Annotated in this window: 218 protein-coding genes, 1 other RNA gene and 1 pseudogene (2 of these 220 cut by a window edge); 140 read left to right on the top strand and 80 right to left on the bottom strand. The window is 53.5% G+C overall.

Going from position 1 to position 230,686, the window contains the following annotated elements; translation table 11 throughout:
• From G5574_RS08690 to G5574_RS08675, 4 genes are all read left to right on the top strand, one after another.
• Positions 1 to 134 carry the end of a DUF2002 family protein gene (locus G5574_RS08690; RefSeq protein ID WP_164482510.1) on the top strand. 202 nt of this gene lie to the left of the window's left edge, so 134 of the gene's 336 nt are visible here — the last part of the coding sequence; its start codon lies beyond the left edge, outside the window; the stop codon is at positions 132 to 134.
• 137 nt (positions 135 to 271) lie between these two features.
• The gene (gene mmuP, locus G5574_RS08685; protein ID WP_006120677.1) at positions 272 to 1,678 is read left to right on the top strand and encodes an S-methylmethionine permease; all 1,407 of its coding nucleotides are present in this window, start codon (positions 272 to 274) and stop codon (positions 1,676 to 1,678) included.
• Positions 1,668 to 2,603, top strand: a complete 936-nt coding sequence (mmuM, locus tag G5574_RS08680; protein WP_164482509.1) for a homocysteine S-methyltransferase — start codon at positions 1,668 to 1,670, stop codon at positions 2,601 to 2,603. Before mmuP ends, mmuM begins: the two co-directional genes overlap by 11 nt.
• Before the next feature lie 96 nt (positions 2,604 to 2,699).
• Positions 2,700 to 3,119 carry a hypothetical protein gene (locus G5574_RS08675; RefSeq protein WP_006120675.1) on the top strand — a complete coding sequence of 140 codons (420 nt, stop codon included), beginning with the start codon at positions 2,700 to 2,702 and terminating at the stop codon, positions 3,117 to 3,119.
• Here the strand turns inward: G5574_RS08675 and speG are convergent, their stop codons facing one another.
• Genes speG through G5574_RS08645 form a run of 6 tightly spaced genes read right to left on the bottom strand, consistent with a single transcriptional unit; the run spans position 3,120 to position 8,653 of the window.
• Positions 3,120 to 3,665, bottom strand: a complete 546-nt coding sequence (speG, locus tag G5574_RS08670) for a spermidine N1-acetyltransferase (RefSeq protein WP_006120674.1) — start codon at positions 3,663 to 3,665, stop codon at positions 3,120 to 3,122.
• A 14-nt stretch (positions 3,666 to 3,679) separates the two neighbouring features.
• Positions 3,680 to 4,363 (bottom strand): ABC transporter ATP-binding protein, encoded by a 684-nt coding sequence (locus G5574_RS08665; RefSeq protein ID WP_164482508.1) that lies wholly within the window; start codon positions 4,361 to 4,363, stop codon positions 3,680 to 3,682.
• Entirely contained in the window at positions 4,356 to 5,183 is an 828-nt protein-coding gene (locus G5574_RS08660) for an ABC transporter ATP-binding protein (RefSeq protein WP_033739435.1), read from the bottom strand. The genes G5574_RS08665 and G5574_RS08660 overlap by 8 nt, the downstream gene beginning before the upstream one ends.
• The gene (locus G5574_RS08655) at positions 5,173 to 6,030 is read right to left on the bottom strand and encodes an ABC transporter permease (RefSeq protein WP_054633264.1); all 858 of its coding nucleotides are present in this window, start codon (positions 6,028 to 6,030) and stop codon (positions 5,173 to 5,175) included. The genes G5574_RS08660 and G5574_RS08655 overlap by 11 nt, the downstream gene beginning before the upstream one ends.
• Complete coding sequence (locus G5574_RS08650) at positions 6,027 to 7,079, bottom strand: ABC transporter permease (RefSeq protein WP_164482507.1); 1,053 nt, start codon at positions 7,077 to 7,079, stop codon at positions 6,027 to 6,029. Before G5574_RS08650 ends, G5574_RS08655 begins: the two co-directional genes overlap by 4 nt.
• Entirely contained in the window at positions 7,079 to 8,653 is a 1,575-nt protein-coding gene (locus G5574_RS08645) for an ABC transporter substrate-binding protein (RefSeq protein WP_033739429.1), read from the bottom strand. The genes G5574_RS08650 and G5574_RS08645 overlap by 1 nt, the downstream gene beginning before the upstream one ends.
• Before the next feature lie 645 nt (positions 8,654 to 9,298).
• Here G5574_RS08645 and mgtA point away from each other — a divergent pair.
• The 4 genes from mgtA to G5574_RS08625 all read left to right on the top strand — a co-directional run bounded on the left by mgtA (position 9,299) and on the right by G5574_RS08625 (position 14,295).
• Positions 9,299 to 12,001, top strand: coding sequence for a magnesium-translocating P-type ATPase (mgtA, locus tag G5574_RS08640; protein ID WP_133745463.1), 2,703 nt, complete (start codon positions 9,299 to 9,301; stop codon positions 11,999 to 12,001).
• Between the two features lie 474 nt (positions 12,002 to 12,475).
• Positions 12,476 to 13,258 carry a winged helix-turn-helix domain-containing protein gene (locus G5574_RS08635; RefSeq protein ID WP_039340102.1) on the top strand — a complete coding sequence of 261 codons (783 nt, stop codon included), beginning with the start codon at positions 12,476 to 12,478 and terminating at the stop codon, positions 13,256 to 13,258.
• Positions 13,251 to 13,715, top strand: coding sequence for a hypothetical protein (locus tag G5574_RS08630; protein WP_164482506.1), 465 nt, complete (start codon positions 13,251 to 13,253; stop codon positions 13,713 to 13,715). Before G5574_RS08635 ends, G5574_RS08630 begins: the two co-directional genes overlap by 8 nt.
• A gap of 325 nt (positions 13,716 to 14,040) precedes the next feature.
• Entirely contained in the window at positions 14,041 to 14,295 is a 255-nt protein-coding gene (locus tag G5574_RS08625) for a FaeA/PapI family transcriptional regulator (RefSeq protein WP_006120482.1), read from the top strand.
• 173 nt (positions 14,296 to 14,468) lie between these two features.
• On the opposite strand, the gene eitC is transcribed toward G5574_RS08625, so the two are convergent.
• From eitC to eitA, 3 genes are read right to left on the bottom strand one after another with little or no spacing between them, the layout of a single operon-like run.
• On the bottom strand, positions 14,469 to 15,230 hold the full coding sequence (eitC, locus tag G5574_RS08620; RefSeq protein ID WP_164482505.1) for a siderophore ABC transporter ATP-binding protein EitC: 762 nt from the start codon (positions 15,228 to 15,230) through the stop codon (positions 14,469 to 14,471).
• Positions 15,230 to 16,264 carry a FecCD family ABC transporter permease gene (locus G5574_RS08615; RefSeq protein ID WP_033739425.1) on the bottom strand — a complete coding sequence of 345 codons (1,035 nt, stop codon included), beginning with the start codon at positions 16,262 to 16,264 and terminating at the stop codon, positions 15,230 to 15,232. Before G5574_RS08615 ends, eitC begins: the two co-directional genes overlap by 1 nt.
• Complete coding sequence (eitA, locus tag G5574_RS08610) at positions 16,264 to 17,262, bottom strand: siderophore ABC transporter substrate-binding protein EitA (RefSeq protein ID WP_006120487.1); 999 nt, start codon at positions 17,260 to 17,262, stop codon at positions 16,264 to 16,266. The genes G5574_RS08615 and eitA overlap by 1 nt, the downstream gene beginning before the upstream one ends.
• Before the next feature lie 473 nt (positions 17,263 to 17,735).
• On the opposite strand from eitA, the gene G5574_RS08605 reads away from it, so the two are divergent.
• Positions 17,736 to 18,686 (top strand): ATP-grasp fold amidoligase family protein, encoded by a 951-nt coding sequence (locus G5574_RS08605; RefSeq protein ID WP_164482504.1) that lies wholly within the window; start codon positions 17,736 to 17,738, stop codon positions 18,684 to 18,686.
• Here G5574_RS08605 and G5574_RS08600 read toward each other — a convergent pair.
• The 3 genes from G5574_RS08600 to G5574_RS08590 all read right to left on the bottom strand — a co-directional run bounded on the left by G5574_RS08600 (position 18,642) and on the right by G5574_RS08590 (position 21,140).
• Positions 18,642 to 19,727: an ATP-binding protein gene (locus tag G5574_RS08600; protein WP_039340098.1), complete on the bottom strand. Its 1,086-nt coding sequence runs from the start codon at positions 19,725 to 19,727 to the stop codon at positions 18,642 to 18,644. The genes G5574_RS08605 and G5574_RS08600 overlap by 45 nt on opposite strands.
• Entirely contained in the window at positions 19,724 to 20,422 is a 699-nt protein-coding gene (locus tag G5574_RS08595; RefSeq protein ID WP_033739419.1) for a response regulator, read from the bottom strand. Before G5574_RS08595 ends, G5574_RS08600 begins: the two co-directional genes overlap by 4 nt.
• A gap of 187 nt (positions 20,423 to 20,609) precedes the next feature.
• Positions 20,610 to 21,140, bottom strand: coding sequence for a GNAT family N-acetyltransferase (locus G5574_RS08590; RefSeq protein WP_033739417.1), 531 nt, complete (start codon positions 21,138 to 21,140; stop codon positions 20,610 to 20,612).
• A gap of 649 nt (positions 21,141 to 21,789) precedes the next feature.
• On the opposite strand from G5574_RS08590, the gene G5574_RS08585 reads away from it, so the two are divergent.
• A complete protein-coding gene (locus G5574_RS08585) occupies positions 21,790 to 24,891 on the top strand; it encodes a multidrug efflux RND transporter permease subunit (RefSeq protein ID WP_164482503.1) in 3,102 nt (1,033 codons plus the stop codon).
• 276 nt (positions 24,892 to 25,167) lie between these two features.
• Here the strand turns inward: G5574_RS08585 and ompC are convergent, their stop codons facing one another.
• Positions 25,168 to 26,271 carry a porin OmpC gene (ompC, locus tag G5574_RS08580; protein WP_164482502.1) on the bottom strand — a complete coding sequence of 368 codons (1,104 nt, stop codon included), beginning with the start codon at positions 26,269 to 26,271 and terminating at the stop codon, positions 25,168 to 25,170.
• Between the two features lie 998 nt (positions 26,272 to 27,269).
• Between ompC and G5574_RS08575 the strand changes: the two genes are divergently transcribed.
• The 5 genes from G5574_RS08575 (at position 27,270) to G5574_RS08555 (ending at position 33,601) form a co-directional block, all read left to right on the top strand.
• A complete protein-coding gene (locus tag G5574_RS08575; protein ID WP_033739411.1) occupies positions 27,270 to 28,229 on the top strand; it encodes a hydroxyacid dehydrogenase in 960 nt (319 codons plus the stop codon).
• A 4-nt stretch (positions 28,230 to 28,233) separates the two neighbouring features.
• On the top strand, positions 28,234 to 28,932 hold the full coding sequence (locus tag G5574_RS08570; RefSeq protein WP_164482501.1) for an RraA family protein: 699 nt from the start codon (positions 28,234 to 28,236) through the stop codon (positions 28,930 to 28,932).
• 74 nt (positions 28,933 to 29,006) lie between these two features.
• Positions 29,007 to 30,401 carry a DASS family sodium-coupled anion symporter gene (locus G5574_RS08565; protein WP_033739407.1) on the top strand — a complete coding sequence of 465 codons (1,395 nt, stop codon included), beginning with the start codon at positions 29,007 to 29,009 and terminating at the stop codon, positions 30,399 to 30,401.
• Between the two features lie 13 nt (positions 30,402 to 30,414).
• Positions 30,415 to 31,578: a metallo-dependent hydrolase gene (locus tag G5574_RS08560; protein WP_164482500.1), complete on the top strand. Its 1,164-nt coding sequence runs from the start codon at positions 30,415 to 30,417 to the stop codon at positions 31,576 to 31,578.
• Positions 31,579 to 31,717: 139 nt separating this feature from the next.
• On the top strand, positions 31,718 to 33,601 hold the full coding sequence (locus G5574_RS08555) for a sigma 54-interacting transcriptional regulator (protein WP_164482499.1): 1,884 nt from the start codon (positions 31,718 to 31,720) through the stop codon (positions 33,599 to 33,601).
• Here G5574_RS08555 and G5574_RS08550 read toward each other — a convergent pair.
• The gene (locus tag G5574_RS08550) at positions 33,591 to 34,496 is read right to left on the bottom strand and encodes a LysR family transcriptional regulator (RefSeq protein WP_033739403.1); all 906 of its coding nucleotides are present in this window, start codon (positions 34,494 to 34,496) and stop codon (positions 33,591 to 33,593) included. The two genes, G5574_RS08555 and G5574_RS08550, sit on opposite strands and share 11 nt — an antisense overlap.
• Before the next feature lie 98 nt (positions 34,497 to 34,594).
• Here G5574_RS08550 and G5574_RS08545 point away from each other — a divergent pair, with 98 nt between their 5' ends.
• Positions 34,595 to 35,188, top strand: a complete 594-nt coding sequence (locus tag G5574_RS08545; protein ID WP_164482498.1) for an NAD(P)H oxidoreductase — start codon at positions 34,595 to 34,597, stop codon at positions 35,186 to 35,188.
• 334 nt (positions 35,189 to 35,522) lie between these two features.
• The gene (locus G5574_RS08540) at positions 35,523 to 36,536 is read left to right on the top strand and encodes a zinc-dependent alcohol dehydrogenase family protein (RefSeq protein ID WP_164482497.1); all 1,014 of its coding nucleotides are present in this window, start codon (positions 35,523 to 35,525) and stop codon (positions 36,534 to 36,536) included.
• A 92-nt stretch (positions 36,537 to 36,628) separates the two neighbouring features.
• Here G5574_RS08540 and G5574_RS08535 read toward each other — a convergent pair whose 3' ends face one another.
• The gene (locus tag G5574_RS08535; protein ID WP_054687222.1) at positions 36,629 to 37,297 is read right to left on the bottom strand and encodes an ATP-dependent Clp protease proteolytic subunit; all 669 of its coding nucleotides are present in this window, start codon (positions 37,295 to 37,297) and stop codon (positions 36,629 to 36,631) included.
• 543 nt (positions 37,298 to 37,840) lie between these two features.
• Between G5574_RS08535 and G5574_RS08530 the strand changes: the two genes are divergently transcribed.
• Positions 37,841 to 39,181 (top strand): MFS transporter, encoded by a 1,341-nt coding sequence (locus G5574_RS08530; RefSeq protein WP_033739396.1) that lies wholly within the window; start codon positions 37,841 to 37,843, stop codon positions 39,179 to 39,181.
• Positions 39,182 to 39,695: 514 nt separating this feature from the next.
• On the opposite strand, the gene G5574_RS08525 is transcribed toward G5574_RS08530, so the two are convergent.
• From G5574_RS08525 to G5574_RS08510, 4 genes are read right to left on the bottom strand one after another with little or no spacing between them, the layout of a single operon-like run.
• Positions 39,696 to 41,048: an MFS transporter gene (locus tag G5574_RS08525; protein WP_164482496.1), complete on the bottom strand. Its 1,353-nt coding sequence runs from the start codon at positions 41,046 to 41,048 to the stop codon at positions 39,696 to 39,698.
• Positions 41,049 to 41,086: 38 nt separating this feature from the next.
• Positions 41,087 to 42,019 carry an SMP-30/gluconolactonase/LRE family protein gene (locus G5574_RS08520; protein ID WP_058702312.1) on the bottom strand — a complete coding sequence of 311 codons (933 nt, stop codon included), beginning with the start codon at positions 42,017 to 42,019 and terminating at the stop codon, positions 41,087 to 41,089.
• A complete protein-coding gene (locus G5574_RS08515; protein WP_164482495.1) occupies positions 42,016 to 42,954 on the bottom strand; it encodes a hydroxyacid dehydrogenase in 939 nt (312 codons plus the stop codon). The genes G5574_RS08520 and G5574_RS08515 overlap by 4 nt, the downstream gene beginning before the upstream one ends.
• Entirely contained in the window at positions 42,954 to 43,646 is a 693-nt protein-coding gene (locus G5574_RS08510) for an RraA family protein (RefSeq protein ID WP_054633280.1), read from the bottom strand. The genes G5574_RS08515 and G5574_RS08510 overlap by 1 nt, the downstream gene beginning before the upstream one ends.
• 175 nt (positions 43,647 to 43,821) lie before the next feature.
• On the opposite strand from G5574_RS08510, the gene G5574_RS08505 reads away from it, so the two are divergent.
• Positions 43,822 to 44,535, top strand: a complete 714-nt coding sequence (locus tag G5574_RS08505) for an IclR family transcriptional regulator (protein ID WP_164482494.1) — start codon at positions 43,822 to 43,824, stop codon at positions 44,533 to 44,535.
• A gap of 223 nt (positions 44,536 to 44,758) precedes the next feature.
• Here the strand turns inward: G5574_RS08505 and G5574_RS08500 are convergent, their stop codons facing one another.
• The 8 genes from G5574_RS08500 to G5574_RS08465 form a co-directional block, all read right to left on the bottom strand.
• On the bottom strand, positions 44,759 to 45,517 hold the full coding sequence (locus G5574_RS08500) for an iron ABC transporter ATP-binding protein (RefSeq protein ID WP_164482493.1): 759 nt from the start codon (positions 45,515 to 45,517) through the stop codon (positions 44,759 to 44,761).
• Entirely contained in the window at positions 45,514 to 46,506 is a 993-nt protein-coding gene (locus G5574_RS08495) for an iron chelate uptake ABC transporter family permease subunit (protein ID WP_164482492.1), read from the bottom strand. Before G5574_RS08495 ends, G5574_RS08500 begins: the two co-directional genes overlap by 4 nt.
• A complete protein-coding gene (locus G5574_RS08490) occupies positions 46,496 to 47,455 on the bottom strand; it encodes an ABC transporter permease (RefSeq protein WP_164482491.1) in 960 nt (319 codons plus the stop codon). The genes G5574_RS08495 and G5574_RS08490 overlap by 11 nt, the downstream gene beginning before the upstream one ends.
• Positions 47,452 to 48,393, bottom strand: a complete 942-nt coding sequence (locus tag G5574_RS08485; protein ID WP_164482490.1) for a siderophore ABC transporter substrate-binding protein — start codon at positions 48,391 to 48,393, stop codon at positions 47,452 to 47,454. Before G5574_RS08485 ends, G5574_RS08490 begins: the two co-directional genes overlap by 4 nt.
• 118 nt (positions 48,394 to 48,511) lie before the next feature.
• Positions 48,512 to 50,659 carry a TonB-dependent receptor domain-containing protein gene (locus G5574_RS08480; RefSeq protein ID WP_164482489.1) on the bottom strand — a complete coding sequence of 716 codons (2,148 nt, stop codon included), beginning with the start codon at positions 50,657 to 50,659 and terminating at the stop codon, positions 48,512 to 48,514.
• A gap of 777 nt (positions 50,660 to 51,436) precedes the next feature.
• Positions 51,437 to 51,901, bottom strand: a complete 465-nt coding sequence (locus tag G5574_RS08475; protein ID WP_133745458.1) for a hypothetical protein — start codon at positions 51,899 to 51,901, stop codon at positions 51,437 to 51,439.
• Between the two features lie 2 nt (positions 51,902 to 51,903).
• The gene (locus G5574_RS08470) at positions 51,904 to 52,626 is read right to left on the bottom strand and encodes a hypothetical protein (protein ID WP_133745457.1); all 723 of its coding nucleotides are present in this window, start codon (positions 52,624 to 52,626) and stop codon (positions 51,904 to 51,906) included.
• Positions 52,627 to 53,749: 1,123 nt separating this feature from the next.
• The gene (locus G5574_RS08465; RefSeq protein WP_164482488.1) at positions 53,750 to 54,361 is read right to left on the bottom strand and encodes a LysE family translocator; all 612 of its coding nucleotides are present in this window, start codon (positions 54,359 to 54,361) and stop codon (positions 53,750 to 53,752) included.
• An 857-nt stretch (positions 54,362 to 55,218) separates the two neighbouring features.
• On the opposite strand from G5574_RS08465, the gene G5574_RS08460 reads away from it, so the two are divergent.
• From G5574_RS08460 to G5574_RS08405, 12 genes are all read left to right on the top strand, one after another.
• Entirely contained in the window at positions 55,219 to 56,373 is a 1,155-nt protein-coding gene (locus tag G5574_RS08460; RefSeq protein WP_164482487.1) for an iron-containing alcohol dehydrogenase family protein, read from the top strand.
• 2 nt (positions 56,374 to 56,375) lie between these two features.
• The gene (locus tag G5574_RS08455; protein ID WP_164482486.1) at positions 56,376 to 57,389 is read left to right on the top strand and encodes a zinc-dependent alcohol dehydrogenase; all 1,014 of its coding nucleotides are present in this window, start codon (positions 56,376 to 56,378) and stop codon (positions 57,387 to 57,389) included.
• Positions 57,386 to 58,453, top strand: coding sequence for an N-acetyl-gamma-glutamyl-phosphate reductase (gene argC, locus G5574_RS08450; RefSeq protein ID WP_164482485.1), 1,068 nt, complete (start codon positions 57,386 to 57,388; stop codon positions 58,451 to 58,453). Before G5574_RS08455 ends, argC begins: the two co-directional genes overlap by 4 nt.
• A complete protein-coding gene (locus G5574_RS08445) occupies positions 58,443 to 59,411 on the top strand; it encodes an NAD(P)-dependent oxidoreductase (protein ID WP_164482484.1) in 969 nt (322 codons plus the stop codon). The genes argC and G5574_RS08445 overlap by 11 nt, the downstream gene beginning before the upstream one ends.
• A gap of 31 nt (positions 59,412 to 59,442) precedes the next feature.
• Positions 59,443 to 60,294 (top strand): phosphoenolpyruvate mutase, encoded by an 852-nt coding sequence (gene aepX, locus G5574_RS08440; RefSeq protein ID WP_133745451.1) that lies wholly within the window; start codon positions 59,443 to 59,445, stop codon positions 60,292 to 60,294.
• Positions 60,295 to 60,391: 97 nt separating this feature from the next.
• Entirely contained in the window at positions 60,392 to 62,551 is a 2,160-nt protein-coding gene (locus G5574_RS08435; protein WP_133745450.1) for an FAD/NAD(P)-binding protein, read from the top strand.
• Between the two features lie 6 nt (positions 62,552 to 62,557).
• Positions 62,558 to 63,907: an aminotransferase family protein gene (locus G5574_RS08430; protein WP_133745449.1), complete on the top strand. Its 1,350-nt coding sequence runs from the start codon at positions 62,558 to 62,560 to the stop codon at positions 63,905 to 63,907.
• 11 nt (positions 63,908 to 63,918) lie between these two features.
• Positions 63,919 to 64,989, top strand: a complete 1,071-nt coding sequence (gene pgk / locus G5574_RS08425) for a phosphoglycerate kinase (protein WP_164482483.1) — start codon at positions 63,919 to 63,921, stop codon at positions 64,987 to 64,989.
• Positions 64,979 to 65,446, top strand: a complete 468-nt coding sequence (locus tag G5574_RS08420; protein WP_164482482.1) for an MFS transporter — start codon at positions 64,979 to 64,981, stop codon at positions 65,444 to 65,446. The genes pgk and G5574_RS08420 overlap by 11 nt, the downstream gene beginning before the upstream one ends.
• A 137-nt stretch (positions 65,447 to 65,583) precedes the next feature.
• Positions 65,584 to 66,180: an MFS transporter gene (locus tag G5574_RS08415; protein WP_164482481.1), complete on the top strand. Its 597-nt coding sequence runs from the start codon at positions 65,584 to 65,586 to the stop codon at positions 66,178 to 66,180.
• A 21-nt stretch (positions 66,181 to 66,201) separates the two neighbouring features.
• On the top strand, positions 66,202 to 69,120 hold the full coding sequence (locus G5574_RS08410) for an AMP-binding protein (RefSeq protein ID WP_164482480.1): 2,919 nt from the start codon (positions 66,202 to 66,204) through the stop codon (positions 69,118 to 69,120).
• A gap of 29 nt (positions 69,121 to 69,149) precedes the next feature.
• Positions 69,150 to 69,737: a pyridoxine/pyridoxamine 5'-phosphate oxidase gene (locus G5574_RS08405; RefSeq protein WP_164482479.1), complete on the top strand. Its 588-nt coding sequence runs from the start codon at positions 69,150 to 69,152 to the stop codon at positions 69,735 to 69,737.
• Positions 69,738 to 70,198: 461 nt separating this feature from the next.
• Here G5574_RS08405 and G5574_RS08400 read toward each other — a convergent pair whose 3' ends face one another.
• The 6 genes and pseudogenes from G5574_RS08400 to G5574_RS08380 all read right to left on the bottom strand — a co-directional run bounded on the left by G5574_RS08400 (position 70,199) and on the right by G5574_RS08380 (position 73,901).
• On the bottom strand, positions 70,199 to 72,514 hold the full coding sequence (locus G5574_RS08400; RefSeq protein ID WP_164482478.1) for a phage/plasmid primase, P4 family: 2,316 nt from the start codon (positions 72,512 to 72,514) through the stop codon (positions 70,199 to 70,201).
• Positions 72,515 to 72,525: 11 nt separating this feature from the next.
• Complete coding sequence (locus tag G5574_RS08395) at positions 72,526 to 72,849, bottom strand: DUF5375 domain-containing protein (RefSeq protein WP_164482477.1); 324 nt, start codon at positions 72,847 to 72,849, stop codon at positions 72,526 to 72,528.
• Positions 72,846 to 73,070 carry a hypothetical protein gene (locus G5574_RS08390; RefSeq protein ID WP_064373078.1) on the bottom strand — a complete coding sequence of 75 codons (225 nt, stop codon included), beginning with the start codon at positions 73,068 to 73,070 and terminating at the stop codon, positions 72,846 to 72,848. The genes G5574_RS08395 and G5574_RS08390 overlap by 4 nt, the downstream gene beginning before the upstream one ends.
• Positions 73,067 to 73,261 carry a host cell division inhibitor Icd-like protein gene (locus G5574_RS24000; RefSeq protein ID WP_425325404.1) on the bottom strand — a complete coding sequence of 65 codons (195 nt, stop codon included), beginning with the start codon at positions 73,259 to 73,261 and terminating at the stop codon, positions 73,067 to 73,069. The genes G5574_RS08390 and G5574_RS24000 overlap by 4 nt, the downstream gene beginning before the upstream one ends.
• Before the next feature lie 24 nt (positions 73,262 to 73,285).
• Positions 73,286 to 73,606 (bottom strand): annotated as a pseudogene (locus tag G5574_RS23995) (ash family protein); the annotation flags it as partial.
• A gap of 28 nt (positions 73,607 to 73,634) precedes the next feature.
• A complete protein-coding gene (locus G5574_RS08380) occupies positions 73,635 to 73,901 on the bottom strand; it encodes a helix-turn-helix transcriptional regulator (RefSeq protein WP_164482475.1) in 267 nt (88 codons plus the stop codon).
• Between the two features lie 538 nt (positions 73,902 to 74,439).
• Here G5574_RS08380 and G5574_RS08375 point away from each other — a divergent pair.
• Positions 74,440 to 74,712 (top strand): ogr/Delta-like zinc finger family protein, encoded by a 273-nt coding sequence (locus G5574_RS08375; protein WP_072404116.1) that lies wholly within the window; start codon positions 74,440 to 74,442, stop codon positions 74,710 to 74,712.
• Positions 74,713 to 74,985: 273 nt separating this feature from the next.
• Here G5574_RS08375 and G5574_RS08370 read toward each other — a convergent pair whose 3' ends face one another.
• The 4 genes from G5574_RS08370 to smpB form a co-directional block, all read right to left on the bottom strand.
• Positions 74,986 to 76,671 carry an AIPR family protein gene (locus G5574_RS08370; protein ID WP_164482474.1) on the bottom strand — a complete coding sequence of 562 codons (1,686 nt, stop codon included), beginning with the start codon at positions 76,669 to 76,671 and terminating at the stop codon, positions 74,986 to 74,988.
• 12 nt (positions 76,672 to 76,683) lie between these two features.
• Entirely contained in the window at positions 76,684 to 77,883 is a 1,200-nt protein-coding gene (locus G5574_RS08365; protein WP_164482473.1) for an integrase domain-containing protein, read from the bottom strand.
• A gap of 183 nt (positions 77,884 to 78,066) precedes the next feature.
• Positions 78,067 to 78,429: a transfer-messenger RNA gene (gene ssrA, locus G5574_RS08360) on the bottom strand.
• Positions 78,430 to 78,472: 43 nt separating this feature from the next.
• A complete protein-coding gene (gene smpB, locus G5574_RS08355) occupies positions 78,473 to 78,955 on the bottom strand; it encodes an SsrA-binding protein SmpB (protein WP_033740943.1) in 483 nt (160 codons plus the stop codon).
• A 158-nt stretch (positions 78,956 to 79,113) separates the two neighbouring features.
• Here smpB and G5574_RS08350 point away from each other — a divergent pair, with 158 nt between their 5' ends.
• Positions 79,114 to 79,548, top strand: a complete 435-nt coding sequence (locus G5574_RS08350) for a type II toxin-antitoxin system RatA family toxin (protein WP_006120491.1) — start codon at positions 79,114 to 79,116, stop codon at positions 79,546 to 79,548.
• Entirely contained in the window at positions 79,541 to 79,834 is a 294-nt protein-coding gene (locus G5574_RS08345; protein ID WP_006120493.1) for an RnfH family protein, read from the top strand. The genes G5574_RS08350 and G5574_RS08345 overlap by 8 nt, the downstream gene beginning before the upstream one ends.
• A 97-nt stretch (positions 79,835 to 79,931) precedes the next feature.
• On the opposite strand, the gene bamE is transcribed toward G5574_RS08345, so the two are convergent.
• The 3 genes from bamE to nadK form a co-directional block, all read right to left on the bottom strand.
• Positions 79,932 to 80,279, bottom strand: a complete 348-nt coding sequence (gene bamE, locus G5574_RS08340; protein ID WP_033740942.1) for an outer membrane protein assembly factor BamE — start codon at positions 80,277 to 80,279, stop codon at positions 79,932 to 79,934.
• Between the two features lie 186 nt (positions 80,280 to 80,465).
• Positions 80,466 to 82,127, bottom strand: a complete 1,662-nt coding sequence (recN, locus tag G5574_RS08335) for a DNA repair protein RecN (RefSeq protein WP_164482472.1) — start codon at positions 82,125 to 82,127, stop codon at positions 80,466 to 80,468.
• A gap of 84 nt (positions 82,128 to 82,211) precedes the next feature.
• Complete coding sequence (gene nadK, locus G5574_RS08330) at positions 82,212 to 83,090, bottom strand: NAD(+) kinase (protein ID WP_006120497.1); 879 nt, start codon at positions 83,088 to 83,090, stop codon at positions 82,212 to 82,214.
• A 122-nt stretch (positions 83,091 to 83,212) separates the two neighbouring features.
• On the opposite strand from nadK, the gene grpE reads away from it, so the two are divergent.
• Positions 83,213 to 83,794 carry a nucleotide exchange factor GrpE gene (gene grpE / locus G5574_RS08325; RefSeq protein WP_164482471.1) on the top strand — a complete coding sequence of 194 codons (582 nt, stop codon included), beginning with the start codon at positions 83,213 to 83,215 and terminating at the stop codon, positions 83,792 to 83,794.
• Positions 83,795 to 83,841: 47 nt separating this feature from the next.
• Here the strand turns inward: grpE and ung are convergent, their stop codons facing one another.
• Complete coding sequence (ung, locus tag G5574_RS08320; RefSeq protein WP_054633312.1) at positions 83,842 to 84,531, bottom strand: uracil-DNA glycosylase; 690 nt, start codon at positions 84,529 to 84,531, stop codon at positions 83,842 to 83,844.
• A gap of 257 nt (positions 84,532 to 84,788) precedes the next feature.
• On the opposite strand from ung, the gene grcA reads away from it, so the two are divergent.
• Positions 84,789 to 85,172, top strand: a complete 384-nt coding sequence (grcA, locus tag G5574_RS08315) for an autonomous glycyl radical cofactor GrcA (protein WP_039340033.1) — start codon at positions 84,789 to 84,791, stop codon at positions 85,170 to 85,172.
• Positions 85,173 to 85,380: 208 nt separating this feature from the next.
• Here the strand turns inward: grcA and srmB are convergent, their stop codons facing one another.
• Positions 85,381 to 86,709, bottom strand: a complete 1,329-nt coding sequence (srmB, locus tag G5574_RS08310) for an ATP-dependent RNA helicase SrmB (protein WP_033740936.1) — start codon at positions 86,707 to 86,709, stop codon at positions 85,381 to 85,383.
• 167 nt (positions 86,710 to 86,876) lie between these two features.
• Here srmB and trmN point away from each other — a divergent pair, with 167 nt between their 5' ends.
• The gene (trmN, locus tag G5574_RS08305) at positions 86,877 to 87,626 is read left to right on the top strand and encodes a tRNA(1)(Val) (adenine(37)-N(6))-methyltransferase TrmN (RefSeq protein WP_164482470.1); all 750 of its coding nucleotides are present in this window, start codon (positions 86,877 to 86,879) and stop codon (positions 87,624 to 87,626) included.
• Here the strand turns inward: trmN and nadB are convergent.
• The gene (nadB, locus tag G5574_RS08300; protein ID WP_164482469.1) at positions 87,611 to 89,272 is read right to left on the bottom strand and encodes an L-aspartate oxidase; all 1,662 of its coding nucleotides are present in this window, start codon (positions 89,270 to 89,272) and stop codon (positions 87,611 to 87,613) included. The two genes, trmN and nadB, sit on opposite strands and share 16 nt — an antisense overlap.
• 360 nt (positions 89,273 to 89,632) lie before the next feature.
• On the opposite strand from nadB, the gene rpoE reads away from it, so the two are divergent.
• From rpoE to acpS, 11 genes are all read left to right on the top strand, one after another.
• Positions 89,633 to 90,211: an RNA polymerase sigma factor RpoE gene (gene rpoE / locus G5574_RS08295; RefSeq protein WP_006120509.1), complete on the top strand. Its 579-nt coding sequence runs from the start codon at positions 89,633 to 89,635 to the stop codon at positions 90,209 to 90,211.
• A gap of 26 nt (positions 90,212 to 90,237) precedes the next feature.
• A complete protein-coding gene (gene rseA, locus G5574_RS08290) occupies positions 90,238 to 90,891 on the top strand; it encodes an anti-sigma-E factor RseA (protein WP_164482468.1) in 654 nt (217 codons plus the stop codon).
• Positions 90,891 to 91,847 carry a sigma-E factor regulatory protein RseB gene (gene rseB / locus G5574_RS08285; RefSeq protein ID WP_006120511.1) on the top strand — a complete coding sequence of 319 codons (957 nt, stop codon included), beginning with the start codon at positions 90,891 to 90,893 and terminating at the stop codon, positions 91,845 to 91,847. The genes rseA and rseB overlap by 1 nt, the downstream gene beginning before the upstream one ends.
• Positions 91,844 to 92,308 (top strand): SoxR-reducing system protein RseC, encoded by a 465-nt coding sequence (gene rseC, locus G5574_RS08280; protein ID WP_039340029.1) that lies wholly within the window; start codon positions 91,844 to 91,846, stop codon positions 92,306 to 92,308. The genes rseB and rseC overlap by 4 nt, the downstream gene beginning before the upstream one ends.
• A 219-nt stretch (positions 92,309 to 92,527) precedes the next feature.
• Entirely contained in the window at positions 92,528 to 94,327 is a 1,800-nt protein-coding gene (gene lepA / locus G5574_RS08275) for a translation elongation factor 4 (RefSeq protein WP_039340027.1), read from the top strand.
• A 9-nt stretch (positions 94,328 to 94,336) separates the two neighbouring features.
• Entirely contained in the window at positions 94,337 to 95,311 is a 975-nt protein-coding gene (gene lepB / locus G5574_RS08270; RefSeq protein WP_164482467.1) for a signal peptidase I, read from the top strand.
• Positions 95,312 to 95,441: 130 nt separating this feature from the next.
• Entirely contained in the window at positions 95,442 to 96,122 is a 681-nt protein-coding gene (gene rnc / locus G5574_RS08265; protein ID WP_006120517.1) for a ribonuclease III, read from the top strand.
• Between the two features lie 48 nt (positions 96,123 to 96,170).
• On the top strand, positions 96,171 to 97,076 hold the full coding sequence (gene era / locus G5574_RS08260; RefSeq protein ID WP_033740928.1) for a GTPase Era: 906 nt from the start codon (positions 96,171 to 96,173) through the stop codon (positions 97,074 to 97,076).
• A gap of 4 nt (positions 97,077 to 97,080) precedes the next feature.
• A complete protein-coding gene (recO, locus tag G5574_RS08255) occupies positions 97,081 to 97,812 on the top strand; it encodes a DNA repair protein RecO (RefSeq protein WP_039340024.1) in 732 nt (243 codons plus the stop codon).
• A 72-nt stretch (positions 97,813 to 97,884) separates the two neighbouring features.
• Positions 97,885 to 98,616, top strand: coding sequence for a pyridoxine 5'-phosphate synthase (pdxJ, locus tag G5574_RS08250; protein WP_033740925.1), 732 nt, complete (start codon positions 97,885 to 97,887; stop codon positions 98,614 to 98,616).
• Positions 98,616 to 98,996, top strand: a complete 381-nt coding sequence (acpS, locus tag G5574_RS08245) for a holo-ACP synthase (RefSeq protein ID WP_006120525.1) — start codon at positions 98,616 to 98,618, stop codon at positions 98,994 to 98,996. Before pdxJ ends, acpS begins: the two co-directional genes overlap by 1 nt.
• On the opposite strand, the gene G5574_RS08240 is transcribed toward acpS, so the two are convergent.
• Positions 98,993 to 99,241, bottom strand: coding sequence for a YfhL family 4Fe-4S dicluster ferredoxin (locus G5574_RS08240; RefSeq protein ID WP_033741000.1), 249 nt, complete (start codon positions 99,239 to 99,241; stop codon positions 98,993 to 98,995). The genes acpS and G5574_RS08240 overlap by 4 nt on opposite strands.
• A gap of 513 nt (positions 99,242 to 99,754) precedes the next feature.
• On the opposite strand from G5574_RS08240, the gene G5574_RS08235 reads away from it, so the two are divergent.
• On the top strand, positions 99,755 to 100,132 hold the full coding sequence (locus G5574_RS08235; protein ID WP_033740924.1) for a hypothetical protein: 378 nt from the start codon (positions 99,755 to 99,757) through the stop codon (positions 100,130 to 100,132).
• A 113-nt stretch (positions 100,133 to 100,245) separates the two neighbouring features.
• Here G5574_RS08235 and G5574_RS08230 read toward each other — a convergent pair whose 3' ends face one another.
• Complete coding sequence (locus G5574_RS08230) at positions 100,246 to 101,085, bottom strand: MurR/RpiR family transcriptional regulator (RefSeq protein WP_006120655.1); 840 nt, start codon at positions 101,083 to 101,085, stop codon at positions 100,246 to 100,248.
• Positions 101,086 to 101,240: 155 nt separating this feature from the next.
• Between G5574_RS08230 and yfhb the strand changes: the two genes are divergently transcribed.
• The gene (gene yfhb / locus G5574_RS08225) at positions 101,241 to 101,879 is read left to right on the top strand and encodes a phosphatidylglycerophosphatase C (protein ID WP_006120654.1); all 639 of its coding nucleotides are present in this window, start codon (positions 101,241 to 101,243) and stop codon (positions 101,877 to 101,879) included.
• 72 nt (positions 101,880 to 101,951) lie between these two features.
• Complete coding sequence (gene tadA, locus G5574_RS08220; protein WP_164482466.1) at positions 101,952 to 102,446, top strand: tRNA adenosine(34) deaminase TadA; 495 nt, start codon at positions 101,952 to 101,954, stop codon at positions 102,444 to 102,446.
• Here the strand turns inward: tadA and mltF are convergent.
• A complete protein-coding gene (mltF, locus tag G5574_RS08215; protein WP_033740922.1) occupies positions 102,443 to 103,900 on the bottom strand; it encodes a membrane-bound lytic murein transglycosylase MltF in 1,458 nt (485 codons plus the stop codon). The genes tadA and mltF overlap by 4 nt on opposite strands.
• A 270-nt stretch (positions 103,901 to 104,170) precedes the next feature.
• Here mltF and purL point away from each other — a divergent pair, with 270 nt between their 5' ends.
• From purL to glnB, 6 genes are all read left to right on the top strand, one after another.
• Positions 104,171 to 108,061, top strand: coding sequence for a phosphoribosylformylglycinamidine synthase (gene purL / locus G5574_RS08210; protein WP_054633321.1), 3,891 nt, complete (start codon positions 104,171 to 104,173; stop codon positions 108,059 to 108,061).
• Positions 108,062 to 108,113: 52 nt separating this feature from the next.
• Positions 108,114 to 108,404, top strand: coding sequence for a hypothetical protein (locus G5574_RS08205; protein ID WP_164482465.1), 291 nt, complete (start codon positions 108,114 to 108,116; stop codon positions 108,402 to 108,404).
• A gap of 223 nt (positions 108,405 to 108,627) precedes the next feature.
• Positions 108,628 to 110,055, top strand: coding sequence for a sensor histidine kinase (locus G5574_RS08200; RefSeq protein ID WP_110268114.1), 1,428 nt, complete (start codon positions 108,628 to 108,630; stop codon positions 110,053 to 110,055).
• Positions 110,056 to 110,058: 3 nt separating this feature from the next.
• Positions 110,059 to 110,730, top strand: coding sequence for a two-component system QseEF-associated lipoprotein QseG (gene qseG, locus G5574_RS08195; protein ID WP_033740913.1), 672 nt, complete (start codon positions 110,059 to 110,061; stop codon positions 110,728 to 110,730).
• Positions 110,730 to 112,064, top strand: coding sequence for a two-component system response regulator GlrR (gene glrR / locus G5574_RS08190; RefSeq protein WP_006120648.1), 1,335 nt, complete (start codon positions 110,730 to 110,732; stop codon positions 112,062 to 112,064). Before qseG ends, glrR begins: the two co-directional genes overlap by 1 nt.
• A gap of 90 nt (positions 112,065 to 112,154) precedes the next feature.
• A complete protein-coding gene (glnB, locus tag G5574_RS08185; RefSeq protein ID WP_003848647.1) occupies positions 112,155 to 112,493 on the top strand; it encodes a nitrogen regulatory protein P-II in 339 nt (112 codons plus the stop codon).
• A gap of 44 nt (positions 112,494 to 112,537) precedes the next feature.
• Here glnB and hmpA read toward each other — a convergent pair whose 3' ends face one another.
• Positions 112,538 to 113,722: an NO-inducible flavohemoprotein gene (gene hmpA / locus G5574_RS08180; protein WP_164482464.1), complete on the bottom strand. Its 1,185-nt coding sequence runs from the start codon at positions 113,720 to 113,722 to the stop codon at positions 112,538 to 112,540.
• A gap of 324 nt (positions 113,723 to 114,046) precedes the next feature.
• Between hmpA and glyA the strand changes: the two genes are divergently transcribed.
• Both glyA and G5574_RS08170 read left to right on the top strand, forming a co-directional pair.
• Entirely contained in the window at positions 114,047 to 115,300 is a 1,254-nt protein-coding gene (gene glyA / locus G5574_RS08175; RefSeq protein WP_033740908.1) for a serine hydroxymethyltransferase, read from the top strand.
• A gap of 127 nt (positions 115,301 to 115,427) precedes the next feature.
• Positions 115,428 to 116,576 carry a 3-phenylpropionate MFS transporter gene (locus tag G5574_RS08170; protein ID WP_006120644.1) on the top strand — a complete coding sequence of 383 codons (1,149 nt, stop codon included), beginning with the start codon at positions 115,428 to 115,430 and terminating at the stop codon, positions 116,574 to 116,576.
• Here G5574_RS08170 and csiE read toward each other — a convergent pair.
• Positions 116,558 to 117,826: a stationary phase inducible protein CsiE gene (gene csiE / locus G5574_RS08165; RefSeq protein ID WP_164482463.1), complete on the bottom strand. Its 1,269-nt coding sequence runs from the start codon at positions 117,824 to 117,826 to the stop codon at positions 116,558 to 116,560. The genes G5574_RS08170 and csiE overlap by 19 nt on opposite strands.
• Before the next feature lie 155 nt (positions 117,827 to 117,981).
• Between csiE and G5574_RS08160 the strand changes: the two genes are divergently transcribed.
• The 3 genes from G5574_RS08160 (at position 117,982) to G5574_RS08150 (ending at position 120,783) form a co-directional block, all read left to right on the top strand.
• Entirely contained in the window at positions 117,982 to 118,608 is a 627-nt protein-coding gene (locus G5574_RS08160; RefSeq protein WP_006120642.1) for a DUF1007 family protein, read from the top strand.
• Positions 118,599 to 119,579 (top strand): nickel/cobalt transporter, encoded by a 981-nt coding sequence (locus G5574_RS08155; protein WP_039340000.1) that lies wholly within the window; start codon positions 118,599 to 118,601, stop codon positions 119,577 to 119,579. Before G5574_RS08160 ends, G5574_RS08155 begins: the two co-directional genes overlap by 10 nt.
• A 190-nt stretch (positions 119,580 to 119,769) precedes the next feature.
• Entirely contained in the window at positions 119,770 to 120,783 is a 1,014-nt protein-coding gene (locus G5574_RS08150; protein ID WP_164482462.1) for a hypothetical protein, read from the top strand.
• A 46-nt stretch (positions 120,784 to 120,829) separates the two neighbouring features.
• Here the strand turns inward: G5574_RS08150 and suhB are convergent, their stop codons facing one another.
• Positions 120,830 to 121,633, bottom strand: a complete 804-nt coding sequence (gene suhB / locus G5574_RS08145) for an inositol-1-monophosphatase (RefSeq protein ID WP_006120639.1) — start codon at positions 121,631 to 121,633, stop codon at positions 120,830 to 120,832.
• Positions 121,634 to 121,752: 119 nt separating this feature from the next.
• Between suhB and trmJ the strand changes: the two genes are divergently transcribed.
• The 5 genes from trmJ (at position 121,753) to sseB (ending at position 126,610) form a co-directional block, all read left to right on the top strand.
• The gene (gene trmJ, locus G5574_RS08140; protein WP_006120638.1) at positions 121,753 to 122,502 is read left to right on the top strand and encodes a tRNA (cytosine(32)/uridine(32)-2'-O)-methyltransferase TrmJ; all 750 of its coding nucleotides are present in this window, start codon (positions 121,753 to 121,755) and stop codon (positions 122,500 to 122,502) included.
• Positions 122,503 to 122,635: 133 nt separating this feature from the next.
• Complete coding sequence (gene iscR / locus G5574_RS08135; protein ID WP_006120637.1) at positions 122,636 to 123,133, top strand: Fe-S cluster assembly transcriptional regulator IscR; 498 nt, start codon at positions 122,636 to 122,638, stop codon at positions 123,131 to 123,133.
• 89 nt (positions 123,134 to 123,222) lie between these two features.
• Positions 123,223 to 124,383: an IscS subfamily cysteine desulfurase gene (locus G5574_RS08130; protein ID WP_164482461.1), complete on the top strand. Its 1,161-nt coding sequence runs from the start codon at positions 123,223 to 123,225 to the stop codon at positions 124,381 to 124,383.
• A 123-nt stretch (positions 124,384 to 124,506) separates the two neighbouring features.
• A complete protein-coding gene (gene pepB, locus G5574_RS08125) occupies positions 124,507 to 125,793 on the top strand; it encodes an aminopeptidase PepB (RefSeq protein WP_033740899.1) in 1,287 nt (428 codons plus the stop codon).
• Between the two features lie 52 nt (positions 125,794 to 125,845).
• Positions 125,846 to 126,610 (top strand): enhanced serine sensitivity protein SseB, encoded by a 765-nt coding sequence (gene sseB / locus G5574_RS08120; protein WP_172677643.1) that lies wholly within the window; start codon positions 125,846 to 125,848, stop codon positions 126,608 to 126,610.
• Positions 126,611 to 126,645: 35 nt separating this feature from the next.
• On the opposite strand, the gene sseA is transcribed toward sseB, so the two are convergent.
• Complete coding sequence (sseA, locus tag G5574_RS08115; RefSeq protein WP_006120633.1) at positions 126,646 to 127,488, bottom strand: 3-mercaptopyruvate sulfurtransferase; 843 nt, start codon at positions 127,486 to 127,488, stop codon at positions 126,646 to 126,648.
• Between the two features lie 145 nt (positions 127,489 to 127,633).
• Between sseA and G5574_RS08110 the strand changes: the two genes are divergently transcribed.
• The 12 genes from G5574_RS08110 to G5574_RS08055 all read left to right on the top strand — a co-directional run bounded on the left by G5574_RS08110 (position 127,634) and on the right by G5574_RS08055 (position 147,740).
• Positions 127,634 to 132,529 carry an alpha-2-macroglobulin family protein gene (locus tag G5574_RS08110; protein WP_164482460.1) on the top strand — a complete coding sequence of 1,632 codons (4,896 nt, stop codon included), beginning with the start codon at positions 127,634 to 127,636 and terminating at the stop codon, positions 132,527 to 132,529.
• Between the two features lie 12 nt (positions 132,530 to 132,541).
• Positions 132,542 to 134,866: a peptidoglycan glycosyltransferase PbpC gene (gene pbpC, locus G5574_RS08105; RefSeq protein ID WP_164482459.1), complete on the top strand. Its 2,325-nt coding sequence runs from the start codon at positions 132,542 to 132,544 to the stop codon at positions 134,864 to 134,866.
• A 176-nt stretch (positions 134,867 to 135,042) separates the two neighbouring features.
• Positions 135,043 to 135,474, top strand: a complete 432-nt coding sequence (gene ndk, locus G5574_RS08100) for a nucleoside-diphosphate kinase (RefSeq protein ID WP_003848684.1) — start codon at positions 135,043 to 135,045, stop codon at positions 135,472 to 135,474.
• A 174-nt stretch (positions 135,475 to 135,648) separates the two neighbouring features.
• Complete coding sequence (gene rlmN / locus G5574_RS08095; protein WP_033740892.1) at positions 135,649 to 136,818, top strand: dual-specificity RNA methyltransferase RlmN; 1,170 nt, start codon at positions 135,649 to 135,651, stop codon at positions 136,816 to 136,818.
• Positions 136,819 to 136,899: 81 nt separating this feature from the next.
• A complete protein-coding gene (gene pilW, locus G5574_RS08090; protein WP_033740890.1) occupies positions 136,900 to 137,631 on the top strand; it encodes a type IV pilus biogenesis/stability protein PilW in 732 nt (243 codons plus the stop codon).
• Complete coding sequence (gene rodZ, locus G5574_RS08085; RefSeq protein WP_164482458.1) at positions 137,621 to 138,637, top strand: cytoskeleton protein RodZ; 1,017 nt, start codon at positions 137,621 to 137,623, stop codon at positions 138,635 to 138,637. The genes pilW and rodZ overlap by 11 nt, the downstream gene beginning before the upstream one ends.
• Positions 138,638 to 138,676: 39 nt before the next feature.
• Positions 138,677 to 139,798, top strand: coding sequence for a flavodoxin-dependent (E)-4-hydroxy-3-methylbut-2-enyl-diphosphate synthase (gene ispG, locus G5574_RS08080; protein WP_033740886.1), 1,122 nt, complete (start codon positions 138,677 to 138,679; stop codon positions 139,796 to 139,798).
• Between the two features lie 105 nt (positions 139,799 to 139,903).
• Entirely contained in the window at positions 139,904 to 141,178 is a 1,275-nt protein-coding gene (hisS, locus tag G5574_RS08075) for a histidine--tRNA ligase (protein ID WP_006120624.1), read from the top strand.
• Positions 141,179 to 141,216: 38 nt separating this feature from the next.
• Positions 141,217 to 141,834 (top strand): YfgM family protein, encoded by a 618-nt coding sequence (locus tag G5574_RS08070; RefSeq protein WP_006120623.1) that lies wholly within the window; start codon positions 141,217 to 141,219, stop codon positions 141,832 to 141,834.
• A 19-nt stretch (positions 141,835 to 141,853) separates the two neighbouring features.
• Complete coding sequence (bamB, locus tag G5574_RS08065) at positions 141,854 to 143,035, top strand: outer membrane protein assembly factor BamB (RefSeq protein ID WP_006120622.1); 1,182 nt, start codon at positions 141,854 to 141,856, stop codon at positions 143,033 to 143,035.
• A 174-nt stretch (positions 143,036 to 143,209) separates the two neighbouring features.
• Positions 143,210 to 144,694: a ribosome biogenesis GTPase Der gene (gene der / locus G5574_RS08060; RefSeq protein ID WP_164482457.1), complete on the top strand. Its 1,485-nt coding sequence runs from the start codon at positions 143,210 to 143,212 to the stop codon at positions 144,692 to 144,694.
• A gap of 604 nt (positions 144,695 to 145,298) precedes the next feature.
• Positions 145,299 to 147,740 carry a glucose/quinate/shikimate family membrane-bound PQQ-dependent dehydrogenase gene (locus tag G5574_RS08055; protein ID WP_164482456.1) on the top strand — a complete coding sequence of 814 codons (2,442 nt, stop codon included), beginning with the start codon at positions 145,299 to 145,301 and terminating at the stop codon, positions 147,738 to 147,740.
• 138 nt (positions 147,741 to 147,878) lie between these two features.
• On the opposite strand, the gene G5574_RS08050 is transcribed toward G5574_RS08055, so the two are convergent.
• The 3 genes from G5574_RS08050 to xseA are packed head-to-tail and all read right to left on the bottom strand — an operon-like array spanning position 147,879 to position 150,635.
• Entirely contained in the window at positions 147,879 to 148,211 is a 333-nt protein-coding gene (locus tag G5574_RS08050) for a protealysin inhibitor emfourin (RefSeq protein WP_033740881.1), read from the bottom strand.
• Positions 148,208 to 149,221 (bottom strand): M4 family metallopeptidase, encoded by a 1,014-nt coding sequence (locus tag G5574_RS08045; protein WP_033740879.1) that lies wholly within the window; start codon positions 149,219 to 149,221, stop codon positions 148,208 to 148,210. The genes G5574_RS08050 and G5574_RS08045 overlap by 4 nt, the downstream gene beginning before the upstream one ends.
• A gap of 40 nt (positions 149,222 to 149,261) precedes the next feature.
• Entirely contained in the window at positions 149,262 to 150,635 is a 1,374-nt protein-coding gene (gene xseA / locus G5574_RS08040) for an exodeoxyribonuclease VII large subunit (protein WP_033740995.1), read from the bottom strand.
• 168 nt (positions 150,636 to 150,803) lie between these two features.
• Between xseA and guaB the strand changes: the two genes are divergently transcribed.
• The 3 genes from guaB (at position 150,804) to G5574_RS08025 (ending at position 155,392) form a co-directional block, all read left to right on the top strand.
• Positions 150,804 to 152,270 (top strand): IMP dehydrogenase, encoded by a 1,467-nt coding sequence (gene guaB / locus G5574_RS08035; RefSeq protein ID WP_033740877.1) that lies wholly within the window; start codon positions 150,804 to 150,806, stop codon positions 152,268 to 152,270.
• A gap of 72 nt (positions 152,271 to 152,342) precedes the next feature.
• Entirely contained in the window at positions 152,343 to 153,923 is a 1,581-nt protein-coding gene (gene guaA, locus G5574_RS08030; protein WP_006120616.1) for a glutamine-hydrolyzing GMP synthase, read from the top strand.
• 212 nt (positions 153,924 to 154,135) lie between these two features.
• The gene (locus tag G5574_RS08025; protein WP_164482455.1) at positions 154,136 to 155,392 is read left to right on the top strand and encodes a tyrosine-type recombinase/integrase; all 1,257 of its coding nucleotides are present in this window, start codon (positions 154,136 to 154,138) and stop codon (positions 155,390 to 155,392) included.
• Here G5574_RS08025 and G5574_RS08020 read toward each other — a convergent pair.
• From G5574_RS08020 to G5574_RS07970, 11 genes are all read right to left on the bottom strand, one after another.
• Complete coding sequence (locus tag G5574_RS08020) at positions 155,377 to 155,550, bottom strand: MFS transporter permease (protein WP_164482454.1); 174 nt, start codon at positions 155,548 to 155,550, stop codon at positions 155,377 to 155,379. The two genes, G5574_RS08025 and G5574_RS08020, sit on opposite strands and share 16 nt — an antisense overlap.
• Positions 155,538 to 155,993, bottom strand: coding sequence for an ASCH domain-containing protein (locus G5574_RS08015; protein ID WP_164482453.1), 456 nt, complete (start codon positions 155,991 to 155,993; stop codon positions 155,538 to 155,540). The genes G5574_RS08020 and G5574_RS08015 overlap by 13 nt, the downstream gene beginning before the upstream one ends.
• Positions 155,990 to 156,586, bottom strand: a complete 597-nt coding sequence (locus G5574_RS08010; RefSeq protein ID WP_164482452.1) for a hypothetical protein — start codon at positions 156,584 to 156,586, stop codon at positions 155,990 to 155,992. Before G5574_RS08010 ends, G5574_RS08015 begins: the two co-directional genes overlap by 4 nt.
• Positions 156,583 to 157,245, bottom strand: coding sequence for an MT-A70 family methyltransferase (locus G5574_RS08005; RefSeq protein WP_164482451.1), 663 nt, complete (start codon positions 157,243 to 157,245; stop codon positions 156,583 to 156,585). The genes G5574_RS08010 and G5574_RS08005 overlap by 4 nt, the downstream gene beginning before the upstream one ends.
• Complete coding sequence (locus G5574_RS08000) at positions 157,242 to 157,592, bottom strand: hypothetical protein (RefSeq protein WP_164482450.1); 351 nt, start codon at positions 157,590 to 157,592, stop codon at positions 157,242 to 157,244. The genes G5574_RS08005 and G5574_RS08000 overlap by 4 nt, the downstream gene beginning before the upstream one ends.
• 2 nt (positions 157,593 to 157,594) lie before the next feature.
• Positions 157,595 to 157,864: a helix-turn-helix transcriptional regulator gene (locus tag G5574_RS07995; RefSeq protein WP_164482449.1), complete on the bottom strand. Its 270-nt coding sequence runs from the start codon at positions 157,862 to 157,864 to the stop codon at positions 157,595 to 157,597.
• A gap of 59 nt (positions 157,865 to 157,923) precedes the next feature.
• Complete coding sequence (locus G5574_RS07990; protein ID WP_164482448.1) at positions 157,924 to 158,934, bottom strand: RecT family recombinase; 1,011 nt, start codon at positions 158,932 to 158,934, stop codon at positions 157,924 to 157,926.
• Positions 158,931 to 159,785, bottom strand: a complete 855-nt coding sequence (locus G5574_RS07985; RefSeq protein WP_164482447.1) for a PD-(D/E)XK nuclease-like domain-containing protein — start codon at positions 159,783 to 159,785, stop codon at positions 158,931 to 158,933. Before G5574_RS07985 ends, G5574_RS07990 begins: the two co-directional genes overlap by 4 nt.
• On the bottom strand, positions 159,782 to 160,066 hold the full coding sequence (gene gamL, locus G5574_RS07980; RefSeq protein WP_164482446.1) for a host nuclease inhibitor GamL: 285 nt from the start codon (positions 160,064 to 160,066) through the stop codon (positions 159,782 to 159,784). Before gamL ends, G5574_RS07985 begins: the two co-directional genes overlap by 4 nt.
• Positions 160,067 to 160,069: 3 nt before the next feature.
• Positions 160,070 to 160,213 (bottom strand): hypothetical protein, encoded by a 144-nt coding sequence (locus G5574_RS07975; protein ID WP_164482445.1) that lies wholly within the window; start codon positions 160,211 to 160,213, stop codon positions 160,070 to 160,072.
• Positions 160,214 to 160,692: 479 nt separating this feature from the next.
• On the bottom strand, positions 160,693 to 161,268 hold the full coding sequence (locus G5574_RS07970; protein WP_164482444.1) for a helix-turn-helix domain-containing protein: 576 nt from the start codon (positions 161,266 to 161,268) through the stop codon (positions 160,693 to 160,695).
• 154 nt (positions 161,269 to 161,422) lie between these two features.
• Between G5574_RS07970 and G5574_RS07965 the strand changes: the two genes are divergently transcribed.
• The 13 genes from G5574_RS07965 to G5574_RS07905 all read left to right on the top strand — a co-directional run bounded on the left by G5574_RS07965 (position 161,423) and on the right by G5574_RS07905 (position 168,962).
• On the top strand, positions 161,423 to 161,650 hold the full coding sequence (locus G5574_RS07965) for a hypothetical protein (protein ID WP_164482443.1): 228 nt from the start codon (positions 161,423 to 161,425) through the stop codon (positions 161,648 to 161,650).
• A gap of 171 nt (positions 161,651 to 161,821) precedes the next feature.
• Positions 161,822 to 162,031 (top strand): hypothetical protein, encoded by a 210-nt coding sequence (locus tag G5574_RS07960; RefSeq protein ID WP_164482442.1) that lies wholly within the window; start codon positions 161,822 to 161,824, stop codon positions 162,029 to 162,031.
• Positions 162,031 to 162,819 (top strand): DnaT-like ssDNA-binding domain-containing protein, encoded by a 789-nt coding sequence (locus G5574_RS07955; RefSeq protein ID WP_164482441.1) that lies wholly within the window; start codon positions 162,031 to 162,033, stop codon positions 162,817 to 162,819. Before G5574_RS07960 ends, G5574_RS07955 begins: the two co-directional genes overlap by 1 nt.
• Positions 162,816 to 163,565: a replication protein P gene (locus tag G5574_RS07950; protein ID WP_164482440.1), complete on the top strand. Its 750-nt coding sequence runs from the start codon at positions 162,816 to 162,818 to the stop codon at positions 163,563 to 163,565. Before G5574_RS07955 ends, G5574_RS07950 begins: the two co-directional genes overlap by 4 nt.
• Positions 163,566 to 163,785: 220 nt before the next feature.
• Positions 163,786 to 164,133, top strand: coding sequence for a DUF1064 domain-containing protein (locus G5574_RS07945; RefSeq protein ID WP_164482439.1), 348 nt, complete (start codon positions 163,786 to 163,788; stop codon positions 164,131 to 164,133).
• Between the two features lie 80 nt (positions 164,134 to 164,213).
• Positions 164,214 to 164,873: a hypothetical protein gene (locus tag G5574_RS23685; RefSeq protein WP_244964682.1), complete on the top strand. Its 660-nt coding sequence runs from the start codon at positions 164,214 to 164,216 to the stop codon at positions 164,871 to 164,873.
• Between the two features lies 1 nt (position 164,874).
• The gene (locus G5574_RS07935; RefSeq protein ID WP_164482438.1) at positions 164,875 to 165,366 is read left to right on the top strand and encodes a hypothetical protein; all 492 of its coding nucleotides are present in this window, start codon (positions 164,875 to 164,877) and stop codon (positions 165,364 to 165,366) included.
• Positions 165,356 to 165,949: a hypothetical protein gene (locus tag G5574_RS07930; RefSeq protein WP_164482437.1), complete on the top strand. Its 594-nt coding sequence runs from the start codon at positions 165,356 to 165,358 to the stop codon at positions 165,947 to 165,949. The genes G5574_RS07935 and G5574_RS07930 overlap by 11 nt, the downstream gene beginning before the upstream one ends.
• A complete protein-coding gene (locus tag G5574_RS07925; RefSeq protein WP_164482298.1) occupies positions 165,942 to 166,157 on the top strand; it encodes a hypothetical protein in 216 nt (71 codons plus the stop codon). Before G5574_RS07930 ends, G5574_RS07925 begins: the two co-directional genes overlap by 8 nt.
• Positions 166,150 to 166,488 carry a hypothetical protein gene (locus G5574_RS07920; RefSeq protein ID WP_164482436.1) on the top strand — a complete coding sequence of 113 codons (339 nt, stop codon included), beginning with the start codon at positions 166,150 to 166,152 and terminating at the stop codon, positions 166,486 to 166,488. Before G5574_RS07925 ends, G5574_RS07920 begins: the two co-directional genes overlap by 8 nt.
• A gap of 63 nt (positions 166,489 to 166,551) precedes the next feature.
• Positions 166,552 to 166,824 (top strand): hypothetical protein, encoded by a 273-nt coding sequence (locus tag G5574_RS07915; RefSeq protein WP_164482435.1) that lies wholly within the window; start codon positions 166,552 to 166,554, stop codon positions 166,822 to 166,824.
• Between the two features lie 94 nt (positions 166,825 to 166,918).
• A complete protein-coding gene (locus G5574_RS07910; RefSeq protein WP_244964681.1) occupies positions 166,919 to 167,497 on the top strand; it encodes a terminase small subunit in 579 nt (192 codons plus the stop codon).
• Positions 167,490 to 168,962, top strand: a complete 1,473-nt coding sequence (locus tag G5574_RS07905; RefSeq protein ID WP_164482434.1) for a terminase — start codon at positions 167,490 to 167,492, stop codon at positions 168,960 to 168,962. The genes G5574_RS07910 and G5574_RS07905 overlap by 8 nt, the downstream gene beginning before the upstream one ends.
• Here the strand turns inward: G5574_RS07905 and G5574_RS07900 are convergent.
• Positions 168,959 to 169,168: a hypothetical protein gene (locus G5574_RS07900; protein WP_164482433.1), complete on the bottom strand. Its 210-nt coding sequence runs from the start codon at positions 169,166 to 169,168 to the stop codon at positions 168,959 to 168,961. The two genes, G5574_RS07905 and G5574_RS07900, sit on opposite strands and share 4 nt — an antisense overlap.
• Before the next feature lie 774 nt (positions 169,169 to 169,942).
• Between G5574_RS07900 and G5574_RS07895 the strand changes: the two genes are divergently transcribed.
• From G5574_RS07895 to G5574_RS07815, 17 genes are read left to right on the top strand one after another with little or no spacing between them, the layout of a single operon-like run.
• Positions 169,943 to 170,149 carry a hypothetical protein gene (locus G5574_RS07895; RefSeq protein WP_164482432.1) on the top strand — a complete coding sequence of 69 codons (207 nt, stop codon included), beginning with the start codon at positions 169,943 to 169,945 and terminating at the stop codon, positions 170,147 to 170,149.
• Positions 170,150 to 170,164: 15 nt separating this feature from the next.
• Entirely contained in the window at positions 170,165 to 171,829 is a 1,665-nt protein-coding gene (locus G5574_RS07890; RefSeq protein WP_164482431.1) for a portal protein, read from the top strand.
• Positions 171,826 to 172,122, top strand: a complete 297-nt coding sequence (locus G5574_RS07885; RefSeq protein ID WP_164482430.1) for a Bbp19 family protein — start codon at positions 171,826 to 171,828, stop codon at positions 172,120 to 172,122. Before G5574_RS07890 ends, G5574_RS07885 begins: the two co-directional genes overlap by 4 nt.
• Positions 172,122 to 172,571: a hypothetical protein gene (locus G5574_RS07880; RefSeq protein WP_164482429.1), complete on the top strand. Its 450-nt coding sequence runs from the start codon at positions 172,122 to 172,124 to the stop codon at positions 172,569 to 172,571. Before G5574_RS07885 ends, G5574_RS07880 begins: the two co-directional genes overlap by 1 nt.
• Positions 172,572 to 172,579: 8 nt before the next feature.
• Positions 172,580 to 173,287 carry a peptidase gene (locus G5574_RS07875; protein ID WP_164482428.1) on the top strand — a complete coding sequence of 236 codons (708 nt, stop codon included), beginning with the start codon at positions 172,580 to 172,582 and terminating at the stop codon, positions 173,285 to 173,287.
• Positions 173,288 to 173,298: 11 nt separating this feature from the next.
• A complete protein-coding gene (locus G5574_RS07870) occupies positions 173,299 to 174,285 on the top strand; it encodes a major capsid protein (RefSeq protein ID WP_164482427.1) in 987 nt (328 codons plus the stop codon).
• A 53-nt stretch (positions 174,286 to 174,338) separates the two neighbouring features.
• Positions 174,339 to 174,776 carry a Bbp16 family capsid cement protein gene (locus tag G5574_RS07865; protein ID WP_164482426.1) on the top strand — a complete coding sequence of 146 codons (438 nt, stop codon included), beginning with the start codon at positions 174,339 to 174,341 and terminating at the stop codon, positions 174,774 to 174,776.
• 11 nt (positions 174,777 to 174,787) lie between these two features.
• Complete coding sequence (locus tag G5574_RS07860; RefSeq protein ID WP_164482425.1) at positions 174,788 to 175,195, top strand: hypothetical protein; 408 nt, start codon at positions 174,788 to 174,790, stop codon at positions 175,193 to 175,195.
• A 49-nt stretch (positions 175,196 to 175,244) separates the two neighbouring features.
• Positions 175,245 to 175,571, top strand: a complete 327-nt coding sequence (gene gp10, locus G5574_RS07855; protein ID WP_164482424.1) for a capsid staple protein — start codon at positions 175,245 to 175,247, stop codon at positions 175,569 to 175,571.
• Positions 175,571 to 176,176, top strand: a complete 606-nt coding sequence (locus tag G5574_RS07850; RefSeq protein WP_164482423.1) for a phage connector family protein — start codon at positions 175,571 to 175,573, stop codon at positions 176,174 to 176,176. Before gp10 ends, G5574_RS07850 begins: the two co-directional genes overlap by 1 nt.
• Positions 176,176 to 178,650 carry a phage tail protein gene (locus G5574_RS07845; protein WP_164482422.1) on the top strand — a complete coding sequence of 825 codons (2,475 nt, stop codon included), beginning with the start codon at positions 176,176 to 176,178 and terminating at the stop codon, positions 178,648 to 178,650. The genes G5574_RS07850 and G5574_RS07845 overlap by 1 nt, the downstream gene beginning before the upstream one ends.
• Positions 178,650 to 179,114 (top strand): hypothetical protein, encoded by a 465-nt coding sequence (locus G5574_RS07840; RefSeq protein ID WP_164482421.1) that lies wholly within the window; start codon positions 178,650 to 178,652, stop codon positions 179,112 to 179,114. The genes G5574_RS07845 and G5574_RS07840 overlap by 1 nt, the downstream gene beginning before the upstream one ends.
• Positions 179,114 to 179,686 carry a virion core protein, T7 gp14 family gene (locus G5574_RS07835; RefSeq protein ID WP_164482420.1) on the top strand — a complete coding sequence of 191 codons (573 nt, stop codon included), beginning with the start codon at positions 179,114 to 179,116 and terminating at the stop codon, positions 179,684 to 179,686. Before G5574_RS07840 ends, G5574_RS07835 begins: the two co-directional genes overlap by 1 nt.
• An 11-nt stretch (positions 179,687 to 179,697) precedes the next feature.
• Entirely contained in the window at positions 179,698 to 182,208 is a 2,511-nt protein-coding gene (locus G5574_RS07830; protein ID WP_164482419.1) for a hypothetical protein, read from the top strand.
• The gene (locus G5574_RS07825) at positions 182,208 to 184,061 is read left to right on the top strand and encodes a hypothetical protein (protein ID WP_164482418.1); all 1,854 of its coding nucleotides are present in this window, start codon (positions 182,208 to 182,210) and stop codon (positions 184,059 to 184,061) included. Before G5574_RS07830 ends, G5574_RS07825 begins: the two co-directional genes overlap by 1 nt.
• Positions 184,061 to 186,790 carry a hypothetical protein gene (locus tag G5574_RS07820; protein WP_164482417.1) on the top strand — a complete coding sequence of 910 codons (2,730 nt, stop codon included), beginning with the start codon at positions 184,061 to 184,063 and terminating at the stop codon, positions 186,788 to 186,790. The genes G5574_RS07825 and G5574_RS07820 overlap by 1 nt, the downstream gene beginning before the upstream one ends.
• Positions 186,787 to 186,966: a hypothetical protein gene (locus G5574_RS07815; protein WP_164482416.1), complete on the top strand. Its 180-nt coding sequence runs from the start codon at positions 186,787 to 186,789 to the stop codon at positions 186,964 to 186,966. The genes G5574_RS07820 and G5574_RS07815 overlap by 4 nt, the downstream gene beginning before the upstream one ends.
• Before the next feature lie 77 nt (positions 186,967 to 187,043).
• On the opposite strand, the gene G5574_RS07810 is transcribed toward G5574_RS07815, so the two are convergent.
• A complete protein-coding gene (locus G5574_RS07810) occupies positions 187,044 to 187,304 on the bottom strand; it encodes a hypothetical protein (RefSeq protein ID WP_164482415.1) in 261 nt (86 codons plus the stop codon).
• A 176-nt stretch (positions 187,305 to 187,480) separates the two neighbouring features.
• On the opposite strand from G5574_RS07810, the gene G5574_RS07805 reads away from it, so the two are divergent.
• From G5574_RS07805 to G5574_RS07780, 6 genes are all read left to right on the top strand, one after another.
• Positions 187,481 to 189,904, top strand: a complete 2,424-nt coding sequence (locus G5574_RS07805; RefSeq protein ID WP_164482414.1) for a hypothetical protein — start codon at positions 187,481 to 187,483, stop codon at positions 189,902 to 189,904.
• A gap of 66 nt (positions 189,905 to 189,970) precedes the next feature.
• Positions 189,971 to 191,068 carry an acyltransferase family protein gene (locus G5574_RS07800; protein ID WP_164482413.1) on the top strand — a complete coding sequence of 366 codons (1,098 nt, stop codon included), beginning with the start codon at positions 189,971 to 189,973 and terminating at the stop codon, positions 191,066 to 191,068.
• A gap of 167 nt (positions 191,069 to 191,235) precedes the next feature.
• Positions 191,236 to 191,649, top strand: coding sequence for a putative holin (locus G5574_RS07795; RefSeq protein WP_164482412.1), 414 nt, complete (start codon positions 191,236 to 191,238; stop codon positions 191,647 to 191,649).
• Positions 191,633 to 191,941, top strand: a complete 309-nt coding sequence (locus tag G5574_RS07790; RefSeq protein WP_244964680.1) for a phage holin family protein — start codon at positions 191,633 to 191,635, stop codon at positions 191,939 to 191,941. Before G5574_RS07795 ends, G5574_RS07790 begins: the two co-directional genes overlap by 17 nt.
• Entirely contained in the window at positions 191,925 to 192,440 is a 516-nt protein-coding gene (locus G5574_RS07785) for a lysozyme (RefSeq protein ID WP_164482411.1), read from the top strand. The genes G5574_RS07790 and G5574_RS07785 overlap by 17 nt, the downstream gene beginning before the upstream one ends.
• Complete coding sequence (locus G5574_RS07780) at positions 192,437 to 193,000, top strand: DUF2514 domain-containing protein (RefSeq protein WP_164482410.1); 564 nt, start codon at positions 192,437 to 192,439, stop codon at positions 192,998 to 193,000. Before G5574_RS07785 ends, G5574_RS07780 begins: the two co-directional genes overlap by 4 nt.
• A gap of 372 nt (positions 193,001 to 193,372) precedes the next feature.
• Here the strand turns inward: G5574_RS07780 and G5574_RS07775 are convergent, their stop codons facing one another.
• Positions 193,373 to 194,392 carry an alpha/beta hydrolase gene (locus G5574_RS07775; protein WP_164482409.1) on the bottom strand — a complete coding sequence of 340 codons (1,020 nt, stop codon included), beginning with the start codon at positions 194,390 to 194,392 and terminating at the stop codon, positions 193,373 to 193,375.
• Positions 194,393 to 194,883: 491 nt separating this feature from the next.
• Here G5574_RS07775 and G5574_RS07770 point away from each other — a divergent pair, with 491 nt between their 5' ends.
• Positions 194,884 to 195,198 carry a hypothetical protein gene (locus tag G5574_RS07770; protein WP_164482408.1) on the top strand — a complete coding sequence of 105 codons (315 nt, stop codon included), beginning with the start codon at positions 194,884 to 194,886 and terminating at the stop codon, positions 195,196 to 195,198.
• Positions 195,199 to 195,284: 86 nt separating this feature from the next.
• On the top strand, positions 195,285 to 196,058 hold the full coding sequence (locus G5574_RS07765) for a DUF3750 domain-containing protein (protein WP_164482407.1): 774 nt from the start codon (positions 195,285 to 195,287) through the stop codon (positions 196,056 to 196,058).
• Positions 196,059 to 196,156: 98 nt separating this feature from the next.
• On the opposite strand, the gene G5574_RS07760 is transcribed toward G5574_RS07765, so the two are convergent.
• Complete coding sequence (locus G5574_RS07760) at positions 196,157 to 196,336, bottom strand: YodC family protein (protein ID WP_033740871.1); 180 nt, start codon at positions 196,334 to 196,336, stop codon at positions 196,157 to 196,159.
• 187 nt (positions 196,337 to 196,523) lie between these two features.
• Here G5574_RS07760 and G5574_RS23680 point away from each other — a divergent pair, with 187 nt between their 5' ends.
• Positions 196,524 to 196,787 (top strand): hypothetical protein, encoded by a 264-nt coding sequence (locus G5574_RS23680; RefSeq protein WP_133745432.1) that lies wholly within the window; start codon positions 196,524 to 196,526, stop codon positions 196,785 to 196,787.
• A 1-nt stretch (position 196,788) separates the two neighbouring features.
• A complete protein-coding gene (locus G5574_RS07750) occupies positions 196,789 to 197,298 on the top strand; it encodes a helix-turn-helix transcriptional regulator (protein WP_039339950.1) in 510 nt (169 codons plus the stop codon).
• Here G5574_RS07750 and mgtE read toward each other — a convergent pair.
• From mgtE to ppk1, 5 genes are all read right to left on the bottom strand, one after another.
• On the bottom strand, positions 197,295 to 198,728 hold the full coding sequence (gene mgtE, locus G5574_RS07745; RefSeq protein WP_033740865.1) for a magnesium transporter: 1,434 nt from the start codon (positions 198,726 to 198,728) through the stop codon (positions 197,295 to 197,297). The genes G5574_RS07750 and mgtE overlap by 4 nt on opposite strands.
• Positions 198,729 to 198,852: 124 nt before the next feature.
• On the bottom strand, positions 198,853 to 199,038 hold the full coding sequence (locus G5574_RS23675) for a YfgG family protein (RefSeq protein WP_006120471.1): 186 nt from the start codon (positions 199,036 to 199,038) through the stop codon (positions 198,853 to 198,855).
• A 97-nt stretch (positions 199,039 to 199,135) separates the two neighbouring features.
• On the bottom strand, positions 199,136 to 199,774 hold the full coding sequence (tehB, locus tag G5574_RS07735) for a tellurite resistance methyltransferase TehB (RefSeq protein ID WP_072021705.1): 639 nt from the start codon (positions 199,772 to 199,774) through the stop codon (positions 199,136 to 199,138).
• A gap of 2 nt (positions 199,775 to 199,776) precedes the next feature.
• Entirely contained in the window at positions 199,777 to 201,300 is a 1,524-nt protein-coding gene (gene ppx / locus G5574_RS07730; protein ID WP_054687302.1) for an exopolyphosphatase, read from the bottom strand.
• A 5-nt stretch (positions 201,301 to 201,305) separates the two neighbouring features.
• The gene (gene ppk1 / locus G5574_RS07725) at positions 201,306 to 203,366 is read right to left on the bottom strand and encodes a polyphosphate kinase 1 (RefSeq protein WP_006120467.1); all 2,061 of its coding nucleotides are present in this window, start codon (positions 203,364 to 203,366) and stop codon (positions 201,306 to 201,308) included.
• A gap of 154 nt (positions 203,367 to 203,520) precedes the next feature.
• Between ppk1 and G5574_RS07720 the strand changes: the two genes are divergently transcribed.
• Genes G5574_RS07720 through pstB form a run of 3 tightly spaced genes read left to right on the top strand, consistent with a single transcriptional unit; the run spans position 203,521 to position 208,028 of the window.
• A complete protein-coding gene (locus G5574_RS07720; RefSeq protein WP_164482406.1) occupies positions 203,521 to 205,617 on the top strand; it encodes an ABC transporter permease subunit in 2,097 nt (698 codons plus the stop codon).
• Positions 205,614 to 207,248 (top strand): phosphate ABC transporter permease PstA, encoded by a 1,635-nt coding sequence (gene pstA / locus G5574_RS07715; protein ID WP_164482405.1) that lies wholly within the window; start codon positions 205,614 to 205,616, stop codon positions 207,246 to 207,248. The genes G5574_RS07720 and pstA overlap by 4 nt, the downstream gene beginning before the upstream one ends.
• A 12-nt stretch (positions 207,249 to 207,260) precedes the next feature.
• Positions 207,261 to 208,028, top strand: coding sequence for a phosphate ABC transporter ATP-binding protein PstB (gene pstB, locus G5574_RS07710; protein WP_033740860.1), 768 nt, complete (start codon positions 207,261 to 207,263; stop codon positions 208,026 to 208,028).
• Between the two features lie 28 nt (positions 208,029 to 208,056).
• On the opposite strand, the gene purN is transcribed toward pstB, so the two are convergent.
• A complete protein-coding gene (gene purN, locus G5574_RS07705) occupies positions 208,057 to 208,695 on the bottom strand; it encodes a phosphoribosylglycinamide formyltransferase (RefSeq protein ID WP_164482404.1) in 639 nt (212 codons plus the stop codon).
• Positions 208,692 to 209,732: a phosphoribosylformylglycinamidine cyclo-ligase gene (purM, locus tag G5574_RS07700; RefSeq protein WP_033740857.1), complete on the bottom strand. Its 1,041-nt coding sequence runs from the start codon at positions 209,730 to 209,732 to the stop codon at positions 208,692 to 208,694. Before purM ends, purN begins: the two co-directional genes overlap by 4 nt.
• Before the next feature lie 218 nt (positions 209,733 to 209,950).
• Between purM and upp the strand changes: the two genes are divergently transcribed.
• The 3 genes from upp (at position 209,951) to hda (ending at position 212,825) form a co-directional block, all read left to right on the top strand.
• The gene (gene upp, locus G5574_RS07695) at positions 209,951 to 210,577 is read left to right on the top strand and encodes a uracil phosphoribosyltransferase (RefSeq protein WP_013026702.1); all 627 of its coding nucleotides are present in this window, start codon (positions 209,951 to 209,953) and stop codon (positions 210,575 to 210,577) included.
• A gap of 156 nt (positions 210,578 to 210,733) precedes the next feature.
• Positions 210,734 to 212,023, top strand: coding sequence for a uracil permease (uraA, locus tag G5574_RS07690; protein WP_006120457.1), 1,290 nt, complete (start codon positions 210,734 to 210,736; stop codon positions 212,021 to 212,023).
• Between the two features lie 94 nt (positions 212,024 to 212,117).
• Complete coding sequence (gene hda / locus G5574_RS07685) at positions 212,118 to 212,825, top strand: DnaA inactivator Hda (protein WP_164483217.1); 708 nt, start codon at positions 212,118 to 212,120, stop codon at positions 212,823 to 212,825.
• Here the strand turns inward: hda and arsC are convergent.
• Positions 212,822 to 213,169: an arsenate reductase (glutaredoxin) gene (gene arsC / locus G5574_RS07680; RefSeq protein ID WP_006120455.1), complete on the bottom strand. Its 348-nt coding sequence runs from the start codon at positions 213,167 to 213,169 to the stop codon at positions 212,822 to 212,824. The genes hda and arsC overlap by 4 nt on opposite strands.
• Before the next feature lie 5 nt (positions 213,170 to 213,174).
• On the bottom strand, positions 213,175 to 214,638 hold the full coding sequence (bepA, locus tag G5574_RS07675; RefSeq protein WP_033740854.1) for a beta-barrel assembly-enhancing protease: 1,464 nt from the start codon (positions 214,636 to 214,638) through the stop codon (positions 213,175 to 213,177).
• Positions 214,639 to 215,383: 745 nt separating this feature from the next.
• Here bepA and G5574_RS07670 point away from each other — a divergent pair.
• From G5574_RS07670 to G5574_RS07635, 8 genes are all read left to right on the top strand, one after another.
• Complete coding sequence (locus G5574_RS07670) at positions 215,384 to 215,989, top strand: DsrE family protein (protein WP_164483216.1); 606 nt, start codon at positions 215,384 to 215,386, stop codon at positions 215,987 to 215,989.
• A gap of 124 nt (positions 215,990 to 216,113) precedes the next feature.
• Complete coding sequence (locus G5574_RS07665; RefSeq protein ID WP_164482403.1) at positions 216,114 to 217,139, top strand: substrate-binding domain-containing protein; 1,026 nt, start codon at positions 216,114 to 216,116, stop codon at positions 217,137 to 217,139.
• Positions 217,123 to 218,145, top strand: coding sequence for an ABC transporter substrate-binding protein (locus tag G5574_RS07660; protein ID WP_039339928.1), 1,023 nt, complete (start codon positions 217,123 to 217,125; stop codon positions 218,143 to 218,145). The genes G5574_RS07665 and G5574_RS07660 overlap by 17 nt, the downstream gene beginning before the upstream one ends.
• Positions 218,145 to 219,026: an ABC transporter permease gene (locus G5574_RS07655; protein ID WP_033740851.1), complete on the top strand. Its 882-nt coding sequence runs from the start codon at positions 218,145 to 218,147 to the stop codon at positions 219,024 to 219,026. Before G5574_RS07660 ends, G5574_RS07655 begins: the two co-directional genes overlap by 1 nt.
• Complete coding sequence (locus tag G5574_RS07650; RefSeq protein ID WP_039339924.1) at positions 219,023 to 219,838, top strand: ABC transporter permease; 816 nt, start codon at positions 219,023 to 219,025, stop codon at positions 219,836 to 219,838. Before G5574_RS07655 ends, G5574_RS07650 begins: the two co-directional genes overlap by 4 nt.
• Positions 219,835 to 220,821: an ABC transporter ATP-binding protein gene (locus G5574_RS07645; protein WP_033740849.1), complete on the top strand. Its 987-nt coding sequence runs from the start codon at positions 219,835 to 219,837 to the stop codon at positions 220,819 to 220,821. Before G5574_RS07650 ends, G5574_RS07645 begins: the two co-directional genes overlap by 4 nt.
• A gap of 11 nt (positions 220,822 to 220,832) precedes the next feature.
• The gene (locus G5574_RS07640; protein ID WP_054687314.1) at positions 220,833 to 221,663 is read left to right on the top strand and encodes a phosphodiesterase; all 831 of its coding nucleotides are present in this window, start codon (positions 220,833 to 220,835) and stop codon (positions 221,661 to 221,663) included.
• Between the two features lie 154 nt (positions 221,664 to 221,817).
• A complete protein-coding gene (locus tag G5574_RS07635) occupies positions 221,818 to 223,383 on the top strand; it encodes a sensor domain-containing diguanylate cyclase (RefSeq protein ID WP_164482402.1) in 1,566 nt (521 codons plus the stop codon).
• A gap of 67 nt (positions 223,384 to 223,450) precedes the next feature.
• Here the strand turns inward: G5574_RS07635 and G5574_RS07630 are convergent, their stop codons facing one another.
• Positions 223,451 to 224,272 carry a helix-turn-helix domain-containing protein gene (locus tag G5574_RS07630; RefSeq protein ID WP_039339919.1) on the bottom strand — a complete coding sequence of 274 codons (822 nt, stop codon included), beginning with the start codon at positions 224,270 to 224,272 and terminating at the stop codon, positions 223,451 to 223,453.
• A 248-nt stretch (positions 224,273 to 224,520) separates the two neighbouring features.
• Between G5574_RS07630 and G5574_RS07625 the strand changes: the two genes are divergently transcribed.
• The 3 genes from G5574_RS07625 to G5574_RS07615 all read left to right on the top strand — a co-directional run bounded on the left by G5574_RS07625 (position 224,521) and on the right by G5574_RS07615 (position 229,155).
• Positions 224,521 to 225,921 carry an MFS transporter gene (locus tag G5574_RS07625; RefSeq protein ID WP_164482401.1) on the top strand — a complete coding sequence of 467 codons (1,401 nt, stop codon included), beginning with the start codon at positions 224,521 to 224,523 and terminating at the stop codon, positions 225,919 to 225,921.
• A gap of 10 nt (positions 225,922 to 225,931) precedes the next feature.
• Positions 225,932 to 227,887 carry a glycoside hydrolase family 127 protein gene (locus G5574_RS07620; protein WP_164483215.1) on the top strand — a complete coding sequence of 652 codons (1,956 nt, stop codon included), beginning with the start codon at positions 225,932 to 225,934 and terminating at the stop codon, positions 227,885 to 227,887.
• Positions 227,888 to 228,084: 197 nt separating this feature from the next.
• Complete coding sequence (locus G5574_RS07615; RefSeq protein WP_006120437.1) at positions 228,085 to 229,155, top strand: AI-2E family transporter; 1,071 nt, start codon at positions 228,085 to 228,087, stop codon at positions 229,153 to 229,155.
• A 37-nt stretch (positions 229,156 to 229,192) separates the two neighbouring features.
• Here the strand turns inward: G5574_RS07615 and bcp are convergent, their stop codons facing one another.
• Positions 229,193 to 229,660 carry a thioredoxin-dependent thiol peroxidase gene (gene bcp, locus G5574_RS07610; protein ID WP_006120436.1) on the bottom strand — a complete coding sequence of 156 codons (468 nt, stop codon included), beginning with the start codon at positions 229,658 to 229,660 and terminating at the stop codon, positions 229,193 to 229,195.
• Positions 229,661 to 229,804: 144 nt separating this feature from the next.
• A complete protein-coding gene (locus G5574_RS07605; protein ID WP_369974380.1) occupies positions 229,805 to 230,419 on the bottom strand; it encodes a glycine cleavage system transcriptional repressor in 615 nt (204 codons plus the stop codon).
• A 110-nt stretch (positions 230,420 to 230,529) separates the two neighbouring features.
• Here G5574_RS07605 and dapA point away from each other — a divergent pair, with 110 nt between their 5' ends.
• Positions 230,530 to 230,686, top strand: partial view of a 4-hydroxy-tetrahydrodipicolinate synthase gene (gene dapA / locus G5574_RS07600; RefSeq protein WP_033740842.1) — the start only. 722 nt of this gene lie beyond the right edge of the window; 157 of the gene's 879 nt are visible here — the first part of the coding sequence; the start codon lies at positions 230,530 to 230,532; the stop codon falls past the right edge of the window.

Raw genomic sequence — 230,686 nt, 5'->3', positions numbered from 1 at the left:
AAATGAAAATCTGTGATCACTACACACAGTTCCCTCTCTACCTGGCCGGTGATACGCAGGAACACTACGGTATTCCGCACGGTTTCAGTTCGCGAATGGCGCTGGAACGCTACCTGCAAAGCGTGTTTGGCTAACGCATTCCGCCCCGTTATCACGGGGCACCGATCCCGGCCTTTCTGGCACCTTACCGCTTCGCCCGTTGCATTTCGGCGCGACGACGCGTATAAATCTGCTGCATATAGATGTTTAGACGTCCATATGGATGAGGTTTATGAGCGAGCAGAATACGTCTTCGCAGGGTCAGTTCAAGCGAACCATGAAAGTACGCCACCTGGTGATGTTATCGCTGGGCGGCGTGATCGGTACGGGCCTGTTTTTTAACACCGGCTACATCATTTCCACGACAGGGGCCGCCGGTACGCTGCTGGCTTATCTGATTGGCGCGCTGGTGGTCTGGCTGGTCATGGCCTGCCTGGGCGAGTTGTCCGTGGCGATGCCCGAAACCGGCGCATTCCACGTCTATGCGGCCCGCTATCTGAGTCCGGCAACCGGCTATACCGTGGCCTGGCTCTACTGGCTGACCTGGACCGTCGCGCTGGGGTCCAGCCTGACGGCGGCAGGGTTCTGTATGCAGTACTGGTTTCCGCATGTGCCGGTCTGGATCTGGTGCCTGGTCTTCTGTATTGCCATCTATCTGCTGAACGTGATTTCTACCCGCTTCTTTGCGGAGGGGGAATTCTGGTTTTCCATCATCAAGGTCATCACCATTGTCGCCTTTATCGTCCTGGGCGGTGCAGCCATGTTCGGGTTTATTCCCATGAAGGACGGTACGCCAGCACCCGGCCTGAGCAATCTTACCGCGCACGGCTGGTTGCCTAACGGTGTGTTGCCGATCATCATGACCATGGTGGCGGTGAACTTTGCCTTTTCCGGCACTGAGTTAATCGGTATTGCCGCCGGTGAAACCGAAAACCCGCAAAAAGTCGTGCCGCTGGCTATTCGTACCACCGTTGCTCGTCTTATCCTGTTCTTTGTCGGCACCGTCTTCGTGCTGGCGGCGCTGATCCCGATGGATCAGGCCGGTATCGTCAAAAGCCCGTTTGTGCTGGTATTTGAGAAAATCGGTATTCCATGGGCGGCGGATATCATTAACTTTGTTATCCTCACGGCTATCCTGTCAGCGGCGAACTCGGGCCTGTATGCTTCGGGCCGGATGCTGTGGTCGCTGGCCAATGAAAACACCTTGCCGCGCGCCTTCGCCCGGGTAAATAAACGTGGCGTACCGCTGCTGGCTATCACCGTCAGCATGATTGGCGGGCTGCTGGCGCTGTTTTCCAGTGTGGTCGCGCCGGACACCGTATTTGTGGCGCTGTCTGCTATCTCTGGCTTTGCCGTCGTGGCGGTGTGGCTCAGCATCTGTGCATCGCACTATGTTTTCCGTCGCCGCCATGTGCAGCAGGGCAAAGCGCCAGCGGACCTGATTTACCGCGCGCCGCTCTATCCGTTTACGCCGATTCTGGGCTTTTTACTCTGCCTGCTGGCCTGTGCCGGGCTGGCGTTTGATCCCTCACAGCGCATTGCCCTGTGGTGCGGAATTCCGTTTGTGCTGTTTTGCTATGGCGCTTACCATGTGACCCACAAAAAATCACAGGCTAAGGAGGCCAGAGATGTCGCGTAATCCTGTATCACACGCACTGCAGCAGTCTGCTCCGTTGATTCTGGATGGGGCGCTGGCGACTGAGCTGGAAACCCGGGGCTGCGATCTGACGGATGCGTTGTGGTCCGCGAAAGTGCTGATGGAAAATCCTGAGCTGATTTACCAGGTGCACTATGACTATTTTGCTGCTGGCGCGCGCTGCGCGATTACCGCCAGCTATCAGGCGACGCCACAAGGCTTTGCGGCACGCGGTTTGAACGAACAGCAGTCGCTGGCGCTGATCGCACAAAGCGTCGAACTGGCTCAACGTGCCCGCGCAGATTACCTGGCGACGCAGACAGACGACAGGATATTGCTGGTAGCAGGCTCGGTGGGCCCTTATGGCGCGTTTCTGGCGGACGGGTCGGAATATCGCGGCGACTATACGTTGCCCGAAGCCGAGATGATGGCGTTTCATCGCCCCCGGATAGCTGTCTTGCTGGCAGCGGGCGTGGATGTGCTGGCCTGTGAAACCCTGCCTTCGTTTGCCGAAGCGCAGACGCTGGTCAACCTGCTGCGCGAATTCCCTGACAGCTGTGCCTGGTTCTCCTTTACGCTGCGTGATGCGGAACACCTCAGCGATGGCACGCCGCTTCGTGACGTTGCGGCCTACCTGAATGCGCAGCCGCAGGTTATTGCCGTGGGGATCAACTGCATCGCGCTGGACAGTGTCACACCCGCTCTGCAGCAGCTTCAGCGCCTGACAGAGAAGCCCCTGGTGGTGTATCCCAATTCAGGTGAGCAGTACGATGCCAACAGCAAAAGCTGGCACTCCGCGCCCTCAGGTTGCACGCTGCATGACAAATTTGCCGAATGGCAGCAGGCCGGCGCCCGACTGATTGGCGGCTGCTGCCGCACCTCACCCCGTGACATCGCGGCGATTGCCCGCCATTGTCAACCGCAATAAAGCAGCAGAATCGGGCGATGATAGCCCGATTGAGAAGGATGAAAAGGTGGGAAGGGCGGTTTACACTGTGCTTCCTGACTTTTATCGGATCCTGCCATGAAACAGCACATTCTGGCTCTCGCTGCCGCGATGCTACTGAGCGGTTGCGCCACCATTGTTGGCAACGAAACCCAATCGGTTCTGATCGATTCGCAGCCGCCCGGCGCGCGTTTTACCGTACAGGATGAAACTGGTCGTCCGGTTGCGGAAGGCTATACGCCAAAAACCGTCATCCTGGAAAAATCCACCCATCGCTATTTTGGTAAAAAGCACTATTTGCTGATGCTGGAAAGTCCGGGCTACGTGCCCGTCACGGTGCCGATCGAAGCCCGTGCCAACCTGTGGTACCTGCTGGGGAATATTCCACTGCTGGGCTTCCCCGGCTGGCTGCTGGTCGATCCGTTCTACGGGGGCATGTATAACCTGGAACCCGAGCATCCAAAGCCTTACATGAACCCGGTCGGCGCACGCGGCTGATTACTGGGCGGTAGGTTTTACCATACCGCCCGGTGCTTTATGGCGTTCCAGATACTGATGCTGGAAAATGCACATACGAATGGTGTTGCGGTATTCGCCATTGATAAAGAATTCGTGTTTAAGCACGCCTTCAATCTCAAAGCCCAGTTTGCTGTAGATGTGGATGGCTTTCTCATTTTCCTGATCGACGATCAGGTAGAGCTTATACAGATTCAGCACGGAAAAACCGTAATCCATCGCCAGCTTCGCCGCCTGGGTGGCCAGACCTTTGCCCTGATGCGCCGGATCAATGATGATCTGAAATTCAGCGCGGCGGTGAACATGGTTAATCTCCACTAACTCCACCAGCCCCGCTTTTTGCCCCTCATGCTCAACCACGAAGCGCCGTTCGGTCTGATCGTGAATGTGCTTATCGTACAGATCGGACAATTCCACGAAGGCTTCATACGGCTCTTCGAACCAGTAGCGCATGACGCTGGCGTTGTTATCCAGCTGATGCACAAAGTGAAGATCTTCTCGTTCCAGTGGGCGAAGTCGGATGCTCATGGTTTTTCCTTGCATCAGGCTGAGTCGGCAATCTGCTCAACGATCCGTCCCTGCGCCATCCGGACGGCACGGTCACACATGTGATCAATCACACCGGGATCGTGGCTGACCAGCACCATCGTCAGACCATCCTGACGCTTAAGATCGTTAAGCAGATTGAGAATCTCAGCCTGGATTGACATATCCAGTGCCGATGTTGGCTCATCCAGCAGCAGTATTTTGGGCTGCAGCAACAGGGCGCGCACGATAGCTACACGCTGGCGCTGACCGCCGGACAACTGATGAGGATAGCGATCGGCCAGCGACGGATCCAGCCCCACATGGCGAAATCCCTCATGAATACGATCGTCGATGTTGTCCCGTTTCAGCAGGTTGAGCGGCTCGGACAGCGTACGGCGCAGGCGATGGCGGGGATGCAGGGAGGCATAGGGATCCTGAAACACCATCTGCACCTCCTGACGCAGCGCGCCGGTAAAGCTTTTGCCCGGCAGAACTTTGTGCCCTGCCAGTTGCATGTCCCCCTGCCAGTGCGGATTCAGTCCGGCCATCACCCACAGCAGCGATGACTTGCCGCAGCCAGACGGGCCGACCAGACCAAAACACTCGCCCGCGTTAACCTGCAGGTTAACGTCGTGTACGACGGTGCGCAGATCGTAACCCTGTTTGTGTGACACGCTCAGGTGTTGCAGATTAATCATGGTGAGCCTCCAGCGCTGCGCGGTCCAGCACCGGTAGTGGTTGTCCGTGCGTGGCTTTACTGGGGCGGCAGGACCACAGCGTTCGAGTGTAGGGATGGGTTGCGCGCGGCAAATCCGCCGCAGGCAGCGTATCCAGCACGCGACCTTTGTACATTACCATCACGCGCTCGCAGTGCTCTGAGACCTGTTGCAGATCATGGCTAATTAGCAGCAGGCCCATGTTGCGGGACTCCACCAGCTCACGAATCAGCGACAGCACCTGATCGCGCATGGCGTGATCCAGTGCGGATGTCGGCTCGTCGGCAATCAAAAAGGCCGGATCGGTAATCAGGGCGATGGCCAGCATCACGCGTTGTCCCATCCCGCCGGACAGCTGATGCGGATAAACCTGCATCAACTGGCGCGGATTAGGCAGGCCGACGGCATCCAGCATGTCGCACACCTTTTCTTTGCGCGCTGCGCGGCTCAGGCGACGGTGCAGAATCAGCGGCTCTTCCACCTGCCAGCCGATCGTCCGTGACGGATTCAGCGCATATTTGGGGTCTTGCATGACCATGGCCACGCGCTCGCCCCGCAGCTTACTCCAGCCGCGCTCGTTCAGGGCCAGGGCATTTTCACCCGCGACCTGAAGCTGGCTGGCCTGCAGATGCAGGGCAGGGGACAGTAAGCCCATTAACGTCCGGGCGGTCAGCGATTTACCCGAACCGGATTCACCAACCAGCGCCACCCGCTCCCGCCCGATGGAGAAACTGATATTGTCGACCAGCGTCGCCGCCTCGCTGCGGATGCTAAGTGACTCCACAAGAATGTTATTTTGCATGTCGGGTATCCAGTCGGTCACGCAGGCCATCGCCTGTCAGGTTAAACGCCAGGCTGGCAAACAGAATGGCCGCGCCGGGAGCCGCCGCCACCCACCACTGGTCAAAGATCACCTTACTGCCTTCCGCAACCATTGAGCCCCACTCGGCGGTAGGCGGTTGCACGCCCATGCCCAGAAAGCCCAGTCCGGCAGCGGCCAGGATAATCCCGCCCAGGCTCAGCGCCGCGCGCACCACGGCGGTGGGCAGGCACAGCGGCAGAATATGGCCGAACATCAGGCGAAAGCCGGTAATGCCTTGCATACGGGCGGCGGCCAGATAGTCACTGCGCCGCAGCGCCAGGGTTTCGGCGCGCGCCTGACGGGCAAACGGCGGCCAACTGGTCAGCGCCAGCGCCAGCGCACCGTTCATCAGGCCCGGTCCCATAATGGAAACCAGCGCCAGGGCAATCACCAGGTTTGGCAGTGAAAGAAAAATATCGGTGATGCGCATTAAGACGCGCTCGGTCCAGCCGCCCGTATAGCCGGCGGTAATGCCCACCAGCAGGCCCACCGGGATAGTGAGGATCAGAATCAGTGATACCAGCAGCAGCGTCGGACGTGCACCATAGATTACCCGTGAGAGCAGGTCGCGGCCAAAGCCATCGGTGCCAAACCAGTGTGCAGCCGAAGGCGGCAGCAGGCGGCTGGAGATGGTTTGCAGATTGGGATCGTAAGGCGCGATGAGCGGTGCCAGCACTGCCATCAGAATGACAATCGCCACCAGCGTTAACCCGATGGTTAACGAGGTGATGCGTCGGCGGCTGCGTCGTGGTCGCACCGTTTCAAGTTCAGTAAGTTGTTGCGTCATCGTGTTCTCGGATCGGTTAACCAGGTGAGGGCGTCCGCCAGCGCATTGATCAGAATAAAACAGCTTCCAATCAACAGAGTGGCCCCCAGAATGGCTGGCACATCGCCAGAGAAGAGCGCATTGGTCATATAGCGCCCTACGCCAGGCCAGGCAAACACGGTTTCTGTCAGCACCGAGCCTTCCAGCAGCGTGGCGTAGGACAGCGCAATCACGGTAATGAGCGTACCCAGCACGTTCGGGAAGATATGGCGCAGCAGAATCCGCACCCGGCCCGCGCCTTTTGCCCGCGCCAGCACCACGTACTCTTTACTGCTCTCTTCCAGCAGCGCCGCGCGCAGCAAACGGGTAATGCCCGCCATCGCCAGCAGGCCCAAAATCACCACCGGCAACCAGAGATGGGCCACCGCGTTCCAGAAAATTTCCCGGTCGCCCGACAGCCAGCTGTCAATCAGCACAAAGCCGGTTTTCGGCTCCAGCGTATAGGCCCAGATATCATCCAGCCGTCCCGGTCCGGCAGACCAGTGCAGCACCGCATAAAACAGCAATAAGCCCAGCAGGCCCAGCCAGAAGACCGGCACGGAGTAACCCAACAGGGAGATAAAGCGTGTCACGTTATCGATCACGCTGCCGGGTTTCCAGGCGGCCAGCAACGCCAGTGTAACGCCAAAGATCACGGCAAAAATCATTGCGCAGGTGGCCAGCTCAATGGTGGCCGGAAACGTCTGCAACAGGTCGCTGCTGACGGGCTGATTCGTCAGACGGGAAACGCCGAGATCGCCGCGCATCAGATGCGCAATGTAGTGCCAGAACTGCATCAGTACCGGCTGATCCAGCCCGAGATCGTGACGAACCTGCGCATAGGTCGCTTCACTGGCATGATCGCCCGCGATTTGCTGTACCGGATCGATCGGCGAGAGATGCGACAGCATAAAGGTAAACGCCAGCAATCCTGACAGGGTGATTACCAGTGACAGTAAGCCTGATGAAAGGCGGCCAGCGCGCCGCCAAAAATGCCGGGCGGACCCGGCAGAAGAGGCAGAGTGTGCCATTACTTAGTAACCTGCGAATAGTAAACCATGTCCGGGTTAATGCCCTGAACGTAGCCTTTAAGGTTATCGCGCAGGGCGATAAGGTTTTTCGCCTGCAGTCCAATAACATAAGGCGAGCTTTTCAGCACTTCACGTTGCATCGCCTGGTAAAGTTCAACGCGTTTTTTCGGATCGCTTTCGGCGGTTGCAGCCAGCACCTGCTTATTCAGCTCTGGAATATGCCAGTCAGAACGGTAAGCAATCGTCTTGCTGCCATCTTCCGGGTTGTAGGCGAACGACGAGGCGTTGGTATTCGGATCAAAGTAGTCTGCGCCCCAGGCGTTGATCGTGCCTTCGTAGTTATGCGCTTTGACGCGGGTAGAAACTTCAGAGCTCAGTCCCGGCAACACTTCCACTTTTACGCCGCCTTTAGCAAAGCTGCCCTGCAGGGCCTGGGCAATATCCAGATACGGGGGCTGATTGCTGGTGGACAGGGTAAAGCTGACATTCGTCAGGCCGGCTTTTTTCAGGATCGCTTTCGCTTTTTCCGGATCGTAACTGTACGGGTTGTCGTTTAAGGCACCCAGAAAACCTTTCGGCAGAAACGTCTGGTGCACATCGAACTGCCCTTTCAGCAGCTGTCCGGCAATGCCTTTATAGTCGAACAGGTAGCGTGCCGCTTCCCAGAAGGCCGGGTTTTTTAACGCCGGATTGTTTTTGTTGCCAATGTTGAACTGGATGTAATACAGCGAGGCCATCGGAATCGCGTCGGTTTTCACACCGCTTTTGCCCTGCAGCGAGGCAATCTGGTCTGCCCCCAGGTTACGGGCGATGTCAGCGTCGCCTTGCTCAAGCAGCAACCGGCGGGCCGCCGGTTCCGGCACATTTTTGATCAGAATATTTTTAATCTTCGGCGCGCCGGCCGGTGACGTCGGGTTGGCGGTCAGGATCACGGCCTGATGCATCACCACTTTACGAATCTGGTAAGGGCCGCTACCGGCAGAGTTGGTGGCCAGCCAGCCGTTACCGAAATCGCCTTTTTCGGCGTGCGCGCTGACAGTTTTTTCATCGACGATGGAGGAAACCGGTGCGGACAGCAGGCTAAGAACGTAAGCCGGGCTGACGTTCGCCGTCCAGCTAATCTGCACATGGTTGTCATCAACCTTTTTCAGGAAGCCATCCACATTATCTTTGTTCCAGCCGAGCTGGGTCAGAATAAAGGAAGGATCCAGATTCAGTTTCACCACGCGCCCCAGCGAGAAGATCACATCTTCCGGGCGCAGGGGATTGCCGCTGGCGAATTTGGCGTCTTTACGCAATGCAAACGTCAGGCTGCGGTTATCGCTACCTGGCTGCCAGGATGTCGCCAGGGTCGGTTTTAAATCTGTGGGGTTTTGTGGATCCGACTGCACCAGGCGCTGATAAATGTTGGTAAACGCTTGCACGCTGGTCAGTTCAAACCCTTTCGCCGGATCAAAGCTGTCTGCATCGTCTGTTGACTGTACGACGACCAGGGTATCTTTTGGTGTGGCGGCGTTAACGCTGAATGCGGTGGCCAGTGACAAGGCCAGTAATGATGGAATTATTTTTTTCATGGAAAATCCTTGCCTGAGAAAGTAACGCGAGTGTACGAAAGGGCTCATGCAAAGAATAGTCGATTATGGGCTAATGATATGCAAAAAAGTTATAACAAATGCAGCACGGTTATAAGGCTGGTCAGGCGGGCATGCTGAAGTCACAACGGTTAATAAACGAAACCGGGATTGAACCGTTATTTTTCTTTACCCGAACGGGGCTGGGATTATACTAAGCGAAAATAGTCGCAGGAGTCATACTTTGGACAGTCACCCTAAATACGTTATTACTCCGGCAAGCTAACTGCATTTCGCTGCTTGCCACCTGGCGGGCAGCAATCTTCTCTGTACGATCCGATTGCTCTCCCTGAAATACACGCTGTAGTCACTGCGAGAGCGCATTATGTTTATGTATATTCAGGCACTTTTTCCTCCGCCTCGACAGGCGTAGCCGCGGGCTGCGCACCCTTTCTCATACAGTCATTTTTTGTGCGTTTATTTAGCCAGGTCCGGTATTGCGCGGTATTTTTATTTTTCTGCGCGGCGGACGTGCGCGCTTATTTATTAAAAACTGACTGAACCTCTTTACCGGAAATAACCGGACATACAGGCATGCTTTATTTTGCATGCAGGATATCTGTTGCTTTAAATCAGGGAGATGTCGACATGAGCGACATGAAACTCGAACACGCCGCGATGATTCACAACCGCCAGCGTACACTTAAAAAAACCAAAACGCCCTTTGCCATTGAACGCGAAGCACGCAATCGCACCGATGTCACGCTGAGCAACCTCCACAGCAGCTATGAGGGCCTGACGCACACGGAAGCCCGGGCGCGATTGGGTGATTATGGTCGCAATGAGGTGGTGCATGAAAAAGCGCCTTCCGCGTTTGTCCAGCTGATCCTGGCCTTTAACAATCCGTTCATCTATGTGCTGATGGTGCTGGCACTGGTCAGCTGGGTAACCGATTACTGGCTACCGCTGCGGGCCGGTCAGGACACCGATCTGTCTGGCGTGATCATCATACTTACCATGGTAACGCTCAGTGGACTGCTGCGTTTCTGGCAGGAGTTCCGTACCAACCGCGCCGCGCAGGCTTTAAAGTCGCTGGTTCGCACGCAGGTTACCGTACTGCGTCGTGAAGAAGGCAGCACGACTGGCCGCCGTCACGATATCGATATGCGTGAACTGGTGCCCGGCGATGTGATTTTATTGAGTGCGGGCGATCTGGTGCCGGCCGACGTGCGTTTGCTGGCCTCGCGCGATCTGTTTATCAGCCAGGCGATCCTGACCGGTGAATCGCTGCCCGTTGAGAAAAACGATCTCAGCGCAGGTGAAGAGATCGCAGAGCAGCCCGGTCGCAGCGTACTGGAGCTCAGAAACAGCTGTCTGATGGGGACCAATGTCGCCAGCGGCACGGCTCGCGCACTGGTTGTCGCCACCGGCAGTGAAACCTGGTTTGGTTCGCTGGCGGCCTCGCTCTCAGGTCGTCGTCCGCAGACCGCGTTTGACCGTGGCGTAAACAGCGTGTCCAGACTGCTGATCCGCTTCATGCTGGTGATGGTGCCGGTTGTCTTACTGATCAACGGCTTTACTAAAGGCGACTGGATGGACGCCACCTTGTTCGCGTTGGCGGTTGCCGTCGGTCTGACCCCCGAAATGCTGCCGATGATCGTCAGTGCCAATCTGGCCAAAGGCGCGATTGCGATGTCACGGCGCAAAGTCATCGTTAAACGGCTGAACGCGATTCAAAACCTCGGTGCAATGGATGTGCTGTGTACCGATAAAACCGGCACGCTGACGCAGGACAACATTTTTTTGTCGGCACACCTGAACGGGGAAGGCGTAGAGGATGCGCGCGTATTGCTGCTGGCCTGGCTCAACAGCAGCAGCCAGAGCGGGGCAAAAAATTTGATGGACCGCGCGGTACTGAAATTTGGAGAGCAAACCCTGTCTGCGGCCCAGTGCAGCCAGTTTCAGAAGGTGGATGAGCTGCCTTTTGACTTCGTCCGCCGTCGTGTCTCTGTGGTGGTGGAAGATCTGCAAACGCACCGTCCACTGTTAATCTGCAAAGGGGCGGTCGAGGAAATGCTGGCTGCTGCGACCACACTACGTCAGGGCGAGTCGGTCATTCCGCTGTGCGAACAGAAACGCGTCGAACTGTTGAACCTGACGCAGCATTATAATCAGCAAGGCTTTCGCGTCCTCCTGGTGGCAACCCGTGAACACGGCATAGCGCTGCCACTCAGCAGCAATGATGAGTGCGAGCTGACCATTGAAGGGATGCTGACCTTTCTGGATCCGCCTAAGGAGAGCGCGGGCAAAGCGATTCAGGCGCTGAAAGACAGTGGTGTGAAGGTCAAAGTGCTGACAGGCGACAATCCGCTGGTGACGTTGCGCGTCTGTCAGGAAGTGGGGCTGGCTTCTGAAGCCATGCTGACCGGCAATGAGATTGATGACATGAGCGACGCGGTGCTGCGCACGGAAGTGGAGCGCTGCATGATTTTCACCCGGCTGACGCCGCAGCAAAAGTCACGCGTGCTTAAACTGCTGCAGCAGAATGGTCATACCGTCGGTTTCCTCGGCGATGGCATCAACGATGCGCCTGCGCTGCGCGAGGCTGATGTGGGGATCTCTGTCGATACGGCGACGGACATTGCCAAAGAGTCATCGGACATTATCTTGCTGGAAAAAGATTTGGCTGTGCTGGGCGAAGGTGTCCTCAAAGGGCGCGAAACCTTCGGCAATATCATCAAGTACCTGAACATGACGGCCAGCTCGAATTTCGGCAACGTGTTCTCCGTACTGATTGCCAGCGCATTTATTCCTTTTCTGCCCATGCTGTCTATCCAGTTGCTGATTCAGAACCTGATGTATGACATCTCTCAACTGGCTCTGCCCTGGGACAAGATGGATCGCGAGTTTTTACGTAAACCGCGTAAGTGGGATGCCGGTAACATCAAGCGCTTTATGCTGTGGATGGGGCCTACATCGTCTATTTTCGATGTCACGACCTTTGCGCTGATGTGGTACGTCTTCGGGGCAAATCATGAAAGCGCCCAGTCGCTTTTCCAGTCTGGCTGGTTTGTGGAAGGGTTATTGTCTCAAACGCTGGTGGTGCATATGTTGCGGACGCAGAAGATTCCCTTTATTCAGAGCTGCGCCCGGCTGCCGGTGCTGCTGACCACGATGGGTATCTGTGCGGCGGGTATCCTGCTGCCGTTCTCTTCGCTGGGTACGCTGGTGGGATTAGTTCCGCTGCCCTGGCACTATTTCCCCTGGCTGGTGCTCACCCTGTTTAGCTACTGTCTGGTGGCGCAGGGAATGAAGATGGCGTACATCAAACGCTTTGGCCGCTGGTATTAAATGCTTCATCCGTAAAAACATCGCCGGTCAATGCCACAAGGTGAGGGTGGCATTGACCGGTTTTCCCTCTGTGCGCATCTGCACGGCCCGTCTTCGTGAACTTGTGCTACATCATTGCAAAAAACGTGATGTCGATAACGTAGACGAACCTTTCTGCCATTCCCGCTCTTGCCGTGGCGTTCTCTGATACAATTACAGCGAAATTATTTAACCTGACCTGACAATATCCGGGTTGGAGGGATCTGCCGTCATCATGCGTGTTAGCTCAGCGAACGGACACGTATCTGAGCGCCGCCCGTTTCCCCGGCCGGTAATGCACACTGCCCGCCACGTCAGAAGATTTTGCTCAGTGGCCATGCATACCACACCCGGCCGGCGCTGATGATGCGCGGACTTTTTTGCCCGATGATTGAGGATCGTTATCCCGCATGCGTTGTTGTTTACTGCCTTGCCTGTGTGTTGCCGGAGCCTGAAATGCAGCAGACAGAATATGTAATTGAAGGTCTGGTTCGGTTTTCACCCGCTCAGGGACGACTGTGCCTGGTCGAGTCCAGTGAAACCAGCGTGCCCTTATCGCCTGCCTGCAATCATTTACTGGAAATGTTTCTGAAAAGCCCCGGCGTGGTGCTGGCCCGGGAACATATTCTTGATAATTTCTGGCAGGAAACGGGCGCAACGCCTTCGTTCAACAGCCTGAATGCCTATGTATCGTCTATTCGACGCGGTTTTGCCTCACTGGGCATCAGCCAGGACGTTATCACCACCGTTTATAAAGTGGGCTTTGTTTTCAATCCCACGCTGGCGATTCAAACGACGCACCTTGAGCCGGAACTGGCGGCTCCCACTGCGGATCCGGTCTCTCCGACGGCGGCTCTGCCGCGACGCGACCGTCGTTATTACGCTGCAGGTATTGCGGTGCTCCTGCTGGCAGGCATGACTGTGCTGGTGCTGTCTTCCCTCCGGCCTGAAAAATCGATCGCGCCTGTCAGCGTGGCAGACGTCAACGGCTGCGAGGTACTCTATCTGCCGGTGCATCCGGGGGAATCGGCTTTCCCGCCGGAACCCGTGTGGCGCAAAATCATCGCCAGCAGCGGCATGCCCTGTCAGAAGGGCGGCAAATATCTGTTTTACGCGGACAGAAACGTGACGGCCGGCCACTGGGGCAATGTCTACGTCGCTTACTGCCGCCACGTAACGGGCGGCCAGGCCTACTGCTCAAACTATTCTGAACTCGGATGGCGGGCAGAGAATGAATAAGAAGAACGTCGTGTCGCTCAGTCTGGTTTTGCTCTGTGCCATCCTGGTTATTGCGGGAGGCCTGTACTATGTAAAATCGCAACGCGCCATGTTCGAATTTACCTGCGCAGCGAATTTTCAACAGCGCGATCTCACCCGGAATTATCATCTGGATGCCAGCTTTGTGCTGACGCTGCGTCATTCCGGAGAAGGTATGGTGTCCGTTGATGGAACGGTCTATCAAGCGGGAAATACGTATATCTTAAGACGTAATGTCGAATTTCAGTATTCACCCTATATCCAGTCACTTTATAAGCTCGACCACTATAGTGTGAGTCGCGGTCTGCGCGACAACGTACCGGAAAATATATTAAACAGCCACTTTGCCTATCTCTATATTTCGAAAATAAAAGTAATGGAGGATGCGATATTGGTAGGCAGTCGGGTATTACCTCTTATCGTTTGTCATACCCGCTAATGGCGTTGTCCGCAGGCGCGGGTAGCGCCGTTTCGCACGTCCTTGCCCTGTGGAATGTACGCGGGTTTACGCCTCCTTCTGGTGGCTACCCTGCACAGCGAGCGTCTCTTGTGTGGAATTTAATTTTATATAAATTTATAAAAACAGTTTTTCCTTTCTAAGATTAACCATTCTAAGGTGTTTGTGGCTATTTTAGCCCCGTAATTGTTAAATCCTCATATCGGCAGCATGCCCGGGTTCGTTACAGCCTGGCGCTGTAACGAAATAACAGACATAGCCGGAAAATTTAATTTTTGAGGTGTTAACACTTTACGGGGAAACGGCCATGAAAGAGCTTGCTTATAAAATTCAATGTGACGCGAAATGGAATCAGCTTCAGGACACTGAGAAAAAACCACAGATGAAAGACGTCATTATGTGTCTTATTAAAAAACAGTCGGAAGGCATATTAACCCGGGACGTCGCCGATGAGTGCGATATGTCTATTTACGCTGCAAGAAACTGGCTGTTAAAACTGGAAAACAGTGGACTGCTAAAAAGAGAGGCCGGAACCAAATCCTGTAAATGGTTTATTCTTTAGTGTTTCCCGTGCGTGCTCCCGATGACCTGACGCTCACCGGCAACCGTGCGTGACTGCACAGGCGGGATGTGCCGCAGGGAAAGAAGCCCGTCATAACGCGGCAACGGACGCGCCCGCGCGCGCGTCAGACTGATGGCCGGTAACCGGCCGTCCTGACGGCGCGCCGCGGGGATTCACACATAGAAATGAATATGTTTTTTACCATGTACCGGGGACGTCTCGATCTGTGTTTTGACCCTGAACACGTCCCACAGCAGTGACTCCGTGAGAATCTCATCCGGCGTGCCCTGCGCCACCACGCCCCCGTGCAGCATAATGATAAGACGATCGCAAAACAGCGCGGCATGGTTCAGATCGTGAATTGCCACAATGCTGGTGACCGGTAGCTCGCTGATCAGCTTCATCAGCTGAATCTGGTGGTGAATATCCAGATGGTTGGTGGGCTCATCAAGCAGAATTTCATTCGGTGCCTGAGCAAGGGCCCGGGCGATATGCACGCGTTGCCGTTCTCCGCCAGACAGGCTCTGCCAGCCCTGATCGCAACGTGAGGCCATATCCACACGTTTCAGTGCGGCATCGACGATGTCGTCGTCCTGGTGGGTCCAGCTGGAAAACGGCGAGTGATGCGGAATGCGGCCCAGTTTGACGATATCGCGCACACGCATATTGGCACTGGTTAACGCATGTTGTTCAACGAAGGCGACACGGCGGGCAAGCTGTTTGCGGGCAATGGACGACAGGTCCTTGCCATCCAGCAGCACTTTGCCCTTTTGTTGCTTACGCAGGCCAGCCAGAAGACGAAGCAGGGAGGATTTGCCTGAGCCATTTGGCCCCAGTAATCCCACCGTTTCGCCCGGCGATACCGCCAGGGAAACGTCATTAACGATGATTTTTTTCCCCACCTGCCAGGTAAGGTGTTCGGCGCTAATGCTCATTATTGATTCCTGGAGCGATAAATAATAACGGCAAAGAATGGCACACCCACCAGCGCGGTAACCACGCCCACCGGCAGGCTTTGGGGGGCAATCAGCATGCGAGAGGCAATATCCGCCAGCACCATCAAAATCGCACCCGCGATAGCACAGGCCACCAGCAGGCGGCTGTGCAGAGGACCGAAGAAGAAGCGCATCACATGCGGCACCACCAGCCCGACAAAGCCAATTGAGCCGGCCATGCTGACAATCGTGGCGGTCATCAGGGCGGTTGCCGTGAACAGCACCAGACGAACCACGCCAACCGGAATACCTAACGAAGCCGCGGCATCGTCGCCAAAGGTGAAGGCATCCAGCGCGCGCGCATAATAGAGACAGACCGCTAAACCGACCAGCACGACCACGACCACCAACTGAAACTCCGGCCAGCGTACGCCGCTAAAGCTGCCCAGCAGCCAGAACATGACGTCGCGCGCCTGCTGCGCATTCGCCGAGGTACTGATGGTGTAAGCGGTTATCGCATTAAAGAGTTGCGATGCCGCAACGCCCGCCAGAATCGTGCGCTCCGTCCCGCCACGTGCGCCATTGGTCAGCAGGGCAACAAACGCAAAAGCCGCAAAGGCACCGGTAAAGGCACCCAGCGAAAGGGAGATGGCACCCGCGCCGACGCCCGAGACCACAATCAACACCGCCCCGGTTGATGCGCCAGCCGAAACCCCTAACACGTAGGGTTCGGCCAGTGCATTCTTCAGCAGGCTCTGTAACACCGCCCCGCAGATCGCCAGACCTGCCCCACTGAATGCGGCAACCAGCGCCCGGCTTAAACGGAAATCCCAGATCACGCTTTCATGGATACGGTTAACGGGCACCGCCGTCATTCCCAGTTTATTGGTGACGGTATAAAAGACGGATTTTAGCGGTATTGATAACTCGCCTACGCTGACGCCCAGTGCAATCACCACAACCAGCACGACAAGGGCGAGGATCGCAATGGCGATAAACCCCACTCGTCGTGCCTGAACAACCCCTTCACTCATTAATTCAGGCCCATCTTACGTAACTGCTCTGCAACCTGTTCTGCACCATAAATCGTACGAATCGTCGGGTTCATTGCCTGACCGTCCATCACGACAATATGGCCTTTCTTCACGGCATCGAGCTGGCTCACGGCCGGATCGCTTTTCAGGAACTTAATCTTTTCTTCGGCGCTATCCAGCTTCCAGCGATTACGATCAAGGCTGGTGACCACGATGACATCCGGATTGGCGGCAATGATACTTTCCCAACTGACAGTGGGCCACTCGGTTTCGGTGGTAATGGCATTATGGCCGCCCAGCAGATCGGCGATAAAGCCGGAGGCACCATTTTTACCGCCCACGTAGGCATCCGCGGTGGGGGAGGAGCTGGAGAACCAAAACACGAAAGACAGGTCTTTCTTGCCTTTAGGAAAGGCTTTTCTCAGGGCGCTTTCACGCTTTTTAAAGTCGTTGATCACCTGCTGTCCGCGATCTTCAACGTTAAAGATTTTGGCAAAATCGGCGATTTCTTCGTAAACATAGGCCATATTCCACAGCGTCGAACGGCTGCCATAAATATCGCCGGTATTCTGCTTCGTGGCACACATGCCTGGTGACAGGTAGGTGTTTATGCCAACGGACTCAAAGTCTTCGCGTTTGGCAACTTTACTGCTCGGCCCCATCAGTAGCTGAATCTGGGCAGCCACAAAATCGGGGTTTTTCGCCAGGATGGATTCCAGCGTAGGGATTTCCACCGTCAGTACCGGCACTTTCGCATTCTTTTCAGCAAGCTCAGGTAACACTTTGGTCGGCCAGAATGCGCTCGCCACCATTTTATCCTGCAGCCCCAGCAGCAGCATGATTTCCGCCGTATTTTGCCCAAGCGCTACGACGCGCGCTGGCGCTTTAGTAAAGGTTTCCTTCTGACCACAGTTTTCGATGGTCAACGGATAGGTGGTGGCCCAGGCGGAACTCGTCGTGAGGAAAATAAAACTTAACAGGCTAAGCATTTTTTTCATTGGTGTTTTCCATCATTAAATGAGACGGCATGCCGTAACGATTCTGGCGCGGCGAATTTTATCAGACATAAAATGTAAATAGAAATCATTATTATATGAGTTGATATTTAACAAAAACGCATAAAATTTACTTCAGTTATTAGCCGGGAAAGAAATATCAGCGCAGCAATAAAGATAAATCACGCCGAGTCAAAACAGCGTGATAAGCCCTTGCTGAGGCGGCACTGACGCCGCTCTTGCATAAGAACGGGTTAATCGTTTTCCACGTGATAAAAAGATCACGAACCATTGAGCGGCATCGATATCAGAGAATAAACCCAAAAACCGCTTTGCACTTTGACCGAACGCACGATTAAAACGGGCCTGGGTGAGAGAGCAGAGTGAAACAGATAGCCTCCATTTGCGCTCCACAGTTCAGACAAACTCAGGCAACCTGGGGTGCTTATCATCCTGCCACCGTTGTGGAGGATGTCATGAATACCCTTACGTTTATTGCTAAATACTGTGAATACGGCCTCAAGGTTGCAAGGTGTTTTATTATTAATGATGCACGTTTTCATACGCAGCGATTGCGTATTTTACTGGGCAGAGAGCCTGACCTGATTCATCCGGTCACCCTGAATGAAAAAATGTGTCATCGGTTGATATATGACAGGAATCCGCATTATACGCAGTTGGCGGATAAATTAGCGGTGCGCGATTACGTGGCCAGCCGGACCGATGATGTGATGATTGTGCCACTCATTAACACGTATAAAAGCACCAAAGAGATTGCGTTAAACCGTTTACCCGCGACTTTCGTTTTGAAATGCAATCACGACAGCGGCAGTACGATAATCTGTAAAGACAAAGCGACGTTCAATATCAAAGCCGCTTTACTGAAGCTGGATTTAGCGATGAAAAAGAATATGTATTACACCACTCGGGAATGGCAATATAAAAACATCTCGCCGATGATTCTCTGTGAAGAATATATTGAATTGTTTGCAGGCCGTGAAAGAAGTACAATGCCTGAGATGTTGCGTATCCATTGTTTCAACGGTAATGCCAGCATTATTGAGGCGGATTTTACTGATGAGCAGGGCAGGGAATATGTCAATGTCTACAACAGAAAGTGGGAACTGCAGCCTTTCCAGATTGACTATCCTCATCATCCTGCGCCGATAGCCGAGCCCGCGTTGTTTTATCGCGCACTCTGTGCCGCGCAGGCGCTGGCAAAAGATATCGACTACTGTCGGGTCGATTTAATGCTGAAAGATGACAGCCTGTATTTTAGTGAAATCACCTTAACGCCTCAGCGCGGCAAGCTCAAAATAATGCCTCTGGAATGGGACGCTAAACTCGGCGCGTTGTGGCAACAGAAGCCGTATCAACCCACCTTATCCTGCCGATCTGCCCTGGCGCGCAACGGGCCAGCGCAATAAAAACAGCGACCCGCCCTGAGAAGACGTTTTATAGCCGATATCGCCACCGTGAGCCTGCATAATTGCTTTGGCGACCGACAGGCCCAGCCCGCAGCCTGTCGGATTGGCCGCACGACCTGCGATACCACGTTGAAACGGCTCGAACATATGACGCTGGAACTCTTCGGCTACGCCCGGCCCCGCATCTTCCACCTCAATAAAGTAGGCGCTGTCCCGGACACCGCTTCGCACAGCGATCGGGCCTGGCGTGGCGTAATTGCGTGCATTATCAAATAAAATCGTCAGGCACTGAATAATTCTGAGGGGATCACATTGCGTTATCGCCTGCGTTTTCTCCATGACCAGAGTGAATCCACGTTCACGGAACGGATGGCAAAACGCAGTACTGACGTTCTCCAGGATATCGCTAAACGGGACAGACTGGATATCCAGCGTAAACGAACCCCCTTCCGCCGCGCCGACAACGCGAAGGTCGTCGATCAGACGAGATAATCCCTCAGTCTGCCGCAAGAGGCTGATAAATAAGTGGGGTTCAGGCTCAAAAACGCCGTCGACCAGCCCCTGCAACCTGCCGCGCAGAATAGTCACCGGTGTGCGAAGTTCGTGGGCAATGGCCGCGTTCCAGGACTTCCTTTCGTTGTCCAGGGTCTGCAGTTTTTCCGCCATGTCGTTAAAGTCCCGGACTAACAGATTGACCTCGCCCAGGCGGCTCTGGCTGCTGGCGGCGCGCGCGCTTAAATCACCCTGAGAAATACGTCGCAGGCTGGCGGCCACGGAGCTTAAAGGGTGAAGGATTTTCGCGGTGAGTTTAAACGCAAACAGCAAGGCAATCAGGATGCAGAGAGAGGAACTGATGGCGATCCAGACCCAGTCGAAGACCGTCATATTTTCGCTGTTGCTGGCGGATAAGCCACCAGGGATATGATCAATGACAAAGCTGTAGAACAGATAGGAGCCCACCACCGCAACAAAAATAATGGCTAAGGCCAGAGTCAGCATAAACAAAAGAATTTGCCGACTGAGCGCTTTGTCTTTATTCACTTCTGTTCACCCAGCCGATAGCCCATGCCGCGAATACTTTCCGGTACGCCCGATATGCCACAGTTTTCGAATTTTTTGCGTAATTTACTCATGTGGCTGTCGACCGTTCTGTCCAGCGTATCGCTTTCAGGTAAGCAGGCGTTCAGCAACTCTTCCCGACTAAAAACTCTACGTGGGTATTTTGCCATGTGCGTCAGCAGTTTAAATTCTGTCGTGGTCAGGACAGGCGTCAGTGTCTGACCGTTGCTGTGGATCTCCACATAAAACTCATCGGGATAAAGCGTCATGAAACGGGTTTTAATCAGGTTATGCGGTGCCGCCTGAGGGTTGGCGCGGCGCAACACCGCCTCGATACGGGCCACGACCTCAGAAGGATTAAACGGTTTAACGATATAATCGTCCGCACCCAGCCGAAGCCCCATGAGTTTATCGATATCCTGGTCCAGGGCTGTGACCATGATGACCGGCGTATTGCTCTCTTTGCGCAATGTTGAAAGGACATTCCAGCCATCAACGCGGGGCAACTGGATATCAAGCAGCACTAAATCAGGCTGCAGGCGGGTGATCAATGTGAGGGCTTGCTCACCGTCAGCCGCATGGACGGTTCTCATCCCGGCTCGCTTGATGTAACTCATCAGGATATCGGAGATTTCAACATCATCCTCCGCCACCAGGATTAATTTGTCGTTATTCATGACGCCCTCAACATCAAAGTCAGAAACGGTTGCCGGTCAATGTCACATCCACACCAGAATGCGTCGCCTCGCAATCGGCACAGTATGTCAGTCGCGGCAGACCAGCAAAGCACACTGCGACATAACAGACATCAGGCCCTTGACGCATACAGCATGATGAGACCGCAGGAGGCTCGCAACAGTTCACTCACCACTCTTTTTGCAGCAGGGCAAAAACCAACGTGTCCTCATACACAGGCACACCGTCTTCCTGCGTAAAACAGACATACTCTTTGAAGCAGCCTTCCAGGCGCATCCCCAGACGGCGGCATAGCGCTTGTGAGCCTGCATTATCGCTTGCAACATACGCATAGAGGCGGCGGACGTCCCTGACGTTAAAGAGATAAGTAAACAGACAGGTCGTGGCTTCCAGTGCAAAACCCTGTCCCTGATAGTGTGGATTGACATACCAGCCAACGCTTAACGTATTGTCATCGGGCTCGGCCTCACCAGAAGCAAACAGATGGCCGATCACGGCACCCGTTTCTTTTAAACAGATGGCATATTGCGTGTCATCATCGCGCCTTTTTGCGGCTTCCTCTCTGGCGGCGGCCATGTCTTCCAGTTTTTCATCGTAAAAGCATGCGGGCTGGGGATCAGACAAATAAGCAAACAGCGCTTCGGCGTCGTCCGGCATAAAACGCCGCAGGATTAATCGTTCTGATTCTGCTATTTGCATAACGCACCTTTACGTGAGGAAATAGAATCGATAATAAAGACAGATGAAGCATTTTTAAAAGGCTGCCCTGTGTGAAAACTGGCGCTATATTACTGTTGATGGTTTGATGTTGTCCATCGCATATAAGCCATTCCCCCCGTTTTTATTTAATGATTTTCTTCTCCATATTCCCTCCATAAAAATGACATCATGGCTCATTGTTCGCGCGTTAAGCTGTAACTATGTGCATTATTATGAGACCGTTCGTGATGAGGTCAGGTATTTTAATCAGGTTAAGTTATTGCTGTTTATTTTGGTCATTACTCGCGACAGGAATAAGTCCCGCATCAGGCCTGTCTCAAAAAATTTATCGTGTTCCCCACGCAAAGCCGACGGTTATTGCGCTTTATTATCCAAAAAAAACGCTCACCGTTCACGCGTGGAACCGGCATTTTTGGCAGGCCGTCGCGACAAACGCCACAGCCTGGCGCGGTGGTCGGGTTACCCGGCTGTTATATAAGTCCGTTGTCCATCGGCTGACTGAAAACTGACGGTGGAGCGCGTCGGGTGAAATGCATCCCACAGATGCGCACAAAAGGGCGTCATGCGCTGAATAACACCTGATCAAATGCAGCAGGAACACACCTTACTTATTTTCTCAGGGTAGAACATGCCTCAGTTTTTTATTAACCGCCCCGTTTTTGCCTGGGTAATAGCCATCTTTATTATCGTGTCTGGCCTGCTCGCGATTCCAAAATTACCGGTGGCCCTGTATCCGTCTGTCGCGCCGCCTACCATTACCATTAATGCCTCTTATCCGGGCTCAACGCCGGAAACGATGAACAACAGCGTAATTGCCCTGATTGAGCGTGAGCTTTCTTCGGCGAAGCACGTGCTGTATTACGAATCATCCAGCGATACCAGCGGCATGGCTTCCATTACCGTGACCTTCGCGCCGGGAACCGATCCCGAGCTGGCGCAGGTTGACGTGCAAAACCGTATAAAAGTGGTGGAGCCTCGCCTGCCGCAGGTTGTGAGACAGAATGGCCTGAGCGTTGAAGCCTCAGGCGCAAATTTTTTGATGATTGTCGGGCTGACTTCGAAAGACGGTAAGCTGACTGACGCCGATCTGAGCGATTATTTTTCCCGTAACCTCTCCGAAGAACTGCGCCGGGTGGAAGGCGTGGGCCGCGTTCAGCTGTTTGGTGCCGAGAAAGCGATGCGGATTTGGATCGATCCCGTCAGGCTGAGTCAGTATCGTCTGTCCGTCAGCGATATTAACCGGGCGGTCAGCATCGAAAACGCACAGATTACGCCCGGCCGGACCGGTGATTCACCCGCTATCCCCGGTCAGCAGGTCAGCTATCCGCTGCTGGTCACCGGGCAGCTCGGCTCACCTGAGACGTTTGGTCATATTACCTTACGTGCCAATCCCGATGGTTCGCGCGTCATTCTGTCGGATGTGGCCCGCGTCGAACTGGGTTCCCAATCCTATGGTTTTGCTACGCGTGAAAACGGTCACGTGTCGACGGCGGCGGCCATTCAGCTGACGCCGGGAGCAAACGCCGTTAAAACCGCAGACAGGATCAGACATCGCCTGAATGAACTGAGTAACGCCATGCCCGAAGGCATGACCTACAGCATTCCGTTTGATACCACGCCGTTTGTAAAAATCTCCATCGAGAAAGTGGTTCATACCTTTATTGAAGCCATGGTGCTGGTCTTTCTCGTCATGTACCTGTTTTTGCAAAACATTCGTTATACCTTTATCCCGGCTATTGTGGCTCCGATTGCTCTGCTGGGCACATTTACCGTTATGCTGCTGTCTGGCTTCTCGGTCAACGTACTTACGATGTTCGGTATGGTACTGGCCATAGGGATCATTGTTGATGATGCCATCGTCGTGGTGGAAAACGTCGAACGTATCATGGCGGAAGAGGGGCTGGGCCCGAAAGAAGCGACCCGGAAAGCGATGAAAGAGATTACCGGCGCGGTCATCGGCATTACGTTAGTGCTGAGTGCCGTGTTTATCCCGATGGCGATGGCAAGCGGGTCGGTCGGCGCGATTTATCGCCAGTTTACGCTGACAATGGCTGTCTCTGTCTTGATCTCGGCATTTCTGGCGCTGAGCCTGACCCCCGCCCTTTGTGCGACATTGCTCAGGCCTGTCAACCAACACGCGCAGCAGAAAACAGGATTTTTTGGCGGATTTAACCGCCAGTTTGCCGCCATTACGGCGCTGTATGGTCGCGGCGTCAGTCGCTTACTGAAACGCGTCGGCAGTGCGCTGGGGGTTTACGCGGCGCTGTGTCTGCTGCTTTTCCTGGCGATGAAAAATCTGCCTTCGTCCTTTTTGCCTGAAGAGGATCAGGGCTACTTTATGACGTCCATTCAGCTACCCTCGGAAGCCACGGCAGCGCGCACGTTAAACGTGGTTAAGGCTTTTGAACAGGCGGTGCTTTCACGCCCCGCGACGCAATCGACCATCGCCATTCTCGGTTTCAGCTTTGCCGGATCCGGGCCCAACTCGGCGATGGCGTTTACGACTTTAAAAGGCTGGGACGAACGAAACGGCGCGACCGCCTTTTCTGAAGCGGCGCATGCGCAGGAACAGATGGCGATGAATCCTGAAGCGGAAACCTTCAGTTTGATCCCGCCCGCCATTGATGAGCTGGGAAACTCCTCGGGCTTTACCCTGCGTCTGCAGGATCGCGGTGGTAAAGGCCTTGCTGAACTGAAGAAGGCTGAAGCGCAGTTGCTCGCGCTGGCGGCAAAAAGCCCGGTGGTCCGCAACGTTTATGTCGATGGCCTGCCTGACGGACAGATGATCCGACTGAATATTGATCGCCAGAAAGCCTTCGCGTTGGGCGTCTCTTTTGAGGAGATCAGCCAGACGCTCTCGGGAGCGATCGGTTCGCTGTACGTCAATGACTTCCCGAACCGCGATCGTATGCAGCAGGTCATTATTCAGGCGGATGCGAGATATCGCATGCAACCGGACGACGTCCTGGCGTTATATGTGCGCAACGCGACAGGCGGCATGGTGCAGCTCGCTGAGTTTGTGCAGGCTCAGTGGGAAACTGCCCCCTTGCAACGGGTGCGTTATCAGGGCTACCCGTCAATAAAAATCACCGGTAACCCTGCACCAGGCTATTCAAGTGGCGATGCGCTTAACGAGATGGAACGTCTGGTAAGGCAGTTGCCTGAAGGGTTTGCCCTTGAGTGGAGCGGCGGATCGTTACAGGAGCAGCAATCTGCATCAGAAGCGCCCGCGCTCATGGTGCTGTCGATGCTGGTGGTCTTTCTGGTGCTCGCGGCGCTGTATGAAAGCTGGTCAGTTCCGATATCGGTCATGCTGGTCGTCCCGCTGGGACTGCTGGGAGCGGTACTGATGGTCAGCATGCTGGATATGCAAAACGACGTCTTTTTTAAAGTCGGGATGATCACTCTCATCGGGCTGTCGGCAAAAAATGCCATTTTGATCGTCGAGTTTGCGAAACAGATTCACGAAGGTGGTAAGGGGCTGGTCGACGCCACCTTAGCGGCTTCACGTATGCGTTTGCGGCCTGTTCTGATGACATCGCTGGCGTTTACCTTGGGTGTTGTACCGCTGATGCTGGCCACAGGGGCCAGCGCGACAACGCAAAAGGCGATTGGAACGGGCGTGTTTGGTGGCATGATCAGCGGCACGTTACTGGCCATCTTCTTTGTTCCGCTGTTCTATTTCTCGGTCATGAAGGTCGTGGAGAAACTGACGCGCAAGCGGTCTTAACAGTGTGCAGGGCCGCGTGGGCAAAGGCCGCCTCCTGGCGTGAAAAGCACAGTGGAGAAGACCAACGCCTTCTGCATTGTCGCCGGGAGGCGGGCGGAGCGTAAATAACGGACGTGCCTGTTTCGTTCGTGGATCTGGATTGTGAACGGGCCGCCCCACCAAAGATGCTGTCCGGTCAGTGCCGTGAGCGCCAGTTGTGAAACCGCAGAGCGATAAAAGCCGCACCATAAAAAAAGCCAGCGCAGAAAGCGCTGGCTTGATACAAGTACACCGGAATCAGAACTGGTAAGTCAGACCCACGGCCAGGATATTGTCGGTTGAAATACCGGCTGCCTGAGTAAAGTCGGTTTCATCAAGCAGGTTGATCTTGTAATCGATGATGGCTGACATGTTTTTATTGAAGTAATAAGCCGCGCCCACGTCGATGTATTTCACTAAATCCCGATCGCCATAGCTTTCAAGATCTTTCCCTTTTGACTGCAGATACGCGATGCTGGGGCGCAGACCGAAGTCAAACTGGTATTGTGCAACGAGTTCAACGTTCTGGGCTTTATTGGCGTAGCCTGGATTGCCATTACCAATGCGGGTAGCATTGTATGTCTGTGTATATTGGGCTGCCAGGTAAATAGCATTGGCATCGTATTTCAGGGCGCCTGAATACGTTTCAGCATTATCGCCTTCGCCCAATGCCAGGCCGTTCTGGTCCAGCGTACGCTTAGAATGCGAATAGGCGACACCGAAATTCACACCTTCTGGCAGAGCATACGTTACAGCCGCGCCATAGCCATCGCCATTCTGTTTCACTGCATTTCGGTTGTTATTGGTGAGACTGCCGCCTTCAGCGTTGGAGCCCCCATTTCTGCCCTGGTACTGCAAGGCAAAATTAAGGCCGGAGACCAGGCCAAAGAAATCGGTGCTACGATAGGTTGCCAGGCCATTGGCACGTTGCTGCATAAAGTTATCCGAGCCGTAGCTGTCACCGCCGAACTCTGGCAGGACGTCGGTCCAGGAGGTGACATCGTAAACGACGCCGTAGTTGCGACCATAGTTGACCGAACCATACTCACCGAATTTGAGACCGGCGAAGCCTAAACGTGTCCAGGACTGGTTTTCAGACCTTTCATCACGGTTCGCCTGCATATTGTATTCCCACTGACCAAATCCAGTCAGTTGGTTAGTAATCTGTGTTTCACCTTTTACACCGAGACGGGCATAGGAGTTATCCCCACGTCCGTCGTTATCACTGGTGAAATAGTGCAGCCCCTGCATTTTACCGTAGAGATCAATTTTATTACCGCCTTTGTTATAAACTTCCGCAGCATTTGTTACGCCTGCGGCGAATAAGGTGGTAACGGCCACTGCAACTAAGTTAAGTTTCATTAAAGAAATCCTTTTAATTATGTTTTATCTCGACCAGAGAAATTGAAAGGTATGGTGCGCTTAAATAGCGCGTTATTTTTAAAATAGAATGCAGTGTAAATTCAATAATAAGTTTCCGTAAGATCTTGTTTGTTTTTGTTTATATGATCCCGATCCAGTAATCAGTGATTATTTGTTATCACTTTATTATGCTGTTTGATTTTATTGTGATATTTATTTTGAATGTTTTTGTATATATTTTTACCTTGGCGGTGTTTGTTGTTACTGCTTCTTATTTTTACTTTTTGTTTGAATTTTTATGGGTGTCGCTGTGATGGTTTATGTCATTTTTTGTATCGATCAGAAGTCGTAACTAGCATGTTAATTACAGAGGCATATCTTAAGTAATAGTTAAAGCTGTATCGAATTATATTATTAGACTTCGAGTGAAAGGCAGCGTGAATAGTGTCAAGAGAGAGGTGTTTTGCAGATGACACTAACGCTGTAATGAAGATTTCTTAAAAAATGCCCATCAAGCCTCCTGACGCTGTTGCAGCATCGGTTAAAACATCGGGCCTGATCGTTTTCTGTATTAGCCTGCCAGCACAAAAAATGGAGCAGGTTGCTAAGCGTATTCATTTTTTTAGGTGACACCTTAGAAAGGTACGCGTGATTAAAGCGCGTTTTTATCATACCTGTACGGATTGCAGTAATAAGAAGTCTGCGTCGATGCATCAGGTGTTCATAGATGATGCGGTGTTGATGTTTAATTCGCTGTTAACGTATTCACATCTCGCATTTCAAAATGAACTCACTATCCGAAATGGGTTTTCTTTTTGAAATTCTCATTTTTTTATTTCGTGACGCATTTCACTTTTACCCCTTCACCTTCTTTTACGGCCAAATAAATTAAATCCTTTCTTCTCAGGCGATTGCATTATTTCTTCTGTTTTTTTATCGGGTCTGGCACGGCGTCTGCAAACAATAACGTTGTCGCGTATAACACTGGAGATAATGGCATGGCTTATAAAATTTTACTCCCACAGGAAATTATGGCGGAAGGGAGAGCGTATCTGGAGAGTCGGGGCTATGAATTAATTACGGGCTCTGGCATGGAAGAGGAAGACATTATTCGTGATATTCCCGACTGTGATGGCATCATCGTTCGGCTTTCAAAAATGTCTGAACGTGTATTTAACGCCGCGAAAAAACTCAAAGTCGTCGCACGACACGGCGCGGGCTACGATACTGTCGATCTTGAGGCCGCGAAACGTCACGGTGTTGTGGTGCTGAATGCGCCGGTGGCGAACAGCATGTCCGTGGCCGAACTGGCTATTTTTTACATGCTGCACTGTTCCCGCAATTTCAGGTTGGTTGAAGAGAAAATGCTTGAGGATTACTACTGGGCAAAATTGCGCACGCCCAAAGTGGAACTGGATGGCAAAACGCTGGGATTAATTGGTGTAGGCAATATTGGCTCGCGCGTCGCTGTTAAAGCCTTACGGGGTTTTAATATGAAAGTGATTGCATACGATCCCTATAAGACGCAGGAACAAATGCCAGACGGCGTTGAACGTACAGATGATATTGACCGTATTTTCAGCGAAAGCGACGTTGTCTCTTTGCATTGCCCGACAACGGCAGAGACCCAGAATTTCGTCGGAGAAAAGCAATTTGCCATGATGAAACCGACGTCTTACTTCATTAATACTGCGCGCGGCAAACTCGTCGATGAAAAAGCGCTGTATCACGCCCTCAGTCACCACCTTATTGCCGGCGCAGGTCTGGACGTCTTGAAGAAAGAGCCCTTCGACGCCAGCGATCCGATTTTTTCACTCAGCAATGTTGTTATTGGCCCTCATATCGGTGCCGCAACGAAAGAAGCCACCGACAGAGCCTCACTTCATACCGCCATAGGGATTGATGAGGTGCTGTCGGGTAAAAAACCAACCTGGCCCGTTCCTGGCTTTGGAGAATAATAAAATGACTATTGGAAATCGTATTTATTTAAAACGTCCTGCAGGTAAGCCTGATTTACTCAAGGAATACGCGCAACTTCCCGCTGCGAATATCGCCGATACCATGAATCGTATTGCGGTGTTGGGCAACGGTATCAGGCGGATTTCTTCCCCTCAAAAACCGGTTATGGCGGGTTATGCCATTACGGTGAAAGCGCGCGCGGGCGACAACCTGATGTTGCATGCCGCACTGGATATGGCGAAGGAGAATGACGTTATTGTCGTATCTAATGAAGGTGACCGTTCGCGAGCCCTGATGGGCGAAATCATGGTGGCTTACGCGCATCACTGCAAGAAGATCGCTGGCATCGTGCTGGATGGCCCCATCCGCGACATTGATGCTTTGTCACAGTTGGATTTTCCCCTTTTTGCTACAGGGTCAAACCCGGCCGGTCCGTTTAAAGAAGGTCCTGGCGAAGTGAATACACCTGTTGCGGTGGGTGGCGTAGCCGTGTGCCCTGGCGATCTCATTATTGGTGATGCGGATGGCGTAATTGTTGTTCCTTTGCATGATGCAGAACCCTTACTCGAAAAAGCTAAAGCGTATGCAGCATTCGATGCGAGCAAAGTTGAAGCCGCAAAAAACGGCACGGCAAATCGTGAATGGGTCACCAAATCACTGGAAGAAAAGGGCGTTGAATTAATTAACGACGTATTTCGTTAGTCGACCAATATAATATCCATTCGCTCAAACCACGGGAGTCATGCTCTCGTGGTGATAAGCAAAGGTAAAAATATATGTTCTCTTTAAAAATCTTATTGATCGTGTTTTTCCCGGTTTTATTCTGGATCTTGCCTAACCCTGACGAGATTTCCGCCACGACCTGGCATATGGTCGGTATTTATCTGGCGATGTTATGCGGGCTGGTATTTCGGCCTTTTACGGATGCGATTATTATGCTCATTATCCTCGGCATCGCATCTGTTTTTATCGATCCCCATATTCTGTTTGCAGGTTATGGCACGGCCATGGTCTGGTTTATTATCAGCGCCTTTATTATTTGTAAGGCATTCGTTATTACCGGACTGGGTAAACGTATCGCCTACATCTTACTGAAACGCTACGGCAGAAATACTCTGACGCTGGGTTATCTGATGATGGTTACGGACACCGTGCTGGCTCCGGCCACCGGCTCGAATATGTCGCGCTCTGGCGGTATCGTCTATCCCATTTTCCGCAACATTGCTGAAGCGTTGGGCTCAAAACCTGACGAGGGTAGCCGCCGGATTGGTTCCTACCTGACGATTCTGATGTATGTCGTATCAATGGGAACATCCAGCTTGTTTTTAACCGGTATGGCCACCAACGCTATCACCGTGTCACTGGCTAACGAAATTATGAAGGTCGATCTGGACTGGATGACCTGGTTTAAGGCGGCCATTATTCCGGCCGGATTAGTTCTGCTGCTGTGTCCCTGGATACTTTATAAAGTTTATGCGCCTGAACTGAAAAAAATTGATAACGTCAATGAGATCGCTGAACAGGGACTGCGTGAACTCGGACCGGTGAAGCGCGAAGAGAAACTGCTGATCGTGTTTTTTATTCTGGGCGTTTTGGGATGGATGACCGGCTCAGTAACGGGTATTCCTTTTATTCCGGTTGGCTTTGCATTCCTTGCCTGCTTGTTGTTATTTAAAGTGCTGAGCTGGGAACATGTGGTCAGTGAAAAAGCGGCCTGGCAAACGTTTGTCTGGTACGGCGCGTTCTATGGATGTGCTGTCGCGCTGTCAAAAGGCGGGTTCTACGTTTTCCTGGTGGGGGTGATTAAAAACTACCTGGATCTTTCTCATCTCAATGAATTTAGCGCAATTGGTGTGCTGATTTTTATCAGTCTTGCCGTACGTTATTTCTTTGTCTCAAACAGTGCGTTTGTCGTTTCTTTTTATCCCGTGTTGTTTACCCTCGGCATGACGACGCAGGCCAATCCAATGTACGTTGCATTGTCGTTGGCGTTTTCAGCAGGCTACGGTGCTCTCCTCACGCATTACGGTAACGGAGCGGGGGTTTTTACCTTCTCCAGTGGCTATGTGCCGCAAAAAACCTTCTGGCTGTTGGGCACAATGATGGTGCTGTTTAACGTCATTGTTTATTTCCTGCTCGGCATTCCTTACTGGAAATTCATCGGTATCTGATCGGAGGATAAACATGAAACTGGATCTTCGTATCAAAAATGGCCTGACGATAGACGGCCACGGCCAGAATTATATTCAGCGGGATGTGGGCATTATGGGGGATGTTATCGTTGATCTTACCCAGGTTGACGGCATTGAAGCTGAAACTGAAATTGATGCCGCAGGCTGTATTGTCCTTCCCGGTTTAATTGACTTTCATACTCATGTTTTTCATGGCGGAACGGCTATCAGCGTGAATCCAGACATCATTTGTTTGCCCAATGGCGTAACCAGCGTGGTTGACGCTGGCAGTAGCGGTTGGGTCAATTATGGATTGTTCCGTAACAGTGTGATCAACACGGCTACGGTAAGGATAAAAAGTTACTTAAATGTAGTAAATGTAGGCCTGTCTACGCTGGGTGGTGGGCCGACGGGATATCTGGAAAACACGAACCCGGCCAATTTTAATCGGGAAAAAATAAAGCAGGTTGTCAGCAAAAATGCAGACAATATTCTGGGCCTGAAGCTGCGCTACAGTCAGGATATTGCGAAAGGCAAATCCTACAGCAGCGATCCTTTTCTGACGACCGTTGCGCTGGCACGTGAGCTGAATACCTCGTTATGCGTGCACGTCACGGATTCCCAACGCCAGGCGGACGAACTCATCCCGCATTTCAACCCGGGTGATATATACGCGCACTGCTTTCACGGAACGGGTCACACCATCCTTAATGAGCAGGGCGAAGTGTACCCGTCGATTCAGGCAGCCCAGCGGAAAGGCGTCATCTTTGACTGTTCAAATGGCGTGGCGCATTTTGATTTTAATATTGCCCGTCATGCGATGGCGCAGGGATTTTATCCCGATATTATCAGCACGGACTTAACGCAGCGTAACAGCCTGCGTACGAATAAGGTCTACAGTCTGCTTCATGTCATGTCAAAATACCTGAATATGGGTATGTCACTGTTTGATATCGTAAAAGCGGTCACCAGCACCCCTGCCAGGCTAATGAAAATGCAGGGCCAGATCGGAACGCTCACACCGGGGGCATTTGCCGACATCGCCGTGGTTAAAATACGTCAGGCAAAAACCATTTTCGAAGACACGAGGGGCAATCAGTTACAAGGCGATCGCTATATTGATAACTGCTTAACCATCAGTCGTGGGCAGATCTGCTATCGCCGTCTGCATGTTTAATCACGCCTTATCCGTTCGCTCAGTCCTGGAATATTAACGCCAGGTGGCTTTTACGTGCCTGCACATGACGTCTGTCAATATAGGGGCAGACGTTATCTTTATACTTGTTCAGCGCGTTATCGATATAATCGGACTGTTAATGAAGTTCAATGAAATTGTCATTTTCTCTGTTTCAAAAACCATTACTCAGCGTATCTCTAATGTGCTGTTTGAAAAACAGCTAGAATTACCCGTCTACGAAATAGGTTATTCAGATGTGCTGGATAAAGCGAATGAAATGATTCGCGCCGGCACCAGAATCATCATCAGTCGTGGCGGTACCGCTGCCTTACTGCGCAGCAGCCTGGCCATCCCGGTGGTCGAAATTGCACATGATTTTCAAGGCGTGAACCGTATTCTGCAGGAAGCAAAAATCAAGTCACAGAAGATTGCTGCGGTCGGCTTTCCCCAGTTTTGCCACGCGCTTAAGCATTATCAACATATGACTCATGATAATTTCAAGATCTGTCAGGTCTATAATCATTACGATATCGATAATGTCGTCAAAAGCCTTGCGGAAAATAATTATCAGGTCGTGATTGGCGGTCTGACCGTTGCTGAAATGGCCAAAAAATATGGTCTGAAGGTTGTAATGGGGGATACCGATAATATCTCTATTGAACAGGCCATCAACGAGGCCTTCAGCCTGTTAAAATATATTAACCAGGAAAATCTGAAGCTGGAGATAAGTCAGTCCGCGATAAATCAGTCACGGGAAGGCATTATGTGTCTCGACCCGATGGGGACTGTCGTCACAATAAACAGCAAAGGAAAAGCGCTTTTTCAGTGCCGCGTCGGGGAGAAAATATACAAAAAAGAAGGATTCAAAGACGTATACAACGCCATTATTGACGAGTCTGACGTCAGCGATATGACCCTTGAACTTGACGGGGAACGCATTTCTGTCGCGATAAAGCATTACTGTAAGCGGCAGGAGAGCTATTCAATCGTGACCGGCTGTCTGCAATCGCAAGCCCCGTGGCGAAACACGGTCAGTAAAAAGCGAAAACAGCGTGCTTTTTATACCCGTTACACCTTTGATGATATTGTTGGTGAGTCAGCCAGTATTAAGTCAGCGATCGAAAAAGCAAAGCGTTGTGCCAGCCATGATGCACCTGTCCATATTTTAGGTGATACCGGTACGGGTAAAGAATTGTTCGCTCAAAGCATTCACCAGCACAGCACCCGAAGCCACAGCCCGTTCATTGCGATTAACTGCGCGGCGATTCCTGAAAGTCTGCTTGAAAGTGAACTGTTTGGTTATGCTGACGGGGCATTTACCCAGGCCCGAAAAGGGGGCAAGCCCGGTATCTTTGAGATGGCGATGAAGGGCACCGTATTTATTGATGAAATCAGCGAGGCCCCACTCAACGTACAGATCAAATTACTGCGTGTGCTACAGGAAAAACAGTTTGTTCGCGTGGGCGGTGATGGGCTGATTGCGGCGGATTTTCGACTCATAACAGCAAGTAATAAAGATTTGAAGGCGCAGATAACCATGGGCGCTTTTCGTCAGGATCTTTATTACCGTATCAATATCCTCACACTCCGGCTTCCCGCGCTGACTGAGCGTAAAGGTGACGTTGAACCTCTTATCCGGCATTTACTTCACCAGCAGGGAAAAGACAGGGTCTTTTCGCCGGATGCGCTGGCGTATTTAAACCGTTATCACTGGCCGGGGAATATACGAGAACTGCAATCGGTCGTGTGCAGACTGGCGGTATTTCATCAGGGCGGTACGGTCGATAAATCGACCGTGATCTCGTTGCTTGAGGATGAGCAGGTACTCAATAACGTGGTGTATGAATCATCCTCTTTGGCGTGCACAGACGCTGAAACCGATCTTCTGAAAAAACAGGAGCGCCGGCTAATTATTGACGTGATGGCAAAATGCCATGGTGATAAAACCCAGGCGGCGGCAATGCTGGGGATCAGTGCGACCACCTTGTGGCGTAAGCTAAAAGCGTATGAGATCAGCGGCTGAACGTCGACAACGGTGCCGCTTTGATATAGTCAATAAACGTCCGCAATGCCGAAGACATATACTGGCGATTAGGATAATAAAATTGCAGGCTGGGCCGTTCCGGTAACCAGTCCTCCAGTACCGAGATCAGACTGCCGTTTGCCAGATGATCTTTCACCTGCTCGTAATAGAGATAGCCGAGTCCCGCACCCTGCAGTACGGCATCCAACTGTGAATCCATGTCGTCAAGGATAATGTTTCCGCCGGGAAGAAGCGCAAACTGGCCGTCCGGTCCGTTGAATTCCCACTGATAAATCCGGCCACTGCGATGACGAAACATGACGCACGGGTGCACGTCGATTTCGCGTGGATGCGTGGGACGAGGATGACGGGCAAAATAATCGGGACTGGCCGCGACCACCAGTTTGACTTTTGGCCCTACCGGCAGGGCAATCATGTCTTTTTCCAGCGTACTGCTCAGGCGAATGCCCGCATCAAAACCCTCTTTCACAATGTCGACCAGCCTGTCTTCTGTCGTGATTTCCACACGAATGTCCGGATAGCGCTGGCTAAACCCGGTGACCAGCGGAATCAGCACCAGACGTGAGGCAAGGCGCGAGGCATTGATTTTCAGCACGCCCATCGGCGTCTGGCGATAGCAGTTGGCTTCATCCAGCACCATGTTGATTTCATCGAAAGCGGGGCGTAAACGTTCAAACATACGGGCGCCGGCTTCGGTGAGTGACACGCTGCGCGTGGTACGGTTAAACAGGCGAATTTTCAGCCGCTGCTCCAGTTGCTTAATCGCGTGGCTGACTGCCGATGGCGACAGTCCGAGTTCATCTCCCGCGGCGCGAAAACTGTTGTGCCGGGCAACGGCAATAAAAGTCGCGAAGTCATAGACGTTCAGTTTCATTGATGAAAATCCCTCATTAACCTGTTTCAAATCATACGATTCCCACAGCAATGTCGCGAGCGTAAGGTGCTTTCGTCAGCACAAAAATGAGGTGAACGATGAAACAACATGTCTATATCGTCTGGTCGCATCCGCGCAGGAATTCATTAACCGCGCAGATGGTCCACAGCCTGCGCCAGCGCGCAGAGGCGCGCGGCGCCCATGTTACTGAACTGGATTTGTATCGCAGCGATTTTGATCCGGTGTTACGTGTCGAGGATGAACCGGAGTGGGGCAACCCGGATAAGCGCTATTCGCCAGAGGTCCACCGCCTGTTTGCTGAACTGGACAATCAGGACATTATCTTCTTTGTCTTCCCGGTGTGGTGGTACAGCTTTCCGGCCATGTTGAAAGGCTATCTTGAGCGCGTATGGAATTATGGCCTGGCCTATGGTGAGCAAAACCGGTTAACGGCAAAAACGGTGCGCTGGCTGGCGCTGGCGGGCGGCTCCCATCGGTCATTTATTAAATATGGCTGGGAGAAAAACATCACCGATCATCTTTTGGGCGTTTCGGCTTATCTGGCGATCCGCGATGTGGACGTCCATTTCCTCTACAACACGTTAGGGGTTGAGGAGGCCATTCAGGATGACGCCAGCCACTATGCACAACTCTTTGAGCAAATGTATGCGGTGGTAGACAGCACGGTTTAACGCGAGGCAGGGCGCCAACAGGCGCCCTTTAACATGCTCACCCGTACAATGAACGACGCGCGGGGTGCTCTGCTTCGCAGTGCCCGTTTTGCAAGGCGCGAGCGTGCCCTTTACGGCCGTTTAGCGGGAAACGGAGGCGCGCGTTGACAGCGCTGCGACATTAATCACGGTGATGATGGTCACGCCTTTAGCCCGGTCACCGTACCCTCGCGCAGGCCTGAGCGTATTCTCTTTGCCGCGGTCCGCTTCCTGATGACGACATTTTACAAAATCTCCCTGTGGACTATGTTAAGCAACATGTCTTAAGAAAACACATCAGGCAACGGAGAACGTAATGAAAGCAATGACCCTGAAAGCCCCTGGCGGACTGCAGAACATCCACCTGTCAGACCGAGCCGATCCGGGACTGCCGGGAAAAGGCGAAATCCGGGTTGCCATCAAGGCCAGCTCACTGAATTTCCATGACCTGGTCGTCGCGACCGGGCAATTTCCCACCGAAGATGGCCGCATACTGCTGTCCGACGGCGCGGGCGTGGTGGAAGCCGTGGGCGAGGGCGTGACCGATTTTCGCGCAGGTGATCACGTCGTGTCGACATTCTTCCCCGTCTGGCTGTCCGGCAAACCCACCGCGGACGTCGGCGGCTTTGCCCACACGCCGGGCGACGGCATTGATGGCATGGCCAGTGAATACGTTGTGCGGGCGCAGAGCGCCTTTACCCATGCGCCAAAAGGCTGGACGCACGCTGAGTCAGCCACCATTACGACAGCTGGCCTGACCGCCTGGCGAGCACTGGTGACCGAAGGCAATCTTCAGGCTAATGATACCGTGTTGGTGCAGGGCACCGGCGGTGTATCTATCGCTGCCTTACAAATCGCTAAGGCCATGGGCGCGAAAGTGATTGCCACCTCCTCTTCGGATGAGAAACTGGCGCGCGCCCGACAACTGGGCGCAGACGAAACCATTAACTATCGCACGACGCCAGAGTGGGGGAAGAAGGTGCTCGAACTGACCGGCGGCGTGGGCGTGGATCAGGTGGTGGAAGTGGGCGGACCTGCCACGCTGGGTGAGTCGCTGAAAGCGATCAAAGTGGGCGGCCACATTACCCAAATCGGCATCATTTCCGGCGATGAAGCCCGGCTGTCCATTTTGTCTGTCCTGGCGAAGCAGGTCACCATCAAAGGGGTGATCGTTGCCAGCCGACAGGATCAGATCGATTACGTGAACGCGCTGGAAGGGATGAATCAGAAGCCCGTCGTTGATCGCCTCTTCCGTTATCAGGACCTCGCCGAGGCCTTTGCCTGGCAGCAGAGCGGTTCGCATTTCGGCAAGATCTGTGTGGAATGGTGAGTCACGCGCAGTAAGGCTGGTGTGTCCGTAGAAACGGTGCCTGATGAGGGCTGAAACCAGAACCTTCATCAGGCATCGCGGCCTGCGCAGGATTAATTATTGTCGTGAATATAATAGGCCGCGTCAGCGGGCATAAAATGGCTGAGCCCGCCTGTCGCAATGCCGACAGCCAGTGCGTGTTGATTATCCAGCAGCATATGGTTGTCTTCGCTGTAGGTAATTTTGTCGATTTGATCATCCGTCAGGTTGGTACAGGTGTGATAAATATTTTTAATAATATTGCGGAATCGGCTGCTAAATTCATTTTTTTCAACCAGCATATTTTCTGAAAAATTTCTGTCCTGAGCATCATGAATCGTGGGCGCATGTAATAAAAAAATCGAATCGTCCATGGTTAGCCGTTTCTTTGCGCCACAATAAATTAAGGTTGCTGAGGATTCGACGGAGGACATATTCACGGTGGTCACCGGAATGGGTGAGTCCTTCACTATCTGATAGCCCATTTTCCCGGCATCAACATCACCGCCGGGGCTGGTGAGATAAAGCTGTATCTCCGTAGCGGCTTTGTAGTTTTGCGCAATCTCGTCAATGGCGGCGGACAGGGCCATAATTTTGTTCTGCGTTATCGCGCCAGTGAAAGCAATTTTTACTGTTTTAACGGTGTTGGGTGGGCGCTTCTCGTCAACGACTTTGTTCATCGCCGCCTGTGAGGTAAAACTGGTCAGGACAAAAACGGCAGCCGCACAGAAAATATATTTCATATTAACTCCATCCTTTTTGCCCTTTAATTATCAGTGCGACATTATATCTGCAATATCTATTATCATTTTGCACGCGTTTGTTACCGCTAAAAATATATTTCAGTATTATGGCTTTTAAATGACTTTTTCAAAATAACCTGCGGCGACGCTAATTTTGTCGAAGAGGGGAACAACGAAGCCGCATCACATATGCAGTCCGGTAAACGGCATACTGCTTTTCAGTATTGTCAGCACCGCAGGGCACCGTGCTGCTTTTATCGCACGGCTCCGCTTTTCCTGGCGTTTGTACCTGCGGGCTTTCTGCGATTCTGCTCAATGCGCCATGTCCCGGGGACGCGGGGGAAGCGGGAAAAGCTCCGGCTGCGTCACATATCCCACGGCAAACTGATCCCTTTTTGTGACAAGTCACACAACCTCATAACATTTGCCAGCACAGGAAAAAGTTTCGCCAGATAATGAGTGTACTTTGTACACCATAGTTTTACAGAGTAAAACATGAAGTTTACCCAGATGTAAAACCATGAACCTTCTGTGAGGAACACCATGTCTGAAAAGAGACCCAATGTGGCCATAACCTCCGATATAGAGCAGCAGACGGTAAAGCGTGTTATATGGCGCATTCTGCCGTTTCTGATTGTCTGTTATCTGATCGCTATCATTGACCGGGGCAATATCGGAATGGCGGCCCTGCAGATGAATGAAGATCTCGGGCTGACCAAAGCGGTGTTCGGCCTGGCGAGCAGCCTGTTTTTTGTGGGGTATTTTCTGTTTGAAGTGCCCAGCAATCTGGCGATGCAAAAGATCGGGGCGAAGATCTGGATATCGCGCATTATGGTGACGTGGGGCATCGTGTCGGTCTGCACGGCCTTTGTCTCCAGTGCCGGGATGCTTTATTTCCTGCGCTTTTTACTGGGCGCGGCGGAGGCGGGCTTTTTCCCTGGCGTGATCCTCTACCTGACCTACTGGATCCCCGGTAAATACCGCGCCCGCGTCATTGCGACCTTTATGGTGGCTATCCCGGCAGCAAACTTTATCGGCTCACCGATCTCCGGGGCCATCCTGTCACTGGATGGCTGGTTTGGCTTACGTGGCTGGCACTGGCTGTTTATTTTAGAAGGCTTCCCGGCCATCCTTTTAGGGATAGCCGCCTTTTTCCTGTTAAGCAACCGCCCGGAAAACGCGACCTGGCTGACGGAAGCACAGCGCAACTGGCTCAGCACAACGTTGGCGGACGAGAATGCGAAACGTAAGGTGATCGGTCATATCTCGCTGTGGCAGTTACTGCGTCACAAGCACATCTGGGTGATGGCCTTAATCTATGCCGGTGCCTCGGCGGCAGGTTCCACGCTCAGCGTCTGGTCGCCACAATTACTCAAGTCGTTCGGACTCGACAACTTCACGACCGGTCTGGTGAACGCCATTCCTTACGGCCTGGCGTCCGTGTTGATGATCGTCTGGGGCCGCAGTTCCGACCGTACGGGCGAACGTCGCTGGCACACGGCGCTGACGCTGTTTCTTATTGCGGGTGGGCTACTGTCGGCTTTCCTGACGCAGTCGCTGGCGGGCAGCGTGGTCATTTTGTCGCTGGTGCTGATTGGCGCGTACTCCATGAAAGGGCCGTTCTGGGCACTGGCTTCCGGCTGGCTGTCGTCCAGCACCGCAGCGGCGGGCCTGGCGGCTATCGGTGCCATGGCGAACCTGATTGGCGGCGGGCTGATGGTTAACGTGTACGGGATCATCAACGAGCAGACGGGCAGTCATGCGCTGGCCATGGTTCCGCTGGCCGTGCTCTGCGGGGCGGGCGGTATCGCAGTGCTGATCATGGGCCGCAAAAGCGCGACCAGAATCGAAGCGGATCACAGCCTGTCGACCGTCAGCAAATAAGTCGCATCGCTGAAATCACTGAAGCGCCTCCGGGCGCTTTTTTTATACCGGAGAAAAGTGAAGGTGAGGCGAACCGCAGGAATGCCGGGAAGGACCGGTGCCGTGTTCGGTTCTGCCATCCTTATCGGGCAGGCCGAGCGCTCTGATGTGGCAAGAACGCCTGTATACCGTTTCAGCCCGCTCTGCTCCATGTGCTCGCCTGCCATCGTGATGGGATACTTCCCGGAAACCGGTATCGGTTATCGGAAATACCGGGCCGCGATCAGCAGACGAACGCGAACGTTGTTGCGGTGGGAAAGACAACGGCGTGGAAAAACAGTCTGCATGCGCAGGAACGGCGGCAGGAAGGAGGATAATGGAGAAATGAAGCCGTGGGGGATAAAACCACGCCGCCTCTGATATTGGCGTGGCTTTGTGTCCATTCAGATCGTGCGTCGGGGTTGGTTAACTGAGGCCATAATCCGAGGCGACATCACGCCACCCTGAATGTCGGCGGCGTGGTCGTTTTGTCCGGTCAGGTGTGACGGTAAGGGTCCTTGACGGACGCTACGCAGAAAGCTCCCAGCAGCAGCACCGCCGAAACCGCCAGCAGCGCCCACATAAAGCCACCGCTGGTCTGGCGCACATAGCCAATAAGCGAAGGACCCACGAATCCGCCCAGATTACCAATCGAGACAATCATCGCCAGTCCGCCCGCCGCCGCGCTCCCTGTCAAAAAACCGGAAGGCAGCGCCCAGAATGATGCCTGAAATGCCAGGATGCCGCTCACAGTGAAACACAGCGCAAGCATTTTGAGGACGGGTTCATCAATGAGGGCGCTGCAGCCTAACGCCACGGCGGCGATCACCAGCGCCGCGCTGATCCAGCGAATACGGTGGCGGGAAGCATTCGCGCGCTGTGCCCAAAACAGCATGCTGAAGGCGCCACAGATATAGGGCAACGCGGTCAGAAAACCCGTCGCGGTGTGGCTGACGCCAAGCTGTTTGATAATCTGCGGCATCCACAAACCTACGCCAATTGAGCCGACAATGCCGCAAAAGTTAATAAAAGCCAGAAGGTAGAGCAGGGGATTACGCATTGCATCCCGCAGGCTGGAACCGTGTGCCTGTTCGATCTTTTTCTGTTCATTCGCCAGCCGCCTGCTCAGCAACGCTTTTTCCGCCTCGCTTAGCCAGCCCGCTTTGGTCGGACGGTCATGTAAAAAGAACAGGCACATGACACCAAGTATTACCGCCGGAAAGCCTTCCAGCAGCAACAGCCACTGCCAGTTGCGGATAGTGTCGTGTCCGGTAATTTGCATCAACATGCCGGATAACGGCGCACCGATAATATTCGCCACGGGAATGCCGACCAGAAAGGCGGCCGTGATTTTGGCGCGCCAGCTGCCGGGGAACCAGTAGGTAAAAAACAGGTAAATGCCCGGGGTGAAGCCCGCTTCCGCCACGCCCAGGCAGAAACGGGCAAAGGCAAAGCTGACGGGACCGCTGACGAAGGCGGTGGCCATGGAGATCAACCCCCACGAAATCATAATACGGGCGATCCAGATGCGGGCACCTACTTTTTGCATGATCAGATTACTGGGCACTTCGAAAAGGAAATACCCGATAAAGAACATGCCCGCGCCAAAGCCAAACTGCTCTGCTGTAATCCCTAAATCCGCGTTCATGCCCAGCGCGGCAAAGCTGACATTCGTGCGATCCAGATAACTGACCACGTAGCAGATAAAAATAAAAGGCAGGATACGGCGAAAGGCTTTGCCTGCCGCGACTTCACTTTGTTCAAAATCCGTTTGAGTCATGCCGTCATGGGACACGGGCACGTCATCCTGCTCCGTCATTGAGCGGGAAGGCGTTGAGTGCAGATTCATGGTTGTCTCCGCTGCGTTGCGTCAACGCAGAGTTATTCTCAGAGAAAAGCAGTGGAAAGAAAGGGCAGCGGGTGGCCTGGCGTTTGCATTGAGCAGGTAAGAATGCTGCCGCTGACAGATTCGGTGATAAATAACTGCCGGCGCTGATCGCCGCCAAAACAGAGGTTGGTGGTGGATCGTCCGACCGGGCTGGTCAGAATCTCAATCGGCTCTGCCAGATCGTTTAACAGCCAGACGCGGCCCAGCCCCGGGTTAGCAATCAGCAGTTCGCCCTGCGCGTTGACGGCGATACCATCAGGACCGCTTGGCCCGTGCGAGGTAAAGAACTGGCCGACTTTGCTGACCGATCCGTCACGCTGAAGCGGTACGCGCCAGATCGCATTGCCGCGCGTCATGGCGACATACAGCACCTTCTCGTCGGGTGACAGCACCAGGCCGTTTGGGCTCGGGCAGTTATCCAGCAGAACGGACAGTTGCCCGTCCTGGCTGAGCCGGTAAACGCGTCCGGACGGATCGTGCAGCCCCGTTTGCCCCTGATCGGTGAAATAAAGATTGCCCCGGCTGTCAGGGGTAAGATCGTTCACGCCGCGAAAACTTTCGCTGTTACGGCGCGACAGCCACGGCGCGATCGTGTTCTCCTTGAGGCACAGCTTCATCAGGCCGTGACGGTAATCCGTGATCAGAAGCGTATCGGGATCGGTCAGTTTCATGCCATTGGGTTCGCCGTCGTACTGCACCACGAGCTCCCAGTTGCCCGCCATATCGACACGGAATATGCGACCATACGGAATATCGGTCAGGTACAGGCAACCCGAGGGATGCCAGACCGGCCCTTCCAGAAACGAATCGGTCAGCTGGCCGCCGCGATTAGCGGCCGCCCAGGCATTGTGGCTGTCAGGTTGGCGGAAACGATCGGGCAGCCGGGTAAATACCGTGGTCTGCCTGATCTCCGGTGTAGTCAGGCACATCATACCGTCGCTTCCTTCTGCGCTAAGATCTTCAGCAGATTGGTCACGGAAGCCGTCCCCATTTTCACGTAAGAGTTATCGCTCACGCCGCCGATGTGCGGGGTAATAATGACGTTTTCTACCGTCTGCCAGAGGTTGGGCGCGGTCAGCGGCTCCACAGTAAAGCTGTCCAGCGCCGCCCAACTGAGCCTGCCGCTCCTGAGCGCACGCACCAGAGCATCGTCATCAATCAGTCCACCGCGTGCGGTATTCACCAGCACAGCACCGGGTTTGAACTGTGCCAGCGCCTGGTCATTAATCATCTGGCTGTTTTGCGCGGTCAGCGGACAGTGCAGCGACACTATATCCGCGCGCGTATACAGCGTGGCTAAGTCGTCCACCTGCTCACAGCCCGCGGGCAGCGTTTTCGCCCAGGGATCGTAAGCAATAACCTGCATACCAAACACGCGGCCAATATCGGCCACCCGGCCGCCAATCGCGCCGAGGCCCACGAGCCCGAGCGTCCGGCCTTCCAGTTCAAGGGACTTGTGGCTGGATTTGTCCCAGTGACCGTCACGCATCCGGCGATTCAGCGGAATCAGGGATTTGGTGCAGGCCAGAATCATTGCCCAGGTATGTTCAGCCACCGCCGCCGCGTTGGCACCCGGCGCAGACTGAACGCTGATGTTTCGTTCGGCCGCCGCGGCTTGATCAATAACGTCAATGCCGCTGCCATGTTTGGAGATCACGCGCAGCGCAGGCGCGGCATCCATGATGCGGGCGTTAATTTTTCCATAGCGCACCACGATTCCGACGGGATTATACTGCTGGCACAGCGCGACCAGATCGTCTTCGGTTGGCCTGGTGCCCGCAAAAACCACTTCATAATCGTTCAGCATCGCAAGCGCGGCGGGGGCGATGTCAGCGCCGGTAATAATGACAGTATCCTGTTTGCGCATCAGAGTTCCTCCCCTTCCGCTAACATGCCTGCTGCACGCAGGGCACCGTTCAGCCAGGTCGGTCTTTTGTCTCCGGCTTTGATTGCCGCAATACGGCGGGTTTCCATATCCAGCTTTTTCGCCGCGAGTTCCAGCACCAATTCGACCTCGTCACGTGGAACGACCACCACACCATCGATATCACCGACCACCAGATCGCCCGCGTTGATCGTCGCACCGGCCACAGAAACCGGGTAATTCACACGACCGGGAATCAGCTTGGTCGGGCCACATGGGTTCAGGCCAGCGGCGAAAATCGGATAAGTGTGGTTGCTCAGTGCATCCGCATCCCTGACCGCGCCATCGATGATAATGCCGGCAATGCCGGACGCTTCTGCCTGGGTCGCCATGATTTCGCCTAGCAGCGCACAACTGATATCGCCTTTACCGTCTACCACGATGACATCGCCGGGTTTGGCCACCGCCAGCGCAGCATGGATCGCCAGGTTATCACCTGAACGCACTTCCACCGTTACCGCCGGTCCGGCCACTTTCATATGCGCACCCAGTGGCTTAACGCGGCCATGGAGCGTGCCTCGTCTGCCCGCGACATCCGCAATAATCGCGGCCTGAAATTCAGCGGCACGTCTGACATAATCATGACTGACTCGCGTAACGTCGCGGTTGATCATCGGTTTTTCGTTCGCGGACATGGGTCACCTCACAGGTTTGATGTTTTACAGAGTAAAACTGTGTTGTACATAATGAAATTACTATATCGGTGACACTGACGCTCGCGCCAGTGTTGCGAGCTTGTTTGTGATGTAAATAAGATGTGACTCACAGTTTCAGGTACACTCAGTGCCAGCAAAAATCAGGAGAAGCGAAATGGGAAACGAAGGGGTTAATGCGGTAGAGAAGGCGCTGGCATTGCTGGATTGTTTTAAGCCAGGCGAAGAAAGCCTGTCCCTGACGGCGCTGTCGCAGCTCTCGGGCTACCACAAAACCACCGTTTATCGCCTGATGAATTCGCTGGAACGCATGAGTTATGTAGTCAGACGGGATAACGGGATTTATACCCTGGGACCAAGACTGCTGTATCTGGGCAAGCTCTACGAACAGTCGTTTCATCTGGCCAGCGTGGTCCAGCCCGAGCTACAGGCGCTGGCTTCGGCCACCCATGAAAGCGCCAGCTGGTATGTGATTGATAACGGTCAGCGTCTTTGCGTCTTCCGTGCGGAATCGTCGGATGGCCTGCGCCATACGCGACTGCCGGGCTCGCTTTATCCTCTGGATAACTCGGCGATTAGTCAGGTGCTGCGTTACTGGGGAATGGGCGACCCCCTGTTTGCTGAGACACCGGACTTACCGCTCTATACGTCGGGCGCGCGCGATCCGCACACTGCCGCCTTTGCCATCCCGGTGTTTGGCGAAGGGGATAAATTAACGGCCGCCCTGGCGCTGACCGGTCCGTCATCACGCTTAACCCTGGACCGCAAAGCGGCAGGGCTGGGTGACCTGATGCGGGAAAGTGCCGCCAGATTGTCGGCTCAGTTAGGGGCCAGAAAGCCGTTTTGCGATGGGGTTTACTGGGGTAAATAGCGGGCAGTGCCGCGCGGTTGGGTCAAGAACCGTTCGGCGGCTGAGCAGGGCAGGCATGTGCTGCCGTCCTCCGCCCCGTGTGCAGGCAGAACTCCGACATGTATTCTACTGCTGAGCCGGGCGCATCCGCGTTTCTCCGCTTGCCTGCAATCGGCCAGTGATAAAGCGGACCGCGCGGCGACGTCCGCGGCTCCGCTTCCGCGCCACGAAAGCGTGAGTCAGGTTAGCGGTAATAGATCGCTATCCGCTGATCCGCCACCGTTTCAATCGCCACCGGAATCTCAAACAGCCGCGTCAGCACGTCCGGCTGCATGATGTCGGCTGGCGTACCGCGCATAAAAACGGCGCCGTTTTTCATGGCAATGATGTAGTCGGAATAGGCGGAGGCGAAATTGATATCATGAATGACCAGAATGATGGATTTGCGCAGTTCATCTGCCGCCCGTCGTAATTGCTGCATCATGGTCACGCTGTGTTTCATATCCAGATTATTTAGCGGTTCATCTAACAGAACGTACTGCGTATTCTGGCACAGCACCATCGCCACAAAGGCCCGCTGCCGCTGCCCGCCGGACAACTCATCCAGATAACGCTGTGCCAGCGGCAACAAATCCAGAAAATACAGCGCCTGCTCAATATGGTGTCTGTCCGCTTCCGTTATCCGTCCTTTTGACCAGGGATAGCGGCCAAAACTGACCAGATCGTACACCGTCAGCCGATGGGTAAAATGATTCTCCTGCCGCAGCACCGACAGCACTTTCGCCAGCTGTTCAGTGTGCGCCTCGTTCACCACCAGCGAATCGATTCTGATTTCACCGCTGTCCGGCGTCAGCAGTCGGCTCATCACCGACAGCAGAGAGAATTTTCCGGCACCGTTAGGACCAATGATGGCAGTGATGCCCGACGCGGGCAGGGTTTCATTGATATTGTTGAGAACAGAAAGCGTGCCGTAGCGCTTATTCACATTCACCACTTCAATCACGTTGCCACCTTTTTAAGCACCAGATAAAGAAAGAGTCCACCGCCAACACATTCAATGATGACGGACAGCGTGCCTGCCCTGTCCAGCAGTCGCTCCAGAATGAGCTGTCCGCCGGTCAGCGTAATCATGCCGATGAGTATCACAGCAGGCAGCATCTCGCGATGACGCCATGAGCCCATGGCGGGCCAGGCCAGATTCACGATCAACAAGCCTAGAAACGTCATTGGCCCCACCAGCGCGGTTGAGATCGCTACCAGCAGGGAGATGAGCAGCAACAGACCGGTCACGTAGCGCTGAACGGGCACGCCGAGTGCGGTGGCGGTATCGCTGCCCAGCGCCAGCACGTCAAGGCGATAGCGCATGCGCCAGATGATTACCGTCACAACAGCAATGACGCCGCCTGACAACAGCAGGACGTCGCTGTCGGCGCGGGTAAAGGTGGCAAACATCCGGCTCTGTAAAACGGCAAATTCTCCCGGTGATAGCAGGCGCTGCATCAGTCCGGACAGACTGCGGAACAGCGTGCCGAACACCAGGCCTGCCAGTAAGACGCGCTGGAGTTCCAGCCCGCTGCGGTTAAATAACCAGCGGTAAAGCAGCGTGGCAAACAGCATCAGAAGCGCCGTTTCACCCAGAAACTGCACCACAGGGCCGGTCTGGCTCAACGGCGACAGGTGAATAAAAAAGACCATCAGCGTCTGAAGTAAAATAAACAGCGACTCCAGCCCCATGATCGACGGCGTAAGAATGCGGTTTTGCGTGATGGTCTGGAAAAGCAGCGTGCTGATGCCCGAGGCAAACGCAACCAGCACCATAGTCAGTAAAATCTGGCCGCGGTGTTTCAGGAGATAGCCGATATTGCCCTGCAGGTTAAGGGTCAGAAACAGCGTGCAGAGCGCAATCGCGATGATGGTCAGCAAACACAGCCGTCCGGCAGGGGAGCGCATCCTGTTCAGCACGCGAGACGGCAGCGAACACTCAACGGCCATGGCGTTTCCCCTTCATAATCAGCAGCAGAAACACCGCCGCGCCCAGTACACCCAGCAACGTACTGACCGGGATCTCGAACGGCTGCACGATAAGCCGCCCCAGGATATCGCAGCTTACTACCAGCATAGCCCCCGTCAGCGCGACCCAGTGCACGGTGCGTCGCAGGTTATCGCCAGCCAGCAGGCTGACAATATTCGGCACGATTAACCCCAGGAACGGCAGGACCCCGACGACCACGATAACCACGCCGCTGATGAGCGCAATCATCGCCATGCCCGTGAGCTGAACACGACGGTAGTTCAGCCCGACGTTTACGGAAAAGTCATGCCCTAAACCGGCGACCGTGAAGCGGTCGGCAAGCAGGCCAGCGAGCAGGGCGATCATCCCTACTAGCCACAGCAGTTCATAGCGCCCCTGCATCACGCTGGAAAAATCCCCCGATTCCCAACTGCCCAGCGCCTGCAGCAGGTCAAACTGCATCGCCAGAAAGGTGGTGACCGAACTGAAAACGGCCCCCAACATGATGCCGGTCAGCGGCACAATAAGGGCGCTTTTCTGACGAACATGGGCGATTAACAGCATAAACAGCAGGGTACCGGCCAGGGCGAACAGGGCGGCAATGCCCATTTTGACTATGACGGGCGCGGCGGGATAAAACAGCATGACCAGCAGTAAGCCCAGACCGGCGGACTGTGTCGTGCCCACGACAGAGGGCTCGACAAAACGGTTTTGCGTCAGCATTTGCATGATTTGCCCTGCAACGCTCATGGCGCTGCCAGCCAGCACCAGCGCGACCGTGCGCGGCACGCGACTCAACCACATAATCTCCCGCATGTCGGCATCGCGCCACACGTCCATCAGTGACAGCTGCGTGACGCCCGTCATCACACTGAGCATCATCAGCGCCCCCAGCAGGATCAGGCTAAAGCTAAAGGCCACGGACTTCATTCTGGGCGGACGCCGGCTGTGCTGAGTGCCTGCCTGATCTGCTCCATCATCAGGCTGTAACTCTGGATCCCGCCAGCGAGGTACAACGAGGCCGAATCCAGCCAGATTATCTGCTGTTTTTTCCATGCCGTGGTGCGGCGCACCAGCGGATTATCCAGTACCTGCCGGGCAGAAACGCCCGCCTTGCTGCCGATGGCGCTGTCGCGATCCAGAACGAACAGCCAGTCCGGATTGGCCTGCATGATGAGTTCGGGCGAAATGGCGTTTCCGTGTTTACTGGCGGTCGGCAGGGCGATGGCCGGTCTGAACTGCAGGACATCAAAAATAAAACCAAAGCGGGAATGCGGTGTGTAAGCACTGAGTTTGCCGCCGTTGACCATCAGCATCATGGCCGTGCCTGCCTGAGCCGCCTGGCGGCGAAGGTCAGCAACCTGCGCATCAAATCTGGCCAGAACGGTGCTCGCCTGCGCCTGTTTACCCATGATTTCGCCCAGTTGCGTGGTTCGCTGACGCAGGCTGTTTAAAACATCATTGGGATCGATATCCAGCGATACGGTCGGCGCAATGTCGCTGAGTTTGTTATAGGCCGCCAGGGCTCTGCCGCCGGCCAGAATCAGATCCGGCCTGGCGCGGCTCAGGGCCTCATAGTCAGGCTCAAATAACGTGCCCGCATTGAGGTACTCATCACTGTTGTAGCGCGCCAGATGGGCCGGATAGCTTATCGCGGTCCGGGGCACGCCCAGCGGATGAATTCCTAACGCATCGGCACTGTCCAGCGTTACCGGGTTTAAGATCACCACACGTTGGGGATGCAGAGGAATAGCCGTTGTGCCCTGAAAATGCGACAGCTGGACGCTGGGCGCGTCGCTGGCCGACGCCAACGGCGCGCTCAGTAAGCAGGCGAGCGCCAGTAAACCTGCCAGAGGGGAAAAACGCATACCTTCTCCTTGTACGTTGTCATTGTCCGTAAAAGTGTGCCCGGTTGTCGGGCTGACCATCCGCTTTCCGCCCTGGGTACGTGGTATGTTCAGCAGGGCGAGCGGACCCTCAGTGTTATCAGAACGAAGCCGTCACGGAGGCGTACAGCGTTCGTCCGGGAACGTAATAATTATTGCCGCTGGTGGTACCGGCTGAGGGTTGCGCGGACACCGGATTTTTATCGAAAAGGTTATCGACGCCCATGTTGAATTTCAGATGGCTGGTCGCCCGGTACTGCCCGGACAGGCCATAAATCATATAGGCCTGGCGGATACGTGCAGTTGCGGTATTGCCGCGTGCGGCCTGATCCGCGCGGTTATTCAGCCCCAGCATTTTTCCGTAGTATTTGGCGGTCATCGACAGACTGATCGCCTCGTTGACCTGCCAGTCCAGCGAGGACCAGGTGGCGAGTTTTGGCGTGGTCACCAACATGACGCCCAGCGTGTCTTCCGCTTTGATCATGCGCGTGAAAGTGTTATTCAGGGTCAGGCTTTTCAGCCAGGGGACTTTCTCTTCAGTAATCAGAGGCACCGTCAGGCTGCCTTCCACGCCCTGCGTGCGGGCGGTATCCAGATTGACGCGCTTCAGCCAGTAGCTACCGGACGCATCGCCCGGAATATAGCCCACCGGCGCGGAAGCAATTTTGTCCTGAAAGCGGCTGTCAAAGAAGGTTAAGCCCACGCCCCATCCCGCATCATCGTACAGGGCGCCCACTTCCCAGTTCTGCGACAATTCAGGCTTCAGCGCGTCATTACCCAGGGTATAACAGCTCCCGCCCTGGTAATCGGCATAGCCGTTACAGCCGGCACCGCGGGAGGTTTCGATAAAGCCTTTGCTGGCCTGACGTACGCTGGGCGCCTTAAAGCCTTCAGAATAGCCGCCTTTCAACGTCAGAGCGTCCGTGGCTTGCCAGACAAGATAGGCGCGCGGCGTGGTCCGGTTGCCGTAATCGGTATTATCCCGGCGCAGGCCCAGCGTCAGGGCCAGATCATCCCGCAGGTCAATCTGGTTTTCGATGAAGATGCCCGTGCTTTTCGCTTCGCCAGTATGTTTACCAAAGGTATCGGCCGCGTCGGCTGTCACGCCCAGCGAGCGCGGGTTATGCAGCTCTTCTTTTTTCCATTGCGCGCCCACGGTCAGGTTTTGGGGCAAACCGAGTTCGAAGGGCAGGTTGAGATCGCCTTCAATAATGGATTCTTTATTCCACAACGTGCTGTCCTCGCTGCCCGTCACCGCGCCGTTGGCGATAACCGGTACGTCCGACACCCAGTTTTTAAATTTATTCTGATAAGCGCTTAGCTTCGCCGTGCCAAATGCAAAAATGCCGCGGTAATCCAGCGCATAGTTTTCACGCTCAAGCTTACTGGCCCCGCGCAGATTAATTTCACTGCCGTTACTGGCGAAGCCGGGAAGACCTTCTTCGGTTCCCTGCTGCGTAGAGATCGTCAGCCGATGCTGGCGGGTAATATCCCAGCCCAGTTCGGCACCGTAATTTTCATTCTTGCGTCCCTCCTGACCGCTACCCCAGCGCAGTGCGCCGGTGTCGCTTTTATCCGCCTGGCGCTTATTCCACGAACCATTCAGACGCAGGTCAAACCCTTTCCCCAGTGGGCCGCCAACGCTACCTGTCCAGGTCTGGGTACTTCCCCGCTTATCGTCCTGCGGCTGGCGCGTGCCTGCGGTTAAGGTACCGTGCCAGACATCACTGTTTTTCTTCGTGATGATATTCACCACGCCGCCCATCGCATCCGAGCCATAGAGCGCGGACATCGGTCCCCGCACCACTTCGATACGTTCAATGGCATCAACGGGGATCCAGTTGATATCGTCGAAATAGTTTTGCTGCGTGCTTTTGATGCCGTTGCTGGAGCTCATGCGTTTGCCATCAACCAGCAACAGCGTATACGCCGCTGGCATACCGCGCAGTTGAATACCGGAGCCCACATCTGTTCCGATGGCTTTGGATACGCCCGCGACACGTTCCAGCACATCCGCAAGATCCGTGGCCGATTTACCAACGTCCTGTGCCAGTTGCTGTGCGGTAATCACGGAAATTGATGCCGGAGCATCTTTCAGACGCTGTTCGACAGCTGAAGCCGTCACCACCATCACCTCTTCATCGGGATCAGTGATCTCCGGCTCAGCAAACGCAGGTGAAGCTATGCCAAAAACGGGAATGAACAGACTGGTTTTGATACGACGGGCGAGAGGGGTTAACGACGTCATAACGGTTAATCCTTTAACGGTTGTTTGTCCTGAAGATATTTACGGGCTGATAAACAGCATAAGGCGATATATAAATGGGAATCAAATCAATAATCATTATCAGTTGGCGGTGAAATAAATTCGCAGGGTAATTGCGTGAAAATTTTAATGGTTCAGGATCGGCGGGAATGGTCTGGAAGCGGGAAAGGATAGTTGCTTTTTATGTAAGGCAGCCCTTTGATATATAAAGATTTAAGACGAAGAATTTCTTCTTTTACTGATTGGATTTCTGAATAATTCCCTGCCTGTAAGTTTCTTTTTAATATTATCTTTTTTTACGTTTGGGATGATATTTACGAAAGGTAAAAGATGTTCTTGTTAATTTATATAATTGTTAAGAGGTTGAGAAAAATGACTTGGATCAATAATAAGTCTGATTATGTGAAATATTTGATTCTGTTTTGTGAAATAAGCTGGCTTAGCATAATAGCGTTATTTAAATGAATAATGGTTTTCCCGTAATGCATTGAGGTCTACCATGACGCATGGGCCATTAAGTCAGTCAATATCGGATACCTGCAATCAATGACCATGCTTTTCTGGAACCGGTAAGTTTTGAATGCGGGTTTCAAAGGCACAGGAGGGAACAAAAAAGCCCGCAGGCTTGCGCCGTGTGGGCTTTCAGGGCTGGCGGAATCTGAATAAATCACCTATATGCATGAAATTTAATGTAAATATCCAATATAAAAATAATTGGTATACCTAAGCGTATACCAATTGCTTTTGTTAAAAGGTTTTTTATGGTGGGGAGGGCGATGGCTTTGCATCTATGGTCAGATACGCTTTTAGACCTGAAGAGCGTTTTACACCACGCGGATCGGAAAAGAATGGAACACGGAGCTTTGGGGTGTCGTTCACTTTAATTGTCCAGACAGACCCGCCAATGAAATTGAACTCAATGGTTTTGTGATTGACAGACAGCGCCTCGAAAGAGCCTGACGAATACTCATTACCAACCTGCAAACTTTCAACAATCCCCTGACTCAGGCTGATGAGAGTAACAGTAAGAAACTCCTCAAAGATCACATCATCAGTTGTGAAAAGAATATACCTGTCATTGTCGACTTTAACTGAGGCTTCGAGTACCTGTCCTTTTATAGTGATACCCGTCGGTTTGTTATCGATCACTACTTCAGAAACGGCCTGCTGAAAATCAGTCGCTTTACTTTTCTCAACAAGCTTTACCGAGAGAGTTTGTTCCATGACTATCCCCAAAAACGTCCCATTTCAAAGGCAGCAAGTGCACCACCAACAAATCCACCAATCAAAACACAAACGGGTGCTCCGGGGCCGCATACCAAACCTGCTAAAGCACCTCCCGCTGCACCACCTGCTATGCCTGCACCGTTAATCGCTATTTGTTTACCGGTTTCAGCAACCTTGTTTTCAGCGGTATAAATTTCATATACAGAGATGGCTAAAGAGAGGACGATAAGCCCTTTTCCTGCTCGTGAAAGCTGCAACATCTTCAGGTTAACGCTGGGGTTAGATTTACCCGCAGATTCCACGATGCTGGCATACACCTGGTTTTTTTGCACTTCAGAAAGGCTGGCAAAGTTTGTTTTAGGCCCAAAAAGTGAGGTCGCTTTCTTTGCGACTAACTCATTAAGCGTCTTACCTGATGACTTCATCCTTTCCGCCATTGCACGCCCAAGTGGTGTACTGCGAGTCCTTATCATTTCCATGATGAGATTTCGCGTTTCCTGAGCTTCTTTCGCAGCCTGTTCCCATGTCAGCAATCCAGCATTAACTCGGGATCGTAAATCGTCAGCCATCTCTTTGATACGCCTAGAATACTCAAGGCGCAAGCGGGGATCTATGGATAATCGAGCGGCAGCAGCAGTAACATCCCCCTGTAAAGCATTAATCGCTGCGTCAAACTGTTCACGATTTTTAGTGTCCAGTGCATTCAAAAAAGAGGTGTCCATTTATTGCTCCTTTTTTAGGCATTTAAACTTTATCAAAACAGTTGCGCGGCCAGAAAGCGAGATCCTACAAAAAAAGATTTTATAAATAATCCTTCACACTGTTCACCTTTTTGTTTTATCCAATTATATCATGTGGTTAATAGGTGATGGATGGGTGAAGGGTGACGCATATCCTTCACCAAGGGTGAAAGATGGACATAATAAAACCGGCTTTCGCCGGTTGGGGCTTGTGCCTCGCTTGCGGCGTATGCCGTGGCAATGGACCTTAGTGCCAGTACCCGCCCATAACCGGACAGAGCGGCCGGCCCGTTAACGGATGGTGGCGACATAATTCCTCATTTTTCAATGACAACGCTGCGTGAAATCTGGCGGGATCCATACCCCTGCAAATCTCTCAGACTTCACACAGCGACGTCTGTTCTTGATAAATCCATTTTCGCCTGCCTGGTGGGCGCTGATTACCCAAAAAAACCCACTGAGTAGAGAAGTGTCATTTTCCCACTTATAGATATATACCATATATCGTAACAAGACGCCCCCGAGGGCGGGGCGGATGGGCCTGACAAAAGCACCGTTTCTATCTGGATAAGAGCGATGAGGTGGTGACTGGACACAGTATGTTTTGGTCCGTACGGTAAATCATTCCCTAACGGCCTTTTTCCGGAGCCCGGTAAAGTAAGTGCATAGGAAAGAGGAGCTTAGTTATAACAGGCTGAAAATCAGCACAGAAAAAACTTTGATTTTATGCAATTTTAAATATTAAAACGTTAGTCCTGCATTAATTAAGAATTGCAGGGCACATGCATGATAATGACCCTTTTTACTCATAGAGCCGCGTCTGATGAGCGGAGATAGGGTTTTGGTCATCGTTCGCTATACATGTGGTCATGTTAAGCACGAATGTGTCAGTAAGTACCGTTTCCACAAGAGTCGTCGGGCATCAGAGAATACAACCTTAACGTGTGTTAGGCACCAGTGAACCGCAAAAGCGCATCAAAGTTTATGCCCAGGCATACCAGAAAGGCTGACCCTCTGCATGAACTGAGCAACTCCTACCAGTGTTTCCATTAAGCTGCAAGATGACGTAACAGATGGAGTATTCACTCAGCGTATGCCTGCTGTTTTAGAAAAAGCGTTTAAAGAACGTGAAAAGGGAAAAAACAATCAGCAAAATGCCGCCGGAAATATTGACGTACTTTTTAAGCGACTGCGGATTTGTGCCTTTTGATGAGAATACCAAGGCATAGCTGACGAAGGACAGCCACACACACATCACCACCACGTGAAGGGAAGCTAGGATCAGGTAATTTCCTACGCCACCATGCCGGCCGGCAAATCCAGAAACTACTGTAAGATAAAAAATAATGGCTTTTGGATTCAGTAGGTTAGCTAATGCGGCATCAACTACTGAAATCGAAACGGTTCTGTCCTGAGCCCCGGCCGAATGCGTGTGGAGGCCACTACTAATAAGCATCAGGCCAAGCCAGAGCAAATAAGCCGTACCGGCTACTTCAAGAAAACGGTAAACGCCGGGTAATGAAATAAGGACGGCACTGATACCGAGCCCAATAAGCAATGCATGAATGTAAATTCCTAGGGCAGTACCGGTTAGCGTGCGCAGAAGACCACTGCGCCCACCTGCCAGCGCACTGCTCATGATCAGTGTGAAGCTCGCCCCGGGAGAAAGTGCGACCGGCAAGAGCACCGGTATAAAGCCTAAAATATCGATATCCATAGTGTCAGCTTTCACAAAAAACGAAGTTTAAAAGAGATACGTCATCATAATATTTCATTACGATTTTACGACCTAGGTAAAATTAAAACGGAAAAGCAAAATAAGCCAGCATCGGTATAAAAAGGGTGATACATGTCACTTTATGATTGTCTTTGGAGGCATAACTGGCAATTGTCCGAAACCCCCTCACGACTGACACATTAAGGAATGAGTTTTGACGCGAAATTGTAATTTATTAATTGTAATCGATTTCAAAGTAGAAAATCAGCGGTACACAGGATATGAGAATAAAATAATAAAAATTAATTACTAAAGAATAATTTCTCATTACACAATTCACAAGGGAATGTAACCCATAAAAAATAACTCAATTGTAATAAACTGTTAATTTTTTTCTCTGCCTTGAAATACAAACAAAGACACTATTTTGTTCCGAAAAAAAGCTATTTATGTATATATGTTTTGGGAGGGCGTCTCTTTTATGAAATAATTCATATACTTATTAGTCTTTCTTAATAAAATACTTATGCAAACAAATGGGAAGCATTAGCCAGGAGCTTAAGATAAATCTTAAATTGGAGCTTGAATTGCTCATCGTGACGCTCTCTTCAATATTTTTTTAAATTAAATCAATGGATTAACTATTGATCGATTATTGATCACATTGGTGTTGCTTTATAATTTCATTTAAATTAAGTTTTCATTACACCTAGATTGATAATTTTTTTTTAACATAATTAAGGTGTTTAAGAGGTGCTTAATCGCAAGGAGATACTCTCTCAAGGTCGAAAATAATATTTTTTTCGGATGTTTTTATAAGCACATTTAAGCGTTTATCTTAAGCGGAGATATAACTTATGGCTGGTGATTCGGCTTTGCCAATCTTTAATTCATTCAGTTTTTCATTGCCTGTAAAAATTCATTTTGAAAGAGGAGGGCTGAAAAAGTTACCTGAGCACCTGTCCTCTGTAGGTAAAAAAAATGCTCTCCTGGTGATGAGCCAATCTACTGCTGAGCGTTCTCCCTTACTTAAGGAACTCCTTGCGAAAAAATCCGGAAAAATAAAATATTCTTCCTGGGTTGTTCCCTCTGATTTCAAGGCCACCACGGCGTCACTGCGTGAAATCAAAAAACATCTCTGGAAGAATAACTACGACTCAATCATTTCAGTCGGAGGAGGTAATATAATTGATTTTACTAAAGCCGCCGCCATCAGTGCAGATGAAACCGTCGATTTAGATAATTTGTTCGCTAAAAGCTACGATGCCATTCAGAGTAAAATTTACCATATTGCTGTTCCTACCACTTTCGGTACGGGCTCCGAAGTGACCAAGGGGGCCATCATCCTTGATACGGAATCCCGAATCAAAGATGGCGTGCGTGGCGATTCAGTTTTCCCTGATGTCGCGCTGATCGACCCTGATCTAGGCATCACGATGCCGGATGAAGTGCTGAGAGAGACTCTTTTCGATAGTTTTACACACGTTTTTGAAGCGCTCCACTCAGTAAAATCCAATCCTGTTACTGAGTCACTCGCCGTTGAATCATTACAACGTATCAACGCCAATATTGAGCGCTATGCAGCAGGAAAACTGGATGATCATTTCTTTACTGAAGCAGCATACAGCGCCTTACTAGGTGGCATTTGCGTCTGCCACAACAGCACCTGTCTGCCTCACCGATTTGAACAGGCATTATCCCCTTTCTATTCGTTCTCACATGGGCGGGGCTTAGCCGCGATTTATCCTTCATGGGTAAAATCGCTGATGACTCACGGCAAAATTTCTCCTCTCTTGGCGCAGGTAAGCAACGGCCTGGCCCCATCAGAGTACTTGGCTTCTGTGCTGCGTAAAACAAATCTGGACGGTGCCGCACAACAGCTCGCATTCCTGAAGCTTCCCTGCAGCACCGTCAGGAAGAATGTATCGGGAAATACAGCCAACGACCCGCTCGTTAATGAAGCTGGCGACGACATTATCAATGTGCTCCTTAACGAAATAACCGGGGGATAATCATGTTTTATTCACTGATGTGTCACGGCAAAAAGCACCAGACGTATGAACCTGAGACCCTTACACCTGCCCCTGCGGATTTCACGCGTATAGAAATCTTCAAAGCAGCCATCTGTGGTTCGGATTTCATGGTGTTGAACCAGACGCACCCCTATAAAGAGTATCCGGCAATTTTGGGGCATGAATTTATTGGAAAAATTACTGATGAAGATTGCGCATATGACCTAAAGAAGGGGCAGTGGGTAACAGGACTGTCTTATGGCTCGTGTGGCGAATGCGACTATTGCAAACGTGGGATGGATAATCACTGCCTGAAAAAGGTGACCTACAACACTGCGGGCAGTAGTGGTGCGTTTACACGTACTATGACTGTTCACCACAGATCTCTTGCACCATTACCTTCGGGGAGAACTGCGGATGATTATGAGTTTGTTTTAGCCGAGCCGTTAAGCATTGTAGTTCACGCCCTTGATAACCTTGAAATTTCGCACGAAAACCAACTAACGGTTATTGGAGCCGGTGCGATGGGGCTTCTCAGTGCAATTTTTTGCCGCGAAGTAAAAAGCGTTGAAAAAGTGGAACTCGTTGACAAGGCAGCTGCACGGTGTGCGTTTGCGCACTCACTGGGTTTCAATGCCAGTAACACCATGTCAAACGTGAACCTCTCAAAGACGGATGTTCTGGTGATCGCCGGCGGTGAAACCCTCAATTTGAATGATTACATCGGATTACTCCGTCCCGGAACTCGGGTAGTACTCATTTCTTATTTTGATACTCCGGTGATGCTGGACATGAATTTGATAGTCAGAAAAGAGATAACACTTCAAGGTTCTTTTCTGAGTAACCCGCAAGATCTCCTCAAAGCAATAGCAATTATTGAGCAATCAAAAAAAAGAGATTCACGGCTTAAAGAAATAATAACCGATTTCATTACTTTCGGAGAACTACGTGACTTTATGCTGACCAAAAGCAGCAAGGGTAAAGTGCTGATCGATAAACTTGGAGTATTACCATGAAATTAACTGCTTATGTAATTGGAGCCACAGGATGGACTGGCGCTGAAATTATAAGGCTGCTAACAGTGCATCCTGAAGTTGGTGAAATATATCCAGTTTCGCGGGATGCAGATCTCGCGCTTGACACTGTTCATCCTAATCTGCAGGGGATCAATATGAAAACCTGGTCCATGAACTCTCTTCCTGATACCGCCCCGGACGTCGTGTTTATTTCGCTGCCTTCAGGCAAGGCTCATGAAGTAGCAACATATTTTGTAGAGTGTGGAGCGCGCATAATTGATTTGGGTGCTGATTTTCGCTTCAGTAAACCCGCATCCTTTGAAGAGATTTACGGTAAGCCACACAGAGCATCTGAACTACAGAATAAATTTCAGTATGGGTACCCGGAAGAGTTTCGCGAGAGGATTGCTGCGAGTCATTACGTTGCTAACCCCGGCTGTTACGTCAACGCAGCGCTTTGTGCACTCATCCCGCTTATTAAAAACAATGTTCTTAAAACGAATAATATTTTCATAAGCGCAGTGAACGGAACATCCGGAGCAGGGAGTAACGATAAAAAGGAGTTACTGCATTATAACATGACAAATAATATGCTTGCTTATTCACTGAACGGGCACCGTCATACACAGGAAATTGAACAGATCATTAAAAAAACAACGGGTAAAGATGCGGAAATTTCATTAATGACTTCTCACGGTAATTTTGCACGCGGCATTTTTATGCTTATCGCTGCAAAATTACAGGATGATATTCCATCAGACAGAAACCAGGTACTTGAAGTTCTGAAAGATTATTATGCAGATTACCAGTTCGTATCAATTACCGGACAAAAAAAAGGTTCAGTCGGGATAGAGAAAGATTACGGTATCTATCCACAGCTATCCAAAATTATAGGCTCAAATGCCTGCCATATATCGGTAGACATTGTGCCTGAAAAAAGAGAGCTGAGAATTGTCAGTGTCATCGACAACCTTGTTAAGGGAGCTGCTGGTACGGCCATTCAAAACATGAATATCATGATGGGCTTTGACGAAGAAACGGGGCTGAGTCGCTATGGAATATAAAGATAAAGTACTTATTGTTGATCCTGTGCATAAACACCTTCTTTCATTTCTGGAAGAAAACTACGATGTAACAGTAAAACATCCTGTAACCCAAGAGACACTGAATTCATTAATCGATCAGTACGATATGCTGGTTCTGAGAAGTGGGGCAAAAGTAGATTCATTGCTGCTTGAAAAGGCGACCAGCCTGCACACGATAATCAGAGCAGGAACCGGAACGGACAATATTGATCTGGAAAAAGTACACGAAAATAAAATACGCTTTTACAATACACCCAGTACAAATGCCAGAGCAGTAGCGGAACTCAGTTTTGGCATGATGCATTGTCTGTACCGACACATTCTGCGAGCCGGAAATGAAATCCGGGATAATATCTGGGATAAAAAATCCTTTTTAGGCTATGAGCTCTCGCATAAAAAGCTGGGACTGGTTGGTTTCGGTAGTATTGGTAAGGAAATAGCCGATATCTCGGCTGGCTATCATATGAACGTACATTGCACCGTCTCTGATTACTCATCAGAGCGCGCGACAGCGTTGAGCAGCCAGAATATCACCCTGCACAGCGAATTAAGCAGCCTGCTGCAACACTGCGATATTGTAGTGGTCTGCTGCCCCTACAACCAGCATACCAGAAACCTGATTGATGCTAGAGAACTCTCTCTCCTCGGTAAGCATGCTGTGTTGATTAACGTAGCGAGGGGCGGAGTGGTCAATGAAACGGCTTTATACAACGCGCTCAATGAAAATACTTTTCTGGGCGCAGCCAGTGATGTTTTTGAACATGAACGAAAACCCTCACCGCTTTTCACCTTAAATAATTTTATTGGCACACCACACATTGGCGCCATGTCCCATGAGTCACAGGAGAAAATTGCCGAGCTGATTATAGATTTTCTTCAGCAACAACCTGAAAGTAAAGCGAAAAATTTATCTCAAGGCCATGTATTGGCACATTGAATTCACTAACCAGTAACGAGAGAGGTAATATATGAGTATTCAGAAACGTCTTGCCCGAGGCGAATACACCCAGTTCATGGAAGCTCATAACGGGCTCAGCGCTAAAATTGTTGAACATGCCGGCTTTGAAGCTATTTGGGCATCAGGCCTTTCGATCAGTGCGGCTATGGGATTATCTGACAGGAACGAGGCTTCATGGTCTCAAGTCATCACTGCTCTGGAACAGATGGCGGATAATACCAACATACCCATTCTTGTGGATGGCGATTCTGGCTTTGGTAATTATCTGAATGTAATGCGTTTTGTAAAAAAACTCAAACAAATTAACATAAATGCTGTGTGCATTGAAGACAAAATGTTTCCTAAGGTTAATTCATTCATTGGTGAGAATCAGACACTCGCACCTGTAAGTGAGTTCTGTAATAAAATCAGAGCGGCGAAAGACACAGGCGGTGGTGATTTTACCGTAGTTGCACGTATTGAAGCGCTGATCTCCGGCCACCCTATGGAGGAAGCCCTGGATCGTGCAGAAGCCTATAAAGATGCGGGTGCAGATGCAATTCTGATCCATTCAAAAAAATCGGATGCCGGAGAAGTATTTACCTTTTCTGAACGGTGGGGCGGTAAACTGCCACTCTTTGCAGTACCGACGAAATACTATAACACTGAATACCAAGAGTTTGTTAAACATGGAATCAGTAACCTCATCTGGGCAAATCATCTCATCCGTAGTTCAGTCCGTAGCATGAAAGAAACGGCTGACAGAATTTACAAAGAAAAATCACTTATTAATGTTGAAAAAAATGTCTCATCCCTTGATGAGCTTTTTTCATTGACCACTGAGCGTTATATGAATGAATTAGAGGCCAAATATAATTCATAAAAAATAATCACTTCCTCTTTACCCTGCGTCAAGTATTAACGTTGTATCTCATTATTAATCAGCATAATGCTGAGAATAATATATATTGGAGAAAACAATGATCAAAATAGCTATCGTGGGCGGCGGCCCAAACGGAATGTATTTTTTAAATGGCCTACACAGTATTTTTAAAGAACTGGATGTACGTGATAATGTATCCGTCACAATGTATGATCGACATGGCTATTTCGGCTCAGGCTGGCCCCATTCTCCGGCTCAGGCTAAAACGAGTATGCTGAACAGGATCGTTGGTCAACTTTCTTTTGCTCCAGATAAAACCAACAACGCCAGCGATTCCTTTCCCAAAAGCACACGAATAACTTTCAGTGAATGGCTGGAAAAAAAATACAAAGCCACGCACAGTGAACGTTATAAGCTGAATGCTGATGATTTTCCTACCCGAGAACTTTATGGCGAGTCTCTGGTTGAGATCTGTGACGCACTGGTTAATGAAGTCAGACAGGCTGGTGTCAGCGTGTCGCTAATTAAAGATACGATTAAACAGATCACTAAAAATGAGGGTAAATATTATCTGACCGGTGATTTTTACCCTCAGCCAGCTGAGTTTGATATTGTGCTTCTCGCGACAGGACATCAGGAATCAATGGATAATTTTTATCTGGCGGGAACGCTCAAAAAATTCACCGAGTATTATAATTTTGCCTATCCGCTTTTTGACGTTCCTGACTGGCAGAAGAAAAGCATTGCCGTCATTGGCATGGGCCTGACTGCGATCGACACACTGCTTTACTACACGGAAAACAAAGGAGGCTCGTTCTTTCGCGATAAAGGACAACTACGCTATCGCGCAAGTGGAAATGAACCCAAGAAACTTTATGCACTCAGCCGGTCTGGCTATTTCACTTACAGCCGTCCCCACAATGCTAAAGAGGTCGATCTCGCAAAATATGAACATCAGGGATATTTTTTTACCCGTTCATTAATCGATCAGATGCGAGGGAACCTTGGCGCCCCGGCGCATCCGGACAGTTCGCCGGAAAATCATTCTCTGCAGCTTGATTTCGACGTGCACGTATTTCCTCTTCTGATGCTGGAGCTCCAGCTTTGCTATTACCGCATTCTTTTTGGTCCCGAGGTGCTGAGTATCATGATTGCTGAGAGCCGCCCTCTGGTTGAGCAGTTCATTGCCGGAAATCGGGCAATAAACTCCCAGAAGGAGAGTGCCCTTAACTGGTTGACGCAAGCTACTGAGAGGCTTGCCCGTGAAGCCATCTTCCTGATCCGCCGTTTTCTAAATGAAGGGACCACCTCATCTTTCCACGGGGTTCCGGTTGAAGCCATCGTGAAACGTTACGTTTATGTCATTAGCGCCAGGGAACCAGGAAAAGAGCCCGATCTGCAGCAATTTTCATTGTCCGCCCTATCAGGGCCAAGCCCCTGGGAACACAGGACAGAGCCTGAGGCTCACCTGTTTAACTGGGATATGGTTGTTAACCCTATCCGGAATATGGACTTTGCACCCGGTACCCCTTGGCGTGAACGGTTACTGGCGTTCATGCACTGGGATCGCCGCCAGTCAGAGCAGGGTAATCTAGACAATCCCTACAAGGGCGCCTGTGATGACGTCTTTCGCGATCTGCGGCAAACTGTAGTGTATGCAGTTGATTTTGGGGGGATTACACCGGCGACCTATAACAACATGCTCAAAGACTTCTATGCGGTACATAACCGTGCGGCTAACGGTAACTGCATAGCGCTGATGGAGAAAATGGAGGCGCTGATCGAAGCTGATGTCGTAGATGTCACCTATGCGCAGTCAAATATTCAAGTTCACGACGAACAGGTCTGGCTGCACAGCCTGAGCCAGGCCGGAGAGTATACCCGTGTAGATGCAATGATCGATGCCAAATTACATAACTTCAGTGTCAGAAAAGCCAAAAACAGCCTGTTCCGCGATCTCATTGACGCCGGTATCGCAAGTTACTGGGTACATAAGGATAGCCATGGGGTTGAGTGCGCAGCCTCGGGATTCAATATCACCCGGCACTTTCAGTTTATCAACCGTGATGGCAAGCGTGAGCGCTTTTTCTGCGTAGGTCAGCCTTCAGAAGGAATCATGTTCTTTCAGAATGGCTCGATACGTCCCAATGTCAATCATCATGTCGCTAATGACCTGCTTGCATGCATGACTGCAGTCAAAAATGAACTCATGGGCCTTCTGCATAGGCAAGAAGAAGATGCCACTGTGACCCACTGATGCGTTATGAACAGCAAAACTCAGGATTTTCCTGACAAACTTATTAAGGCGGTTAATATGTATATGTATCCCTTCACTGGCTATAAGCCTGATGTTCCCAGAGTGACTCATGGCAAAGGCATATGGCTCTTTGATGAAAACGGTAAAGATTATATAGACTCCACATCCGGCCCTATGACCGTCAATCTGGGACACTGTCATCCTGATATTATCGCAGCCATGGAACAGCAGCTTAAGCGACTCCATTTTGCGTATCGCTTTCATTTCCGCAGTCAGGAAGCAGAATTGCTGGCCAGCAGGCTGGTTGAACTGTCTGATGATAACAAAGGCTATGCGTTTTTTATGAACAGTGGTTCTGAGGCTTCGGAGGCAGCTTACCGAATTGCGCTTGATTACTTCCGCAGCCAAGGTAATGACAAAAAGACGCTTGCGTTAGGCCGAAGAATTTCCAATCACGGCAACACTATACAGTCTCTGACCTATGGCGATGATCGCGCCCGTAAGGTAAACCTGCTGAATAAGGTGATCGATCCTGCTATCAGCGATTTGCGTTTGCCCCCTTATTACGACCTGCATAAACCTGAGGGGGTTTCATCGGATGAATGGCTTGATACCTGTCTGAACGAAACATTTGAAATTATTGACGGCGTTGGCGCTGAGCATATTGCTTGCGTCTATGCAGAACCCGTTACCGCATCTTCAGGAGGGGTGCTTATCCCGCATCCTGACTATTTCCGTAAACTCAAAGCAGGCTTGGAAGCACGGGATATTCTGCTGATTGCTGATGAAATTGTCACCGGACTTGGCCGCACGGGCGAATGGTTCAGCATGAAAACATGGGAAACGGAATCGGATATAACCGTTATCGGCAAAGGGCTTGGAGCAGGTTTTACCCCCATCTCAGGCGTCATGATTTCAAGACAGATAGGGGATGCGCTGGCCTCGCTGTCTCCCCCCCATTTCGTTGGGCATACCTATTCCGGAAACCCTTTATCGGCTGGCGTTGCACTTGCCGTGCTCGATACGCTGGAAAATAAAATCGGAATGGCGTCAGTCAGGTCTAAAGGGACATATTTTGGCCGTTTGCTGCAGGAGATGGTTGGCGGCGAAAAGGTGGTCGCTGAAATCCGGGGGCAGGGACTGCTCTGGGCAGTCGAGACAACGCTCAGCCGTCAGCGAGCAGACGAGTTTGTGAAAGCCGGTCATCAGGAGGGGATCAATCTTTATCCGTGCCGGTCATCCGGTAAGGATGGAGAAGCTCTGACCTTTTTGTTCACGCCGCCACTCATTATTTCTGAAAAAGAGATGGATGAACTGGTGGGGCGCTTCAGTCGTGTCATGAGTCGTCTGGTATGAGGAGAGCTCCGGTGATCCTGTATAGCGCCGGCATCAATATTTCCTCCGGGGTGCGAATGCACCCCAGAATTAATGAAGATGCTGAGTCGATCAAATCGCTCATGACTGCCCAACAGACCATACTGATATATAACCATCAGGGGGATTATTTCAAGAAAACAGCCGAACCCACCCCGTGGATTGCATCTCTTCTGAGCGAACATTTGCAGCAGCGCGTCCATTATTTCCCTGATTGCGTGGGCCGTAAGGCTCAGGACTTTATTGCCCGTCTGCCAGAAGGGGAGGTAGCGCTTATGGGTAATACGCGTCGTTATCCTGAGGAGCAACAGAACGATGCGACGTTTGCAGCGGAGCTGGCAAAGCCGGGAGATCGCCTGGTGATCGGCGGTTTTTCTAAATTGCACAGAAAAAATGCGTCGAACTGCGCTATCAAAGCGTTCATTCCGTGGTGTTTCTCAGAGGGGGTAAGGTCACAGCTTGAGGAGCTTGAGCAGATACATTCCGCTCTTTACAACCAAAGACCCACCATACTGGTGCTGGGTGGCAACAAAAAGGAGAAGCTGCAGTTTCTCTTTCATCATCCCCGGCTTCGTTATGTTAACCGGGTCATTGCTGGAGGCGCAGTTCTGAACAGTCTGCTCAAAGCACGTGGCATCAGAATCGGGCTGTCTGACTACTTCCCCATGCCTGAAAATGCATCGATTGATCTACCCATATACATACCAGAGGTTCTGATTGTTTGTGATGTTCAAGGCAGGATGGTGCGACGCCCCTTACTGCAGGTTCGTGATAGCGACAGGATTGTGGATTTTATCTTTAGCGAGGAGTTTCTGGCAGATGTAACAGGTCCTGATGACTTTTCATTCTTTGCAGCAGGTCCACTCAGTATACCCGGCAGTCAGTATGCCCATGCGGCATACAGAACACTGAAAAGAAAGAGGATACAGGGGCTTTTCATGGGAGGAGACACGCTGACTGAAACGGAGACATTCTCCTATACCTCATCCGGTGGAGGGGCAGTTCTGCACTTCTTTTCATCGGGCTATGAAAACATCAAATTTCAGGAATCGTATGGTAACTAATTCACTGTCAATTCTAAAACCTGTGATTGCCGTTCATAAACGCTGCGGTAAAGAGTTAGCAGGCACATTTTTTATTCGCCTGATCTATTTTATTGCATGGCCCTATATGGTTCTGGTCTTTCAGCAAGATTACGGACTCAATACGCTTGACACCGGCCTTCTGCTTTTCCTTGCAACACTTACGGCCTTCTTTTCTACACAATTAGCAGGGACGGCCATTGACCGCGGTCATCTTCATGTCGTATTCCCCGCGGCCAGCCTGGCAATGATGGCAGGTCTGTCTCTGCTGTTGGTACAGAGTCTTCCGGCAGCCGTCGCCGGCCTGAACCTTCTGGTTCTCTCTACGCGATGTCTGGAAACCGGCTTCAAAGTCAGCCTGAGTAATAGTGCGACACGTGAACTCGCCGAGAGTGCACACAATGCCAGGTATTACTATGTCAACGTGGGGGGGCACTAGCACCCGCTCTGGTGGCCCTGCTGGGACTACAAGGACGGACTTATCTTCTGTACGGGTCTCTCGTACTGGCGCTGATGACGACGTTATATACTTTTTACTGCCGATCAGTGACAGGCCGAAACGTCAACAGCCCTACGATGTCAGCAAGCCTGAAACGTATTCTGGGCGACCGTTCATTCATGATGTTATGTGTGTTCAGCGTACTTTTTTATATGGTCATGGCCAGTAACGATACTGTTTTACTGATGCTTCTAAGCCAGCAGTTATCTCAGAAAACAGCACTGCACTATTATGCAACTGTGCAGGTAATCAACACGCTCATGGTACTAATTGCATATTTTCCGCTTAATCATGCCTTACGGCATCTTACGATGTCCTTCCGCCTGAAAGCCGCTCTGGGCGTGATGATACTGAGCCAGCTGATGGTTTTCTTTAACCTGCTGCACAGCGAATTGAACGTTGCGGTTTTTGCTCTGATATTCACTTTGGGCGAACTGATAGCAATATCAACATCCAATTTTGCAATGGAATTACTTACGCCATCTGAATTCAAAGGAGGGTATTTTTCATTTTATAACATATATATGACCGGTATGGCCTTAGCGCCGCTACTGGGAGGCGCTTTTATTCATGCCGGCATGGGTGAACACTGGTATCTGGTTACAGTCTCTGCACTGATAATCGCATTGTGGATTTTTAGCAGGATTCAGATCGATAACAAGGCAAATATTTAATAGAGTAAGGTGAGGTATTGTATGCGTTTTTTCAGTCTTCCGCAGGGACAGGACACTGCAATTCTGTTTAAAAATGAGAGCTTCTCACGCGATAGAGTGAGACACCTTACGCACTGTCTTGCTGATAAATTACTTAATCACTGGCCTGTAACACTACACAGAGTGGGCATGCTCGTTGATCCTTCACCACATCAGCAGATAACAGTTCTGGCACTTCATCATGCTGGTATCACCTGCGTGCCTCTGGCTAAAAGTCTGCCTAAAACACGTATCGAAGAAATTACCCGAACCCTTAACTTAAACCTCATCATTACTGATTTACCAAACGATGATGTGCTAGGGATTAGCATTGAACAGCTTTTCGAAGATGTAAATGATTACGATGAAATGGTAATTCCTGCCAACATTAAGGCAGATGCGGAATGCCTGGTCCTCCACACATCGGGAAGTACGGGTGTACCGAAAGCTATTGCGCTTAGCTGGGATAATATTTCCAGCGTGGTGAATGCCTTTACTGAAACCCCAATGTTTGGCTCTTCATCAATAGCAAACCGCATATGCAGTTTTGACTTTTCGGTAATAGAAACGCTGCCTTATCTCTACCATGGCAGACTTCTGCACATCATTGACCAGTCAACCCGAGATTCTCCCCGTTTGCTGGCAGAAGCAATCCTTAATTCTCCAGCAGAAGTGGTAGCTATGACTCCTTCCTGGTTTTACGAAGTAGGGCGCCAGATGGTTACACTTCAGAATGCCAGACCTCAATATGTGCAAAAGAAGATTATTTTTGGCGGAGAAAAGATCAAGTATGCATCTCTTAAAGCATGGTGGGAGACGTTTGTCGGCAGGCACGGCTGCACGGTTTTTAACATTTACGGACCAACAGAGTGTAGCGTTTTTGTCACATGGCATCAGGTGACCGAAGCTGATACTCGATGCCCCGTGGCCAAAATTGGTGAGGCATTTGGCGATAATTCGCTTTGTATATTGGATGAGAATAACCAGAGAGTAACCATAGACGGGCAGCCAGGCCGACTGATAGTCGAGGGAAGATCCGTGGCGATAGGCTATCTGAACACGGCCTCGGATGATCGATTCACTGTTCAGGGAGCTAAACGATGCTATGACACAGGAGACATCGTCTACAGGGAAGGTCACTCATACTTTATAATTGGGCGGGACGATAATCAGGTAAAAGTAAGGGGCTTTCGCATCGATATCGATGAGATTACTCGGAACATTTCAGCAGTTGATCACATCCGAGATGTCCATGTATCGGTATTAAATAACGAGCGTACCGAACACATTGTGGCTTTCGTGACGTCCACTCAACCCGATATTGCCGAAAAAGTCTATGGGCACCTCACACGCCATTTGCCTGAATATGCTCTGCCTAATCACATCTGTCAGGTCGAACACCTCCCGTTAAACCCGAACGGAAAGACTGATGAGCATGCACTCCGTAAGCATTATGATCTGGCACTTGAAGAGAAAAACCTGCGTCTGCTTGCCAGACGCATCCGGTCTTACGCGTTTCCATCACACTACACACTGGGAGACCTGCACCTCACATCCCTGGAAATTGTTGAACTGATAATAGAGCTCGAAATGGCCTATGGCATCAGTTTGCCTACACCGGACAAAACACAGTTGCTGTATGACTTGGCTAAAGAGTGTGAAGCATTACCCCCAACGGCCGTTGCGCACTTTGCGGGTACCACTGTAATACCGACTTCCAGCCGTACACTACCTTCTCAGGGATACTACTGTGACAATTATTTCCGATACCAGATACGTCGGGATGCGGTGTCCGTGACGTTACAGTTTCCGGAGGGATATTCCGAAGAATTGCTGAGAAAAGGCATAAGGGACCTGCTCCACTGTGTTCCTTCACTGCATCTCAAAATTCGGGAGCAGAATGGTGATTTCTGGCAATATGATGCCCCCATCCATGATGAAGCAGAACACTATGAACTGGAGGATTCGACAACAATTCTACTGTCGAAGGATTTTGACTTTGAAGCAGGCAATCTGTTCTATTTTCAGCTAAAAAGTGGAAGTGAGGGGCCTCAACTCACGCTGCATTTCGCGCACGTAATTGTGGATGGTTACGCATGTAGATGGCTCATAAATGCACTACTGACCATACTTGACGGACATACACCATCTCCGGTAACGCCTCTTCATGTATATGCCACCCATACATGGAATCAGCAGCCGGTTGATAAAACGACAATAAATGAATTCTGGGCGCGGCAGTCTGTGCTTGAAAGGCCGACCAAGCTTTTCGGGATGATTCCGGCCACGGTATCTTCAGGATGTACAGAAGGAAGGATGAAATTACTTCTGTGCGATTATCTGCCTGCATCACGACTCAGCCAGTTGCTGACGAAAGCGAATGTTTCGCTACATGCTTTAGTCGCTTATGCAGTGTGGCGCGCGCATCAGGTACTTTGCAGGCTTGACAGGCTGGAATTTCACTCACCTTTAGGAAACCGCAATCGTGAGAATCATGACGTCATTGCAAATATGATTACGATTGTGCCATTCAGTATCAGTCTGCCAGTAGAAGACAGCCTCCTCTGTCAGTTAATTGCAATGGAAAAAGCCATCGCGGAACACATCCGTTTATGCAGGCTCAGCTGGGCTGAGACCGCTGAGCTTACAGGCCGCAGAAGGATCTCACTGATTGTGGCCGAAAGCCCTAAACTCTTCAGTGACAGAAAGCACGGTGTTCATGAAATTAATGTAGCAGGCCCAGTGATCGCAAAAAATGCTCTTTCATTTTTCTACTGTTCCTATCAGGACGGACTGCATATTGACATCAGATATAACTGCTCAGTTGCAGAAGACTCTGTAATTGCCACTATCAGTAAAACCCTGGACAGGGAACTGAAGGAAATAGCTTACAGCCTGATAGACCACTTTCAGTACCAGTAACAATCCCGTTAAGTCAGGAGATAAACTTTATGTCAGAAAAACCTATGGCCAAGTTTCAGGAATGGTGGACAGAGTATAAACGAGATGTGTCTTCTGCCCATCCCGGCGCGGTATGCGTATCGACTGTTTCAGAAAATGGTGCTCCGCGTGCCCGTTTCGTCGGTCTGAAATCAGCTGATGAAGATGGGTTCGTTTTCTGTACCTGGTTCGATTCACCAAAGGGGCGTGATTTAGCCCATAACCCAAAAATCGCGCTGACCTTCTGGTGGGAAGAAAAAGGCTGGCAGGTGAGGGTTGAGGGTAAAGTTGAACATGTCAATGAAGAGGACGCCAAAAAGGAATGGGCTTCGCGATCGCGTGATGCTCAGCTTGCTACACTTTGTTTTAAACAAAGCCAGCCTTTGAATTCGGAAGATGAACTATATGCCATGTATAGCCGAACGCAAACTGAAGCGAGTGACGGACCTGTAGACAAGCCGGAGCGCTGGGGAGGGTACCGAGTAATACCTGAATCGATAGAGTTTTTAACTTTCCGCGAAAATCGCATGCACCTGCGCGAATATTACTCACGCAGAGACCAGTTCACCAGCTGGAATAAAACACTTCTCCAGCCCTGATGACTTATCCCATTTCCGTAGCTCAATGCCAGACTGTGAATTAATTAAAATGCAGTATGGCATTTCTCTGGTCCTGAACTCCTGTTTTCTCCAAAACCTCATCCATGGATCTGCAAGAATTATTAAAAAAATTTATTACTGACCTGCCCCGCTGGTTTAGTACATCAAGCTTTAGAGGTATATGCTTCTGGCACAAAGCGGACTAACAATTTAGCCGGTATCTGCCATGGCGATTCAGACAGACGTCAGCTCCCGGCTGTATCTCCTGTTGTCGGATAACTCACTTAAATCCCAGTGGGCTTAAGGACAGTAAGCCCGCCACTTTTGTTTGCACTGCTCAACGCTCATTTTTATCAGTCGGCGAGTTTATGGTGAACAGAGAAAGCCTGAGCACATCGTTCGCCACGAGTGACATGTGGACTAAAAAAACCGGCTTTCGCCGGCTCAGGTTGTCATGCCGCCTACACGTCGTCGCATTTCGGCAGCCAGTCGGCGCTGCTTTCGTCCCTCAGGCCGAGGTTGGTCTGCATCCCGAGCTTCGTGCGCCGCTTCAGATAGCTTTTGCCATACTCGCGCAGGATGCTCTCCAGCGCCTGGCTGAAGGTTTTCATGCTGAGCGGGTTGCGGTAGCCGTTGGCCTCCATGTACGCCAGATAGGCGTGATACAGGTAGCGCTTCGGCTGCAGGGGCCGGATGCTGGCATTCCCCATGTGCAGGCCGTTCGGCTCGGCGGTCGCAAAGAGATAGCCGCAGAAGTCCACCATCGGGTCGGCGTCGCGCTTGATGCGCATGGCCTCGCCGGAGTTCTGCTGCTGCTGAAGCAGCGCGCGGGCGTCCTGCGGGTTGCTGAAGCGCTGCATCAGCTGTCGCACGATGACGGCCAGCTCTGCCTGTATCTTCTCCTTCAGCTGCGGGTCGCGCTCGTCTGCCGGGATGATTTCCGCGAAGTGCAGGATAACCCGGCGGCGCGACACGCCCCCGCTGCGGTCGGTGAAGCGCATCGGGTTGTTGTTCACGGCCAGAATCACCGCCGGGATGTGCGTGGAGTAGGCGTCGCGGTACTTGGGGTCAACGGACACCGCATCGCCGCCGGTTATCGCCTTGATGCCCGCGCCGTCGCCGCTCCACTTTTCCTGGTCGGGCAGGCGGATGAGCGAATAGCCGATGACCGAGGCGCGCTCGCGCGACGACTCCAGCGTCTCGATGGTGGCCGACACGGCGTTGTCCGTTCCGGCCAGCATGGTGGCGATTTCCGCCATGATGCTCTTGCCGCTGCCGCCGGGGCCGGTGACCTCCAGAAACAGCTGCCAGTCGTAGCGGTTCGCCAGCACCATGAACAGCGCCGCCAGAATCACATCCCGCTTCTCTGCGCTGCGTCCGGCGGCGCGGTCGAGCCACTGCCAGAAGTGCGGCGCGTGGCGCTCCAGCGTTTCGCCCGCCACCGGGCGGGTGTAGTCCACGTCGCTCATGGTGCGCAGCCAGTTCTCGCGCCGGTGCGGGCTGAAGGTGCCGCTGCGGGTGTCGAGCACCCCGTTGCGGAATCCGATGAGCTGGCGCTGCGGCGCGGCCTGCTGGGGCAGCATCAGCTTGAGCGTGTCCACCACGCCCGCCACCTTGCCCGCCGAAAACGGCGCGCGCAGGCGCTGGAACAGCTTCGCCACGTCGCGCCCGAACTGGTTGCCGGAAATCACCTTCCACGCACCGGCCTCATAGCGGCAGAGGATTTCGCCGCTGGCGTCCACGGCCAGATTACGCCCGTAGTGCTCCGCAACGCGCTCCGCCTTCTCGCTGGCGCTCATGGCCGTAAACTCGGCCTCGCTCATGGTGTCGAACGGGCTGGCGGCGGGCGGGGCCGAGGCCTCGCGCAGCGTCTGCCGGGTGGCGTTCTCTCCGTGCGCGGTAAAGGCGTCGTTCCAGTCGCCGAACACCGGCGGCAGGGCAACCGTTGCGTTGCAGGCTGCGGTGGCGTGCTTCGCCTTACGCTGGCCGTCGCCGTTCAGGTCACGGTCGGCGGCAATCACCAGCGGCAGCGTCGGATGCTTTTCACGGACGAGGCCGGCCAGGGAAAGGAGGTTAGCGGACGACAGCGCAATCCACACCGTATCCCCCGTCAGCGCGTGCACGGTCAGCCCGGTGGCGTAACCCTCGGTGAGCCAGATGCGTTTCGGGGTGCCTTTAACGCTCAGGATGTGGCAGGCGCCTTTCACCTGGCCGCCTTTGAGCGTGCGCTTGTCACCGGCGGCGTTAATCAGCTGGACGTTGACCAGCGCGCCGTCCGCGTCGTGCAGCGGCACCACCAGGTCGCCGGTGCGGTAGGACGTCAGCGCCACCTTGTGCGGCCTGGTGAGCGTCAGGCAGGTCTGCTCCGGCAGCCCCTTGCGGGACAGGTAGGCGTTGCCGGTGACTGCCTTCGCGCTGCTGACCAGCTGCTGCGCCAGCGCGGCGGCGGCCGTGCGGGCGGCCTCGTCGTCCGGCTCAGCCGGTGCGGCTTCCGTGACCGGCGGCAGGTTGCCGGTGAGGTCGTTCACGCGCGCGGCGGCCCCGCTCAGGCTGACGCCCAGTGCCTTCTGCACCAGGTCCATGCCGTCACCGGCCCCGCACTGGTTGCAGAACCACGTACCGCGCCCCTCTTTATCGTCAAAGCGGAAGCGGTCTTTGCCCCCGCACACCGGGCACGCCGTGTGCCGGTTCTTCGCCACCTTCACGCCCAGCGCGGGCAGGATGCGGGGCCACTGGCCCCGCGCGGCGCTGGCCGCGTCTGATACGGTCATCTTCATTATGCTTTCCCTCAGTGCAGCGGCGGCGCGTCGTGGATGCGCCCGCAGAGTTCGTCCATCACCACCTGGCCTAAAAAGCTCAGGCACGGGGCGGCCTTCAGCGGCCCGGCGGTCAGCAGGTCGTCGAGCAGCGCGCAGGCAATCTCCAGCCCGCGCGTCCGGCCGTGCTGGCGCAGGTAAAAGCCCTCCAGTTCGGTCTCAATGGCGCGCTCCAGGCGGGCCAGCGTCAGGCCGGAATGTCGCTTTTGTTCGCGGCACAGGGTGAGCCAGGCGCAGGCCACCGCGCGGCGGGACAGCGCGGCGCGCAGCTCAGGGGACAGGGTGCGTGCGTTCATGCGCCGACCTCCCCGTTCATCCAGCCGTCGCGGCAGCGGGTCACCACGTCATCCAGCTGGCCGGTGATGAGAAACAGCAGCGAGGCCAGCTGTTCGCTGTCGGCAGGCTCCGGCGGTGTGCAGCAGTCGCGCAGGGCCGCCGCGTCACAGGCCAGACGTCCGGCGTTGCGCAGGTGCTCCAGGCGGGCAAGGTCGTCAAGGGTAATGGTGGCGTGATTCATGCGCGCACCTCCGTGACCGGCAGGCGGGCAGCAAAGGCCAGCACACAGTCGCGGGCCAGCAGCTGGCGGGCGGCGCGTTCGGTGGCGGCGGTGGCGCGCAGCATCTGCACGCGGGCATGACGCTCACAGCGGCGCACGGCGGCGAACACAAAGACAAATTCTGAATGCGGGGAAATCGGGACTGTAGTCACAGGGGCAAACTCCTTTGTTAGCTTTTTACAGCTACCACCAGAGTTCCTACGCTCAGGGGTGGTAGCCCGGACGGGGGTAGGAATACCGGCAACAAAGGAAACCGGCCAGCCCGAAGGCTGCCCCGCCCGGGCCACCATTACGCAGACGGCACAGCGGAAACAAAACCGCCGCCCGAAAAATGGGTGCACATGGGCACAGACACAAAAAAAGACGCATGGCGCGTCTGGTGTCGCCTTTGTTTCGCTCGGGTTCCTACGCCCGGCTGCCGATTTTGCGACAGCAAAAACACTGTACCAGGGAAGGCCCCCGGCGCGCAAGCCGGGGCAAGCAAAGAAATGCAGCATGACGGAGAGTCTCAGCGGTGGGTGAAGGTCATCCCGCACGCCCCTGACTCCGGGCGGCGATGCGTTCGTTCATCCAGGCGTTCACCTCGCTGGCCGCCCACGCGACGTTCTTGCCGCCGAGCGAAATCTGCGAGGGAAAGGCGTCGCGGCTGATGAGGTCGTAAATCGTCGAGCGAGACAGGCCGCAGACGTGAATGACCTCCGGCAGTCGCATAAAGCGCTCCTGCACCGGCGGCGCGTAAGGGGCTGACGGGGCCGCCGGGGCGGAAGATGGTGCGGTTAAAACAGTGTGCATGGGCTACCTCTCGTTGATTCCATACAGAGCCGGGCGGATACGTCCGGCATCGGGCAGCTCTGTATTCTGAGCATATTTTTGTGGGAATCAACAAGGCGGGATTGTGTCACCACCCTTACAAAATGGTCATTTACTGCTCATGTAAAACGAATACAAACGAATAAAAACGTATAGAGACGAGGTAAAACCAGGACTTAGTTTCTGGCTATTGAAAGTGAAAGATCAAAAGGAAATAACGCTGATGAATGTCCGGTGGGCTTTTTTAAGACGGTGAACGATGGTGAACAGTGGGTGAAGGATTCTTTTTAAACTGTTCACCCTCTAATTTACTGTATTACTTATTTTTTTCTCTCTGGTGAAGAATAGTGAAGGATTTATATAAAACTAAAAGCTGAGTAGTGGGTTTCGTGAGACCTTTTCCTGGCTGGCCAGAAGAAGGGCTTTTTGTCTGAGTCGTCACACAATGTCATCCGGTGGCACCGCCTGTGCCAGCTCCGGCACAATTGACTGACTGAAAACGACCAGACAGGAAAACGAAATGGCCCTGAAATGTCCCGAATGCGGTCAGGTGGCTCATACCCGGACCAGTTCTTATGAAGCACCGTCCGTAAAGCGCACCTGGTACCAGTGCCGGAACCTTGACTGCTCCTGCACATTCACCGCGCTGGAGAGCGTTGAGAGAATCATCATGAAGCCCGGCAGGCCTGTTGCCACAGAGGCAGAGGTGAAGAACGGCACGGTACGTCAGCCGCAGACGCTTGGCCGGTACGGCTCAGCCTGTTCCCGCAGGGACCGGCACGCACAACCCTGAAAGAAAAAAGACGGCCAGAAACATCTAATGCCCGGCACCTGCCGGGCTTTTTTATGTCTGTTGCTTGAGTGCATGACTATGCTGCATGAAATCGCATGAGTTTCCGGCACCTGAAAACGGCAGCAAAGGCCAGCAGCGGTGCGGCCCGGAGCCACTCATGCAGGTGCATGAAAAACGCTGCATAAAGTGCGCAGGCGTGGCGGGGCTACGAGTGCGCGCAGGGCGTCATTACCGATGAGTTAGTTGTAAGCACCACCCCTTACCATCATAGTTTTATAGGCTGGCTAATATGGCTGGAGTCAAAGCCGCGCCTTTAGCAACCTGATCATTGCCTCCTAACATATTGTAGTGAGATAAGACAATGCCGAGGCTTTCGTTAAATATAGCTTCATCGATTAAGATCTGATTAGCTGAAAATAATGCATCTAATATGTTATCTTTGGTTTTGAGATATTTTATTGCCGCAGCCATGGCTACATAGTATTTAATATTTGTGGTGGTTTTAGGGTCGGGGGAGTAATGTTCACTCTCAGTTTTCAAAAACGCCTCTGTGGCTTTTATGATTAATATCACCTTAAGGTATGTGTCGATATTGATATCTAAGCTGAATATTTTTTTATATTCAATGTCTGAGTTTATAAGAGTGGATGGACGAGCTCTTGCGCTGTCTGGTCTAAATAAAATGATAGTCATCATAGCTTGAGCTAAATATGCTATGCTGATTATTTTAGATGCTGGCTTTCCAAGGTTTTTGTAAAAGTTTTTCTTTCTATCATAATAAAAATCATTGGCTTTCAAGTAATCTTCAATATTTCGGTGTATTTCATCAGAGCTTCTAAGTGACGCAGGGAGTATGGCTGTTTGACTATTAGTTGCACGAATGATTCTATCGCGAGCTTCTTCATTTTCCTCACAAATAACTCTGATTAATATTGAGCGTGTTTCGTCTTTAGAATTATCAGTGCTAGAGAAATGTCGGTATATCTCATGAGAAGTTTGCAGCCCATTGACAATTTGTGGATCTTCAATTGTTAACTGTTTCCCTGCGTTAACTGCTTTAGGTGTGATGATGGTTACGCCATTATTTAGATACCAAAAATCATCAGAATTAATATTTTGTAGTGTGAGGCGAATTCCTGTATTTACAGTTACACTTCCTTGATAATCTCGCACATTAGATTCAAATATACTTCGAGCCAGTGCGCCATTGTCACTTACAAATTTGTAGTACTGTGTTAAGGTTGCCAAGCAAATATAACTACCTGCAGATGTACTAATTGGTTGTTCTGATATTTCCAGTGTTCGCGAACTTGCAGGTATATTTCTACTCATCTCCAGCAGGGTTGTGGCACCAATGAAATGGAAATCAAAAACTGAGCCACTAAATAACTTGTGTATGTCATCACGTAATTTATTTGATTTATCAACTACGTTATGATGTATTTCCGATTCAATTCCTTGTGTTGCATAAAAAAACTTTATTACAATTTTAGGAAAGGTTTTGGCAAGCTTTGAGTAGGCGTCTCTAAAAATGTTCACTTTTTCTAGAAGGAGAGAATTATAACGCTTTTTAAACTTCTCAAGATCATTTCCTAAATCGAATAAATCCTGAACAGTTTCTCTAAACTTAATAATAGCATCTTCTTTAAAATTTAATGATGTCTTAGATTGGATTATTATTAGTTCAATATGATTTCTTCTCATTTGAGTATTAAGCTGAGTATCTTCCTTCTGCAATTCGCCATTTACAAAAGTGAAAATAGAATCAATGCCACCGTCACCGCCGTTACCTACAATTCCATAGTCAATGTCATCATAAGTCACATCATAATCTTTAAGTATTTCAGTAGCTGAATAGACTTCAAAAAACTCAGTGTCTTTTATATTTGTACCCAATTCATTTTTTTTATCCTTGAGGATTTGCTCAAGGATTATTTGATCGTTAGTCTTTTTTGACATTCTAAATTCCTTTTAAGTATTGTTTGAACCTTTAACGAAAGATCCCCACCATGACATTAATTCAACACGTTGTGAAAAATATGTTGAGCGATTATATGCTTTCCTAACTTCATTTCTATCTGTATGAGCTAACGCAGATTCAATCACATCAGGATTGAGTCCGGCTTCGTTCATTGCAGTACTGGCTATAGAACGTAATCCATGAGCAACCAGCTTTCCACCATAACCAATCCGCTTTAATGCTGCATTTGCTGTTTGACTGTTCATTGACTTCTTAGGATCATTTCTGCTTGGAAAAATATGCTCACGACTAAAGCTAATTGGCTTCATTGTTTTTAGAACATCAATCGCTTGAGGTGACAATGGAACAATATGTTCTCGTTTTGCCTTCATACGTTCAGGTGGAATTTTCCATACCTTCATCTCCAGATCAATCTCAGACCACCGAGCTCCTGAAGCCTCAGATGGACGAACAAGTGTAAGGAGTTGCCATTCAATTAGGCAACGACTAGTTAAAGTCAAATTCGATACGAGAAGAGAATGCATTAACTTTGGCAATTCTTCTGGTCGCAATGTTGGCATATTTTGTTTTTTGGGTTTCTCAAAAGCCATTCCAACACCCGAAGCAGGATTAGCATCTATCAATCCTGTGTTGACAGCGTAAATCATAATTTCATTTATACGCTGCACCAAACGACGCACTGTCTCTAATGCTCCTCTTGCTTTTGTAGACTCCAGTGTTTCAACAATCGTCCTTGCCTTAATGTTTTGAACGGGAATTTCACCCAAAGTAGGAAAAACATCTTTTTCCAATGAGCGCCATATATCTTTAGCGTAATCAGGTGTAACACTTTTACTTTTTAGCTGGAACCAGTTATGAGCAACGGTCGAGAAAATACTATCTTGCGCAATTTGTTGCTGTTCCTCAATAGCCTCAGCCTGAATTTGTGGATCTATTCCGTTTGCTAAAAGGGCAAGGTAATCTGCTCTTAAGGCGCGAGCATTAGCGATAGAAAGCGCAGGAAAGGCACCCAAACCTATCATTGTACGTTGCTTAGTCTTTGGACGTTGATAACGAAAGCGCCACAGTTTTTTGCCGCTTGTTTTAACTAATAAAAACAGCCCATCTCCATCGTGCAATGTCAGCTCTTTATCTACTGCTTTTGCACGCAGCACTTCTGTATTGGTCAATGGGCGCGTAGTCCTTGCCATGCCTGTGTTTCCCGCCTGAATTGGTATACGTTATTGGCATACATTCTAACGTATACCAATTCGTATACCAATAATCACCGGATTTAGCCGGATTTGCTCGGACTATTACAGACACAAAAAAGCCCGCAGGGCTTGTGCCGTGCGGGCTTTCAGGATTTCACCGGACGTATCCGGATCATTGTGTGGTGGAGCTGGCGGGAGTTGAACCCGCGTCCGAAATTACTACACCGTCGGCACTACATGCTTAGTCCAGTCTTTACATTCGCCGGTCAGCTGCGGACGGACACGCCACTGACAGACTAGCCTGATTAAGTTTAACGCTTCAACCCCAGGCAGGGCATCCACGCGATCTCTTTTGGGTTTGACCTCTCTTGATCCCCGTCCTAAGAGCGGAGGCTAGGGAGAGAGGGCTCTCAGCAGGTTATTAAGCTGCTAAAGCGTAGTTTTCGTCGTTTGCGACTATTTTTTTGCGGCTTTTTACGAGGCCAACCGCCCCTCGGCATGCTCCTAAGGCTTCACAATCCCGTCGAATCCAGAATCAGCCCCAGAACTTCAAATACTAGCAAAAAAGCGTATCGAATTCCAGTATTTAACGATTGGCATTCTTCATAATACGCGCTTTGTCCATTTGCCATTCACGATCTTTGATGTCGTTACGCTTGTCGTGTTCTTTCTTACCGCGAGCCACGCCGATTTTTAACTTACACCAGGCGTTTTTCCAGTAGAGCGACAGCGCAACAACGGTATAGCCCTCGCGATTAACGCGGCCATACAGTGAATCCAGCTCACGCTTTTTCAACAGCAGTTTACGGCTGCGGGTAGGATCGCAGACTACGTGCGTTGAAGCCACGGCGAGCGGCTGGAAGGTTGAGCCGAACAGATAGGCTTCGCCATCGCGCAGCAAAATGTAGCTGTCGCTGATGTTCGCTTTACCTGCACGGAGTGATTTAACTTCCCATCCCTGTAGCGACAAACCGGCTTCGAACTCTTCTTCAATGAAGTATTCGTGGCGGGCGCGCTTGTTCATGGCAATGGTGGCAGAACCGGGTTTGTGTGCTTTTTTCTTTGTCATAATGCCGCGTATTTTACATCACTTGGTCGGTTATCGCATCCCCAGTCCAGCGGGGCAGCAGGAAACAGGGTATTCTAGCACACCATGACAATGAGGAATTTTTGTTTAATCGCTGAAAATGCTATTATTTAGCGGTTTTGTGACGAACAGGAACCATTATGGCTCAGATTAGTCGTTCGGCGCTGGTCCCCTTTAGCGCCGGACAAATGTACCAACTCGTAAACGATGTCGATGCCTACCCGCAGTTTCTGCCGGGCTGCACCGGTAGCCGCGTGCTGGATGCCTCTGAAAATCAGATGACGGCGTCAGTCGACGTGTCTAAAGCGGGCATCAGTAAAACCTTTACTACCCGTAATACGCTGACCGACAACCAGAGCATTCATATGCAACTGGTCGACGGCCCGTTCCGCAAGCTGACCGGCGGATGGCGCTTTATCGATCTCGGCGATGATGCCTGTAAGGTCGAACTAAGCCTGGAGTTTGAGTTCACCAATATGCTGGTTGAAATGGCATTCGGTCGCATCTTCAAAGAACTGGCCAACAGCATGGTGCAGGCGTTCACGCAACGCGCCAAAGAGGTTTACAGTGCCTGATATCTCGGTTGAGGTGGTGTACGCCCTGCCTGAAAAACAGTATCAGCAGTACGTAAAGCTGGAAGAGGGCAGTACGGTCGAGCAGGCCATCAAAAAATCGGGTTTGCTTGAGCTGCGGCCTGATATCGACCTTGCCAGCAATAAAGTGGGCATTTACAGCCACCCGGTGAAACTGACGGATATCGTGCAGGAAGGCGATCGGGTTGAGATCTACCGTCCGCTGATTGCCGACCCGAAAGAACTGCGTCGTCAACGCGCAGAACGCGCGGCCAGCAGCAAGAAATAACCGGTCAGATCGAAGAACATGAAAAAGGCGCTGATGAGCGCCTTTTTGCTTTCTGCGGGTTAATCACCGCCGCGATGGCGACGGTCAGAATCAACCGTTAGCCTTCTTGCGAGGACAGGGCAGGTTTATTGTCGATGTTGGTCAGCACACCGCTGCGGTCGAAGGTCAACGTCAGTGTCTGCTGTTTGACCTTCTCATGGCCAGGTTCCTGACGGAATACGTAGTACCAGACATTGCTACCAAACGGATCTTTCATCATCGGCGTACCCAGTGTATAGGCCACCTGCTGCTGAGTCATGCCGGTATGAATCTTGGCAACATCATTGGCAACCAGATAGTTTCCCTGATTGATATCGGGACGATAAACCACGCGCTCTAAAGTGGAGCATCCGGCGGTCATCATCAACATTACCACTGCCGCGGCAGTCAGCGTTTTACAGCGCATCTATACATTCCTTTTCTGGGGCCAAACGCCTTTTACAGGCTGTTCTTCTGCCATCAAATTCTGAACTCTGCCTGCGGCAGGCTTTATTATTCAGGCGACAATAGCTGTCGATGATAATAAACCTTTTCGCTATTGGAAACCTCTACAGAGCATGCATATGACCACGCTGTGTTAAAAAAGTGCATATCAGGCGGCTAAAAGTTCTTTAGCATTAGCCAGCGTGTTGCGGGTGACCTCGCTGCCGCCCAGTAAACGCGCCAGTTCCTGCAAACGTGCGCGCTTGTCCAGCGGCTGCATATGGGTTTCCGTCATTTCGCCGTCAGTCTCTTTGCTGACAAAGAAGTGCTGATGTCCGCAACCGGCGACCTGCGGCAGATGCGTAACGCACATCACCTGTGTTGATTCGCCCAACTGGCGCAACATCTTGCCGACGACGGCGGCGGTAGGGCCGCTGATGCCCACGTCAACTTCGTCAAAGATCATCGCCGGGGTTTCCATCTTGCGGGCCGTAATCACCTGAATGGCCAGCGCAATACGTGACAGCTCACCGCCGGAAGCAACTTTGCCCAACGGCTGTAAAGGCTGCCCGGGGTTGGTCGTCACCTGGAAATCAATGCGGCTTGCGCCATCCGCCGTTAACTGATCGGGATTAAACACCAGGTCGATGGCAAAGCGGCCGTGCGGCATCGAAAGCAAATGCATGCTCTGGGTAATTAACTGCTGAAGCTCATCCGCAAAGCGGCTACGTTGTTCGTGCAGTCGTTCCGCGCACTGTAAGGCCGCCTGATAATGTTCGGTGACCAACGTTTGCAGACTTTCCTGATCGCTTTCCTGCTGGGATAACAACTCTGCTTCATCCAGCAATTGCTGATGGAGAGCGGGTAAGCCTTCCGGCGTGACATGGTGCTTACGCGCCAGCGCGATTTGCCGCGAGATACGCTGTTCCAGTTCATAAAGGCGATTGGGATCCAGATCGAGGCTGTCGCAGTAGTGACGCAGTTCGTCGCTGGCTTCGCTCAACTGAATGGCCGCTTCTTCCAGCAGGTTATAAACCCCGCTGACCTTGTCATCCAGTGCGGTAAGCTCTGACAGCATCTGGCGTGCGCTGTACAGCATACTGTTGAGGTTGGTGTCATCGCTGTCCGCCAGAAGCTGAAGTGCCTGCTGGCTGGTTGAAAGCAGCTGTCCGCTGTTGGCCAGGCGTTTGTACTCTTCGTCGATCTGCTCGAACTCACCTCCCTGCGGGGCAAACTCGTTCAGTTCTTTGAGCTGGTATTGCAGTAATTCGCGACGGGATTCACGTTCCTGCGCCTGCTGCTGATGCTGCGCCAGAGTACGGCAGCTCTGATGCCAGGTCTGATACGCCGCATGCATCTCAACCAGCAGCGCGTCATGCCCGGCATAGGCATCCAGCAGGTGTTTTTGATGGTCGGGCTTGAGCAGCAACTGGTGCGCGTGCTGGCCATGAATCTGAATCAGCAACTGGCCTAAATCGCGAAGCTGTGAAAGCGGAACCGCCGTGCCGTTAATAAAACCGCGTGAGCGGCCATCGGCACTGATCACGCGGCGCAACAGGCACTCATTGCCATCATCCAGTTGGTTGTCGCTGAGCCAGCGCTGAGCGGAAGGCGAGGCTTTGATTTGAAAGCGCGCGCATAAATCTGCGCGGTTGGCACCCTGACGCACCATATCGGCATCCGCGCGACCGCCGAGGCACAATCCGAGCGCATCGATAGCAATAGATTTACCGGCACCGGTTTCACCGGTAATGGCCGTCATGCCACGTTGAAAATCAATGTCGAGCTCACGAACGATAGCGAAATTGCTGATGGTCAGTTGTGCCAGCATAGCGTCACCTGTATGAATAAACACATATGGTTTTTCATACAGTATAAACTGGTTTTTTATCCAGTAAAGAGGGCGCGCTCACTTTCAGAACAATTTTTTTGACCAGCCCAGTTTGGAACTCAGCGTGTTGAAATAGCTGTAGTTTTTGGGATGGATAAGATTGAGATGGTTTTCGCTGCGGCGGACCAGCACATCTTCCCCTTCCTGAATAGGCAGCGCAATCTGGCTGTCGCAGCTGATTTCCAGGTCGTTGCGGCGGGCCGAAAAGCGCAGGCGAATGGTGCTGCTGCTGTTAATCACCAGAGGCCGGGCCGATAAGGTGTGCGGAAACATGGGCACAATCGTTATCGCGTCCAGCGACGGCGTTAAGATCGGGCCCCCTGCGGACAGGGAATAGGCCGTAGATCCGGTCGGCGTAGAAATGATCAGGCCGTCTGAGCGCTGTGAAAAGGCAAACACCTCATCAATGTACACTTCAAACTCGATCATGTGGGCGACTTTGCCCGGATGGAGTACCACTTCATTAATTGCGCTGCCGATGCGGGGTGAACAGTCGGTTTTGCATACCTGCGCTTCCAGCAGAAAGCGGCTTTCCACAAAATAATTGCCGTTCAGCACGTCATCAAGCTGATGGTGCGCGTTATCCGGATCCAGATCCGTCAGAAATCCCAGATTGCCGCGGTTGATGCCAATCACTTTTATGTCATACCGCGCCAGTACTCTGGCTGCGCCTAGCATATTACCGTCACCGCCGACCACGACGGCTAAATCCGCCTGCTGGCCGATTTCTGCCAGCGTGCCAGTCTGGACATCGTCCAGTGAGAGTTCCTGCGCAATCTGCTGTTCGACAATGACACGGTAGCCCTTACCGGTCAGCCAGCGGCACAGCATTTCATGCGTGGTGAGCGCGGTGGGGTGGCGTGGATGGCCCACAATTCCAATGCAGTTAAAGTGTTTGTTCATCGAGTGGGTCTTCCTCATAAGCCAAATCGGCACGATGATGTGACGTGTTCCCTTGAAACCGCCAAACCAATCCCCATAATAAGCCAACCAGCGAAGTGAATGTGCAAAACGCGGAGAAATTCATGAGTAGTAAAGAACAGAACACCCCAAACGAGCAAGTCTCAGACGAAATTCAACAGGAACAACAGCAACCTCAGGACGCGGAGACAGCAGGTGAGGTGGATCCGCGTGATGAGCGCATTGCTCAGCTCGAAGCTGAGTTAGCGCAGTTGCAGAACGGCGTGCGTGACGCGCAGCTGCGTGCACAGGCAGAGATTGAAAATGTGCGTCGTCGTACCGAGATGGACATTGAAAAAGCGCACAAATTTGCGCTGGAGAAGTTTGCCAACGAGCTGCTTCCGGTGATTGACAGCCTGGAGCGTGCGCTGGAGCTGGCGAACAAAGAAGATGAGAAATCCGCTTCGATGGTGGAAGGCATTGAGCTGACGCTGAAATCGCTGCTGGGCGCAGTGCGTAAATTCGGTGTTGAAGTGGTCGGTGAAACCGGCGTGCCGTTCAACCCTGAAGTCCATCAGGCGATGTCGATGATGGAATCTGACGATGTCGAGCCTAACCACGTGATGATGGTGATGCAACGCGGTTATACCCTGAATGGGCGTCTACTGCGTCCGGCCATGGTTGCAGTGGCCAAGGCGAAAGCCTGATTGTAGCCTCATCTCACAACGGCCGCGCACTGACGCGGCCGTTGTGTTCAGGCTGCCGGGTCAGGTAAAACCGGTGTCCAGTCAACAGGATCTCTGCCGCTTTCTTTTAACAGGGCGTTAGTTTTTGAGAAATGCTGGCAGCCAAAAAAGCCGCGGTGTGCCGAAAGGGGAGAAGGATGCGGTGCCTGCAACACATGATGGCGCTGGCGATCAATGATGCTGCCTTTCTTCTGCGCATGCGAACCCCACAGTAAAAAGATTACCCCTTCACGCTGCGCGTTAATCGCGTCAATCACCCTGTCGGTAAAGGTTTCCCAGCCCAGCCGGGCATGAGAATGCGCTTTGCCCGCTTCCACCGTTAACACGGTATTCAGCAACAGCACGCCTTGCTCTGCCCAACTGGCCAGATAGCCATGACTGGGTTTCTCAAAGCCCGGAATATCCTGCTGCAGCTCTTTATACATGTTCTGAAGGGAAGGCGGAATGGGCACGCCCGGCAATACAGAAAAAGCCAGACCATGTGCCTGATTCGGCCCGTGGTAAGGATCCTGACCCAAAATCACCACTTTCACATCGCCTAACTCCGTTAAGCGAAAGGCATTAAAGACGTCTTTCTGCGGCGGATAAACGGTCACGCCTGCAGCCCGCTGGTTGGCGACCTGTTTCAGGGTTTCAATGAAATAGGGCTTCTCTTTCTCTTCAGCCAGCACATCGTGCCAGGTCAGCTTTGCAGCCATAATCAACTCCCTTGTGTTCTGAACGCTAAGCTTAGCTGTTCAGTATCCAGACATGAAGCCTAAAATTATTTTAAAAATTCAATAAAATTTAGTCCCTCTACGTTTTAAAAATCAATCGCTTAGCAATGTGGCCAAAAAGTGCCCGATTGTACTTGATTCAGGTCAAAACTAACGTCATGAGCGAGTGATATACCAGTTGCTCATCATTGATTTATTGACGGTATTGGTCCAGCCAATGCCTTGCAGGAGAAACTGAGATGATCACAGGTATTCAAATTACCCAGTCACACAATCCGGCCTTAGTGAATTCGTTCTGGCTGTTAGATGAAGAAACCGCTCAGGCACGTTGTCTGTGTGCCGTAGCAGGCTATCAGGACGATCAGATTGTCGCGATTGGTGAGTTAGGGGACATGGCTTACCGTGAAGTACCGGTCGAGATTAAACCCCAGGTACGCGTGGAAGGCGGTCAGCACTTAAACGTTAACGTCCTGCGCCGTGAAACGCTGGAAGACGCCGTGAAACATCCTGAGAAGTATCCGCAGCTGACCATTCGTGTTTCCGGGTATGCCGTGCGCTTTAATTCGCTGACGCCTGAACAGCAGCGTGACGTCATTGCCCGAACCTTTACGGAAAGTTTATAAACTGGCTGTGTGCTGAAATAAAACGCAGCGCCAGAAGGACAAATTCCTACGCGTTAACAGACAGATAGAACATGACTGTCATCGGGTGAAATATCCAGCCGGGCGGCTTTATGATGTTTGATGCTGAATGGAGACGAAACCGGGCTTTAGCCACCTGAACAATGAAAAATCGCCTCTCAGGAGGCGATTTTTTTAGAAGCGTGCTGTTTTATTCCGCATTCTCACTGCCGGATGAGCTACCACTTGGCTTGCGGCGTTTACCGACATTTTTAAGATCGCGATGGCGTTTTTTCACCCGCGGTTTCTCTTCTTCTTTGGCTTTTCGCTCTGCACGCTTTGCAAGCGCCTTTTTCGACGGTTTTCCGGTGGTTTTTGGCGAAGGCGCACGCGTGACCGGACGCAGCTCGTCAATCACCCGTGCTTTAATCGGCTCGTCAACGTAGCGGCTGACTTTACCCAGCAGCAGATGGTCATGGGCTTCGACCAGCGAAATGGCGATGCCTTTACGACCGGCACGGCCCGTACGGCCGATGCGGTGCAGATAGGTATCCGCCGTGCGTGGCATATCGAAGTTAATCACGTGGCTCACATCCTCCACGTCAATCCCGCGTGCGGCGATATCGGTGGCGACCAGCACGTTTACCCGACCTTCCACCAGACGTTTAATCGCCTCATTGCGTTTAGCCTGGACCATTTCCCCTTCCAGGTAGCTGGTGCGGATTCCGGCATCATGCAGCCAGCTGACCAGTTCATGCAGGCGTTCACGTTTACGCACAAACACAATGGATCGGGTCACTTCCGGCTGCTTTAACAGGTGAACCAGCAGTTTGGTTTTGTGCTCAAGATCGTCGGCGCGGTGATACCACTGCTGAATTTTCTTACGCTCGCGACGGCTGGGATCGGCTTCCAGTTCAACCGGTTCGTTGAGCAGGCGCTCGGCAAAATCTTTAATATGCTCGCCTTCCAGCGTAGCGGAGAACAGCATTGTCTGTTTACGCCAGCGCGTTTCACCCGCGATGGTTTCGATATCCTGGGCAAAACCCATGTCCAGCATGCGGTCTGCTTCATCCAGAATCAGCGTTTCCACTGCGCGGCAGTCAAAGTTTTCTTCTTTGATGTACTGCAGCAGACGGCCGGTGGTGGCAACCACAACGTCCTGATTTTCGCTGAACACTTCGGCGTGGTTCATAAAGGCCACGCCGCCGGTAATAGTGGCGATATCCAGATGCGTATGTTTCGCCAGTTCCCGCGCCTGGTCGGCAACCTGCATCGCCAGTTCACGGGTGGGCGTTAAAATTAAAATACGTGGCGGGCCAGACTTCTTGCGTGGAAAATCGAGCAGGTGCTGCAACGCCGGTAATAAATACGCGGCGGTTTTCCCGGTCCCGGTAGGTGCCGAACCCAGAACGTCGCGGCCCTCCAGCGCGGGGGGAATGGCAGCAGCCTGAATTGCTGTCGGGCGCGTATAGCCTTTCTCCTGCAGCGCTTCAAGCAGGCTTTCGTCGAGTTCAAGTTCGGAAAATGTGGTTACGGTCATGTTCTACCTCAGTTTGGGGCGCTGATTATAGACAGATCGGACATAATCTTCATCTGTTTATCGGTATTGACTGCGTCAGATTACGTCAACGGCGTGAATTCCCCAACCTGGCACGTTACACTTGGCGCCAGCTATACGGCAGAAAAACAGGTGAATGGTCGCTGAGTATGATGCAGGACAAGCCGCAGGCGCGGCCGCAGTTAAAAAAGAACGGGTTTACCTTCAAGCAGTTTTTTGTCGCACACGACCGCTGTGCAATGAAGGTCGGTACTGATGGCATTCTGCTGGGCGCGTGGGCACCGGTCGCCGGGGTAAAGCGCATCCTTGATATCGGTACCGGTTCGGGCCTGATTGCGCTGATGCTGGCACAGCGAACGCATGCTGATGTGGTGATCGATGCGGTGGAGCTCGATGCCGACGCTGCGCAACAGGCCAGCGAGAATGCTTGTCAGTCACCCTGGGCTGCGCGTATTCATGTTCATCAACAGGATATTGCGCAGTGGGCGGAAAACAGCAATACGCGCTATTCACTGATCGTCAGTAATCCGCCTTACTTTACACCTGGCGTGGCCTGCTCAACGTCGGCACGCGACAGCGCACGCGCGACCGGTACCTTAAACCATCAGACCTTATTACGTTGCGCAGCGTTGCTCATAGAAGAAGAGGGCTTCTTTTGTGTGATATTGCCTGAGACGACAGGGCAGGAGGTGATTGCGCAGGCACAATCGGAGGGCTGGCATCTGCGCTTTCGCTTCGATGTGGCGGAATATGCTCACCGTCCGCCGCATCGTGTATTGCTGGGGTTTTCACCCAGTCCGGGTGAAACCCTGTTTGAACGCCTGGCTATCCGCGATGCCGACCGGCAGTATTCTGACGCCTGGCAAAGCCTGACGCGTGACTTCTATTTGTTTATGTGATCGCCGGGCTGCAGGACGGTCGGTTGCGCTTCCGCCAGCGTATCGGGATAGTCGCGAATAAAATGCAGCCCGCGGCTCTCTTTGCGTTGCAGCGCACAACGCACCATCAGCTCTGCCACCTGTACCAGGTTGCGCAGTTCCAGCAGGTTGTTTGAGAGCCGGAAGTGGCGATAGTACTCGTCGATTTCCTGTTGAAGCAGGCTGATGCGGCGCAACGCGCGTTCCAGCCGCTTAGTGGTACGGACAATGCCGACATAATCCCACATAAACAGCCGTAGTTCATGCCAGTTATGCTGAATGACCACGCGCTCATCGGCATCATCCACCTGGCTTTCATCCCAGGCCGGTAAACGATCTACGGTCTCCGTTTCAGGTAAGATCCGCATCAGATCCTCCGCGGCAGACCAGCCATATACCAGACACTCCAGGACAGAATTTGAGGCGAGGCGGTTGGCACCGTGCAGCCCGGTATAACTGACTTCACCGATTGCATATAAACAATCGATGTCGGTGCGGCCATGCCGATCGACGACCACGCCACCACAGGTGTAATGCGCGGCGGGCACCACAGGGATTCTGTCCTTTGTCAGATCAAAGCCAAAGGTCAGCAGTTTTTCGTAAATCATCGGGAAGTGGGAACGGATGAAGGCCGGCGGCTGGTGGCTGATATCCAGATACATGCAGTCTACGCCCAGCCGTTTCATTTCATGATCGATGGCGCGGGCGACGATATCGCGCGGGGCCAGCTCCGCGCGTTCGTCGAAGTCAGGCATAAACCGCGAACCATCGGGCCGCACCAGCCAGGCGCCTTCGCCGCGCAGGGCTTCCGTCAGCAGAAAGTTTTGCGCCTGCGGATGAAACAGGCAGGTAGGGTGAAACTGGTTAAATTCCAGGTTAGCGACCTGGCATCCTGCTCGCCAGGCCATCGCAATGCCGTCACCAGAGGCGACATCAGGATTCGTGGTGTACTGATAAACTTTGGCCGCGCCGCCCGTGGCCAGCACGACGGCGCGCGCCTGGCAGGTTTCGACCCGTTCGCGATTGCGGTTCCAGATCCAGGCCCCCATTACCCGGCGGGGGCCCGGTAAGCCCAGTTTGTCTGACAGGATCAGATCCACCGCGTTAGTGCGTTCCAGGATGCGGATATTCGGATGACGCAACGCCTGGCCGACCAGCGTGGTTTCCACTTCCCGGCCGGTGGCGTCGGCGCTGTGCAGAATACGGCGATGGCTGTGGCCGCCTTCTCGCGTCAGGTGGTAACGCATTTCACCGCCGGCCTGAGGATCGGTATCAAACGCCACGCCATGATCGATCAGCCACTGCACGCAGTGCCGCGCATTGCTGGCGACAAATGAAACGGCCTCACGATCGCACAAGCCCGCCCCGGCAATCAGCGTGTCTTCAACGTGAGAATCCACGCTGTCAGTTTCATCAAACACTGCCGCAATGCCGCCCTGCGCATACAGCGTTGAGCCTTCATTAACCTGCGCTTTACTGAGCACAGTGACCCGGTAATGCGAGGCCAGCCGCAACGCCAGTGACAGTCCCGCCGCACCGCTGCCCACAATAAGCACATCACACTGATAATCTGAGGGGGAGAATGTTGTCATAGTGTTTAATTTACTAAACAAGAATGACCCGAGCATAAGCCTTTGATGGTTTTTTGTGAAGTATTTTGAACACGCAAGCAGGCGTAATAGCGGACTAAATCTAATTTATGAGATATATCAAATGGTTAGTCATTTAACCGTTTAAAATCTGTTTTTCATACCAAACTTAATCGAATACAAGGATTTAAAGATGAAAAAGCGGCTGTCATAGGTTACTCTGCCTGCGATTTGCGCGTGTTACATTGAACGAAAATCAACAAACTGTGTAATCCTGCAGCAAAGCGGCCGAAAATGAACTTTTCGCCACGTAATGACTCAAAGCGCATGCTTGCTCAATAGCTGTGTGCTGGCAGTTCCTTAACGCATAAGAAAGTATTTGGGGAGACTTTACCTCGGATGAGCGAGCAGTTAGCGGACCAGGTTCTGGTTGAACGGGTTCAGAAGGGGGATCAAAAAGCTTTCAACTTACTGGTGATCCGTTACCAGCATAAAGTCGCGAGCCTGGTCTCACGGTATGTGCCTTCAGGCGATGTGCCTGACGTCGTTCAGGAATCATTTATTAAGGCGTATCGGGCACTGGATTCTTTCCGTGGCGATAGCGCGTTTTACACCTGGCTGTATCGGATTGCCGTGAATACAGCCAAAAACTATCTGGTTGCTCAGGGACGCCGTCCGCCTTCCAGCGATGTTGATGCAATTGATGCGGAAAATTTCGAAAGTGCGGGTGCGTTAAAAGAAATTTCGAACCCTGAGAACTTAATGTTGTCTGACGAACTGAAACAAATCGTCTTTCGTACCATTGAGGCGCTTCCTGAGGACTTGCGAATGGCAATTACCCTCAGGGAACTTGACGGTCTGAGCTATGAAGAGATCGCCGTCATTATGGATTGCCCGGTGGGCACGGTAAGGTCACGTATTTTCCGTGCACGTGAGGCCATTGATAATAAAGTTCAACCGCTTATCCAACGTCAGTGATAACGGCTACTGGAAGGGTATTAGGCATGCAGAAAGAAAAACTTTCCGCTTTAATGGATGGTGAGGCTTTAGATAACGCGCTGATTTCAGCCCTGTCTAAGGATGCAGATCTACAAAAAAGCTGGGAACGCTACCATCTGATTCGCGATACCATGCGCGGCGATGTTGGTGAACACCTGCATTTTGATATTTCTGCTCGCGTTGCCGCTGCCATCGAAAACGAGCCACAGCGTAATGTGACGTCCCTGATTCCTGAAGCACAGCCCGAGCCTTCTCGCTGGGAAAAAATGCCGTTCTGGCACAAAGTTCGCCCCTGGGCGGCCCAGATTACGCAGGTCGGCGTCGCCGCCTGTGTTTCCCTGGCGGTAATTGTGGGTGTTCAGCACTATAACCAACCCACCAACGGCAGCGTGGAAATCTCTGACTCACCGGTATTCAACACCTTGCCAGTGATGGGCAAAGCGTCACCTGTCAGTCTGGGTGTCCCCTCGGATATGTTTGGTTCAGGCAATGCCTCACAACAGGTGCAGGACCAGCGTCGCCGCGTGAACGCCATGCTGCAGGACTACGAACTTCAGCGTCGTCTGCACGCCGATCAGCTGCAGTTCGAAACCAATGCGCCAAAACAAGCGCAGGCCAATGTACCGGGTAATCAGTCATTAGGAATGCAGCAGCAGTAATGAAGCCGCTATGGTATGCCGTTAGTCTTCTGACGGGCAGCCTGTTGTGGTCCACTGCCGCCCCAGCGCAGGTTTCTGCGTCTGGGGCGTTATTACAGCAGATGGAGCAGGCAAGTCAGACGCTCAACTACGAATTCGCCTACATCAACGTTTCCCGTCTTGGTATGGAATCGCTCCGTTATCGTCACGCAGTAATCGACGATCGCGTCTATGCACAAATTCTGCAGATGGACGGTCCGCGTCGCGAAGTCATTCAGCGCGGCAACGACATCAGCTATTTCGAACCGGGTATTGAGCCTTTCTCGCTTCCCGGCAATCACATCGTCGATGCGTTGCCATCGATTATCTACGCCGACTTTGCCAAACTTGATGCGGCTTATGACTTTATTACCGTCGGCCGTTCCCGCATTGCCGATCAGATGTGTGATGTGGTGCGCGTAGTGTCGCGCGATGGCACGCGCTACAGCTATGTTGTATGGCTGGATGTGGATACCAAGCTACCGCTGCGCGTGGATCTGCTGGATCGTGACGGTGAAACGATGGAACAGTTTCGCGTGATCAGCTTCGCGGTGGATGATGGCGTACGCAACCTGATGCAGGGCCTTGAAAAGGCCAATCTGCCGCCGTCGCTCTCGTTAACCAAATCAGACAACGCGACGCTGGACTGGGAGCCCGCCTGGCTTCCCGCAGGGATGACGCTCGTTTCCCAAAGCCGGCGTATGCTTCCCGCGTTAAATAAATCCCTTGAATCCCGGCTGTACAGCGATGGTCTGTTTAGCTTTGCTGTAAACGTTACGCCGGCAGATAAAAACAGCGTCGCACAGACATTGCGCACGGGACGTCGTACGGTGGAAACCGTAATACGCGATAATTACGAAATTACGGTCGTTGGCGAGTTACCGCCTGCGACGGCCAAACGTATCGCGGACAGTGTTAATCCTGGGGCAAAAAAATGATGAGAGAATGGGCCACCGTGGTGGCATGGCAGGATGGTATCGCCACACTGCATACCGAAGCCAAAACCTCCTGCAACAGCTGCCAGGCACGTAAAGGCTGTGGCAGCCATATGCTGAATAAGCTGGGGCCAAAGAATGCGCATGTGATGCAAATCGCCAGCAGCAAGCCCCTGGCTCCGGGCCAACGTGTCGAACTGGGCATCAAAGAGAGCAGCCTGCTCGGTTCGGCACTGCTGGTATACATGACGCCGCTGTTTGGCCTGTTTCTGTTCGCGGGGCTGTTCCAGGCCCTGTTCGGCAGCGACCTAGCCGCCGCCTGCGGCGCGCTGTTAGGCGGAGTTGGCGGCTTTATCGTCGCCAAAGGCATTTCCATGAAATTTGGCGATCGTGAGGCCTTCCAGCCGGTTATCCTCAATATCGCCTTGCCCCCAGATGCGCTTCGTGTTGAAAGCGAAGCCTGACCCCTGCTTAAGCCGCACTTGTTGCGGCTTTTGTCTTAAGCCTGACGCGCAAAAAACTGTTTCGTTTCCACGACGTTCCATTCTTTTATGCGCGGCCTTAACAGTGTAATATGCGTCGTCATTAATGAGGCTGACAGGATTGTGGGTTAAGAGCGATCTTCCTGAATGTGTCTGTGCTCAGGTTTCTAACTGATTCTCTACGTGAAGATATCTCTATAAATGAAGCACATAAGAAATTTCTCCATCATCGCCCACATTGACCACGGTAAATCCACGCTCTCTGACCGCTTGATTCAGATCTGTGGCGGATTAACTGACCGCGAGATGGCCGCGCAGGTTCTGGACTCAATGGACCTTGAGCGTGAACGTGGTATTACCATCAAAGCACAGAGCGTGACGCTCGATTACAAAGCCCAAGACGGCGAAACTTACCAGCTCAATTTTATCGACACGCCGGGACACGTTGACTTCTCATACGAAGTTTCCCGCTCACTGGCCGCCTGTGAGGGTGCGCTGCTGGTGGTGGATGCCGGACAGGGCGTTGAAGCGCAAACCCTGGCTAACTGCTACACCGCGATTGAGATGGATCTGGAAGTCGTGCCGGTGCTGAATAAAATCGATTTGCCTGCCGCCGATCCTGAACGTGCTGCACAGGAAATCGAAGATATTGTCGGTATTGATGCCACCGATGCCGTGCGTTGCTCGGCGAAAACCGGTGTCGGCGTACCTGAAGTGCTTGAGCGCCTGGTGCGCGATATTCCGCCACCAGAAGGCGATCCGGAAGGGCCGCTGCAGGCACTGATTATCGACTCCTGGTTCGATAACTACCTGGGTGTTGTCTCGCTGGTTCGTGTAAAAAACGGCACCATGCGTAAAGGCGATAAAATCAAGGTACTGAGTACCGGCCAGGTTTATAACGCCGATCGACTGGGCATTTTCACGCCGAAGCAGGTTGACCGCACTGAACTGAACTGTGGCGAAGTTGGCTGGCTGGTCTGCGCCATTAAAGACATTCTGGGCGCGCCGGTGGGCGATACCCTGACAACAGCACGTAACCCGGCGGACAAAGCGCTGCCTGGCTTTAAAAAAGTGAAGCCGCAGGTTTACGCCGGTCTGTTCCCAATTAGTTCTGATGACTACGAAGCGTTTCGTGATGCGCTGGGCAAGCTGAGCCTGAACGATGCTTCTCTGTTCTACGAGCCAGAGAGTTCAACCGCGCTGGGCTTTGGCTTCCGTTGCGGCTTCCTGGGTCTGCTGCACATGGAGATCATTCAGGAACGTCTGGAACGTGAGTACGATCTCGATCTGATCACGACCGCACCGACGGTGGTGTACGAAGTGGAAACCACGGGCGGCGAAGTCATTTATGTGGACAGCCCCTCGAAGCTGCCACCGCTCAATAACATTGAAGAGTTGCGTGAACCGATTGCGGAGTGTCACATGCTGCTGCCGCAGGAATACCTGGGCAACGTGATTACGCTGTGCATCGAGAAACGTGGCGTTCAGACAAATATGGTTTACCACGGCAATCAGGTTGCGCTGACCTATGAGATTCCAATGGCTGAAGTGGTGCTCGACTTCTTTGACCGTTTGAAATCAACATCGCGCGGCTATGCTTCACTGGACTACAATTTTAAACGTTTTCAGGCCTCTGACATGGTGCGCGTCGACGTGCTGATTAACTCAGAACGCGTTGATGCGCTGGCGCTGATTACCCACCGTGATAACGCACCTTATCGTGGACGTGAGCTGGTTGAGAAAATGAAAGACCTCATCCCACGTCAACAATTTGATATTGCGATTCAGGCGGCAATCGGCAACCACATTATCGCTCGCTCAACCGTCAAACAGCTGCGTAAGAACGTCCTTGCCAAGTGTTACGGCGGTGACGTCAGTCGTAAGAAAAAGCTGTTGCAGAAGCAGAAAGAGGGTAAGAAGCGAATGAAGCAGGTCGGTAACGTTGAACTGCCGCAGGAAGCATTCCTCGCCATTCTGCATGTCGGAAAAGACAGCAAATAAGGATCTTAAATGGCTAATATGTTCGCGCTAGTCCTGGCGATAGCGACATTGATTACTGGTATTCTCTGGGTGATCGATCGTATCAAGTGGGCACCACAGCGCCGGGCGCTGCAGGCGGCGGCACAGGCGCAGTCAGGCGGCACGCTCGATAAAAAAACGCTGGCAAAAATGGCACCTAAGCCGGGCTGGATTGAAACCGCTGCCTCCGTATTTCCGGTGCTGGCCGTGGTATTCTTTGTGCGCTCATTTGTGTATGAGCCTTTCCAGATCCCGTCAGGCTCGATGATGCCCACGCTGCTGATTGGTGACTTTATTCTGGTCGAGAAGTTTGCTTACGGCATTAAAGACCCGATTACGCAAACCACGCTGATCCCCACCGGGCATCCTAAGCGTGGCGATATTGCGGTCTTTAAATACCCAAAAGATCCCAGCCTGGACTACATCAAGCGCGTGATTGGCCTGCCGGGCGATCGTGTAACCTATGATCCCTACAGTAAAACGCTGACTATTAATCCGGCCTGCGATAATGGCAAGCCTTGCAGCAAAGCGTTGCCCGTCACCTACAGCAACATTGAGCCAAGCAAGTTTGTTCAGACGTTTAGCGGGTTTGATGGTAACGAAGCCGGTAACGGGTTCTACCAGGTGCCGCTGAATGAAACCATGCGCGGTGGATTACGTCTGGCCATGCGCAAAGAAACGCTGGGCAATGTGACGCATGACATTCTGTTGGTGACGGAAGCACAAAGCCAGGCGAGCATGTACTATCAGCAGCCCGGCCAGCCGCAGGCGAGCTGGGTTGTGCCGCAGGGGCAGTATTTCATGATGGGTGATAACCGTGACAACAGCGCCGACAGTCGCTACTGGGGCTTTGTTCCCGAGCGCAATCTGGTCGGTAAAGCGGTCGCCATCTGGATGAGCTTTGAAAAACAAGAAGGCCAGTGGCCAACCGGCGTACGACTGAGTCGTATCGGCGGTATCCATTAAGCCAGCCTGAGAGTCAGGCAAAATAGGGTGGCCTCCGTCATGGGGGCCACTGCACACCAAACAGAATGTGTTGGATTCTCAGCCCTGTTTGGTATGCAGAGTGACAGACGCAAAACAGAACTGGAATCGCATGAACCCCATCCTGATTAACAAGCTTCAGCGCAAACTGGGCTACACTTTTACACATTCTGAACTTTTACAGCAGGCGTTGACGCATCGCAGCGCCAGTAGCAAGCATAACGAACGCCTGGAGTTTTTAGGCGATTCGATTCTGAGCTACGTGATTGCAAATGCGCTCTACCACCGTTTTCCGCGTGTGGATGAGGGCGACATGAGCCGCATGCGCGCGACGCTGGTGCGCGGTAATACGCTGGCAGAGATGGCGCGTGAATTCGATTTGGGTGAATGCCTGCGTCTGGGGCCCGGCGAATTAAAAAGCGGCGGCTTCCGTCGTGAATCTATTCTGGCAGACACCGTGGAAGCGCTGATTGGTGGTGTCTTCCTCGACAGTAATATTCAGACGGTCGAAAAGCTGATCCTTGACTGGTATCAGACGCGCCTGGACGAAATCAGTCCGGGTGATAAACAAAAAGATCCGAAAACGCGCCTGCAGGAATACCTGCAGGGCCGTCATCTGCCGCTGCCAAGTTACTTAGTGGTGCAGGTTCGCGGCGAAGCCCACGATCAGGAATTTACCATTCACTGTCAGGTGAGTGGCATGGCAGAACCGGTGGTGGGCGTGGGCTCCAGCCGCCGTAAAGCTGAACAAGCAGCGGCTGAACAGGCGCTGATTAAACTTGGTCTGGAATAACAGTATTATCCCGGCGCCGCAACCAGCGCTGAAAACCTCAGGACTCGAATGAGCGAAAATGTTACATACAGCGGCTTTGTCGCGATAGTTGGCCGGCCTAACGTCGGTAAATCCACCTTACTGAACCAGTTACTGGGGCAGAAGGTTTCAATTACGTCGCGTAAGCCGCAAACCACCCGTCACCGCATTATGGGCATCCATACGGAAGGCGCTTATCAGGCGATTTACGTGGATACGCCCGGCCTGCATATGGAAGAGAAGCGAGCGATCAACCGCCTGATGAACCGTGCGGCCAGCAGTTCTATCGGTGACGTTGAACTGATCATCTTTGTGGTTGAAGGCACGCGCTGGACGCCCGACGACGAGATGGTGTTAAACAAGTTGCGCGATGGCAAAGTGCCGGTTCTGCTGGCGATCAATAAAATCGACAACATCCAGGATAAAAGCGTCCTGTTACCGCATCTGCAGTTCCTCAGCGAGCAGATGAACTTTATTGATATCGTGCCGGTTTCGGCCGAAAGCGGTAAAAATGTCGACACTATCGCCGCCATCGCCCGCAAGCATCTGCCGGAATCTGACCATCACTTCCCGGAAGATTACATTACCGATCGCTCACAGCGCTTTATGGCATCCGAAATTATCCGTGAAAAGCTGATGCGTTTCCTCGGTGCGGAACTGCCTTACTCGGTCACAGTCGAAATCGAACAGTTTGTGTCTAACGCGCGTGGCGGTTATGACATCAACGGTTTGATTCTGGTCGAGCGCGAAGGGCAGAAAAAAATGGTGATTGGCAATAAAGGCGCCAAAATCAAAACCATTGGTATTGAAGCGCGTAAGGACATGGAAGAGATGTTCGATGCCAAAGTGCATCTCGAACTGTGGGTTAAAGTTAAATCCGGCTGGGCAGATGACGAACGTGCGCTGCGTAGTCTGGGTTACACAGACGATCTCTGAATAAATGGAAGGCTGGCAACGCGCCTTTGTGCTGCATAGTCGTCCTTTCAGCGAAACCAGTCTGCTGCTTGACCTGTTTAGTGAAAGTGAAGGCCGTGTTCGTGTCCTGGCAAAAGGAGCACGATCACGGCGTTCTCAGTTAAAAGGCACACTTCAGCCTTTTACCCCGCTGCTGGTGCGCTGGAGCGGCCGTGGTGAGGTGAAAACGCTGCGCAATGCCGAAGCGGTTTCGCTTGCTCTCCCCCTCAGTGGTATCACGCTTTACTGCGGCCTGTACGTCAACGAGCTGTTGTCTCGGGTACTCGAACAGCACATCCCCTTTTCCGACCTGTTTTTTGACTATCTGCAATGTATCCAGACGCTGGCCGCCGCCGAGGGTTCACCCGAACCTGCACTGCGTCGTTTCGAGCTGGCGCTGTTGGGGCACCTTGGCTATGGCGTGGATTTCCTGCACTGCGCAGGCAGTGGTGAACCGGTCAGTGAAGACATGACCTACAGCTACCGGGAAGAGAAGGGCTTCATCGCCAGTCTGGTGCTCAATCAGCGCAGCTTTACAGGTAAACACCTGCAGGCGCTCTCCACGCGTGAATTTCCCGATGCGGATGCCCTGCGCGCGGCGAAGCGCTTTACCCGCATGGCGCTAAAACCCTATCTGGGGGGCAAACCGTTAAAAAGTCAGGAGCTTTTCCGTCAGTTTACACCGAAAAAAAAGCCCGATATTGCCGGCGAGCCCTGATGCGGGTCGTAGCGGAATCGCATCACGGCGCGTTACACTCCATACAATGACCATAATGAACCGAGGATTGTCATGGCTGAGTTACTGTTAGGCGTTAACATCGACCACATTGCTACCGTCCGCAACGCGCGTGGCACCCATTACCCTGATCCGGTCCAGGCGGCCTTTATCGCCGAACAGGCGGGCGCGGATGGGATCACGGTGCACCTGCGGGAAGATCGCCGCCACATTACCGACCGCGACGTGCGTATTCTGCGTGATACCATCGAAACGCGGATGAATCTCGAAATGGCGGTCACCGATGAGATGCTGAACATCGCGTGTGATATCAAACCGCACTTCTGCTGCCTGGTGCCGGAAAAGCGTGAGGAAGTGACCACCGAAGGCGGACTGGATGTCGCCGGACAACAGGAAAAACTTAATGCCGCGGTAAAAAAACTCAGTGAGGCGGGCATTTTGGTATCCCTGTTTATCGATCCCGATCACCGGCAAATCGAAGCGGCTGTCACCAGCGGCGCGCCTTATATTGAAATTCATACCGGTGCCTATGCTGAAGCCCCTGAAGGCCCGGCACGCGACGCTGAGCTGGCCCGGATTCGTCAGGCGGCCACCTTTGCGGCCAGCCGCGGATTAAAAGTTAACGCCGGTCACGGTCTGACTTACCACAACGTCCTGCCGATTGCCGCGCTGCCGGAAATGCATGAGCTGAACATCGGTCATGCGATCATTGGTCGGGCGGTGATGAGCGGCCTGCCTGACGCCGTCAAAGCCATGAAACAGCTGCTGCGAGAAGCGCGTCGCTAATGGCTATTCTGGGACTGGGCAGCGATATCGTCGAAATAGAGCGGATTGCCGATGTGATTTCTCGCTCTGGCGATCGACTGGCGCGTCGCGTGCTGAGTGAGGCCGAATGGCAGCAGTATCAGCAGCATCGTCAGCCGGTGCGTTTTCTGGCTAAACGTTTCGCCGTTAAAGAAGCGGCAGCCAAAGCGTTTGGCACCGGCATTCGCGGCGGACTGGCATTCAATCAGTTTGAAGTTTACAACGATGCGCTGGGTAAACCGCTCCTGCGTTTTTTCGATCATGCTGCTGAGGTGGCGCAGCGGCTGGGTGTACAGCATGTCCATGTCACCCTGGCCGACGAGCGCCACTATGCCTGTGCTACGGTCATTATCGAAAGCTAACCGTGCAGGGCAACAAACTTATCCCACAGCGCATCGCGTGATTCGATGTGCTGGGGATCCGTCACAATGGTGTTATCAATAGGGCAAACCCGCTGGCAGGTCGGCACATCATAATGTCCCACACATTCGGTACAGCGGCTCACCTCAATCTCATAAATCATCTCACCCATCGAAATAGCCTGGTTCGGGCATTCGGGTTCACACATATCGCAGTTAATGCATCGTTCTGTAATCAGTAAAGACATCGCGGTTTCCCAATCGATAAATACTTTTTGTCGTTTTGGCGACATAATCTGTTGCGGTAGTAAATATTCCTGATGAGATATGTCGAACCCTTAGACGACTTTTGTAACTTTCAAATTGCAAGCCTGGCTGGTCATTAACATAAAGTTGGAATGTTAAAGGTCATGCGGAGTCGGCTGACAGTAGCATATTCTTTCAACGTCAAACATGATGCGAATAACTAAAAAAAGTGATACGCACCATTAATGTTCGTTACTTACTGATTATTCGATAATTTAACTCTATATAGTCTTCATGGAGAGTAAGCATAAAAGTATAACTTTTAGCAAATTCAGCGATACACGTGCGGGGACAGCGCCGCGTGTAGAAAAAACCACCACAGCGAGAATTGTAAGGATTATGCAGAAAAAAGGGGTGATAGAAATATTTTGTCATAAAAATGACAGAGATCAGGTGCGTGATTAAGAGTTTTCCGATAATATGCATTCATCAATAATATCGATGGATTGTGTCAGGTGAAAAAAAGAATTTTTTTGATAGCCGGCGTGGCTGTTCTGGCTGCAACAACCGCTTATGGAAGCTTATCCGCGGGTGGATCTCGGCCTGATTTCGTTACAGCAGCAGAAAATAAAACGAATAACTTCCTGCAATACAGCTATGGTAAGGGTAAATGTAAAGCTGCGCCCGGAACGGCATTGAGCTGGGACATGGAATGTAAGTATGACGGTGGCAAGAAAGTGGTTAAATTCGCTCTCTACTCCGCTGAGCATGCAACAAAAAAATCTGTTGATACCTTTTATCTCGTTGCAAAAAATCAGGCTGCAGTCGACTCAGCCAGCACAGGTATGGGGCAATACTTGCCTATTTCTACGCAAGATATAAGCAGTAGTTAGTCGGCCTTAATACACAGCTAATACTCAATTCAGTTTTAGAAGCCAGCGATATCGCTGGCTTCCTTCATTGTACTTTGCAACAATCGCAATATCAGATGCGTTTTCCCTTCTTCCTAAATCAGCTTCTTCACCAGCGCCTCGCTGTGGCGAATATGGCTGGACGCGCGCTCAGGATCGTTCTGTACCAGCGCCATAAAGAGCAGGTCCGTTAACGCCAGCTGGGCGGTAGTCGAGGAGATCGCGGCGCTGCGCGTACTCTGTTCTTCTGCAACGGTGTACAGGCAGTGCGTGGCGCACTGCTGCAAAGTGTTAGGCGTGAAGCCGGTAAAGGCCAGCACGTCCGCGCCCACCCGCACTGCTTCCTGCGCGGCCAGGTTAATCTCACGACGTTCACCCGTGTAAGAGATCGCCAGCAGCACATCGCCGGATGACATGGCCTGTACGCTGGCCAGCAGCGCGTGCATGTCCTGCTCCGCGACGGCATTGATGCCAATCTTCATCAGCTTCCAGGAAAAATCCTTTGCCACCAGGCCGGATGCGCCGATTCCGACCAGTAAAATACGGCGTGCGCGCTTAAGCAGCTGCAAGACGGCATTCAGCTTCTCTTCGCTATTGATATCCAGGGTCGCGCGAATGGCCGACAGCTTTTCTGTCAGTAATTTTTCACCCACAGCCTTAAGGGGATCGTCACTGAGGATCTGATTATGCACGGTGATGGCATCTTTATCGGCCAGCGATTCGCTCAGTGCCAGCTTGAGTGCCGGAAAACCTTTGTATCCCAGTTTTTGCGCAAACTTAACGACGCTGGACTGACTGACGCCAGCTTCTTCTGCCAGCTTTTGTGAACTTAAATGCCGTGCCCGATCCGGTTGTGACAGTAAAAAATCCGCCAGCCGGCGTTCGTTCAGCGCCAGTGAAGGATAAAGCTGGCGAATGCGCAGCAATGAACTCATGCCCAGTCCTCATGATGTAGCGGTGCGTCCGCAAGGAATAAATGATTCTAAAAGCATTGTAGCCACTGGAATAAAAAATGACAGTCATCGCCTCGCTGCGCGAAGATGACTACAATAGAGGCTGTTGATGCATATTCGTTAAAAAGGAGAGCTGTTTGACCAACGAGAGACAACGTCGCGTGGTGTTTTTCGACCTTGATGGCACATTGCACCAACAGGATATGTTTGGCACTTTCATGCGCTATTTGCTGCGCCGCAAGCCCCTGAATCTGCTACTGGTCGTGCCTTTGCTGCCCGTCGTCGGCGCAGGGCTGCTGTTCAAAGGGCGTGCGGCCCGCTGGCCGATGAGCCTGTTACTCTGGTCAATCACCTTTGGCCGATCTGAAACCACCCTGTTACGACTGGAGGCCGAGTTTGCTCAGTGGTTTCGCCAGCGCGTGAAAGCGTTTCCGGTGGTGCAGAAGCGTCTCAGCGAGTACCTCAGCAGCGATGATGCGGATGTGTGGCTGATTACGGGCTCGCCGCAGTCGCTGGTGGAGCAGGTCTATTACGATTCGGCGTTTCTGCCCAGAGTAAAGTTGATTGCCAGCCAGATGCAGCGCGGCCTGGGTGGGCGCGTACTGAAATTGCGCTGTCTGGGACACGAAAAAGTGGTGCAGTTAGAAGAGCAAATCGGCACACCACTGCAACTCTATAGTGGTTACAGCGACAGCAAGCAGGACAACCCGTTATTGTTCTTTTGTCAGCACCGCTGGCGCGTCACGCCGGCGGGTGAATTGCAGCAGTTAGAATAACCTGTACTGTGCTTCGGTTTTGCCGGCATGCCCGGTATAATGCGCCGCTTTTTGCTGCCGGGAGTGGTTCGTGTGACACAAGAACAAGATGAATACTGGATGCGCCGGGCGCTGACGCTGGCGCAACGCGCATGGGATGAGGGCGAGGTGCCGGTAGGCGCCGTCCTGGTTCACGGCGACCGCGTCATTGGCGAAGGCTGGAACCGGCCTATCGGTCAGCATGATCCCACCGCGCACGCAGAGATTATGGCGCTTCGTCAGGGCGGGAAAGTACTGGAAAATTACCGTCTGCTGGATACCACGCTTTATGTGACGCTGGAGCCGTGCGTCATGTGCGCCGGCTCGATGGTGCATAGCCGGATAGGTCGTCTGGTTTATGGCGCGCACGATGTGAAAACCGGCGCAGCCGGTTCGCTGATTGACGTGCTGGGCCATCCGGGGATGAACCATCAGGTAAGGTTAGATCACGGCGTGCTGGAAGACGCGTGCGCGGCGCTGCTGAGCGACTTTTTCCGCATGCGTCGTCAGCAACAAAAAGCGCTGCGACAGGCGCAGCGCGAAAGCTAATTCATTGCCACTTGTGGCGAAACGGCAGGATAGCCTTTGCCCATCTCCGCTTCCAGCGCGGCCTGCTGGGCAAGGCGCTTTTCCTGCTCCTGCAAATAGCCCACCAGGCTAATCTCATATTTACGAATATTTTCCACGTAGTTATACGCTTCCTGGCCCCGCGCGTAGCCGTAGGTCGTTTGCGCGTAATAACGCTTCTGGCTCAGCATCGGCAGGCGCAGTTTCACATCAGCCCAACTGTCCGGGTTGCCACCCTGTTTTGCCGTGAGCTTACGGGCATCCAGCATATGAGCATAACCCATGTTGTAGGCGGCCAGCGCAAACCAGATACGTTCGTCTTCCGGAATGGACTGCGGGACTTTATCCATCATATTTTGCAGATACTGGCTGCCGCCGCGAATACTTTGCTCAGGATCGGTTCGATCGCCCACTTCCACGCTGTCGGCAGTATTGCGCGTCAGCATCATCATGCCGCGCACGCCGGTCGGTGATGTCGCCTGCGGATTCCAGTGTGATTCCTGATAGGAGATAGCGGCCAGCAAACGCCAGTCGATATTACTGGCGTATTTCTCAAATAACGGTTTGATATCAGGCAGAACCGTATCAATCGCACGCAGGAAGGTGCGCGTATCCACATAATCAAAGGTGCCAACGTGCCCGAGGTATTTCTCTTCCAGCCGCGCCATTGCGCCTTCTTCGCCCATGCCATTAAAGAAATCCAGCATGGCCGCGTTCAGGCTGTCGTCGCTTTCGCGGGGCATATACCACGTCACCGGCTCTTCATCCGTGACGTCAAAGGCGACCGCCAGTTGTGGATGGATGCGCTGAAGCAGTGCGATGGTGACGGAATCGCCAATCGTATAATCCAGCTTGCCCTCGGCGACGGCCTCAAGTAGCGCTTTCGGGCTTTGATCGGTCGAGATAGCCCAGTCAAGGTCGGGATAGTGATCCGCTCTGGCGCTCTTGAGTGTAGACAGATAAGCCGATCCGGAGGCAACGACGAGCCGTCCCTTTAAATCGCCCAGGTTTTTCGGGCGAGTTTTATCCACACGATAAACCAACTGCTGGGAAACGCTGTAATAGCTGGGGCCCGTCTGATAGCGGTTCAGTCGCTCATTATTATAGATAAGGCCTGCGGCCAGCAAATCGGCTTTGCCGTCGTCAAGCGCATCAAACAGGTCGCTGATATTCGCGCGCACCGTGATTTCCAGCCTGACGCCCAGATAACGGGCGAAACGCTTCGCCAGCTCGTAATCCATCCCGGCCGGTGCTTTATTCACGGTGTAGTAAGTCAACGGTGAGTTTACGGTACTGACCCGTAGCACTCCCCGTGATTTAATCTGTGAAATCGTATCCTGCCCGCTCCCATGCCAGGGAATGGACGGCCACAGTGCCAGTGCTAACAGCACGGTGAGCAGACCGATAAACAGATAATTTAATTTCAGGCGTTTCAAATAGTTATCTCTCGATGGCTCCAAGGCCTCTGTCTTTTAAGGCAGTATTGATTTTGTTTTAACTCCCAGAGCGAGGGGCATTTTGCGCAACAAACTGAGGCAGAGCAACTTATAAAGCAATTTTTGCGCAATTATCAGCCAAATCTTGTTGGCCATAAATTTTGCGCAAACGGTTTCGTCGCGGAGTGGCTTTCTCTATAATACGCCCCGTTTTCCCCCTGTTGCGCCCAATGAAGCGTCGCACCCGGCGTTTCAAAGACGAGAGATCTTATGATGGAAATTCTGCGTGGTTCGCCCGCCCTGTCGGCATTTCGTGTAAACAAACTGCTGGCCCGCTTTCAGGACGCTCATCTGCCGGTGAGTGATATTTACGCTGAGTACGTCCATTTTGCCGATGTCAGCGCGCCGTTGAGTGAGGATGAAAAATCCCGTCTGCAGCGCCTGCTCAAGTACGGTCCTTCTCTCGCTGAACATGCGCCACAAGGGCGTTTGCTGCTGGTCACGCCACGTCCAGGCACCATTTCGCCATGGTCTTCAAAAGCGACAGATATTGCGCATAACTGTGATCTGTCACAGGTCCGTCGACTGGAGCGCGGTCTGGCGTTTTATGTTCAGGCACCCCAGTTGACGGAAACCCAGTGGCAAACGCTGTCAGCGCTGCTGCATGACCGCATGATGGAAACGGTGTACAGCGACCTCCATCAGGCCGAACAACTGTTTGCCCACCACGAACCTCAACCGGTCAAAAGCGTTGATGTGTTGGGTGAAGGCCGTCAGGCACTGGTTCATGCCAATACATCGCTGGGCCTGGCGCTGGCAGACGACGAAATTGACTACCTTCTGGCAGCCTTTACGAAGCTGGGCCGTAACCCTAACGACATCGAACTCTATATGTTTGCTCAGGCGAACTCCGAGCACTGTCGTCACAAGATTTTTAACGCCGACTGGATTATTGACGGCGAAAAACAGCCAAAATCGCTGTTTAAAATGATTAAGAACACCTTTGAGCAAACGCCGGATTATGTCCTGTCGGCTTATAAAGACAATGCGGCGGTGATGGAAGGCTCTGAAGTAGGACGCTTCTTTGCGGATGCCGAAAACGGGGAATATGGCTACCACCAGGAAGCGGCGCATATTCTGATGAAGGTCGAAACGCATAACCATCCTACGGCGATTTCGCCGTGGCCTGGCGCGGCAACCGGCTCCGGCGGCGAAATTCGTGACGAAGGGGCGACCGGACGAGGCGCGAAGCCGAAAGCCGGTCTGGTCGGCTTCTCGGTGTCGAACCTGCGTATTCCGGGCTTTGAGCAGCCGTGGGAAGAGGATTTTGGCAAGCCCGCGCGCATCGTCAGCGCACTGGACATTATGACTGAAGGCCCTCTGGGCGGCGCGGCGTTTAACAACGAGTTTGGCCGTCCTGCATTGAATGGCTATTTCCGTACCTATGAAGAACAGGTCAACAGCCACAACGGCACCGAACTGCGCGGTTACCACAAGCCGATTATGCTGGCGGGTGGCATCGGGAACATCCGTGCCGATCACGTCCAGAAAGGCGAGATTACTGTCGGGGCAAAGCTGATCGTACTGGGCGGCCCGGCAATGAATATCGGTCTGGGCGGCGGGGCGGCCTCATCTATGGCATCGGGCCAGTCTGACGCTGATCTCGACTTTGCCTCCGTACAGCGTGATAACCCGGAAATGGAACGGCGTTGCCAGGAAGTGATTGACCGCTGCTGGCAGTTAGGCGACGACAACCCGATTCTGTTTATCCACGATGTCGGTGCGGGCGGGCTGTCGAACGCCATGCCTGAGCTGGTCAGCGATGGCGGGCGCGGTGGGCGTTTCAACCTGCGTGATATCCTCAGCGATGAGCCAGGGATGAGCCCGCTGGAAGTCTGGTGTAATGAATCGCAAGAGCGTTACGTCATGGCGGTGGCACCCGAAAAGCTGGCTGAATTTGCGGCGATTTGCGAGCGTGAGCGCGCGCCTTTTGCGGTTATCGGTGAAGCCACAGAAGAGCAGCATCTGACGCTCAACGACAGCCACTTTGATAACAGCCCAATTGATATGCCGCTGGATGTGCTGTTGGGGAAAACCCCGAAAATGACACGCGATGTCGTCAAACAGCAGGCGCAGGGCACACCGTTACACCGTGATGGCATCGTCTTAACGGAGGCGGTGAATCGCGTTCTGCACTTACCGACCGTGGCGGAAAAAACCTTTCTGATCACCATCGGCGATCGCAGTGTGACCGGCATGGTGGCACGGGATCAGATGGTAGGACCCTGGCAGATCCCGGTAGCCAATTGTGCGGTCACGACCGCCAGCCTCGACAGCTATCATGGTGAAGCGTTCGCTCTGGGTGAACGCGCGCCGGTGGCGCTGCTCGACTTTGCCGCCTCAGCACGACTGGCTGTTGGTGAAGCGCTGACAAACCTGGCCGCCACGCCCGTGGGGTCATTGAAGCGTGTGAAACTCTCGGCAAACTGGATGTCAGCCGCGGGTCATCCGGGCGAAGATGCGGGCCTGTATGACGCCGTGAAAGCTGTCGGTGAGGAGCTGTGTCCGGCACTGGGCATTACTATCCCGGTGGGTAAAGACTCCATGTCGATGAAAACCCGCTGGCAGGAAGGCACTGAACAACGCGAAATGACGTCGCCGCTGTCGCTGGTGATTACCGCCTTTGCTCGTGTCGAAGATGTTCGTCGCAACGTGACGCCTCAACTGATGGCGGATCAGGACAACCTGCTTCTGCTGATCGATCTGGGTAACGGTGCCAATACCCTGGGCGCAACCGCGCTGGCGCAGGTGTATCGTCAACTGGGCGACAAGCCTGCCGATGTACGTGATGCACAGCAACTGGCAGGCTTCTTTAATGCGATGCAGGCGCTGGTCAGCCAACAGAAACTATTGGCCTACCATGACCGTTCCGATGGGGGCCTGCTGGTCACGCTGGCAGAAATGGCCTTTACCGGTCACTGCGGTGTAGATGTTGATATCGCGGCGCTGGGCAGTGATGCGCTGGCGGCGCTGTTTACTGAGGAACTGGGCGCAGTCATTCAGATCAAGGCCGCCGATCGTGAAGGTGTCGAGCAGATTCTGGCTCAACATGGACTGGCGCAGTGCAGTCATGTGCTGGGCAGCGCACAGCCGGGCGATCGCTTCGTGATTCGTTCAGGCGACAGTGCTGTGTACAGCGAAAGTCGCACCACGCTGCGTACCTGGTGGGCGGAAACCACCTGGCAGATGCAGCGTCTGCGTGATAACCCGGCCTGTGCTGATCAGGAACATCAGGCAAAACAGGACGACAACGATCCGGGTCTTAACGTCAGCCTGACCTTCAGGCCGGAAGAGGACGTTGCCGCGCCGATGATTGCGACAGGTGCCCGTCCGCGCGTGGCCGTGCTGCGTGAGCAGGGTGTTAACTCTCATGTGGAAATGGCCGCAGCCTTTGACCGCGCAGGCTTTACCGCCGTGGACGTTCATATGAGCGATCTGCTGGCAGGACGCATCGATCTGGAACGTTTCCAGGCGTTAGTGGCCTGTGGTGGCTTCTCTTACGGTGACGTACTGGGAGCCGGTGAGGGCTGGGCGAAATCTATCCTGTTCAACCCGCGTGTGCGCGATCAGTTCGAAGCCTTCTTCCATCGTCCGCAAACGCTGGCGCTGGGTGTTTGCAACGGTTGCCAGATGATGTCCAACCTGCGCGAGCTGATTCCTGGCAGCGAACTGTGGCCGCGCTTCGTGCGTAATCAGTCTGAGCGCTTTGAAGCGCGCTTCAGCCTGGTTGAAGTGGCCGCCAGCCCGTCATTACTGCTGGATGGCATGGCGGGTTCGCGGATGCCTGTTGCGGTATCACACGGAGAAGGTTTTGTAGAAGTGCGCGATGGTGCTCACCTGGCGGCGCTGGAATCCAAAGGGCTGGTGGCGCTGCGCTTTGTGGACAATAGCGGTAAGGTGACGGAAACCTATCCGGCCAACCCGAACGGTTCGCCAAATGGCATCACTGCCGTGACCAACGAAAGCGGGCGCGTCACCATTATGATGCCGCATCCTGAGCGTGTTTTCCGTACGGTCAGCAACTCCTGGCATCCGGCGGAGTGGGGGGAAGACAGCCCATGGATGCGCATTTTCCGTAACGCGCGCAAACAACTGGGTTAATTGCCGTAAAAAATGGGGAGGCCAGGTGCCTCCCTTTTTTTATGGGCACGAGATGTTGGCAAAAGGAGACAGCCGTCACCTTTTGTTGTCGCTGATTGGTGACATCTATCTCTATGATTTTATTATACGGCAGAGGTACGATGAAAATGTGTTGGCATTTGGCGACACATTTGCCAGACCAGATGGTCTGAACGGGCCGTTTTCACTGCTCGCTTACCTGCAAGAGCCTGAACAGAAAGGGGCTTTTAATATTGGCATGATCTTTGCTATAATTATCGCGCTGCTCATTCACTTGTTTATGAATGCCACCGCACTGCGGTCAGAGCTCATAAAGCCCGAATGACGCACCAAACGGAGCCTGCCGTCCACCACACCGATAATCGTATGCATTGCATCGTTATCAAGCATCGGACGTAACGTTGAGTTAGGCTCCACCCATTCTCACGCGCGGCTAAGGCGGCGCGTCTGCGGCAGGCCAGATGGTCTGCCGTTTTCTTTTCTGCCTCTTCCTTCTCCGGGCCGACTCCGCTAGCATCCGGTAAGCGTATCTTTATGGAAGCCGTCGCGTGAAAAAATGGCGTTTTTTCCCCCAATCTCTGCGTCAGCTGGTGCTGATGGCCTTTTTGCTGGTGCTCCTGCCCTTACTGGTATTGGCCTGGCAGGCATGGGAAAGCCTCTCCGCACTCAGCAATCAGGCGGCGGACACTAACCGCAACACCTTTACCGATGTCCGGCGCAGCGAAGCCATGGCACGAACCGCCATTGAGCTGGAGCGCAGCTATCGTCAGTATTGCGTACTGGGTGATGCCTCGCTGGCGAAGCTGTATCAGACGCAGCGGATTCGTTACAGCCAGATGCTCAGCTCCCATGCTGATAATCTGCCCGATTTACCGGCTTTTAAGACGCTACGGGACACGCTGCCGCTGTTGGAAACCCTGCAGTGCCAGAACGGTAATCCGATGGGCAGTGCTGCGCAGGCGCTTGACCGTTTTTCCGCAACCAACGCACAACTGGTGCACGACACGCGGGAGGTGGTATTCGCCCGCGGCTTACAGCTTCAGCGCGAAATCGCCGATCGCGGTCAGTTCTTTGGCTGGCAGGCGCTGATTCTGTTCATTATCAGCCTGACACTCACGCTGCTGTTTACCCGCATGATCATCGGTCCGGTCAAAAGTGTCGAACGGATGATTAACCGCCTTGGCGAAGGGCGGGAACTGGGCAGCAGCATGGTGTTTCGGGGGCCACGGGAATTGCGTTCGCTGGGGCAACGTATTGTCTGGCTGAGCGAGCGGCTGCACTGGCTTGAATCTCAGCGACACGAATTTTTACGCCACCTTTCACACGAACTGAAAACCCCGCTGGCCAGTTTGCGTGAAGGCACGGCGCTTTTGGCGGATGAAGTCGCGGGCGTGCTAAATCCGGAGCAGAAAGAAATCGTCTCCATACTCGATACCAGCAGCCGTCATTTGCAGCACCTGATTGAACAATTGCTCGACTACAACCGCAGGCTCGCTGATGGGCCAATCACGCTTGAGGCGATCAAACTGGACGATATCGTGCATGACGTTGTGAATGCCCACGCCCTTTCGGCGCGTAACAAACAGATGCACGTTGAGATCGATCTGAAGGCCACAGATTGCCTGGCTGAGCCTATGCTATTAATGAGCGTGATTGATAACCTCTACTCTAACGCCGTGAACTATGGCAATGAATCCGGTAACATCTGGCTTCGTAGCCAGCAGCAGGGCGATACAGTCATCATTGAGGTCGCTAACAGCGGTACGCCCATTCCCGATCATGAGCAGGCAATGATCTTTGAGCCCTTTTTTCAGGGCAGCCATCAGCGCAAAGGGCCGGTTAAAGGCAGTGGACTGGGGTTAAGTATCGCAAAGGATTGTCTGCGCCGTATGCACGGCAACCTGCAACTGGTCAGCCGCGATGACGCGGATGTTTGTTTTCGCATTGAACTGAATACCACCGCCGGGAAAGTCTGAAGTATGAAATTTTTTGCCGCGATTCTTATAAGCGCACTGAGCACCCTGATGCTCAGCGGCTGTGCCTCCTCACCGGCGACCTCGGCATCCCAGCCCGCACCAAACTCTGTCGCGGTGCCTGAAACGCGCCTGGTGGATTATCTGACAACCCGCTGTAGCGATATCTGGCATATTGAAAATACTGCCGCGCTTGCCAATCCCCTTTACTGGATGCGCAGTATTGACTGCGCCGAACGACTTTCGCCCGCGGAAGCCCGCGCCGAGGCGCACCGCTGGCCAGTAGACAGCTGGTCGCGAGCCTTTAAACAGGGCGTACTCATGGCAAATGGCAACGTAACGCCACTGGAACGGCGCGACTATATCACCGAGCTGGACAGCTACAGTGAGCAGTTCCCGCAAAACCTGCGGGCACTCATCCAGCTCTGGCGCAGTAACCAGGCGGCACAGCTGGATTTAAGTGCGCTACGTTCGCGGTACGTCCATCTGCAGCAGAGCAGCGATGCGCAGACGGATGCGCTGCGTCAGCAGCAGATAAAATTACGGCAGCAGTTAAGCGATACGCAAAGCAAGCTGGAGCGGTTAACCGATATCGAACGCCAGCTTTCGTCGCGCAAAACCTCAGAGATGCCAGAAGGCAGTCATGGAACGGCGTTGCCACAAGAGGAAGAGCAGTAATGATAAAACATGCGGCACATCTGCTGCTGGTGGATGATGATCCCAGCCTGCTGAAACTGTTAGGGATGCGGCTGAGCAGCGAAGGCTATCAGGTGACCACCGCAGCCAGTGGGCCTGACGCGCTTCGGCTGTTGCAGAAAGAGAAAATCGATCTGGTGATAAGCGATTTGCGCATGGATGAGATGGACGGCCTGGCGCTTTTTGGCGAAATCCAGAAACGGCATATGGGCTTGCCGGTCATCATTTTAACCGCACACGGTTCGATTCCAGAGGCCGTCGCGGCAACCCAGCAGGGCGTATTTAGCTTTTTAACCAAACCGGTCGATCGCGATGCGCTTTATAAGGCAATCGATGAAGCGCTCGCGCAGCGCGTCCCGGTCAGCGACGACCGCTGGCGGGAAGCCATCGTAACACGCAATCCTCAGATGCTGCGCTTACTTGAACAGGCGCACATGGTTGCTCAGTCGGATGTCAGCGTGCTGATCAACGGGCAAAGCGGGACGGGTAAAGAGGTGCTGGCGCAGGCTATCCATGCGGCCAGTCCGCGCGCCGACAAGCCGTTCATCGCGATCAACTGTGGTGCCTTGCCCGAGCAGTTGCTGGAATCGGAGTTATTTGGTCACGCGAAAGGTGCCTTTACCGGTGCGGTCAGCGCGCGCGACGGCCTGTTTAAAGCGGCCGAAGGCGGGACGCTGTTTCTGGACGAAATTGGCGATATGCCGCCCGCGCTGCAGGTTAAACTGCTGCGGGTCATACAGGAGCGTAAAGTCCGGCCGCTTGGCAGCAACAACGATATTGATATCAATGTGCGGATTATCTCCGCCACGCACCGGGATTTACCGAAAGCGATGGAGAAAAACGAATTCCGTGAAGATCTCTTTTATCGCCTGAACGTCGTTAACCTGAAAATACCGGCGCTGCATCAACGTACCGAGGATATTCCGCTGCTGGCTAATCATCTGCTGCGCCAGGCCGCGGACCGTCACAAACCGCAGGTGCGCAGTTTTTCGGTGGATGCGATGAAGCGCCTGATCTCCGCCAGCTGGCCTGGTAACGTGCGTCAGTTAGTGAATGTGATTGAACAGTGCGTGGCGCTCAGTTCCTCGCCGGTGATCAGCGATGCGCTGGTAGAGCAGGCACTGAGCGGCGAAAACAGCGCATTACCAACCTTTGTCGAGGCGCGTAATCAGTTTGAACTCAATTACCTGCGCAAGCTGTTGCAGATGACCAAAGGAAATGTGACCAACGCGGCGCGTCTGGCTGGACGTAACCGTACTGAATTCTATAAGCTGCTGTCACGTCACGAACTGGACGCCAGTGACTTTAAAGAGTAATTTTCTGCCGCACCAGCCTGCAGCATGGCCAGCGACATTTATACTTAAAAAATCCCTCTGACCACGGAGGGCGCGAGGAAAGGGTCTGACATGAAAAAGATCGATGCAATAATTAAACCATTCAAACTTGATGATGTGCGCGAAGCGCTTGCTGAAGTCGGCATCACCGGGATGACCGTAAGCGAAGTGAAAGGCTTTGGCCGTCAGAAAGGGCACACGGAACTCTACCGTGGGGCAGAATATATGGTGGACTTTCTGCCGAAGGTAAAAATTGAAATGGTGGTAGGCGATGATATCGTGGACACCTGCGTCGAAACCATCATGCGCACCGCGCAAACCGGCAAAATTGGCGACGGCAAGATCTTTGTTTTCGATGTCGCTCGCGTAGTGCGTATCCGTACCGGTGAAGAAGACGAGGAAGCGATTTAATCGTGTCCTTGTCGAAAGCCCGCCTGTCGCGGGCTTTTTTATTATTACATCACTTTATGCGGACCAAACACCTCATAGTGAATCCTGTCCGCCGTCACGCCGACCGCCAGCAGCTGCTGAATGACGAACTGCATAAAGCCCAGCGGCCCACAAAGATAGAAGTGGGTATTCACCTCCTGCAGACGTGGTGAAACGCTCGCCAGATCCATAAGGCCTTGCGCATCATAACGACCTGCATCGCCCTGATTTGGCTCGCGATACCAGATATGTTGGGCAAAATCAGGCAACAGGGCACCGGCCGCGCGCACTTCATCTGCAAAGGCATGCTGCTGGCCGTTTTCAGCGGCATGTAACCAGTTGACCGCTGCCGGGTGCTGCCGGGCAGCCAGCGCATGCAGCATGGCCAGCATCGGCGTTTGCCCTACGCCCGCTGAAATCAACGTGACCGGCGTCGTCGGACTTGCCTGGAGAAAAAAATCCCCGTGTGGAGGCGTCAGCTGAATCTCATCGCCTGCTTTGGCCTGTTGATGCAGCCAGCCTGAGACTCTTCCCCCGGCTTCCTGTTTTACCGCAATTCGGTAGGTCTGCGCATTGCTGACGGTGGTGAGTGAGTACTGACGAATTTGCTGATAACGGAAGCCCGCTGGCTGCAGATGCAGTGACACATACTGCCCCGGCCTGAAGGACGCAATGGATTTACCATCAACAGGAGCGAGGGTAACGCTTTTGATCACGTCACTTTGTTGCTCAATCGCGCTGATGAAGAAGGCTCTCGTGCCGCGCCAGCCGCCTTGCTGGTGTGCCGATGCCTGATAAAGGGCTTCTTCACGCTGGATAAAGATATCGGCCAGCACTGTGTAGGCGCGTCTCCAGGCGGCGAGCACCGCTTCGCCAGGATTCAGCATGGCGTCGATAGAGGCGAGTAAATACTCACCCACAATTTTATATTGCTCAGGCTGGATAGTCAGGCTGGCGTGCTTTTGGGCAATTTTTTCGACGGCTGGCCGTAGCGCCGTCAAATTGTCCAGATTGGCCCCGTAGGCGCAAATCGCATTAAACAGCGCTTCACGCTGTGCGCCATTGCGCTGGTTAGCCCTGTTAAAGACATGCTTTAACTCTGGATGATGAGAGAGCATCTGACCGTAAAAATGGGCCGTCAGATCGGGGCCGCATGCCGCAATCGCGGGAAGGGTGGATTTCACAATGTGAATCGTCTGGGCATCAAGCATGGGAATACCTTACTTAAAGTTGCATTTTAAATGCATCTTATAGCCGGGTGTTTTGTTCTGTAAATAGCGTTGTGGTTTACAGGAAGACTGAGCGGCAAATTTTCAGACGGATAAATGGAAAATTTCCGTTACAGGGTGCGGGGAAAAACAGCGGGAAACCGCTTGCAAAGCGAGCCAAAAACACATCGCCAATGCGAAGCCAAACGTTTGCGTAAAAAGAGGGGATTGGCCCTACCGTCCCCTGGTAAAAGGGTTTACACTGTCTGCCTTCGCCCTTTGGGGGCGTAATTTGCCGATTTAAAGATAGCCAGTCAGGAGATGCGGATGTTAAAGCGTGAAATGAACATTGCCGATTATGATGCCGAGTTGTGGCAGGCGATGGAGCAAGAGAAAGTGCGTCAGGAAGAGCACATTGAACTGATTGCTTCTGAAAACTACACCAGCCCGCGTGTAATGCAGGCGCAAGGTTCACAGCTCACCAATAAATATGCTGAAGGCTATCCTGGCAAACGTTATTACGGCGGCTGCGAGTATGTAGATATTGTTGAGCAGCTGGCTATCGATCGTGCGAAAGCGCTGTTTGGTGCAGATTATGCCAACGTACAGCCGCACTCAGGTTCACAGGCTAACTTTGCTGTGTTTACCGCCCTGCTGCAGCCAGGCGATACCATTCTGGGTATGAACCTCGCGCACGGTGGTCATCTGACGCACGGTTCGCCTGTTAACCTGTCGGGCAAACTCTACAATGTCGTGCCTTACGGTATCGATGAAACCGGTAAAATTGACTACAACGAACTGGCTGAGCTGGCAAAAACGCACCAGCCTAAGATGATCATTGGCGGTTTCTCTGCGTACTCGGGTATTTGCGACTGGGCCAAAATGCGCGAAATCGCAGACAGCGTTGGTGCCTGGTTGTTTGTGGATATGGCGCACGTTGCGGGTCTGATTGCGGCTGACGTTTACCCGAACCCTTTACCGCACGCGCACGTTGTGACTTCTACAACCCACAAAACGCTGGCCGGTCCGCGTGGCGGCATCATTCTGGCGAAAGGTGGCGACGAAGAACTGTACAAAAAGCTTAACTCTGCGGTTTTCCCTGGCGGCCAGGGCGGCCCGCTGATGCACGTCATTGCGGGTAAAGCCGTGGCGTTCAAAGAAGCGATGGAACCCGAGTTCAAAACCTACCAGCAGCAGGTGGCAAAAAACGCGAAAGCGATGGTCGAGGTCTTACTGGAACGCGGTTATAACATCGTGTCAGGCGGCACTTACAACCACCTGTTCCTGATTGATCTGGTGAGCAAAAACCTGACCGGTAAAGAAGCGGATGCGGCACTGGGCCGTGCCAATATCACCGTGAACAAAAACAGCGTGCCGAACGATCCGAAAAGCCCGTTTGTCACCTCCGGTGTACGTATCGGTACCCCAGCGGTCACGCGTCGTGGCTTTAAAGAAGCGGACGTGCGTGAACTGGCCGGCTGGATTGCTGACGTGCTGGACGATGTGAACGACGAAGCCACGATTGAACGCACGAAGCAAAAAGTGCTGGATATCTGTGCGCGCCTGCCGGTTTACGCCTGATCCCGTCAGGTGAGTCAACAGTGGAAAAAGGATGGCCCCGGCCATCCTTTTTTATTGCCCGTCTCACGTGGCTCTGACAAAGTATCGGCCTCTTAACACGACCGGTCACACTATTGCTGGAGGGAACATGGCAATCGGCTCCGCCAGATGGCTTGGATTAAGCTATTTCACCTACTTTTTTTGTTACGGTATTTACCTGCCTTTCTGGGGCGTCTGGCTAAAAGGCGTGGGACTGAACCCCGAACAAATTGGCCTGCTGCTTGGCTGCGGCATGGTGGCGCGTTTTGTAGGAAGTTTGTTCATCGCCTCGCAGGTTAAACATCCTTCTCAACTGATTACGGCGTTGCGGCTGCTGGCGCTGCTGACCTGTCTTTTTGCCGTGGGATACTGGACTGGACAACAGTGGTTGTGGCTGCTGTTAGTGATGACCGGCTTTAATCTGTTTTTCTCCCCGCTGGTGCCTTTAAGTGATGCGCTGGCGGCGACCTGGACGCAACAAATTGGTCTGGCCTACGGGCCGGTGCGCCTCTGGGGTTCTCTGGCCTTCGTCATCAGTTCGTCGTTGACCGGTATGCTGGTGACGGCTTTTTCATCCCAGGCGATTTTAATGCTGCTGTCAGCGGGCGTCATAAGTATGCTGGCGGGCATGTTGCTGACGCCGCAAACACACCCTCAGGGCAGCGAACGCAAGAGCAACGTCAGCGGTGGCTGGCAGGCCTGGCGCGATCTGATACGGGAAAACGCGGTCTGGCGTTTCATGGTGTGCGTCACCCTGCTGCAGGGAGCGCATGCGGCCTATTACGGCTTCAGCGCGATCTGGTGGCAGGAAAGTGGCTATTCCGCCTCGCGCATTGGTTATCTGTGGTCGCTTGGCGTGGTGGCAGAAATTGTGATCTTTGCGCTGAGTCACCGTCTGTTTCACCGCTGGCAGGCGCGCGATTTACTGCTGCTTTCCGGCGTTTGCGCGTTAATTCGCTGGAGCCTGCTGGGGGCCAGCACGGCACTGCCGGTGTTGATTGTGGCGCAAATTCTCCACTGCGGTACGTTTACGGTCTGCCATCTGGCAGCCATGCGTTTCATTGCTTCACGGCAGGGTGCGGAGGTGATTCGGTTGCAGTCGCTCTATTCGGCGCTGGCGATGGGCGGCGGTATCGCCGTGATGACGATGATTTGTGGCGTGCTGTTTACCCATCTTCATGGACAGCTGTTTTGGGTGATGGCGCTGGTGGCGCTGCCTGCGCTGTTTCTGCGCCCGCGTCAGGACTCCAGCAAATAGCGAATGCGTTGCTGATGATATTCGGTCAACGGCAATTCTGCATGGATCAGCGGGGGCGAAAACAGCGGCAGGGAGGTGACGTAAGGCGAGATGATCAAATCAACTTCGCGCGGCGCGCCGTCGCGCTGAAAGTCATCCACATGCTGATAGGTGATATTAACGGGTAATAAGGTGATTTCCCGGATCTGCTGCTCAACGTCCTGTTCCAGCGCCGGATCGTCACCGGTCAGGAGCAGCACCTGTTTTTCCTGAAGGGCGCTGCTCTGCATCAGCCAGGCACCAAAAATAATGGTTATCAGACTGACTTCTTCCGGTTTAAAACAAATCGCGTATTCCTGCTCAAACGCCACCAGCGCCTGCTGAGTGGTTCGCAGCAGGCGCGGATAAAGCCTGGTTACGTCTTGTGCCACACTGTCATCAATGCCAATAGTAAAGTAAGTGCGATCCAGCGCCTGCGCCAGGTGCGTATACAGTTGCTGCTGGAGTTCGGCACGTTCAGGAAAAGGGGCGCCTGACGAAGCCTCGAAGTCATCGATCAGCTGATGCGTGGCGCGCATGAGCCGCTGTTCACTGGCGTGACGGATGGCGTCCGGATGCGGCGCGTGGATGAGGCTGAACAGTAATGTCCAGAAGTCGGTTTCACTCGCATCCGGTGCGAGATGGCACCGTTTTTTCCAGTGACGAATGACATCAGTGGCCGCGCGGCGCTCCGCCTTCATCGCCAGCCAGGCCTGCTGTTGTGCAGTAAAGAGGGCAGGCTGGCGCTGGCACAGGCCGTATTTCATAAATATTTGTAAAAAGAGGTGATCGCGTGTACTGAAAGGGCGATCAAGGCACAGGCTGCAGTGCTGGATGAGTGCCTGTAGATTGGTTTCATCGTAGAGCGCCTTCTCAATTTTCATTTGCTTAAGGCGCTGGCGAAGCGGTGTCGCAAAATGCTCACAGACAAACGTCTGCGACAGACGCAAACTGCGCCGCAGGTTATGTATAAGACAAATTCGTCTGTCCAGCTCTGTACCATGAATGCGCAAGCTGCCATCCACCATTTGGTGAAGTTCCAGTTGATGATAGCGCTGTATCTCATCACCCACGGCGGCAATATCTTGCCTGGCGGTGGCAGCATCCACGCCGTTAAGCAGGCTTAACCGCGTGAGCGTCAGCACGGGAGTGGGCAGAAACAGCAATAACAACAGGTGGCAGCGACGCTGAGAAACGGTGAAGAGTGGTGCTGAAGATGTAGCAGAACTCATCAATCAATATTCCCGCTGGCTATTTTTAGCTAAGAATAGTCAACTGCCCTGACCGGTGAAGGGTTTACCCGGTTTTTTGTTCAGAGGTTTAAGGCGGGTCACAAAATTTTGTTACTTATGAAACCTTTTTATCAGGAACGTTACTTTATAACATTATGAAACGCATGTTTTTCGCACTGCTAACCCTGATAAGTTCGTCAGCACTGGCACATCCTCACAGCTTTATTGATATGAAAACGGAACTGGTTGCTGACGGCGATCGGTTTACGGGCCTGAAAATGATCTGGACCATGGATGAAATTACCTCCGCCGATCTTCTTTACGACGCGAGCGATGCGAAACCGGGCACCGTGGTCTGGAAAAAACTGGCAGCCGGCGTGATGGCGAATGTGCTGGGACAACATTATTTTTCTGAAATCTGGCATAACAAGCAGCGGGTGAAGTTCTTGAATCTACCAAAAGAATACAATCTGTCACGCAGTGGCAACAAAGCGGTGCTGGAGTTTGTGTTGCCGCTGGCCGAGCCACCCACATTAACCGGTCAGCGCTTTGAGATTCTCACCTTCGATCCCACGTATTTCGTCGACATGTTCTATGACAAGCCTGACGCCTTAACCGTGCCGCCAGCGTTGCAGTCACGCTGCGCCTTCACCTTGCATACGCCAAAGCCGAATGACTCGTTGAAGCAGTATGCCTTATCGCTCGACAAGGCCGATGCGCCACCCGAAGAGATGGATCTGGGCAGGCAGTTCGCGCAAACGGTGATTCTGACATGTCACTGACGACCATAGCGCGGCCCAAAAAACGGCTGTGGCCACTGGCAGTATTCATGGTCGGGCTGGTGACGGCGGTCAGCGCGATCTGGCTGTACTGGCCGCAAATTCTGCTGCAAAGTGTGCTCTGGCAAAAAATTCTCAATCGCGAGATGACGCAGCTCCTGCAACAGGTCGCCGAACATCCGCACCGGGCTGGCCTGTCATTACTGGCGTTTAGTCTGGTGTACGGCATCCTGCATGCGTTAGGACCTGGGCACGGTAAGGTTGTTATCACCACTTTCCTGGCCACTCATCCGGCAAAACTGAAAACCAGCATGAAGCTGACGCTGCTGGCATCGCTGTTACAGGGTTCAGTCGCGATTGTTCTGGTAACCCTGATGCTGGTGGTATTGCACACCTCATCACGCCAGTTGCATCTGAGCAGTTTCTGGCTGGAGAAGGGCAGTTATCTTCTGGTGATTGCCCTGGGAATCTGGACAGGTTATCGGGCGGTCAACTCTCTGTGGCGCCTGTTCCGACCGAAACCGGCGATGAACATTCGTGCTCTGCATCCACACCATCATCATGATGATCAGTGCGGCTGCGGTCATGCTCATCTGCCCAGTGCACAGCAGGTAGCCGGTGCCGTTAACGTGAAAACCCAGTTACTGGTGGTTCTGTCGATGGGGCTGCGGCCCTGTTCAGGAGCCATTATGATGCTGCTGTTTGCTAAGGTGATTGGCGTTTACCTCTGGGGCGTCCTCTCGGCGGCGGTGATGGCGATGGGAACGGCCCTGACCATTTCGGCGATTGGTCTGCTGGTGCAGCGCTCGCGTTCGCTGGCGCAACGGCTGAGTGCAAACAGCCACATAAGCGATCGCGCACGCAGCCTGTTGCCTCTGTTGGCTTTGCTGGGTAGCGTCATGTTGATCGTTGCGGGCTGTGCGTTATGGCAATCTGCTCAGCCGGGGTTGGCGGGCGGCATCCGGCCTTTCTGATTTCTATAGCAGCGAAAAGCGTTTTTCGCTGCTCATTCTGCAATATATTCCTCACTATTTTTTATTTTTCTGCTGACTGTTTAGTGGTGAAATTTGTTTTCACTGTCTACGCTGTTAATAGTTAAATCACCTCCCAATAATGGGATGAATAAAAACGGAACGATTCCGTGCTTTGCGAGGAAAATATCTCATGGCTGATACCCGTATTAATAATGGCTACACCGATCCGCTGGTAACTGGAACAGCGGGTTTGCCCCTAAAACGTATTTCATGGAGTGCCGTTTTTGCCGGTGTTATTTGCGCACTGATAATTCACATATTATTAACTCTGCTGGGAACAGCTATCGGCGCGACGACTATTGATCCCCTGCAGGAAGGCAATCCGTTTAAACATCTGGGCACCGGTGCGCTGGTGTGGACGGCGATTGAAATGCTTCTCGCCATCGTCGCGGGCGCCTATGTTGCCGGACGTCTGGCACAGCGCGAAGGCGCGCTGCATGGGTTACTGATGTTTGGCATAAGCACGGTGATAACGATTTATTTAGCCATCAGTCTTGCCAGTAGCGTATTAGGCGGTGCGATGAACATTCTGGGCACGGGCTTCCAGGCTGTCGGTCAGGGTATTTCAGCCGCTGCGCCATCTGTTACCCAAATGGCAAAAGACAAGCTGCAGGAAAACAATATTAATTTAAATGACATGCAGCGTGAGCTGGAAACGACGCTGCGTCAAACAGGCAAGTCTGAATTACAACCTGAAAAACTGAAGCAGGATGCGAATAATGAAGCGCAGAATGCAGAGAACCAGGCAAATAACACCGCTAATCATCCGCAAACCGCAGACACGGATTTAGCTAACTGGTTTAAAGGCGTTATTGATCGTCATGCTGATACATTACAGGCAGCCGATCGTGAGGCGTTGAAAAATATTATTAAAGCGCGCACCGGCAAAAGCGATCAGGAAGCAGAGCAGATCGTTAATCAGGCAGAGCAGAGCTATCAGCAGGCTATGCAGAAATATCAGGAGCTGAAACAGCAGGCTGAGCAGAAAGCCCGTGAAGCCGGTGAGCAGGCGGCTAAAGCGACAGCTAAAGCCAGCTGGTACGCCTTCTTTATCCTGATTATTGAAGCAGTCCTGGCAGGCGTGATGGGCATGGTGGGACGTCGTACTCAGCCACGTCAGGTGTTGGCGAACGAACGTCGCTAACCGAAAGGCGTTAAAAAAGGCGGCACAGAATGTGCCGCCTTTTTCTTTAGCGCTTCAGCGCTTCGCTCAGTTCATCGCGCATGGACGACAGCAGCGCTTTAACCACACGAGGATTACCGGCCACAATGTTACCTGAATGCAGGTAACCATGATTGCCGGTGAAGTCAGTAACCAGTCCGCCCGCTTCACGCACCAGCAGTTCACCCGCGGCAAAATCCCACGGTTTCAGACCGATTTCAAAATAGCCATCCACACGACCTGCGGCAACATAGGCCAGGTCCAGTGCGGCAGAGCCGGTACGACGGAAGTCCGCACACTGTGTGAACAGTTTGGTCATGATGTTCATGTAAGCCGGCGCGTGCTGTTTCAGCTTGAACGGGAAACCGGTCGCCAGAATGGTGCCATCCAGATCGCGAGCGATGCTGCCGCGCAGACGGTAGCCGTTAAGCTGCGCGCCCTGGCCACGTACGGCACTGAACAGTTCATTACGCATAGGATCATATACCACCGCCACTTCAGTACGGCCTTTAATGCGTACGGCGATAGAAACAGAGAAGTGGGGCAGGCGTTTGATAAAGTTGGTCGTGCCATCCAGCGGATCGATTACCCATTGAATGTCCTGATCTTCACCTTCAAGTTCACCACTCTCTTCAGTAATAATGGTGTGCTTCGGGTAGGATTTACGAATCACTTCGATAATCAGGCGTTCTGCGTCGCGGTCAACATTGGTTACGAAGTCGTTACTGCCTTTCTGGCTGGCTTCGACGGCGTCCGGGGTTTCATAATTCTTGGCAATTAAATTTCCGGCCTTGCGCGCTGCGCGCACGGCAATGTTGAGCATTGGATGCATCGGTATCTCTCGCTGGATGTTAAAGAACGGGGAAAACGGCGCGGAGTATAGCAGGGTGTTCGGTAAATGTCCTGCTTTATGTTAGAGTACGCGTCATCATTTTCTGACCGATCCCAATTATGCTGCAAAATATTCGTATCGTACTGGTAGAAACTTCTCACACCGGCAACATGGGCTCCGTCGCGCGCGCGATGAAAACTATGGGCTTAACTAACCTCTATTTGGTCAATCCGCTAGTGAAGCCGGATTCACAGGCTATCTCGCTGGCTGCCGGGGCCAGTGACGTGATTGGCGAGGCGAAAATTGTCGACTCACTTGATGACGCGATTGCCGGATGCAGTCTGGTGGTCGGCACCAGTGCACGTTCCCGCTCGCTGCCGTGGCCGATGCTGGATTCACGTGAATGTGGCCTGAAAAGTATTGAAGAGGCCCGGCAGGCCCCCGTCGCCCTGGTGTTTGGTCGTGAGCGTGTCGGGCTGACTAACGATGAATTGCAAAAGTGCCATTATCATGTGGCCATCCAGGCGAACCCGGAATACAGCTCGCTTAACCTGGCGATGGCGGTGCAGATCATTGCCTATGAAGTCCGCATGGCCTGGCTGCAGGCGCAGGACAACGCCAGTCCCAAACCGCAGTACGAGGAATCACCTTATCCGCTGGTTGACGACCTGGAGCGTTTCTACCAGCACATGGAACAGATGATGCTGGAAAGCGGATTTATCCGTGAAGCCAATCCCGGCCAGGTAATGAGCAAGCTGCGTCGTCTGTATACGCGTGCCCGTCCTGAGCGCGACGAACTCAATATTCTGCGCGGGATGCTCGCCTCGTTTGAGAAGCGTAAAGGACCGAAACAAAACGGCCCTGAATAGTTGAGTAAAACGCCAGGTTAAATAGTTGAGTAAATTACTTGGTTAAATAGTTGACCAAATTACTCGGGAATGTCAGACTTGCCGTCATCTTCGCTAATCCTCCGATAACCGGACGCTATTGAGGTTGTATGCTATGAGACTGACATCCAAAGGACGTTACGCTGTTACCGCTATGCTGGACGTTGCCCTGCATTCTCACCAGGGCCCTGTTCCACTGGCTGACATCTCTGAACGCCAGGGTATATCGCTCTCTTATCTGGAGCAGCTGTTCTCGCGGTTACGTAAGCACAATCTGGTATCCAGCGTTCGTGGTCCGGGTGGCGGTTATCTGCTGGGTAAAGAAGCCAGCGCGATTGCGGTGGGTGAAGTGATCACCGCGGTTGATGAATCTGTGGACGCCACCAAATGCCAGGGCAAAGAAGGCTGTCAGGGTGGCGAGCGCTGTCTGACCCATGTGTTGTGGCGTGACCTGAGCGTCCGTATTAGCGAATTCCTGAACAACATTACGCTGGCTGAGCTGGTGAATAATCAGGAAATCCTGGATGTGGCCGACCGCCAGAATGCTAACGACAATCGTCGTTTCCAGCACGCCCGCGCACAGGAAATCAACGTTAACCTCCGCGCCTCCTAATCCTCTGCTTCTCCGGCCCTTACTGCTAACGCGGCAGGGGCTGAATCTGCTATAAATACGTATGATTTTTTATACGGAGCTGTAGCGCAATGAAATTACCGATTTACCTGGATTATGCCGCCACGACGCCGGCCGATCCGCGTGTGGCCAGCAAAATGATGCAATTCCTGACGCTGGATGGCACGTTTGGTAACCCGGCCTCCCGTTCGCACCGTTTCGGCTGGCAGGCAGAAGAGGCGGTGGACGTTGCGCGCAATCAGGTCGCGGAGCTGGTCAATGCTGACCCACGTGAAATCGTCTTCACCTCCGGGGCCACCGAATCCGACAATCTCGCCATTAAAGGCGCAGCCCATTTCCACCAGTCGCGTGGTAAACACATCGTCACCAGCGTAACCGAACATAAAGCGGTCATTGATACCTGCCTGCAACTTGAACGTGAAGGCTTTGAGATCACCTGGCTGACGCCAGCAGCGAATGGCCTGATCGCGCCTGACGACCTGCGCGCCGCGCTACGTGACGACACGGTGCTGGTTTCCATCATGCATGTGAATAACGAAATCGGTGTGATTCAGGATATCGCTGCGCTGGGCGCCCTGTGCCGGGAGCGGAGCATCCTGTTCCACGTCGATGCGACGCAAAGCGTCGGGAAACTGGCTATCGATCTCGCTGAACTGCCTGTTGATCTGATGTCGTTTTCCGGTCATAAAGTTTATGGTCCTAAAGGCATTGGCGCGCTCTATGTCCGTCGTAAGCCGCGTATCCAGATTGATGCGCAGATCCACGGCGGCGGTCACGAGCGCAATATGCGATCGGGCACCTTACCGGTGCACCAGATTGTCGGCATGGGTGAGGCTTACCGCATTGCCAAAGCGGTGCGTGAAGAAGAGATGGCTCGCTTGTCGCTGTTGCGTGACAAACTGTGGCACGGCATCCGTGAGACAGGCGGCGTAACGGTGAATGGTGATTTGCAACACAGCTGCGCCAACATACTTAACGTCAGTTTTGCTGATGTTGAAGGTGAGTCGTTGATCATGGCGCTGAAAGATCTTGCGCTGTCGTCCGGATCGGCCTGTACTTCCGCCAGTCTGGAACCTTCCTATGTTCTGCGCGCACTCGGTCTGAACGAAGAACTGGCCCACAGTTCACTTCGCTTCTCACTGGGGCGGTTCACCACTGAAGAAGAGATCGATTATGCCATTGCGCTGGTGCAGAAGTCCGTGACGCGCCTGCGTGAACTCATGAAGTCATAATCAGGCCTGAAGAGGCTGACCACTGCGCACCGGCAACGCCTGCGGTGTGCGGCGTAACATCTGTATGAAAAGCCGTCGCTAAAACAGGCTGGATGAAACGAATAACGAATACGGAGCCCTACAATGAGTACACAACCGATGAATATCACGCTCAGCAACCAGCCCGCCGATGCGCGCTGGGGTGAAAAAGCACTGTTAAGCAGCAATGAAAACGGTATGACCGTGCACCTGCGTGAAGCCGATGCGTTGATGAGCATCCAGCGTGCCGCGCGTAAGCTGGATGGGCAGGGCATTCGTCATGTTGCCCTGACGGGCGAAGGCTGGCATCTGGAGCAGTGCTGGGCCTTCTGGCAGGGCTATCGCAGCCCGAAAGCCAAAAACAGCGTTGACTGGCCGCAGTTGGGTGAACATGAACAGGCGGAATTTGATCGCCGCCGTAAGATCGTAGGCTGGGTGCGCGATACGATTAACCTGCCTGCAGATGATTTAGGGCCAGAGACGCTGGCGCACAGTGCCGTAGACTTACTGAGCGAGTTAGGTGGCGAAGCGGTCAGCTATCGCATTACCAAAGGCGATGATTTACGTGAGCAAGGCTATATGGGCCTGCACACGGTAGGACGGGGCTCAAACCGTCCGCCGGTTTTCCTGGCACTGGATTTTAATCCCACCGGCGACAGCGAAGCGCCGGTTTACGCCTGCCTGGTCGGTAAAGGGATTACCTTCGATACCGGTGGCTACAGCCTCAAAACCAGTGCCACCATGGACTCCATGAAGTCAGATATGGGCGGTGCCGCGACGGTGACCGGTGCACTGGCCATGGCCATCGCGCGCGGACTGAAAAAGCGCGTCAAACTCTACCTGTGCTGCGCGGATAACATGGTCAGCAGCAACGCCTTTAAGCTGGGTGACATCATTCGTTACCGCAATGGCAAGTCGGTAGAAGTAATGAACACCGATGCGGAAGGTCGTCTGGTCCTCGCAGATGGTCTGATCGATGCCAGCGAGCAGAATCCGACGCTGCTGATCGATGCGGCAACGCTGACCGGTGCCGCGAAAACGGCGGTGGGCAACGATTATCACGCCTTGTTTACCTTCGACGATGTGCTGGCGCAGTCGGTGATGGGCAGTGCGGTCAGTGAAAACGAACCGTTCTGGCGTTTGCCGCTGGCAGAGTTCCATCGCAGTCATCTGCCGTCAAACTTTGCCGATCTGAATAACATCGCCAGCCCGGCACATTCTGCCGGTGCCAGCAGCGCGGCGGCGTTCCTGTCCTATTTCGTCAGCCACTATCAGCAAGGCTGGTTACATATCGACTGCTCAGCGACGTACCGTAAGAGCGCGGTCGATCAATGGTCGGCAGGCGCAACCGGCCTGGGCGTGCGCACTATCGCCAACCTGTTACTGAAATAAATGCAATCTCCGCGGTGACCTGGTCACCGCTTTTTGAAGGTAGAAGTGAATGATGAACCGTCTTGAAGAGGTGCTGAAGCTGGCCGCCACGGAGCCTGCCCATCGTCCTGAGTTTTTTCAGCTACTGCTGGAGGCGGATGCATGGGTGCCGGGGGAAAGCACCCAGCAGCAGTTGGATGCCAGCACGCCTGTCGACCTGCAGCACTGGGAAAAAGAAGATGGCAGCAGTGTGATCCCGTTTTTTACCTCCGAACAGGCGATGAGCGAGGCGATCAACGATGAGCAGCCTTATGTGCGGCTGCCGGTACGTACGCTGTTTGAAATGACCCGTGGCGAAACGCTGTTTCTTAATCCAAAGTTGCCCACGGGCAAAGAGTTTTCTGCGGCGGAAATCAGTCATCTGCTAGGGGAAGAGGGCAGTGCCCTGATGCAGCAAACGGTGCTGGAAGGCGGTCAGTCACTGCTGCTGTCAGAAATCGCGGAACCGCCCGCGCAGATGATCGACTCGCTGACGCAGTTGTTCAGCAAATACAAGCAGGTTAAACGCGCTTTCATTGCCAGCATTCGTGAACAGGCGGATGATGTGCCTAATCTGTTGATTGGTATTGAAGCGGACAGCGATATTGAGGCAATTATTCAGGCGGCCGGCAGCGTAGCCACCGATACATTACTGGATGATGCACCCATTGATGTGTGTGAGATTACGGCAGAGGACCGCGGAATCAGTCACTTCTTTACCGCGCACATTACGCCCTTTTATGAACGCCGCTGGGGCAGTTTCCTGCGTGAGTTCAAAGGTGGTCAGCGGATCATCTGACACACTGCGCGGCCTGTTCGGCCGCGCGTTTACCGTTACTTCGCAATCGGCAAATCATCCCGGCTGCCCCATTCGGACCAGGATCCGTCATACAGCGTCACTTCCCTTGCACCCAGAGCCGTCAGCGCCAGAATCAACACCACCGCAGTCACGCCAGAGCCACAGCTGGCTACGATGGGTTTGCTGATATCCACACCGGCTTCCGCAAAGCGTGAACGCAGTTCGGCTTCCGGCTTGAGTGCGCCCTGCTCGACCAGGGTATTCCAGGGCAGATTAAGGCTGTTGGGAATGTGCCCACGGTGCAATCCCGGACGGGGTTCATCGACCTCAGCATTAAAACGGTTCGCCGCGCGCGCATCGACAATTTGCGCGCCGCCTTCATGGCTAATCAGCAAGACATCCGTCAGGCGTTTCACCAGGCCTTCATCGAACTGCGCATCAAACTCACCTTCCGGCAGACTGACCTCGCCCTCAGCCAGCGCATAACCCGCCGTTTTCCAGCCCTGCAGACCGCCAGCCAGAATGGAGACCTGTGCCACGCCAAAGGCGCGCAGCATCCACCACGCGCGGGGCGCAGAAAACAGATTGCCTTCATCATAAACAATCAAATGCTTATCACTGTTGATGCCCAGTTCGCGCATCGCCACCGCGAAGCTTTCGGCCCGGGGTAACATGTGGGGATAAGGGCTGGTGTGATCGGAAAGCGTTTCAATATTGAAAAAAGGCGCACCAGGCAAATGCTCCGCCAGATATTCTTTTTGAATATCGCGCGTGGCTTCCATGCCCGGCGGCAGCATACGCGCATCCAGAACCTGGAGCGTGCCGTCATTAAAATGTTCTTGTAACCAGTCGGCGGACACAAACAGTGGCGTCGTCATAACAACCTCTTCTCTGCAATCTGTGATGCCAGTGTCGGGCAATGTGCCCACCATCTCAAGAGAAGCGTTGATTAAATGCGAAGGTTGATGTGAAATCGTGCAGCATTATAAAACAATTCCCCTGGGGCACGGTGAAGGATTTACCATGAAACAACGCATTAACCGGCTGCTGTTCAGCATGCTGATCGGCGGCGCGCTGCTGTCTGCCGCCACGTTACCTGCTTTTTCCGTCAGCGCTGAAACGCCTGCCGCCAGTGCGCAGGTCAGTAAGCCGCTGAGCATTATCGACCTCTCCGAGCTCCAGCTCGATGGTGCCGCCGCACTGGTGTTAACGTTCAATCAGCCGCTTGATGATAAGCAGGACGTGGCCAAAAAAGTCCGGCTGACGGACGATCAGCGCGGCAAGGTGGATGGCGGTTGGGAGCTGTCCGGGAATCGCAAGGCGCTGCGTTTTCGCCATCCTGAACCCTCACGGCACTTTACTGTGACCGTCGATCCGGGCTTGCGCGCCGCCAGTGGTGAAACGCTGACCGCGGCTTACAGCCAAAAAATCACCACGCGCGACATTGAGCCGATGGTGGGCTTCGCCAGTCGCGGTTCTTTGCTGCCATTGCGTATTGCGCAGGGCCTGCCGGTGCTGGCCTTGAATGTCGATCAGGTGGATGTCGATTTTTTCAGGATTAAAAACGCGGGCCTGGCGCAATTCCTGTCCCAGTGGAATAACGGAAGTAATCTCTCAACCTGGCAATCTCAGGAGCTGCTTAAAACCAGCGAGCTGGTTTACAGCGGCCGCTTTGAGCTTAACCCGGCACGCAATACGCGGGAAAAACTGCAGCTGCCGCTAAAAGACATCAAGCCGCTTCAGCAACCGGGCGTTTATCTGGCCGTGATGAAACAGGCCGGCACGTATCATTACAGTATGCCAGCCACGCTCTTCACCCTGAGCGATATCGGCCTGTCACTGCACCGTTTTCCGGGCCAGTTTGAGCTGTTTGCCCAGAGTCTGGAAAACGGCGATCCGCTCTCAGGCGTCAATGTCAGAGTCCTGAACGATAAAGGGCAGGTCCTGCAAAACGGCACCAGCGACAGCAGCGGGCATGTGCGTCTGAAAGCCGAAGACAAGGGCAAGTTCCTGTTGGCAATACAGGGCGATCAAACCTCCCTCATCGATCTGGCTCGCCCGGCATTAGATTTAGCCGAATTTCCCGTGGCGGGACCGGAGGGCTATGACAAGCAGCTGTTCGTGTTTGGCCCGCGCGATATCTACCGTCCCGGCGAAACGGTGATCGTCAATGCGCTGCTGCGTGATGCTGATGGCAAACCGTTACCGGCCCAGCCGGTTAAAGCCGAAGTGGTACAGCCCGACGGTGAAGTGGTGCGCACCTTTGTCTGGCAACCGCAGGACGGGTTGTATCAGCAGCGATTCAGCCTGCCCACGACCGCCATGACCGGTGGCTGGATGCTGCGACTTAACACCGGTGATAACCTGCCGCGTCAGTGGCATTTCCGCGTCGAAGATTTCCTGCCAGAGCGCATGGCGCTGACGCTGAAAAACGATGAGCAACCTCAGCCTGCCGATGCGGATATCACCTTTAACGTTGAGGGGCGTTATCTCTATGGTGCGCCTGCGGCGGGGAATGCGCTGCAGGGGCAGCTCTATCTACGTCCTGCCCGGGACGCGGTGGCAGCGCTGCCTGGCTATCAGTTTGGGGATATCACTGAGGAGGGCGTCAAACGCAGCCTGGGTGATGTGGATATCAAACTGGATGCGAACGGCAAAGCCCAGCTAACCGTCGAGAATCAGTGGGACCAGCTTCACTCGCCGCTAAACCTGATTTTACAGGCCAGCCTGCTGGAAACGGGGGGACGGCCTGTGACCCGACGTGCCACTCAGGCGATCTGGCCCGCGGAGGCGCTGCCGGGCATTCGTCCCCTGTTCGGCAACAAGTCGATCTACGATTACCGCAGTGACAGTTATCGCGATGAGCCGACCGTGCCGGAAAACAGCCTGGCCGATTTTGACATTGTTTACGCCAACAGTCAGGGCGAAAAGCTGGCGGCAGAAAAGCTGAATGTGCGCTTGATTCGCGAACGTCGTGACTACTACTGGAGCTTCTCTGACAGTGAAGGCTGGCAGTCACGCTACGACGCGAAAGATCTGCAGGAAGATGAGCGATCGATTACGGTGCCCGCTGAGGGCAGTACCAAAGTCAGCTTCCCGGTCGAGTGGGGCAGCTACCGACTGGAAGTGCAGGCGGGTGAAAAAATTGTCAGCAGCGTGCGTTTTCAGGCGGGCTATGACTGGCAGGATAATACCAATGGTACGGGCGCTCTGCGCCCGGATCAGGTCAAACTCCGCTTAGACAAAGCCGCTTATCAGCCCGGAGAAACCGTGCATCTGCAGGTGGAATCGCCCACGGCCGGTAAGGGCTATCTGATGGTTGAGTCCAGCAGCGGCACGCTGTGGTGGCAGCCGCTGACCGTTCCGCAGGGCGGGACGACGGTGGATGTGCCGATTGCCAACAGCTGGCAGCGTCACGATCTCTATTTTAGTGCCATCGTCGTACGGGAAGGGGACAAAACCAGCGGCGCTACGCCAAAACGTGCCGTCGGACTGTTACATCTGCCGATGGCGACCGACGCGCGCCGCCTGACCCTGACGCTGGATGCGCCCGAAAAGGTTCGCCCTGAGCAGAATCTGACGGTCAATGTGCAGGCCAGTCGTGAAGGCGGCCCGCTGCCGGATAAGGTGCATGTGCTGCTGTCGGCGGTGGACAGCGGGGTTTTGAGCGTGACGGATTACAAAACCCCGGATCCCTGGCAGGCCTTTTTCGGCCGTAAACGTTATAACGTCGACCAGTACGATGTGTTTGGGCAGTTGATTGAAGGCGGCGGACGCCTGGCAGCGCTGCGCTTTGGCGGCGACGGCGAAGACGACACGCTGACGCGCGGCGGCAAGAAACCCGTTACCCACGTCAACATTTTGGCGCAGCAGCTACAGGCTGTTACGCTGGATAAAAACGGCAAGGGCTCGATCACGCTCCCTGTCCCGGCATTTAACGGTGAACTGCGCCTGATGACGCAGGTCTGGAGCGATGACAGCTTTGGCGCGGCAGAGCGCAAGCTGGTTGTGGCGGCGCCGCTGGTCAGTGAACTGTCCACGCCGCGCTTCCTGGCCAGCGGCGACAGCGCATCGCTGGCGCTGGATATCACCAACCTGACTGATTTACCGCAAACGCTGAAGGTGGATCTCGCAGCCCGGGGGCTTATTGCGCTGTCCGGCGCGGCCACGCAAAACGTGACGCTGGCCAAAGGTGAGCGGAAAACGCTACAGGTGCCGGTCACCGCGCAAAATGGTTTTGGTGACGGTGACGTTCAGGTCACGATTTCAGGCCTGAATCTGCCGGGTGAGCAGGTGCGGCCCAGCCAGCAGCAGTGGAAGATTGGCGTCAGGCCCCCTTATCCGGCCCAGACGCTCAGTTTTGACGCGGTGATCAACGGCGAGCAGCCGTGGCAGGTGACGGCTGCAGCCTTTGCCGGCCTGGACGCGGCTACGCTCAGTGGACAACTGACGCTGAGTAATCGCCCACCGTTGAATATTGCGCGCTATATCAGTGCGCTTTATGCCTATCCCTACGGTTGTCTGGAGCAAACGGCGAGCGGGCTGTGGCCATCGTTGTACACCAGCCAGGCGCAACTTACCGCCATGGGTATCAAAACCAGCTCTGATGAGGTTCGCCGGGCAGCGGTGGAAACCGGTATTGCCCGGTTGGCGGGCATGCAGCGCGCGGACGGCAGCTTTGGTTTATGGGGCAAACAGAGCGAAGAAGAATTCTGGTTAACGCCTTACGTGACGGATTTCTTACTGCGCGCCAGTGAGGCGGGCTATGCGTTGCCTGATGAGGTCGTCAGCCGGGCGAACGCGCGCCTGCTGCGTTATCTTCAGGACCCGGCGCAGATCACCGGAGGCGTCAGCCAGCACGTCGAAGCGTTACGTTTCAGCGTGCAGGCTTATGCCGGACTGGTGCTGGCGCGCCAGCAGCGGGCACCGCTGGGTGCCTTACGTGCGCTGTATGAAAAGCGTGACAAGGCCCAGTCGGGCCTGGCGCTGATGCAGTTGGGCATTGCGCTGAAGCTAATGGGTGATGAACAGCGTGCGCAACTGGCGGTGATGCAGGGGGCAACGCTGCCACGCGCTGAGAACCGCTGGTTTGGCGACTACGGCAGTACCGTGCGCGATCAGGGCATGATGATTGCGCTGCTGGCTGAAAATCAGCTGCAGCCGGACCTGCAAAACAGCCTGCTGCTGTCACTGTCTAAAGAGGTGACGGGCAAGCGCTGGTTCTCTACTCAGGAGAATAATGCCCTTTACCTGGCGGCCCGGACGCTGCAAACCACCAACGGGCAACGCTGGCAGGCGCAACTTCCGGGTAGCGATCAGCCTGTGAGCGGAGATGCGCCGCTAAATAAAGGACTGGATCATCAGCAACTGACTCAGGGCGTTGACGTACGTAATGTCGGCAGCACGCCGCTGTACGCCAGTCTGAACGTGGTCGGCTATCCGCTGAGTCCACCTGCGCCAGTCAGCCATATGATGGCGATTAAACGCGAGTACTTTACGCTGGATGGGCAGGCTGCCGATTTGAATAATCTGCGCAGCGGAGAACTGCTGGTGGTGCGCCTGACGGTCTCAGCCAAACGCAGCATTAGCGATGCGCTGGTGGTGGATTTATTGCCCGCCGGTCTGGAGCTGGAAAATCAGAACCTGGCGGACAGCAGTGCCAGTCTGGGGGACAGCGCCGATGCCTTAAAAGAGAGCATGATGGATATGCAACAGGCCAGCATCAGGCATATTGAGTTCCGTGATGACCGCTTTGTTGCCGCTCTGGCCGTCGATACGTATCGTCCCACCACGCTGATTTATCTGGCGCGGGCAGTCACACCGGGGCGCTATCAATTGCCCCCGCCGCAGGTGGAATCCATGTACGTGCCCGAATGGCGCGCCATTGGCAGCACACCGCAGCAGCTGCATGTACAGTAATCGGGTGCGTGCGTGATCAGGCACATCAGAAAGCGGTGGCTGCTGGCGCTGCCGCTTTGTGTTCTGGGGCTGCTGCTTGCGCTGCTGATACTGGACCGGCTGTCACCACTGCCGCTTAAAGCGGTCCAGCCTGCGCGAGTGGTGGTTGCGGAGGACGGTACGCCGTTGTGGCAATTTGCCGACAGTCAGGGGATCTGGCGCTATCCGGTCACGCCGGAAGAGGTTTCGCCCGCCTATATCCAGGCGTTGCTGACCTATGAAGATCGCTGGTTCTGGTATCACCCTGGTATTAATCCGCTGTCTGTGCTGCGGGCCGCCTGGCAGAATCTTCGCTATCGTAGTGTGATTTCCGGTGGCAGCACCTTAACGATGCAGGTGGCACGGCTTATCGACCCGCAGCCGCGGACGCTGCGCGGCAAGCTGATTCAGACATGGCGTGCCCTCCAACTGGAGTGGCACCTGTCAAAACGCGACATCCTGACGCTTTATCTTAATCGCGCGCCCTTTGGCGGCACGCTGGAAGGCATTGGCGCAGCCAGCTGGAGCTGGCTGGGCAAAGCCCCGTCGCAGTTAACCCGCGGGGAAGCCGCCTTGCTGGCCGTGCTGCCGCAGTCACCCAGCCGCCTGCGGCCCGACCGCTGGCCGGAACGGGCTGAGGCGGCACGTAATAAAGTGCTGGACCGTCTGGCGCAATATCACGTCTGGTCTGCGCGTCAGGTGGCCGAGATCCGCCAGGAACCGGTCTGGCTGCCACCACGGCAAATGCCGCAGATGGCACCCTTGCTGGCCCGGCGGCTGTTGTCGATCAGCACTCACGAAAAAATCGTCTCAACGCTGGACCCGTCGCTGCAGCGTGAGCTGGAAAGTATGACGCTGAACATCAAAAATCAGCTGCCGCCGCGCACCTCGCTGGCCATTCTGGTGGTCGATCACACCACCATGGCCGTACGTGGGTATGTTGGTTCCGTTGACTTTGCTGACGACAACCGCTTCGGGCATGTCGATATGATTGCCAGCGTACGCTCACCGGGATCGATCTTAAAACCCTTTGTTTATGGCATGGCGCTGGATGACGGGCTGATTCATGCCGAGTCGCTGCTGCAGGATGTGCCGCGCCGTTTTGGCGACTACCGTCCGGGTAACTTCGATACCGGTTTTCATGGGCCGGTCAGCGCCAGCGAAGCGCTGGTGCGTTCCCTTAATCTGCCTGCGGTGCAGGTGCTGGAAGCGCTGGGTCCCAAAAATGTCGCGGCCCGCCTGCGCAATGTCGGGCTTAACCTGCGCTTTCCGCCCGGCGCCGAGCCGAATTTGTCATTGATCCTGGGGGGCACCGGCGCGCGCATGGACGAGATCGTTGCGGCGTACAGCGCTTTCGTGCGTCGGGGCAACGCCGCGCAACTGCGCTGGATGCCCGATCAACCGTTGCAGCAGCGGCCTCTGCTTTCGCCCGGCGCGGCGTGGATTATCCGCCGTGTCCTGGCGGGTGAAGCGCAGCCTGCGGGCAAAGGGAACCTGCCTGCGGTTGTACCGCTGGCGTGGAAAACCGGCACCAGCTATGGCTATCGCGATGCCTGGGCGGTGGGCATGAATCCCCGCTATCTGATCGGCGTCTGGGTTGGCCGTCCCGATGCAACGCCCGTCGCAGGGCAGTTTGGTTTTGCGTCTGCCGTTCCCGTGATGAATCAGGTAAACAGCGTACTGATGAACCGTTTAGCCGGACAGGAGGTGCCCGTTGATCCTCGTCCCGCATCGGTTACGGTGGCCAGCATCTGCTGGCCGGGCGGACAACCGCTGCCTGTGGGCGATGAAAACTGCCGCCAGCGCCGCCAGAGCTGGGTGTTGAATGACACATTGCCGCCCACTTTGCTGGCATCGGGCCAGGAAAGCCTCAGCGGTTTACGGTTGCGCTACTGGCTAAATGACCAGGGCCGCCGCGTGGCGGCTGACTGTCCGCACGCTGTCAGCCACGATCGTTTACTGTGGCCCTTACCGCTGGAAGCCTGGCTACCCTTGCAGGAGCGACGGCGTCAGCGGTTACCGGCTATCGACAGTCAGTGCCCGCCACTCACGCAGGGCAGCAGCGCGCCGCTGATTGTCACAGGCGTCATTGACGGGCAACGGGTGCAGCCGTTGCCGGGTAATTCCACCCTGGTCATGCCGGTTGCGGCACAGGGCGGGCAGGGTAATCAGCGCTGGTGGTTTTTGAACGGTGAACCCGTGACGGCGGAAAACCAGAACGGCACGCTGTCGCTGCGTCTTGATCGCTCAGGTGACTATCAACTGGTGGTGATGGATGAAGCCGGGCAGCTTGCGACCGTTAACTTCACACGGGGATGATGGTTTTTTGCGCTAAATCAGATTTGAAAGCCTTCCGCATCGACACAGATCAAGATTTTTCAAGAAATTATGGGTTCTGTGATAGGCAACGTCACACTCAACCCCTATAATCGGCGCCGTTTCTTAGCCGGGGCGTGCGCCCTCGGTTTCTTCAGAACGTCAAGACAGAGGTCATCATGGCAATCGAACGTACTTTTTCTATCATCAAGCCAAACGCCGTCGCGAAAAACGTGATCGGTGCTATCTACAACCGTTTTGAAAGCGCAGGCTTCAAAATTGTTGGCGCAAAAATGCTGCAGCTGAGCAAAGAGCAGGCTGAAGGTTTCTACGCAGAGCACCAGGGCAAGCCGTTCTTCGACGGTCTGGTTGAATTCATGACCTCTGGCCCGGTTGTGGTTTCTGTACTGGAAGGCGAAAATGCCGTTCAGCGTCACCGTGACCTGATGGGTGCAACTAACCCAGCCAACGCACTGGCCGGTACACTGCGTGCTGACTATGCTGACAGCTTCACCGAAAACGCTACTCACGGTTCTGACTCTGCAGAGTCTGCAGCCCGTGAAATCGCGTACTTCTTCGGCGAAAACGAAATCTGCCCACGTACCCGTTAATTACTGACGCGTACACGGCTTTACAAAAATCTGCTGACCCGCGGTCACTCGCACCTGTTATCGGGCAGCAGATGTTGTACAATATTGCGCCTTCATTGAGCCAGCTTAGTGAAGGCGTAATTTTTTCTTTTCCCAACCGCGCCATAACGTGTAACAACGAGGCCAGAGAACACTATGTCCGAACAGATTGTGACGCCCGCGTCCACCTCCCCGCTTTCCGTTTCGCCCAAAAGCCAAAAAATTAACCTGCTGGATCTTAACCGTCAGCAGATGCGCGAATTCTTTGTGTCCCTGGGTGAAAAACCGTTCCGTGCCGATCAGGTGATGAAGTGGATTTACCACTACTGCTGCGACGATTTCGAGCAGATGACCGACATCAATAAAAAGCTGCGTAACCGCTTAATGGAACTCACCGAAATTCGCGCGCCGGAAGTGGCCGAAGAGATGCGTTCAACGGACGGCACCATTAAGTGGGCTATTCGCGTGGGCGATCAACTGGTGGAAACGGTATATATCCCGGAAGGCGACCGTGCCACGTTGTGCGTGTCCTCCCAGGTGGGCTGTGCACTGGAATGTAAATTCTGCTCAACGGCGCAACAGGGCTTTAACCGCAATCTGCGCGTCTCCGAAATTATCGGCCAGGTCTGGCGTGCGGCAAAAATTGTCGGTGCAGCCAAACTGACCGGCCAGCGTCCTATCACTAACGTCGTGATGATGGGCATGGGCGAACCTCTGCTCAACCTGAATAACGTCGTCCCGGCAATGGAAATCATGCTGGATGATTTCGGTTTCGGTTTATCAAAACGCCGTGTGACGCTGTCGACCTCGGGCGTGGTTCCGGCTCTCGACAAGCTGGGTGACATGATTGACGTGGCGCTGGCTATCTCGCTGCATGCGCCCAATGATAAACTGCGCGATGACATCGTGCCGATTAACAAGAAGTACAACATCGAAACCTTCCTGGCGGCAGTTAAACGCTATATTGGTAAATCCAACGCCAACCAGGGACGTGTCACGATTGAGTATGTGCTGCTGGACCACGTGAACGACAGCACCGATGATGCCCATGAGCTGGCGGCATTGCTCAAAGAAACACCGTGCAAAATTAACCTGATCCCCTGGAACCCCTTCCCGGGCGCACCTTATGGTCGCAGCTCAAACAGCCGCATTGACCGCTTCGCTAAGGTGCTAATGGACTATGGCTTTACCACCATTGTGCGTAAAACCCGCGGGGACGATATTGATGCCGCCTGTGGTCAGCTGGCGGGTGAAGTCATCGACCGCACCAAACGTACCCTGCGTAAGAAGATGGCCGGTGAAGCCATATCTGTGAAGGCGATCTGAAAGGCGGACGAACAGGGTTTCTGATCGGTTACCGGCGTGGCAGGCTGCAGCTCACCACACGGATGACAGGGAGGAAACCTTATGCGCAAAGGAGCAGGCGCGCGGCTACTGGCCGTTTTTGTTGTAAGCGGTTGTGTCAGTTCACCGTCGCAACCCGGGGCCGCAGAATTGCGTTTACAGCTGGGTATGCATTACCTTGCCGTAAACGATTACAGTGCGGCGCGCCGTAATTTCCTTCGCGCGCAGGCGGCAGCGCCAAAGGATTATCGGGTGCAGCTGGCCTTTGCCAGGCTCGCTCAGCGTCAAGGGCAAACTTCTGCTGCGCATCTTCATTTTTTACAGGCGCAGCAAATTGCCCCATATAATGGTTACATCGCTAACAATTACGGTGCGTTTCTTTGCACTTTAGGGCAGTATGATGAAGCGCATCAACAGTTTATCCGGGCAAAAGATGCGCAGGAAGGAGACGCCCGCATCGATGCGTACGAACTGTCGGGATATTGTTATCTGCGGGCAGGGGACAGACAGTCAGCGCGAGCAGCATTGTCTTATGCGCGTGATGCGGACAGAAGTAAGGGAGAATCGCTGCTGGCTGAAGCTGAAAGAGCGGTCGAACATGACCAATGGGCTAACCTGGCGCTATTGTTAGAGCTTTACCAGCCGCTGCCGGAGACGGCACGCAGCCTGGCGTTACACATACGTTTCGCCGCGCAACAGGGAAATCACGCAGACGTTTCACGTTATGGCGACCAGTTAGCGCGACGTTTTCCGCAATCGATACAGTACCAGCGTTATTTAGCTAATGAATACTGAAGCCACTCAAGAAAATTCTGCAGTTCATTCCACAGGTGCCCGCCTGCGTATCGCCCGTGAGCAAATGGGACTTACGCAGCAAAATGTCGCTGAACGCCTGTGCCTTAAACTTTCTACCGTGCGTGATATTGAAGAAGACAAGTCACCTGCGGATTTAGCCTCTACCTTCCTGCGCGGTTATATTCGTTCCTATGCGCGTCTGGTGCATATTCCTGAAGAGGAACTGCTGCCGATGATGGCAAAACAGACGCCAGTGCGGGCAGCCAAAATCGAACCGATGCAAAGCTTCTCATTGGGTAAACGCCGCAAGAAGCGGGACGGCTGGTTAATGATCTTCACCTGGCTGGTGGTCTTTGTTGTCGTGGGTCTGACGGGGGCCTGGTGGTGGCAAAACCATAAAGCCTCTCAGGATGAACTGGTGTCGATGGCTGACCAAAACGGCAGCAGCGGTGACAACAGCCAGTCGATTCCCTTAGGGCAAAACAGTGGTTCGTCCTCCGCGCCAGCGGATAACAGTACCAGCGTGCCGTTAACCAGTGGAAACAGCGCGGCGACCTCTGCTCCTGCCTACAGCGGCACAGCGGCCAGCACGCCCGCTGAAAACGACAACGCAAATGCAGCCACCTCCTCTTCGGCAGAGAACAATGCCGTGGTTTCACCCAGTCAGGCACCCGTAGAGAACACTACCGCACCGACGTCGTCGAACGCTACGCAGCCCATGCCTGTGGGCGCAGCGGCCGTCAGCGAACCTGCCGCCGATCCGAATGCGGTGGTGATGACTTTCACGGCTGATTGCTGGCTGGAAGTCAGCGATGCGACGGGCAAAAAACTGTTTAGCGGTATTCAGCGCAGTGGCGGTAAACTGAGTCTGTCAGGAACGGCCCCGTATCGTCTGAAAATTGGTGCGCCGGCAGCTGTTCATGTCGAATATCAGAATAAACCCGTTGATTTAAGTCGCTTTATCCGTAATAACCAGGTTGCTCGCCTGACGTTGGGTGCGCAATAACAGCGTAACGCGTGTTCCGGGCAATTGTGGAGAAGAAATATGCATAACCAAGCACCCATTATCCGCCGTAAGTCCAAACGTATTTACGTCGGCCAGGTGCCGATTGGCGATGGTGCGCCCATCGCCGTTCAGTCAATGACGAACACCCGCACCACCGATGTGGCCGCGACGGTCAGTCAGATCAAAGCCCTTGAGCGCGTGGGGGTGGATATCGTTCGCGTGTCGGTGCCCACGATGGATGCCGCCGAAGCGTTTAAACTGATTAAGCAGCAGGTCAATGTCCCGCTGGTCGCCGATATCCATTTTGACTACCGTATCGCGCTGAAAGTGGCGGAGTACGGTGTGGATTGCCTGCGCATCAACCCCGGCAACATTGGTAACAACGAGCGTATCCGCTCTGTTGTCGACTGTGCCCGCGATAAAAATATTCCCATCCGCATCGGGGTTAACGCCGGATCGCTGGAAAAAGATCTGCAGGAAAAATACGGCGAACCTACGCCGCAGGCTCTGCTGGAATCGGCCATGCGTCACGTCGATCATCTGGATCGCCTCAACTTCGATCAGTTTAAAGTCAGCGTAAAAGCCTCGGATGTGTTCCTGGCCGTTGAGTCCTATCGTCTGCTGGCCAAACAAATTGAGCAGCCGCTGCACCTGGGGATCACCGAAGCGGGCGGCGCACGCGCGGGGGCAGTAAAATCCGCCATTGGTCTGGGATTACTGCTTTCAGAAGGCATCGGCGACACACTGCGTATCTCGCTGGCCGCTGACCCGGTAGAAGAAGTCAAAGTGGGCTTTGATATCCTGAAGTCGCTGCGTATCCGTTCACGCGGCATTAACTTCATTGCCTGCCCGACCTGTTCTCGTCAGGAGTTTGACGTGATTGGCACGGTAAACGCGCTGGAGCAGCGACTGGAAGACATTATCACGCCGATGGATGTCTCTATCATTGGCTGTGTGGTGAATGGCCCGGGCGAAGCGACAGTGTCTACGCTGGGCGTGACCGGCAGCAACAAGAAAAGCGGTTTCTACGAAGACGGTGTCCGTCAGCGCGATCGTCTCGACAATGACAATATGATCGATCAACTGGAAGCACGCATTCGCGCCAAAGCGGCGATGCTGGATGAAACCCGTCGTATCGACGTACAGCAACTGGAAAAATAATCCTTTGCGCGTACGGCATGCACGACTTTTTTAGCTGAGCCTGTGCGGTTTCATCCTCATGAGGTATGATGCCGGACAGGTTTTTTTGCATTAAGAGATTTTAACGTGGCGAAGAATATTCAAGCGATTCGCGGGATGAACGATTTTCTGCCTGCGGATACGGCCATCTGGCAACGAGTTGAAGATGTCCTGAAGTCCGTGCTGGCGAGTTATGGTTACAGCGAAATTCGCTTACCTATTGTAGAGCAAACTCCCCTGTTCAAACGTGCAATCGGTGAAGTCACCGATGTGGTTGAAAAAGAGATGTACACCTTTGACGATCGTAATGGCGAAAGCCTGACGCTTCGTCCGGAAGGGACGGCAGGCTGCGTGCGTGCCGGTATCGAACACGGCTTGCTTTACAATCAGGAACAGCGCCTGTGGTACATGGGCCCTATGTTTCGCTACGAGCGTCCGCAAAAAGGGCGCTATCGCCAGTTCCACCAGATTGGTGTGGAAGTCTTTGGCCTGCAGGGGCCGGATATTGATGCCGAGCTGATTATGCTGAACGCCCGCTGGTGGAAAGCGTTAGGTATCGCCGACCATGTGCGCCTTGAACTGAACTCTATCGGTTCACTTGACGCGCGCGCCAGTTACCGCGAGGCGCTGGTTGCCTTTCTGGAACAGCATAAAGAGGCGCTGGACGAGGACTGCAAACGCCGCATGTACAGCAACCCAATGCGCGTGCTTGACAGTAAAAACCCGGATATTCAGACGCTGCTGAACGATGCGCCTCAGCTTGGTGACTTCCTCGATGAAGAATCACGTGCCCACTTCGATGGCCTGCGTGCGCTGTTAGATGATGCCGGTATCGCTTACACGGTGAATCAGCGCCTGGTACGTGGGCTCGATTACTACAACCGCACGGTGATTGAATGGGTCACCGACAGCCTCGGCTCGCAGGGCACCGTGTGCGGCGGCGGACGTTACGATGGCCTGGTCGAACAACTGGGCGGACGTGCGACGCCAGGTGTCGGTTTTGCCATGGGCATGGAGCGTCTGGTGTTGTTAGTGCAGGCGGTGAACCCAGAATTTGAACCCGCGCGTAATGTCGATGTCTATGTTATCGCCTCAGGTCAGGGCGTTCAGTCAGCGGCAATGCAGCTGGCCGAAAAATTGCGTGATCAGCTGCCCGACATGAAGCTGATGACTAACTTCGGCGGCGGGAACTTCAAGAAGCAATTTGCACGCGCAGATAAGTGGGGCGCTCGCGTGGCGCTGGTGCTGGGTGAAGATGAACAGAAAGCCGGCCAGGTCGTGATTAAAGATCTGCGCAATGGCGAACAGCAAACGCTGGCGCAGGCGGATGCTGCGGCTGCACTGCGCACGCTGTTACAGTAAGCGCGTTATGGCACAACCATTGAAAGGAGAGGGATTGCGTGGAAGTGTATAGCAATGAGAACGAACAGGTTGATGCGCTGCGTCGCTTTTTCGCCAACAACGGTAAAGCATTAGCCATTGGTGTGGTTATCGGTATTGCTGCATTAGGTGGCTGGCGTTACTGGTCGAGCCATGAGCAGGACTCTGCTAAAACCGTGTCGGCTGAGTACCAGAAACTCACCAGCGCCATGCAGGTCAGCAAGCCTGAAACGCTGGAAGCCGTTAACACGTTTGCCCGCGAAAACAGCAACACCTATGGTGCCCTGGCGGCGCTGGATCTGGCGAAGCAGTATGTCGACAGCAATCAGCTGGACAAGGCCGAGAGCCTGCTGCAAAACGGATTAAAAGACACCAAAGATGCCAATCTGCAGGCGGTAATTAACCTGCGCCTGGCACGCATTCAACTGCAACAGAATCAGGCTGATGCGGCACTTAAAACCCTTGACGGTGTGAAGGGTGATGGCTGGACAGCCATTGTGGCTGACATCCGCGGCGAAGCGCTGCTGAGCAAAGGCGATAAGCAGGGCGCGCGCGATGCATGGAGTAAAGGCGTCGAATCTGACGCGTCTCCGGCGCTGAAGCAAATGATGCAGATGAAGATGAATAACTTAAGCTAAGCCAGTCAAGAGAGAGCGCATGGAATTACGTAAATACCTGCTGCCGGGGCTGATTTCAGTCACCCTGCTCAGCGGTTGCTCGCTGTTCAGCGGCGAAGAAGATGTAGTGAAAATGGCCCCATTGCCGAAAGTGGAAAACCAGTTCACGCCGAAGACAGTATGGAGTACAGGCGTGGGCGACGGGATTGGCGATTTCTATTCCAACCTGCATCCGACCTGGCAAGACGGCACCGTTTATGCGGCTGACCGCTTTGGTATCGTAAAAGCGCTCGATGCAGCGGATGGCAAAGAAAAATGGAAAGTCGACCTCTCTGAGAAAACCGGCTTCTTCTCTAAAAACCTGTCTGCCATGCTGTCCGGTGGTATTACCGTCAGCGGCGATCGCCTGTATATCGGCAGTGAGCGCGGTCAGGTTTATGCCCTGAACACCAGTGATGGTTCGATTGTATGGCAAGCTAAAGCGGCTGGCGAAGCGCTGTCGCGTCCTGTGGTCAGCGATGGCCTGGTGCTGATTCATACCAGTAACGGTATGTTGCAGGGTCTGGATCAGGCGACCGGGGCGGTGAAGTGGACCGTGAACCTGGACATGCCTGCGCTGTCGCTGCGCGGTGAATCAGCCCCGTCAGTTGCCTTTGGTGGCGCGATTGTGGGCGGCGACAACGGACGCGTCAGCGCCGTGATCATGAATCAGGGCCAGTTGATTTGGCAGCAGCGTATTTCACAGCCGAGCGGGGCGACGGAAATCGACCGCCTGAGCGACGTGGATACCACGCCGATCATTGTAAATGGTGTGGTTTACGCGCTGGCGTACAATGGCAACCTTTCCGCACTGGATCTGCGTTCAGGGCAGATTTTGTGGAAACGTGAAATTGGCGGCGTGAAAGATCTGATTGTCGATGCCGGGCGTATCTATCTGGTAGATCAGGACGATCGTGTGATTGCCCTGAATGCGGATGGCGGTGTCGCTATCTGGCGTCAAAGCGAGCTGCTGCATCGTAATCTGACCTCACCGGTGCTGTATAATGGCTACATCGTCGTCGGTGACGGCGAAGGCTACCTGCACTGGCTGAACACCACGGATGGCCGCTTTGTTGCCCAGCAAAAACTGGACAGCTCGGGCTTCCAGACTGAGCCTGTTGTCGCCAGCGACAAGCTGCTGATTCAGTCGAAAGATGGTGAAGTTTATGCCATTACCCGCTAACGGGTAAGTTGTCAGGCAGGGTTATCCTTCCGGCACAGCGGCTCCTGATTTCATCAGGGGCCGTTTCGTTTTTAGTCAGGCATGGTATCCTTTGCGCCGTAAGCCTGAACTGAACGGCTAAAGCCGTTATAATCACGCCATTCGGGCGAATTAATACATTATTGAGGCATTGTTATGGTACCTGTGGTCGCGCTGGTTGGGCGTCCCAATGTGGGAAAATCTACGCTGTTTAACCGTTTAACTCGCACACGAGATGCGCTGGTAGCGGATTTTCCTGGACTGACTCGCGATCGCAAATATGGTCGCGCCGAAGTGGAAGGGCGCGAATTCATTGTTATTGATACCGGCGGTATTGATGGCACCGAAGACGGTGTTGAAACGCGTATGGCGGAACAGTCGCTGCTGGCGATTGAAGAAGCCGACGTGGTGCTGTTTATGGTGGATGCCCGTGCAGGCATGATGCCCGCCGATCAGCAAATTGCAAAACATCTGCGCGCACGTCAAAAAGCGACATTCCTGGTCGCGAATAAAACGGACGGGCTCGATCCGGATCAGGCGATTGTGGATTTCTATTCACTGGGTCTGGGGGAGATTTATGCTATCGCCGCGTCCCACGGCCGTGGTGTGACCAGCCTGCTGGAGACGGCGCTGCTGCCGTGGATGGAAAAGGTTGATCCCGTAGAAGTCACCGAAGAAGATGAAAACGAAGCCTACTGGGCCGCGTTAGCCGCAGAAGCGAACGGTGAGGAAGAGGAAGAAGAGGACGATTTCGACCCGACCACACTGCCGATCAAGCTGGCGATTGTCGGACGTCCAAACGTCGGTAAGTCTACGCTGACTAACCGCATTCTGGGTGAAGATCGCGTGGTCGTTTATGACATGCCAGGCACCACGCGCGACAGTATCTACATCCCGATGGAACGTGACGATCGTGAATATGTGCTGATCGATACCGCCGGGGTGCGTAAGCGCGGCAAAATCACCGATACGGTGGAGAAATTCTCGGTCATCAAAACCCTGCAGGCGATTGAAGACGCTAACGTGGTAATGCTGGTGATCGATGCGCGCGCCGGCATTTCCGATCAGGATTTGTCACTGCTCGGCTTTATCCTGAACAGCGGCCGCTCACTGGTGATCGTGGTGAATAAGTGGGATGGTCTGTCGCAGGAAGTGCGTGATGAAGTCAAAGAGACGCTGGACTTCCGTCTGGGCTTCATCGACTTTGCGCGCGTGCACTTTATTTCTGCGCTGCATGGCAGCGGTGTAGGCAACCTGTTTGAATCGGTAACCGAAGCGTACGACTGCTCAACGAAGCGTGTAAACACCTCGCTGCTGACGCGCATCATGAACATGGCGGCAGAAGACCATCAGCCACCGCTGGTGCGTGGTCGCCGCGTTAAGCTGAAGTACGCCCACGCGGGTGGCTATAACCCACCGATTGTGGTGATTCACGGCAACCAGGTGAAAGATTTACCGGACTCCTACAAGCGTTACCTGATGAACTATTTCCGTCGTTCTCTGAACGTAATGGGCACGCCAATCCGCATTCAGTTTAAAGAGGGTGAAAACCCGTATGAAGGCAAGCGTAACCTGTTAACGCCAACGCAACAGCGTAAGCGTAAGCGTCTGATGGCGCACATGAAGAAAAATAAGCGTTAACTAATCGAGGGCCAGATGGCCCTCTTTTTTTGCCCTGGCATTGTGATTATTTACACAATGGTGAAAAACGCTGCGCCAGAACTGCGGACATTTCGTCCCCGACAGCGGTGGTCCACTGCACAGGATGGGATATCCGCTGTCACAGGGTGCCTGTCTGTCCCGATTGTCATCAACCCTTACGTGACTGAGGCGAGGTGACCGATGACGTCTGCCAGCATGCGGGTTTACTTTCCCGATACCGACTGACGTACATCCTCGCCCCCTTAAAAGCTCAAAACATCACTTTAGTTGTCCGCTGGGCTACTCTCTGGATCGGCGTGGCCTTATCCAGCGTAAAAATTTGTAGCGAAAATGCTATTGCTTAGTAACAAACAGGTTTAAAACTTCACTGCATAACGTACCAGGTGGTACAATTTCGCCGCGTCATGACGGAGTATCGCCTGCTCTGGCTTCCTCCGGAAACATATCATTCATTTCATGGACGCAGGTCTGATTTAATTGGAATTAAAACAACGCCGTCTCATTAACCTGCAACGTTAACCGCGATACGCGCGAAAAGCGGCGGGCGAAAGAGCGGACTTTGTTTATCAGGAGAGTAAGTGTTATGGCTGAAACATCCTCTCGATCCGGTAAAGGATTGAGAATATGGTCTGTGCTGCTCGGGCTGGTGCTACTGGCAACCGGCCTGTTCTTTGCTGTTGGCGGGGGACAACTCGCAACGCTTGGCGGCAGTTGGTATTTCCTGGTTGCGGGCATCGTTATCGTGCTGTCAGCCATTCAGTTTTTCCGGGCAAAATCCTCAGCGGTTGTGCTTTTCCTGCTGGCATTTGTAGGGACTTTAGTCTGGGCGGTGGTGGACGCTGGCCTGGTCTTCTGGCCACTGGTTTCTCGCCTGATGGTGCCCGCCGGTTTAATGATTCTGGCCTTCCTTACCTGGCCCGCCTTACGCAAGCGCGAGAATAAACCTTCGCTGGCAAAACTCTCTTATGCGCTGTCTGCCGTCATCGCCGTGGGTATGGTGGCTACATTAGTCCAGATGTTCCAGCCGCATCCAACCGTGGCGGCAACGGGTCCTGAACTGCCGCTGATTCCGGTAGAGAAATCGAAGCAACAGCAAAACTGGGATAACTACGGTAATACCGCTGGCGGCAGCCGTTTTGTCGCGCTCGATCAGATAACCCGTGACAACGTGAAGGATCTGCAGGTTGCCTGGACTTACCGTACGGGGGACATTCCCGAAAGCCCAACCGGTAACGGTGCGGAAGATCAGGAAACGCCGTTGCAGGTCGGTAATACACTTTACCTGTGCACGCCGCACAATAATGTCATCGCCGTCGAAGCAGACAGTGGAAAGCAGATCTGGAAGCGTGAAATCAACGCACAGGCTGAAGTCTGGCCGCGCTGTCGTGGTCTGGCCTATTTCGACGCGACGAAACCGCTGAACCAGCCAACGCAGCCCGGCTCAACGCCAGTACCGGCCGTAACGCTGGCGGCAGGAGACAGCTGTCAGCGCCGTATTCTGATGAATACTATCGATGCGCGCCTGATTGCGATCAACGCCGACAACGGTGAATTCTGTGAAGGCTTCGGTAATCATGGCATCGTCGATCTGAAAGCGGGCTTAGGTGATGCGCCGGATCCGCTTTATCAGTTGACCTCAGCCCCAACGCTTGCCGGAACCACGGTGGTCGTGGGCGGCCGCGTGGCGGATAACGTGAAAACCGACATGCCTGGCGGCGTGTTGCGCGGTTTTGATGTGATCACCGGTAAAATGCGCTGGGCGTTTGACCCGGGCAATGTCGATCCTAATGCCATCCTGATGCCTGGCAAGGACTATACGCGCAGTACGCCGAACTCCTGGGCGCCGATGTCGTACGATGCGGCCATGAACACCGTGTTCATTCCTATGGGCAGCTCCTCCGTTGACCTGTGGGGAGCCAATCGTACCGCGCTGGACCATAAATATGGAGCCTCGGTACTCGCGCTGGACGCGACAACCGGTAAAGAGAAGTGGGTTTATCAGACCGTTCATAACGATCTGTGGGACTTCGACCTGCCAATGCAGCCCAGCCTGATCGACTTCCCGATGAAGGATGGCAGCACTAAACCTGCGGTCGTCATTGGCGGTAAAACCGGCATGATTTTTGTGCTGGATCGTCTGACCGGTAAGCCGCTCACCAAGGTTGAAGAGCTGCCGATGCCGCAGGGTGATATCCCGAACGAGCAATATACAAAAACCCAGCCGCATTCGACCGGTATGCCGATGATTGGTAATCAGACGCTGAAAGAGTCGGATATGTGGGGCGCAACCCCGTTCGATCAGCTGGCCTGCCGTATCGCGTTTAAGTCAATGCGCTACAACGGCCTGTTTACCGTACCTGGCACTGATAAGTCGCTGAGTTTCCCGGGTTCACTGGGCGGGATGAACTGGGGCAGTATGTCCACCGATCCGAATAACAACCTGTTGTTTGTTAACGACATGCGTTTAGGATTGTGGGTACAGATGATCCCGGTTGATACCAGCAAAATTTCACGTGGCAGCAACGGGGGGGAAGCCATTAATACCGGTATGGGCGCGGTTCCGTTGAAAGGCACGCCTTATGCCGTGAACAAAAACCGCTTTATGTCACCGTTGGGTATTCCTTGCCAGGCGCCACCGTTTGGTACCCTGTCTGCGATTGACATGAAAACCCAGAAAATCGTCTGGCAGGTGCCGGTAGGTACGGTAGAAGATACCGGTCCGTTCGGCATCAAAATGCGCGCGAAAATGCCTATTGGCATGCCGACGCTGGGCGGTACGCTGGCGACGCAGGGTGGACTGGTGTTTATTGCCGGTACTCAGGACTACTACCTGCGCGCGTTCGATAGCGCCACCGGTAAAGAAGTCTGGAAAGCCCGTTTACCTGTCGGCAGTCAGGGTGGACCGATGAGTTATGTCTCACCGAAAACCGGTAAACAGTACATCGTGATTTCCGCGGGCGGCGCACGCCAGTCGCCGGATCGTGGTGACTATGTGATTGCTTATGCGCTGCCAGACAGCAAATAAGCGACGATAAAACAAAAGGGCCATCGTGGCCCTTTTTTTTGCGTAACGGAAAACCCGTTTTCCCGACAGGATAAGCTGCGGGTTCATAAGACGTGTCGTAGGGCAAACCCGAAGCCGCCTTCTGAGAAGGCGGCTTTGTTACTTACCGTCGCGCAACAGCGACTTGAGTTCTGGCGGTGCCTGTTGCTCGGGAACCAGTATGACGACCGTGCCGGACTGCTGGCGCGTGGCATATTGAATCTGGATGCGGAAGTAACGTTGATCCCCGCGTCCCACCTCTGCTGCTTTTTCCTCGGGTTCGCCCAAAGGCATCGCCCGTTCCAGTACCTGACAGACGTGCGCTTTTTCGGGAGGCGGAAGTTCGCCCAACGGAAATCGACGCTCATTCCGTAAGCCAGGAATAAAAGCAAAGCCGCCTTCTTGCGTTACCACAATCGTTGCGTCATCGGTGAGCTCGGGGAGTTGACTCATAACACGCCTACCTCTTTCCACGCTTGTTCAATTGCGCTCGCCACCGTGGTGTCGAAGCGCTTTTTACCATGCTGCACGGTGAGTTGTGCAAAGGCTTTGAAGTCCGCATCCTGATGTAAATCTTTATCGCACAGCGTGTCGTACCACGCCTGACCCGCTCGCTCCCAGGCATATCCGCCCAGGGCTTTTGCGGCCAGATAAAAGGCACGATTAGGAATTCCGGAGTTCAGGTGCACACCGCCGTTATCCTCACGTGTTTTAATATAGTCCTTCATGTGGCCTGGCTGAGGATCTTTCCCCAGCATCGGGTCATCGTAAGCGGTGCCGGGATGTGACATTGACCGCAGACCTTTACCATTGATGCCTTTTGCCAGCAGCCCTTCACCGATGATCCAGTCGGCCTTATCGGCTGTCTGTTTCAGACTAAACTGTTTCACCAGCGAACCAAACACATCAGACATGGACTCGTTCAACGCACCGGCCTGTTCAAAATAGATCAAACCGGCTTCGGTTTCTGTGACGCCGTGCGACAACTCATGCGCCACCACATCAATCGCAATCGTGAAGCGGTTAAAGATTTCGCCATCACCGTCGCCAAACACCATTTGCTGACCGTTCCAGAACGCATTTTGGTACTTCTCACCGTAGTGAACCGTCCCAGCTAGTTTCAGACCGTGATTATCCAGAGAATTTCGTTTATAGATTTGCCAGAAAAAGTCGTGTGTGACACCAAGATAGTTCCAGGCTTCGTCGGCAGCAACGTCACCATTTGAAGACTGGCCTTCTTTACGCACCAGCGTGCCAGGTAATGTTTCCTGGTTTTTGGCATCATAGATTTCACGCTCAATCTTCCCGGCCTGCGTGGTTTTTGGCGCTGCCGTCTTTTTCCAGTGTTCAGCCATCAGGTGCTGAACATGGGTCAGTGTACGACGTGCCTGCTCCTGCTGGTGGCCGGTGCCGTGATCGATAATCTTGCGAAGAATATAGGGAGGAATAACGCTGAAAGCCATTTGAGACTCCTTGGCATGAGGGATGTACCAGGAAGTATAGTTAAGAAATGCTTTTCTTTCGTCTCGGTTTTTCAGGAATAAGTTGCGTGACCTGGCTTTCAACCCAGCCATCATCAAGGCGGGTGCGTAACCGATCGCCCTTATTCAACTGACCAGTTTTTTTCACGACCTGTCCATGGGTATCCGTCGTAACGCTGAAACCCCGCGCCAGCGTGGCGAGCGGGCTGACGCCTTCCAGTTGCGCGGCAAGCTGACCAAAACGTTGTTTATCGCGGTTAAGCATTTTTTCCATGGCCTGCTGCAGGCGATAGTGCCAGTTCTGCAGACTTTTTTGTGCCTGATACAGGCGTTCTTGTGGCTGCTGTTGGGCCAGCCGCTGTGCCAGGCGATCCTGCTGACGGCTGGCGTGGCGAAGCCGTGTTTCCATCGCATCGCCCAGGCGCTGTTGTAGCCGGAACAGCAGGGTCTGCTGGCGCGCAAGGCGCAACTGCGGATGTTGCTGCTGCAGGCGATGATCTAAACGGCTGAACAGGCGCTGCTGACGCGCCAGATAGTAATCCATTGCCATTTCCAGCCGCTGCTGCTGTGACTGAAGTTGACGCAACAGCTCAAGCTGATTACGGCTGACAATTTCTGCCGCAGCCGATGGCGTTGGGGCGCGCAGGTCAGCGACAAAATCAGCAATAGTGACGTCAGTTTCATGCCCGACAGCACTGACCACGGGAATGTGGCTGGCAAAGATAGCGCGCGCCACGCGCTCGTCATTAAAGCTCCACAGATCTTCCAGCGAACCGCCGCCGCGTCCCACGATTAACACGTCGCACTCTGCCCGCAGGTTAGCGATTTCAATCGCACGTACGATCGCGGCAGGCGCATCTACGCCCTGTACGGCGGTGGGATAAATCACGACCGGTAGTGAGGGATCGCGACGGTGAAGCACGCGCAGTACATCGTGCAGCGCCGCGCCGGTAGCAGACGTTATGACGCCGACCTGCTTTGCCGGTTGCGGCAAGGGCTTCTTATGTTCTGGTGCGAACAGGCCTTCCTGCGCCAGCTTTGCTTTCAACTGTTCGAACTGCTGCTGGAGCAAGCCTTCACCGGCGGGATGCATACTTTCAATAATCAGCTGATAATCGCCGCGCGGCTCATACAGCGTGATATTGGCGCGAACTAAAATCTGCTGACCATGTTGCGGGCGAAAGGTCACACGACGGTTGCTGTTGCGAAACATCGCGCAGCGCACCTGTGCACCATCATCTTTCAGCGTGAAGTACCAGTGGCCAGAAGCCGGCTGGGTAAAATTAGAGATTTCGGCACTCAGCCACACCAGGCCCATCTCATTTTCCAGCAGCTGACGCACTGTGGTATTGAGACGACTTACGGTAAAAATATTGGCGTTCGGTGGCAGCGACATGTGACGAAGATCAAATTCCAAATCAGTAGGTTAATTAGTCGATACTACAGGCCCTGTTGCGCGGATCAAGACTTTTTCTAAAAAACTAGTGGAGGCAATCGATTACGCCCTGTATAATGCCGCGGCAATATTTTATCTATTCTCACGCACCCGAGGTGGAGTATTGCCATGTTAAGAATCGCTAAAGAAGCACTCACTTTCGACGACGTCCTGCTCGTTCCTGCTCACTCCACCGTCCTGCCTAATACGGCCGACCTCAGCACGCAACTGACCAAAAATATTCGCCTGAACATTCCCATGCTTTCTGCTGCGATGGATACCGTGACCGAAGCGGGCCTGGCGATTGCGCTGGCACAGGAAGGCGGTCTGGGCTTCATTCATAAAAACATGTCAATTGAACGCCAGGCAGACGAAGTCCGTAAAGTCAAAAAACATGAAAGCGGCGTGGTTACCGAACCACAGACCGTACTGCCCACCACCACACTGGCCGAAGTTAAAGCGCTGACCGAGCGCAACGGTTTTGCTGGTTACCCTGTGGTGAACGCGAAAAACGAACTGGTGGGCATCATCACCGGTCGCGATGTGCGCTTTGTGACCGATCTGAACCAGCCTGTCACTGCCGTGATGACGCCGAAAGAGCGTCTGGTGACGGTGAAAGAAGGCGAAGCCCGCGACGTTGTTCTGCAAAGAATGCACGAAAAACGCGTCGAGAAAGCCCTGGTCGTGGACGACAGCTTCCATTTGCTGGGCATGATCACCGTAAAAGATTTCCAGAAAGCCGAACGTAAGCCTAATGCCTGTAAAGATGCGCAGGGCCGTCTGCGTGTGGGTGCTGCTGTCGGTGCCGGTGCGGGCAACGAAGAGCGCGTGGATGCACTGGTGGCTGCCGGTGTTGACGTCTTACTGATCGACTCTTCTCATGGCCACTCTGAAGGTGTACTGCAGCGCATCCGGGAAACCCGCGCGAAATACCCTGATCTCGAAATCGTCGGCGGCAACGTGGCGACTGGCGCGGGTGCGCTGGCGCTGGTTGAAGCGGGCGTAAGCGCCGTTAAAGTGGGCATCGGTCCGGGATCCATCTGTACGACCCGTATCGTTACCGGTGTCGGTGTTCCGCAGATCACCGCCGTTTCTGACGCTGTTGCGGCGCTGGAAGGCACGGGCATCCCTGTTATCGCTGACGGCGGTATCCGTTTCTCAGGTGATATCGCCAAAGCCATCGCGGCAGGTGCTTCCTGTGTCATGGTAGGTTCTATGCTGGCAGGTACAGAAGAATCGCCGGGTGAAATCGAACTTTACCAGGGCCGTGCCTTTAAATCCTATCGTGGGATGGGGTCACTGGGTGCGATGTCTAAAGGTTCATCAGACCGTTATTTCCAGACCGACAACGCCGCTGACAAGCTGGTGCCGGAAGGCATCGAAGGCCGTGTAGCCTATAAAGGCCGCCTGAAAGAGATCGTGCATCAGCAAATGGGCGGTCTGCGTTCATGTATGGGTCTGACCGGTTGCCCGACCATTGACGATCTGCGCACTAAAGCAGAATTCGTCCGTATCAGCGGTGCGGGCATCAATGAGAGCCACGTGCACGATGTGACCATCACCAAAGAGTCGCCGAACTACCGCATGGGTTCATAACCCCGCAAGATTTCCCGCCCGGCGACAGCCGGGCGCTTTACTTTATCAAGTCACCGTTTTGGAAAACCCTCAATGACGACGGAAAATATCCATAAGCACCGCATTCTGATTCTCGATTTTGGTTCTCAATACACGCAACTGGTGGCGCGTCGCGTCCGTGAGCTTGGCGTGTACTGTGAACTCTGGGCCTGGGACGTTACCGAAGCGCAGATTCGCGAGTTCAATCCCAGCGGTATCATCCTGTCGGGTGGCCCGGAAAGCACCACCGAACACGACAGTCCGCGCGCACCTGACTACGTTTTCACGGCTGGCGTGCCCGTGCTGGGCGTCTGTTATGGCATGCAAACCATGGCTATGCAGCTGGGTGGTAAGGTCGAAGGCTCTAACGAGCGCGAATTTGGCTATGCGCAGGTAGAGGTGAACACCGCCAGCGCACTGATTCGCGATATCGAGGATGCTATCAGCGCATCAGGCAAACCGTTGCTGGATGTCTGGATGAGTCACGGTGACAAGGTGACCGCGATTCCGGCTGACTTCGTCACCGTTGCCAGCACGGAAACCTGTCCGTTTGCGATTATGGCGAACGAAGAGAAGCGCTTCTATGGCGTGCAGTTCCACCCGGAAGTCACCCATACGCGCCAGGGCCTGCGCATGCTGGAGCGTTTCGTTATCGATATCTGCCAGTGTGAAGCGCTCTGGACACCGGCCAAAATCATTGAGGATGCCGTTGAGCGCCTGCGTGCACAGGTGGGCGACGACAAAGTCATTCTGGGCTTGTCCGGTGGTGTCGATTCCTCTGTGACCGCGATGCTGCTGCACCGTGCGATTGGTAAAAATCTGACCTGCGTTTTCGTGGATAACGGTCTGTTGCGTCTGAACGAAGCGCAGCAGGTGCTGGATATGTTTGGCGATCACTTTGGTCTGAACATTGTTCACGTCGATGGTGAAGCGCGCTTCCTGGATGCGCTGGCCGGAGAAAGTGACCCTGAAGCGAAGCGTAAAATCATTGGCCGCGTTTTCGTCGAAGTCTTTGACGAGCAGGCGCTGCGCCTGGAAGACGTGAAGTGGCTGGCACAGGGCACCATCTATCCGGATGTGATTGAATCCGCTGCCTCTGCCACCGGTAAAGCGCACGTCATCAAATCGCACCACAACGTTGGCGGCCTGCCAAAAGAGATGAAGATGGGCCTGGTCGAGCCATTACGTGAGCTGTTTAAAGACGAAGTGCGTAAGATCGGTCTGGAACTGGGCCTGCCGTACGATATGCTCTATCGCCATCCGTTCCCGGGCCCGGGTCTGGGCGTACGCGTACTGGGTGAGGTGAAGAAAGAGTACTGTGACCTGCTGCGCCGTGCGGATGCCATCTTTATTGAAGAGCTGCATAAAGCCGATCTCTACAATAAAGTCAGCCAGGCCTTTACGGTGTTCCTGCCCGTCCGTTCCGTGGGCGTAATGGGCGATGGCCGTAAATACGACTGGGTCGTTTCACTGCGTGCGGTCGAAACCATCGACTTCATGACTGCCCACTGGGCGCACCTGCCGTATGATTTCCTGGGCCGCGTGTCCAATCGTATCATTAACGAAGTGAACGGCATTTCCCGCGTGGTCTATGACATTTCCGGTAAGCCACCGGCGACGATTGAGTGGGAATGATTTACAGCATTTTGCTGACGATTGACACCGATTTGTAAACCCTTAAGCCATCAGCATTTGCAGGTGGCTTTTTCTATTTATCGATTGATAACGATTGCTGAAAGCCACATTTTACCGTCGGTGTTTTTGACGGTATGGCCGATCCGTTGTACGCTCCAGATCCTTTTTTACCGTTACCAGATTGGTAGCGGTGACGGTATTCGGAGCCGACCATGCTTACAGACACAAAGATAAAAAACCTCAAGCCGCGCGAGAAGGCTTACAAAGTCGCAGACCGCGAAGGGCTCTACGTATCCGTGCTGCCAGGTGGCACCATCTCATTCCGGTATGACTACCGATTCAACGAACGACGTGAAACCCTGACGATCGGAAAATACGGGCCTGACGGTATCAGCCTGGCCGAAGCACGCGAGCAACTCAATACCGCTAAAAAGCTCATATCCTCAGGCGTATCACCGTCTGCGGCGAAACGTGACGGTAAAAAACAGATAGCCGGTGCCGACAGGCTTAACCATTTTACCGTCAGATATATGGAGCATGCCCGCCTGGCTGACAGTACGCGCGCGATGAAACAGGCGGTTATTGACAGGGACATTCTTCCCGCGCTGGGCAATAAGCTGATGACCGAGATAAATACGGCGATGGTTCGTGACCTGTGCGACAGGATTGTGGCGCGCGGTGGCCGGGCAACAGCCGTTCAGGCCCGAGAAATAATCGCCAGTATTTACCGGTATGCAACTGACCGCGGTCATGAGTTCATCAACCCCGCCGAACGTATCCGGGCATCATCGATCGCTACGTTTGAGCCGCGCGTAACCACGCTTACGCCCGCTGAAATAGGATTGTTCTTCCGCACGCTCGATAACGTCTCCACGATGGCTACACTTAAACTGGCCGTGAAATTTGTCATGCTGACCATGGTCAGGAAAAGCGAGTTCACACACGCAGAATGGGATGAAATTGATTTTAAACGGATGCTCTGGAAAATTCCGGCCGAGCGGATGAAGGGGTCACGAGAGCATGTCATCCCGCTTTCCTCACAGGCTAATGATCTGCTGGTGGGTCTGAAAATGTGTGCAGGCAGCAGCAAATATATCATGCCAGGCAGATACGATATGACCAAGCCGCTATCGAATGCGGCGCTTAACAGGGTGCTGGCGGTTACGATTGATGCGATCAGGGAAGCAGGGGAGAAGATAAAGGATTTTACTGTGCACGATATCCGCCGGACGGCCAGCACGCTTTTGCATGAGGCGGGTTATCCGTCAGACTGGATAGAGAAGAGTCTGGCCCATGAACAGAAAGGCGTGCGCGCGGTTTACAACAAAGCGGAGTATCTTCCGCAACGCACGTTCATGCTGCAGCAATGGGCCGATATGGTGGATGGGTGGACAAAGGGAAGTATCGAAGATTTGGTGCCTTTCTCACCGTTAAAATTTGAGCAATGGATGTCTCAGCGGTCAGGGTGATCGCCAAGCGTTTTATCTGCCAGGATGGCAGACAGGTAAACCAGCCCAGCCGGAAGCCAGAAAATGCAGGTCCAGAATGATCCGAGAGAGTGCGGCGGGTTTTCCAGGCGGCCCAGCAGGTAGGCGGCAACAATAAGATATAAAGTTAAGAAGAACATAATGTGCCCTCCGTCGCATCCTGGTAATCGTCGGTTACCAGGTGATCGAAAACTCCATGCTTGCGCAGGCCGCTCTCAAAGAATGACAGACGACCGCGATACGGCTTAAAGCGCACGGTGATGGCGTCCCGTAACTGGAAGCCAACTGGTCCAAAGAACCACGGGGACGGGCTGCTTTCGCAAGTTCCGGTTATTGTTGTAACGCCAACGAATCCCCCTAAATTGAAGTGATCATAAGATGGCATTTTAATGGCTACTTCCCAGCCATGTGTCTGCTCCAGAATATTGCGAGCTGCTTTCACCTCGTCCCTGGTTGGCCGCTTGCTTGATGCGTGGATGAGGACAGGGCCACGATACTTCGTGTTCCAACTGCGGTTTTCGATGTCTTTAAAGCCGTTGACGATGAGCCAGGCCCACGGCTGACGGATAGAGATAGCTTTCATGCGGCACCACCTGGGCGCACTGACGCCAGGTAGGATTTGAAAGCCTCAACTTCGTGAGCTGCCGGATAAACGGAACTAGACCCTAAAACCCATGATGCGCGCTGCTTGCCTCCGGGAAAGTTGAAGTAAACATCAATCGCGCCCTTGTAATTGTGGTTAGCCACGACATCGGTGATGCCGGGGAATTCCGCGATAGCAGCGTCAACAGCGGCCCTTTCTGCTTTCTCTTTGCGCTGGCGCTCTAATTGATAGTCGCGATCCCTGTTAGTGCGGTGGGCGTGGCACTCAACGCCGCAATAAGCCGTGTCGCCATCCCACACGCGACCCTCGGTTTCATCATCGACGTGGTGATTGCAATACGCGCATTCCTGCCACCAGCCTAATTCCTCGACCAGCGCGCGAACAGGAACGCTACCCTGTGAGGCGTATTTGTCTGCGCCAGGGATCCGCTTGCAGGCTACGCAGTTAAACTCTTCATCCAACTCCTGCGCACCCTCACGACGCGCAGCTACGTTGCTGGTGGCGAAGCGAATAACGCCGTATTCGTTGCCCTGAACATGGTACGCTTTCAACACTTTCGCTAACTCATTCATATTGCCTCCCGGCGCGGCTGGTTGTCGTTTGCCGCAAATCCGGCAGGCACCAGCTCAATGTCGTTGTGTGGATTTTGATTGCCCCAGTGATGCCAGCCGGCAGCGTCTCCACGGCTGAACAGCTCTATGCGCGACACGTCGCCGTAAAGTTGTTCCAGCCGATAACGGGCCTCCCATGGCTTAGCGCTGTGTTCACCCAGTGGGCTATAAATTACCTGTTTGATTGAGGCGTTCAGGCGCTCCAGACCTGCACCGCGCACGGCGATAAGGCAGTCTTCCGTGTTGGCGCGCGTGTAGTTTCCGCCGTTCATGCGCGTCTGGTTGTTCAACAGACAAAGCAGGTCGTAAAAATCCTCAACCTCTCCGTCACGCAGCGCTTTATTGATGTGCTGCTCCGCCAGCTGGTTGAGCTTAACCCAGGTAAAACCCTTCATAGTGCGCACGTCGAAGCCCCACGCTTCTGCCAAATCGCGCGCCTCCTGGTTGTGCGTTCCGGTATACCACATCGCCAGCACCGCGTTTTCTTCAGCCAAATCCCATACCGGAAGTCGCTTAATGTCAGCCAGGCGCATCGTCGAATAGTGATTTCCGGCAGCGCCGTTGCTGATTTTATTGCCGTATTCCCATGGAGGATCGGCGTAGATGAGTTGATATTTCATGCCCGCACCTCACGCAGCAGCTTATCCATCTGGTAAATGTGGCTGGTCTTGCGGCACTCATCGAAAATGATGTTGACGCTGTTGCTGGGTGTCAGCCGGCGGTTGGCATTGCTCAGGCGGCGGTTGATGTCGCTGACTTCAAACTTTTCATCGGCATCACGCAGCCAGTTGATGAAATCACGTCCGTAACGGTAGCGGAGAACGATCCCCGCTCTGTGAAGTTTGCCAAGTGCACACATCGAACTGTCCCGGCGCAGGCCATGATTTTCCAGGTGTGCGTGAATATCCGATGACTTGGTGCCTCCATTCTCTGCCAGGAAGGCGATGATCAATTCTTTGGCTGTCATGGTTAACCTGCCATGCGCATCATGCTGCGCTGTTTCTGGTGGTTGGGGTTGGCTTCAAACTTCGCGGCCAGTGACGGGTCACGCACTGCGGACGCCGCGTTACGCTGGCGCTCATCGAGCCATGCCTCTACTTCATCCTCGTTCCAGGCAACAGTGCGGTTGGTTAACGGGAAGCGCTTGGGAAACTCGCCTTTGGCTTCCATCTGATTGATGGTGTACTCGGACAGTGGCACCTTCTTCAGCAACTGGTCCTTGCGGATTGCACCTTTCATAATTCTTTCTCCAAAGAAAAGGGCGCTCTGCGGCGCCCATAGGTTTTCACTGGTGTTGGTTAAACGTACTCGGCTTTCATGTCAGCCAGGGTGATTGAGAAGCCTTCGTGCAGCTCATCGCCCAACTGGGCTTTCAGGCGCTTCAGATCAGCTTCAACTTTCAGGAAGGTTTCTTTCGCATCGGGTGCGCTGGCATCAAGACTGTTGATCGCGGCTTCAATCTGGCGGCGGGCGTCGTGATGCTTATAGGCTTTCACAGCCCGAGCGCGCAGAGAGCGGAAGGTAGATTCTGTGAGATTATCTTTATGCTCAGTAATTTTATTGCCCGTCACCTCTGCAGATTCAACAGAATCAATCCGGTCTACAAGTGCTGATAGCAGGTGAACTAAATCTGCATCTTCACCAGGCTCCGCTACAGCACCGGATGCCAGGCTGGTATTACCGATCATGTTGTTCAGGTCGGCGGTGGTGCGCGGGGTGATATCGCGCTCACCTCGTGGGGTATCGTCGAGCTCATCCGGGGTGTAAACACCTAACAGAACGTCAGGAGCGTGCAGGCGGGCCCAGCGCTTGGTGCAGAGATAAGCAAGCTGCTGTTTCGGATCCTGCTCCCATAATGGCGAGTTACGGACACCGGCCTGTGCCATGCTGATAGTCAACTCACGCGGCTCGGACTCACCTTTAAGCACAGCCGAAACGGTGACGGTCAGGTTAGGGGACTTGTTGTTTTTCCCTTCGCACTTCGACCAGTCGCCTGACCAGTTGTAATTGATGCGGCTAGCGAGCAGGGAAGAGGATGACACAACAGCATTAACCAGTTGCGCCTCATAGCCCAGCGTGCCGTTAACAATGTGTGTTTTCTGCGCTACTGCAAACGGATTCATTCCCCACTGTGCAGCCTGCATAGTCACAGCCAGGCAGTCCGCCGTTTTTCCGCGAAGATGCTGCGGAACAGTTGCAGCTCCCTCTGACATAATTTGTGCAAACTGCTGCAGACGCATCAGTCCTTCCGGGCTAAAAATCGCCGCTGCGGTGCTGACGTTTTCGGTGGTTGCTAACTGATTACTCATAACTGATTATCCTTTTTGCGCGCCCACGCCGGGCGTGAAAGAGATTCAACGCCGCCCCATGAATTTGTCAGGCGGCACTGGTGATAGGTTTGAAGGTCACGGCGATATAGTTCGTGGCCCACGGCAACATCTTCCTGCTCGAGTTGAAAAACCCGGACCGGATAGCGGCCACAGTCGATTGACTCGCTGACGGCGATAAAGACAAACTGCGGGTATTCGTTGAAGTGCTGATAGAAGCCATCGCGGTACATGGCGTCCTGTACGTGATACCGGAATTCCTCGACGTGACGCGTAAAGCGGTCCATGTCTGCCACTTTCTTCACGTCCACGATTACCGGCTGTTGTTTCAGGAAACGGTCAGGACGTATCCGGCAAAGTTCGCCGGTCTGCTCGTCATCCCAGTAAATGGACGCTTCGCAGTGGCCATCTGCTTCCAGGAAGAACCGCGCCGCCGGGTGGGCCATGGCACTGGCCTGCATCAGCTTTAATTTGCGGTGCTGCTCATGGTCCAAAACCGTTTTACCGGTGAATGCGCAGTCTCTGAGAAACTCAGCCTCTGCTGCTTTTCCATCGTTGGTTTTACGGTTGAATTTGGGCGTTTTGATGAACCGCTTATCGAATTCATCAGGCTCAAGCAGGATGCAGTGCAGCGCGGTACCCATATCGAGTGCCTGCAACTTTTCTTCATCCTGCGGCGCCTGTTTGCGCCACTGGTAAACAGCCGGGTTGATAGCGATATCGTCCAACTGTGATTTGCTGACACCGGCGCCGGAGTGATATGCCTCGTTGCTGATGTCAAAATAAAGCCCCGGATCATTCGGGGCTAATGAGACTTCAGGGTTAGCAGTCATGGCGCCCATTCCTCGCCAAGCCACTCTATATCGCGCCAGTCGATTTCGGCCTGCTTAACGCAGATTTCATCGACCATGTTGGCAAAAGCGTCCTGAGCAAAGTCAGCATCAATACCTGGCATACTGAAACCGAAGGGGCGGCGCAGGGTTGCAACATCAACTGGCCACTGCTCTTTGAGTGTTTCCGCGCGCTCGCGGATCCACTCGCCTTTTTTTACTGACGCATCGTGCTGTTGCCAGCGCGCTTCCTCGATGCGTTCGTGAACTGCATAAGGATTCATAGGTCACTCCATGTCAGCCGCGACGCTGGCGGCCATCTTTTGTGTGAATACCCATTCAACACCTGCTTTAAAGCTGCTGAACTGCTGTTCAATACCCAGCACGCAGGCGGTGAAAATGAACATCCCGTTTTGGTAACGATATTTCATAATTGCATCCAGAATTACCGTTTTGGTAATAGTTAATTACACGACAAATTACCCTTCAGGCCATAAGCCTGGTGGGCGATCTTTCGGAACTGCTCACGGTTAACGGTCTGCGTATATCTCTGTTGGAGTAGTGTCATCCTCCAGATGTAACCGCAGGCCATGCGGACTATTACGAACGGCTCTCCCTTCTCATCAGTTAATTTCATAGCTGTCTCCGGAAGAGGAATGATGACTGTCACTTTCCAGGCAAGCATTCCGGTTTGACGGGTTAGCGTTGCCATCTGGTGGGCGGCCAGATTCAGGTTTGTGAATGCCCGTTGCGAATTGTTAAAGAGCGTCAATTACCAAATTGGTAACTATTGAGGCTAATAATAATCGCTTGTCAGTAGATGTCAATCGTTAACGAGAGAAAAAATTACCAAATAGGTAATTGTTGAGGCGGTGGGATATAGATGGGCTGATACGGTTTAGTGATTAACTCAGTTGTCGCCGGTTGTTTTCGACTGGCTGATAACGAATGACACAAAGCTGCTGATCTTCTCTTTATCGGAGGCATCCAGCTTTGAATAGGCGTCACGGTCATAATCAATCATGCGATCGTCATGTGCCGGGATAAGCAGCTCGTAGCCGCGGCGCCCGAAACCTTTGGCAATCGAATTCACCGTGCTGATTGTCGGGTCGATCTCCTGGTTGAGAACGCGCCCGATAGTGGACTGGGTAACGCCGCTGGCCTGGTGCAGTTTGCCCTGGGTTCTGAGACTCTCAGATTTATCCATCCAGACGCGAAGGTTGTTTGCCAGGACTTCACGGATCTCTACATCGGGATTGGCAGGCATGACGTTATCGCGGTCATTATCAAGCCAGTAATCTTCCAGCTTCAACAGGCGTTCAATCTTGCGTGCTGCAGCGCTGCCCATAGGTTTGTCACGCGTCCACCTGCTGATGAGGTTTGGCAGCATGTTAAGGGCCTGGGCCATTTTGGTCTGATTTCCCTCAAATCGGGCTTCGAGCAAATAAATCAGATTCGCTTTACGGATCCCGGAGATAGGTTTCATTTTTTCCTGGTACTCAGATTTAGGTTAGTGATGACTGAGTGCATTTAAACCGATGTTACCTTTCTGGTAAATGCACCAGATTGGTAATTAGTGTTGCGAAACGCTACCGCATAGGTAACAATTCGATGATTAAAATCGTTATCTGGAGGCCCACATGGAGCCGTTTGACTTCAAAGAGTTCTGGCAGGGTTTGTCGACTGAAGAAAAGAAGCAACTGGCTAAAGAGGCTGGTACCACAACGCATTACATCAGGACTCATCTGGTATATGCCCGTCGCGTTCCGACGCGTAACTACATGACAGGGTTACAAAAAGCCTGCGCAAAAATCGATCCGGCTATTACCACTGAAAGGCTGTTATCCTTCTTCTACTCCGCTGCCTGACCTGTTACCCGCCACGCTTAAAAGCCGCCTTAATGGCGGTTTTTTCATATCTGCAACTGCCTAAATTCCCTTACAAAACAACCAATCGTTACCAAATATGCAAATAGTACTTGATATGTCTGAATAAAAGTTAAAAATAGTCGTAATAGTAAACGTAGGAGAAGTAACCAAATGAAAATCATTACCCGCATGGATGCCGCGAAAGCGGGTCTAAAGCGTTACTACACCGGCAAGCTGTGTAAGCACGGCCATAAAAGCGAGCGTTACGTTTATAACGGCCATTGCGTGGAGTGCGCGATGAATTCCAGCCTGCGTCGCCAGGCTGAGATTAAACAAATCATGGAGAGCGCCGCGGATAGTCATTCGCTGGGGGTGGCTTGATGGCTGGTGACTGGATCAAGATGCGCGCCGACCTGCATACGCATCCGAAAGTTGTCCGCATGGCGTCCGCATTGAAAGCGGACAGATTGCGGATAGTTGGCGGACTACATTCCGCATGGTGTCTTTTTGATGTCCATTCCGTTGATGGTTTTCTTGACGGATACAGTCCGGAGACGCTCGACGACCTGATCGGCTTTCCGGGATTTTCCCGCGCAATGATTAACGTTGGCTGGATGGAAGAAGCTGACGAAAGCCTTGTCATGCCTCGCTTTGATGCCCATAACGGCCAGTCAGCCAAGCGGCGGGCACAGGATGCAGATCGCAAAAGAGAGCGGAGAAACGTCCCAAAAACGTCCGCATCAGAAGCGGACAAATTGCGGACCAGAGAAGAGAAGAGAAGAGAAGATAAAGATCAAACCCCTTATATAACGCGCGAAGAAAAATTTCCTGCGAGTCAGGTTTCACATCCGTCACAGGTACAACCGGTCAATGTCCCTACTGGCAAATTCATGCTGACGCGTGAATGGGTTCCGTCCCCTGACTTTTTCATGAAAGCGGCGCAGTGGGGGAATGTCTTAAATCCCGATGAATTCAAGCCCGAGTATCTGACCTCGTTCCTCGATTACTGGATCGGCGAGTGTAAGGCATTCACACATGTCCAGTGGGAGCAGAAGTTTGCCCGTCAGCTGGAACGCATCAAAAACGAGACGGCGAAGCAAAAAGGCAAAACCGGACTCGACTTCAGTAACACCGACTGGATCCACCCAATCAGAGACGAATACGCATGAACAACATCACAACGCACTTACAGAATTTCAGTTTTAACCAGCCAGCGCATTCGGCAATGGCATCGGGTCACAACTCACGTGAAGAGTGGGACCATGCCGCCAGCCTGTTCAATGGCATCTTTGACCAGCTGCGCGCCGCGTTCCCGGCCAGCAGCAGTACGTTCAGAGCGCAGTCAGATATCGATGCCTTCCGCCAGCAGTGGGTAAGATCGTTCATGGAGAACGGGATTACCACCATGCAACAGATTGACGCAGGCATGCGCCATGCCCGCAAGCAGCAAACACCCTACATGCCGTCACCAGGTAAGTTTGTTGCCTGGTGCAAAGACAGCTCAACGGTCCTGGGTGTAACCACCGAAGAGGCCATGACAGAATTTCACCGTTACAACCGGGATCGCGGCCTCTCTACGTCGCCCGAGCGATTCAACTGGTCAAAGCCGGTTCTGTACTGGGTGATCACCGATGCGCGCCAGGCGATGATCCAGCGCTGCATGACGGAATCAGAGGTTGAAACGTTCATCACCCGCAAGCTGAACGAGTGGGCGAAGAAGGTGGCTGCAGGTGAGCAGGTGCCCGATCCGGTGCAGATGATTGAATCCAAACCCAGGGCAGCAGTGCATCAACCGTCGCCAAAGGATTACGAATACCAGTACATGCCGAACGCGGCGCATATGGGCAGTGTCACCCCGGCGCAATGGCTGCTGGAGGAATACAAAAGGCGTAAGGCAATGGGCCTTAAAACGTAGTCATGGGATAAATAATTACTGAAATGGTAATAAATCCTCCGCCAGCGCAACCAGATTCAATCGAACAGGGTAACAACGTACAAACGGGCTATGAGTTTTAAAAACGTCTCAGAATGCATTACAGCGCGTTTTAGAGGCATACGAATAAAGCGCAAAAGTGCGCATTTTTTTACTTGCCAGTTATTACCAAATTGGTAATAGTAACCAGATAGGTAACACGATGCATAAACGATTACATGCGCTCGGTCGACTCAGGACCGGCCAGATGAACAAGACCGAAAGCGCCTACGCAAACCACCTGGAGTTGCTCAAGCGCGCCGGGCAAGTCGTCTGGTACCGCTTCGAAGGGATAAAGCTGCGCCTCGCTGACAACTGCTTTATCACCGTGGATTTCGCCGTGATGTACGCCAGTGGCCAGCTTGAAATGCACGACGTGAAAGGCTCAAAGCGGATTTTCAGCGATGACGCCCGGGTGAAAATGAAGGTCGCCGCAGACGCGTACCCGTTCGTTTTCAAAGCCGTTTACCCAAAACCCAGGTCGACAGGCTGGGACGTAGAAGAGTTTTAAACAGGTTAACCAGAGCAGTAAAAAGCGTGTTAAGTGACAAAAACGTGATTTCTTATAACGGTCTGAGGTGAAAAATATTTATGGAAAATAACAAGTTAAGTGATGTTAACTCGAAAAGCGGCAGTGAGTTAATCGCTATTGCTCACGGCATAGCTGCCAACTTCGAATCGCCGGCCACTGAATTGCTGCGTGAACTGGCCAGCCGCCTGGAGTGCTCAATCATCCGTGGGAATGAATTGCAGCAGAAGTTGGATGCGATGGCGGCGGAGAGCGATACCAATCTTCGCAGCGCTGCAAGCGAACTGAATACATCTTGGATGTTGCACAAAACAATGATGGGCGCTCAGGCCGCGCTTCTTTGCCTGTCTCAGGGGGATATCCTTTCTGCCAAAGAATGGCTGGAAGGCACCACTGACGAAGCGATTATTGATATGCCTGACAATTTGAATCCCGGTGACCTTCAGGCGTGGTTTGATAGCCACATGGTCAGCAACGGCGGCACCAATGGATTCCTGACGCATAACGAGGCGCTTGAGTTGTTACGTAAACGAGCGCCAGCCACCGTCGCTTACCTGAACTCGGTGCGGGCGGAAGCGGTCAATCACGCTGGCAAGATGATAATGGCAACCATGAACCACCAAGACAAGGGAGTTGAGCGCGCGCTCGAATGTATTGCCGAAATTGAGATGCAGTACTATCTCCGCTCCGGCACCCATGACACTGCGGATAAGGCGGGTTGATATGGGTAGTAGGCTAGATATTTTAAAAGCCTCGCTTGCTAAAAAGCAGGCTCGATTTGATGAGCGACTGCAAAACCACTTCGACACCGTGGCCCAGGCAAACGGACAGCCACTCAACGACAAGCGCAATGGGCGCTCAACGCTGAATAAGTGGGATAAGCAAAGCGATGCCCTGAGGACGTTGCAGGACAGCATTCAGCGGACTAAGGAGGCAATAGGGCGCGAAGAGGCAAAGATTGCAATGACAAGCCTGGTTGAACTTCCTTCCTATATTCAGCAAGCGATTGATGATGGCCTGATTACTCAATGGCGAAAACATCCGCGTTTCTTCTTTGTGGTCGGCGTCAGTGGTGGCCGCATAGTGCTTGATGAGGAAACCGGAATAATCGCGCATAGATACCTAAGCAAAGTTCCGAAAGACGAATATGCTGTCTTTCGTGATGTTTTCAACAAGCTAAACCGGCAGTGCCGGGAGGCCAACCATGACAACTAATTCCCCCAATCCAGTTGATGGTGATGTACTGAAGGAACTTCGCAGCCGATATGCGGAGCCTAAAATCCCAAGTTGTAGCATTTGCGGTGGTGAGCTTTCTGTTCAACGTTCAGGCGGTGGAAGCCCTACGATTTGGGCTTGCTCAGGGATGATTGACGACCCTACTGGTGAGCGAACCTGGATTTATGCTGAAGGTCGTAGCTGTGCTGATGAGCACTATGAGCGCTCACGCTGGACCGATTACAGGCGTGGTGGTGACAGCGATGTAATTGACCTCATTGATGCTTACCAGGCTCTTTTAGCTCTGCACCTTAACGCCACCGCACAGCCTGTAAGCGATGGGTTGGTTTCAGTTCCGCGTTCATTAACGGCTGAGAATGGCGCGAAGGCGGCATTACTTGGTGAGTTTAGCGTGCAGCAAAATATTGTATGCCATGAATGCCTTGGTGAAGGTTGTGATGATTGCAACGGGCAAGGTCACTGGATAAGCAGCATTCCCGTTGACTGGACGACCATCAAGGAAATATGGGCTAAAGGTGTTGAGCATTTCTCGCCAGCAGCGCCGGGAGGTCAGGATGATTAGTGATGAGCGCCTGGAAGAGGTGATTAATGGCGATATTCTATTCACTGATGAACAACGAGAGATCGCAAAAGAGCTTCAGGCTTATCGTAAAGAGCCTATTCCAGATGAACTTTTAAATGCAAGGCAGAATGATAAAGGCATGTTTGAAATCAGCGAAGACTGCATGTGCAGATTAATTAATATGCTGTGCAGGTCGCCAAATGCCTAAATCCCCCGCCGAACGTAAAGCAGAGCAGCGAGCCAGACAGGCCGCTGCCGGTGTCAGAAAGCTTGAGATTGTTCTCGATGAGCAGGAACTGACAATGCTGGAGCAGAACTGCACCGCTCGCCGCCCAGGCCGTGAGCCCTACGAAATGGCAGAGTATATCGCTCTGCTTATTCGCCAGGACGATGCGCGGGTCCGTAGCCGGTTTAAATCGATGAGTAAGCGTCAGTGCGGTAAGTGTGGAGATTGCCTGCCTGTGCAGGATTGTCCACTGAAAGAAGAGTCAGCCTGTTGGGTTAGTTTGGGCTGGCATGAAACCAAATTAGCATTGTGACATGTCACAGCAATAAATCGCCTCGTCTATACTGCATTCAGGTATTCGACGGGGCTTTTTTATATGCGGACATTCATCAGTGGCGGCGTTTATTTCTATTTCCTGTCACCGGGCGACAAGGTGCCAGCGCCGGACGGCAGCTTTATCGGAGCCTATGCCATCTGGCAGCGTGAAGATGATAAGTGGGATGTGCGCTGGTGTCGGTACGGTAAATGGGTAGAGATAGCCAGTCAGCACTTCGACACCGAGAACGAGGCTTTCAATGTGGCGCACGCCCACTACGTTGAGGATGAAAAGAACAGTTACCGCATGGTGCCGGGCAAAGAGCCAGAGTGATCGCCAGGCGCAAAAGAATTAAACCACCGGTTTGGTGGTTTTTTTTTGCATGATATGATTACCAAAACGGTAATTATATTGCGAGGTGTTACCAGTGCCTAAGCCACAATCCACGAAGCCGCTGACCGAACAGATGGTGCGGTACTGCGAAGAACGTATCAAAAACCCCGATGATCAGACAGGTTGCGCTATTGCCGCCGGCTACTCAGCAGCCACAGCAGCACAGGCCGCAAGTCGTCTTGAAGCCGATCCGCGCATACAGGAGCGCATCGCACATCTGCGCCAGGCGCGAAGCCGCCGGACAAAGATTGACGCTGATTATGTGCTGAAAAGGCTGGTGGAGATTGACCAGATGGATGTGCTCGACATCCTCACCGATGAGGGCAGCCTGAAACCGGTAAGCCAGTGGCCAAAGGTCTGGCGAACGTCGCTCAGCGCCATGGATATTAACCGGATCCGCATGGCTGGCTCTGACGGTCAGGAAGATATCGAATCGACCATGCAGAAAGTGAAGTGGCCGGACAAGGTGAAAAACCTTGAGCTGATCGGTAAGCACGTAGGTGTAAGCGCGTTCAAAGAAGTGCAGGAGCTTAATATCAACGTGAGCCTTGCCGACAAGCTGGCCGCTGCCCGCAAGCGCGCTGCCAGTGCTAAAGGTGGTGAAGATGAGTAGTACCGCCCAGCTTGAGGCCCAACTGATAGAAGATATTGGCGCTTTCACGCACGACCCTTACGGCTATGCCATGTACGCATTCCCCTGGGGCGAAGAGGGCACCGACCTGGCTTACTCGAAAGGCCCGCGCAAATGGCAGGAACAGGCATTTAAAGAGATTGGCGATCACCTGCAAAATCCCGAGACACGGCACCAGCCTCTGATGATTGGGCGCGCATCCGGGCACGGTATCGGGAAATCTGCGTTTATCTCGATGCTGGTCAAGTGGGGCATGGATACCTGCGAAGATTGCAAGGTGGTGGTGACCGCCAACACCGAAAACCAGTTACGCACCAAGACGTGGCCAGAGATTGCCAAGTGGCAGCGCCTCAGCATCACACAGGACTGGTTCACTTGCACCGCCACAGCGATTTACAGCAACGATCCGTCGCATGCCAAATCGTGGCGCGCTGATGCCATCCCGTGGTCTGAGAACAACACAGAGGCATTTGCGGGCCTGCACAACGAGCGTAAGCGCATCATTCTGATATTCGACGAGGCATCTAACATCGCAGATCTGGTGTGGGAGGTTGCCGAGGGTGCGCTGACTGATGAGAATACGGAAATAATCTGGGTGGCGTTCGGTAACCCGACGCGTAACACCGGCCGTTTTCGTGAGTGTTTCCGTAAGCTGCGCCACCGCTGGAAAACCGCGCAGATAGACAGCCGCACCGTGGAGGGCACCAACAAAGAACAGATCCAGAAGTGGGTAGACGACTACGGCGAGGACAGCGACTTTGTGAAAGTGCGTGTGCGCGGCCTGTTCCCGTCGGCATCAGAGGCCCAGTTTATCCCCACCGGTCTGACCGATGCGGCCGTGGGCAGGGTGATTACGCCGGGCCAGATAGCGCATGCGGCCACCGTTATCGGGGTTGACCCTGCGCACCAGGGCGGCGACCCGGCGGTGATCTACCTGCGACAGGGGCTGCACTGCAAGAAGCTGGGAGAGTACCAGCGCACGACCGATGATGTGTGGTTTGCCAAAATCATATCCAGTTTCGAGGACCAGTATCAGGCCGACGCGGTGTTCATCGATTACGGCTACGGCACGGGCGTGAAATCAGTTGGCGATAACTGGGGCCGCAACTGGCAACTGATACAGTTTGGCTCCGGATCCACCGACCCGCAGATGGCGAACAAGCGCGGCGAAATGTACAACGCAGTTAAGACCTGGCTGAAAGACGGCGGCCAACTGGACAGCCAGCAGGTGGCAGAGGAATTGTCAGCGGCAGAATACAAGGTCAGGCTGAAAGACAGCCGCATTGTGCTGGAGGATAAGGCGAGTATCAAAGATCGTTTGGGTAAATCACCTAATGACGCCGATGCGTTGGCACTGACGTTCGCCTTCCCTGTGGTGAAAAAGCTGCAGTATGTTGGCAGTCAGGAACAGGGCCGCAGCGAAACAGACTACGACCCCTATGCTTAAATCCGGTTGAAAGCGGTGATTCTGATATCTTCAACAGCGACTTTGTTTTCAGCATTAATGATTTGAATCGACTCAATCATTGCCTTAGCTGGTGGCGTACCGGTAATTGATTGATAAATGATGGACCCAAAAATTGATTCACCATTACCGTTCTTGCTGCGCCATGCTACAAAGTATGAATCTTTAGGTTCCTGAGCTTGAGACATATTTCCTCCTGAGGTTTAAAAATATTTTATCGGAGGAATCATAAAAAACTTTAAACAAAAAAATGCCCGCACGAAGCGGGCCAACCAGATTACAGACTCAGGATTGTGACTCTTCGGACACAGAGATAAACCCTCTCAAAGGCTTATGCCTGTATCAAAAAAATGGCGGCATCAACGACAAATTGGGTAAAACGTTGAGCCGCCTAAATACAACACAGCAATGACAGATCACGGTCTTAGGCACATCGGTGAGAGCACTCAGCGCCTCTGTGGCGCGCCTGAACGCCCGCCAAATGCTCTCGCCTGATGTGTTGTGGTGGCCGGTGCTGATCTCCGGCTTTACCCTGAGTGGCCGACTTTACGGCTCCGCGTGGTATTCGCGATTGATAGCGCATCAGCCTGCGCATTCACCACAACGGAAATAGCACTGACAGGCGGCACCGCCCTTACTGATTGCCAGCGTCTGACTGGACACTTCAATGCTATTACCTGTTGTGTGCCGTCTCTTCCGGCTGTCATCTGGATTGAACTCGCCCAGAACGAGATTGAAGGATTAACCGCTCCCTACAGCGTGCCGGGCTTTCACCGGATCCCCGCCTTTACTTTTAAGCCCAATATACTGCTGCGGTAATCCGGGCTATGGCCGACGTGTCAGCGCTCTCCACGGCTTAACTATTACCATTATGGTAACTGATGTCAAATTATTTTCTGTATAGTGGTTAAAATAATGCGTATGTGGTTTAATTTTGGTAACTATCCAAAGGAGTTACCAACATGTGCGTGGGTTCTAAACCGTCAGTACCATCAGCGCCTGCGATTCAGGCTGCGCCACAGAGTGAAGATACCGCCGTGGTCAACGCCCGCGACGAGGAAGAACGCCGCCGCCGCGCTGCTGCCGGTCGTGCTTCCACCATCCTGACCGGTTCGCAGGGCGTCACTTCTCAGGCCAACACCAGCAGCAAAACGCTGCTCGGTCAGTAATAAACCGGGGCGATCATGGCTGAGCAAGAAACGCTGAAGCAGAGATTAAACAAACAGTTCGGCCTGTTAAATCAGGAGCGGACAACATTCGATCCCCACTGGCGTGACCTGTCTGATTACATCAGCCCGCGCTCCAGCCGCTTCCTCGTTTCCGATGCAAACCGTGATAACCGCCGCAACACACAGGTTGTTGACCCGACCTGCACCCTGGCTGAGCGCACGCTCTCCAGCGGCATGATGTCCGGCATCACCAGCCCCGCGCGCCCGTGGTTCACGCTGTCAGTTTCCGATCCAGCCATGAAAGATTACGGCCCGGTCAAAGTCTGGCTGGAAGATGTTCAGCGCCGCATGAATGAGATTTTCAATAAATCGAATCTCTATCAGTCATTGCCGATCGTCTATGCGCAGCTTGGCACTTACGGCACGGCGGCCATGGCTGTGCTGGAAGATGACGAGGACGTAATCCGCACGTACGCGTTCCCGATAGGGAGTTACTACGTATCAAACAGTTCTCGTCTGAGCGTTGACACCGTATTCCGCAAATTCCGCATGACTACCCGCCAGCTGGTGGAGCAGTTCGGCCTGGATAACGTCAGTGAAACCGTTAAAGGCCAGTGGAATACACAGTCAACAGAGACATGGCACGACGTCATGCACGCCGTTTATCCAAACGTCAACCGCGATACCGGAAAGCTGGACGCCAAAAATAAGCGTTACAGCTCTGTGTATTACGAGTGCGCCGGTGATGACAAGGTGCTGCGCGAGTCAGGCTTTGATGAATTCCCGATTCTGGTGCCACGCTGGGAAGTGAATGGCGAGGATGCCTATGGTAGCAACTGCCCAGGCATGACCGCATTAGGCCAGGTCAAAGCGCTGCAGCTTGAACAGAAGCGTAAAAGCCAGCTCATCGATAAAGCGACAAACCCGCCACTGGTTGGGCCTTCGTCGCTCAAACAGCAGCGGATATCTCAACTGCCTGGTGCGGTGACTTATCTCGATCAGTTGACAGGGCAGGACGGTTTGAAGCCGCTCTATATGGTCAACCCGAACACCGGTGACCTGCTGAACGACATTCAGGACACGCGCGAAACTATCCGCAGCGCCTATTTTGTTGACCTGTTCCTGATGCTGCAAACCATCAATACCCGCTCTATGCCGGTGGAAGCGGTCAATGAATTGCGCGAAGAGAAACTGCTGATGCTCGGCCCGGTGCTGGAGCGCCTGAATGATGAGTTTCTCGATCCGCTGATCGACCGGGTATTCGCCATCATGTCCCGCAAGGGAATGCTGCCACCTGCGCCGGAAGTTCTCCAGGGTACCGCGCTACGCATCGAATATATCTCGGTCATGGCCCAGGCGCAGAAGTCTATCGGCGTCAGCAGTATGGAGCGTTTCGTTGGATTCGTCGGCGGCATGGCACAGGCCAAACCAGAAGCGCTCGACAAAATCGACGTCGACAAACTCATTGACAGCTATGGCGACTCTATCGGCGTATCGCCAACCGTCATCGTTCCCGACGAGCAGGTGCAGCAGATTCGTCAGCAGCGTGCCGAACAGATGCAGATGGCACAGCAAATGCAAATGGCTCGCGAGGCTATCGGCGGTGCCAAGGATTTAAGTCAGGCGAATCTTGAAGGCCAGAACGGTCTGACCGCCGTAGCTGGAGCAGCACAGCAATGAACGATTTCGAACAAAGCCAGGAACTGGCAGACCAGCAGTTACAACAGCGCCTTGCCGCAGAACGTGAGCGTGATGACCTGATCCACGTCATGGAAAGCCCACAGGGCCGCCGCGTCATCTGGAAGGTGCTGAAAGGTGCTGGTGTGTTCTCTGTCTCTTTCACTGGTGACAACAACCAGACCAATTTCAACGAAGGGCGCCGCAATGAAGGCCTGCGCCTGTTTACAGAGGTGATGACTCATTGCCCTGATCTCTATCTGACCATGGCTAAAGAGAGCGAGGAAAAACCCTGATGCCTTTTACCGACATTAAGTTTGTGCGCACCTCATCCATTGCAGAGCTGGAATCAATGCTTCCTCCCCTGCTGAAGCAGGGCTATCAGCCTTATGGCGTCGTACAGATCCGCAACTCACCTAACTCACAGGGCGGATATGACTTCTTCCAGGCACTGGTAATGGGCGACAGCTCCGTACTGGCTGCCAATCAGAAGTTGCTGACCGATGGTGACAGCGTGACCGTGCAGAACAGTGCCGGTGTCGCGGTGAGCGGTACGCACAAGATTTCCATCGTCAACGGTGTGCTGGTCCTCAAGCTGGACCCAGCAGTGGCCGCACTGACAAACGGTCAGGTCATTAACAGCGTGCCTGTCACCAATAACGCAATTCTGGCGGTTGGCACCACAAACAGAAAAGTCACCAGCACTGTATCAGCTGGTTCAGTCACCAATTTAGCGATCGCCTAAGGGGTTTTATGAACGCGTTATTTCGCAAGATTTTCAACGTCCGGTTTCAGTCAGAGGCGGCCGGGGCTGAAGCCCCAGCAGCAGGTTCCGATGCAGGTGCGCCAGCGTCAGAGCAGACAGCACAGACCGGAAATGAGCAGCCATCGGGCACAGAAGGCGCTAATGCTGAAGGCGAAGATGGTCAGCCAGCGGAAGGTCAGTCGGGTAAGGAAGGCGATGGCGAAGGCAAAAAGCCTGAAGAACAGAAGAAGCCAGAAGGCGCGCCAGAAGCCTACGAGTTTAAAGCGCCCGAAGGCAGCGAGCTGGACAAAGCGGCTGTTGAGCAGTTCGAGCCAATCGCCCGTGAACTGAACCTGTCACAGGAGCAGGCCCAAAAGCTGGTCGATCTGTATGGCACCAAAGTCATGCCGCAGCTGATGAAGCAGCAGGCCGACACCTGGCAAAAGCAGGTGGCCGACTGGGGCACCGCGACCAAAGAAGACAAAGAGATCGGCGGCGAAAAATTCGAAGCCAATCTAACCCGCGCTAAACAGGCAATGGATAAATTCGCCACGCCTGAACTGCGCGAGTTTTTAGAGACAAGCGGCATGGGCAACCATCCAGAGTTGATCCGTGTGTTTGTAAAGGTTGGCGCGGCCATGTCTGAGGACAGCCTGGTCACGTCAAATGAGAAAGGCCAGCGTTCGGCGGCCGACGTACTTTATGGCAAAAACTGAGGAAAAAAATTATGGCTGTTAAAGGCTTAACTGCGCTGACGCTGGCTGACTGGGGTAAGCGCGTAGATCCAAACGGTAAGATTGACAAAATCACTGAGCTGCTTTCGCAGACCAACCCGATTTTGCAGGACATGCTGATTGTGGAAGGTAACCTTCCTACCGGTCACCGCACCACTGTTCGCTCAGGTCTGCCTAACGCTACATGGCGTTTGCTGAACTATGGCGTACAGCCTAGCAAGTCAACCACGGTACAGATCACTGATTCTATCGGCATGCTGGAAAGCTATGCGGAAGTTGATAAATCACTGGCTGACCTGAACGGAAATACCTCTGAATTCCGCCTGTCTGAAGACCGCGCGTTTATTGAAGCGATGAATCAACAGATGGCACAGACGCTTTTCTATGGCGACACCAGCGTTAACCCGCAGCAGTTCATGGGGCTGTCATCACGCTACTCCAGCAAGACTGCCGGCAATGGTCAAAACATTATCGACGCTGGCGGTACCGGCACTGATAACACGTCTATCTGGCTGGTTGTATGGGGTGAAAATACCGTTCACGGCATCTTCCCTAAAGGCCAGAAAGCTGGCTTGCACATGGAAGATAAAGGCCAGCAAACGCTGCGTGATGCTAACAACAACCCGTATGAAGGTTACCGCACCCATTACAAATGGGATAACGGTCTGTCACTGCGTGACTGGCGTTATGTGGTTCGTATCGCAAACATTGATGTCAGCGATCTGTCTGTGCCGGGCTCTGCTGCCAACATCGTCAGCCTGATGGTTAAGGCGCTGCACCGCATCCCTAACCGCGGTATGGGTAAACCTGTGTTCTATATGAACCGCACAATCGGCCAGGCGCTGGATCTCCAGTCACTGGACAAAGCTTCTCTGGCGCTCAGCGTCAAAGAGACTGAAGGCGAATGGTGGACTTCTTTCCGTGGCGTCCCGATCCGTGAAACTGATGCCATTCTCGAAACAGAAGCGCGCGTAGTTTAACCCCTGACTAATCCGGCGGGCTGATACCTGGCCCGCCTTATGGAGAAATAAAGATGATCCTCGACAAACTGTTGATGTTCTCCGAAGCGCAGGCGGTGACCGCTTCTGCTGCTTCAACCGACGTTATCGACCTGGGCCCAATCGACGGCACGCGCCGTGATATTGGTGTTGGCTACCCGCTTGAATTCTGGGCGAACGTGAATACCACTGCGGCCGCCGCCGGTGCTGCAACAGTCAACATTCAGTTGCAGACCAGCCCTGATAACAGCACCTGGACCACTCTGACATCTACGGGTGATCTGGCATTGTCCGCGCTGACTGCTGGCAAGCGTGTCATGTCACAGAAGGTTCCCCAGGGTGTTCAGCGTTATCTGCGCGTGAACTATGTTGTGGGCACTGGGCCGCTGACCGCTGGCGCATTTACCGCCGGTATTAACCTGGATGTGGATAACAACGCACCGTATCCGATCCGCTCTCGCATCACTGGTTAAGGGGCGCGTAAATGTCAGAAACCACTAAAGAAAAGGCAATGTATCGCGTTCTTCGCCTGTCCCACATTCATAACAACCTGTGGCCTGAAGGCTCAGAAGTTGAGTATGACGGTGAGCCGGGCACCGCGCTGGAGCCATTAAACGATGCCGCTAAGGCGGCCAAGAAAAAGTCAGAGAAGAAAGGGAAGGCTGTTGAAGTCACCGTGCCAAACGGAATCGATAACCCGCCACCCGCTGGCGGAAACGGTAACCAGCCAAACCCTGAAGGCGGCAATGGCGGAAACGGTCAGGGTGATGAAGATCTGGACAAACTCCGAGAAGAGTATGAAGGACTCTTTAACGAGAAGCCTCACTTCAACTTCAAAGCCGAAACCCTCCGCGAAAAAATCGCAGAGAAGCGACGCGAACTCGGTCAGTGACCGGCGATAAGACAGGGGCCGGTTGGCCCCTTTTTTTCAGGAGCATTTTATGAAAGTCGTCAACATGAAAACCGGCACCGAGTCAGTGGAAGGTGAAAACGGACAGACTGAAACCCGCGACGAATACCCGTGGGGCTTACGTATTACGCTGAACAGCGATGCACTTAAAAAACTCGGTATCGATCTGCCAAAGGTTGGCGACATGATGGCACTGGGCGGACTGGCTAAAGTCGTTGGCGTCAGCGTGCGCGAGTCAGAAAACAGCGATTCGCACAGTCAGGTCGACTTACAGATCACTGACTTTGGTATGGAAAAATCAGACGCGACCCCGCCAAAAACAGCGGCCGACACGCTGTACGGATCGGAGGACGATTAATGGCATCGGTCATCGAAATCTGCAACATTGCACTCAGTCGCCTGGGCAACAGCCGCACCATCAACAGCCTGACTGAGAAAAGCAAAGAGGCGGGCCTTTGCGACCTGCACTATGAGTCTGCCCGCCTTGAGGTGCTTGCAGACTTTGACTGGAACTTTGCTATTAAGCGCGTTGCGCTGGCCGATACCGGAGCAGCGCCAAGCGACTGGCAGTATGCCTACCGTTACCCAACCGACTGCCAGCGCATCGTTGATATCATGGTGCCCGGCATGCGTAACCCGCCGGAGCGTTGCCGCATTGAATATCAGGTAGGTTCAGATTTCGAAGGTACCGGCCGACTGATTTACACGGATCAGCCTGATGCCTGGCTCCGTTACGTCAGTGATATTTCAGATCCCAATATGTTTGACCCGCTGTTCCGCAGCGCCCTGTCATGGAAGCTGGCCAGTGAAATCGGCATGCCCCTGGCATCGGCCCCCAATCTTGTCCAGAACTGCCTGACGATGTACTCACAGATTATCCGTAGTGCGGGAAGCCACTCAATGAATGAGAGCCAGGAACCTGTAGAGCCGCAGAGCGAATTCACCAGTGCGAGGTTAAGCTGATGTCCAACAGTATCATCCAGCCCTCATTTGCCGGTGGTGAGATTGCACCAAACGTATACGGCCGCATTGACCTGGCTAAATATTCCGTATCTCTTCGCCGGTGCCGTAACTTCATTGTGCGCCAGTATGGCGGAGTGGAAAATCGCCCGGGCACGCGCTTCATTGCAGAGGCAAAATATCCAAACAAAAAATGCCGCCTAATCCCTTTCCAGTTTTCTACAGTGCAGACTTATGCGCTGGAGTTTGGTGAAGGCTATATGCGCGTATTCAAGGACGGCGGGCAGGTGCTGAATTCTGCGGGTGCTGTTTATGAGATTGCCACCCCGTATCAGGAAGCCGATCTGTTTGAACTGAAGTACACGCAATCAGCAGACGTAATGACAATCTGCCATCCCAATTATGCTCCCCGTGAGTTGCAGCGTTATGCGCACGATAACTGGGCGCTGGTAGAAGTGGTAACCAACAACGGGCCTTTCGAAGACGTCAATATCAATAAGTCCGTTAAGGTTTATGCGAGTGGCGAAACCGGCACGATCACACTGACTGCGAGCAGCGCTATTTTTGGCTCGGAGCAAAACGGCAAACTTTTTTATCTGGAGCAACCTGCTGTCGACTCTGTACCGGTCTGGGAAACCAGCAAGGGTGTAACCGTTGGCATGGTGCGTCGTGCTGAAAATCGTTACTACCGCGCCGTGAGCCCAGGCACAACCGGATCGTTAAGACCATCACATACAGATGGTATTTCATGGGATGGGTGGGGCACAAATGCCGAAGGTGCCACCGGCGTGCAGTGGGAGTATCTGCATTCAGGTTTTGGTATATGCCGCATCACAGCCGTGTCAGGCGATGGCCTGACAGCCACAGCTACCGTTATCAGCCGGATCCCCTCTAATGTCGTTGGCAGCGCTAATTCATCGTACAAGTGGGCCCGATTCGCATGGAACAGCGTCAACGGCTATCCCGGCACAGTAGTTTATTATCAGCAGCGTCTTTTCTTTGCTGCGTCGCGCGCCGCCCCTCAAACCATCTGGTCGAGTCGGTCAGGTGACTATAAGGACTTTGGCAAGAGCTCACCCATCGCCGATGATGACCGTATCACGTACACCTATGCAGGTCGTCAGGTAAACGAGATTCGCCACCTGATCGATGTTGGAGCCCTTGTTGCGCTGACATCTGGCGGCCAGTTCAAGATTAACGGTGACCAGAACAAGGTACTTACGCCCAGCTCGTTCTCCTTCAGCTCACAGGGTGCCGACGGCGCGAGTTCAACACCGCCTATCACAGTCAGCAATATCGCGCTGTTTATTCAGGAAAAGGGCAGCGTCGTGCGTGATCTGGCTTATTCCTTCGACGTCGACAGTTATCAGGGCAGCGACCTTACCGTGCTGGCTAATCACCTGTTTCAGGGTTACCAGCTTACCGACTGGTCATTCTCTGTCGTTCCTTACTCAGCAGCCTGGGCTATTCGTAACGATGGCATGTTACTGACCCTGACCTATCTGCGCGACCAGCAGGTTTTTGCCTGGGCACCACAGCCAACAGATGGGAAATTTGAGTCAACGTGCAGTATCAGCGAGGGTACCGAAGATGCCATTTACTTCACCGTACAGCGAAACGTTAATGGCCAGTCGCGGCGTTATATTGAAAGGCTCTCGACCCGGCAGTTTGTAAATGATGTTGACGCTTTTTTCGTCGATTGTGGACTCAGCTACGATGGGCGCAACACTGACTCGTCACGGAACATGACTGTAGGCACCACTGATGGAACCTGGAAATGGTCATCACCTCTAACGCTGAATGTATCGGGTGCTGCGTATTTCACATCACAGAATGTCGGTGAAGAAATCCATATACCCTATCAGCAGGCAGAAGGCGACGAGCTGGTTGATAAAGTCCTGCGGTTAAAAATCAGCACGGTTAATTCGTCAAACCAGGCATCTGTGACCGCTAACCACGATATCCCTGCAATGCTGCAGAATTTCCCGGTTACTCAGTGGGGAAAAGCTGTTTCTCATTTCTCAGGACTGGATCATCTGGAAGGTAAAACAGTAAATATCCTTGCCGACGGGAACGTTGAACCACAAAAAACCGTCACTGGTGGCTCTGTTGATATCAGTACACCGGGTGCCGTCGTACATATTGGCCTTCCTGTAACGGCAGAGTTTGAAACCCTGGACGTGAACATAACCGGGCAGGAAACGCTGCTTGATAAAAAGATGATCATTTCCCAGGTTAGTCTCCTGGTTAACTCAAGTCGTGGTGTTTTTGCCGGTACCGACGGTAAAAATCTCTATGAGTATGCGCAGCGGGAATACGAGTTTTATGACAACCCTGTTGAGGATGCTACCGGCACGATCGATATCAGTATTGATGCTAACTGGGGTAAAGGTGGCCGCGTATATGTGCGCCAAGAAGATCCGCTACCACTCTCTATCCTTGCTGTAATCCCTTCTGTATCAGTGGGGGGAAGATAATGCCAGATGTTTCGATAGTTGCCGCCACGCCGGAGCATGCCGCCGAACTTGTCTCAAACGTGAGACAGGCCGACATAGAGGAATTTGAATCAGGCTGGTCAATGACGCCTGCGCAGGTACTGGACTATGGCCTTAACCGATCTGCATTTTGCTGGGCCGGTCTTGTCGACGGTGAGGTGGTGGCTGTTTTCGGTGTGACGCCCGCAAGCATTTTAACCGGTTATGGTACGCCCTGGCTGATTGCCTCAGACAAGCTTGAAAGCCATTCACGCGCTTTTATCCGCCACAGCCGCCCTTTACTCGCTGGCATCCTTGAGTCATTCCCTCGTCTTGAGAATTATGTAGATGCCAGAAACATTGCAGCCAAACAGTGGCTGCACTGGCTGGGATTCAAACTTGATGAACCAGCGCCGGCAGGACCCAACGGCATGCTGTTTCACCGTTTCACCCTGGAGAGAAAATAATGTGCGGACCCGTTGCTATCGGTGTGTCCATGCTTGCAGCTACGGCAGCATCTGCCTACAGCCAGCGCCAGCAGTCTAAATATCAGTCAGAGCTTGCCAACTACAACGCTGATCTGCAGGAGAAATCAGCCGACGCCGCAATAAATGCTGGTAACGCGCAGGCAGATCAGATGCGTGCCCGAGCCCGCCAGCTTTCAGGAACGCAGGCGGCGACTATGGCAGCCAGCGGCGTCGACCTGGGCGGTGGCACGGCTGTGGATATTTTTGGCGACACAGCGCAAATGGGCGAACTTGATGCGCTGACTACAGTGAACAATGCCAAAGCACAGGCATATGGTCTTCAGACGCAGGCTGCGGGTAACCGTTCGCAGGCGTCAGCACTCAGTTCTTTCGGAAATCAGCAGGCGGGTATGACGTTGCTCAATGGGACGCTGGGTGCTTATTCAGCTTATGCGTCAGCGGGTGGTAAAAGCCCATTCTCATCATCTTCGTCTGTCGGCGGATCCACTAACTCAAGTGCATTTGGCGGACTGAAAAGCAGCCGTTATGGCAGCAACAGCTTTACCTTTTAAGGACTGAAACTATGCCAACGGTACCTACGTATAATTCAAGGCAGACCAGCGATCAGGGATTGCCAGCGCCACAGGTGAGCGTCCAGACCAGCCCTGAAAATTTCGGGGCCGGGCTGGCAGAAACCGGCAACCGGATTGCTGGTATCCTTGCTGATGAACAGCACAAGGCGAATGTTGCACAGAGCCAGAATGCATTGCTTCAGTTCCAGTCTTTCGCTGAGGACCAGTTCAATAACACTGACAACGGTCTTTACACGAAGCAGGGTAAAAACGCAGTCGGTCAGTCAGAAATGGTTCTTTCGAATATCCGTGGCAAAGCTGAAGAACTTGCGCAGCAGGTGCCGGAATCCATGCGGCCGCAGTTCATGCAGCAGATCAATCAGGCCGGTATGCAGTATAAGCGCCAGGCTAACACGTATGAGATTGGTCAGGTTAAAGAGTACGAGGAAGGCCAGTTTAAGGCGTTGCAGCAGGCCACAGTGACAACCGCCCAGGGGCAGTACAACGACCCGCAGGCATTCACTGCGACCGTGAAGCAGGGATTTACAGCGATAGACCAGTTCGCTGACGCTCATGGCTGGAGTGATGAAGAGCGTGCCAGCGCCAAAAATAAACTGAAAGAGCAGTCTGCTGATGGTGCGCTGTCCGCCGCGTCGACTCAGAACTACATGGACTTCATCAGCCGGAACGGTGAGCCGGGTGATTATGCCGGCGCGGTCCGCGTTTCCGGTTCAACCGGTGATGCGCGGGGGCTGCGTAACAATAACCCTGGCAACATTGAAGCCGGTAAAAACACCTGGGACGGGCAGACCGGAAGTGACGGCCGCTTTGCAAAATTTGTTACCCCTGAACACGGTATCCGCGCGCTGGGTAAAAACCTCATGTCGTATGGCAGTCAGGGATACGATACTGTCAACGAGATCGTAAACCGATGGGCTCCGGCCAGCGACGGCAACAACACAGCGGCTTATGTGAAAGCGCTGTGCAGCCAGTTAGGCGTAAAGGCTGATGACCAGTTAAACCTGACAGATATCAACGTACTCAAGAGCCTGGCAACTGGCATCGTCAAACATGAAAACGGGAGCGTGCCATACAGCGCCGACCAGCTTGATACCGGTATCCGTGCTGCTCTTGGGCTGACGGTACTGGATACACCAAAGCGCTACACCGGAAACGCTGCCTTTGATGCTGCTTCGCCCGAGGCTCAGGCCGCGTATCTTCGCCAGGCAAAATCAATGCAGGGGCAGGCACAGACGCAGCTTAAGGCGCAGCTTACCGATCAGCTTTCCGATGCAAAAGCCGCCTACATGAAAGGGGTTGAGTTCAGCAATCCACCATCACAGCAGCAGCTTATCGCCGCCTGGGGTTACCGCGAGGGCACGCAGCGATTCAACGATCTGCAGAATGACCGCGTTGCCGGCCAGTATATTGGCTCTTTCCGTACCATGCCGACAGCCAGCATTCAGCAGTATGTTGCCGGGCTTAAAACCGAATTAGGTAACGGTGAAGGTTTTGCAAGCCGTTCTGGCGCTTATGATCACGTAGCCGCCGCGGCTAAGCAGGTCATTTCAATGCGCGAATCGAACCCTTATCAGGCCGCTATGGACATCGGGGCATACAAACCGATAGCCGGAAGCAGTCCGGCGGACATTACCGCAGAAGTGAAAAACCGCGCAGCGGCATCAGGTCAGTTACAGCAGATCGGCATTAATGCCCCAATCCTTTCACGGGAAGAGGCGGCAAACGTCAGCAATCAGGTGCGGGGAACTACTGATGTCAACCAGTCGATCTCGCTGTTACAGAGCTTTGGCCGCAATCTGCAACCTGACGCGCTGCGAAAAGTCGCCTCAGCTATAGCGCCTGACAGTGCAGCAACAGCCTATTCAGCGCTAATCCTGGGCACGCCTGATAATCAGTATGACAACCGCTCGCCTGTCATCCCATACAGCCAGTTTGTGCCTTACAAGCCAACGATGAATAAGTATGACGTGGCTAAAACTATCCTCCAGGGCGATCAGTTGATCAACCCAACCAAGGCACAGAAAGAGGCTGGCATCAGCCCGGTCAAGCTGCCGTCGGATGACAAGCTGAAACAGACCTTTGATGATGCTGTCGGATCATCATTCTCACACAACCCGCAGGCGCGACAGATGGCATGGTCTATCTATAAATCTGCCTATGCTGGTCTGGCTTACACCAATGGTGACAATGATGGTGTGAACACTAAAAACGTTGACAGCGACATTGCTGAAAAGGCCGTGCAGATGGCAACCGGCGGGGTGCTCAAAGGCTTCAACGGTGGTGATGTGGTGATGCCCTTCGGCATGGATAAATCGACGTTTAAGGATAAATACACAGCAGCGGCCGGAGAAGCATTAAAGGCCGCCGGACTCAATCCGGCTGGGCAGAACAATTTTATTCCGGTTAACGTCGGTGACAGTCAGTACCGGCTGGTGACCGGCAGCGGTCGTTGGGCGACAGACCCACGCACCGGCGCGCCTGTAACAGTGAGGATCCAGTAATGTCTGACTTATTTTCACTGGCCCCAGAGGGGCAGGCGTGGGCAGATAATCAGGCAGCGGCAAAGCCAGCACAGCCTGACGATTATGATCCACGGTGGTATGCGGGCAGTGGCTCCGCGCTTTTCCGTGGTGCAGCAGAGGGATCTGTCGGACTGTTACAGACCGGTGTTGAAGCCGCAAAGCTTTCCCCTACCTACAGCAGTCTGCGCGGTATCGTGCCAGATTTGGATGAGGTGGTAGACAAGAACTTTACCGAGATTCAGAAATCGCTCAATGATGCGCGTGAGGCCGTCAAACCAGCGCCAAACAGCCAGGGTATCGCGGCTGATATCCTTGAAGGTCTGGGCCGCTTCGCTCCAGCCATCGCTGCAACTGCTGCGGCCGGTCCGGTAGCGGGTGGCGCAGTTGCGTTCGGCAGCAGCCTGGAATCCACAAGGCAGGATTTTCTGGCCAAAGGGGTCAATGAAGATACGGCCGGAGCTCTGGCGCTTGAACAGGCCAGCGCAGACGCGCTTGGAATGGCGCTACCCGCCGGGGTGGGTGCCAGACTGGCGACAAGATTACTTTCCGGTGTGGCTATAAATACGAGCTTTGGAGCGGCTAACCGCTTTGCCCTGGGTGAGACGCTGGAAGCCAATGGCTATGATGAACTGGCTAAGCAATATCGTGTATGGGATAAGCAGGCCATGCTGGTGGATGGTGTGCTGGGCGCAACGTTTGGCGGCGTACATCACCTCACGGCACAGCGCGCGGATACTGCACTGGCTGATACGCAGTCAACATCGCCAGACACGATCAATACCGAATCCTCTACAACATCGGCTAACGACGCGCCGCCCGTTGCCGACACGGTGCCCGCTCAGCCAGAAGTTACCTACGAGTCACGCATGGCAGAGCTACAGCAACTGTCTGATCAGGTGCTCAGTCGTGGTGACCGTAAGGCGCTTTCGCAGCAGGTTTATGACCTGCAATACCAGCATGACCAGGCGACTGCGCAGTTGCAGCAGATAAAGGACACGCCATTATCAGGCAGCGGCAAAGCACTGGCGCAGGCCCGCGCACAGCGTACCGCTCAGGTGAATGAACTGGATATGCGCATAGGTCTGCTTAAAGAGCAGATTGATCAGCGCGGCGCAACTCTGGCCGACAGCAGTCCGGGTGGCAGGTTCTACGATGCCCGCTCAGATCTTTCACGTATAGAGCAGGGGCTGGTTCCAGAAAGCATGCGCGGTCTGGTACCGGAAGCGGGGATTAAACCAAGTGATGTAGATGCCGCCCATGTGATGAATGAGGGGCTTTATTACGATCTTGAATCTTCTCCTGTAGTGCATGCAGATAACGCAAGCCTGAACAGTCATGTAGCAGCTATGGATCAGGCATCGCGCCAGCTGATGTCTGGGGAGCCTGTTAACGTATCAGAGCAGGTCCGCTCTCTTGCCGGTGTCCCCCATCCTGACGCTATCAGCGCAGGCGAGGCGCAGCGCGCCACCATGGCAGAAATCTACCGCGATAACGGTATCCCCGAGACGACCCGTGCACCACAGGATAATCCGGCACCACAGGTGAGGGATGACAGCGCTTTCACTTCTGGCCGCCAGGCAGAAACTGTATCGCCGGAGCAGGTGAGTATTGATCCGGATTCTGGTGAAACCCTTTCATCCAACAGCTTTGACCTGATGATGGCTCGTGACATGTCACGACTGAACGATGAAATAACCGTGAGTCACCCTGATACAGGGGAGAATGTAAGTCTGGCGCAGGCACTGGCCGACCTGGATAATCAACTCGCTACTGTGCAGAAAGAATCGAACGTATACAGCGTGGCCGCTACCTGCTTCCTGAGGAACTCATAATGAAACAAGCCTGTGTTGATGCTATCACCCAGACGCTGGGCCGCCAGCCCAAAGCAGATGAACTTAAAAACATCGAGGACCGGATCAAGGAAGCGGTGCGGCAGGTATCCCGCACCAATGCTAAAAATGGTAAAGGCGGTATCCCTGACGCTGAGACATACAAACAAGCTGCAGATCTTGTAGCCCGCCGCGTAGTGCATGACGTTTTCAAAAAGCGCCAGCGCCTGGCACAGAACGCCATAGCCATTAACAATGTGACCGAGACGCTTAACCGCAACGTGCCGCTGGCAGAACAGACACCGCAAAGTCTTTCGCAGTTTATCTTCGCTGGCCGCAAAGTTTCTGATGGTAAAGAGATTGATGTTGTCTCAGCCGAAGAACTGGCAACAGGCGCTTATCAGGACTGGACGCGCCAGCTTACTGCTGAGATCACGGCGGCCGGTGACGATGTGCAGAAATTCTTTAATGTATTCGATCCCCGTATGGGAAAGTCCTATCAGTTGCAGTTGCTGAAAGAAATCTACGGCGAGGACACGGGCAACGCCGCGGCTAAGAAAGTTGCGAAAATTTGGGGCGATATCACTACGCGCGCCCGGCAGGAGATGAACGATAACGGATTTGATATTGGTTTGCGTGATGACTGGCACCTTCCTTACGTCGATGATGCCGATATGATCCGTGCTGCGGGGCGGGAAGAGTGGCTGAACACCCTTCCGCCCGCCGAAAGGCTACAGGCTCGTGTTGCTGGCAGGATGCCACCTGGCGAGTGGGCGCGTCGTAAGTGGGTAGACGATATCTTTAACACCCAGGACAGAACACAGTTTGTTAACCCTGACGGCACGCCAATGAACGATGTGGAATACCGTGAGGCGCTGGAGTACATCTTCGAGAGTAAGGCCACTGACGGCGCGCAGAAGATGGAGCCCGGCGCGTTTGCGGGCACTGGCGGCATTAAAAATCGCGGCTCACAAAGCCGCGTGCTGGCGTTCAAAGATGCCGACAGCCATTTTAATTACATGGAAAAATACACGCAGCAACCTGTTGTCGGTGTGATGATGGGCCACCTGCAATCCGCCTCCCGCGACCTGGGCGTGGTTAAAGCTTTTGGCCCCGATGCGGCCACTAACTTCCGGCTGATTGCGGATCGCGTCTACCAGAAATCAGTGAGCATTGACGGCGCCGCCCGACCGGTTGAGAAAATGAATAAAGAGCGCGAGCTGGTCCAGCGTATGTTTGACTCAATGGCGGGGCAGAATGGCGTCAACAGCACCAGCGTTTTCTCATCGGTGGTGGGTGGACTCCGTAATCTGATGACCTCAGCCATGCTCGGTTCAAGCGTAATAACTGCCACATCAGATCAGGCAGTTATGCGGGCGGCCGCACAGGCTTTGGGTTTTGATCGCAACGGTATGCGCCTGTCGGCTACTACTTTACGAAACCTGTTCAGCGGCGACGCCAAACGCGCCAACGCCGAGATAGGTCTGATGGTTGACGCTCATTCTGCTGTGATATCGAAAATGGGCGGATTTGACCTTACGCGCGGTATTACAGGCTGGTTCGCTGAGAAGACGCTGAAATGGTCCGGACTGATTGCCATGGACCGGGCAAACAAGGCGGCATTCGGCCTGCTGATGTATAAAAACATCGGTGAGCTGACACGCCGGTTTGCCACAATCGATGACCTAAAAGGAAGTGACAAGGCTCTACTGTCGCAAAAAGGCTGGAGCGCGCAGGACTGGTCTATCATGGCAGCGGCAGATTTACGGCCAATGACCACAGGCGGACACATGGGGATGACCCCTGATGCAATCTATGCCGTGCCGGATACCAGGATTATGGAAATACTGGCACCGCAAATCGAGCGCGTGCGCGCCGGTGCGGATGAGGCACTGGCCAGCCTGGGGGCTATGACAGATTCGCGTGCCAAAAACCTGCGCCAGGCATATGACGCCGAGGTTGAGCAAACCGTAACGCGTATGGTGCGTAACGCGCGTGCTGAAGCGGCTCAAAAACTACTGGGCATAACCCATGGGGAAATGACACAGGCCATCACCACGGCTACAGGCATAGACACCTACGCCCGGGATCAGGGGGGGGAGCTGCTGAAAAGCTTTATGCTGTTCAAAACCACGCCATTTGCGGGTTTCCGGCAGATGGTTACGCGTGCTCAGGATCTGGAGCGGGTACCGGCACTTAAATTTCTGGCAGCTTATATCGGCGGTACAACGCTGACGGGCATGTTTGCAAACCAGATGAATGCGCTGTTGTCAGGCAATGACCCTATCGATATGACAAAGCCAGGCGCATGGGTGGGGGCCACGCTGAAAGGTGGCGGCTTTGGTATCTATGGCGACTTCCTCTTTCAGGACCATACACAATACGGTTCCAGTATCGCCGCCACTCTGGGCGGCCCTAGCCTTGGTCTGGCGGAGTCATTGATGAAACTGCTTATCACCAACCCGCAAAAAGCGCTGCAGGGTGAAGATACGACGTTCGGTGCCGATGCAATTAAAACCGCCAGGATGATTACACCGTTTGCAAACCTGTGGTACACAAAGGCTGTGACGAATCATTTGATACTGCAACAACTCCAGGAAATGGCCAATCCCGGCTATAACGACCGCGTGAGAGACAGAGCACAAAGCCAGTTTGATGTAACCAGTTGGTGGAACCCTGGCGATACAGCACCTCGTCGCGCGCCTGACTTGGAAAAAGCCGTGGGGCAATGATGGAAATTTTAATCAAGCTTATGACAATAGTAGGTTGGTTTTTGCTTGTAACTGCCTACGCAATCGTAGTGTGGATCGTGGTCATCAACCTTCTGAAAAAGAAAATTATTGGTGGGGTAGGCGCTGGCGTTATCTGTGCTGCTATGGCTTTTCTGGCATTATGGATCACCCGTTAATCATAGCCCGCGAAAGCGGGCTTATTATTACCATAACGATAACGTAGGGGGCGAAAGACATCTTCCTGGTAACAATGCTAACTGCTTTTGGCGCATTTAAGGAGATACTCCAGATGCGTTACCATATCTGACTTAATCTTTTTGGATGACGAAACATAGTTGAGTAAAGCGTTTACCTCATCCCTGGCACCTCGCACGTTTTTCCCGTTCCTTTCTAACTCTTCAAGAAGCCTGATTATTTTTGAGTCTTCAGTAAGCTTCTTAATTCCCTCATCACTATAGAGTTTTTCTGTATACGCATCGTTTCCAGGGTAATGATAGTCTGCATCAATTTTCATAATAATCGCCCTCCTAATAACACTGTATATTTACACAGTGTTTAGCGCAAGTTTTTGGACGTCGCTCTGGTCAATAAATTTCATCAATTAAGTTTTAAACGACTATTACCTATTATCCATATATGCATCGAATGCGGTAGACTTGATTGATATTTCAACGCCCGGAGCACGCACAAATGACCGTATCTACAGTAGTCAATCACGAACAGTACGACGGAAACGGAACGACAACGACTTTCCCTTACCGATTTCGAATCCTGAAAAGCAGTCACATGGTTGTTACCGTCTCTGATTCTGATGGTGTTCTTTCGGTCCTCACGTTAGGAACGGACTATGACATCAGCGGCGTAGGCCAGGTCAGTGGAGGCAGTGTTATTCTTAAATCTCCACTGGCACAGGGATGGAAAATTTCACTGGATCGTGACCTGCCAGCCATTCAGGAAACAGACCTCAGAAATCAGGGGAGATTCTTCGCAGAAACGCATGAAGATGCCTTTGACTACCTTACTATGCTTGTGCAGCGTGCATTCTCAGTATTCGGGCTTGCTTTAAAAAAGCCATCCTGGATTGCTAATTATTATGATGCACTGGGAAATTTTATAAAAAACCTCAGGGATCCCGTCAGCCCTCAGGATGCAGCGACAAAAAATTATGTTGATAACCTGGCTGGTTCAAACTTCAACAGGACGTTGCGTACCCCTGAGCCGATACCGTCATTGCCGGCGGCAGATATCCGGGCTAATAAAATTCCAGCATTTAACAGCCAGGGCGATCCCATAGTTGTTTTGCCACCGTCCGGTTCTGCTTCAGACGTCATGATTGAACTGGCTAAACCAGATGGCGCAAAGCTTTCGGGCTACACGAATCCGTCATCTGGTGTTATTGAAAGTGTTAAAAAGGCACTGGATAAGCTCAATGTTCGCATCATCTACGCAGTTGACTTTGGTGTGAAAACCGATGGCACCGATAATGCCGATGCGCTGTGGAAACTTGGTCAGGCCATATCAAATGCCACGACGCCGCTTTATGTGATATTTCCCAAAGGCGTTAGCCTGGTTGGTTCACAGGAGTTAGCTGGAGCAACCGGCAAAGGTTTCTCTTACCGGCCATCCTACTTCTCACGACCGTGGGGTGATGAATCAGACCGTGGCTGGTTCTCGGTTCACAGAACTGACAATGATATAACACTGGATATGTCAGGCTGGACATTAAAAATTAACAGTGGGATGAGGCAGGGTAGCTTCGATCCTGTGACAGGGAATGTTTACAATCCCTCTGCATTGCCTTTTTACCAGCCGGATTACCAGGCAGGACATGGATTCATCATTAAGTTTTACAAAGCTACTCGTCTTAAGGTCATAAGAGGAAATATTGATGGCAACATACCGGGTGCTGTATGGGGTGGAAAATATGGTGATGACGGTTATCAGGCGCCTTCATATAATTTATGGGTCAACGAATGTAGCGGTATTCAGATAGATGATCTTATCTCTGACAGTTCTCCGGTTGATTGTATCTACATTAACAACGGTGTAGACAGTGGCGCAATAAGTCCGCTTTCTGATTACAAGTCATCAACTTTTAATCGTGTTATAGCAAAAAATGCTGGCAGAAATACATGGTCATACACGGGTGGTCATGATGATACTTTTAATGACTGCATTGGTTATAGTGCGGGTAAAACAGCATCCGGTATCGGAAGTCATTTTTCATCGCCACAGGCTGCTATAGATATCGAAAGTGAGGCTGGTGCTATTGGTCGGCTTACCTTCAACAATTCGAAGTTCACTAATGGTGGGCTTGCTGGGATGCAGATATACGGACCAGACAAGGATATCAGCGACATCAGGGTGAACGGCGGTATACTCCATGCTCTTTCTGGAGGGAACGCCCTTCATAATACGAACAGAAATACCTATCTTAAGGGTGTTAAAATCATAGGGTCGATTGCTACCCCAACTGATTCAAAAACGAAAGCGCTGAGCATGGAAGGTTGTGAAATTTATAACAGGGTTGGTAATGATTATATAACCGACTTTCACGTAAATGGAGTTTTCCAAAGGTTTGTAGATTGTGACATACATTACGAAATCCCTAACTTTAATGTAACAACACCAGTAATTAATATGACGGGTAATCCGGGCGTAGGATTCGGCGGATCTATGTCACAATTTAAAGGTGTTACTCTATATGTTTCTGGTAACTCATCCAATCAAACAGTGCAGGTAGGCTCGATCAGGTATTTCAGAGATGCAGAAATGTTCGTTAACTCTGATATGACAGGCAGTAATCCAGTAGCCATTTTCATGAATGAGAGTTCCCCCAGCACGTTTGGTTATGCAACAAATTCATCATTCATTAACTTTGGCGGTTCAATGGAGAAAAGGCCAGATGCTAAAATATGGTATGACACATCTGTTGGTATGTTACTGAATAACTTATATCCATCAATTGATAATAAAATGACTCTGGGGAAGGCAGGCCAGGAGTTTGCTAAGATTTATGTCAATTCAGGCTTTCAGATACGGAGCCCAAGCAGTCAGAAGTGGGATGTAACCATAAACGATAATGGTGACTTTGTAAAAACCCCCATCAATTAAAGTGATCTTTACTGTAAAGATGTTCTAATGTAATATTGGCCCAGTTGAAATAACTGGGCTTTTTTAATGATTTATACAATTGGTTATGCAAGAGGACTGGCAGCTTTATTCGTTGTGCTTTTTCATTTCAGGGACTATATAAATGGGGTTTATTCTCAAAAGAATCTCGGTGAGATACTTTTTGGCCCAGGCGTTTCGGGTGTAGATATATTCTTTATTATCAGTGGATTTATAATTGTTTACTCTACAAAGAAGATAGAGGGAAATGATATCGCTAAATTTATTATAAGAAGGTTTTTTAGAATATATCCACTTCTAATTCTAAGCGTTATTTTATTTACATTTGTGACTCCTCAGGAGTTTAGTGCAGAGCAAATTATAAAGTCATTAATACCTTATCATTTAGATTACTCACAAGAGGCTCCTTACTTCGGTTATAATGTTTATGTGCCAGCATGGACAATTACATATGAGGTGGTTTTCTATAGCGTATTTGTCGTTTCAATGGCAGTTTCTCACAAATACAGAACATTAATATGTTCATCGATTATAATTCTTTTATACCTGTATTTAAATACACATTTTGGTGATGGTATTAATTTTGATGCACATAAAACTATTAATTTAGAAAGTCAGTTCTCTGGTGCTGGGTTTTTCTACATACTGTCATCGCCTATGATGACTGAGTTTGTTTTCGGTATGATATTGTGTGAGTTGTATATGAAAACAAATTCTATTGAAATAGGTTGCATGCATAAAATATCTTCTTTTTATCTCTGGTTCTGCACGGGTATATTTCTCACGTTCTGGTTTTCTTGGTGGTCTTTCGGTCATGGCCCTTTAAATTTCGGTATTTGGGCTGTAATCATTATTCCGGCAGTTATTTTATATGAAAAATTTAACATAATTGCTGTGAATAAAAAACTTTTATTTTTAGGTGATATTTCATATTCAATTTATATGACACATATAGTTGTGGTATATGCCCTTGGTTGGTATGCGGACTATATACCTTTGTATAAAAACTTAAGTGGATTTTCTAAGCTTTTTTATGTTGTCACCATTTGCATTTCAGTGGCATATATTTGCCATGTGCTTATAGAAAAACCTATGCACAAATTTTCAAGAAAGCTAATAAGCAAGATTGATTCTGTGAGCCACTGATGTGGCTCTTTTCGAAGTGGCAACTATAACCAGCCTGATAGCCTTCGCGTGCATAGCCATGCTCTAAGCCGATTCCTAAATTACCAATAACCCACGTATGCATTATTGTGTATAGTATCGCCATTAACTACAGTGGAGGTGTGCTATGCACTATGCAGGTGGTTTCCATGACTGATCCTTTGTCCGTGACCGGCACAACCTCGGTGACAATCGGGTTGAGTGGATCGGCGTGGCTGGCTTTTTTTAATGGTGTCCCGCCTGAAGTTGTGCTCGGCGCGTTTTCTGGCTCGGTTATTTTTGTCACCGCTGCCCAGGAGTACCCGATCAAGAAGCGGCTAATTCTTGCCCTCGTCAGCTTCATCGCAGGCGTAATCGTTTCTCGCCCAGCTGCTTCTCTCATTATCGCAATCATTTCTAAATGGGCGTCCGTATCGCCTGATTCGATAGAGATTAAGTCAGCTTATGCAGGTGCCGCCCTGATTATGTCAGTAGTGGCAGTAAGACTTTTGATGCATCTCTATAAGCGGTCGGGTGATCCTCAGGCAGCCTTAAAGAGAGGCTCTGATGATGACAAGTTATGAATTGCTCCAGGCAATAAACGCAATCCTGTGCGGAGTGATTGCCCTCAGGCTGATGACGTTCCGCCGTGAGCGTTCAACGCATAAGCCTGCAGGTGGCTGGCTGGCTTACGCCATCATCGTTATCTGCGCTTCCGTTCCTATTCGTGTCGCCTACGGCTACCACGTCAGCACTGACTGGGCCGACCTCCTCATCAAAGTTCTGCTGTGTGGCGCGCTGCTGAAAACTCGCGGCAACGTCATGCAGCTTTTCACTATCGCTAACCGGGGAAAAAAACGTGAAAACTTCCGATAACGGCATTGCTTTGGTCAAAGCTTTTGAGGGGCTCGAAACGAAAGCCTATCCAGATCCGGCGACAGGTGGCGCACCATGGACAATCGGCTATGGACACACAGGAAATGATGTTCGACCAGGCACCGTATGGAATCAGGCGCAGGCTGAATCAGTGTTGCGCACTGACCTGGCATATTTTGAATCACTTGTCTCTAATGCTCTTACCACTACCGTTAATCAGAACCAGTTCGATGCGCTGGTCTCTTTTTGCTTCAACGTTGGCCCAGGTAAGAAGGGCGTCAAAGATGGATTGCTGGTCCTTAAAAACGGTAATCCGTCCAGCCTCCTTCGCCTCACTAATGCACGCGACTTCGACGGTGCTGCACGCCAGTTCAAATACTGGTGCAATGCGGCCGGCAAACCAATGAAAGGTCTGATCCGTCGCCGGGCTGCTGAAGCTGCTCTGTATAGTGGGTCAACTGCTTCCGATGCGATAGCAATCGGCAAGGCGGCCGCATGATACCCGCCTTCCTCAAAGCCTACTGGAAACCCCTGGCGGCCTTCTTTCTGGTGGCTGGCGGTTTGTGGCTGGTCCATCACATCGGCTATTCTTCGGGGCGGGCTGATGCCAATCAGACCTGGCAGGATAAATGGGATAAGCGTGACAAAGCAGATGCAGAATCACGGCTGGTTTTCACTCAGGAACAACGACGCACAGAACTGGCCCGGCAGGCTGCCATTGATAAATTACAGAGAGAAGCCGATGAAGAGAACCGCAAAGCTAATGCCGATCGTATTGCTGCTCAGCGTTCTGCTGACAGGTTGCAACTCGGCATCGTCGAAGCCATCACCCAGCTACAGCAGCGACGTGGCGGCGATACCGGAACTGCCAGCGGCGGCAAGGTTAGGCCAGTCTCCGCCGATCTGCTTGCCAACCTGTACCAAGAAATTGACGCAACAGCGGGAGAACTGGCGGAAGAGGCTGACAGGCGAGGCCGTATTGCCATGACCTGTGAAAGGGCTTACGATGCGGTACGCAATTCACGTCTCGACCCACCCGATAAACAGTCTAATAAATAGTCACTTTACTCCGGTGTCGGTATGGCAGACGGTATGTAGTAAATAGAAATCATCTTACTTTATAATTATCAATTAGTTACGATATTAGTACACGATCGAGTGGGAATAATCCCGCTTCCGGCATAGCCCGACAGTCGGTTATATCAAGCACGAAGCCCGTATGATTGCGGGCTTTTTTATTCTCCGTCCTTCGGCTGTCTTGCGAGACCCTGTCGAAACCCATAAGGCACAGCCTCTGCTGATGCGAAAAGGGTAACGCGGCACGCCAGGTCGACATATAAGACAAAAAAATCAGCCGACGTTATCCGGCTGATTTTATTAACAGTATTTCTGCCGGGGAGAAGAAGACGCACCTCCCCGGTCGGGCAATGCTTACTTAAGATGTTCCTTCAGCTCCACGGACGCCTGGCTTATCGCTGTGCGTACCGTTGGCTCTTTACTCAGGGCATTCAGCAAACCAAAGTCGTGGATCATGCCGTTGTAGCGGGTAACGGTTACCGGCACGCCGGCCGCGTCCAGTTTACGGCCAAACGCTTCCCCTTCGTCGCGCAGGACATCCAGTTCGGCGGTCTGAATCAGCGTCGGCGGTAAACCCGCCAGTTCTTCTTTGGTTGCGCGCAGCGGCGAGGCCAGAATGCTGTTTCGATCTTTTTCTGAGGTGGTGTAGTTGTCCCAGAACCACTTCATCATGTTACGGGTCAGGAAGTAGCCATTGGCAAACTGCTTATAAGAAGCATCGTCAAAGTTTGCATCGGTGACAGGCCACAGCATTACATCGTAGCGAATAGCCGGGGTTTTATTCTGCTTAGCCTGCAGCGCAACGGCGGCAACCATATTTCCGCCTACGCTGTTCCCCACCAGAGCCAGGCGCTTACCGTCCACCCCAATTTCAGCGCCGTGTTCGGCTACCCATTTTGTTGCCTCGTAAGCCTGGGTAATGGCGACCGGATAGTGCGCTTCCGGCGAAGGCGTGTAGTTTACAAACACGGCCGCAGCACCGGATTCATTCACGAGATCGCGTACCAGACGTTCATGTGTCGGAAAATCACCCAGCACCCAGCCACCGCCGTGGAAAAACATAAACACAGGCAGTACGCCAGCGGTATGGGCTGGTTTGACTATTGTGAGCGTCAGCGGTTTACCCAGTGCCGTAATGGTCTTTTCAGAAATCTGTGCAGGCGGCAGCGTGGCGCCTTTCTGCGCCCCTGTAAGCACCGCGCGGGCTTCTTTAGGGGATAAGGTTTCAATCGGTTTTCCGCCGCTACTGTTAAGCGCGTGAAGAAATGCCGCCACGCCAACGGTGGGCTCCGGTGCGTTTTCGGCCGGGCTGGCCCATGCTGATGTCATCTGGCTGGCTAACAGTAAAGCACCTGCGGTGAGTTTCACTTTCATTGGGGTTTCCTTGTGTTTGCTATTAAGTAGTGTGCTATTTATTTTGGCTACAATGCCAGCGAATTATCACCTTGTAAACAACTAAATAGTGAACGATCTAAATTTTTACTATCTCACGGTGGGATGAACACGCCAAATAGCGAGGGCGGAATAAAAAATAACTCTGTTTATTAGTGGCTTAAAACGGTGGGTGATAATTTAACACCTGCTTTTTTTTGCGCGCTACACTCATGTTGAAGCCGCTACGCTCGCGAACAGGCTATCGATTATTGGTACGTCTTGATCGAACCTAATTAAATCAGGGCAGTGCAACAGCCGCGCTTGCGCCGCTGATATGGAAAATGTTCGGTGTCGAGGGGGAGACTGACGCGCTCGGTAAACAGCTTTTGCCAGAAGCACAACCGCGCTACCGGGACTGGTTGCATCGCATTGCGGATCAGGCTAGCGGTCAGTCCCCTTAGCGCACTGGCGTAACCGGGGGGAGGAAAACTGTGCAAAAACCTTTGCGTCACCTTGCCATGCGTTTCAGCGCAGAAATGCTGATTTATGCGTTAATGGGATGCTCGCCGCTGATCATCGCGCTTACGGCAGGGCAGGTTGCCAGTGTGGCCGGTTGTCCGCTGAATGAGAGCCGAGCGTATCCCTGCTTTATTCTGGGATACGATACCGGCCAGCTCCTTTACAGGATGGGCGTTTCAGGCTGGTTCAGTCTGTATAGCCTGCCGCTGGGGGCGATGCTCATGATGCTACGCACCGCAGCCTTCTTTGAGCAACTGTATTCACATTACCGTGCCAGGGGCAGCTAACGTGTCATGCCGCCGCAGGCGAAGTGAAGTCAAAGCCGGTGCTTTATTGCACTATAACAGCCTGTCTCTGATCCCCGGGAATCCTCATGCTGACCCTGAAAATTTTTTGTCTCTGCTTTCTTACCGTCATTGTGCTGTCGCTCGCGGCCAGTCTGGCGCAGGCGACGCGCGGCGCTGATGCCCTGAATCAGGGCGGCTGGGCAACTGCCCGGCGGGATTCGGCAGGGCTCGCTCCCGATCCGCATGTTAACGCCAGTCAGGCCATCATTCAGGTTTATGCCGCACCGACCTATGGCTGGAAGGGTGCCGTTGCGGTGCATCCGTGGATTATTTTTAAACGCGCAGGTGAAACCCGCTATACGCGTTATGAAGTCATCAGTTGGGGCAGTGGCGATAAGGTAAGGCGCAATGCCTCTTTGCCAGATGGTTACTGGTACGGTGCAAAACCGCGTTTGCTGGTGGAGCACCGTGGCCCTGAAGCGCAGAACCTGATTCCGCAGATTGAAGCCGCCATCAAAACCTATCCCTGGCCCACGACCTATCATGCCTGGCCCGGACCGAACAGTAATACTTTTATGGCGCACATTGGGCGCAATGGGCCCGGGCTGAAACTGAATCTGCCTGCTAACGCTCTGGGGAAAGACTATCGGCCATTATGGCGTCCGGTTGGCTTACCGCCTTCAGGTCGCGGGGTTCAATTGTCCCTGCTTGGCGTGGCGGGCGTAACGATCGGCGTGCAAGAGGGCGTTGAGTTTAATCTGTTAGGGCTGAGTGCTGGCGTCGGATTTGCGCCGTTTCAGCTGCGCCTGCCTTTTATCGGCGGTGTAGGGCATAACAACCTGCAACATGATCATCCCTGATTGCCGGCCAGGGTGAGGTGTCGGGCGCATTGACGTCCTGCCCTTGTCTGCCCTGACGCGCTAACGGCCCACAGGTTAGCGCGTCCCGGCAGAAACGGTCAGCAGACGCCGAAATCGCCATCTTCGTGATAAAGATTCACGCTGTCTGCTTTAATTTCAATTTCCTTTTTGCTGGCATCATCTACGCGCGCGCACCAAAGCGTGTCGCCTTCTGCACGCAGCACGACCATTTTAGGACCGCCCGTTTTCGACTGAACCAGGTCATCAGGGTTAAACATATTTCCTCCGTTGTTTTCTGATGGTTATGTCTGGCATTGCAGCCTCGCATTTTTTGCGCGGCCTTTTCCATTTTAGACACAACCCGTTTTACCTGCCGTCCGACTGCTCGCATCCTGTCCGCACATCACAAAAATACCGCATGGTTGTCAGTTGACAACCATGAAAATATAAGGAATGCTACGCGCCATGGTGGACAGAAAGCGGCACCCGAATAAAGAGATTGAGGCAGCATTACGTTACGCAGAATCTTACGGATGGCGGGTTATTGCCTCCGGTCATCATGCATGGGGAAAGCTGTATTGCCCCTCAAATCTTGAGACATGCCGGTGTGGGGAATTTTGTCTGACCTGTATCTGGCACACACCAAAAAGCGCGACGAACCATGCAAAAGCATTGCGGCGCGTCGTAGATAACTGTAGTGAGATAAAAAAACGCAAGCGAGGGCATTAACATGACGGAATACTGTTTCACCTTGCGGTTTGAACTGCCTGAAACGTCGGCACCTATTGATACAATACTGGAAAAACTGGCCGAGGCAGGGTGCGATGATGCGCTGGTGGGCGCGGGAACCGCTGGCAAGCTGGCGCTGGAGTTTACCCGCCCGGCGATGTCGGCCAGCGATGCGGTCGACAGTGCGATCCGGGATGTTCAGGTTGCCATTCCTGGCGCGGTCATGATCGAAGCGGCACCGGACTTTGTCGGCTTAACCGATGTGGCTGACCTTATTGGCGTGTCGCGTCAAAATATGCGCAAACTGATGCTGACGCACAGCAAACAGTTTCCACTGCCGGTGCATGATGGCAAAACTGCTATCTGGCATTTAGCCGACGTGCTGGAGTGGCTGGGGCAGCGCAATCACTACCAGCTACCCGCGGTCACCTGCGAACTGGCGCAGGTAACCCGTCGGCTTAACGTGTTGGGTTCCGTGCAGCGCTACGGTTACCAAAAAACTAAGCCCTAGTGCGGCAACAGGAAAAGCGTCGCCAGGCCCAGGAAAATAAAAAAGCCACCGGTATCGGTAATGGCCGTAATCAGAACGCTGGAGCCCACGGCGGGATCGCGTTTCATTTTGGTCATTACCAGCGGCACCATCACGCCCATGATGGCCGCCAGCAAAAGATTCAGCACCATCGCCAGCATCATCACGCCGCCCAGTGCCATATTGCTGTACATGAGCCAGGTGATGGCACCCATAATCCCGCCCCAGAACAGGCCGTTAATCAGGGCGACGCCAATTTCTCGCTTAAACAGAAACGAGAAGTTGCCCGGTTCAACCTGATGCAGCGCCAGGGCGCGGACAATCATGGTAATGGTCTGGTTACCGGTATTGCCGCCGATGCCGGCGATAATCGGCATTAAAGTCGCAAGCGCGACAATCTGTGAGATAGTGCCCTCAAACAGCCCAATCACGCGGGAAGCGATAAAGGCTGTGCAGAGGTTGATGGCCAGCCAGGCCCAGCGATTTCGCACCGACTTACGGACCGGAGCAAAGACATCCTCTTCCTGGCTGATCCCGCCCATTTTGCGGATGTTGCTTTCATTTTCTTTGTTTACCAGGTCGACCACATCTTCAATCGTGATACGGCCAATGAGCTTGCCCTGGGCGTCCGTCACCGCTGCGGAAATCAGGTTATAGCGTTCAAAGGCACTGGCGGCGTCTTCGGCTTTATCGTCCAGCTGAAAGGTGGTGGGATGGGGATTCATCACCTCGCTCACCAGGGTTTTGGGTTTATTCAGCAGGATATCCGTCAACAGCAGTTCGCCGAGCAGCTGATTCTGTTCATTGGTAATGAAGATTTTGTCCGTGCCATCGGGCATGCTTTTGCCTTTGCGTAAAAACCGTTGCACGGTCGCCAGCGTGACGTCCTCGCGTACAGTGAGGATATTGAAGTCCATCACCCGACCCACGCGATCGCGGTCAAACTTCATCACGCTCAGAATACGCGCCCGTAATTTGGGCTCCAGGGAGGTCAGTAAGCGCCCGGTGAGGCCGCGCGGCAGATAGCGCACCAGCCAGGCCTGGTCGTCAATATCCAGCGGCGCGATAGCCTGGAGAATATCGCGGTCGCTCATCTCGTCGGTCAGGCTGTCCCAGACGGTTTCTGACGCTTCAACCAGCACATGGCCGCGTTTTTCCGGCGGCACCAGGCTCCAGAGCGCCAGGCGGGCTTCTTCAGGCAACGCTTCAAGGATGTCGGCCAGGTCAGCCGCATGGAGCTGGTCGATGTCTTGTTGCAGAATTTCCCGATGTATCACATTTTCACGTTGCTGCTCAGGCGAGAGATGACCGGCTTTATTCCGTAGTGTCTCGCTGAGACCCTGCTCATTGAGCAGCAGCGTCAGAATACGATGACGAATTTCATTTAAACGTTGAGTGTGTGAGGCAGACACATTGCATCCCTTTAGTCTGAAAGCACCTGCACGAAGTGTAGCGTTTTGACTGAAAAAGGGAGGCAAAAAATCGTCCCGCAGGCGGGAATGCGCGCGGATGTGTCAGCGAAAAGCCTGTAAGGGATTAACGACTGCTGGAAAGCGTCGGGATAGCAGGCGCGGATTCAGTTTGCTTTTGCTGATGATGCTCGAAGGCCGCAGGCAGGATAAAAACGAGACGGCTAAACAGAATGATAAAACTGATGAGTAAAACAACCCGCGTCATACTGACGCTTTTTTTACGTCTTCGGGGAGAAAGGGCGCTGTTCACGCAAAGAAATTCCTGTAATAACCCGGACCGGGCGACAGCAATATTTAGTCACAGTCGCCCGGGTAAATCAACCGCTGTTTAAAAAAAATACAACGGCTCAATAGCTGGCTTTCTGGGCCAGCAGGGTCGCAAAACGGCAGTTAATCCGGTTGCCGTTTTCATCTTTGCGATGTAGCTGTCCCCAGTTTTCGTTGTATTTCACAATGTGCCAGTTGCGGTAGTAATGGCTTAACTCACCGGACTTAAACGCGAAAGGGAAGTCAGACGGACAGGGCGCATCCTCGGTATTCATCGCGGCCACAATCAGGTTAAAGCCATTTTTCACGGTACAGGCTTGCATATCCGCGATGAGCTGGGGAATGGTGGCCGGTTGCAAAAACATCATGACCACCGTCGAGATGACCACCTGCCAGGCCCCGTTAAAACGCACCTGATTTAAATCCTGCAGCGCCGTATGAATGCCGGTCAGCCCTTCGGCGGCGATGATCTGATTGAGCCGTTCCAGACTGGCGGGATTGTGATCCCAGGCCGTCACGTCAAAACCATGTTGGTTAAGGAACAGCGTATTACGTCCACTTCCGCACCCCAGATCAAGCGCTTTTCCAGGTGTCAGTTTAGGCAGCGCCTCGGCCACCTCCGAGTGCACAGGGGTTAAGCCATAGGTTTCTGCAAAATAGTTATCGGTTCGCAATGTCATGATTATCCGTTCGGTAATGCGGGCAGCAAATGCCCGCACAATCAGGCTTCTGCCAGAATCAGCTTCCAGCCGGTGACCTCATTCCAGTAGTTTTGCTCACGCTCCAGATCGAGCTGGACCAGGTTATTTTGACTGAAATAGCCCGTCGGGAAGGTAAGCGTCCAGTGGCCCTCATCACAGGTCAGCGTTAACGCGTCAGGACGTGTAGTCGCCTGGCGCTGGTTGTTCAGTAAGGTGCCAAGGCGCAGCAGGAATATCAGCGGCAGAAACTGCTTTTTCTTAAACAGCGTGACGCGAGGCAGTTCATCCACTTTGACGGCTTTACGGTGGAATCTGACCAATGCTGCCAGCAGCATCTGCTGATCCTGGTTGAAACCCGGCAGGTTGGTGTTCTGCAAAATATAGGCTGAGTGGCGTTGCATGCCGCTGTGGTTGATCGTCAAGCCGACTTCGTGCAGCATCGCCGCCCATTTCAACAGCGCCGCCAGCTGAGGATTCGCGAGTTTGGGATTCTGGTCGCGCCATTGCAGATAGAGCTGCTCGGTGGTTTCCAGCACTCGACGCGCCTGGTCGCTGTCGATGGCATAGTGATTCGCCAGGCTCTGAGCGGTGCGGCTGCGAATATCCCGATGGCGGAAACGGCCTTCCATCTCATAAAGTACGCCTTCACGCAGCGCGCCATCGCTCAGGGTCAGTTCACGAATCGCCAGCGCATCAAACACGCCGCAAAGAATCGCCAGCCCCGGAACAAATACGCTTTTGCGCTCTTCAGACAGACCTGGCAGACTCAGCGCAGCGAACGATTTATGCTTGATCACTTCATCATAAAGCTTTGTCAGTCGCTCTGGCGTAATCAGCTTCTCTTTCTCGCCCATCGCCAGCAGCACTTCGCAGGCCGCTTTGATGGTGCCGGAAGCACCAAGGGCATATTGCCAGCCGTGCAGACGATATTGCCACGCCAGGGTTTCCAGCTTCTGCGTGGCGGCCAGCCGGGCGCGACGGAAGTTTTCAACGCTGATTTCGCCGCCAGGGAAGTAAAGCTGGGCAAAGCTGACGCAGCCCATGCGGCGGCTTTCGACTAGTTGAGGCTCAAAATCTTCACCGATGACGAGCTCTGTCGAGCCGCCACCGATATCAATCACCAGCTTGCGTCCTTTTTCCGGTTGCGTATGTTCGACGCCCATAAAGATCAGGCGCGCTTCTTCGTGACCGGAAATCACCTCTATTGGATAAGGAATGACCTCTGCCGCGCGCTGTAAAAACGTCTCAGCGTTAACCGCCTGACGCAGCGTATGTGTGCCGACAATCGTCACGTTGCTGGCATTAAAGCCCTGCAGGCGTTCGGCAAACAGTGCCAGGCAGTTCAGACCGCGCTCCATGGCGTCTTCGCTCAGGTAATTTTTGGCATCCAGGCCATCAGCAAGATGCACGCGCTGCTTCAGTCGCCCCAATACCTGCAAAGCCCCATCCACCACACGGGCAATGACCATGTGGAAACTGTTTGAACCGAGATCGATGGCCGCAAACTCTTGAGGTTTCGGCGTACTTTTTTGGGATATTGGCATAGGCGTTATTCAGGTTGTTCCAGCTTCTTGATGTATTCGTAAATCGCCATTTGCGACCGCACCTTACGACGATTGCCGCGCTGAACGTATTGGTTACTCAGCTCTTTATCCACGACGCGCGCTTTAACCGTGTCGCTGAGCTGAATGGCAATGATGTCCAGAATGCGCTGCTTTATTTGTGGATCCAGGATAGCCACGGCCACTTCGATACGGTAATCAATGTTACGCGTCATCCAGTCAGCCGAGGAGAGAAACACTTTCTTGTCCCCACCGTTTTCAAAGATATAAACGCGGTCATGTTCCAGGAAGCGATCAACGATACTGATCACACGAATATTTTCACTGATCCCAGGCAAGTCCGGAATCAATGAGCACATCCCACGAACCAGTAAATTAACATTTACGCCAACGCTGGAGGCCGTATAAAGCCTGTCTACCAGCCCTTTGTCCACCAGGTTGTTAATTTTAAGAGTTATGCCACTGGGGCGCTTTTGTTGGGCATTCGCAATCTCGTTATCGATCAAATCATACAGCATCCGACGTGAGTTTTGCGGAGAAACCATCAGGTGATCAAACGTCACCGGGCGGTACGGGTTTTCGATAAAGTTAAAGACCCGGCGCACTTCATTGGTGATCCGCGCATCAGCGGTCAGCAGCGAGTAGTCCGTGTACAGACGCGCGGTTTTCTCATTAAAGTTACCGGTGCCGATGTGGGCATAGCGCACGATTTCTTCGCCTTCGCGGCGGGAAATCAGAAACAGTTTGGCGTGAATTTTCAGGCCAGGCGCCGAGAAAATAACGTGAACACCGGCTTCTGTCAGGCGCTTAGCCCAGTAAATATTGGCTTCTTCATCGAAACGCGCCTGAAGTTCGACGACCACCGTCACTTTCTTACCGTTATAGGCGGCGTGAATCATCGCATCCATGATGCGGGAATGCTTGGCGACGCGGTAAATATTAATTTTAATCGCCAGCACGCTGGGGTCGAATGATGCCTGGCGTAGCAGTTCCAGCACATGCTCGAACGTGTGATACGGATAATAAAGCAGGACGTCGCGATTACGAATGGCGTCAAAACCGTTGCGGAAGCCGTCAAAACCAATGTGGCGAATCTGCGGCATCGGACGGTTAATCAGGTTGTTTTTCCCGACGTTAGGAAACCCGATAAAGTCTTTGAAGTTGTGATAGCGTCCGCCTGCCAGCACGGAGTCGTAGTTGGAAATCGACAGCTTGTCGCACAGCAGCGCCACCATAGAATCCGGCATATCGCGCTGATAGACAAAACGCACAGGTTCTGCCGTCAGACGCTGTTTCAGGCTGGAGGACATCAGTTCCAGCAGGCTGGACTCCATTTCGGTGACCAGATCGTACTCCGCATCGCGCGTCATTTTCATTGAATAGGCGTTCAGCGTGTCGTAATCGTAGAAACCTTTGAAAATATCATCCAGGCAGTAGCGCAGGATGTTGTCTAACAGGATCATCGGCTTGCGGCGGCGCGGCGGCTCCGCAGGCAGATTAATAAAACGCGGGACCTTGTCTGACGGGATTTCCAGCAACGCGTACTGAATATCGCTGCCGCGAATGATCTCGACCGCCAGATAGGTGTAATCGTCTTTCAGAAACTCCGTCAGGTCGGTTTCATGGGTAATCAGGATCGGCGTGATGTGCTGACGCAGTTCATGCTTAAAGTAGTGACGCAGCCAGCTTTGCTGATTAGGTGAAAGCTGACGTTCGTTAATCAGAAAGATTTGATTGCGCGCCATTTCCAGCAACAGGTCGTTGTAGAGCGCATCAAATTCCTGATCCGATTTCAGTACGCGCTGCTGAATCTTCTTCAACAGGTGGCGCGGTGTGCTGGCGGAGCCTTGCTCTTCGCCAATCAGGATGCGTCGTTTCAGGTCGGCAAACCGGACCTTGTAAAATTCGTCGAGGTTATTTGAGTAAATACCTAAGAAACGCATACGTTCAATCAGCGGATTACTTTTGTCTGCCGCTTCCTGCAAAACACGTTCGTTAAAGCACAACCAGCTCATTTCTTTTTCAATATAAAGCTTTACCTGACCCATTCTCACTCCGTATGACGGTTGCAGGACTGACGACGCTACAGTATCCATCAGCATTATGGCGAGAGTATGGCAGGCTTGTCCAACAGCAAAAGTTGTCTTATCAAGCCGCTACGGGCAACATAGCGACTCATTTTCGCCGCATAATCAGGGCCGCATGAGCGTAAACCATATTCCCGTCCAGTTTAGCGATCGCCGACGTCGTGCTATTGACCGTTATACGCGGCGCCTCGTCACGTGCTGCGGGGTCGCTATTCTGTTACTGATGATGCTGCTGTTCTTTTGGTTGCTCTGGGTGGTCCTGCCGTTGTTTAGCGCACCGGGTGTGCACAGTCTCAGTCATCAGCGGCTCTGGGATGCATCGCCCGCACTGGCCATTGGTAATAAAGGCAGCGTTGGCTGGCGTATCAGTCGTGATGGCAAGGCACGATTTATACCGCTGAATGGCCAACCGCCTGAGCCCGCGCTGATGCTGACGCCCGCGCCGCAACAGGTGGTAACGAGCGCCGATGGCAATATGGTGCTGCTCAACGCACAGGGCAGTTTAACCCTGTTGCAGCCGGTGATAAGCAAAGGCGAAAGCGAGTGGCATTTTCCGTTGGGCGATAGCGGCTTTCGTCTGCCCCAGGGCGACGTAAAAGAAATGGCTGTCGCCACACTTCGTCCCGATCAATGGCGGATTGCAGCGCTCACTGACGCGGGCGTCAGTCTGTTAACGCTGGAAACTAACCGCCAGGCTGCGCTCATCCAACTGCCGGGTCTGCAGCCTGCGCATCTGGTGCTTTCGCCTAAAGGCGACCTGCTGTACACCACCGAAGGCCGCCTGCTACGGGTCTGGCAAATCGATGACGGGCGGGCCTGGCTGCGGGAAACGCAGATGCTGCCGGAAGCGCCCCAACATATGCAGTTACTGGCCGGAGGCCAAACGCTGCTAATTCAGGACAGTCACGGTATTACGCAATGGTTTTCCATTGCTGGCGATAACGGCCTGCGCCTGCACGCCATCCGCACGTTCGCACACAGCGCCGGACAGGGTCTGATCGTCAGTGAGGCGCAGCGCCGGGTTTTCGCTACCTTTGATCAAACCGGCCTGCTTAAGGTCTTTGCCAGCAAACAGGATGGGCCCATTCTGCAACACCAGTTAGCACCCGGCATCCTGCAGGCGCAGTTTTCGCCGCAGGGTGACAGCCTGTTGCTGGAGCGATCGTCAGGTTGGGAAACCCTTAAACTGACCAATCCCTGGCCGGATGTGACCTGGCGTAACTTCTGGCAAAAAATCTGGTATGAAAACTATCCCAAAGCCGACTGGGTCTGGCAGTCCACCAATGCCGGAGACAGCTATCAGGCGAAGTTCAGTTTAATTCCGATGGTGGTGGGCACGCTGAAAGCGGCCAGTATGGCGCTGCTTTTTGCCACGCCGCTTGCCCTGGCTGCTGCGATGTACACCGCCTGGTTTATGGCACCGGGTTTACGTCGTTGGGTGAAGCCTGCGATAGAGATGATGGGGGCGCTGCCCAGTGTGGTGATTGGGCTGATTGCCGGATTATGGTTAGCGCCCCATGTCGGTCAGGCATTAACAGGAATTCTGTTGCTGCCTGTCACGCTGGCGGGCAGTCTGCTTGGCTGCGGTATTCTGGCCCGCCGCTTACCGGCCCGCTGGCGGCAGCCGGGCCATGAGGTTATCCTGCTGCTGCCCGTGCTGCTTATTGTCGCGGCGTTAACGCTCTGGCTACCCACGCTTATCGTGCCGGATGCCGGTGACTGGCTGCCGCATTACGCGCAGCGTAATCTGCTGATAGCGGCGCTGGCGATGGGGTTTGCGCTGGTGCCGATGATTTTTACGCTGGCGGAAGATGCGCTGTTCAGCGTTCCGGCGTCGCTGGGGCAGGGCTCACTGGCGCTGGGCGCCACGCCGTGGCAAACGCTGACGCGGGTCGTGCTGCCGGGAGCGTCGGCCGGCATTTTTGCCGCGCTGATGATTGGTTTCGGACGGGCCGTAGGCGAAACCATGATTCTCTTAATGGCCACCGGGAACACGCCGCAAACTGAAGGCGGCCTGTTCAGTGGCCTGCGCACGCTGTCAGCCAATATCGCGATTGAAATGCCTGAGGCGGCCGTTGGCAGCGCACATTACCGGATTCTGTTTTTAAGTGCGCTGGTGCTGCTGGTCTTCACGTTGATGATCAATACGGTTGCCGAGCTTATCCGCCAGCGTCTGCGCCTGCGTTTTAGCCAGTATAAGGAGCAGGCATGAAGTCGATACGACAAAACGATCGCTGGCGTTGGCTTACGGCGGGTGCCGTGACGGTCTGTTTACTGGCCTTTACCCTGTTGATCGCGCTGCTGGGATGGCAGGGGCTGCGCGCGTTCTGGCCCCATCGCGTCGATCTCTATCAGTTCACACTGCCTGATGGCAGCAAAACCCGTGTACTGGGCGAAACGCTTGAGCGGCAATCGCATTATCCGGCGCCTGCCGCCGCGTCAGACGGCAAACCGGGCGACGTACATCGCTATCTGATTAAGACAGGCAACCGGGACTGGGCCGCGCCTGACTTTCGGGCGGTGCTGAGTCAGCAGGCACCGATTGTCAGCCAGCCGGACGACGTGATGGTGCTGCAGCGCCGCAGTCAGGGGAATGCCTATGGCTGGTTTGTCGGCCTGCGGGAAGAGAATGATGTTCTTACGGCAAAAGACATTATGGCGCTTCTGCAACAGCGCCTTGAACAGGTAAAGCTTATCGAGCAGCAGGCCAGCGAGATGCGTCGGGTCGATATTGCCCGGTTGAATGAACAACTGGACCAGTTGGACGATCAGGCTGAGCATCAGCGCGCGGCAAAGCAGTTCGATTTGCAGGCGCAGTCAGAATACGAGGCCAACCAGGCGGCGCTGCAACGCCGCCTTCTTCAGCTCAATGACAGGCTGAACAGTCTGCAAGCGGAAAGCCAGCGTGATGCGCTGATTCTGCGCGATGTGAACGGCACTGATCACCGCATTCCTCTGTCGCAGATTGTGGAAGCCTGGCAACCTAACGCGATGAGCCTGATGCAAAAAATGGGGCATTTCTGCCAGCAGGTGTGGCGCTTTATTAGCGATTCGCCTGCCGAAGGGGAAAGCGAGTTTGGCGTGTTTCCGGCGATATTTGGCACGGTGCTCATGGTGCTGCTGATGTCTGTGGTTGTGATGCCGCTGGGCGTTATCGCGGCGCTGTGGCTACATGAATATGCGGAACGCAACGCGTTGACCCGTCTGGTACGCATCGCCGTGGTCAACCTGGCGGGCGTGCCCTCGATTGTTTATGGCGTATTTGGGCTGGGCTTTTTTGTCTGGCTGGTGGGCGGCACGGTGGACCAGCTGTTTTACAGCAGCACCTTGCCCGCCCCGACATTTGGTACGCCCGGTTTGCTGTGGGCGTCGCTGACACTGGCCCTGCTGACCTTGCCGGTGGTGATTGTCGCGACGGAAGAAGGGCTTTCCCGCATTCCCGACAGTCTTCGGCAGGGCTCGCTGGCGCTGGGGGCGACCCAGGCCGAAACGCTCTGGAACGTGGTATTGCCTATGGCCGTTCCGGCCATGTTAACCGGCCTGATTCTGGCCGTGGCACGTGCCGCAGGCGAGACCGCGCCTCTGATGCTGGTGGGCGTGGTTAAAATGGTGCCGGAACTGCCGGTAGATGCGGTGTTCCCTTACCTGCACCTCGACAGAAAATTTATGCATCTGGGCTTTCAGATCTACGATCTCGCCTTTCAGAGCCCTAATACCGAAGCCGACCGGCCGCTGGTTTTCGCCACGGCGCTGCTTCTGGTGCTCATTATTCTGTTGCTGAACCTGTTAGCTATGGGCCTGCGTCACCGCCTGCGTGAACGCTATCGCCTGATGACTCAATAACTGACGATGACTATGATGCCCGAAACTGATATTGCGCTAACCGTTGATCATCTGTCGCTCTGGTACGGTGAGCGCCAGGTGCTTCAGGATGTCTCGCTGCAATTGCCCAAAAATCGCATCACCGCATTGATTGGCCCGTCCGGCTGCGGCAAATCAACGCTGCTGCGCTGCTTTAATCGTATGAACGACGTGATTGATCGCTGCCGCATCGAAGGGGACATTCTGCTGGATCAGCAGTCGATTATGCGACCTGCTCAGGATGTCTCTGCGCTGCGTCGCCGGGTCGGGATGGTGTTTCAGCGGCCCAATCCGTTCCCCAAATCGGTTTACGAAAATGTGGTGTACGGACTGCGGCTGCAAGGGGTGCGCGATAAGCGCGTACTGAATGAAGCCTGCGAACGGGCACTCCGGGCGGCGGCGCTGTGGGGTGAGGTGAAAGATCAGCTGGCACAGAATGCGCTGACGCTTTCCACGGGGCAGCAACAAAGGCTGGTTATCGCCCGCGCTATCGCGATTGAGCCGGACGTCCTGTTACTTGATGAGCCAACATCCGCGCTGGACCCGATTTCTACCCTGGTGATCGAAGAACTGATGAGCACGCTCAGGCAGCATTTCACGCTGGTGCTGGTCACCCACAACATGCAGCAGGCTTCACGCGTGTCGGATTACACAGCCTTTATGCATCAGGGATCGCTGGTGGAGTTTGACACCACAGACAGGATTTTCACCACACCACAGGTGCGCCGGACAGAAGATTACATCACCGGGCGTTACGGTTGAAAGGGCAGGGAGCCTGGCTCCCTGAGCATTAATCGTGGGCGTAGCCCTGAGCGGGTAAGGGATGACCATCCAGCCAGGCTTTTCCCTCACGCATGGTCAGTCGGCCTTCGGTAAACCAGTTAATTACCAGTGGGTAGATGGCATGTTCCTGATGCTGCACGCGTTCGGTAATCTCGGCCTCGCTGTCTTCAGCAAACACCGGCACCTTGGCCTGCAAAATGACCGGGCCACCATCCAGTTCATCGGTCACGAAGTGCACGGATGTACCGTGCTCCTTATCGCCGTTTTCCAGCGCCTGGCGGTGCGTATGCAGACCGGGATATTTCGGCAGCAGCGACGGATGAATGTTCAGCAGACGGTCAGAGTAATGCGCCACGAAGCCCGGACTCAGAATGCGCATATAACCCGCCAGCACCACCAGATCCGGTGCATACGCATCGATCTCAAGCATCAGTTGCCGATCAAAACTGTCGCGATCGTTAAAGTCACGTGCATCCAGCGCTTTTGCCGGGATCCCGGCCTCCTGCGCGCGAACTAAACCATAGGCGGAGGCTTTGTTACTGAACACGGCAGCGACGCTGCCGTGAATACGCCCGTTTGCACAGGCGTCGAGGATGGACTGAAGGTTACTTCCGTTACCCGAAATCAGTACAACCAGCTTTTTCATGAATGAATAACCACACGCTCTTCCGAGTCTGAGGCGTTAATCACACCAATTTTCCAGGCGTTTTCCCCGGCAGCACGCATCAGGTCAACGGCCTTATCCGCGTCAGCCGGGCTCAGCGCGATGATCATGCCCACGCCGCAGTTGAAGGTGCGATACATCTCATGACGACTGACATTGCCCGCCTGCTGCATCCAGCCGAACACGGCAGGCCACTGCCAGCTTTTCTCGTCAATCACCGCCTGAGTATTGTCGGGCAGGACACGCGGAATGTTTTCCCAGAAACCGCCACCGGTGAGGTGAGCAATCGCGTGCACATCCACCTGCTCAATCAGGCTGAGGATGTTTTTGACGTATATGCGCGTCGGCGCCAGTAAGTGATCGGCCAGCGGTTTGCCTTCCAGTTGCTCAACCAACGGATCGGTGCCGCTGACTTCCAGAATCTTACGCACCAGGGAATAGCCATTTGAGTGCGGGCCGCTTGAGCCCAGGGCGATCAGCACATCACCGTCCTGAACCTTGCTACCGTCAATGATTTCTGACTTTTCAACCACACCGACGCAAAAGCCCGCGACATCGTAATCTTCGCCATGATACATGCCCGGCATTTCAGCGGTTTCGCCGCCCACCAGCGCACAGCCTGACTGCAGACAACCTTCGGCGATACCGGTGATGACCGCCGATGCGGTGTCCACATCCAGCTTGCCGGTCGCGTAGTAATCCAGGAAGAAGAGAGGCTCCGCGCCCTGTACCACCAGGTCGTTAACACACATAGCAACCAGATCGATACCAATGGCATCGTGACGTTTGAGATCCATCGCCAGACGCAGCTTGGTGCCCACGCCATCGGTGCCGGAGACCAGCACAGGCTCACGGTATTTTTGCGGCAGCGCACAAAGCGCACCGAAGCCGCCTAGTCCACCCATGACTTCCGGGCGACGCGTCTTTTTCACTACGCCTTTAATACGGTCAACCAGAGCGTTACCAGCATCAATATCAACACCGGCGTCTTTGTAGCTGAGAGAGGTCTTATCGGTCACTGCGAGGTCCCCACGCGAGTTGCGGTTGGTGGTTTAATATAAAGCGCGGCAATTCTATCAGCGCAGGCAAACGTTTGCGAGTCTCAGATTGCGTCCCCGACAATTTTCATCAATCCTTATTTTATGCGGTGGATTGCGCAAGCACATGTGGCGCGATGTTAAAAAGGCGGTATAATCCCGCGATTTTTTTTAGCTCAACTCACTCCGGGAGAACAACAATGAAGATCGTGGAAGTTAAACACCCGCTGGTCAAACATAAACTGGGACTGATGCGTGAGCATGATATCAGTACGAAGCGTTTCCGTGAGCTGGCCTCTGAAGTGGGCAGTCTGCTGACCTATGAAGCCACGGCCGATCTGGAAACCGAAAAGGTCACCATTGAGGGCTGGAATGGCCCGGTTCAGGTTGATCAAATTAAAGGCAAAAAAATCACCGTTGTGCCCATCCTGCGTGCCGGTCTGGGCATGATGGAAGGCGTACTGGAGCACGTGCCCAGCGCGCGCATCAGCGTGGTAGGCGTGTACCGTGACGAAGAAACGCTGGAGCCTGTACCTTATTTCCAGAAGCTGGTGTCCAACATTGAAGAGCGCCTGGCGCTGGTGGTCGATCCGATGCTGGCGACGGGCGGCTCCATGATCGCCACTATCGATCTCCTGAAAAAAGCCGGCTGCAGCAGCATTAAAGTGCTGGTGCTGGTCGCTGCGCCAGAAGGCATTGCCGCACTGGAGAAAGCGCACCCGGACGTGGAGCTGTACACCGCCTCCGTGGACCAGGGCCTGAACGACAAGGGCTACATCATTCCGGGCCTGGGTGACGCGGGCGATAAGATTTTCGGCACCAAATAGTGACCTGTTCAGGCGGCTTCATGCAGCACCTTGCTGTCAGCCTGCAGGCGCAGGCCGAGCCGCTTTTTTTCGCAACAGCCAATAACCTTCATCAGCCGACCAGAGAGTCGGCTTTTTTTTGACCAAAAACAGACTATCAACTCAAGGGGACTTTTAATGACTCGTCGCGCTATCGGCGTTAGCGAACGGCCGCCATTACTGCAAACGATTCCGCTCAGCCTGCAACATCTGTTCGCCATGTTCGGCGCAACGGTGCTGGTACCCATCCTCTTTCATATCAACCCGGCTACGGTACTGCTGTTTAACGGTGTCGGGACGCTGCTGTATCTGTTTATCTGTAAAGGCAAGATCCCCGCTTATCTGGGATCCAGTTTTGCCTTTATTTCACCTGTTTTACTCCTGCTGCCGCTGGGTTACGAAGTGGCGCTGGGGGGATTTATTCTCTGCGGCGTGCTGTTCTGTCTGGTCGCGTTGATCGTCAAAAAAGCCGGTACCGGCTGGCTGGATGTGATGTTTCCGCCTGCAGCAATGGGCGCTATTGTGGCGGTCATTGGTCTGGAGCTGGCGGGCGTCGCAGCAAACATGGCGGGCCTGCTCCCTGCTGAAGGTCATGCGCCTGACGGGACAACCGTGCTGATTTCGCTGGTCACCCTGGCCGTCACCGTTTTTGGCTCGGTGTTATTTCGTGGCTTTATGGCCATTATCCCGATTTTGATCGGCGTGCTGGTGGGCTACGCGCTTTCCGCTTTTATGGGCATTGTGGACTGGCGCGGCGTGGAAAATGCGCCGTGGTTTGCATTACCGACGTTTTATACGCCGCGTTTTGAATGGGTGGCGATGTTAACGATCCTGCCCGCCGCGCTGGTGGTGATCGCCGAACACGTGGGCCACCTGGTGGTCACGGCCAATATTGTTAAGCGTGATCTGGTCCGTGATCCCGGCCTGCATCGTTCCATGTTCGCCAACGGTTTATCGACCGTCATCTCGGGTTTCTTTGGATCCACGCCAAACACCACCTATGGTGAAAACATTGGCGTAATGGCCATTACCCGCGTTTACAGCACCTGGGTGATTGGCGGCGCGGCCATTTTCGCGATTTTGCTCTCCTGCGTGGGCAAACTGGCAGCGGCTATACAGGCGATCCCGGTGCCGGTCATGGGTGGCGTCTCCTTGCTGCTGTACGGCGTCATCGGTGCCTCCGGTATTCGTGTCCTGATCGAATCCAAAGTGGACTACAACAAAGCGCAAAACCTGATTCTGACCTCCGTGATCCTGATCATTGGCGTCAGCGGCGCGAAAGTGCACATCGGTGCCGCCGAGCTGAAAGGGATGGCGCTGGCGACGCTGGTTGGCGTTGCGCTGGCGTTGATTTTCCGCGTCATTTCCCTGCTGCGCCCGGAAGAAGTGGTGCTTGATGCAGAAGAGACACGCGACACATCGTCATGATGAAGGCCTGAAGACGCGGGCAGGGACGCCCGATTCATCTCTTCGCAAAAACTATGATAGACTGCCCCCGATTTTTGCCTGTTCGCTTGCTGAGGTGCTTCTGAACACGCCGGCACAATTGTCATTGCCACTCTATCTACCTGACAACGAAACCTTTGCCAGCTTCTGGCCGGGGGAAAACCCCTCGCTGATCGCTGCGATAAAGGGGGCGCTAAGCCAACAACATGGCAGCTATCTCTACTTCTGGTCGCGCGAAGGAGGAGGGCGCAGCCATCTGCTGCACGCTGCCTGCGCTGAAATGTCCGCGCGTGGTGAAGCCGTGGGCTATGTACCGCTGGATAAGCGCACCTGGTTTGTTCCAGAGGTGCTGGACGGCATGGAACAACTGCCGCTGGTTTGCATCGACAATATCGAATGCATCGCGGGAGAAGAAGCCTGGGAAATGGCGATTTTTAATCTCTATAACCGCATCCTGGAAACCGGCAATACCCGGCTCTTTATTACCGGCGATCGCCCACCGCGTCAGCTGAATCTGCATTTACCCGATCTGGCATCACGGCTCGACTGGGGGCAAATCTACCGTCTGCAGCCGCTCTCCGATGAAGATAAGTTACAGGCTTTACAGCTTCGCGCCGGACTGCGTGGGTTCGAACTGCCTGAAGACGTCGGCCGGTTTTTACTGAAGCGGCTGGATCGGGAGATGCGCACGCTGTTTGATACGCTGGATCGTCTGGATATCGCCTCTATCAGTGCGCAACGCAAACTGACGATCCCGTTTGTTAAAGAAACGCTTGGACTTTAAAGAATCGCCAGTACCGCCTCGGGCGGACGGCCTAAGCGGGCCCGATCGCCATTGATCACAATGGGCCGCTCAATCAGAATGGGATTTTCCACCATCGCGTCCAGCAAAGCGCTTTCGCTTAACGCTGCCTGATCCAGCGCCAGGGCGGTATAGGTCGGTTCGTTGCGGCGCATCAACTGACGCGCGCTCTCCATGCCCAGTTTCTGCAGCAGAATCTGCAACGTCGCTTTGTCGGGCGGCGTCTCCAGATAGCGCACAATCACCGGCTGGATGCCTCGCTGCTCCAGCAGTGCCAGGGTTTCCCGACTCTTACTGCAACGGGGATTATGATAAAGCGTCACCATACTGCTTATCCTTTCTGATATTGCTTAAAGCGTTGCTGCAACTGGCGCAACTGATCGATGCGCGCATCATAACGCGCCTGTTTCAGGCTCCCCAGCGGCACCTGGGCACTGGCCTGGCTCAGGGCACTGATGGCCTGAGCGATCTGACCATTTAAGGCCAGGCTTTCGGCACGGGCAAACAGCTCTTCGTCGGTATGGCCCTGCTGTGCTGAAGCCTGAGCCAGCAAATCCCATCCGTTGGTGTCATCTTTGTGTGTCCATGTATAGCGGTTCAGAATGCGGCTGGCATTGGCGGGTTGCTTCGCTTCAACATAAGCGTTCGCCAGGTTGAGCTGAACGACCGGGCTGGTTTTAGCCGCCTGCGTCGCGGTCAACAGTGCAATGGCCTGCTGTGGCTGATTCAGGCCGATATCAATATCCGTCATCAGATCAAGCAGCCAGACGTTTTCAGGCTGCTTAGCCAAAAGTGGCGTCACAATCCTTTTGGCTTCGCCATAGTTTTTGGCCTGCAAAAACTGCACCGCCTTGCCGTACCGGGAAGCCAGCTGCTCGCGTGCATTACCGTTGGCATACTGGTTCAGTAACTCATCGGTCAGTTGATTACGGCCGGTCGGATACATGCCCAACGTGCGCACCTTTGCCAGATAAAAGTCCTGAGAAGACTGGACTACCACCGCGCGCATCTGGTTTGCCCGGTTGCGCGCATCGGCGAGACGGCTGTCTGGTAAGGGGTGAGTCAGCAGGATTTCAGGCGGTTTGGAAGAAAACCGGCTCTGATCGGCCAGTTTTTGCAGAAAGTCCGGCATGGCCTGCGGGTTAAAGCCCGCGCGCTGCAAAACCTGAATACCAATGCGGTCGGCTTCCTGTTCGTTATTCTGCGTAAAACTGATGATGCCCTGCTGAGTACCCGCCAGTGTACCGGTTAAGGCGGCCATGCCCGCCTGTGGGCTGGCCATCGCCAGCAGGATCGAGCCCAAAGCCCCTACCCAGGTCAGCGGGGCATTGCGCTTTTGATCTTCCATCGCCCGCGCCAGATGGCGCTGCGTCACGTGGGAGATCTCATGCGCCATCACCGAGGCCAGCTGGCTTTCAGTATCGGTGAAGCGGAATAGCGCGGCGTGCAACACCACATTGCCACCAAAAAACGCAAAGGCGTTAAGTTCATCATTTTGAATCAGGAAAAAGTGGAAAGGCGTTTTAACCGCGTCCGCGTGAGAAACCAGCCGTTGACCGAGCTGATTGATGTACTGATTTAGCAGGGGATCGTTAATCAGCGGGGCGCTGGCACGTAGTTGCCGCACATAGAAATCCCCCATCTGCAACTCCTGATTAATCGACAGCGTAGAGCCTGCGGTCGTGCCCATATCCGGCAGGGAGTCGCTGATATCCGCCTGCGAGGTCAGCGGACAGGATAACGTGAGTGCAGGGAGTAGCGCAGCAATCAGCGTTTTTTTTAACCGGTTCAACATGCCTGAATCCTGTAATGAATCCCTGAATGGGACAGGTAAGCCGCTAATATGTTCTGTTTTACCCACGAATAGCGAGGCGTTCTGCGTATCTTAACCACAGGGCATGAAGAATGAAATGACGTTATCGCGCCCACTGCGCGGCAGGATTGTGATAATGCTTCAAACCTGACGAAAAAATTTGACGGTGCAATGATCTGCAAAGCGCCTGAATAACAGCCTGTCCGGATGAAAATGGCCGACAACGTTGGCATAAACGCAAGGGCCGAATACAAAGATACACGCGGACTGACATGCGGGCCGGGTAGCCACACGGCGGACGCGCTGAAAAGCAACAAAAAAACTGAACGTACTGGCCATTTTCCCAGGTATTCTCTGAAAAAAAGGCCCTGTACCCCAACGATTATCAGAAAGGTAAATTAAAAATATTGATGGTGAAAATGCCTTTATTGCCGACAGGCTATTTATGGCTGGCAAGGAAGCGCCAGGAAATCGCGTTATCCTCTCACGAACCGTGACACGCTTTATGAACCACCTTAAATAAGAAAGAAAAAACACGGTCGATAAAAAATACTTTTTATCACGCTCCGTTTTTATTTTATGGCCGTCCCGACAAAATGCTATTAAGAATTTCAGCTGCTCTCCGCGTTGTACCACTGTGATATAGATAAGCCGCCGTCATCTTCAGGAGCCGCCGACGTTGCGGTAGCACGGTATACATCAGATTTAAACAGCAGGAGAGTGAGTGATGCGACCAGCAGCCTTTATTGTGGTAGCGGCGGTAGCGGGATTTATTGGCGGGAATGTTATGCAGTTGCCAGTATTAGTCGACAAGGTCAGCGGTAAAGTTGCCAGTAAAACAGAACCCAGTGATTACTGGAGCACTCCGGCCATTCAGGGCTATGGAAAAATACATTATGTGGATACACCCGCGTATAAACCCGGCACGGTAGCGGATCTCAGTAATAAAATTGTTTTTCAAATTAATCGCAGTGAAGGCGATATTCGTCGGCCTAATCTGGGGCTGGAGCGCGTGGCACGCGTCACGAATCTCTATTACGCCGCAGGTGTACCGTTAGATAAACTGAATTTCGTCGTGTCAATTAACAGTGATGCCGTTCCCGCCGCACTGAATAATGAACAGTTTCATAAAGCATACGGGGTGGATAATCCTAACCTCCAGTTAATTAGCGCACTGGAAAAGGCGGGCGTGAAAGTGTCCATTTGCGATCAGTCAGTGGCGTTTCACCATTTCGAGCGTGACTGGATTGATACGCGCGTCACCCACACGATCTCCAGCGGCACCACCGTTGCCACGCTGCAAAACCAGGGTTATGCCTTTTTGATGCTGTAAGTCTCGCGATGGCGGTGCGCGCCGCTGTCACCTTAACGTCATCTTTCCGCGATGTGCATGTCATAAAACGCCTTTAGTGTAAGCGCCAATGAGATCGATCTCATTGGCGACTGACGAGGGTGAAATGAGTGACTTAATTCGTGTGGCAGAACGGGCTGGGGTTTCGCGCGCCACCGCCGCACGTGCCTTTTCCGATCCCCATCTGCTTAAACCTGGCACGCTGAAAAAGGTGCTGGATGCCTCGGAAGCACTGGGTTTTCGCCCCAACCATATTGCGCGCCAGCTCCGTACGCAGAGTTCGACCACTCTGGGCGTACTGCTGCCATCACTCAGTAACCCGGTGTTTGCGTTACAGCTTCAGGCAATGGAGCACCAGGCCCGGCTGGCGGGTTATGGCCTGCTGGTCGCGACAACGGATTATCAGCCAGAACGTGAGGCGTCGATCGTTGAACACATGCTGCGTCAGCGCGTAGCAGGGATGGTCCTGACCGTGTCAGATGCTGACAGCAGCGCCGTATTACCCACCCTGGCTGAAGCCCGCATGCCTTTCGTTCTGGCGCATAACATGCCGCAGAACACCGCCTGGCGCAGCGTCTGTGTGGATAACCGCCGGGCAATGGCAGAAGCCACTGCGCACCTGATCGCGCTGGGCCATCGGCATATTGTCATGGCGGCAGGGCCGATGTTGCAGTCTGACCGTGCACGTCAGCGCTACCTCGGCTATTGCGATGCGATGCAGCAGGCAGGCTTTACGCCCAGCGCGCTGGTTGATATGCCCAGCCACATTCACGCCCTGTTCGATCCTTTTTTACCGTTGATGACGGGCAGCGATCCGCTGACCGCCGTAATTTGCAGTAACGACCTCCTGGCCATCAGCCTGATGGGGGCGGCCGCGCGTGCAGGCATTAACGTACCGCAACAGCTGTCTGTTATGGGCTTCGATGGTATTGCTATCGGTGAACAGCTTTCGCCTTCACTGGCCAGCGTGGTGCAGCCCAGCGAGCAGTTGGGTGCCTGCGCCATCGATATGCTTCTCGATTCGTCTGCTGAGGCTTCGCGCTTACTGGACCACCACCTGCGTTCAGGCGAGAGCATCGCGGCAATTTTTCATTCTTCAACATCAGGAAAACATCATGTCTACACACAATAAAATTGCGCTGTTTGCCAGCGCGGCGTTGCTTACCGCCTGTGCATTATCCAGCCCGCTGGCGCAGGCCGAGGAGAATGCGATTTGCTACAACTGCCCACCGGAATGGGCGGACTGGGCGACACAGCTCCAGGCGATCAAAAAAGACACCGGTATTGTCGTGCCGCAGGATAATAAAAACTCCGGCCAGGCCCTGGCGCAGCTCGTCGCCGAAAAAAATAACCCCGTCGCCGATGTGGTGTATTACGGTGTCAGTTTTGGGATTCAGGCGGCACAGGCAGGCGTGGTGACCGACTACAAACCCGCCAACTGGGATCAGGTTCCGGCAGGGATGAAAGACCCGCAGGGTAAGTGGGTCGCGCTGCACTCTGGCACCATGGGGTTTATGGTTAACGTCGATGCCCTGGGCGGCGCGCCGGTGCCGACGTCCTGGGACGACCTGCTGAAGCCAGAATACAAAGGCATGGTGGGTTATCTGGATCCCGCCAGTGCGTTTGTCGGCTATGTCGCCGCCGTGGCGGTGAACCAGGCGAAAGGGGGCACGATGCAGGATTTTACCCCCGCGCTGACGTGGTTCAAAAAGCTGCAGGCCAACAAGCCGATTGTGCCTAAACAAACCGCCTATGCCCGCCTTATCTCTGGCGAAATCCCGATTTTGCTGGATTACGACTTCAATGCCTATCGCGCGAAGTATAAAGATCACGCCAACGTCGTCTTTGTCATTCCTCAGGAAGGCACGGTGACGGTGCCTTACGTCATCAGTCTGGTAAAAAACGCCCCGCATGCTGCCAATGGCAAGAAAGTGATGGACTACGTGCTGTCGGATAAAGGGCAGGCGATTTGGGCTAACGCCTATCTGCGCCCGGTGCGGCCTTCTGCGATGTCCGCAGAGGCTAAAAAGCGCTTCCTGCCCGACAGCGATTACGCGCGCGCCCATACTGTTGACTACCAGCAGATGGCTGATGCACAGAAAGCCTTCTCTGCCCGTTATTTGAGTGAGATTCGGTAATGGCCTTGTCGAATGCCCGCAGCGGTTTACCGGTGGCCTCGCGCCACCGGTCTCGCCGACGTGAGCAGGGGGCCAACTGGCCATGGATGCTGCTGCCGGCCTTACTGTTTTTTGCCGCCTTCTGGCTGTTGCCTTTTGCCCGTTTATTACAGATGGGCATGACGCCGGATCGCAGCACCCGGCACAGTGGTTACTGGACAGTGATTACCCAGCCCCAGTATCTGCAAAGCCTGTTTAACACCGTCCTGTTGTCGCTGGCGGTCACACTGGTCACGCTCGCGATTGCCAGCGTGGTGGGCTGTTTTCTGGCTCGCCAGCGCTTCGCCGGGCGCGGCACCTTACTGGCGTTGCTCACGTTCCCCCTGGCGTTCCCCGGCGTGGTGGTCGGGTTTTTAGTGGTGATGCTGGCGGGACGGCAGGGCGTGCTGGCGCAGATCAGTATGCAACTGGTTCATGAACGCTGGACGCTGGCCTACTCGCTTACGGGGCTGTTTATTGGCTATCTCTACTTTTCACTGCCCCGCGCCATTGTCACGCTGGTCGCCGCCAGTGAAAAACTGGATCGTTCGCTGGAGGAGGCCGCCCGCTCATTGGGCGCCAGCCAGTGGCGCATTATTTGTGACGTGATTGTACCGGGTCTGAAACCGGCACTGCTCTCCAGCGGTGCGCTGTGTTTTGCCACCAGTATGGGCGCATTCGGCACCGCCTTTACGCTGGGCACCGACCTGAGCGTACTGCCACTCACGATTTACGGCGAGTTTACTAACTATGCTAACTTCGCCACGGCGGCGGCGCTGTCGGTGGTCATGGGCGCGGTGGCCTGGCTGGGATTGATGCTGGCACGTGTACTGACCCAATCCCGGGAGGAGAAGACCTCATGAAACGGCGTGGACTGTTCTGGCTGCAAATCGCGATCACGACGCTGACCGCCCTGTTCATGATTGTGCCGGTGGTGTTATCCATGCTGGCGGGCGTCACGCAAAACGACTTTGTCGGCCTGCGTAGCGGGCTGACGTTGAAGTGGGTTGAACAGGTGTGGGACATGTACAGCGACACGTTTTGGCTGTCGCTGATGATCGCGGTGAGCTGTTTGCTTGTCACGATGGTTGTCGGCGTGCCCGCCGCCTGGGGATTACTCAAGTCGCCATCGCGCTGGTCGTCACGTATTGAAGAGTGCCTGATGCTGCCCGTGGCGCTACCGGGCCTGGCGACGGCGCTGGGGATTATCCTGCTGTACGGCCAGTTTTCCGGCCTGCGCGACAGTTGGGTTTTTATCCTGATTGGCCATGTGCTGTTTACGCTGCCGTTTATGATCCGCCCGGTTCTGGCCGTGATGCAGGCTATCCAGTTGCCCCGACTGGAAGAGGCAGCCGCCAGCCTGGGGGCAGGCTTCTGGCAGCGTTTTTTCACCGTGGTGGTTCCCAACTGCCGTAACGGCATTCTTGCCGGGGCTTTTATGGTGACGACGCTGTCGGTTGGCGAATTCAATATTACCTGGATGTTACATACACCGCTGACCAAAACGCTGCCTGTGGGCCTGGCCGACAGCTATGCCTCCATGCGGCTGGAAGTCGGCTCGGCGTACACCTTGATCTTCATTTTAATGATTTTACCCCTGCTGCTGATGCTTAACGCCTGTAATCACTGGCTTGAACGTCAGTCACGTCAGCCACTCAGCGAGGAAAAGGCATGAATAACGATGCTGTTAACGTTACGTTGCGCGGCTGCGCGCGCCGTTTTGCGCATCACCAGGCGCTGCATCCTCTGGATCTCAGCGTGCACGCTGGCGAAACCCTGGTGCTGCTGGGGCCATCGGGCTGTGGCAAAACCACGACGTTGCGCATTATCAGTGGCCTGGAGCGTACCGATGCGCCGGGTGAAGTCTGGTTTGACGATCGCAACGTGACCGATTTGCCGATTGAAAAACGTAACGTCGGGATGGTGTTCCAAAACTATGCGCTGTTTCCCAATCTCAACGTGGCGCAAAACGTGGCCTACGGCCTGAAAGTGCAGGGCATCCCGCGTGCCGAACGCGAGGCACGAGTCCAGGAGATGCTGGAACTGGTCGATCTGACTGCACTGGCCCAGCGCCATATCGATAAACTCTCTGGTGGTCAGAAGCAGCGCGTTGCGCTGGCAAGGGCCCTGGCGGCCCGGCCTAAAGTGTTGCTCTTTGATGAGCCGCTGGCGGCGCTGGACGCCAAACTGCGCGAACGCCTGCGCGCAGACATCGGCGATCTGCTGAAAAAGCTGGCGATTACCGCCGTCTATGTGACGCACGATCAGCAGGAAGCCATGGCACTGGGCGACCGTATTGCGGTCATGGAGCAGGGCCGCCTGGTCCAGATTGCGACGCCGCAGGCCATTTATCAGCGTCCGGCTTCGCGCTTTGTGGCGGACTTCGTGGGCGCGATTAACTGCATTGAAACCGATGAGCAGGGGCAGCCGGTGAGATTCTGTCGTCCAGAGGATGTCCTGCTGGCAGAAGCGGGGCGCTATGCCCGACACGGCTGTATCGTCGCCAGCACCTTTCTCGGTGCCTCTCAACGCCTGCAGATCGATATTGGCCTGGATAAGCCCATCCAGGTCGAGCGTCACGCGCGCGAAAACTGGCATGCCGGGCAGCGTATCAGCTGGTCACTGGCCGGGCAGGCAGCGCTGGAATTTACCGCTTAAGGAGTGAAAGAGTGTCCGCTAATCCTACGCTGATCGCACAGATCAGTGACTTACATATTAAAGCGCAGGGGCGTTTGTCTTATAAGAAAGTCGATACGCACACGGCGTTACTGCGGGCCATCGCCACGCTGAATGCACTGCAACCGCGTCCTGACGTGGTCGTGATTACCGGTGACCTGGTGGATTTCGGCACCGCCGCAGAGTACCAGACGCTGCGCCAGGCGCTGGAGGGGCTGGAACGGCCCTTTTACCTGATGGCAGGTAATCATGACGACCGCCAGGCCCTGCGGGCCGCGTTTCCCGATCACACTTATCTGCAACAGGGCCCGACGCTCAACTGGCGGCTTATCGTCAGGGACGTCCAGCTACTGGCGCTGGACTCCAGCGTGCCGCACCAGCCATGGGGTGAACTTGATGATCGGCAGCTTCGCTGGCTGGATGACGCACTCACTGCGTCACCAGACATGCCCACATTGGTGATGCTGCACCATCCGCCGTTTGTCTGCGGTATTGATCATATGGACCGCCAGCGATTACGTCAGCCCGAAGCTCTGGCGGCGATTATTGCCCGCCATCCCCAGGTTGAACGGGTGCTGTGTGGGCATGTACATCGGGCTGTTCAGACGCGGTTTGCCGGCACGCTGGCCTGTATTGCGCCCGGCGTTTCTCACCAGGTTGCGCTGGATCTGCAACCGGATGGCCCGGCCAATTTTGTGCTGGAACCGGCGGGGTTTTTGCTGCATCGCTGGCAACGAGAGCAGGGCATGACCACCCACCAGTGCGCAATCGGCGACTACGACGGCCCCTGGCCCTTCTATGACGAAAACGGTTTAATCGATTAAATGCGCGTCAGGGCGATTTTTTGAACTGTACTGTGCTTAAGCCTGCTCAAAATGTCCTACAGCGTGTAGACTTACAGGCTGTAGAACCGCGATATGATAAAAACAACAGAGCCAGGCACAGCACAATGAATTTTCGCACTGTGGCGTCAACGCCATGTTAATGAATTTCCGTCCAAGAGCTGACTTACGCACGCTTATTGCGCTGCTGGTCATCATCAGCATCGTTATCACCCTGGCCAATAATTTATATGCCACATGGCGCGTGCAGCGCATGGTGCTGATCGACAGTACGCTGGAAGCCAACCGCGCCTACGCGGCTAAGCTGGCCTCGACCAGTGAGGTTTTTTTTCGTCTGGCGCAGTCACAGTTGCACTTTAGTGCCAATGTACTGGGAAAGGATTTCGATAACGAAGAACTGTTAAAAACGGAAGTGAATCGCCTGCGCGAGCAGACGGACAGTTTTAACTCGGTGGCCGTCGTGGATGAAAACGGTACGGTGCGGGCCATCTCGCCGGAGTCGCTGACCCTGACCGGCATGCATCTGACCAGTGATGCGTCACGTGAAGCGCTGCAAACCCGGCAGCCCATGATCAGCAAGCCCACGGTTTCCGCCGCCAATAACCTGCTTATCTTTGTCTCATGGCCCATCTGGAACAGTCAGGGACGCTATCTCGGTTATGTCGGCGGCACCATTTACCTGAAAAAGAAAAGCATTCTGAATGCCCTGCTGGGTGAACAGTTTTACCGGGACGGCACCAGCGTCTTTGTGCTCGACAGCAATAATCAGGTGCTCTATCACCAGAACCGGCAACTGGTTGGCAAAACCATACCGCCGCTGTTGAGCGACCGTGAACGGCAGGAAAAAGACAACGGTTCATTGGTGTTAACGGAAACCGACAAACCCACCCGGCTGGCGGGCTATGCCATCGTTCCGACCACGGGCTGGATGGTCGTGGCGCTAAAACCGGTAGACGCGACGCTGCAACCGCTGTCGGGTCTGATACTTAAAGTCCTGAAACACTCGGTTCCCTTCGCGCTTCTGACCTTGCTGGTGGCGGTGATTCTGGCCCGGATGATCGCTATGCCGCTCTGGCAACTGGCCCGCAAAGCCAGCAAGATTGATGGTCAGAGCGCCACCAACGATATCGGCGGCATTCATGCCTGGTATTTTGAGGCGGCGCAGGTGAAACGTGCCCTGCTGACCGGTATCGGGCTGGTGCAGGATAAGATTGGCCGTCTGAGTTCTGAGGCACAAACCGATCCGCTGACTCAGCTCCTCAACCGACGTGGCCTGAATGCCGTGCTCGATTATTTCCAGACGCTGCAACAGCCTTTTGCCGTGCTGGCACTGGATATCGATCATTTCAAAAACGTTAACGATAACTGGGGCCATGACGTCGGCGACCGGGTGATCCAGCAGGTGGCCAGAACGCTCCAGCAAAGCGCCAGAAAGCAGGATATTGTCAGCCGTAACGGCGGGGAAGAGTTCCTGATGCTGTTACCGGATACCAGTCTGGCCGACGCCGAGGCCATCGCTGAGCGCATACGTCTGAGCATCGCAGGCGAGGCGGTGGAAAATGTCGGCAATATCACGCTCTCAATTGGCGTGGCCGAATGGAGTGCACGCCGCGTGCCGCTGGAAACCAGTCTGAAGCGTGCCGACGATGCGCTCTATCAGGCCAAAAACGCAGGACGTAACTGCACTGTCGTCGCGAAATAGCGCGAAAGCGGCGCACCCTTTTCATCGTCTGAAGGCAGAAACGATGCCCGATGCAGCAGGGCTGCGCTCAGGAATTGATATGTTCCCGGCAGTAGCGTCGCTTCCAGCTGGCGGGCGTTAAGCCCGTTAGCTTGCGAAAAATCTGGCGAAAGTATCCGACATCATTAAAGCCACACTGACGCGCCACATCGGTTAACGAGAGGGAATCCCCGGTCAGCAATTTTTCTGCCATGACGATACGCTGGCGGTGAATGGCTTCCGTCAGCGTTAAGCGGAAAACGCGCCGGTAAACCCGCCCAAGGTAATCTGCATTACAGTGCAGCGTTTTCGCCAGACCCGAGGTGGACAGGGGCAAATGATACTGCGTGCGAATCAGCTGATTCGCCTTCCAGGCCAGATCGGCACCGGGGCTGTCAACGGTGTTCTCTTGCATGGCCGGGACGGTAAGCTGCTGCAGGATAAGCAGTAAAATACACTCCAGCGCCACGCTACGGTGAATATTCTGCTGTTCACTGAGAAACTGCCGGAACAGGGCAATGACATAAGCCGGATCGCCTACGCGCGTATGTTGAGGAAGGTGCAGCAGGCTCTGGTGTAACGTTGTCTGCGGTACAGGATGTTTCAACCAGTCGAAATGCAGCCAGTAAAATTTCAGATCAGGCGGAAATACGCCTTCTCCCACATGCCAGTGCCCGGGCCTGAGCAGTAAACTTTCTCCCGCCGTCACGCGAAACAGCACGTCGTCCTCACGGATAGTGAGTTGCCCACGCTCAACGAAAATAATTTCCCAGGAGGTCAGTCTGCGCGCCGGATGTGACCCTGTCCCGCGCGAAATAAACAGACCGCCGTTTTGCACCCGAACCGGAAACGCGATGGATAAGTCGAACATCATGATGCCTTTTCCCGCTGCTGATAGCGTTTTTTAGACTCTTCTCCCTGATTATTAACTAAAAATAGCCGCCATGTCTGATCAAGCTCACAGTTTAACGCTCAGGTCGGAATCCTCCCTTTTTTATACTTTTTCGTTCTCTTGTGGGTTAGCCGATTCCTGACAGAATACATCGGGTAAGGCGCCAAAACACCGATAAGCCCGTTATAAAGCGGGCAACCCTCTCTGTCCTGCATGAGGAAGACTTTATGACGTCTACGACACTTGAACAGAACACACTGGCGCAGTCGAACACACAGCAGATACTGTCCCTGCGTGAAAAAATCGGCTACGGACTGGGTGACGCCGGTGGCACCGTCATTACCTGCCTGATAACGAATTTTCTAACCTTTTTCTATACCGATGTGTTTGGCTTAACGCCAGCGCTGGTCGGTACGCTGTTTATGGTGCTGCGCATTTTTGATGCGATATCGGATCCGGTGATGGGCGTGATAGCGGACCGCACGCATAGCCGGTGGGGCCGCTTTCGTCCCTGGCAACTGTGGATAGCCCTGCCTGTCGGAATTATTGGCACGCTGACTTTCACCGCGCCTGCGCTTAGCATGGACATGAAACTGGTCTGGGCCTTTGCAACCTACCTGCTGCTCTCACTCAGCTATACCGCCATCAATGTGCCCTATTGCGCGCTGATTAACACCATGACGACGCGCCACTCGGAAGTGTTGTCCTGTCAGTCCTGGCGCTTTGTATTGTGTGGTGTGGCTGGCTTTCTGGTCTCAGTAGGGCTGCCGTGGCTGGTCGCTGAACTGGGAAAAGGAAACGCGGTGCTCGGCTATCGCGCAGGGGTCGGGATCCTGTGCGGACTGGCAGTGGTGATGTTTCTGTGCTGTTTCTTTTGGGTGCGGGAGCGCGTACCGCTGGATACGTTGGGCAAGTTCACCCTGCGGGAACATCTGGCCGGGTTACGCAAAAACGATCAGTTGTTACTGATGCTGCTGATGTCCTTTTTGCTGATTAACGTCTTCAACATCCGCGGCGGCGGCTATATGTACTTCATTACCTATGTCCTTCAGGGAAGCACGGCCTATACCTCCCTGTTTTTTACCATGGTGACCTTAGCCTCCATTTTGGGCTCGTTCATCGTGAATCCGCTTTCCAGACGCATTGATACCGTCCGGCTTTACTTCTGGACCAATATCGTGCTGGCGGTGGTGGCGCTGTGCATGTGGTTTCTGCCGGTTGGGCCGGCGTGGCAGAGTCTCTGGCTGGTGGTCATTCTGAGTAATGGTGTCATTCTTGGGTTTACCCTGCCGCTGCACTTCGCCCTGATGGCCTTTGCCGATGACTATGGCGAGTGGAAAAACGGCGTCCGGTCATCGGGGATGAATTTCGCCTTTAACCTGTTCTTTATCAAGCTGGCATGGGCATCCAGTGCCGTCATCATCAGCCTGCTGTTTATTGCGGTGGCCTATAAACCGGGCACAGGCAATCAAACCCCGGCTTCGCTGCATGCGATTACCGCCATGGAAACGCTGTTACCGGCCCTCTTTCACCTGCTGCTGGCCTTTGCCGTCCGTGCCTGCAAGCTGACTAACCCGATGATGACGCAGATTTCGCATGACCTGCGTATTCGCCATGTCCAGTCTTAAGGAGAGCATGATGTCTGTAAATGAAGTCGATCTGCATAAGCTCCAGATTCACGATCCGTTTCTTGGTCAGTATCAGCATCTGGTGCGGGACGTGGTGATCCCTTATCAATGGGCCGCGCTTAACGATCGTATTGACGACGCCGAACCGAGCCATGCCATAGCTAATTTCCGCATTGCGGCGGGCCAGCAGACGGGCGAATTCTATGGGATGGTGTTCCAGGACAGCGACGTGGCAAAGTGGCTGGAAGCCGTGGCCTGGTCACTGTGCCAGAAGCCGGATGCTGAGCTGGAGAAGACCGCCGATGAGGTCATAGAGCTGGTCGCGGCGGCGCAATGTGAGGATGGCTATCTCAACACCTACTTTACGGTAAAAGCCCCGCAGGATCGCTGGACGAATCTGGCCGAGTGTCATGAGCTCTACTGCGCCGGACATATGATTGAGGCGGGCGTAGCGTTTTTTCAGGCCACCGGCAAACGACGACTGCTGGCGGTGGTGTGCAAACTCGCCGATCACATCGACAGCGTGTTTGGCCCCAGCGAGCAGCAGCTGCACGGTTATCCTGGTCACCCGGAGATCGAACTGGCGCTGATGCGGCTGTATGACGTGACCCAGGAGCCGCGCTACATGGCGCTGGCCGACTATTTTGTCACGCAGCGGGGAACGCAGCCGCACTTCTATGATGATGAGTACCAGAAGCGTGGTCAGACGTCGTACTGGCACACCTATGGGCCCGCGTGGATGATCAAGGACAAGGCTTACAGCCAGGCGCACCAACCTCTTGCGGAACAGCAGCACGCGGTGGGGCACGCCGTGCGCTTTGTCTATCTGATGACCGGTGTCGCGCACCTCGCACGGCTGAGCCAGGATGAATCGAAACGACAGGACTGTCTGCGTCTGTGGCACAACATGGCGCAGCGACAGCTCTATATTACCGGCGGCATCGGTTCGCAGAGCAGCGGTGAAGCGTTCAGTAGCGATTACGACTTACCGAACGATACGGTTTATGCCGAAAGCTGTGCCTCGATTGGGCTGATGATGTTTGCCCGTCGCATGCTGGAAATGGAGGCGGACAGCCAGTACGCCGATGTCATGGAGCGCGCCCTGTATAACACAGTACTGGGTGGTATGGCGCTGGACGGAAAACATTTCTTTTACGTCAATCCGCTGGAAGTCCATCCGAAAAGCCTGCCTTTTAATCATATTTACGATCATGTGAAACCGGTTCGTCAGCGCTGGTTCGGCTGTGCCTGCTGCCCACCCAATATCGCCCGTTTGCTGACCTCTCTCGGCCACTATATTTATACGCCGCGCGAGGATGCGCTGTTTATCAATCTCTATATTGGTAACCGGGTCGAGATCCCGGTTGGCAATCAAACGTTGGGCCTGCGGATCAGCGGTAATCTTCCCTGGCAGGAAACCGTCACGATCACCATCGATTCCACCCAGCCTGTGAACCATACGCTGGCCTTGCGCCTGCCCGACTGGTGTGCGTCGCCGCAGATAACCTGTAACGGGACGGAAGTGAACGAGGCGGCGCGCAAAGGTTACCTGTATCTGACCCGTCACTGGCAGGAAGGCGATACGGTAACGTTAACCCTGCCCATGCCGGTGCGCCGGGTTTACGGCAATCCGCTGGTGCGCCATGTGGCGGGCAAGGTGGCCGTTCAGCGCGGGCCCTTGATCTATTGCCTGGAACAGGCGGATAACGGCGAGCAGTTACATAATCTGTGGCTGCCTGCGTCGGCGACATTCCGTACCTTTGCAGGGAAGGGGGTCTTTGCGCACAAGGTGCTGATTCAGGCGGAAGGGATCAGAAAAGCGGTGCGTGAACCTGAGCAACAGCTGCTGTGGCATTACGATCAGGCACCTGCGCTGGCGCAACCCCAGACCTTAACCTTTATTCCCTGGTTCTGTTGGGCCAATCGCGGAGAAGGGGAGATGCGTATCTGGGTGAATGAGGCATAACGGCGTCATCTCTGCCAGCAGCCGGGCCCGGTGCCCGGTCTGAATTGCCGCAGGCGCGATCTGATTCGTAGCGTCTGCGGTGTTCAACGATCTGCCGCCAGCGGCGAGGATTTTTCGTCAGCGCGGTTTTCGCGCCTTTTCAGCCCCCAAATATCCGGTACAATCGTGGCCCCTTATGACGTCATGGACCCAACGGCATGCTGGCTTTATTGATTCAATGGTACAAACGCCGTTTTAGCGACCCACAGGCGATTGGCCTGCTGGTGATTCTGCTGGCGGGATTTTGCATTCTGTTCTTCCTGAGTGGCCTGCTGGCACCGTTGCTGGTGGCCGTGGTTCTTGCTTATCTGCTTGAGTGGCCAACCGTGCGCCTGCAACGTATTGGCTGCACGCGCAGCTGGGCCACCAGCATTGTGTTGGTGCTGTTTGCCGGCATCCTGCTGGTGTTAGTGCTGATCGTCGCGCCTGTGGCGTGGCAGCAGGGCATTAACCTGACGCGGGATCTGCCTAACATGCTCAACAAGCTCTATCTCTACGCGGCCGGTTTGCCCCGACGTTTCCCGGCGCTGGTCGATGCCGGCATTATTGATGTGATTGTCGAGAACCTGCGTGGTCGTCTGAGCGGCGTGGGTGACTCACTGGTGAAATACTCACTGGCCTCGCTGGTCGGGTTGATGACGCTGATGATTTATCTGGTGCTGGTGCCCCTGATGGTGTTCTTTCTGCTGAAAGACAAAGACCAGATGCTGAACGCCGTGCGACGTGTTCTGCCGCGAAACCGTGGTCTGGCCGCCGAGGTGTGGCAGGAAATGAATCAGCAAATCACCAACTATATTCGTGGCAAGGTGCTGGAGATGATCGTCGTCGGCATCGCCAGCTGGCTGGCGTTTCTGTATCTCGGTCTCAACTACTCTCTGCTGCTGGCGGTGCTGGTGGGCATATCGGTCCTGATTCCCTATATTGGGGCCATGCTGGTAACGATACCGGTCATTGGCGTCGCCCTGTTTCAGTGGGGGCTGGGCACGGAATTCTGGACATTGCTGACCGTCTACCTGGTCATCCAGGCGCTGGACGGCAATGTGTTAGTTCCGGTGTTGTTCTCCGAAGCGGTTAATTTGCATCCGCTGGTGATTATATTATCCGTGGTGATCTTTGGTGGGTTATGGGGCTTCTGGGGCGTATTTTTTGCGATTCCGCTCGCCACGCTGGTGAAGGCGGTGGTGCATGCCTGGCCGGATGCCACGCTTGACGAAACGCTGAGTCGGTAAACAATCAGGGCGCGGTTTTCACCGCGCCCTGAGAGGCTCATGCAGACTTAAGATAGTCCATCACGATGTCGTGGTGATTGGACGTTTTGAAATCGTCGAACACTTTTTCAATCTTGCCGTTGGCATCGACCAGGAAACTGATGCGGTGGATGCCGTCGTAGGTTTTACCCATAAAGGTTTTTTCACCCCAGACGCCAAACTGCTGGCATACCTGGTGATCTTCGTCCGACAGCAGCGTGAAGTTAAGCAGCTCTTTTTCTGCAAAACGTGACAGCTTTTCCGGTTTATCCGTACTGATTCCCAGGACTTCAACGCCCGCCTTTTTTAGCTCATCCATGTTGTCACGCAGACCACATGCCTGAACGGTACAGCCTGGCGTCATGGCTTTAGGGTAAAAGTAGACCAGAACGCGCTGACCCTGGAAGTCGGCTAAATTCACTTGTTCGCCATCCTGATCGGGCAAGCTAAATTTCGGTGCGGTATCACCGGCTTTCAGTGGATTCATCACATCTCTCCATTTTTTCGGTTCATGCTGTGGTTAATACACCATGAGGCGAGAAACAGCCAAATGGAAAATTATCAATTTCAGACGGTTTCCTCACCTGACCGTACTTTTAACGTAGCAGAACAGTCTGCGAGGCGCTCGTCTTTACCTGCCGGGTACAACCAGTTCGTGGGTGTCCGCATCGCTCAGACTGTAAAGCCGTAACGAACCCTGTGCATTCAGTTCCTGACATAACGCATTAAACGCCAGTTCAAATGCCGGGCCGTCGCTGCGCGTCGGGCTGTGTGCCGTCATCTGAATATAGAGTGTGGCGGGCTTGCCGTGTTGAGCAGGCTGAATACGTGAAACCAGTTCCGCAATGTTCATCTGGTGCTTATCGGTGAGATCCGTAAAGCGCTCAATGATATGCGGTGAGTCAGCCACCTCGACCTGGATAAAGGCCGTGTCGGGCATCGGTGGGCGTGCGGTAGCGTGCGTACGCTTCATCACGATCAGCAGTTCCAGCTCTGCGCCTTTGAGCGGGAGCGTGGACTCAATCAGCGTGATCGCGTTCCAGCTGCCGGACAGCAGCATAATGAACGTGAATTCATCCCCAAGCATGGCAAGGCGACTGTCTTCGATGTTGCAACCGCAACTGCTGACGTGGCGAGTAATCGTATTAACGATACCCGGACGGTCAACACCCAGAGCGGTGATCACCAAGTGATGGGGTTGAGATTGCGACAAAATAGGATTCCCTGTGCATTTGCTAATAACCATAAGGTAAACATAAAAAAAACTGCTGACAAGCGCGGGAATAGCGGAGCTTGCTTGCTTTTCCCTAAGTGTAAACCGTACCATGAAGCACTTGTTTGTCGAGGGGATCGCCAATGTTTACGGGAAGTATTGTTGCACTCGTTACGCCGATGGATGACAAAGGTAATGTCTGCCGTGCGAGCTTGAAAAAACTGATTGATTACCATGTCGCCAGCGGTACTGCGGCGATCGTTTCCGTCGGCACCACCGGCGAATCAGCCACCCTGAGTC

This window comes from Pantoea stewartii, assembly GCF_011044475.1.
In the GTDB taxonomy this organism is placed as follows: domain Bacteria; phylum Pseudomonadota; class Gammaproteobacteria; order Enterobacterales; family Enterobacteriaceae; genus Pantoea; species Pantoea stewartii.
Note: the sequence above shows the minus strand (reverse complement) of the source record. Positions and strands in the feature narration are given on the sequence as shown.

Excerpts from the sequence above, each read along its gene's own strand:
- mmuP (WP_006120677.1), top strand. The coding sequence starts at position 272 with ATGAGCGAGCAGAATACGTCTTCGCAGGGTCAGTTCAAGCGAACCATG.
- mmuM (WP_164482509.1), top strand. The coding sequence starts at position 1,668 with ATGTCGCGTAATCCTGTATCACACGCACTGCAGCAGTCTGCTCCGTTG.
- G5574_RS08675 (WP_006120675.1), top strand. The coding sequence starts at position 2,700 with ATGAAACAGCACATTCTGGCTCTCGCTGCCGCGATGCTACTGAGCGGT.
- speG (WP_006120674.1), bottom strand. The coding sequence starts at position 3,665 with ATGAGCATCCGACTTCGCCCACTGGAACGAGAAGATCTTCACTTTGTG.
- G5574_RS08665 (WP_164482508.1), bottom strand. The coding sequence starts at position 4,363 with ATGATTAATCTGCAACACCTGAGCGTGTCACACAAACAGGGTTACGAT.
- G5574_RS08660 (WP_033739435.1), bottom strand. The coding sequence starts at position 5,183 with ATGCAAAATAACATTCTTGTGGAGTCACTTAGCATCCGCAGCGAGGCG.
- G5574_RS08655 (WP_054633264.1), bottom strand. The coding sequence starts at position 6,030 with ATGACGCAACAACTTACTGAACTTGAAACGGTGCGACCACGACGCAGC.
- G5574_RS08650 (WP_164482507.1), bottom strand. The coding sequence starts at position 7,079 with ATGGCACACTCTGCCTCTTCTGCCGGGTCCGCCCGGCATTTTTGGCGG.
- G5574_RS08645 (WP_033739429.1), bottom strand. The coding sequence starts at position 8,653 with ATGAAAAAAATAATTCCATCATTACTGGCCTTGTCACTGGCCACCGCA.
- mgtA (WP_133745463.1), top strand. The coding sequence starts at position 9,299 with ATGAGCGACATGAAACTCGAACACGCCGCGATGATTCACAACCGCCAG.
- G5574_RS08635 (WP_039340102.1), top strand. The coding sequence starts at position 12,476 with ATGCAGCAGACAGAATATGTAATTGAAGGTCTGGTTCGGTTTTCACCC.
- G5574_RS08630 (WP_164482506.1), top strand. The coding sequence starts at position 13,251 with ATGAATAAGAAGAACGTCGTGTCGCTCAGTCTGGTTTTGCTCTGTGCC.
- G5574_RS08625 (WP_006120482.1), top strand. The coding sequence starts at position 14,041 with ATGAAAGAGCTTGCTTATAAAATTCAATGTGACGCGAAATGGAATCAG.
- eitC (WP_164482505.1), bottom strand. The coding sequence starts at position 15,230 with ATGAGCATTAGCGCCGAACACCTTACCTGGCAGGTGGGGAAAAAAATC.
- G5574_RS08615 (WP_033739425.1), bottom strand. The coding sequence starts at position 16,264 with ATGAGTGAAGGGGTTGTTCAGGCACGACGAGTGGGGTTTATCGCCATT.
- eitA (WP_006120487.1), bottom strand. The coding sequence starts at position 17,262 with ATGAAAAAAATGCTTAGCCTGTTAAGTTTTATTTTCCTCACGACGAGT.
- G5574_RS08605 (WP_164482504.1), top strand. The coding sequence starts at position 17,736 with ATGAATACCCTTACGTTTATTGCTAAATACTGTGAATACGGCCTCAAG.
- G5574_RS08595 (WP_033739419.1), bottom strand. The coding sequence starts at position 20,422 with ATGAATAACGACAAATTAATCCTGGTGGCGGAGGATGATGTTGAAATC.
- G5574_RS08590 (WP_033739417.1), bottom strand. The coding sequence starts at position 21,140 with ATGCAAATAGCAGAATCAGAACGATTAATCCTGCGGCGTTTTATGCCG.
- G5574_RS08585 (WP_164482503.1), top strand. The coding sequence starts at position 21,790 with ATGCCTCAGTTTTTTATTAACCGCCCCGTTTTTGCCTGGGTAATAGCC.
- ompC (WP_164482502.1), bottom strand. The coding sequence starts at position 26,271 with ATGAAACTTAACTTAGTTGCAGTGGCCGTTACCACCTTATTCGCCGCA.
- G5574_RS08575 (WP_033739411.1), top strand. The coding sequence starts at position 27,270 with ATGGCTTATAAAATTTTACTCCCACAGGAAATTATGGCGGAAGGGAGA.
- G5574_RS08570 (WP_164482501.1), top strand. The coding sequence starts at position 28,234 with ATGACTATTGGAAATCGTATTTATTTAAAACGTCCTGCAGGTAAGCCT.
- G5574_RS08565 (WP_033739407.1), top strand. The coding sequence starts at position 29,007 with ATGTTCTCTTTAAAAATCTTATTGATCGTGTTTTTCCCGGTTTTATTC.
- G5574_RS08560 (WP_164482500.1), top strand. The coding sequence starts at position 30,415 with ATGAAACTGGATCTTCGTATCAAAAATGGCCTGACGATAGACGGCCAC.
- G5574_RS08555 (WP_164482499.1), top strand. The coding sequence starts at position 31,718 with ATGAAGTTCAATGAAATTGTCATTTTCTCTGTTTCAAAAACCATTACT.
- G5574_RS08550 (WP_033739403.1), bottom strand. The coding sequence starts at position 34,496 with ATGAAACTGAACGTCTATGACTTCGCGACTTTTATTGCCGTTGCCCGG.
- G5574_RS08545 (WP_164482498.1), top strand. The coding sequence starts at position 34,595 with ATGAAACAACATGTCTATATCGTCTGGTCGCATCCGCGCAGGAATTCA.
- G5574_RS08540 (WP_164482497.1), top strand. The coding sequence starts at position 35,523 with ATGAAAGCAATGACCCTGAAAGCCCCTGGCGGACTGCAGAACATCCAC.
- G5574_RS08535 (WP_054687222.1), bottom strand. The coding sequence starts at position 37,297 with ATGAAATATATTTTCTGTGCGGCTGCCGTTTTTGTCCTGACCAGTTTT.
- G5574_RS08530 (WP_033739396.1), top strand. The coding sequence starts at position 37,841 with ATGTCTGAAAAGAGACCCAATGTGGCCATAACCTCCGATATAGAGCAG.
- G5574_RS08525 (WP_164482496.1), bottom strand. The coding sequence starts at position 41,048 with ATGAATCTGCACTCAACGCCTTCCCGCTCAATGACGGAGCAGGATGAC.
- G5574_RS08520 (WP_058702312.1), bottom strand. The coding sequence starts at position 42,019 with ATGATGTGCCTGACTACACCGGAGATCAGGCAGACCACGGTATTTACC.
- G5574_RS08515 (WP_164482495.1), bottom strand. The coding sequence starts at position 42,954 with ATGCGCAAACAGGATACTGTCATTATTACCGGCGCTGACATCGCCCCC.
- G5574_RS08510 (WP_054633280.1), bottom strand. The coding sequence starts at position 43,646 with ATGTCCGCGAACGAAAAACCGATGATCAACCGCGACGTTACGCGAGTC.
- G5574_RS08505 (WP_164482494.1), top strand. The coding sequence starts at position 43,822 with ATGGGAAACGAAGGGGTTAATGCGGTAGAGAAGGCGCTGGCATTGCTG.
- G5574_RS08495 (WP_164482492.1), bottom strand. The coding sequence starts at position 46,506 with ATGGCCGTTGAGTGTTCGCTGCCGTCTCGCGTGCTGAACAGGATGCGC.
- G5574_RS08490 (WP_164482491.1), bottom strand. The coding sequence starts at position 47,455 with ATGAAGTCCGTGGCCTTTAGCTTTAGCCTGATCCTGCTGGGGGCGCTG.
- G5574_RS08485 (WP_164482490.1), bottom strand. The coding sequence starts at position 48,393 with ATGCGTTTTTCCCCTCTGGCAGGTTTACTGGCGCTCGCCTGCTTACTG.
- G5574_RS08480 (WP_164482489.1), bottom strand. The coding sequence starts at position 50,659 with ATGACGTCGTTAACCCCTCTCGCCCGTCGTATCAAAACCAGTCTGTTC.
- G5574_RS08475 (WP_133745458.1), bottom strand. The coding sequence starts at position 51,901 with ATGGAACAAACTCTCTCGGTAAAGCTTGTTGAGAAAAGTAAAGCGACT.
- G5574_RS08470 (WP_133745457.1), bottom strand. The coding sequence starts at position 52,626 with ATGGACACCTCTTTTTTGAATGCACTGGACACTAAAAATCGTGAACAG.
- G5574_RS08465 (WP_164482488.1), bottom strand. The coding sequence starts at position 54,361 with ATGGATATCGATATTTTAGGCTTTATACCGGTGCTCTTGCCGGTCGCA.
- G5574_RS08460 (WP_164482487.1), top strand. The coding sequence starts at position 55,219 with ATGGCTGGTGATTCGGCTTTGCCAATCTTTAATTCATTCAGTTTTTCA.
- G5574_RS08455 (WP_164482486.1), top strand. The coding sequence starts at position 56,376 with ATGTTTTATTCACTGATGTGTCACGGCAAAAAGCACCAGACGTATGAA.
- argC (WP_164482485.1), top strand. The coding sequence starts at position 57,386 with ATGAAATTAACTGCTTATGTAATTGGAGCCACAGGATGGACTGGCGCT.
- G5574_RS08445 (WP_164482484.1), top strand. The coding sequence starts at position 58,443 with ATGGAATATAAAGATAAAGTACTTATTGTTGATCCTGTGCATAAACAC.
- aepX (WP_133745451.1), top strand. The coding sequence starts at position 59,443 with ATGAGTATTCAGAAACGTCTTGCCCGAGGCGAATACACCCAGTTCATG.
- G5574_RS08435 (WP_133745450.1), top strand. The coding sequence starts at position 60,392 with ATGATCAAAATAGCTATCGTGGGCGGCGGCCCAAACGGAATGTATTTT.
- G5574_RS08430 (WP_133745449.1), top strand. The coding sequence starts at position 62,558 with ATGAACAGCAAAACTCAGGATTTTCCTGACAAACTTATTAAGGCGGTT.
- G5574_RS08420 (WP_164482482.1), top strand. The coding sequence starts at position 64,979 with ATGGTAACTAATTCACTGTCAATTCTAAAACCTGTGATTGCCGTTCAT.
- G5574_RS08415 (WP_164482481.1), top strand. The coding sequence starts at position 65,584 with ATGTCAGCAAGCCTGAAACGTATTCTGGGCGACCGTTCATTCATGATG.
- G5574_RS08410 (WP_164482480.1), top strand. The coding sequence starts at position 66,202 with ATGCGTTTTTTCAGTCTTCCGCAGGGACAGGACACTGCAATTCTGTTT.
- G5574_RS08405 (WP_164482479.1), top strand. The coding sequence starts at position 69,150 with ATGTCAGAAAAACCTATGGCCAAGTTTCAGGAATGGTGGACAGAGTAT.
- G5574_RS08400 (WP_164482478.1), bottom strand. The coding sequence starts at position 72,514 with ATGAAGATGACCGTATCAGACGCGGCCAGCGCCGCGCGGGGCCAGTGG.
- G5574_RS08395 (WP_164482477.1), bottom strand. The coding sequence starts at position 72,849 with ATGAACGCACGCACCCTGTCCCCTGAGCTGCGCGCCGCGCTGTCCCGC.
- G5574_RS08390 (WP_064373078.1), bottom strand. The coding sequence starts at position 73,070 with ATGAATCACGCCACCATTACCCTTGACGACCTTGCCCGCCTGGAGCAC.
- G5574_RS08380 (WP_164482475.1), bottom strand. The coding sequence starts at position 73,901 with ATGCACACTGTTTTAACCGCACCATCTTCCGCCCCGGCGGCCCCGTCA.
- G5574_RS08375 (WP_072404116.1), top strand. The coding sequence starts at position 74,440 with ATGGCCCTGAAATGTCCCGAATGCGGTCAGGTGGCTCATACCCGGACC.
- G5574_RS08370 (WP_164482474.1), bottom strand. The coding sequence starts at position 76,671 with ATGTCAAAAAAGACTAACGATCAAATAATCCTTGAGCAAATCCTCAAG.
- G5574_RS08365 (WP_164482473.1), bottom strand. The coding sequence starts at position 77,883 with ATGGCAAGGACTACGCGCCCATTGACCAATACAGAAGTGCTGCGTGCA.
- smpB (WP_033740943.1), bottom strand. The coding sequence starts at position 78,955 with ATGACAAAGAAAAAAGCACACAAACCCGGTTCTGCCACCATTGCCATG.
- G5574_RS08350 (WP_006120491.1), top strand. The coding sequence starts at position 79,114 with ATGGCTCAGATTAGTCGTTCGGCGCTGGTCCCCTTTAGCGCCGGACAA.
- bamE (WP_033740942.1), bottom strand. The coding sequence starts at position 80,279 with ATGCGCTGTAAAACGCTGACTGCCGCGGCAGTGGTAATGTTGATGATG.
- recN (WP_164482472.1), bottom strand. The coding sequence starts at position 82,127 with ATGCTGGCACAACTGACCATCAGCAATTTCGCTATCGTTCGTGAGCTC.
- nadK (WP_006120497.1), bottom strand. The coding sequence starts at position 83,090 with ATGAACAAACACTTTAACTGCATTGGAATTGTGGGCCATCCACGCCAC.
- grpE (WP_164482471.1), top strand. The coding sequence starts at position 83,213 with ATGAGTAGTAAAGAACAGAACACCCCAAACGAGCAAGTCTCAGACGAA.
- ung (WP_054633312.1), bottom strand. The coding sequence starts at position 84,531 with ATGGCTGCAAAGCTGACCTGGCACGATGTGCTGGCTGAAGAGAAAGAG.
- grcA (WP_039340033.1), top strand. The coding sequence starts at position 84,789 with ATGATCACAGGTATTCAAATTACCCAGTCACACAATCCGGCCTTAGTG.
- srmB (WP_033740936.1), bottom strand. The coding sequence starts at position 86,709 with ATGACCGTAACCACATTTTCCGAACTTGAACTCGACGAAAGCCTGCTT.
- trmN (WP_164482470.1), top strand. The coding sequence starts at position 86,877 with ATGATGCAGGACAAGCCGCAGGCGCGGCCGCAGTTAAAAAAGAACGGG.
- nadB (WP_164482469.1), bottom strand. The coding sequence starts at position 89,272 with ATGCTCGGGTCATTCTTGTTTAGTAAATTAAACACTATGACAACATTC.
- rpoE (WP_006120509.1), top strand. The coding sequence starts at position 89,633 with ATGAGCGAGCAGTTAGCGGACCAGGTTCTGGTTGAACGGGTTCAGAAG.
- rseA (WP_164482468.1), top strand. The coding sequence starts at position 90,238 with ATGCAGAAAGAAAAACTTTCCGCTTTAATGGATGGTGAGGCTTTAGAT.
- rseB (WP_006120511.1), top strand. The coding sequence starts at position 90,891 with ATGAAGCCGCTATGGTATGCCGTTAGTCTTCTGACGGGCAGCCTGTTG.
- rseC (WP_039340029.1), top strand. The coding sequence starts at position 91,844 with ATGATGAGAGAATGGGCCACCGTGGTGGCATGGCAGGATGGTATCGCC.
- lepA (WP_039340027.1), top strand. The coding sequence starts at position 92,528 with ATGAAGCACATAAGAAATTTCTCCATCATCGCCCACATTGACCACGGT.
- lepB (WP_164482467.1), top strand. The coding sequence starts at position 94,337 with ATGGCTAATATGTTCGCGCTAGTCCTGGCGATAGCGACATTGATTACT.
- rnc (WP_006120517.1), top strand. The coding sequence starts at position 95,442 with ATGAACCCCATCCTGATTAACAAGCTTCAGCGCAAACTGGGCTACACT.
- era (WP_033740928.1), top strand. The coding sequence starts at position 96,171 with ATGAGCGAAAATGTTACATACAGCGGCTTTGTCGCGATAGTTGGCCGG.
- recO (WP_039340024.1), top strand. The coding sequence starts at position 97,081 with ATGGAAGGCTGGCAACGCGCCTTTGTGCTGCATAGTCGTCCTTTCAGC.
- pdxJ (WP_033740925.1), top strand. The coding sequence starts at position 97,885 with ATGGCTGAGTTACTGTTAGGCGTTAACATCGACCACATTGCTACCGTC.
- acpS (WP_006120525.1), top strand. The coding sequence starts at position 98,616 with ATGGCTATTCTGGGACTGGGCAGCGATATCGTCGAAATAGAGCGGATT.
- G5574_RS08240 (WP_033741000.1), bottom strand. The coding sequence starts at position 99,241 with ATGTCTTTACTGATTACAGAACGATGCATTAACTGCGATATGTGTGAA.
- G5574_RS08230 (WP_006120655.1), bottom strand. The coding sequence starts at position 101,085 with ATGAGTTCATTGCTGCGCATTCGCCAGCTTTATCCTTCACTGGCGCTG.
- purL (WP_054633321.1), top strand. The coding sequence starts at position 104,171 with ATGATGGAAATTCTGCGTGGTTCGCCCGCCCTGTCGGCATTTCGTGTA.
- G5574_RS08205 (WP_164482465.1), top strand. The coding sequence starts at position 108,114 with ATGTTGGCAAAAGGAGACAGCCGTCACCTTTTGTTGTCGCTGATTGGT.
- qseG (WP_033740913.1), top strand. The coding sequence starts at position 110,059 with ATGAAATTTTTTGCCGCGATTCTTATAAGCGCACTGAGCACCCTGATG.
- glrR (WP_006120648.1), top strand. The coding sequence starts at position 110,730 with ATGATAAAACATGCGGCACATCTGCTGCTGGTGGATGATGATCCCAGC.
- glnB (WP_003848647.1), top strand. The coding sequence starts at position 112,155 with ATGAAAAAGATCGATGCAATAATTAAACCATTCAAACTTGATGATGTG.
- hmpA (WP_164482464.1), bottom strand. The coding sequence starts at position 113,722 with ATGCTTGATGCCCAGACGATTCACATTGTGAAATCCACCCTTCCCGCG.
- glyA (WP_033740908.1), top strand. The coding sequence starts at position 114,047 with ATGTTAAAGCGTGAAATGAACATTGCCGATTATGATGCCGAGTTGTGG.
- G5574_RS08170 (WP_006120644.1), top strand. The coding sequence starts at position 115,428 with ATGGCAATCGGCTCCGCCAGATGGCTTGGATTAAGCTATTTCACCTAC.
- csiE (WP_164482463.1), bottom strand. The coding sequence starts at position 117,826 with ATGAGTTCTGCTACATCTTCAGCACCACTCTTCACCGTTTCTCAGCGT.
- G5574_RS08160 (WP_006120642.1), top strand. The coding sequence starts at position 117,982 with ATGAAACGCATGTTTTTCGCACTGCTAACCCTGATAAGTTCGTCAGCA.
- G5574_RS08155 (WP_039340000.1), top strand. The coding sequence starts at position 118,599 with ATGTCACTGACGACCATAGCGCGGCCCAAAAAACGGCTGTGGCCACTG.
- G5574_RS08150 (WP_164482462.1), top strand. The coding sequence starts at position 119,770 with ATGGCTGATACCCGTATTAATAATGGCTACACCGATCCGCTGGTAACT.
- suhB (WP_006120639.1), bottom strand. The coding sequence starts at position 121,633 with ATGCATCCAATGCTCAACATTGCCGTGCGCGCAGCGCGCAAGGCCGGA.
- trmJ (WP_006120638.1), top strand. The coding sequence starts at position 121,753 with ATGCTGCAAAATATTCGTATCGTACTGGTAGAAACTTCTCACACCGGC.
- iscR (WP_006120637.1), top strand. The coding sequence starts at position 122,636 with ATGAGACTGACATCCAAAGGACGTTACGCTGTTACCGCTATGCTGGAC.
- G5574_RS08130 (WP_164482461.1), top strand. The coding sequence starts at position 123,223 with ATGAAATTACCGATTTACCTGGATTATGCCGCCACGACGCCGGCCGAT.
- pepB (WP_033740899.1), top strand. The coding sequence starts at position 124,507 with ATGAGTACACAACCGATGAATATCACGCTCAGCAACCAGCCCGCCGAT.
- sseB (WP_172677643.1), top strand. The coding sequence starts at position 125,846 with ATGAACCGTCTTGAAGAGGTGCTGAAGCTGGCCGCCACGGAGCCTGCC.
- sseA (WP_006120633.1), bottom strand. The coding sequence starts at position 127,488 with ATGACGACGCCACTGTTTGTGTCCGCCGACTGGTTACAAGAACATTTT.
- G5574_RS08110 (WP_164482460.1), top strand. The coding sequence starts at position 127,634 with ATGAAACAACGCATTAACCGGCTGCTGTTCAGCATGCTGATCGGCGGC.
- ndk (WP_003848684.1), top strand. The coding sequence starts at position 135,043 with ATGGCAATCGAACGTACTTTTTCTATCATCAAGCCAAACGCCGTCGCG.
- rlmN (WP_033740892.1), top strand. The coding sequence starts at position 135,649 with ATGTCCGAACAGATTGTGACGCCCGCGTCCACCTCCCCGCTTTCCGTT.
- pilW (WP_033740890.1), top strand. The coding sequence starts at position 136,900 with ATGCGCAAAGGAGCAGGCGCGCGGCTACTGGCCGTTTTTGTTGTAAGC.
- rodZ (WP_164482458.1), top strand. The coding sequence starts at position 137,621 with ATGAATACTGAAGCCACTCAAGAAAATTCTGCAGTTCATTCCACAGGT.
- ispG (WP_033740886.1), top strand. The coding sequence starts at position 138,677 with ATGCATAACCAAGCACCCATTATCCGCCGTAAGTCCAAACGTATTTAC.
- bamB (WP_006120622.1), top strand. The coding sequence starts at position 141,854 with ATGGAATTACGTAAATACCTGCTGCCGGGGCTGATTTCAGTCACCCTG.
- der (WP_164482457.1), top strand. The coding sequence starts at position 143,210 with ATGGTACCTGTGGTCGCGCTGGTTGGGCGTCCCAATGTGGGAAAATCT.
- G5574_RS08055 (WP_164482456.1), top strand. The coding sequence starts at position 145,299 with ATGGCTGAAACATCCTCTCGATCCGGTAAAGGATTGAGAATATGGTCT.
- G5574_RS08050 (WP_033740881.1), bottom strand. The coding sequence starts at position 148,211 with ATGAGTCAACTCCCCGAGCTCACCGATGACGCAACGATTGTGGTAACG.
- G5574_RS08045 (WP_033740879.1), bottom strand. The coding sequence starts at position 149,221 with ATGGCTTTCAGCGTTATTCCTCCCTATATTCTTCGCAAGATTATCGAT.
- xseA (WP_033740995.1), bottom strand. The coding sequence starts at position 150,635 with ATGTCGCTGCCACCGAACGCCAATATTTTTACCGTAAGTCGTCTCAAT.
- guaB (WP_033740877.1), top strand. The coding sequence starts at position 150,804 with ATGTTAAGAATCGCTAAAGAAGCACTCACTTTCGACGACGTCCTGCTC.
- guaA (WP_006120616.1), top strand. The coding sequence starts at position 152,343 with ATGACGACGGAAAATATCCATAAGCACCGCATTCTGATTCTCGATTTT.
- G5574_RS08025 (WP_164482455.1), top strand. The coding sequence starts at position 154,136 with ATGCTTACAGACACAAAGATAAAAAACCTCAAGCCGCGCGAGAAGGCT.
- G5574_RS08020 (WP_164482454.1), bottom strand. The coding sequence starts at position 155,550 with ATGTTCTTCTTAACTTTATATCTTATTGTTGCCGCCTACCTGCTGGGC.
- G5574_RS08015 (WP_164482453.1), bottom strand. The coding sequence starts at position 155,993 with ATGAAAGCTATCTCTATCCGTCAGCCGTGGGCCTGGCTCATCGTCAAC.
- G5574_RS08010 (WP_164482452.1), bottom strand. The coding sequence starts at position 156,586 with ATGAATGAGTTAGCGAAAGTGTTGAAAGCGTACCATGTTCAGGGCAAC.
- G5574_RS08005 (WP_164482451.1), bottom strand. The coding sequence starts at position 157,245 with ATGAAATATCAACTCATCTACGCCGATCCTCCATGGGAATACGGCAAT.
- G5574_RS08000 (WP_164482450.1), bottom strand. The coding sequence starts at position 157,592 with ATGACAGCCAAAGAATTGATCATCGCCTTCCTGGCAGAGAATGGAGGC.
- G5574_RS07995 (WP_164482449.1), bottom strand. The coding sequence starts at position 157,864 with ATGAAAGGTGCAATCCGCAAGGACCAGTTGCTGAAGAAGGTGCCACTG.
- G5574_RS07990 (WP_164482448.1), bottom strand. The coding sequence starts at position 158,934 with ATGAGTAATCAGTTAGCAACCACCGAAAACGTCAGCACCGCAGCGGCG.
- G5574_RS07985 (WP_164482447.1), bottom strand. The coding sequence starts at position 159,785 with ATGACTGCTAACCCTGAAGTCTCATTAGCCCCGAATGATCCGGGGCTT.
- gamL (WP_164482446.1), bottom strand. The coding sequence starts at position 160,066 with ATGAATCCTTATGCAGTTCACGAACGCATCGAGGAAGCGCGCTGGCAA.
- G5574_RS07975 (WP_164482445.1), bottom strand. The coding sequence starts at position 160,213 with ATGAAATATCGTTACCAAAACGGGATGTTCATTTTCACCGCCTGCGTG.
- G5574_RS07970 (WP_164482444.1), bottom strand. The coding sequence starts at position 161,268 with ATGAAACCTATCTCCGGGATCCGTAAAGCGAATCTGATTTATTTGCTC.
- G5574_RS07965 (WP_164482443.1), top strand. The coding sequence starts at position 161,423 with ATGGAGCCGTTTGACTTCAAAGAGTTCTGGCAGGGTTTGTCGACTGAA.
- G5574_RS07960 (WP_164482442.1), top strand. The coding sequence starts at position 161,822 with ATGAAAATCATTACCCGCATGGATGCCGCGAAAGCGGGTCTAAAGCGT.
- G5574_RS07955 (WP_164482441.1), top strand. The coding sequence starts at position 162,031 with ATGGCTGGTGACTGGATCAAGATGCGCGCCGACCTGCATACGCATCCG.
- G5574_RS07950 (WP_164482440.1), top strand. The coding sequence starts at position 162,816 with ATGAACAACATCACAACGCACTTACAGAATTTCAGTTTTAACCAGCCA.
- G5574_RS07945 (WP_164482439.1), top strand. The coding sequence starts at position 163,786 with ATGCATAAACGATTACATGCGCTCGGTCGACTCAGGACCGGCCAGATG.
- G5574_RS23685 (WP_244964682.1), top strand. The coding sequence starts at position 164,214 with ATGGAAAATAACAAGTTAAGTGATGTTAACTCGAAAAGCGGCAGTGAG.
- G5574_RS07935 (WP_164482438.1), top strand. The coding sequence starts at position 164,875 with ATGGGTAGTAGGCTAGATATTTTAAAAGCCTCGCTTGCTAAAAAGCAG.
- G5574_RS07930 (WP_164482437.1), top strand. The coding sequence starts at position 165,356 with ATGACAACTAATTCCCCCAATCCAGTTGATGGTGATGTACTGAAGGAA.
- G5574_RS07925 (WP_164482298.1), top strand. The coding sequence starts at position 165,942 with ATGATTAGTGATGAGCGCCTGGAAGAGGTGATTAATGGCGATATTCTA.
- G5574_RS07920 (WP_164482436.1), top strand. The coding sequence starts at position 166,150 with ATGCCTAAATCCCCCGCCGAACGTAAAGCAGAGCAGCGAGCCAGACAG.
- G5574_RS07915 (WP_164482435.1), top strand. The coding sequence starts at position 166,552 with ATGCGGACATTCATCAGTGGCGGCGTTTATTTCTATTTCCTGTCACCG.
- G5574_RS07905 (WP_164482434.1), top strand. The coding sequence starts at position 167,490 with ATGAGTAGTACCGCCCAGCTTGAGGCCCAACTGATAGAAGATATTGGC.
- G5574_RS07900 (WP_164482433.1), bottom strand. The coding sequence starts at position 169,168 with ATGTCTCAAGCTCAGGAACCTAAAGATTCATACTTTGTAGCATGGCGC.
- G5574_RS07895 (WP_164482432.1), top strand. The coding sequence starts at position 169,943 with ATGTGCGTGGGTTCTAAACCGTCAGTACCATCAGCGCCTGCGATTCAG.
- G5574_RS07890 (WP_164482431.1), top strand. The coding sequence starts at position 170,165 with ATGGCTGAGCAAGAAACGCTGAAGCAGAGATTAAACAAACAGTTCGGC.
- G5574_RS07885 (WP_164482430.1), top strand. The coding sequence starts at position 171,826 with ATGAACGATTTCGAACAAAGCCAGGAACTGGCAGACCAGCAGTTACAA.
- G5574_RS07880 (WP_164482429.1), top strand. The coding sequence starts at position 172,122 with ATGCCTTTTACCGACATTAAGTTTGTGCGCACCTCATCCATTGCAGAG.
- G5574_RS07875 (WP_164482428.1), top strand. The coding sequence starts at position 172,580 with ATGAACGCGTTATTTCGCAAGATTTTCAACGTCCGGTTTCAGTCAGAG.
- G5574_RS07870 (WP_164482427.1), top strand. The coding sequence starts at position 173,299 with ATGGCTGTTAAAGGCTTAACTGCGCTGACGCTGGCTGACTGGGGTAAG.
- G5574_RS07865 (WP_164482426.1), top strand. The coding sequence starts at position 174,339 with ATGATCCTCGACAAACTGTTGATGTTCTCCGAAGCGCAGGCGGTGACC.
- G5574_RS07860 (WP_164482425.1), top strand. The coding sequence starts at position 174,788 with ATGTCAGAAACCACTAAAGAAAAGGCAATGTATCGCGTTCTTCGCCTG.
- gp10 (WP_164482424.1), top strand. The coding sequence starts at position 175,245 with ATGAAAGTCGTCAACATGAAAACCGGCACCGAGTCAGTGGAAGGTGAA.
- G5574_RS07850 (WP_164482423.1), top strand. The coding sequence starts at position 175,571 with ATGGCATCGGTCATCGAAATCTGCAACATTGCACTCAGTCGCCTGGGC.
- G5574_RS07845 (WP_164482422.1), top strand. The coding sequence starts at position 176,176 with ATGTCCAACAGTATCATCCAGCCCTCATTTGCCGGTGGTGAGATTGCA.
- G5574_RS07840 (WP_164482421.1), top strand. The coding sequence starts at position 178,650 with ATGCCAGATGTTTCGATAGTTGCCGCCACGCCGGAGCATGCCGCCGAA.
- G5574_RS07835 (WP_164482420.1), top strand. The coding sequence starts at position 179,114 with ATGTGCGGACCCGTTGCTATCGGTGTGTCCATGCTTGCAGCTACGGCA.
- G5574_RS07830 (WP_164482419.1), top strand. The coding sequence starts at position 179,698 with ATGCCAACGGTACCTACGTATAATTCAAGGCAGACCAGCGATCAGGGA.
- G5574_RS07825 (WP_164482418.1), top strand. The coding sequence starts at position 182,208 with ATGTCTGACTTATTTTCACTGGCCCCAGAGGGGCAGGCGTGGGCAGAT.
- G5574_RS07820 (WP_164482417.1), top strand. The coding sequence starts at position 184,061 with ATGAAACAAGCCTGTGTTGATGCTATCACCCAGACGCTGGGCCGCCAG.
- G5574_RS07815 (WP_164482416.1), top strand. The coding sequence starts at position 186,787 with ATGATGGAAATTTTAATCAAGCTTATGACAATAGTAGGTTGGTTTTTG.
- G5574_RS07810 (WP_164482415.1), bottom strand. The coding sequence starts at position 187,304 with ATGAAAATTGATGCAGACTATCATTACCCTGGAAACGATGCGTATACA.
- G5574_RS07805 (WP_164482414.1), top strand. The coding sequence starts at position 187,481 with ATGACCGTATCTACAGTAGTCAATCACGAACAGTACGACGGAAACGGA.
- G5574_RS07800 (WP_164482413.1), top strand. The coding sequence starts at position 189,971 with ATGATTTATACAATTGGTTATGCAAGAGGACTGGCAGCTTTATTCGTT.
- G5574_RS07795 (WP_164482412.1), top strand. The coding sequence starts at position 191,236 with ATGACTGATCCTTTGTCCGTGACCGGCACAACCTCGGTGACAATCGGG.
- G5574_RS07790 (WP_244964680.1), top strand. The coding sequence starts at position 191,633 with ATGATGACAAGTTATGAATTGCTCCAGGCAATAAACGCAATCCTGTGC.
- G5574_RS07780 (WP_164482410.1), top strand. The coding sequence starts at position 192,437 with ATGATACCCGCCTTCCTCAAAGCCTACTGGAAACCCCTGGCGGCCTTC.
- G5574_RS07775 (WP_164482409.1), bottom strand. The coding sequence starts at position 194,392 with ATGAAAGTGAAACTCACCGCAGGTGCTTTACTGTTAGCCAGCCAGATG.
- G5574_RS07765 (WP_164482407.1), top strand. The coding sequence starts at position 195,285 with ATGCTGACCCTGAAAATTTTTTGTCTCTGCTTTCTTACCGTCATTGTG.
- G5574_RS07760 (WP_033740871.1), bottom strand. The coding sequence starts at position 196,336 with ATGTTTAACCCTGATGACCTGGTTCAGTCGAAAACGGGCGGTCCTAAA.
- G5574_RS23680 (WP_133745432.1), top strand. The coding sequence starts at position 196,524 with ATGGTGGACAGAAAGCGGCACCCGAATAAAGAGATTGAGGCAGCATTA.
- G5574_RS07750 (WP_039339950.1), top strand. The coding sequence starts at position 196,789 with ATGACGGAATACTGTTTCACCTTGCGGTTTGAACTGCCTGAAACGTCG.
- ppx (WP_054687302.1), bottom strand. The coding sequence starts at position 201,300 with ATGCCAATATCCCAAAAAAGTACGCCGAAACCTCAAGAGTTTGCGGCC.
- ppk1 (WP_006120467.1), bottom strand. The coding sequence starts at position 203,366 with ATGGGTCAGGTAAAGCTTTATATTGAAAAAGAAATGAGCTGGTTGTGC.
- G5574_RS07720 (WP_164482406.1), top strand. The coding sequence starts at position 203,521 with ATGAGCGTAAACCATATTCCCGTCCAGTTTAGCGATCGCCGACGTCGT.
- pstA (WP_164482405.1), top strand. The coding sequence starts at position 205,614 with ATGAAGTCGATACGACAAAACGATCGCTGGCGTTGGCTTACGGCGGGT.
- pstB (WP_033740860.1), top strand. The coding sequence starts at position 207,261 with ATGATGCCCGAAACTGATATTGCGCTAACCGTTGATCATCTGTCGCTC.
- purN (WP_164482404.1), bottom strand. The coding sequence starts at position 208,695 with ATGAAAAAGCTGGTTGTACTGATTTCGGGTAACGGAAGTAACCTTCAG.
- upp (WP_013026702.1), top strand. The coding sequence starts at position 209,951 with ATGAAGATCGTGGAAGTTAAACACCCGCTGGTCAAACATAAACTGGGA.
- uraA (WP_006120457.1), top strand. The coding sequence starts at position 210,734 with ATGACTCGTCGCGCTATCGGCGTTAGCGAACGGCCGCCATTACTGCAA.
- arsC (WP_006120455.1), bottom strand. The coding sequence starts at position 213,169 with ATGGTGACGCTTTATCATAATCCCCGTTGCAGTAAGAGTCGGGAAACC.
- bepA (WP_033740854.1), bottom strand. The coding sequence starts at position 214,638 with ATGTTGAACCGGTTAAAAAAAACGCTGATTGCTGCGCTACTCCCTGCA.
- G5574_RS07670 (WP_164483216.1), top strand. The coding sequence starts at position 215,384 with ATGCGACCAGCAGCCTTTATTGTGGTAGCGGCGGTAGCGGGATTTATT.
- G5574_RS07665 (WP_164482403.1), top strand. The coding sequence starts at position 216,114 with ATGAGTGACTTAATTCGTGTGGCAGAACGGGCTGGGGTTTCGCGCGCC.
- G5574_RS07660 (WP_039339928.1), top strand. The coding sequence starts at position 217,123 with ATGTCTACACACAATAAAATTGCGCTGTTTGCCAGCGCGGCGTTGCTT.
- G5574_RS07655 (WP_033740851.1), top strand. The coding sequence starts at position 218,145 with ATGGCCTTGTCGAATGCCCGCAGCGGTTTACCGGTGGCCTCGCGCCAC.
- G5574_RS07650 (WP_039339924.1), top strand. The coding sequence starts at position 219,023 with ATGAAACGGCGTGGACTGTTCTGGCTGCAAATCGCGATCACGACGCTG.
- G5574_RS07645 (WP_033740849.1), top strand. The coding sequence starts at position 219,835 with ATGAATAACGATGCTGTTAACGTTACGTTGCGCGGCTGCGCGCGCCGT.
- G5574_RS07635 (WP_164482402.1), top strand. The coding sequence starts at position 221,818 with ATGTTAATGAATTTCCGTCCAAGAGCTGACTTACGCACGCTTATTGCG.
- G5574_RS07630 (WP_039339919.1), bottom strand. The coding sequence starts at position 224,272 with ATGTTCGACTTATCCATCGCGTTTCCGGTTCGGGTGCAAAACGGCGGT.
- G5574_RS07625 (WP_164482401.1), top strand. The coding sequence starts at position 224,521 with ATGACGTCTACGACACTTGAACAGAACACACTGGCGCAGTCGAACACA.
- G5574_RS07620 (WP_164483215.1), top strand. The coding sequence starts at position 225,932 with ATGTCTGTAAATGAAGTCGATCTGCATAAGCTCCAGATTCACGATCCG.
- G5574_RS07615 (WP_006120437.1), top strand. The coding sequence starts at position 228,085 with ATGCTGGCTTTATTGATTCAATGGTACAAACGCCGTTTTAGCGACCCA.
- bcp (WP_006120436.1), bottom strand. The coding sequence starts at position 229,660 with ATGAATCCACTGAAAGCCGGTGATACCGCACCGAAATTTAGCTTGCCC.
- G5574_RS07605 (WP_369974380.1), bottom strand. The coding sequence starts at position 230,419 with ATGGTTATTAGCAAATGCACAGGGAATCCTATTTTGTCGCAATCTCAA.